Source organism: Micromonospora desertarenae, from assembly GCF_056150265.1.
The window spans coordinates 1-224176 of the sequence record NZ_JAXCFQ010000004.1; the positions used below are offsets into that span (position 1 = coordinate 1).

The 224176-nt window shown below is 73.7% G+C and carries 212 protein-coding genes, 4 tRNA genes, 2 pseudogenes and 1 riboswitch (1 of these 219 cut by a window edge); of the genes and pseudogenes, 115 read left to right on the forward strand and 103 right to left on the reverse strand.

Annotated features, from left to right (window positions below):
• Nucleotides 1-83: 83 nt before the first annotated feature.
• Nucleotides 84-1307: an RNA polymerase sigma factor gene (locus tag SM577_RS08725; RefSeq protein ID WP_474586646.1), complete on the forward strand. Its 1224-nt coding sequence runs from the start codon at nucleotides 84-86 to the stop codon at nucleotides 1305-1307.
• Between the two features lie 30 nt (nucleotides 1308-1337).
• Here the strand turns inward: SM577_RS08725 and SM577_RS08730 are convergent, their stop codons facing one another.
• Genes SM577_RS08730 through SM577_RS08740 form a run of 3 tightly spaced genes read right to left on the reverse strand, consistent with a single transcriptional unit; the run spans nucleotide 1338 to nucleotide 3629 of the window.
• On the reverse strand, nucleotides 1338-2126 hold the full coding sequence (locus tag SM577_RS08730) for an AAC(3) family N-acetyltransferase (RefSeq protein ID WP_474586647.1): 789 nt from the start codon (nucleotides 2124-2126) through the stop codon (nucleotides 1338-1340).
• A 50-nt stretch (nucleotides 2127-2176) separates the two neighbouring features.
• Nucleotides 2177-3280, reverse strand: a complete 1104-nt coding sequence (locus tag SM577_RS08735; RefSeq protein ID WP_474586648.1) for a hypothetical protein — start codon at nucleotides 3278-3280, stop codon at nucleotides 2177-2179.
• A gap of 28 nt (nucleotides 3281-3308) precedes the next feature.
• Nucleotides 3309-3629 carry a PadR family transcriptional regulator gene (locus SM577_RS08740; protein WP_474586863.1) on the reverse strand — a complete coding sequence of 107 codons (321 nt, stop codon included), beginning with the start codon at nucleotides 3627-3629 and terminating at the stop codon, nucleotides 3309-3311.
• A gap of 99 nt (nucleotides 3630-3728) precedes the next feature.
• Between SM577_RS08740 and SM577_RS08745 the strand changes: the two genes are divergently transcribed.
• Entirely contained in the window at nucleotides 3729-4610 is an 882-nt protein-coding gene (locus tag SM577_RS08745; RefSeq protein ID WP_302922377.1) for an LLM class flavin-dependent oxidoreductase, read from the forward strand.
• A 37-nt stretch (nucleotides 4611-4647) separates the two neighbouring features.
• On the opposite strand, the gene SM577_RS08750 is transcribed toward SM577_RS08745, so the two are convergent.
• Entirely contained in the window at nucleotides 4648-5079 is a 432-nt protein-coding gene (locus SM577_RS08750) for an ASCH domain-containing protein (RefSeq protein ID WP_474586649.1), read from the reverse strand.
• Between the two features lie 103 nt (nucleotides 5080-5182).
• On the opposite strand from SM577_RS08750, the gene SM577_RS08755 reads away from it, so the two are divergent.
• Nucleotides 5183-5713, forward strand: a complete 531-nt coding sequence (locus tag SM577_RS08755; protein ID WP_474586650.1) for an alpha/beta fold hydrolase — start codon at nucleotides 5183-5185, stop codon at nucleotides 5711-5713.
• A gap of 49 nt (nucleotides 5714-5762) precedes the next feature.
• Here the strand turns inward: SM577_RS08755 and SM577_RS08760 are convergent, their stop codons facing one another.
• Nucleotides 5763-6314 (reverse strand): phosphoribosyltransferase, encoded by a 552-nt coding sequence (locus SM577_RS08760; protein WP_474580129.1) that lies wholly within the window; start codon nucleotides 6312-6314, stop codon nucleotides 5763-5765.
• A 208-nt stretch (nucleotides 6315-6522) separates the two neighbouring features.
• On the opposite strand from SM577_RS08760, the gene SM577_RS08765 reads away from it, so the two are divergent.
• From SM577_RS08765 to SM577_RS08780, 4 genes are all read left to right on the forward strand, one after another.
• Complete coding sequence (locus SM577_RS08765) at nucleotides 6523-7137, forward strand: septal ring lytic transglycosylase RlpA family protein (protein WP_474586651.1); 615 nt, start codon at nucleotides 6523-6525, stop codon at nucleotides 7135-7137.
• Between the two features lie 100 nt (nucleotides 7138-7237).
• Nucleotides 7238-8365, forward strand: coding sequence for a PP2C family protein-serine/threonine phosphatase (locus SM577_RS08770; RefSeq protein ID WP_302922372.1), 1128 nt, complete (start codon nucleotides 7238-7240; stop codon nucleotides 8363-8365).
• 162 nt (nucleotides 8366-8527) lie between these two features.
• A complete protein-coding gene (locus SM577_RS08775; protein ID WP_474580127.1) occupies nucleotides 8528-10384 on the forward strand; it encodes an acyl-CoA dehydrogenase in 1857 nt (618 codons plus the stop codon).
• Between the two features lie 339 nt (nucleotides 10385-10723).
• Entirely contained in the window at nucleotides 10724-10993 is a 270-nt protein-coding gene (locus tag SM577_RS08780) for a DUF6458 family protein (protein ID WP_043961115.1), read from the forward strand.
• Nucleotides 10994-11103: 110 nt separating this feature from the next.
• Here SM577_RS08780 and SM577_RS08785 read toward each other — a convergent pair whose 3' ends face one another.
• Nucleotides 11104-11640, reverse strand: a complete 537-nt coding sequence (locus SM577_RS08785) for a SixA phosphatase family protein (RefSeq protein ID WP_302922370.1) — start codon at nucleotides 11638-11640, stop codon at nucleotides 11104-11106.
• A gap of 114 nt (nucleotides 11641-11754) precedes the next feature.
• On the opposite strand from SM577_RS08785, the gene SM577_RS08790 reads away from it, so the two are divergent.
• Nucleotides 11755-12042, forward strand: a complete 288-nt coding sequence (locus SM577_RS08790) for a DUF6458 family protein (protein WP_302922369.1) — start codon at nucleotides 11755-11757, stop codon at nucleotides 12040-12042.
• A 57-nt stretch (nucleotides 12043-12099) separates the two neighbouring features.
• Here the strand turns inward: SM577_RS08790 and trhA are convergent, their stop codons facing one another.
• Complete coding sequence (gene trhA / locus SM577_RS08795) at nucleotides 12100-12777, reverse strand: PAQR family membrane homeostasis protein TrhA (protein ID WP_474580125.1); 678 nt, start codon at nucleotides 12775-12777, stop codon at nucleotides 12100-12102.
• A gap of 110 nt (nucleotides 12778-12887) precedes the next feature.
• Between trhA and SM577_RS08800 the strand changes: the two genes are divergently transcribed.
• The 3 genes from SM577_RS08800 to SM577_RS08810 are packed head-to-tail and all read left to right on the forward strand — an operon-like array spanning nucleotide 12888 to nucleotide 15119.
• Nucleotides 12888-13526: a 5-oxoprolinase subunit B family protein gene (locus SM577_RS08800; protein ID WP_474580124.1), complete on the forward strand. Its 639-nt coding sequence runs from the start codon at nucleotides 12888-12890 to the stop codon at nucleotides 13524-13526.
• The gene (locus SM577_RS08805) at nucleotides 13523-14383 is read left to right on the forward strand and encodes a 5-oxoprolinase subunit C family protein (RefSeq protein WP_474586652.1); all 861 of its coding nucleotides are present in this window, start codon (nucleotides 13523-13525) and stop codon (nucleotides 14381-14383) included. The genes SM577_RS08800 and SM577_RS08805 overlap by 4 nt, the downstream gene beginning before the upstream one ends.
• Complete coding sequence (locus tag SM577_RS08810) at nucleotides 14367-15119, forward strand: LamB/YcsF family protein (protein ID WP_474586653.1); 753 nt, start codon at nucleotides 14367-14369, stop codon at nucleotides 15117-15119. The genes SM577_RS08805 and SM577_RS08810 overlap by 17 nt, the downstream gene beginning before the upstream one ends.
• Nucleotides 15120-15134: 15 nt before the next feature.
• Here SM577_RS08810 and SM577_RS08815 read toward each other — a convergent pair whose 3' ends face one another.
• The 7 genes from SM577_RS08815 to SM577_RS08845 all read right to left on the reverse strand — a co-directional run bounded on the left by SM577_RS08815 (nucleotide 15135) and on the right by SM577_RS08845 (nucleotide 25461).
• A complete protein-coding gene (locus SM577_RS08815; RefSeq protein WP_302922365.1) occupies nucleotides 15135-16967 on the reverse strand; it encodes an NHL domain-containing thioredoxin family protein in 1833 nt (610 codons plus the stop codon).
• A gap of 161 nt (nucleotides 16968-17128) precedes the next feature.
• Nucleotides 17129-19786, reverse strand: coding sequence for a DNA polymerase III subunit gamma/tau domain-containing protein (locus tag SM577_RS08820; protein ID WP_474586654.1), 2658 nt, complete (start codon nucleotides 19784-19786; stop codon nucleotides 17129-17131).
• 347 nt (nucleotides 19787-20133) lie between these two features.
• Entirely contained in the window at nucleotides 20134-20271 is a 138-nt protein-coding gene (locus tag SM577_RS08825; protein ID WP_167180486.1) for a hypothetical protein, read from the reverse strand.
• 222 nt (nucleotides 20272-20493) lie between these two features.
• Entirely contained in the window at nucleotides 20494-21978 is a 1485-nt protein-coding gene (locus SM577_RS08830) for a dihydrolipoamide acetyltransferase family protein (RefSeq protein ID WP_474586655.1), read from the reverse strand.
• A gap of 5 nt (nucleotides 21979-21983) precedes the next feature.
• On the reverse strand, nucleotides 21984-22973 hold the full coding sequence (locus SM577_RS08835) for an alpha-ketoacid dehydrogenase subunit beta (RefSeq protein WP_302922362.1): 990 nt from the start codon (nucleotides 22971-22973) through the stop codon (nucleotides 21984-21986).
• A complete protein-coding gene (gene pdhA / locus SM577_RS08840; RefSeq protein WP_302922361.1) occupies nucleotides 22973-24157 on the reverse strand; it encodes a pyruvate dehydrogenase (acetyl-transferring) E1 component subunit alpha in 1185 nt (394 codons plus the stop codon). Before pdhA ends, SM577_RS08835 begins: the two co-directional genes overlap by 1 nt.
• Nucleotides 24158-24804: 647 nt before the next feature.
• A complete protein-coding gene (locus SM577_RS08845) occupies nucleotides 24805-25461 on the reverse strand; it encodes a hypothetical protein (RefSeq protein WP_474586656.1) in 657 nt (218 codons plus the stop codon).
• A gap of 105 nt (nucleotides 25462-25566) precedes the next feature.
• Between SM577_RS08845 and SM577_RS08850 the strand changes: the two genes are divergently transcribed.
• Nucleotides 25567-26187, forward strand: coding sequence for a phosphatase PAP2 family protein (locus SM577_RS08850; RefSeq protein WP_302922359.1), 621 nt, complete (start codon nucleotides 25567-25569; stop codon nucleotides 26185-26187).
• An 88-nt stretch (nucleotides 26188-26275) separates the two neighbouring features.
• Here SM577_RS08850 and SM577_RS08855 read toward each other — a convergent pair whose 3' ends face one another.
• Nucleotides 26276-26959, reverse strand: a complete 684-nt coding sequence (locus tag SM577_RS08855; RefSeq protein WP_302922358.1) for an NUDIX hydrolase — start codon at nucleotides 26957-26959, stop codon at nucleotides 26276-26278.
• Nucleotides 26960-27034: 75 nt separating this feature from the next.
• On the opposite strand from SM577_RS08855, the gene SM577_RS08860 reads away from it, so the two are divergent.
• Nucleotides 27035-28096, forward strand: a complete 1062-nt coding sequence (locus tag SM577_RS08860) for an SPFH domain-containing protein (protein WP_474586657.1) — start codon at nucleotides 27035-27037, stop codon at nucleotides 28094-28096.
• 67 nt (nucleotides 28097-28163) lie between these two features.
• Entirely contained in the window at nucleotides 28164-29102 is a 939-nt protein-coding gene (locus tag SM577_RS08865; RefSeq protein ID WP_474586658.1) for a hypothetical protein, read from the forward strand.
• A 91-nt stretch (nucleotides 29103-29193) separates the two neighbouring features.
• On the opposite strand, the gene SM577_RS08870 is transcribed toward SM577_RS08865, so the two are convergent.
• The 3 genes from SM577_RS08870 to SM577_RS08880 all read right to left on the reverse strand — a co-directional run bounded on the left by SM577_RS08870 (nucleotide 29194) and on the right by SM577_RS08880 (nucleotide 34059).
• The gene (locus SM577_RS08870) at nucleotides 29194-30420 is read right to left on the reverse strand and encodes a hypothetical protein (RefSeq protein ID WP_474580115.1); all 1227 of its coding nucleotides are present in this window, start codon (nucleotides 30418-30420) and stop codon (nucleotides 29194-29196) included.
• 124 nt (nucleotides 30421-30544) lie between these two features.
• The gene (locus SM577_RS08875; RefSeq protein WP_474586864.1) at nucleotides 30545-32206 is read right to left on the reverse strand and encodes a GTPase; all 1662 of its coding nucleotides are present in this window, start codon (nucleotides 32204-32206) and stop codon (nucleotides 30545-30547) included.
• 17 nt (nucleotides 32207-32223) lie between these two features.
• Nucleotides 32224-34059 carry an ABC transporter gene (locus SM577_RS08880; protein WP_474580114.1) on the reverse strand — a complete coding sequence of 612 codons (1836 nt, stop codon included), beginning with the start codon at nucleotides 34057-34059 and terminating at the stop codon, nucleotides 32224-32226.
• A gap of 221 nt (nucleotides 34060-34280) precedes the next feature.
• On the opposite strand from SM577_RS08880, the gene dnaK reads away from it, so the two are divergent.
• From dnaK to SM577_RS08905, 5 genes are all read left to right on the forward strand, one after another.
• Nucleotides 34281-36137, forward strand: coding sequence for a molecular chaperone DnaK (dnaK, locus tag SM577_RS08885; protein WP_474586659.1), 1857 nt, complete (start codon nucleotides 34281-34283; stop codon nucleotides 36135-36137).
• Between the two features lie 48 nt (nucleotides 36138-36185).
• Nucleotides 36186-36956, forward strand: a complete 771-nt coding sequence (gene grpE, locus SM577_RS08890) for a nucleotide exchange factor GrpE (RefSeq protein ID WP_302922352.1) — start codon at nucleotides 36186-36188, stop codon at nucleotides 36954-36956.
• 86 nt (nucleotides 36957-37042) lie between these two features.
• Nucleotides 37043-38221 (forward strand): molecular chaperone DnaJ, encoded by a 1179-nt coding sequence (gene dnaJ, locus SM577_RS08895; RefSeq protein ID WP_302922351.1) that lies wholly within the window; start codon nucleotides 37043-37045, stop codon nucleotides 38219-38221.
• Between the two features lie 32 nt (nucleotides 38222-38253).
• The gene (locus SM577_RS08900; protein WP_109899609.1) at nucleotides 38254-38694 is read left to right on the forward strand and encodes a heat shock protein transcriptional repressor HspR; all 441 of its coding nucleotides are present in this window, start codon (nucleotides 38254-38256) and stop codon (nucleotides 38692-38694) included.
• Between the two features lie 142 nt (nucleotides 38695-38836).
• Nucleotides 38837-39019 carry a hypothetical protein gene (locus SM577_RS08905; RefSeq protein WP_302922350.1) on the forward strand — a complete coding sequence of 61 codons (183 nt, stop codon included), beginning with the start codon at nucleotides 38837-38839 and terminating at the stop codon, nucleotides 39017-39019.
• 178 nt (nucleotides 39020-39197) lie between these two features.
• Here the strand turns inward: SM577_RS08905 and SM577_RS08910 are convergent, their stop codons facing one another.
• The 5 genes from SM577_RS08910 to SM577_RS08930 form a co-directional block, all read right to left on the reverse strand.
• Nucleotides 39198-39629: a hypothetical protein gene (locus SM577_RS08910; RefSeq protein WP_302922349.1), complete on the reverse strand. Its 432-nt coding sequence runs from the start codon at nucleotides 39627-39629 to the stop codon at nucleotides 39198-39200.
• Between the two features lie 162 nt (nucleotides 39630-39791).
• Nucleotides 39792-40997, reverse strand: coding sequence for a cation:proton antiporter (locus tag SM577_RS08915; RefSeq protein ID WP_474580262.1), 1206 nt, complete (start codon nucleotides 40995-40997; stop codon nucleotides 39792-39794).
• 7 nt (nucleotides 40998-41004) lie between these two features.
• Complete coding sequence (locus SM577_RS08920; protein ID WP_088996827.1) at nucleotides 41005-41505, reverse strand: cation:proton antiporter regulatory subunit; 501 nt, start codon at nucleotides 41503-41505, stop codon at nucleotides 41005-41007.
• A gap of 316 nt (nucleotides 41506-41821) precedes the next feature.
• Nucleotides 41822-42217, reverse strand: a complete 396-nt coding sequence (locus SM577_RS08925) for a hypothetical protein (protein ID WP_474586660.1) — start codon at nucleotides 42215-42217, stop codon at nucleotides 41822-41824.
• A gap of 439 nt (nucleotides 42218-42656) precedes the next feature.
• Complete coding sequence (locus SM577_RS08930; RefSeq protein WP_474586661.1) at nucleotides 42657-43793, reverse strand: epoxide hydrolase family protein; 1137 nt, start codon at nucleotides 43791-43793, stop codon at nucleotides 42657-42659.
• 82 nt (nucleotides 43794-43875) lie between these two features.
• On the opposite strand from SM577_RS08930, the gene SM577_RS08935 reads away from it, so the two are divergent.
• From SM577_RS08935 to SM577_RS09000, 14 genes are all read left to right on the forward strand, one after another.
• Nucleotides 43876-44523 (forward strand): TetR/AcrR family transcriptional regulator, encoded by a 648-nt coding sequence (locus SM577_RS08935; RefSeq protein ID WP_474586662.1) that lies wholly within the window; start codon nucleotides 43876-43878, stop codon nucleotides 44521-44523.
• Nucleotides 44524-44608: 85 nt separating this feature from the next.
• Nucleotides 44609-47200 carry an ATP-dependent chaperone ClpB gene (gene clpB, locus SM577_RS08940; protein ID WP_474580110.1) on the forward strand — a complete coding sequence of 864 codons (2592 nt, stop codon included), beginning with the start codon at nucleotides 44609-44611 and terminating at the stop codon, nucleotides 47198-47200.
• Nucleotides 47201-47355: 155 nt separating this feature from the next.
• Entirely contained in the window at nucleotides 47356-47748 is a 393-nt protein-coding gene (locus SM577_RS08945; protein WP_474580109.1) for a hypothetical protein, read from the forward strand.
• Between the two features lie 242 nt (nucleotides 47749-47990).
• Complete coding sequence (locus SM577_RS08950; RefSeq protein ID WP_474586663.1) at nucleotides 47991-48617, forward strand: DUF4178 domain-containing protein; 627 nt, start codon at nucleotides 47991-47993, stop codon at nucleotides 48615-48617.
• Nucleotides 48614-49120 (forward strand): DUF2617 family protein, encoded by a 507-nt coding sequence (locus SM577_RS08955; RefSeq protein ID WP_474586664.1) that lies wholly within the window; start codon nucleotides 48614-48616, stop codon nucleotides 49118-49120. Before SM577_RS08950 ends, SM577_RS08955 begins: the two co-directional genes overlap by 4 nt.
• On the forward strand, nucleotides 49117-49542 hold the full coding sequence (locus tag SM577_RS08960) for a DUF4247 domain-containing protein (RefSeq protein WP_302922956.1): 426 nt from the start codon (nucleotides 49117-49119) through the stop codon (nucleotides 49540-49542). The genes SM577_RS08955 and SM577_RS08960 overlap by 4 nt, the downstream gene beginning before the upstream one ends.
• A 52-nt stretch (nucleotides 49543-49594) precedes the next feature.
• Nucleotides 49595-50017, forward strand: a complete 423-nt coding sequence (locus SM577_RS08965) for a DUF350 domain-containing protein (protein WP_302922957.1) — start codon at nucleotides 49595-49597, stop codon at nucleotides 50015-50017.
• The gene (locus SM577_RS08970; RefSeq protein ID WP_302922958.1) at nucleotides 50017-50817 is read left to right on the forward strand and encodes a hypothetical protein; all 801 of its coding nucleotides are present in this window, start codon (nucleotides 50017-50019) and stop codon (nucleotides 50815-50817) included. The genes SM577_RS08965 and SM577_RS08970 overlap by 1 nt, the downstream gene beginning before the upstream one ends.
• Complete coding sequence (locus SM577_RS08975) at nucleotides 50814-52382, forward strand: polyamine aminopropyltransferase (protein ID WP_474586665.1); 1569 nt, start codon at nucleotides 50814-50816, stop codon at nucleotides 52380-52382. The genes SM577_RS08970 and SM577_RS08975 overlap by 4 nt, the downstream gene beginning before the upstream one ends.
• A gap of 84 nt (nucleotides 52383-52466) precedes the next feature.
• Nucleotides 52467-53300 carry a hypothetical protein gene (locus SM577_RS08980; RefSeq protein WP_474586666.1) on the forward strand — a complete coding sequence of 278 codons (834 nt, stop codon included), beginning with the start codon at nucleotides 52467-52469 and terminating at the stop codon, nucleotides 53298-53300.
• A 71-nt stretch (nucleotides 53301-53371) separates the two neighbouring features.
• Nucleotides 53372-54007, forward strand: coding sequence for a hypothetical protein (locus tag SM577_RS08985; RefSeq protein ID WP_474586667.1), 636 nt, complete (start codon nucleotides 53372-53374; stop codon nucleotides 54005-54007).
• Nucleotides 54008-54013: 6 nt separating this feature from the next.
• A complete protein-coding gene (locus SM577_RS08990; protein ID WP_474586668.1) occupies nucleotides 54014-54823 on the forward strand; it encodes an SDR family NAD(P)-dependent oxidoreductase in 810 nt (269 codons plus the stop codon).
• A gap of 167 nt (nucleotides 54824-54990) precedes the next feature.
• Nucleotides 54991-55530, forward strand: coding sequence for an orotate phosphoribosyltransferase (locus SM577_RS08995; RefSeq protein ID WP_302922963.1), 540 nt, complete (start codon nucleotides 54991-54993; stop codon nucleotides 55528-55530).
• Between the two features lie 57 nt (nucleotides 55531-55587).
• Entirely contained in the window at nucleotides 55588-55965 is a 378-nt protein-coding gene (locus SM577_RS09000) for an ArsR/SmtB family transcription factor (RefSeq protein WP_007073957.1), read from the forward strand.
• 58 nt (nucleotides 55966-56023) lie between these two features.
• On the opposite strand, the gene SM577_RS09005 is transcribed toward SM577_RS09000, so the two are convergent.
• From SM577_RS09005 to SM577_RS09020, 4 genes are all read right to left on the reverse strand, one after another.
• The gene (locus tag SM577_RS09005) at nucleotides 56024-56737 is read right to left on the reverse strand and encodes a DedA family protein (RefSeq protein ID WP_474580103.1); all 714 of its coding nucleotides are present in this window, start codon (nucleotides 56735-56737) and stop codon (nucleotides 56024-56026) included.
• 144 nt (nucleotides 56738-56881) lie between these two features.
• On the reverse strand, nucleotides 56882-59407 hold the full coding sequence (locus SM577_RS09010; RefSeq protein WP_474586669.1) for a polynucleotide kinase-phosphatase: 2526 nt from the start codon (nucleotides 59405-59407) through the stop codon (nucleotides 56882-56884).
• Nucleotides 59404-60822, reverse strand: coding sequence for a 3' terminal RNA ribose 2'-O-methyltransferase Hen1 (locus SM577_RS09015; RefSeq protein ID WP_474586670.1), 1419 nt, complete (start codon nucleotides 60820-60822; stop codon nucleotides 59404-59406). Before SM577_RS09015 ends, SM577_RS09010 begins: the two co-directional genes overlap by 4 nt.
• A gap of 358 nt (nucleotides 60823-61180) precedes the next feature.
• Entirely contained in the window at nucleotides 61181-62704 is a 1524-nt protein-coding gene (locus SM577_RS09020) for a cell wall anchor protein (protein ID WP_474580101.1), read from the reverse strand.
• A 157-nt stretch (nucleotides 62705-62861) separates the two neighbouring features.
• Here SM577_RS09020 and SM577_RS09025 point away from each other — a divergent pair, with 157 nt between their 5' ends.
• Both SM577_RS09025 and SM577_RS09030 read left to right on the forward strand, forming a co-directional pair.
• On the forward strand, nucleotides 62862-63341 hold the full coding sequence (locus SM577_RS09025) for a SigE family RNA polymerase sigma factor (protein WP_302922968.1): 480 nt from the start codon (nucleotides 62862-62864) through the stop codon (nucleotides 63339-63341).
• A 2-nt stretch (nucleotides 63342-63343) separates the two neighbouring features.
• The gene (locus SM577_RS09030) at nucleotides 63344-64411 is read left to right on the forward strand and encodes an LCP family protein (protein ID WP_302922969.1); all 1068 of its coding nucleotides are present in this window, start codon (nucleotides 63344-63346) and stop codon (nucleotides 64409-64411) included.
• 5 nt (nucleotides 64412-64416) lie between these two features.
• Here the strand turns inward: SM577_RS09030 and SM577_RS09035 are convergent, their stop codons facing one another.
• On the reverse strand, nucleotides 64417-64629 hold the full coding sequence (locus SM577_RS09035) for a hypothetical protein (RefSeq protein ID WP_302922970.1): 213 nt from the start codon (nucleotides 64627-64629) through the stop codon (nucleotides 64417-64419).
• 154 nt (nucleotides 64630-64783) lie between these two features.
• Here SM577_RS09035 and SM577_RS09040 point away from each other — a divergent pair, with 154 nt between their 5' ends.
• Together SM577_RS09040 and fbaA are read left to right on the forward strand one after the other, a co-directional pair.
• Nucleotides 64784-65167 (forward strand): phage holin family protein, encoded by a 384-nt coding sequence (locus tag SM577_RS09040; RefSeq protein ID WP_302922971.1) that lies wholly within the window; start codon nucleotides 64784-64786, stop codon nucleotides 65165-65167.
• Between the two features lie 167 nt (nucleotides 65168-65334).
• The gene (gene fbaA, locus SM577_RS09045) at nucleotides 65335-66357 is read left to right on the forward strand and encodes a class II fructose-bisphosphate aldolase (RefSeq protein ID WP_474586671.1); all 1023 of its coding nucleotides are present in this window, start codon (nucleotides 65335-65337) and stop codon (nucleotides 66355-66357) included.
• A gap of 65 nt (nucleotides 66358-66422) precedes the next feature.
• On the opposite strand, the gene SM577_RS09050 is transcribed toward fbaA, so the two are convergent.
• The gene (locus SM577_RS09050; RefSeq protein WP_474586672.1) at nucleotides 66423-67628 is read right to left on the reverse strand and encodes an LOG family protein; all 1206 of its coding nucleotides are present in this window, start codon (nucleotides 67626-67628) and stop codon (nucleotides 66423-66425) included.
• Nucleotides 67629-67869: 241 nt separating this feature from the next.
• Between SM577_RS09050 and SM577_RS09055 the strand changes: the two genes are divergently transcribed.
• The gene (locus SM577_RS09055; protein WP_302922974.1) at nucleotides 67870-68298 is read left to right on the forward strand and encodes a DUF3151 domain-containing protein; all 429 of its coding nucleotides are present in this window, start codon (nucleotides 67870-67872) and stop codon (nucleotides 68296-68298) included.
• A 63-nt stretch (nucleotides 68299-68361) separates the two neighbouring features.
• Here SM577_RS09055 and SM577_RS09060 read toward each other — a convergent pair whose 3' ends face one another.
• Nucleotides 68362-70830: a MinD/ParA family ATP-binding protein gene (locus SM577_RS09060; protein ID WP_474586865.1), complete on the reverse strand. Its 2469-nt coding sequence runs from the start codon at nucleotides 70828-70830 to the stop codon at nucleotides 68362-68364.
• Between the two features lie 105 nt (nucleotides 70831-70935).
• Complete coding sequence (locus SM577_RS09065) at nucleotides 70936-71964, reverse strand: diacylglycerol kinase family protein (RefSeq protein ID WP_474586673.1); 1029 nt, start codon at nucleotides 71962-71964, stop codon at nucleotides 70936-70938.
• A 125-nt stretch (nucleotides 71965-72089) separates the two neighbouring features.
• Between SM577_RS09065 and SM577_RS09070 the strand changes: the two genes are divergently transcribed.
• The 3 genes from SM577_RS09070 to purD all read left to right on the forward strand — a co-directional run bounded on the left by SM577_RS09070 (nucleotide 72090) and on the right by purD (nucleotide 75878).
• The gene (locus SM577_RS09070; protein ID WP_474586674.1) at nucleotides 72090-73379 is read left to right on the forward strand and encodes an adenylosuccinate synthase; all 1290 of its coding nucleotides are present in this window, start codon (nucleotides 72090-72092) and stop codon (nucleotides 73377-73379) included.
• A 231-nt stretch (nucleotides 73380-73610) separates the two neighbouring features.
• Nucleotides 73611-74534, forward strand: coding sequence for a hypothetical protein (locus tag SM577_RS09075; RefSeq protein ID WP_474586675.1), 924 nt, complete (start codon nucleotides 73611-73613; stop codon nucleotides 74532-74534).
• A 96-nt stretch (nucleotides 74535-74630) separates the two neighbouring features.
• The gene (purD, locus tag SM577_RS09080) at nucleotides 74631-75878 is read left to right on the forward strand and encodes a phosphoribosylamine--glycine ligase (protein ID WP_474586676.1); all 1248 of its coding nucleotides are present in this window, start codon (nucleotides 74631-74633) and stop codon (nucleotides 75876-75878) included.
• A gap of 163 nt (nucleotides 75879-76041) precedes the next feature.
• Here the strand turns inward: purD and SM577_RS09085 are convergent, their stop codons facing one another.
• The 3 genes from SM577_RS09085 to SM577_RS09095 all read right to left on the reverse strand — a co-directional run bounded on the left by SM577_RS09085 (nucleotide 76042) and on the right by SM577_RS09095 (nucleotide 79491).
• Entirely contained in the window at nucleotides 76042-77607 is a 1566-nt protein-coding gene (locus SM577_RS09085; protein WP_302920860.1) for an AMP-binding protein, read from the reverse strand.
• Between the two features lie 215 nt (nucleotides 77608-77822).
• On the reverse strand, nucleotides 77823-79037 hold the full coding sequence (locus tag SM577_RS09090; RefSeq protein WP_302920861.1) for an acyl-CoA dehydrogenase family protein: 1215 nt from the start codon (nucleotides 79035-79037) through the stop codon (nucleotides 77823-77825).
• A gap of 1 nt (nucleotide 79038) precedes the next feature.
• Nucleotides 79039-79491 carry an SCP2 sterol-binding domain-containing protein gene (locus SM577_RS09095; protein ID WP_302920862.1) on the reverse strand — a complete coding sequence of 151 codons (453 nt, stop codon included), beginning with the start codon at nucleotides 79489-79491 and terminating at the stop codon, nucleotides 79039-79041.
• Between the two features lie 66 nt (nucleotides 79492-79557).
• On the opposite strand from SM577_RS09095, the gene SM577_RS09100 reads away from it, so the two are divergent.
• Complete coding sequence (locus SM577_RS09100) at nucleotides 79558-80193, forward strand: TetR/AcrR family transcriptional regulator (protein WP_474586677.1); 636 nt, start codon at nucleotides 79558-79560, stop codon at nucleotides 80191-80193.
• Between the two features lie 23 nt (nucleotides 80194-80216).
• Here the strand turns inward: SM577_RS09100 and SM577_RS09105 are convergent, their stop codons facing one another.
• The gene (locus tag SM577_RS09105) at nucleotides 80217-80858 is read right to left on the reverse strand and encodes a DedA family protein (RefSeq protein WP_474586678.1); all 642 of its coding nucleotides are present in this window, start codon (nucleotides 80856-80858) and stop codon (nucleotides 80217-80219) included.
• 170 nt (nucleotides 80859-81028) lie between these two features.
• Between SM577_RS09105 and SM577_RS09110 the strand changes: the two genes are divergently transcribed.
• Nucleotides 81029-82243, forward strand: a complete 1215-nt coding sequence (locus tag SM577_RS09110) for a sensor histidine kinase (RefSeq protein WP_474586679.1) — start codon at nucleotides 81029-81031, stop codon at nucleotides 82241-82243.
• A complete protein-coding gene (locus SM577_RS09115) occupies nucleotides 82240-82881 on the forward strand; it encodes a response regulator (protein WP_302920866.1) in 642 nt (213 codons plus the stop codon). Before SM577_RS09110 ends, SM577_RS09115 begins: the two co-directional genes overlap by 4 nt.
• 125 nt (nucleotides 82882-83006) lie before the next feature.
• Here SM577_RS09115 and SM577_RS09120 read toward each other — a convergent pair whose 3' ends face one another.
• From SM577_RS09120 to SM577_RS09130, 3 genes are read right to left on the reverse strand one after another with little or no spacing between them, the layout of a single operon-like run.
• Nucleotides 83007-83612: a DedA family protein gene (locus SM577_RS09120; protein WP_474586680.1), complete on the reverse strand. Its 606-nt coding sequence runs from the start codon at nucleotides 83610-83612 to the stop codon at nucleotides 83007-83009.
• A gap of 40 nt (nucleotides 83613-83652) precedes the next feature.
• Nucleotides 83653-84534, reverse strand: a complete 882-nt coding sequence (locus SM577_RS09125) for a MaoC/PaaZ C-terminal domain-containing protein (protein WP_302920868.1) — start codon at nucleotides 84532-84534, stop codon at nucleotides 83653-83655.
• A 1-nt stretch (nucleotide 84535) separates the two neighbouring features.
• Complete coding sequence (locus SM577_RS09130; protein WP_474586681.1) at nucleotides 84536-85894, reverse strand: 3-oxoacyl-ACP reductase; 1359 nt, start codon at nucleotides 85892-85894, stop codon at nucleotides 84536-84538.
• 54 nt (nucleotides 85895-85948) lie between these two features.
• On the opposite strand from SM577_RS09130, the gene SM577_RS09135 reads away from it, so the two are divergent.
• On the forward strand, nucleotides 85949-87241 hold the full coding sequence (locus SM577_RS09135; protein ID WP_474586682.1) for an acetyl-CoA C-acetyltransferase: 1293 nt from the start codon (nucleotides 85949-85951) through the stop codon (nucleotides 87239-87241).
• A 46-nt stretch (nucleotides 87242-87287) separates the two neighbouring features.
• Here SM577_RS09135 and SM577_RS09140 read toward each other — a convergent pair whose 3' ends face one another.
• A complete protein-coding gene (locus SM577_RS09140; RefSeq protein WP_302920871.1) occupies nucleotides 87288-87764 on the reverse strand; it encodes a hypothetical protein in 477 nt (158 codons plus the stop codon).
• 245 nt (nucleotides 87765-88009) lie between these two features.
• Between SM577_RS09140 and SM577_RS09145 the strand changes: the two genes are divergently transcribed.
• Nucleotides 88010-89725, forward strand: coding sequence for a sugar ABC transporter permease (locus SM577_RS09145; protein WP_474586683.1), 1716 nt, complete (start codon nucleotides 88010-88012; stop codon nucleotides 89723-89725).
• A gap of 5 nt (nucleotides 89726-89730) precedes the next feature.
• Nucleotides 89731-91152 carry an adenylosuccinate lyase gene (gene purB / locus SM577_RS09150; protein ID WP_302920873.1) on the forward strand — a complete coding sequence of 474 codons (1422 nt, stop codon included), beginning with the start codon at nucleotides 89731-89733 and terminating at the stop codon, nucleotides 91150-91152.
• 126 nt (nucleotides 91153-91278) lie between these two features.
• Here the strand turns inward: purB and SM577_RS09155 are convergent, their stop codons facing one another.
• On the reverse strand, nucleotides 91279-91845 hold the full coding sequence (locus SM577_RS09155) for a YbjQ family protein (protein ID WP_474580088.1): 567 nt from the start codon (nucleotides 91843-91845) through the stop codon (nucleotides 91279-91281).
• 23 nt (nucleotides 91846-91868) lie between these two features.
• Nucleotides 91869-92552 carry a S1 family peptidase gene (locus tag SM577_RS09160; protein ID WP_302920875.1) on the reverse strand — a complete coding sequence of 228 codons (684 nt, stop codon included), beginning with the start codon at nucleotides 92550-92552 and terminating at the stop codon, nucleotides 91869-91871.
• Between the two features lie 413 nt (nucleotides 92553-92965).
• Between SM577_RS09160 and purS the strand changes: the two genes are divergently transcribed.
• From purS to SM577_RS09180, 4 genes are all read left to right on the forward strand, one after another.
• On the forward strand, nucleotides 92966-93229 hold the full coding sequence (purS, locus tag SM577_RS09165) for a phosphoribosylformylglycinamidine synthase subunit PurS (RefSeq protein ID WP_302920876.1): 264 nt from the start codon (nucleotides 92966-92968) through the stop codon (nucleotides 93227-93229).
• The gene (gene purQ, locus SM577_RS09170) at nucleotides 93226-93909 is read left to right on the forward strand and encodes a phosphoribosylformylglycinamidine synthase subunit PurQ (protein ID WP_474580087.1); all 684 of its coding nucleotides are present in this window, start codon (nucleotides 93226-93228) and stop codon (nucleotides 93907-93909) included. Before purS ends, purQ begins: the two co-directional genes overlap by 4 nt.
• Before the next feature lie 130 nt (nucleotides 93910-94039).
• Complete coding sequence (gene purL, locus SM577_RS09175) at nucleotides 94040-96781, forward strand: phosphoribosylformylglycinamidine synthase subunit PurL (protein ID WP_474586684.1); 2742 nt, start codon at nucleotides 94040-94042, stop codon at nucleotides 96779-96781.
• Nucleotides 96782-96785: 4 nt separating this feature from the next.
• The gene (locus tag SM577_RS09180) at nucleotides 96786-97541 is read left to right on the forward strand and encodes a 2-phosphosulfolactate phosphatase (protein ID WP_474586866.1); all 756 of its coding nucleotides are present in this window, start codon (nucleotides 96786-96788) and stop codon (nucleotides 97539-97541) included.
• A 201-nt stretch (nucleotides 97542-97742) separates the two neighbouring features.
• Here SM577_RS09180 and SM577_RS09185 read toward each other — a convergent pair whose 3' ends face one another.
• Complete coding sequence (locus SM577_RS09185; protein ID WP_474586685.1) at nucleotides 97743-99689, reverse strand: carboxypeptidase-like regulatory domain-containing protein; 1947 nt, start codon at nucleotides 99687-99689, stop codon at nucleotides 97743-97745.
• A 189-nt stretch (nucleotides 99690-99878) separates the two neighbouring features.
• Here SM577_RS09185 and SM577_RS09190 point away from each other — a divergent pair, with 189 nt between their 5' ends.
• The 5 genes from SM577_RS09190 to amcA all read left to right on the forward strand — a co-directional run bounded on the left by SM577_RS09190 (nucleotide 99879) and on the right by amcA (nucleotide 104560).
• Complete coding sequence (locus tag SM577_RS09190; RefSeq protein WP_474586867.1) at nucleotides 99879-100223, forward strand: sterol carrier family protein; 345 nt, start codon at nucleotides 99879-99881, stop codon at nucleotides 100221-100223.
• A 145-nt stretch (nucleotides 100224-100368) separates the two neighbouring features.
• Entirely contained in the window at nucleotides 100369-101910 is a 1542-nt protein-coding gene (gene purF / locus SM577_RS09195) for an amidophosphoribosyltransferase (protein ID WP_302920881.1), read from the forward strand.
• A gap of 56 nt (nucleotides 101911-101966) precedes the next feature.
• On the forward strand, nucleotides 101967-103121 hold the full coding sequence (gene purM, locus SM577_RS09200) for a phosphoribosylformylglycinamidine cyclo-ligase (protein ID WP_088996880.1): 1155 nt from the start codon (nucleotides 101967-101969) through the stop codon (nucleotides 103119-103121).
• Nucleotides 103122-103251: 130 nt separating this feature from the next.
• Complete coding sequence (gene amcB / locus SM577_RS09205) at nucleotides 103252-104355, forward strand: cyclophane-forming radical SAM peptide maturase AmcB (RefSeq protein WP_302921025.1); 1104 nt, start codon at nucleotides 103252-103254, stop codon at nucleotides 104353-104355.
• Nucleotides 104324-104560, forward strand: coding sequence for a multiple cyclophane-containing RiPP AmcA (gene amcA, locus SM577_RS09210; RefSeq protein ID WP_302920882.1), 237 nt, complete (start codon nucleotides 104324-104326; stop codon nucleotides 104558-104560). Before amcB ends, amcA begins: the two co-directional genes overlap by 32 nt.
• 144 nt (nucleotides 104561-104704) lie before the next feature.
• On the opposite strand, the gene SM577_RS09215 is transcribed toward amcA, so the two are convergent.
• Together SM577_RS09215 and SM577_RS09220 are read right to left on the reverse strand one after the other, a co-directional pair.
• A complete protein-coding gene (locus SM577_RS09215) occupies nucleotides 104705-104920 on the reverse strand; it encodes a DUF3073 domain-containing protein (RefSeq protein ID WP_088996883.1) in 216 nt (71 codons plus the stop codon).
• Nucleotides 104921-105215: 295 nt separating this feature from the next.
• Complete coding sequence (locus SM577_RS09220; RefSeq protein ID WP_474580084.1) at nucleotides 105216-106298, reverse strand: Glu/Leu/Phe/Val family dehydrogenase; 1083 nt, start codon at nucleotides 106296-106298, stop codon at nucleotides 105216-105218.
• A gap of 172 nt (nucleotides 106299-106470) precedes the next feature.
• Between SM577_RS09220 and SM577_RS09225 the strand changes: the two genes are divergently transcribed.
• Complete coding sequence (locus SM577_RS09225) at nucleotides 106471-107310, forward strand: DUF8083 family protein (RefSeq protein WP_302920884.1); 840 nt, start codon at nucleotides 106471-106473, stop codon at nucleotides 107308-107310.
• Nucleotides 107311-107561: 251 nt separating this feature from the next.
• Nucleotides 107562-107771 carry a BldC family transcriptional regulator gene (locus SM577_RS09230; protein ID WP_007073996.1) on the forward strand — a complete coding sequence of 70 codons (210 nt, stop codon included), beginning with the start codon at nucleotides 107562-107564 and terminating at the stop codon, nucleotides 107769-107771.
• Nucleotides 107772-107849: 78 nt separating this feature from the next.
• Here the strand turns inward: SM577_RS09230 and SM577_RS09235 are convergent, their stop codons facing one another.
• On the reverse strand, nucleotides 107850-108230 hold the full coding sequence (locus tag SM577_RS09235) for a PPOX class F420-dependent oxidoreductase (RefSeq protein ID WP_302920885.1): 381 nt from the start codon (nucleotides 108228-108230) through the stop codon (nucleotides 107850-107852).
• A 53-nt stretch (nucleotides 108231-108283) separates the two neighbouring features.
• On the opposite strand from SM577_RS09235, the gene SM577_RS09240 reads away from it, so the two are divergent.
• Complete coding sequence (locus tag SM577_RS09240) at nucleotides 108284-109063, forward strand: class I SAM-dependent methyltransferase (RefSeq protein ID WP_302920886.1); 780 nt, start codon at nucleotides 108284-108286, stop codon at nucleotides 109061-109063.
• Nucleotides 109064-109106: 43 nt separating this feature from the next.
• Here the strand turns inward: SM577_RS09240 and SM577_RS09245 are convergent, their stop codons facing one another.
• Nucleotides 109107-109403 (reverse strand): hypothetical protein, encoded by a 297-nt coding sequence (locus SM577_RS09245; protein WP_302920887.1) that lies wholly within the window; start codon nucleotides 109401-109403, stop codon nucleotides 109107-109109.
• A gap of 112 nt (nucleotides 109404-109515) precedes the next feature.
• On the opposite strand from SM577_RS09245, the gene SM577_RS09250 reads away from it, so the two are divergent.
• On the forward strand, nucleotides 109516-110373 hold the full coding sequence (locus tag SM577_RS09250) for a 3-hydroxyacyl-CoA dehydrogenase family protein (protein WP_474586868.1): 858 nt from the start codon (nucleotides 109516-109518) through the stop codon (nucleotides 110371-110373).
• 55 nt (nucleotides 110374-110428) lie between these two features.
• The gene (locus SM577_RS09255; protein ID WP_474586686.1) at nucleotides 110429-111187 is read left to right on the forward strand and encodes an enoyl-CoA hydratase/isomerase family protein; all 759 of its coding nucleotides are present in this window, start codon (nucleotides 110429-110431) and stop codon (nucleotides 111185-111187) included.
• A gap of 61 nt (nucleotides 111188-111248) precedes the next feature.
• Here the strand turns inward: SM577_RS09255 and SM577_RS09260 are convergent, their stop codons facing one another.
• On the reverse strand, nucleotides 111249-112586 hold the full coding sequence (locus SM577_RS09260; RefSeq protein ID WP_302920889.1) for an ABC transporter substrate-binding protein: 1338 nt from the start codon (nucleotides 112584-112586) through the stop codon (nucleotides 111249-111251).
• Between the two features lie 161 nt (nucleotides 112587-112747).
• Between SM577_RS09260 and SM577_RS09265 the strand changes: the two genes are divergently transcribed.
• Both SM577_RS09265 and SM577_RS09270 read left to right on the forward strand, forming a co-directional pair.
• Nucleotides 112748-113137, forward strand: coding sequence for a hypothetical protein (locus SM577_RS09265; protein WP_302920890.1), 390 nt, complete (start codon nucleotides 112748-112750; stop codon nucleotides 113135-113137).
• A gap of 150 nt (nucleotides 113138-113287) precedes the next feature.
• Complete coding sequence (locus tag SM577_RS09270) at nucleotides 113288-113992, forward strand: DUF2786 domain-containing protein (RefSeq protein ID WP_302920891.1); 705 nt, start codon at nucleotides 113288-113290, stop codon at nucleotides 113990-113992.
• Between the two features lie 67 nt (nucleotides 113993-114059).
• On the opposite strand, the gene SM577_RS09275 is transcribed toward SM577_RS09270, so the two are convergent.
• On the reverse strand, nucleotides 114060-114581 hold the full coding sequence (locus SM577_RS09275; protein WP_474586687.1) for an SRPBCC family protein: 522 nt from the start codon (nucleotides 114579-114581) through the stop codon (nucleotides 114060-114062).
• A gap of 161 nt (nucleotides 114582-114742) precedes the next feature.
• Between SM577_RS09275 and SM577_RS09280 the strand changes: the two genes are divergently transcribed.
• The gene (locus tag SM577_RS09280) at nucleotides 114743-115780 is read left to right on the forward strand and encodes a hypothetical protein (RefSeq protein ID WP_474586688.1); all 1038 of its coding nucleotides are present in this window, start codon (nucleotides 114743-114745) and stop codon (nucleotides 115778-115780) included.
• A 1-nt stretch (nucleotide 115781) separates the two neighbouring features.
• On the opposite strand, the gene SM577_RS09285 is transcribed toward SM577_RS09280, so the two are convergent.
• The 4 genes from SM577_RS09285 to SM577_RS09300 form a co-directional block, all read right to left on the reverse strand.
• A complete protein-coding gene (locus tag SM577_RS09285) occupies nucleotides 115782-116390 on the reverse strand; it encodes a methyltransferase family protein (protein WP_474586689.1) in 609 nt (202 codons plus the stop codon).
• 3 nt (nucleotides 116391-116393) lie between these two features.
• The gene (locus SM577_RS09290) at nucleotides 116394-117086 is read right to left on the reverse strand and encodes a cation efflux transmembrane domain-containing protein (RefSeq protein ID WP_302920896.1); all 693 of its coding nucleotides are present in this window, start codon (nucleotides 117084-117086) and stop codon (nucleotides 116394-116396) included.
• Nucleotides 117083-117433 carry an ArsR/SmtB family transcription factor gene (locus SM577_RS09295; protein ID WP_302920897.1) on the reverse strand — a complete coding sequence of 117 codons (351 nt, stop codon included), beginning with the start codon at nucleotides 117431-117433 and terminating at the stop codon, nucleotides 117083-117085. Before SM577_RS09295 ends, SM577_RS09290 begins: the two co-directional genes overlap by 4 nt.
• 210 nt (nucleotides 117434-117643) lie before the next feature.
• The gene (locus SM577_RS09300) at nucleotides 117644-118039 is read right to left on the reverse strand and encodes a RidA family protein (protein WP_474586690.1); all 396 of its coding nucleotides are present in this window, start codon (nucleotides 118037-118039) and stop codon (nucleotides 117644-117646) included.
• Nucleotides 118040-118159: 120 nt separating this feature from the next.
• Between SM577_RS09300 and SM577_RS09305 the strand changes: the two genes are divergently transcribed.
• Nucleotides 118160-119134 carry a helix-turn-helix transcriptional regulator gene (locus SM577_RS09305; protein WP_474580080.1) on the forward strand — a complete coding sequence of 325 codons (975 nt, stop codon included), beginning with the start codon at nucleotides 118160-118162 and terminating at the stop codon, nucleotides 119132-119134.
• A 24-nt stretch (nucleotides 119135-119158) separates the two neighbouring features.
• Here SM577_RS09305 and SM577_RS09310 read toward each other — a convergent pair whose 3' ends face one another.
• The 9 genes from SM577_RS09310 to SM577_RS09350 all read right to left on the reverse strand — a co-directional run bounded on the left by SM577_RS09310 (nucleotide 119159) and on the right by SM577_RS09350 (nucleotide 125615).
• Nucleotides 119159-119716, reverse strand: coding sequence for a putative immunity protein (locus SM577_RS09310; RefSeq protein ID WP_474580079.1), 558 nt, complete (start codon nucleotides 119714-119716; stop codon nucleotides 119159-119161).
• 298 nt (nucleotides 119717-120014) lie between these two features.
• Nucleotides 120015-120088, reverse strand: a tRNA-Phe gene (locus tag SM577_RS09315).
• 98 nt (nucleotides 120089-120186) lie between these two features.
• Nucleotides 120187-120263, reverse strand: a tRNA-Asp gene (locus SM577_RS09320).
• Nucleotides 120264-120293: 30 nt separating this feature from the next.
• A tRNA-Glu gene (locus SM577_RS09325) sits at nucleotides 120294-120366 on the reverse strand.
• Nucleotides 120367-120517: 151 nt separating this feature from the next.
• The gene (locus SM577_RS09330) at nucleotides 120518-121306 is read right to left on the reverse strand and encodes a polysaccharide deacetylase family protein (RefSeq protein ID WP_302920901.1); all 789 of its coding nucleotides are present in this window, start codon (nucleotides 121304-121306) and stop codon (nucleotides 120518-120520) included.
• Nucleotides 121307-121381: 75 nt separating this feature from the next.
• Nucleotides 121382-122317 (reverse strand): MerR family transcriptional regulator, encoded by a 936-nt coding sequence (locus tag SM577_RS09335; protein ID WP_474586691.1) that lies wholly within the window; start codon nucleotides 122315-122317, stop codon nucleotides 121382-121384.
• Entirely contained in the window at nucleotides 122307-122918 is a 612-nt protein-coding gene (gene idi, locus SM577_RS09340) for an isopentenyl-diphosphate Delta-isomerase (RefSeq protein WP_302920903.1), read from the reverse strand. The genes SM577_RS09335 and idi overlap by 11 nt, the downstream gene beginning before the upstream one ends.
• A 32-nt stretch (nucleotides 122919-122950) precedes the next feature.
• The gene (crtI, locus tag SM577_RS09345; protein WP_474580073.1) at nucleotides 122951-124432 is read right to left on the reverse strand and encodes a phytoene desaturase family protein; all 1482 of its coding nucleotides are present in this window, start codon (nucleotides 124430-124432) and stop codon (nucleotides 122951-122953) included.
• Between the two features lie 28 nt (nucleotides 124433-124460).
• The gene (locus SM577_RS09350) at nucleotides 124461-125615 is read right to left on the reverse strand and encodes a polyprenyl synthetase family protein (RefSeq protein ID WP_474586692.1); all 1155 of its coding nucleotides are present in this window, start codon (nucleotides 125613-125615) and stop codon (nucleotides 124461-124463) included.
• A 66-nt stretch (nucleotides 125616-125681) separates the two neighbouring features.
• Between SM577_RS09350 and SM577_RS09355 the strand changes: the two genes are divergently transcribed.
• Nucleotides 125682-126611, forward strand: coding sequence for a phytoene/squalene synthase family protein (locus tag SM577_RS09355; protein WP_474586693.1), 930 nt, complete (start codon nucleotides 125682-125684; stop codon nucleotides 126609-126611).
• A gap of 16 nt (nucleotides 126612-126627) precedes the next feature.
• On the opposite strand, the gene SM577_RS09360 is transcribed toward SM577_RS09355, so the two are convergent.
• Nucleotides 126628-127695: a serine hydrolase domain-containing protein gene (locus SM577_RS09360; protein ID WP_474586694.1), complete on the reverse strand. Its 1068-nt coding sequence runs from the start codon at nucleotides 127693-127695 to the stop codon at nucleotides 126628-126630.
• 139 nt (nucleotides 127696-127834) lie between these two features.
• On the opposite strand from SM577_RS09360, the gene SM577_RS09365 reads away from it, so the two are divergent.
• From SM577_RS09365 to SM577_RS09400, 8 genes are all read left to right on the forward strand, one after another.
• Entirely contained in the window at nucleotides 127835-129310 is a 1476-nt protein-coding gene (locus SM577_RS09365; protein ID WP_474586695.1) for a dihydrolipoyl dehydrogenase family protein, read from the forward strand.
• Between the two features lie 115 nt (nucleotides 129311-129425).
• The gene (locus SM577_RS09370) at nucleotides 129426-130424 is read left to right on the forward strand and encodes a LacI family DNA-binding transcriptional regulator (protein WP_474580071.1); all 999 of its coding nucleotides are present in this window, start codon (nucleotides 129426-129428) and stop codon (nucleotides 130422-130424) included.
• A gap of 465 nt (nucleotides 130425-130889) precedes the next feature.
• On the forward strand, nucleotides 130890-132269 hold the full coding sequence (locus tag SM577_RS09375) for an ABC transporter substrate-binding protein (protein ID WP_302920911.1): 1380 nt from the start codon (nucleotides 130890-130892) through the stop codon (nucleotides 132267-132269).
• Nucleotides 132270-132351: 82 nt separating this feature from the next.
• On the forward strand, nucleotides 132352-133302 hold the full coding sequence (locus SM577_RS09380; RefSeq protein ID WP_302920912.1) for a carbohydrate ABC transporter permease: 951 nt from the start codon (nucleotides 132352-132354) through the stop codon (nucleotides 133300-133302).
• 13 nt (nucleotides 133303-133315) lie between these two features.
• Nucleotides 133316-134203, forward strand: a complete 888-nt coding sequence (locus SM577_RS09385; RefSeq protein ID WP_302920913.1) for a carbohydrate ABC transporter permease — start codon at nucleotides 133316-133318, stop codon at nucleotides 134201-134203.
• A gap of 99 nt (nucleotides 134204-134302) precedes the next feature.
• Nucleotides 134303-135952: a glycoside hydrolase family 13 protein gene (locus tag SM577_RS09390; protein WP_474586696.1), complete on the forward strand. Its 1650-nt coding sequence runs from the start codon at nucleotides 134303-134305 to the stop codon at nucleotides 135950-135952.
• Between the two features lie 151 nt (nucleotides 135953-136103).
• Entirely contained in the window at nucleotides 136104-138941 is a 2838-nt protein-coding gene (locus SM577_RS09395) for a galactose-binding domain-containing protein (RefSeq protein ID WP_474586697.1), read from the forward strand.
• Nucleotides 138942-139066: 125 nt separating this feature from the next.
• Nucleotides 139067-143353, forward strand: coding sequence for a discoidin domain-containing protein (locus SM577_RS09400; RefSeq protein WP_474586698.1), 4287 nt, complete (start codon nucleotides 139067-139069; stop codon nucleotides 143351-143353).
• Between the two features lie 78 nt (nucleotides 143354-143431).
• Here SM577_RS09400 and SM577_RS09405 read toward each other — a convergent pair whose 3' ends face one another.
• On the reverse strand, nucleotides 143432-144196 hold the full coding sequence (locus SM577_RS09405) for a crotonase/enoyl-CoA hydratase family protein (protein WP_474586699.1): 765 nt from the start codon (nucleotides 144194-144196) through the stop codon (nucleotides 143432-143434).
• A gap of 202 nt (nucleotides 144197-144398) precedes the next feature.
• Nucleotides 144399-144591, forward strand: a riboswitch (cobalamin riboswitch).
• A 35-nt stretch (nucleotides 144592-144626) separates the two neighbouring features.
• Here SM577_RS09405 and bluB point away from each other — a divergent pair.
• Complete coding sequence (gene bluB / locus SM577_RS09410; RefSeq protein ID WP_474586869.1) at nucleotides 144627-145262, forward strand: 5,6-dimethylbenzimidazole synthase; 636 nt, start codon at nucleotides 144627-144629, stop codon at nucleotides 145260-145262.
• 94 nt (nucleotides 145263-145356) lie between these two features.
• Nucleotides 145357-146208 (forward strand): Rieske (2Fe-2S) protein, encoded by an 852-nt coding sequence (locus tag SM577_RS09415; protein WP_302920918.1) that lies wholly within the window; start codon nucleotides 145357-145359, stop codon nucleotides 146206-146208.
• Between the two features lie 243 nt (nucleotides 146209-146451).
• On the opposite strand, the gene SM577_RS09420 is transcribed toward SM577_RS09415, so the two are convergent.
• From SM577_RS09420 to SM577_RS09475, 12 genes are read right to left on the reverse strand one after another with little or no spacing between them, the layout of a single operon-like run.
• Nucleotides 146452-147684 (reverse strand): LysM peptidoglycan-binding domain-containing protein, encoded by a 1233-nt coding sequence (locus tag SM577_RS09420; protein WP_302920919.1) that lies wholly within the window; start codon nucleotides 147682-147684, stop codon nucleotides 146452-146454.
• Between the two features lie 15 nt (nucleotides 147685-147699).
• Nucleotides 147700-148131, reverse strand: a complete 432-nt coding sequence (locus SM577_RS09425) for a pilus assembly protein TadG-related protein (protein WP_302920920.1) — start codon at nucleotides 148129-148131, stop codon at nucleotides 147700-147702.
• Nucleotides 148128-148607: a TadE/TadG family type IV pilus assembly protein gene (locus SM577_RS09430; protein WP_302920921.1), complete on the reverse strand. Its 480-nt coding sequence runs from the start codon at nucleotides 148605-148607 to the stop codon at nucleotides 148128-148130. The genes SM577_RS09425 and SM577_RS09430 overlap by 4 nt, the downstream gene beginning before the upstream one ends.
• Nucleotides 148592-149032, reverse strand: a complete 441-nt coding sequence (locus SM577_RS09435) for a TadE/TadG family type IV pilus assembly protein (protein ID WP_302920923.1) — start codon at nucleotides 149030-149032, stop codon at nucleotides 148592-148594. Before SM577_RS09435 ends, SM577_RS09430 begins: the two co-directional genes overlap by 16 nt.
• A 4-nt stretch (nucleotides 149033-149036) precedes the next feature.
• Entirely contained in the window at nucleotides 149037-149240 is a 204-nt protein-coding gene (locus tag SM577_RS09440) for a hypothetical protein (RefSeq protein ID WP_302920924.1), read from the reverse strand.
• A gap of 22 nt (nucleotides 149241-149262) precedes the next feature.
• Nucleotides 149263-150132 (reverse strand): type II secretion system F family protein, encoded by an 870-nt coding sequence (locus SM577_RS09445; RefSeq protein WP_474580061.1) that lies wholly within the window; start codon nucleotides 150130-150132, stop codon nucleotides 149263-149265.
• 34 nt (nucleotides 150133-150166) lie between these two features.
• Complete coding sequence (locus tag SM577_RS09450; protein WP_474580060.1) at nucleotides 150167-151069, reverse strand: type II secretion system F family protein; 903 nt, start codon at nucleotides 151067-151069, stop codon at nucleotides 150167-150169.
• Between the two features lie 3 nt (nucleotides 151070-151072).
• Entirely contained in the window at nucleotides 151073-152680 is a 1608-nt protein-coding gene (locus tag SM577_RS09455) for a CpaF family protein (protein ID WP_474586700.1), read from the reverse strand.
• The gene (locus SM577_RS09460; protein WP_474586701.1) at nucleotides 152670-153470 is read right to left on the reverse strand and encodes a CpaE/TadZ family protein; all 801 of its coding nucleotides are present in this window, start codon (nucleotides 153468-153470) and stop codon (nucleotides 152670-152672) included. Before SM577_RS09460 ends, SM577_RS09455 begins: the two co-directional genes overlap by 11 nt.
• Before the next feature lie 2 nt (nucleotides 153471-153472).
• Nucleotides 153473-154132: an SAF domain-containing protein gene (locus SM577_RS09465; protein WP_474586702.1), complete on the reverse strand. Its 660-nt coding sequence runs from the start codon at nucleotides 154130-154132 to the stop codon at nucleotides 153473-153475.
• Nucleotides 154129-155088: a hypothetical protein gene (locus SM577_RS09470; RefSeq protein WP_474586703.1), complete on the reverse strand. Its 960-nt coding sequence runs from the start codon at nucleotides 155086-155088 to the stop codon at nucleotides 154129-154131. The genes SM577_RS09465 and SM577_RS09470 overlap by 4 nt, the downstream gene beginning before the upstream one ends.
• Complete coding sequence (locus SM577_RS09475; RefSeq protein WP_474586704.1) at nucleotides 155082-155648, reverse strand: hypothetical protein; 567 nt, start codon at nucleotides 155646-155648, stop codon at nucleotides 155082-155084. Before SM577_RS09475 ends, SM577_RS09470 begins: the two co-directional genes overlap by 7 nt.
• Before the next feature lie 637 nt (nucleotides 155649-156285).
• Here SM577_RS09475 and SM577_RS09480 point away from each other — a divergent pair.
• Nucleotides 156286-157089 carry a prepilin peptidase gene (locus tag SM577_RS09480; RefSeq protein ID WP_474586705.1) on the forward strand — a complete coding sequence of 268 codons (804 nt, stop codon included), beginning with the start codon at nucleotides 156286-156288 and terminating at the stop codon, nucleotides 157087-157089.
• Nucleotides 157090-157141: 52 nt separating this feature from the next.
• Here SM577_RS09480 and SM577_RS09485 read toward each other — a convergent pair whose 3' ends face one another.
• Nucleotides 157142-157777 (reverse strand): phosphatase PAP2 family protein, encoded by a 636-nt coding sequence (locus SM577_RS09485; protein ID WP_302920932.1) that lies wholly within the window; start codon nucleotides 157775-157777, stop codon nucleotides 157142-157144.
• A 170-nt stretch (nucleotides 157778-157947) separates the two neighbouring features.
• On the opposite strand from SM577_RS09485, the gene SM577_RS09490 reads away from it, so the two are divergent.
• Nucleotides 157948-160335 carry a glycoside hydrolase family 65 protein gene (locus SM577_RS09490; RefSeq protein WP_474586706.1) on the forward strand — a complete coding sequence of 796 codons (2388 nt, stop codon included), beginning with the start codon at nucleotides 157948-157950 and terminating at the stop codon, nucleotides 160333-160335.
• Nucleotides 160336-160567: 232 nt separating this feature from the next.
• Complete coding sequence (locus tag SM577_RS09495; protein WP_474586707.1) at nucleotides 160568-161059, forward strand: GNAT family N-acetyltransferase; 492 nt, start codon at nucleotides 160568-160570, stop codon at nucleotides 161057-161059.
• 60 nt (nucleotides 161060-161119) lie between these two features.
• Here SM577_RS09495 and SM577_RS09500 read toward each other — a convergent pair whose 3' ends face one another.
• Nucleotides 161120-161584 (reverse strand): hypothetical protein, encoded by a 465-nt coding sequence (locus tag SM577_RS09500; protein WP_302920935.1) that lies wholly within the window; start codon nucleotides 161582-161584, stop codon nucleotides 161120-161122.
• A gap of 200 nt (nucleotides 161585-161784) precedes the next feature.
• Between SM577_RS09500 and SM577_RS09505 the strand changes: the two genes are divergently transcribed.
• Nucleotides 161785-162948 (forward strand): low temperature requirement protein A, encoded by a 1164-nt coding sequence (locus SM577_RS09505; protein ID WP_474586708.1) that lies wholly within the window; start codon nucleotides 161785-161787, stop codon nucleotides 162946-162948.
• A gap of 77 nt (nucleotides 162949-163025) precedes the next feature.
• Here the strand turns inward: SM577_RS09505 and SM577_RS09510 are convergent, their stop codons facing one another.
• Complete coding sequence (locus SM577_RS09510; RefSeq protein ID WP_302920937.1) at nucleotides 163026-163604, reverse strand: TetR/AcrR family transcriptional regulator; 579 nt, start codon at nucleotides 163602-163604, stop codon at nucleotides 163026-163028.
• 136 nt (nucleotides 163605-163740) lie between these two features.
• On the opposite strand from SM577_RS09510, the gene SM577_RS09515 reads away from it, so the two are divergent.
• Nucleotides 163741-165318: a carboxylesterase/lipase family protein gene (locus SM577_RS09515; RefSeq protein WP_474586709.1), complete on the forward strand. Its 1578-nt coding sequence runs from the start codon at nucleotides 163741-163743 to the stop codon at nucleotides 165316-165318.
• A gap of 61 nt (nucleotides 165319-165379) precedes the next feature.
• Here SM577_RS09515 and SM577_RS09520 read toward each other — a convergent pair whose 3' ends face one another.
• Complete coding sequence (locus SM577_RS09520) at nucleotides 165380-166267, reverse strand: SdrD B-like domain-containing protein (protein WP_474586710.1); 888 nt, start codon at nucleotides 166265-166267, stop codon at nucleotides 165380-165382.
• Between the two features lie 141 nt (nucleotides 166268-166408).
• Between SM577_RS09520 and SM577_RS09525 the strand changes: the two genes are divergently transcribed.
• Nucleotides 166409-167203: a DinB family protein gene (locus SM577_RS09525; RefSeq protein WP_474586711.1), complete on the forward strand. Its 795-nt coding sequence runs from the start codon at nucleotides 166409-166411 to the stop codon at nucleotides 167201-167203.
• Nucleotides 167204-167210: 7 nt separating this feature from the next.
• Here SM577_RS09525 and SM577_RS09530 read toward each other — a convergent pair whose 3' ends face one another.
• Nucleotides 167211-167498: a DUF1905 domain-containing protein gene (locus tag SM577_RS09530; protein ID WP_474586712.1), complete on the reverse strand. Its 288-nt coding sequence runs from the start codon at nucleotides 167496-167498 to the stop codon at nucleotides 167211-167213.
• A gap of 108 nt (nucleotides 167499-167606) precedes the next feature.
• Between SM577_RS09530 and SM577_RS09535 the strand changes: the two genes are divergently transcribed.
• Nucleotides 167607-169187 carry a protein kinase domain-containing protein gene (locus SM577_RS09535; RefSeq protein WP_474586713.1) on the forward strand — a complete coding sequence of 527 codons (1581 nt, stop codon included), beginning with the start codon at nucleotides 167607-167609 and terminating at the stop codon, nucleotides 169185-169187.
• On the opposite strand, the gene SM577_RS09540 is transcribed toward SM577_RS09535, so the two are convergent.
• Complete coding sequence (locus SM577_RS09540; RefSeq protein ID WP_474586714.1) at nucleotides 169184-169465, reverse strand: helix-turn-helix domain-containing protein; 282 nt, start codon at nucleotides 169463-169465, stop codon at nucleotides 169184-169186. The two genes, SM577_RS09535 and SM577_RS09540, sit on opposite strands and share 4 nt — an antisense overlap.
• Before the next feature lie 89 nt (nucleotides 169466-169554).
• Here SM577_RS09540 and map point away from each other — a divergent pair, with 89 nt between their 5' ends.
• Both map and SM577_RS09550 read left to right on the forward strand, forming a co-directional pair.
• Nucleotides 169555-170373: a type I methionyl aminopeptidase gene (gene map, locus SM577_RS09545; RefSeq protein ID WP_474586715.1), complete on the forward strand. Its 819-nt coding sequence runs from the start codon at nucleotides 169555-169557 to the stop codon at nucleotides 170371-170373.
• A 405-nt stretch (nucleotides 170374-170778) separates the two neighbouring features.
• On the forward strand, nucleotides 170779-171699 hold the full coding sequence (locus tag SM577_RS09550) for a tetratricopeptide repeat protein (protein WP_474586716.1): 921 nt from the start codon (nucleotides 170779-170781) through the stop codon (nucleotides 171697-171699).
• A gap of 464 nt (nucleotides 171700-172163) precedes the next feature.
• On the opposite strand, the gene SM577_RS09555 is transcribed toward SM577_RS09550, so the two are convergent.
• Genes SM577_RS09555 through SM577_RS09565 form a run of 3 tightly spaced genes read right to left on the reverse strand, consistent with a single transcriptional unit; the run spans nucleotide 172164 to nucleotide 172806 of the window.
• Nucleotides 172164-172337 carry a hypothetical protein gene (locus SM577_RS09555; RefSeq protein WP_474586717.1) on the reverse strand — a complete coding sequence of 58 codons (174 nt, stop codon included), beginning with the start codon at nucleotides 172335-172337 and terminating at the stop codon, nucleotides 172164-172166.
• Nucleotides 172334-172552, reverse strand: coding sequence for a flavin reductase (locus SM577_RS09560; protein ID WP_474586718.1), 219 nt, complete (start codon nucleotides 172550-172552; stop codon nucleotides 172334-172336). Before SM577_RS09560 ends, SM577_RS09555 begins: the two co-directional genes overlap by 4 nt.
• Nucleotides 172549-172806, reverse strand: a complete 258-nt coding sequence (locus SM577_RS09565) for a hypothetical protein (RefSeq protein ID WP_474586719.1) — start codon at nucleotides 172804-172806, stop codon at nucleotides 172549-172551. The genes SM577_RS09560 and SM577_RS09565 overlap by 4 nt, the downstream gene beginning before the upstream one ends.
• Nucleotides 172807-173023: 217 nt before the next feature.
• Here SM577_RS09565 and SM577_RS09570 point away from each other — a divergent pair, with 217 nt between their 5' ends.
• On the forward strand, nucleotides 173024-173248 hold the full coding sequence (locus SM577_RS09570) for a winged helix-turn-helix domain-containing protein (protein WP_091269831.1): 225 nt from the start codon (nucleotides 173024-173026) through the stop codon (nucleotides 173246-173248).
• Nucleotides 173249-173500: 252 nt separating this feature from the next.
• On the opposite strand, the gene SM577_RS09575 is transcribed toward SM577_RS09570, so the two are convergent.
• Entirely contained in the window at nucleotides 173501-174496 is a 996-nt protein-coding gene (locus SM577_RS09575; protein ID WP_474586720.1) for a PIN domain-containing protein, read from the reverse strand.
• Between the two features lie 404 nt (nucleotides 174497-174900).
• On the opposite strand from SM577_RS09575, the gene SM577_RS09580 reads away from it, so the two are divergent.
• A complete protein-coding gene (locus SM577_RS09580) occupies nucleotides 174901-175668 on the forward strand; it encodes a hypothetical protein (protein WP_474586721.1) in 768 nt (255 codons plus the stop codon).
• Here the strand turns inward: SM577_RS09580 and SM577_RS09585 are convergent.
• Both SM577_RS09585 and SM577_RS09590 read right to left on the reverse strand, forming a co-directional pair.
• Nucleotides 175643-176671, reverse strand: a complete 1029-nt coding sequence (locus SM577_RS09585; RefSeq protein ID WP_474586722.1) for a hypothetical protein — start codon at nucleotides 176669-176671, stop codon at nucleotides 175643-175645. The two genes, SM577_RS09580 and SM577_RS09585, sit on opposite strands and share 26 nt — an antisense overlap.
• 412 nt (nucleotides 176672-177083) lie before the next feature.
• Complete coding sequence (locus SM577_RS09590; RefSeq protein WP_474586723.1) at nucleotides 177084-178007, reverse strand: serine/threonine-protein kinase; 924 nt, start codon at nucleotides 178005-178007, stop codon at nucleotides 177084-177086.
• A 227-nt stretch (nucleotides 178008-178234) separates the two neighbouring features.
• On the opposite strand from SM577_RS09590, the gene SM577_RS09595 reads away from it, so the two are divergent.
• The 4 genes and pseudogenes from SM577_RS09595 to SM577_RS09610 all read left to right on the forward strand — a co-directional run bounded on the left by SM577_RS09595 (nucleotide 178235) and on the right by SM577_RS09610 (nucleotide 183432).
• Nucleotides 178235-179458 (forward strand): AlbA family DNA-binding domain-containing protein, encoded by a 1224-nt coding sequence (locus tag SM577_RS09595; RefSeq protein ID WP_474586724.1) that lies wholly within the window; start codon nucleotides 178235-178237, stop codon nucleotides 179456-179458.
• 991 nt (nucleotides 179459-180449) lie between these two features.
• Nucleotides 180450-182018, forward strand: a pseudogene (locus SM577_RS09600) (replication initiator).
• On the forward strand, nucleotides 182015-182212 hold the full coding sequence (locus SM577_RS09605) for an excisionase family DNA-binding protein (protein ID WP_107075187.1): 198 nt from the start codon (nucleotides 182015-182017) through the stop codon (nucleotides 182210-182212). Before SM577_RS09600 ends, SM577_RS09605 begins: the two are co-directional and overlap by 4 nt.
• Complete coding sequence (locus tag SM577_RS09610) at nucleotides 182212-183432, forward strand: tyrosine-type recombinase/integrase (RefSeq protein ID WP_474586725.1); 1221 nt, start codon at nucleotides 182212-182214, stop codon at nucleotides 183430-183432. The genes SM577_RS09605 and SM577_RS09610 overlap by 1 nt, the downstream gene beginning before the upstream one ends.
• Before the next feature lie 85 nt (nucleotides 183433-183517).
• Here the strand turns inward: SM577_RS09610 and SM577_RS09615 are convergent.
• A tRNA-Lys gene (locus SM577_RS09615) sits at nucleotides 183518-183589 on the reverse strand.
• 172 nt (nucleotides 183590-183761) lie between these two features.
• On the opposite strand from SM577_RS09615, the gene SM577_RS09620 reads away from it, so the two are divergent.
• Nucleotides 183762-184064 (forward strand): hypothetical protein, encoded by a 303-nt coding sequence (locus tag SM577_RS09620; protein ID WP_302920989.1) that lies wholly within the window; start codon nucleotides 183762-183764, stop codon nucleotides 184062-184064.
• A 209-nt stretch (nucleotides 184065-184273) separates the two neighbouring features.
• A pseudogene (locus tag SM577_RS09625) lies at nucleotides 184274-184906 on the forward strand (NAD-dependent epimerase/dehydratase family protein); the annotation flags it as partial.
• Nucleotides 184907-185524: 618 nt separating this feature from the next.
• Here SM577_RS09625 and SM577_RS09630 read toward each other — a convergent pair.
• From SM577_RS09630 to SM577_RS09645, 4 genes are all read right to left on the reverse strand, one after another.
• A complete protein-coding gene (locus SM577_RS09630; protein WP_474586726.1) occupies nucleotides 185525-186691 on the reverse strand; it encodes a hypothetical protein in 1167 nt (388 codons plus the stop codon).
• 62 nt (nucleotides 186692-186753) lie between these two features.
• The gene (locus tag SM577_RS09635) at nucleotides 186754-187503 is read right to left on the reverse strand and encodes a ZIP family metal transporter (RefSeq protein WP_474582698.1); all 750 of its coding nucleotides are present in this window, start codon (nucleotides 187501-187503) and stop codon (nucleotides 186754-186756) included.
• A 149-nt stretch (nucleotides 187504-187652) separates the two neighbouring features.
• Complete coding sequence (locus tag SM577_RS09640) at nucleotides 187653-188846, reverse strand: GNAT family N-acetyltransferase (RefSeq protein ID WP_474586727.1); 1194 nt, start codon at nucleotides 188844-188846, stop codon at nucleotides 187653-187655.
• Between the two features lie 84 nt (nucleotides 188847-188930).
• A complete protein-coding gene (locus tag SM577_RS09645) occupies nucleotides 188931-189650 on the reverse strand; it encodes a PP2C family protein-serine/threonine phosphatase (RefSeq protein ID WP_474582696.1) in 720 nt (239 codons plus the stop codon).
• Nucleotides 189651-189712: 62 nt separating this feature from the next.
• Between SM577_RS09645 and SM577_RS09650 the strand changes: the two genes are divergently transcribed.
• Entirely contained in the window at nucleotides 189713-190735 is a 1023-nt protein-coding gene (locus SM577_RS09650) for a LuxR C-terminal-related transcriptional regulator (RefSeq protein WP_474582695.1), read from the forward strand.
• A gap of 30 nt (nucleotides 190736-190765) precedes the next feature.
• Here SM577_RS09650 and SM577_RS09655 read toward each other — a convergent pair whose 3' ends face one another.
• Nucleotides 190766-191326: a helix-turn-helix domain-containing protein gene (locus SM577_RS09655; RefSeq protein ID WP_474586728.1), complete on the reverse strand. Its 561-nt coding sequence runs from the start codon at nucleotides 191324-191326 to the stop codon at nucleotides 190766-190768.
• Between the two features lie 81 nt (nucleotides 191327-191407).
• Between SM577_RS09655 and SM577_RS09660 the strand changes: the two genes are divergently transcribed.
• Nucleotides 191408-192634 (forward strand): benzoate/H(+) symporter BenE family transporter, encoded by a 1227-nt coding sequence (locus SM577_RS09660; RefSeq protein WP_474586729.1) that lies wholly within the window; start codon nucleotides 191408-191410, stop codon nucleotides 192632-192634.
• Between the two features lie 75 nt (nucleotides 192635-192709).
• Here the strand turns inward: SM577_RS09660 and SM577_RS09665 are convergent, their stop codons facing one another.
• The 4 genes from SM577_RS09665 to SM577_RS09680 all read right to left on the reverse strand — a co-directional run bounded on the left by SM577_RS09665 (nucleotide 192710) and on the right by SM577_RS09680 (nucleotide 194731).
• The gene (locus SM577_RS09665; protein WP_474582692.1) at nucleotides 192710-193084 is read right to left on the reverse strand and encodes a hypothetical protein; all 375 of its coding nucleotides are present in this window, start codon (nucleotides 193082-193084) and stop codon (nucleotides 192710-192712) included.
• A 120-nt stretch (nucleotides 193085-193204) separates the two neighbouring features.
• Nucleotides 193205-193453: a hypothetical protein gene (locus SM577_RS09670; RefSeq protein WP_474582691.1), complete on the reverse strand. Its 249-nt coding sequence runs from the start codon at nucleotides 193451-193453 to the stop codon at nucleotides 193205-193207.
• 81 nt (nucleotides 193454-193534) lie between these two features.
• Nucleotides 193535-194008 (reverse strand): large conductance mechanosensitive channel protein MscL, encoded by a 474-nt coding sequence (gene mscL, locus SM577_RS09675; RefSeq protein WP_474582690.1) that lies wholly within the window; start codon nucleotides 194006-194008, stop codon nucleotides 193535-193537.
• Nucleotides 194009-194047: 39 nt separating this feature from the next.
• Entirely contained in the window at nucleotides 194048-194731 is a 684-nt protein-coding gene (locus SM577_RS09680; protein WP_474582689.1) for a FadR/GntR family transcriptional regulator, read from the reverse strand.
• 110 nt (nucleotides 194732-194841) lie between these two features.
• Between SM577_RS09680 and SM577_RS09685 the strand changes: the two genes are divergently transcribed.
• Nucleotides 194842-196131, forward strand: coding sequence for an MFS transporter (locus SM577_RS09685; RefSeq protein WP_474582704.1), 1290 nt, complete (start codon nucleotides 194842-194844; stop codon nucleotides 196129-196131).
• Nucleotides 196132-196141: 10 nt separating this feature from the next.
• On the opposite strand, the gene SM577_RS09690 is transcribed toward SM577_RS09685, so the two are convergent.
• On the reverse strand, nucleotides 196142-196498 hold the full coding sequence (locus tag SM577_RS09690) for an STAS domain-containing protein (protein WP_088642031.1): 357 nt from the start codon (nucleotides 196496-196498) through the stop codon (nucleotides 196142-196144).
• 163 nt (nucleotides 196499-196661) lie between these two features.
• Here SM577_RS09690 and SM577_RS09695 point away from each other — a divergent pair, with 163 nt between their 5' ends.
• From SM577_RS09695 to SM577_RS09720, 6 genes are read left to right on the forward strand one after another with little or no spacing between them, the layout of a single operon-like run.
• Nucleotides 196662-197522 (forward strand): STAS domain-containing protein, encoded by an 861-nt coding sequence (locus SM577_RS09695; protein ID WP_474582688.1) that lies wholly within the window; start codon nucleotides 196662-196664, stop codon nucleotides 197520-197522.
• Nucleotides 197522-197935, forward strand: a complete 414-nt coding sequence (locus SM577_RS09700) for an STAS domain-containing protein (protein ID WP_474582687.1) — start codon at nucleotides 197522-197524, stop codon at nucleotides 197933-197935. Before SM577_RS09695 ends, SM577_RS09700 begins: the two co-directional genes overlap by 1 nt.
• A complete protein-coding gene (locus SM577_RS09705; protein ID WP_474582686.1) occupies nucleotides 197932-198351 on the forward strand; it encodes an anti-sigma regulatory factor in 420 nt (139 codons plus the stop codon). The genes SM577_RS09700 and SM577_RS09705 overlap by 4 nt, the downstream gene beginning before the upstream one ends.
• A complete protein-coding gene (locus tag SM577_RS09710) occupies nucleotides 198348-199364 on the forward strand; it encodes a SpoIIE family protein phosphatase (protein WP_474586730.1) in 1017 nt (338 codons plus the stop codon). The genes SM577_RS09705 and SM577_RS09710 overlap by 4 nt, the downstream gene beginning before the upstream one ends.
• A gap of 23 nt (nucleotides 199365-199387) precedes the next feature.
• Complete coding sequence (locus tag SM577_RS09715; protein ID WP_474582703.1) at nucleotides 199388-200716, forward strand: ATP-binding protein; 1329 nt, start codon at nucleotides 199388-199390, stop codon at nucleotides 200714-200716.
• A gap of 2 nt (nucleotides 200717-200718) precedes the next feature.
• On the forward strand, nucleotides 200719-202257 hold the full coding sequence (locus tag SM577_RS09720) for a SpoIIE family protein phosphatase (protein ID WP_474582684.1): 1539 nt from the start codon (nucleotides 200719-200721) through the stop codon (nucleotides 202255-202257).
• Nucleotides 202258-202375: 118 nt separating this feature from the next.
• Here SM577_RS09720 and SM577_RS09725 read toward each other — a convergent pair whose 3' ends face one another.
• Nucleotides 202376-203197, reverse strand: coding sequence for a DUF6597 domain-containing transcriptional factor (locus SM577_RS09725; protein WP_474586731.1), 822 nt, complete (start codon nucleotides 203195-203197; stop codon nucleotides 202376-202378).
• Nucleotides 203198-203228: 31 nt separating this feature from the next.
• On the opposite strand from SM577_RS09725, the gene SM577_RS09730 reads away from it, so the two are divergent.
• The 6 genes from SM577_RS09730 (at nucleotide 203229) to SM577_RS09755 (ending at nucleotide 209297) form a co-directional block, all read left to right on the forward strand.
• Complete coding sequence (locus SM577_RS09730) at nucleotides 203229-203801, forward strand: TIGR03086 family metal-binding protein (protein ID WP_474586732.1); 573 nt, start codon at nucleotides 203229-203231, stop codon at nucleotides 203799-203801.
• A gap of 82 nt (nucleotides 203802-203883) precedes the next feature.
• Nucleotides 203884-204420 (forward strand): PadR family transcriptional regulator, encoded by a 537-nt coding sequence (locus SM577_RS09735; RefSeq protein ID WP_474582681.1) that lies wholly within the window; start codon nucleotides 203884-203886, stop codon nucleotides 204418-204420.
• Complete coding sequence (locus SM577_RS09740; RefSeq protein WP_474582680.1) at nucleotides 204417-205118, forward strand: ABC transporter ATP-binding protein; 702 nt, start codon at nucleotides 204417-204419, stop codon at nucleotides 205116-205118. The genes SM577_RS09735 and SM577_RS09740 overlap by 4 nt, the downstream gene beginning before the upstream one ends.
• Nucleotides 205115-206641 carry an FtsX-like permease family protein gene (locus SM577_RS09745; protein ID WP_474582679.1) on the forward strand — a complete coding sequence of 509 codons (1527 nt, stop codon included), beginning with the start codon at nucleotides 205115-205117 and terminating at the stop codon, nucleotides 206639-206641. The genes SM577_RS09740 and SM577_RS09745 overlap by 4 nt, the downstream gene beginning before the upstream one ends.
• 109 nt (nucleotides 206642-206750) lie before the next feature.
• The gene (locus SM577_RS09750) at nucleotides 206751-207173 is read left to right on the forward strand and encodes a hypothetical protein (RefSeq protein WP_474582678.1); all 423 of its coding nucleotides are present in this window, start codon (nucleotides 206751-206753) and stop codon (nucleotides 207171-207173) included.
• A gap of 3 nt (nucleotides 207174-207176) precedes the next feature.
• Nucleotides 207177-209297, forward strand: coding sequence for a bifunctional polysaccharide deacetylase/glycosyltransferase family 2 protein (locus SM577_RS09755; protein WP_474582677.1), 2121 nt, complete (start codon nucleotides 207177-207179; stop codon nucleotides 209295-209297).
• A gap of 98 nt (nucleotides 209298-209395) precedes the next feature.
• Here SM577_RS09755 and SM577_RS09760 read toward each other — a convergent pair whose 3' ends face one another.
• Complete coding sequence (locus tag SM577_RS09760; protein ID WP_474582676.1) at nucleotides 209396-209593, reverse strand: hypothetical protein; 198 nt, start codon at nucleotides 209591-209593, stop codon at nucleotides 209396-209398.
• A 10-nt stretch (nucleotides 209594-209603) separates the two neighbouring features.
• Nucleotides 209604-211709, reverse strand: a complete 2106-nt coding sequence (locus tag SM577_RS09765) for a S9 family peptidase (protein ID WP_474586870.1) — start codon at nucleotides 211707-211709, stop codon at nucleotides 209604-209606.
• 126 nt (nucleotides 211710-211835) lie between these two features.
• Here SM577_RS09765 and SM577_RS09770 point away from each other — a divergent pair, with 126 nt between their 5' ends.
• Nucleotides 211836-213185 carry an FAD-binding oxidoreductase gene (locus SM577_RS09770; RefSeq protein WP_474582675.1) on the forward strand — a complete coding sequence of 450 codons (1350 nt, stop codon included), beginning with the start codon at nucleotides 211836-211838 and terminating at the stop codon, nucleotides 213183-213185.
• A gap of 192 nt (nucleotides 213186-213377) precedes the next feature.
• Here SM577_RS09770 and SM577_RS09775 read toward each other — a convergent pair whose 3' ends face one another.
• Nucleotides 213378-215450, reverse strand: a complete 2073-nt coding sequence (locus SM577_RS09775; RefSeq protein WP_474586733.1) for a SpoIIE family protein phosphatase — start codon at nucleotides 215448-215450, stop codon at nucleotides 213378-213380.
• Nucleotides 215451-215787: 337 nt separating this feature from the next.
• Between SM577_RS09775 and SM577_RS09780 the strand changes: the two genes are divergently transcribed.
• On the forward strand, nucleotides 215788-220155 hold the full coding sequence (locus SM577_RS09780; protein WP_474582673.1) for a HAMP domain-containing protein: 4368 nt from the start codon (nucleotides 215788-215790) through the stop codon (nucleotides 220153-220155).
• The gene (locus tag SM577_RS09785) at nucleotides 220152-220706 is read left to right on the forward strand and encodes a response regulator (RefSeq protein WP_474582672.1); all 555 of its coding nucleotides are present in this window, start codon (nucleotides 220152-220154) and stop codon (nucleotides 220704-220706) included. Before SM577_RS09780 ends, SM577_RS09785 begins: the two co-directional genes overlap by 4 nt.
• 155 nt (nucleotides 220707-220861) lie before the next feature.
• Here SM577_RS09785 and SM577_RS09790 read toward each other — a convergent pair whose 3' ends face one another.
• Nucleotides 220862-221197, reverse strand: coding sequence for an STAS domain-containing protein (locus SM577_RS09790; protein ID WP_474582671.1), 336 nt, complete (start codon nucleotides 221195-221197; stop codon nucleotides 220862-220864).
• Between the two features lie 188 nt (nucleotides 221198-221385).
• Here SM577_RS09790 and hemL point away from each other — a divergent pair, with 188 nt between their 5' ends.
• The 4 genes in view from hemL to SM577_RS09810 are tightly spaced (at most 2 nt apart) and all read left to right on the forward strand, a layout consistent with a single transcriptional unit that may run on beyond the window.
• On the forward strand, nucleotides 221386-222723 hold the full coding sequence (hemL, locus tag SM577_RS09795; RefSeq protein WP_167180753.1) for a glutamate-1-semialdehyde 2,1-aminomutase: 1338 nt from the start codon (nucleotides 221386-221388) through the stop codon (nucleotides 222721-222723).
• A gap of 2 nt (nucleotides 222724-222725) precedes the next feature.
• Entirely contained in the window at nucleotides 222726-223373 is a 648-nt protein-coding gene (locus SM577_RS09800; protein ID WP_302918677.1) for a histidine phosphatase family protein, read from the forward strand.
• Nucleotides 223373-223945: a TlpA family protein disulfide reductase gene (locus tag SM577_RS09805; protein ID WP_474586734.1), complete on the forward strand. Its 573-nt coding sequence runs from the start codon at nucleotides 223373-223375 to the stop codon at nucleotides 223943-223945. Before SM577_RS09800 ends, SM577_RS09805 begins: the two co-directional genes overlap by 1 nt.
• Nucleotides 223945-224176 carry the 5' end (the start) of a cytochrome c biogenesis CcdA family protein gene (locus SM577_RS09810; protein ID WP_474586735.1) on the forward strand. It continues 602 nt past the right edge of the window, so 232 of the gene's 834 nt are visible here — the first part of the coding sequence; its start codon is at nucleotides 223945-223947; its stop codon lies off the right edge, out of view. Before SM577_RS09805 ends, SM577_RS09810 begins: the two co-directional genes overlap by 1 nt.

Genomic DNA, 224176 nt, shown 5'->3' on the forward strand with positions numbered 1-224176 from the left:
GATCGAGGTGGCGCGCACCCACCCGATGGCCCGGGCGGGCCGGATCGAGCTGCGCCCGTTCGCCGACCTGGCCGACCAGCCGGGTGACTGACCCGTCGGCGGCCGCGACGGGGGACGCCGTCGCGGCCGCCTGCGCCGACTCGTACGCCCGGATCGTCGCCGCGCTGATCCGGGTGACCGGGGACTGGACGCTGGCCGAGGACTGCGCCCAGGAGGCGCTCGCGCTCGCCCTCGAACGGTGGCCCGGCGACGGCGTGCCGGCGAACCCGGGTGGCTGGCTGATGACGGTGGCCCGCAACCGCGCGCTGGACGTGCTGCGCCGGGCCTCCGTCGAACGCCGCAAGCTGGCCGAGTTGACGCTGCTCCGGCTCACCGACCCGGAGCCGGCGACCGGGGAGGAGATCGTGGACGACCGGCTGCGGCTCGTCTTCACCTGCTGCCATCCGGCGCTGTCGCTGGACGCCCGGGTGGCGCTGACGCTACGCGTCGTCTGCGGCGTACCGACCGCCGACATCGCGCGCGCCCTGCTGGTCAGCGAGGCGACGATGACCCGGCGGCTGACCCGGGCGAAGACTCGGATCGCCACCGCCGGCATCCCGTACCGGGTGCCGACCGGCCCGATGCTCGCCGAGCGGCTCCCGGGCGTGCTCGCCGTGCTCTACCTGCTCTTCACCCGCGGCTACGACGCCGACGGCGAGCCCGCCTTCGCCGACGAGGCGATCCGGCTGGCCCGCCTGCTCGTCCGGCTCATGCCCGACCAGCCCGAGGTCGCCGCGCTGCTCGCGCTCTTCCTGTTGCAGCACTCCCGCCGCGACGCCCGGCGGGACGCCGACGGCAACCTGCTCACCCTCGACCGGCAGGACCGCTCCCGCTGGGATCACGCGGCGATCGCCGAGGCCGTCGACCTCCTGGCCCGGGTGCGCCCGGCCGGCCCGTACGCCCTCCAGGCCCGGATCGCCGCCTGCCACGCCACCGCCGCCTCCGCCGCGGCCACCGACTGGCCGGCCATCGCCCGGGCGTACGACGAACTCGCCCGGATCCAGCCGTCACCGGTGATCGGGCTGAACCGCGCGGTGGCGCACGGCTTCGCGCACGGGCCGGCGGCCGGGCTCGCGCTGCTGGCCGAGGCCCGGGCCGGCGGGGCGCTGGACGGCTACCCGCCGGCCGCGGCGGCGGAGGCCGAGCTGACCGCCCGCCGGGGGGACCGCGAGCGGGCGGCGGCGCTGTTCCGGCGGGCCGCGGCGATGTGCCGGGCGGAGTCCGAGCGGCGCGCCCTGCTGGACCGCGCCGCCGACCTGTCGAGCTGAACCGCCGCCGGCCGGATCAGGTGCCCGCCGTCAGTGCCGGTGCGCGGCCATCCAGGCGGTGGCGTGGTCGGCCAGGGCGGGCTGCGGCATCAGCCGGGCGGTCGCCCCGCCGACCCGGCCGGTCGTCACCTGCCCGGTGGCGTCGAAGTCGGCGCCCAGGCGGTCGAAGTCGCTCTCGTCGGTCACCACGTCGACCCAGGTGGCCCACCGGCTGGTTCCGTCCGGCTGCCGCAGGGACGACCCGGTCGCCGCGCGCGGCGGCGCGGCCTGCCGGTACTCGGCGAGGTGCAGGGAGGTGTTCGAGTCGTACCCGCAGCCGAGCAGCAGCACCTTGCCGGCCAGCCGGTACACCGCGCCGAGCGGCGAGCGCTCGCCCAGCGCGTCGTCCAGCGGGTGCCCGGCCACCACCTCCGCCGCGTGCCGGCCGAGAGCGGCGAAGGAGACCTGCGGGTGGTCGCTGCGCAACGCCCCCGGCCAGGTGCGGACCGTCTCGGCCAGGACTCCCATGTACCGGCTGGGCGTGCGCGCCGGGTCGAAGCCGGGCGTCCGCTCCCGGATCACCGGCCACCACGCCTCCGGTACGGGCGGGTGCCGCCAGCCGGCCGGGTCGGTGTTGTCCGGCGTGTGGGTCGGCACGACCAGGGTTCCCTCGCGGCCGACGGCGGCCAGCAGCGCCTGCACGACCGCCTGGGTGCCACCGGCGACGAACCCGAGACTCCGGTACGACGAGTGCACCAGCACCACGTCACCGGCGGCGAGGCCGAGGGCGCGCAGGTCCGACGCGAGGCTGTCCACGGTGTGCGGCATCGACTGGTCCACGCGGCGCAGCGTACGAGGCGGAGGTGCCGCCGCCCACCGGTTTCCGGCGGTCAGCCCGCCGCGGCGGTGGGCAGCGGGTCGGCGGCGTGGCGGGGCAGGGCGGCCAGTGCCAACCCGAGCAGCGCGCAGAGCGCGCCGCCCACGAAGAACAGCGCGAGCGCGGGTTGCCCGAGCCATTCCCACAGCGGGTGCCAGCTCGGGTGCGGCTCGTCGAGGTGGTGGCCGAGCAGGTGCGGGACGGTCAGCAGGGCGGGTGACCACCACAGGAGCATGCTCACTCCGAAGAGAGCGGTGACCACACCGCCGGCCGGGTGCCCGGCGTCGGTGCGCCGGCTCGCCCACCCGAAGGCCAGCCAGCCGAGACCGGCGCCGAGCAGGCCACCGAGCAGGCCGGCGGGCAGCACGGCGGGCGGTGCGGCCCGGTTCACGCTGACCAGCAGATAGCTGCTCACGCCCTGCGGTGGCGAGGTGATCGTCACCCGCAGCGCGGTGTCGCCGCGGCGGGCCAGGACGGTGGTCTCGGTGAACCGGACGACGGAGGCGCACCACTTGTCGGTGCAGCCGGAGTCCCCGCTGACCATCGGCTCGTACACCTGCCAGCCGGCCTCCCGGAGCCGCCGCTCGGTGTCGGTGAGCATCCGCCCGGCCGGCGTGGGCGGTGCGCCGGCCGCGCTGAGCAGCGTCTCGCCCTGCTGGTACTCGCCGCCGTCACCGAGGAGCACCTGGTCGAGGTTACGCAGCCGCAGCGGCTGGCTGTAGAAGGTGAACAGCGCCGTCGCGGGCTCGACGTCGCCGAGCCGGTGGCCGGGGAACACGTCGGCGAAGAGCGCGGCGGCCTCGGCCCGGTCGGGCTGCGGGCGGGAGGTCTCCCAGGCGACCCGGGTGGCGGCGGCCCCGGTGAACAGCCCGCAGATGACGGCCGCGAGGGTCGCCCAGACGCCCACCGTACGGCTGGCCGGGCGGCCGAGCCGGCAGCGCAGACCGTGCCGGAGCAGGTCGACCGCCTCCCGCAGGGTCGGCCGGGTGCGGCCGGGCGGTGCGCCGTCCAGCAGCACGCCGACCATCTCCTCCCCGCGGGCGCGGCGGTAGGCGCGCGGGTGGCACCGGAGCAGCCGCCGGTAGCGGCGGGCGAGCGGGTCGCCGGTCGGCGGCATGGCCGTCCCTTCGGGAAGGTGGCGCGGGTCAGGCGGTACGGGGGCGGAGCGGGCGCAGCCGGGCCTCGGCGGCGGTGGTGAGCTGCCGCAACCGGGCGGTCTCGGCGTCGAGGGCGGAGACGCCGTCCGGGGTGAGCCGGTAGTAGCGGCGCAGCCGCCCGTCGACGGTCTCCTCGCGGTCCGGGGCGACCAGCCCCTGCGCGCTGAGCCGGTCGAGGGCGGCGTAGAGGGTGCCGGGCAGCAGCGTGACGCGCTGCTCGGAGAGGGCGGCGACCTCCCGGATGAGGCCGTAGCCGTGCCGTGGGCCGGCGGCGAGCGCGGTGAGGATGAGGAACGTCGGCTCGCGCATCGGGGTCACGCGGGTCAACATATTCAGATCATCGATACATGGCAAGGTCCCTAACCCGACCGGGCCGGGCCGTCGGTGCCGGCCATTAGGCTGCCGATCATGCGGATTGGCATCGTGATCCTCCCCGACCAGCGCTGGTCCGAGTCGCAGCGCCGCTGGCGGCAGGCCGACGAGTGGGGCTTCGACCACGCCTGGACCTACGACCACCTGGGCTGGCGGGACCTGGTCGACGGGCCCTGGTTCGACTCGGTCACCACGCTGACCGCCGCCGCGACGGTGACCTCCCGGATCCGCCTCGGCACGCTGGTCGCCTCGCCGAACTTCCGGCACCCGGCCGCGTTCGCCCGGCAGGTGACAGCGCTCGACGACGTTTCCGGCGGCCGGCTGCTGCTCGGCCTCGGCGCCGGCGGCATCGGCTTCGACGCCACCGTGCTCGGCGGTGAGACGCTGCCGCCGCGGCAGCGGGTGGACCGCTTCGGCGAGTTCACCGAGCTGCTCGACCTGGTGCTGCGCGAGGACGGGACGACCTGGCGGGGTGACTGGTTCGCCGCAATGGACGCCCGGAACAACCCCGGCTGCGTGCAGCAGCCCCGGGTGCCGTTCGTGGTGGCGGCGAACGGGCCCCGCTCGATGAAGCTGGTGGCCCGGTTCGGCCAGGGCTGGGTCACCACCGGTCCCGGCGGCGACGACCTGGAGAGCTGGTGGGTCGGGGTCGGCGAGCTGTGCGCCCGGCTGGACGCGACGCTGGCCGCCGCCGGGCGCGACCCGGCCACCCTGGACCGCTACCTCTCGCTCGACTCGGCGCCGGTCTTCTCGCTGCGCAGCGCCCAGTTCTTCGCCGACCAGGTCGAGCGTGCCGCCGCGCTCGGCTTCACCGACGTGGTGACCCACTGGCCCCGGGCCAGCAGCTGGTACGCCGGCGACGAGGAGGTGCTGGTCGACGTGGCCACCCGGCTGCTGCCCGAACTGCGCCGCGGCTGACCGCTCCCGCCCCGCCGTTCGCCGTCCGTCCCGCCGGCTACGGACCGAGGTCTCCGGTGGCCACGCCGCCCGCGCCGCCGGAGACCAGCCGGAAGCGGATGCAGACGACGTCGGTGTCGTCGGTGACCGGGGTGCCGACCCGCGCCCAGTAGGCGGCGTGCCCGGCCCGCCACTCCTCGATCGACCGGTCGCCCTCCCCCTCGGAGCGCGCGAAGCCCCAGGACACCTCGGCGAACGGGACCACCTCGACGCCGGTCACCTCGACGACGCCGGCCAGCGCGTCCCGGTCGTCGACCAGGACCAGCCGTTCACCGACCCGCTCCAGCTCCTCGCCCTCCTCGGCGTACTCGGTGAGCAGGCCGGCGGTGGCGGTCTTCACCCCGGCCAGCACCAGCGTGTTCAACCGCGTCCGCAGCTCGCCGGGGGTGCCGAGGGCGAGCGTGCGCAGTCCACCGATCCGAGGCCACATCCTGCCGAGGCTACGCCCGGCACGGTCGGGGGCCGCGACATTTGGCGCCCACGGGCGGACCGTACGGCGATACGGTGGGCGGGTCGACGATCAGGAGGCGGCCATGGCGGACCGGCGTGCGGTGCTCATCCCCGGCCGAGGCTACGACACCCGGTTCCCGCTCTTCCTCTACCTCGGCGAGGCGTTGCGCCGTGCCGGCTTCGCCCTGCACGCGATCTCCTGGCAGGTGCCCGAAGGGCTCGCGCCGGACCGGGACGGGGCGGACGCGGCCGTCGACTGGGTGACCGGGCAGGTCGCCCCGACCCTCACCGGGCGGATGGAGCTGCTGGTCGGCAAGTCGCTCGGTACGTTCGCCGCGCCGCTCGCCGCCGACCGGGGGCTGCCCGCCGTCTGGCTCACCCCGCTGCTGCACCTGCCCGCGGTGGTCGACGCGCTGGATCGCGCCACCGCACCGTTCCTGCTGGTCGGCGGCACCGCCGATCCGTCCTGGGACGGCGCGGTCGCCCGCCGGCTCACCCCGCACCTAGTGGAGATCGACCAGGCCGACCACGCGCTGATGGTGCCGGGCCCGCTGGCCCGCTCGGCCGAGGCGCTGGGCCGGGTCTGCACGGCGGTCGAGGAGTTCGTCCGCTGAGCCCGGCCGGCCGCCCCTCCAGCGCCGACGCCGGCGGGCACCCGGTCGGTCAGGGACGCAGCGCGTCGGCGGTCACCAGGCCCCGGATCCGTAGCTCGGCGGCGACCTCCGGAGCGCAGTCGAGGACCACGGTGGCGGTGCCGAGCGGCTCGGCGCCCCGGGCGGCGCAGATCTCGTAGAGCGCGCGCACCTGCGCCGCGGTGGCCACCCAGTCGTCCACCACCAGCACCCGGTCGGTGCGGTCGAGGGCGTGGTCCCGCACGGCCAGGTCCACCCGCCGGCCGCGGAAGTCGGGCGGGCTCTGCGCCCAGGTCAGCGGCCCGGCTGGCAGGCGGCCGTCGCCCGGCTTGTGCGCCGGCACGAAACCCACCCCGAGGGCGGTCGCGGCGAGCGGTCCGAGCAGGAACCCGGTGACCGCCGGAGAGACCACCACGGTGGGCCGGGCCGCCCGGAACGGCTCCACCAGGGCCGGGCCCAGCCGGGCGAGCACGTCCGGATCCCGCCACCAGCCGGAGACGTCGCTGACCAGGTGGCTGGCGCCGGGACCGGGATCGATCCAGCGGAACAGCTCGGCCAGACGTTCGCTCAGCTCGGCGGGCATGTCACCCATCCTGCGGGATCGGCGCGCGGCCGGGCGGGGCGGGCGGTCACCGGCGCTCACCGGGCCGGGCGGCCCACCTCGGGTCGGATGATCGGCTACACGTATCACCGCAATTCCGGGCATACCACAATGATCACGTTGACTTCGGAAGTGCTTCTCTCGTTACGGTCCGAGCCGGTTTGTTCAGATCGTGAAAGGACCGGTTCCGGTGGCTGGTAGGCACTCCCGTTCCCGCAGGTTCTCGCCGGCCGGCATCGCGGCCACCGCGGCGGTCGGCGTCGCGCTCGCCGTCGGCGGCACCGTCGGCGCCGTGCAGCTCACCGCCGGCTCGGAGCCGGCGCGGCCGGTCGCCGTCGACCTCTCGCCCGTCGCCACGCCGACCAGCGCCGCACCCATCTCGCCGAGCGCGAGCCCGTCGCCGAGCGTGACCGCGAGCCCGACGGCCACCCGGTCGCCTCAGGCGCCGTCGCGGAGCAAGCCCCGCACCGCCAGCCCGAAGCCCACCGCGACGGCGAAGAAGACCGCCACCACCAAGGTGGTGGAGAGCGGCTCGTGCGGCGCCTCCTTCTACTCCGACGGCCAGTTGACCGCCAACGGCGAGAACTTCAACCCGGACGCGCTGACCGCCGCACACAAGACGCTGCCGTTCAACACCCGGGTCCGGGTGACCAACCCGGACAACGGCAAGTCGGTGACCGTACGGATCAACGACCGGGGCCCGTTCATCGAGGGCCGCTGCATCGACCTGTCCCGGGCCGCGTTCGCCGAGATCGCGTCGCTGGACCTCGGGCACGTGGACGTGCGCTACGAGGTGCTCGGCTGAGCCCGTGCCGGACGGCGATCGGCCCGCCGACGGGGTCCGCGCGGCCAGAACCTCCTCGGTCGACGGGCCAGGTTCATTCAACCGTTCACGTCCATCAGGCATGCTGTCCCTCGTACGCACGCATCCCTTCCAGTCGGGCCGCGGCCCGCTGAGCCCCGGATCCCGCGCCGGTCTCGGCGCGGCCCTCGCCCTGCTCGCGATCGTGTCCTCGGTCGAGCTGGCCGACGGGCGGCCGGCCCACTACATCGCACTCATGGTGGCCGCGCCCTTCCTGGCCGCGGCGCTGGCGTCCTGGCGGGTGGTGCTCGGCGTCGGCGTAGTGGCCACCGCGGTCGGCGCCGCGTTCGCCCTCTGTGACTGGTCGATCTCCCTGGTCAACGGGGTGAACGTGGCCGGCATCGCGCTCGGCACCGGCATCGCGGCCGCCGTCGCCGCGGTGCGGCAGCGGCAGGCCGAGCAGATCGCCGAGCTGTCCAAGCTGGCGGCGGTGGCCCAGCAGGCGGTGCTGCGCCCGCTCGGCCCGCAGGTCGGCACGCTCTCGGTCGCCGGCCGGTACATCTCGTCCACCGCCACCGCGGAGATCGGCGGCGACCTGTACGAGGCGATCGACACCCCGTACGGCGTGCGCATGATCATCGGCGACGTACGCGGCAAGGGACTGGAGGCGGTCCGGCTGGCCAGCATCGTGCTGGGCTCCTACCGGCACGTCGCGTACGAGCGGGCCGACCTGCGCGCCGTGGTGGCCGACCTGGACCGGGCGGTGGCCCGCAGCGTCGGCGACGAGGACTTCGTCACCGCGGCGCTGGTCGAGGAGCGGGGCGGGACGCTCACCATCGTCAACTGCGGCCACCCGCCGCCGCTGCTGCTGCGCCGGGGCGCGGTGATCCCGCTGGAGCCGCCGGCGCCCGCCCCGCCGCTGGGTTTCATGCCGGTGGTCCGGCCCCGGGTGGAGCGGCTGGAGCCGGGCGACCGGCTGCTGCTCTTCACCGACGGGCTCGGCGAGGCCCGGCGGGACGGGGAGTTCTTCCCCACCGCCGACCGGGCCTGGCGGCTGCTCGGCCACGGCACCGTGGCCGACGGGCTGGCCTCGCTGGAGACCGCGCTGGTGGAGTGGGTGCACGGCCGGCTGGACGACGACATCGCCCTGGTGCTGATGGAGTACACCGGATCCCGCGGCGGCTCGGACGCGCCCGTGCCGAGCTGGGAGGTCGGCGCCGCCGAGAGCTGAGCGCACCGGCCGCCGACGGGCCGGGCCCGCGCCTGGCGGACAGCCGAACCGGAAGTGTGTAATGGCTGTCACTTCCGGAACCGGGTTGTCGGTGCCTACCGGTCGGTAATACAGTCTGGGTTACTGATCGGTAACACCTGTCCGGAAGCGGGGCCAGCGAGCATGACCCACTACAAGAGCAACCTTCGGGACCTCGAGTTCAACCTCTTCGAGGTCTTCGGGGCGGACCGGGCGTTCGGCCAGGAGCCGTACTCGGATCTCGACATCGACACCGCGCGCAGCATCCTCGCCGAGGTCGACCGCCTCGCTCGCGAGGACCTGGCCGCCAGCTACTCGGACAGCGACCGCAACCCGCCGGTCTTCGACCCGGCCACGCACACCGCGCCGCTGCCGGAGTCGTTCAAGAAGTCGTACCGCGCGTTCATGGAGTCGGAGTTCTGGCGGCTCGACCTCCCGCCGGAGCTGGACGGCACCAACGCCCCGCGGGCTCTGTGGTGGGCGCTCGCCGAGCTGGTCCTCGGCTCGAACGCCCCGGTCTGGATGTACGCCTCCGGCCCGTCCTTCGCGCACGTGCTGCACGTCGAGGGCACCGAGCGGCAGAAGAAGTGGGCCAAGCTCTTCATCGACAAGCAGTGGGGCTCCACCATGGTGCTCACCGAGCCGGACGCCGGCTCGGACGTGGGCGCCGGCCGCACCCGCGCCATCCCGCAGCCGGACGGCTCCTGGCACATCGAGGGCGTCAAGCGCTTCATCACCTCGGGCGAGCACGACCTGAGCGACAACATCGTCCACTACGTGCTGGCCCGGCCGGTCGGCGTGGAGGGCGTGGGCGGCCCGGGCACCAAGGGCCTGTCCCTGTTCGTCGTGCCGAAGTACCACTTCGACGAGGAGACCGGCGAGCTGGGCGAGCGCAACGGCGTCTTCGCCACCAACGTCGAGCACAAGATGGGCATCAAGGTCTCGAACACCTGCGAGATGACCTTCGGCGAGCACGGCGTGCCGGCCAAGGGCTGGCTGCTGGGCGACAAGCACGACGGCATCCGGCAGATGTTCATGATCATCGAGTACGCCCGGATGATGGTCGGCACCAAGGCGATCGCCACCCTCTCCACCGGCTACCTGAACGCGCTGGAGTACGCCAAGAACCGCGTGCAGGGCGCCGACCTGATCCAGCAGGCCGACAAGACCGCGCCCCGGGTGACCATCACCCACCACCCGGACGTGCGCCGCTCGCTGCTGCTGCAGAAGTCGTACGCCGAGGGTCTGCGCGCGCTGGTGCTCTACACCGCGTCCTGGCAGGACAAGGTCGCCATCGCCGAGGCGGCCGGCGACGAGAAGGCCACCAAGCTCGCCAAGCGGGTCAACGACCTGCTGCTGCCGCTGGTCAAGGGCGTCGGCTCGGAGCGGGCGTACGAGCTGCTCGGCCACGAGGCGCTGCAGACGTTCGGCGGCTCCGGCTTCCTCCAGGACTACCCGCTGGAGCAGTACGTCCGGGACGCCAAGATCGACACCCTGTACGAGGGCACCACGGCGATCCAGAGCCTCGACCTGATCTTCCGGAAGATCGTCCGGGACAACGGCAAGGCGCTGATGGCGGTGGCCGCCGAGATCCAGGAGTTCATCACCACCGAGGGCGGCAACGGCCAGCTCAAGGAGGAGCGGCAGGCGCTGGGTAAGGCGCTCGCCGAGGTGCAGAACATCCTCGGCGTGATGACCGGCTGGCTGGGCGAGGCGCAGGGCGGTGACCCCCGGGCCCTCTACAAGGTCGGCCTGAGCAGCCGCCGGTTCCTGCTGGCGATCGGCGACCTGGTGGTCGGCTGGCTGCTCCAGCGGCAGGCCGACGTGGCGCTGAGCGCCCTGAACGGCGAGGTGTCCGCCGCCGACAAGGCGTTCTACACCGGCAAGGTGGCCGCCGCCCGGTTCTTCGCCCGCGAGGTGCTGCCCCGCATCGGCGCCGACCGGCGGATCATCGAGGGCACCGACCTGGAGATCATGGACCTCCCGGAGGAGGCCTTCTGAGGTAGGCCGTACCGCGCCCCGGCGCGGCGGCCGAGCCGGGGTGACCCGGCACCGACCTGGTACCGACGGCCGGCGGGCAGCAGCCCGCCGGCCGTCGGCGTGTCCGCGGGACCGGTGCCCGATCGCGGTCGGCGGCGCACCGGGTGCGCCCGGATACCGCCGTGCGGTCCCTGCCGTCCGGATCGCCCCGGGCTCGGCCATACCGCGTGCGACCGCCCGCCGCCGGGAAGTCGGCGGATTCGGCCGGGCCGGCCGGGTAGCCCCTCGGCGTGGCGGGTAACCGTCGCGCGACCACGTCAGAGCACGCCCAGAGCCACCGCACGGGGGAGTGCAGCGCACATGGGCATTGGTAGCGGGATCTTTCTCATCGCCATCGGCGCGATCCTGACCTTCGCCATCCGGGCCAACGTCTGGTGGGTCGACCTGCGCGCGGTCGGCTGGGTGTTCATCCTGGCCGGGCTGGCCGTGCTGCTCACCACGCTCTGGTTCTGGCAGGACCGCCGGAAGCGGGCGCGGACGCTGATCGTGGAGGAGAACCGGCTGTCGCATCCGACCGCGATGATGCCGCCCCCACCGGATCCGCCGCCGCCGACCGCGCCGCCCTCGTGAGCCGGGCGGCCACCGCCCGACGGCTCCCTTGACCGCCGCGACACCAGCGGCTGTGAGCCACCCGCCGAGCACCGGGCGGGTGGCTCGGCCACGTCCACCGGCCGGCCGGCTCAGCCGCGGGCGATGTGGCGGTCGGTGATCTCGGCCCGCCCCCGGCCCAGCTCCGCCCACGTCACCCCGGTGCGGTGTACCACCACGTCGCTGGTGCGCAGGCCGTCCGGGTCCGCCCGCTCCGGGTCGAGCAGCGCGGAGAAGAGCGAGATACCCGGGTTGTGGGCGACCAGCAGCACCGTCCGGGCGGCCGGGTCGATCCGCCGGACCAGGGCCAGCAGGTCTTCCGGCTGCGCCTCGTAGGCGTCGGCCTCGTAGTGCACCGCCGGGGCGGGACCGGCCGGGCCGCCCTCCGGCGGCGTACCGGTCATTCCCATCGCCACCCGGTGCCAGGTCTGCCGGGTGCGCCGGGCGGCCGAACAGATCACCACGTCGGGCAGCAGGTCGTGCCGGGCCAGCCAGGCGCCGGCCGCGGCGGCGTCGGCCTCCCCGCGTGCGGACAGGCCCCGATCAACGTCCGGCCCGTCGTCGGGAGGCTCGGCCTTGGAGTGCCGGAGCAACACCAGCGTCCGTTCCTCGGCGTACGCGTCCGTCATGTCCTCAGCTTGCCCGATTGGCGATCACAGCGCCGGGGTAAGTCGATGGATGCCGCAACCTCACCGATGGCCGCGGCGGAGGGAAACGCCAGCTACAGCCGAGGAGGCGCCGAGATGGGCATTGGTGGCAGTATCTTCCTGATCGCACTGGGTGCGATCTTCGCGTTCGCCGTGCAGGCGGATCTGGGCTGGCTCGACCTGAGCGTCGTCGGCTGGGTGCTGATGCTCGCCGGGGTCGCCGGCCTGCTCGTCACCCTCTACTTCTGGAACTCCCGGCGGCGCACGGTGGTGGCCAGCCCCGCCCGCGACGACCGCGTGGTCGCCGAGCGGGTCGTGCCGGTGCAGGACGACCGGGTCGTGCAGGAGTACCGCGAGGTGCGCCGGCCGGGCCGTACCGTCTGACGTCGACCGCTGCTTCCGGGGGCTCCGCGACGCCGCGGGGCCCCCGGCGCGCGTCGGTCAGGCGAAGAGCGCGAAGTAGATGGCGATGTGGTGGCAGAGCGCGGCGACCAGCGTGCAGGCGTGGAAGAACTCGTGGTGGCCGAAGACGTTGGGCCACGGATTGGGCCGGCGCAGCGCGTAGAAGACGGCGCCGACGCTGTAGACGGCCCCGCCGACGATCAGCAGCACCAGCGCGGCCACCCCGCCGGAGTGCAGGATGTCCGGCAGCATGGCGACCGCCACCCAGCCCAGCGCCAGGTAGAGCGGCGCGGAGACCCAGCGGGGCGCGTGCGGCCAGACCAGCTTGAGCGCCACCCCGGCCAGGGCGCCGCCCCAGACCAGCGACAGCATGATCACCGCTGGTCGGAAGTCCAGCAGCAGGACGCAGAACGGCGTGTAGGTGCCGGCGATGAACACGAAGATCATCGAGTGGTCCATCCGGCGCATGATCTGGTAGCCGCGCTCCGACCACACTCGACGGTGGTAGAGGGCGCTGGTGCCGAAGAGCCCGCAGACCGTCAGGCTGTAGACGAGGCAGCTCACCAGCGGCGCCCAGCCGGGCCGGGTGGCGGCGATCGAGCAGAGCACGATCCCGCAGACGAGGGCGACGAAGAACGCGTACGTGTGCAGCCAGCCGCGCATCCGGGGTTTACCGATGTCGACCGGCTTGAGCCGAAGCGGAGCGGAGGTGGTCACGTAGATAGGTTACGGCACCGTAGGTTACTTGTTGGTAGTGCGACCGGTCACTCCCGCCGCGGGACCGCGGACCCTCCCCCGATCCGCGCCCGATCGGCGAGGATGGCCGGATGCGGATCCGACCCGTCGGGGCGCACGCCCTGCTGCTCGACTTCGCCGTACCGGAGGCCGCCGCCGGGCCGGGCGTCGCCGACCTGGTCGAGGCGTGGCGGGCCGAGCTGTGGCGCCGCCGGGAAAGCGGTGAGCTGACCGCCGCCGAGATCGTGCCGGCGGCCACCACCGTCCTGCTCGACGGCGTGCCGGACCCGACCGCCACCGCCCACCGGATCGCCGGCTGGACGCCGCGACCGGCCGCCACCACGGCCCCCGCCGGCACGGTCGAGATCCCGGTGACGTACGACGGGGAGGACCTGCCCGCCGTCGCCGGCCACTGGGGCGTCGACGTGCCGGCCGTGGTCCAGCGGCTGCGCCGGACCCGGTTCCGGGTGGCCTTCTGTGGCTTCGCGCCCGGGTTCGCGTACCTGACCGGGCTGCCGGCCGGGCTGGCCGTGCCCCGGCTGCCCAGCCCGCGCCCCCGGGTGCCGGCCGGCTCCGTCGCCCTGGCCGGCCCGTACGCCGGCGTCTACCCGAGCGCCTCACCGGGCGGCTGGCTGCTGGTCGGGCGCACCGAGCTGACCCTCTTCGACGTGCACGCCGACCCGCCCGCCCGGCTCACCCCCGGCACCGAGGTACGCCTGGTGGCCGGGTGAGGCCGGCAACCGTCGAGGTGCTCCGGGCCGGCGCGCTCACCACCGTCCAGGACCTGGGCCGGCCCGGCTGGGCGCACCTCGGCGTACCCCGCTCCGGCGCGCTCGACCCGGCGGCGCTGCGGCTGGCCAACCGGCTGGTCGGCAACCCGGAGGCCGCGGCCGGCCTGGAGATCACCCTGACCGGCTGCGAGCTGCGGTTTCCCCGGGCCACCACGGTCGCGGTGACCGGCGCCGGCACCGCCGTCCGGGTCGACGGCCGCCCCGGCGACGTGGGCCGCCCGCTGTCGCTGCCGGCGGGCGCGGTGCTGCGGATCGCCCCGCCCCCCGACGGGCTGCGCAACTGGCTCGCGGTCGCCGGCGGGGTCGCCGTCGAGCCGGTGCTCGGCAGCCGGTCCACCGACACCCTCTCCGGGCTCGGCCCGGCACCGCTGCGCGACGGCGACCGGCTGCCGCTGGGCACCCCGTCCGGCCCGCCCGCCCCGGTCGACCTGACCGTCGGCGTGCCGGCCCCGGCCGAGCTGTGGCTGGCACTGCGGCTCGGCCCCCGGCACGACTGGTTCACCCCGGACGCGCTGGACCGGCTGCTCGGTACGGCGTACGTGGTGAGCCCGCTGAGCAACCGGGTCGGCGCGCGCCTGACCGGCGCGCCGCTGCCCCGCGCGGTGGCGGGGGAACTGCCCAGCGAAGGGCTCGTCCTCGGCGCGGTGCAGGTGCCGGCGGACGGCCAACCCCTGGTCTTCCTCGCCGACCACCCGACCACCGGCGGCTACCCGGTCGTCGGGGTGGTGGCCGACGTGGCCCCGCTCGCGCAGGCCCGGCCAGGCACTACGGTGAGATTTCATGGACCTCAACGCTGACCTCGGCGAGGGTTTCGGCATCTGGCGGCTCGGTGACGACGACGCGCTGCTGAACCTGGTCACCTCCGCCAACGTCGCCTGCGGCTTCCACGGCGGCGACCCGCCCACCATGCGCCGGGTCTGCGCCGGCGCCATCCAGCGGGGCGTCGCGATCGGGGCCCAGGTCGGCTACCGCGACCTCGCCGGATTCGGCCGCCGGCACATCGCGTACGCCTTCACGGAGCTGCGCGACGAGATCATCTACCAGCTCGGCGCGCTGGACGCGTTCTGCCGGGTGTTCCGCGGCCGGGTGCGCTACCTCAAGCCGCACGGCGCGCTCTACCACGCCGCGGCCCGCGACGAGTCCCAGGCCGCGGCGGTGGTCGCCGCCGTCGGCGAGTACGACCACGAGCTGCCGGTGCTCTGCGCGCCCGGCTCGGTGCTCGCCCAGCTCGCGGTCGGCGCCGGCCTGCGGGTGGTGGCCGAGGGCTTCGCCGACCGGGGCTACCTGCCCAACGGGCAACTGGTGCCGCGCACCGCGTTCGGCGCGCTGGTCACCGACCCGGAGGAGGTGGCCGCCCGGGCCGTCCGGATGGCCACCGAGCGGACAGTGGTCGCTGTCGACGGCAGCGTGATCCCGTGCCAGGTGGAGTCGATCTGCCTGCACGGCGACAGCCCCGGCGCGGTGGCCGCCGCCGAGCTGGTCCGCGCCGCACTGATCGACGCCGGCGTCTCGCCCACGCCGTTCGCCGGGTAGCCGGCGCGGACCGCCTCAGGCGTCCAGCCCGCGCAGCACCAGCGGCAGCCGGGCCGCGCCGCCGTCGACCACCCGCACCGGCACGCCCCAGTCCTGCCGGGTCAGGTGGCAGGCCGCGTGCTCGACGTCCGCGTCGCAGGTCGCCGCCTGGGCGGTCACCTGGAGCACGCCGCCGGCGACGTCGCCGTTGACCACCAGCCGGCGGGACAGCTCGGTGCCGGTGCCCGCCCCCTCGACCAGCAGCTCCGGCGGGGACGCGGAGACCACCAGCCGGGTGGACGGGCCGTACGTCTCGTCCAGCTTCTGCCCCGGCGCCGGGGTGAAGATGACGTCCAGCGTCAGCTCGCCGGCCCCGACGTCGGTCGGCTTCCGCTCGGCGCGGTGCCGGGGGCCGGCCACGGTGCTCGCCCCGGCCGCGGAGAGCGCACCCGGGGCCAGCCGGGTGAGCCGGTGCGCGGCGGACTCCACCACCAGCACCTCGCCGGCCGGGGTGAGCACCAGGTCGCTCGGCTCGGCCAGCCCGTCGGCGACGGTGGAGACCTGGTCGCCCGCCGGGTCGTAGCGGCGCACCGCGCCGTTGTAGGTGTCGGCGATCAGCACCGAGCCGTCCGGCAGCGCGCAGACCCCGAGCGGGTGCTGGAGCAGCGCCGACGCGGCCGGCCCGTCGACGTGGCCGAAGTCGAAGAGACCCTGCCCGACCGCGGTGCCCATGACCCCGTCCTCGACGTACCGGATCGCGCTGGTCTCGCTGTCGGCGACCCAGAGCCGGGTGCCGTCGGCGGAGACCGACAGGCCGGAGGGCTGGGCCATCCAGGCGTCCGCCAGCGGGCCGTCGCGCAGCGCCTCGACAGTGGTGCCCGCGTACATGCCGGCGGTCCGCTTCACCGGGTCGAACCACCAGAGCTGGTGGATCCCGGCCATCGCGATGACCACCTTGTCGTCGTACCAGGCCAGGTCCCAGGGGGAGGAGAGGTCGACGGCGAGCGCGTCGTGCGCGTGGTCGTCGACGGTGGAGCGCCACTGCCGCCCGGTGCCGGCCACGGTGACCACCTCGCCGGTGGCCAGGCGTACGCCCCGCAGCAGGTGGTTGACGGTGTCCGCGACGACCAGGTCGTAGCCGGCCACCTCGGCGACGTGCGCGGGGAGCAGGCAGAGCCCCTGCGGCTCGGAGAACCCGGCCGCCTCGGCCGGACCGTCGGCGCGGCCCCGGCTGCCCGAGCCGATCCGGCGGACCAGCGTCTCGCCGTCCGGCGCCAGCTCGGCCAGCGAGTGCCGGGCCGAGTCCGACACCAGCAGGTTGCCGTTCTCCAGCAGCACGGCCTTGCCCGGGAACCGCAGCGTGGTCTCCGGCTCGGCCGGCGGCACGTACGGGCCGTCACCCCGGTGCAGGGTGCCCTTGGCCTCGTGGGTGGCGATCAGCTCGTCGATCAGCCGGGCCAGCCCCTCGGCGTGCCCCTCGCCGGCCATGGTGGCCACCACGTAGCCCTCCGGGTCGATCACCGACAGGGTCGGCCAGGCCCGGGCCGCGTACTGCTGCCACGTGTGCATCTCGGGGTCGTCGAGCACCGGGTGGTGCACCCCGTACCGCTCGACGGCCGCGGCCAGGGCAGCCGCGTCCTTCTCGTGCTCGAACTTCGGCGAGTGCACGCCGATCACCACGAGCACGTCGCCGTACTTCTCCTCCAGCGGCCGCAGCTCGTCGAGTACGTGCAGGCAGTTGATGCAGCAGAAAGTCCAGAAGTCGGCGACGACGATCTTGCCGCGCAGGTCGGCGAGCTTCAGCTCCCGACCGCCGGTGTTCAGCCAGCCCCGGCCGCGCAGCTCCGGTGCCCGTACTCGTGCGCTCATGTCGCCAGTCTGCCGGACGGTACCCGCCGTTCCGGCCGGTACCCCGGGGCGGGCTCCGTCACATCCGCCCCGCCCCGCCCCGCCCCGGCCGGCTCTCGTGCGGGCCGGACAACGGCGGCGGGGCCACGGTCACCCGTGGCCCCGCCGGTCGTCTGGTGCGGTTACTGCCCGGCCGGCTTCAGGCAGATCACCCGGTTGGGTCCCTCACCGGCGAGCACCACGTGCGGCTGCGCCGGGTCGGCGCACTTCTCCTTGGCGTCCACCTTGGAGACCACGGTGAACGCGCCCGCCTCGCCGCAGTCCGCGGCGGCGGCGCCGTCGCCGGACTTCTTGACGCAGGTCCCGACCGCCGGGTCGAACGCCGGCGTGTCGGAACCCCCGACCTTGCCGAGCAGCATCAGCAGACCCAGCGGCACGGCCAGGATCAGCACGGCGGCGACCAGCACGGCGGCGAGCACCCGGCCGTTGCGCACCTTGGGGGTGGGCGCCTCGGTCTTCGGCTCCGCCTCCGGCTTGAACGAGTCGAACCGGTTCTGCTCCGCCGGCTGCTGCTGCTCCCAGGGGGCCGGGCCGGCCGGGTGCTGCGCCGGCGGCGGGAACGGCGGCGGGAAGCCACCGCCCGGAGCCGGGTCGGGGGCGGGACCGTAACCGGGCACGGCAGCGCCCACCGGAGCACCGCCGACGGCGGGGCCACCGGCGGCCGGACCGCCGAAGGGGTCGGCCGGGCCGCCGAACTGGTCGGCCGGGCGGTCGCCGGCGTGCGGCCGCACCCCGTTGACCGGCCGGTTCTGTTGCGGCGCGTCGACGAAGGAGGGCACCCCCGGCGGGAACGCCGGCGGCGGCGCCGGCGAGGCCGGCGCGACCGGGGCGGCCCCGGCGAAGCCGTTGGGCCCGCCCGGCGCGCGGTCGTCGAAGCCGTTCGAGCCGGCTGCCGCGCGGTCGTCGAAGCCGTTGGGCCCGCCGGGCGCGCGGTCGTCGAAGCGGGGCTCCGGCGCCGGGTCGAACCGCGGCGGGGCGTGCTCGGCACGCATCGGGTCCTGCTCGGCCGGCTCGGGCTCGTCCGCCGGCTCCGGGCGGGCCGGCCGCCCGTACACCCGCGGCTGCGGCGCGGGCGTGCCGGCCGGTCGCAACGCCTGGTCGGTCGGGGGCATCACCCGGCTGGCCAGCGGCACGGCGGCACTCGCCGAGACGCTGCCGGCGGCCGGCTCGGCGCCCTCCGGGGAGGTACGCGGGGCGGGCACCACCGGACCGGCCGGGGACTGCGGCTCGTCGTGCCGCGATCCGGCCGGCGCCCAGCCCGGCTGCTCCCGCTCGTACGCCGGCGCGCCACCCTCGCGGGCGGACTGCTCGGCGTACGCCGGCTGCTCCGGCGCGAACTGGGCGGGCGGGGTGTAGTCGGCCGGCGGCGCGGCGGCCAGGCTGGCGCCCGGCACCCGCTGCTCCTGCGGGGGCAGCGGCACCGCGTTGGCCGGCGAGATGCCCGGCCCCGGAGCGGGCTGGTAGATGGGGGCCTGCTCGGCCCGGTCGGCCTCCCGGTCGTGGTCGGCCCGGGCCGGCTCGGCCTCGGCGCGGCCCCACGCCTCGGCGGCGTCCCAGGGCTCCGCGTCCGCGAGGGCGCGCTCGGCACCGTTCCACTGTGGCGACTGGCCACCGGCGGCCGGCGACCAGGCCGGCGGGCCGCCGTCGCCGGGCACGGACGCGCTGGCCCGGGCCGGTGGCGCGGCGGCCGGCTCGGCCGGCGTCCAACCGTTCTCCTCCGGCCGGTCGGCCGGCTGCGGCGCGGCGGTGGCGCCCCAGGCGCCGGGCTCGTCACGGGCCGGGTCGTCGGCCGGTCCACCCCAGGCGCCGCCCGGGCGCTGCTCGGCGGGGGCGTCCCAGCCGACCGCTGACCGGTCGTCGGGGGTGGCCCAGTCGGGCTGCCGCGGCTGGTCGTCCTGCCGCGCGGCCCAGCCGCCGGAGCGGGCCGGGTCGTCCTGCTGCGGCCCGGCGGCCCAGTCGGGCTGGCGCGGCGGGTCGTCCTGCTGCCCGGCGGCCCAACCGCCGGACTGCTCCGGCCGCTCGTTGTTCCAGCCACCCGGGGCGGCCGGCTCCTCCTGGCCGCCCCAGGCCGGCGCGGCCTGCGGCACCTGGGCGGCACCCCGGGCGCCGGGCTGCTCGGCCGGCGCCCAGGCGGGCGGCTCGTCCTGCGCGGCGGCACCCCAGCCGCCGGAGCGGGCCGGGTCGTCCTGCTGCGGCCCGGCGGCCCAGTCGGGCTGGCGCGGCGGGTCGTCCTGCTGCCCGGCGGCCCAACCGCCGGACTGCTCCGGCCGCTCGTTGCTCCAGCCGCCCGAGGTGGCCGGGTCCGGGCCGGCGGCGCCGCCGTTCTGGGCGGGCCAGGCGTCGGGGGCGGCGGACGGCACCTGGGCGGCGCCCCGGACCGGGGGCTGCTGCGCCCAGGCCGGGGCCGACTGCTCATCCTGCGCCCAGCCGGGCTGCTCGGCGGAGCCGCCGGCGGCCCACGGCTGCTGGCCGGGCTGCTCGCCCTGGGCGAGCCAGGCCGGTGGCCCGTCGCCGGGCGGGTTCCACGCGCCCGGCTCGCCCGGCTGCGGCGGGGTGGCCGTGCCCCGGGCGTGCGGCGGCTGGTCCTGGGTCGCGGCCCAGGCCGGAGCGGGTGGACCCGGCTGCGCGGGGGGCGGTGGCGCCCAGCCCAGGTCGGGCGTGGGCACGCCGTAGCCGGTGTGCTGCTGCGCCGGTCGGTCGCCGTACGGCGCCGGTCCGCCGGCGCCCGGCGACACCTCGTCCGGCTCCTGGCCGGGGTGGTGCGGGCCCTCGGACGTCATGCGTGCGCCTCCTCCATCACATGTCGGCCGCCGGTGCCGATCGGTCTGCTCGGCAGGGCTGCCGGCGTCGCCGGCGGTACCGGCCGTGCCGGCTCCCCGCACCGTATCCGGTGGCGGCCCGGGGGCGCCCGGGGAGCACTCGGTCGTCACTCCGCGTCGCCGGATGGTGTCGAGCAGCTTCTATCGGCCCGACCCGGTCCGGGTCGGCGGGTGACGACCGAGCCCCACCGTACCGGGCGCTGCGGCGAGGTGGAATCCCGGTGCCGAGGGCTGTGAAACGCCGACGACCCGCCCGGGTGGACCGGGCGGGTCGTCGATCTGGAGGAGGTGAGGAAAGTTGTGGAGCGTCAGCTCATGTGACGCTGGGCGATGGCGAGGATCTCGTCGCGGACCGCGGGCGAGTTGGCCGAGCGCAGCGCGTGCTCGATGGCACGGGCCCGGCGGTTGGCGTCGCGGCGGTTCCGGATTCGCTCGATCATGCTCATGGTGGTGTCTCCTCCTGGCTATTCGGTTGTCAGCCCGTCGATGTCTCCATTGAACCGCAGAACGCGGGTAACTTCCATCGATTATTAGGTGAGCTGAGACACCTGCCGAACAATCAAAGGTGAGGGGGCCATCTCACCGACGTTTCTCGTCCTCCAAACGAACACGGCCGGTGTGCCGGGAGTTCACCCCGGGCACACCGGCCGTGGCCGGATGTCGAGCCGTCAGGTCCAGGCGAGCAGCGCCGCCTCCGGGTCGCTGAGGAAGTCCCCGATGTCGCGCAGGAACTTCGAGCCCAGCTCGCCGTCGATGATCCGGTGGTCGAAGGAGAGCCCCAACGTGGTGACCTGGCGCGGGCGGACCTTGCCCTTGTGCACCCAGGGCATCTCGCGGACCGCGCCGAAGGCCAGGATCGCCGACTCGCCCGGCGGCAGGATCGGCGTGCCGGTGTCCACCCCGAACACCCCGACGTTGGTGATGGTCAGGGTGCCCCCGGACATGTCGGCCGGCGAGGTGCGGCCGGCCTTGGCCGTCTGCACCAGGTCGGTCAGCGCGTCGGCCAGCTCCCGCAGGGACAGCCGGCCGGCGTCCTTGATGTTCGGCACGATCAGCCCGCGCTCGGTGGCCGCCGCGATGCCCAGGTTGACGTACTCCTTGACGACGATCTCGTCGCCGGACCAGGTGGAGTTCACCATCGGGTGCCGCTTGACCGCCAGCAGCACCGCCTTGGCCACCAGCAGCAGCGGGGAGACGCGCACGTCCCGCCACTCCCGCCGGTTGCGCAGCCGGTCCAGGGCCTTCATCGCCCGGGTCATGTCGACGGTCAGGAACTCGGTCACGTGCGGCGCGGTGAACGCCGACCGGACCATGTTCTCGGCGGTGAGCTTGCGTACCCCCTTGACCGGGATGCGCTGCTCGCGGTCCGCGCCGAAGCTCGCAGCCGCGGTGGCCGGCCGCGTCGCCGCGACCGGCTCGGCCGCCGCCGTGGCGCCGGCCGCCGCCCGCTGCACGTCCTCCCGGGTGATCGAGCCCAGCGGGCCCGAGCCGGTCAGCGTGGCGAGGTCGACACCCAGGTCCTTGGCGAGCTTGCGCACCGGCGGCTTGGCCAGCACCAGCCCGCCCGCGCCGGTGTGGCCGTTGCGGTCGGCGGCCGGGGCGGCCTCGACCGGCGGGGCCGCGACCGGCTCCGGCCGCGCCGGTGCCGTGCCGGCCGCGGCCGGCCGGGCCTGCGCGGGGACGTCACCCTTGCGCGGGCGGCGCTTCGCCGCGGTGGTACGCGGGCCGTAGCCGACCAGCACGGCGGTGCGGCCGCCCGGGGCGGGACCGCCGATCAGGCCCGGCTCGACCATGCCCTCGGCGGGCGCCACCTCGACCGCGGCCAGCGAGGCCGCCGACGGGGTGGGCAGGTCGTCGCCACCGGCGGTGCCGGACGGCGCGTCCGGCGTCTCCACCGGCCCGGCGTTCGGGTCGGTGTCGATCGCGATGATCGGGGTGCCGACCTCCACCGTGGTGCCCTCCGGGTGGAAGATCGCCTGCACCCGGCCGGCCCACTTCGCCGGGATCTCGACGGCCGCCTTGGCCGTCTCCACCTCGACGATCGGCTGGTTCAGCTCGATGGTGTCGCCCACCGCGACCAGCCAGCTGAGGATCTCGCCCTCGGTCAGACCCTCGCCCAGGTCGGGCAGGTTGAACTCCTTGATCCGGGACATGCCGATCACCAGCCGTAGGTGCGGTCGACGGCGTCGAGCACCCGGTCGAGGTCGGGCAGGTACTCCTCCTCCACCCGGGCGGCCGGGTAGGGGGTGTCGAAGCCGGTCACCCGCAGCACCGGGGACTCCAGGGAGTAGAAGCACTCCTCGGTGATCCGGGCCGCCAGCTCCGCGCCGAGGCCGACGTTGGACGGCGCCTCGTGCACCACCACGGCCCGACCGGTGCGCTTCACCGACTCGTACACCACGCCGAGGTCGAGCGGGGAGAGCGTGCGCAGGTCGATGACCTCCAGCTCCCGGCCGTCCTCGGCGGCGGCGGTCGCCGCGTCCAGGCAGGTGCGCACCATCGGCCCGTACGCCAACACCGTGACATCGGTGCCCGGCCGGGCGACCCGGGCGGCGTGCAGCGGGTACGCGTCGGCCAGCGGCGCGTCCACCTCCACCGGACCCTTCTCCCAGTAGCGCCGCTTCGGCTCCAGAAAGATGATCGGGTCGTCCGAGGCGATGGCCTGCTGGATCATCACGTAGGCGTCCTGCGGGTTGGCGCAGGAGACGACCTTCAGGCCGGCGGTGTGCGCGAAGTACGCCTCGGGCGACTCCGAGTGGTGCTCGACCGCGCCGATGCCGCCGCCGAACGGGATCCGGATCACCATCGGGATCTTCAGCTTGCCGCGCGAGCGGTAGTGCATCTTCGCCACCTGCGACACGATCTGGTCGTACGCCGGGTAGACGAAGCCGTCGAACTGGATCTCGCAGACCGGCCGGTAGCCGCGGATGGCGAGGCCGATCGCGGTGCCGATGATGCCGGACTCGGCGAGCGGGGTGTCGATCACCCGCTGGTCGCCGAAGTCCTTCTGCAGCCCGTCGGTGATCCGGAAGACGCCGCCGAGCTTGCCGACGTCCTCGCCCATGATGACGACCTTCGGGTCGTTCTCCAGGGCGCGGCGCAGGCCGACGTTGAGGGCCTTGCCGAGGGTGAGCGTCTCCGTGGCCATCAGTGCGCGCTCCCCTCGAACGACTCCAGGTACCTGCTGAACTGCTCCCGCTGCTGCTCGACCAGCGGCGACCCGTTGGGGTAGACGTGGTCGAACAGGGTGGTCGGCTCCGGGTTGGGCATGGCCAGCACCCGCTCGCGCAGGTGCACCGACTCGCGGCGGGCCTGCTCGTCGACCTCGGCGAAGAAGTCCGCGTCGGCCAGCTGCTGCTTGGTCAGGAACGCCTTCATCCGGGCGATCGGGTCCTTGGCCTGCCAGGCCTCGACCTCGCTGGCGATCCGGTACCGGGTCGGGTCGTCGGAGGTGGTGTGCGCCCCCATCCGGTAGGTGTACGCCTCGATCAGGCTCGGGCCCTGCCCGTGCCGGGCGTTGTCCAGCGCCTGGCGGGTGACCGCGTAGGTGGCCAGCACGTCGTTGCCGTCCACCCGGATGCCCGGGAAGCCGAAGCCGGCGGCCCGCTGGTAGAGCGGGATCCGGGTCTGCCGCTCCAGCGGCTCGGAGATCGCGTACTGGTTGTTCTGGCAGAAGAAGACCATCGGCGCGTTGAACACGCCGGCCCAGACGAACGACTCGTTCACGTCGCCCTGGCTGGTCGCCCCGTCGCCGAAGTAGGCGATGACCGCCTCGCCGTCGTCGGTGCCGGTCTTGCCGTCCATGGCGATGCCCATGGCGTACCCGGTCGCGTGCAGGGTCTGCGCCCCGATCACGATCGTGTACATGTTGAACTTGAACTCGTTCGGGTCCCAGCCGCCCTGGTCGACGCCGCGGAACAGGCCGAGCGGCATGATCGGGTCGATGCCCCGGCAGTAGAGCACGCCGTGCTCGCGGTAGGTCGGGAAGGCCATGTCCTGCGTACGCAGCGCCCGGCCGGAGCCGACCTGGGCCGCCTCCTGACCCAGCAGGCTCGCCCAGATGCCCAGCTCACCCTGCCGCTGCAGGGCGGTGGCCTCGGCGTCCAGCTTGCGAACCAGCACCAGGTCCCGGTAGAGGCCGCGGTACTCCTCGTCGGTGAAGTCGACGCGGTACTCGGTGCCGTCCGGCCCGGTCACGCTCTCGATCCGCTCGCCCTCGGGGGTGAGCAGCTGCACCAGTTCCGGGTCACCGGCCTTGCCGGCCCCGGCCTTCTTCGACCGGGGTGCGGCCCGCCGGCCGCGGGTGGTGACCCCGGGGTCGCCCTTTGCCATCCGTCTCTCCCTGTCATGTCTGCGTCGGCACCGGGGGGTCACCCGGCCGCGCAACTCGTGCGCCTGTCCGGCTGGTGCCGGACCGGTTCCTGGCGGCCGCGCCTAGCCCCGGTGGGGGTTGCCGCGCGGCGTGAGCCGGATTCAGGCCGAACCCGGTTCGGGGAGCGCCGGCGCCGCGCCGCGCCTGCCGCGAGGGTGCGCGGAGGTCGCGGCTGCGTTGCCGTCGTGGTCCATATTCGCATCAAGGGTGAGCGGGCCCACAGTACGCCCGCCCCGCACCGTCGGGGCCGCCCAGTTCGTTACACCGATCGCCCGGTGTCGCTCCGATCGCCGCCCGACCGTTCCGGCGATGGTTCGTCACCGTTCGGCCAGATACGCGTGGCGACACGCGGTAACGGGTTGGCTGACGCACCGTCACTGCGCCACCCTGGTTCGGGCGGATCGCCACCGATCGAGTGGTTTGCCGCTTCCCCGGGTGGGCGCGGCCCGTCCGGTCTCCCGGTGGCCGACGACGACGAGGAGTGTGCGGTGTCCGACCCAGCTGAGGGACCAGGCGCTCCACTGCTCGGCCGGCACCGTGCGGCCGGCGGCTACCGCCGGGTGGTCGGCGCGCACCGCGCGCCGGGCTCGGTGGCCCCCTCGCGGGGCTACCTGTTCACCGTGGCCCTGCTGGCCGGCACCGCGTCCATGCCGATCCTGGCCGCGATCAGCACCGGGTCGGCCACCGTCGGCAGCACCGCGCTGCCGGACACCAGCACCCCGTTCATCCCGACCCCGTCGGTCGGCCCGGTGGTGATCCCGCTGCCGGTGACCAGCCAGCCGGCGGTCACCCCGTCCGCCACGCCGTCCGTCGGCCCGGCGGCCACCGCCCCGTGGCGGCCGGCCGCGCGCCGACCCGGCGGTCCGGCCGGGTTCGCGGCCGACCCCGCACCGGCCCGGACTCCGCCACCCGGCCGGCCGCGGCCCACCGCCGGTACGACGGCCCCGCCGCCCCGGCCGGCGCCCTCACCGTCGCCGTCGCCGACCGGCGGCACCTCGCCGTCGCCGTCCCCGTCGTCGCCGTCGCCGTCGCCCTCGGCGGAGACCAGCCCCAGCGGCACCGGCTCGCCCAGCCCGACGGGCGGCCCGCCCGCGTCGCCGGACGGAGCGACCCCGTCACCCGGCGGCACCACTCCCGCCTCCGAGGCGGCCACCCCGACCGGCACGCCGGCCAACGCCGGCGGTACCAGCCCGACGTCGACCGGGTCGCCGGTGCCGGCGCCCCGTCCGGCCGCCGGTACGCCGGCCCCGGGTGCGGAGCGCACCCCGTCGCCGCGTACCGGCCCGCCGGCCACCGGGCCGGCCGCTCCGGTCCCCGCGCCGCGGACCTCGCCGACCCCGGTGACGGGCGCGGTGCCGGCTCCCGCCAGGTGAATCGCGAGGTCCCACCGGCCGACGCCACCCGCTCCGGTCCGGGATTCCGGCTGGCCCGGATCGTCACCGAGGTGACCGCGCCCGCGGTGCTGGTCACCGTGCTGACCGTGACGATCGGCTGGCACAGCAGTCAGGGCGACCCGCGCGGCCTGGCCTGGGGGCTGCTCGCCACGCTCTTCGTCACCGGCATCCCGTTCGCGTACATCCTCGGCGGGGTGCGCCGGGGCCGGCTCACCGACCACCACGTGGGCGTCCGCGAGCAGCGGCGGATCCCGTTGCTCTTCGGCCTCTGCTCGGTGGCCGCCGGGCTGGTCCTGCTCGCCGCGCTCGGCGCGCCCCGCCCGGTGCTGGCGCTGACCGCCGCCGGCGTGCTCGGTCTGGTGGTCGCCGTGGGGGTGAGCCACTGGTGGAAGCTGTCCATCCACGCGGCGGTGGCCGCCGGCACGGTGGTGGTGCTGGTGTTGACGTTCGGCGTCCGGCTGCTGGTCACCGCGCCGCTGCTCGCCCTGGTCGGCTGGTCCCGGGTGCGGCTGGGCGATCACACGGTGGCCCAGGTGCTGGCCGGTGGCGGGCTCGGCGGGTTGATCGCGGGCGTCGTCTTCGCCACCCTCCGCTGAGCTGGCGCGATCCGGGGCCGCCCGGGTCGCCGCCCGTCCGGTCCGGACAGGCGCGCCGAGCACGGCCACGGCGGTAGCGCACCCCCGGTCAGGACGGGCGCAGCATCGGCGGGTGCAGCAGGGTGGCCGTACCGCGCCGGAACAGCTGGGCCGGCCGGCCCCGCTCGCCCTCGGTGGCGCGGCCCACCGGCTCCACGAACCCCGGCGTGCCGGTCACCTTGCGGTGGAAGTTGCGCGGGTCCAGCCGGGTGCCCCAGACCGTCTCGTAGACCGCCCGCAGTTGCGCCACGGTGAACTCGGGCGGGCAGAACGCCGCGGCCAGCGGGGTGTACTCGAGCTTCGCCCGGGCCCGCTCCACCCCGTCGGCGAGGATCCGGTCGTGGTCGAAGGCGAGCTGCCCGGGGGTCAGCCGGGCGACCGGCAGCCAGTCCGCCGAGGCGGCGTCCGTGCCGGCCACCGGGCTGCCGAGATCGGGCAGCAGGGCCAGCCAGGCCACCGTGACCACCCGGCCGCGCGGGTCGCGGTCCGGCCGGCCGTACGTGCCGAGCTGCTCGAGGTGCCCGGCCGGCTCGGCGAGACCGGTCTCCTCGGTCAGCTCGCGGACGGCGGCGGCCGGTAGGTCCTCGTCGATCTGGACGAAGCCGCCGGGCAGCGCCCAGCGCCCCCGGTACGGCTCGATGCCGCGCCGGACCAGCAGGACGTTCAGCTCGTCGGCCCGGACGGTCAGCACCACCAGGTCGACGGTCACCGCGAAGGGCGGGTACTCGGCCATCTTTATCACCACCTTGACGAGAATCTAGCAGAGCGTTTATCGTCGTGACGACGAAAAAGAAACGAGGTGGAGACGATGGCCGATGTGACGAGGCGCTTCTTCCTGCGCCACCTGCGCGGAACGCCGACCAGCTGGGTCCGGTGGCAGGTCGGCGGGCGGGTCCGCCGGGAGGGCACCGGGCTCTCCTTCTGGTACCGGCCGCTGCGGGCGGTGCTCAGCGAGGTGCCGGTGGACGACCGGGAGCTGCCGCTGCTCTTCCACGCCCGCACCGGCGACTTCGCCGACATCACCGTGCAGGCCACGGTGACCTACCGGGTGGCCGACCCGGCGCTGGCCGCGGCCCGGCTCGACTTCTCGGTCGACCCGCGTACCGGCCGGGCCCGGTCCCGCCCGCTCGACCAGATGGCCACGCTCCTCGCCGAGCTGGCCCAGCAGCCCGCCCTCGACCTGCTCGCCCGGGTGCCGCTGGCCGAGGCGCTCACCACCATCGCGCCGGTCCGCGAGGCGGTCTCGGCGGCCCTGGCGGCCGAGCCCCGGCTCGCCGACGTCGGCGTGGCGGTGGTCAGCGCCCGGGTGGTGGCCATCCGCCCCGAGCCCGAGCTGGAGCGCGCGTTGCAGACGCCGACCCGGGAGGCGGTGCAGGTCGAGGCCGACCGGGCGACCTACGCCCGGCGCGCCCAGGCGGTCGAGCAGGAGCGCTCGATCGCCGAGAACGAACTCCAGAACAAGATCGAGCTGGCCCGGCGGGAGCAGCAACTGGTCGAGCAGCACGGCGCGAACTCCCGGCGCCGGGTAGAGCTGGACGCCGCCGCCGAACTCGCCGCCGCCCAGGGCAAGGCCGAGCGGGAGAAGGTCGCCAACGCGGCGGCCGCCGAGCGGGCCCGGGTGCTCGCCGGCGCCGAGGCGGAGAAGGAGCGGATGCTGGCCGCCGCCCGGGCCGACGGGGTGCGCGTGCTCGGGCACGCCGAGGCCGAGGCGGAGGCGGCGAAGCTGGCCGCGTACGCCGAACTGCCGCCGGAGGTGCTGCGGGCCCTGACGGTCCGGGAGCTGGCCGGGCAGCTGCCGCAGATCGGGCAGCTCACGGTCACCCCCGACCTGGTCTCCGACCTGCTGGCCCGGCTGGTCCCGGCCCGATGAGCGGCGGGACGAGCCGCCGCGCGGCGGAGATCGGGCCGGGCCCGGCGTGCCGCCCGGGGTCGCTCCGGTGAGCGGCCGGGCGGGCGGCGGCGCCGGGGCCGGCACCCTCGCGCCCCGGGTCGTCGTGGTCAGCCGGCGCAGCGAGCTGGACGAGCTGCTGGCCCGGCACGGCACCCGGGCCGCGGCCGCCTGGTACCTGCGGGAACGCGGCCGGGACCTGGCCGAGGTGGTGGACCGGCACGAGGCGCTCCAGGCCGCGCTGACCACTGTCGGGGCGGCCGTGCCGGCGGACTGGCGGCGCGGCGCGGTGGACCGCGACGACCTGCCCCGGTTCCTCTTCGCCCCGGAGGACGTGGTGGTGGCGGTGGGGCCGGACGGCCTGGTGGCCAACGTCGCCAAGTACCTGTCCGGGCAGCCGGTGATCGGCGTCGACCCCGAACCGGGGCGCAACGCCGGGGTGCTGGTCCGGCACCGCGCCGGGTCGCTCGCCGCCCTGCTGCCGGCGGTGGTGGCGGGCGCGGCCCCGACCGCCGCCCGGACCATGGTCCGGGCCGCCCTCGACGACGGCCAGGAACTGGTCGGCCTCAACGAGGTGTACGTCGGGCACGCCTCCCACCAGTCCGCCCGCTACCTGCTCTCGGTCTGCGAGAGCGGGCGGACCCGGCGGGAGCGGCACTCCTCCTCCGGGGTGGTGGTCGGCAGCGGTACGGGGGCGACCGGCTGGTGTGCGTCGATCGCGCGCGACCGTCCGGGTGCGCCGCCGCCGCCCGCCCCGGAGGAGGCCGCGCTCGGCTGGTTCGTCCGGGAGGCGTGGCCGTCCCCGGTCACCGGCGTCGGCCTCACCGCCGGCCGGCTGGCCGCGGGCGACCGGCTGGACCTGGTGGCCGAGTCCGACGGCCTGGTGGCCTTCGCCGACGGCCTGGAATCCGACCGCCTCACCCTCGACTGGGGCCAGCGCCTCACCGTCTCGATCGCCCCCACCCACCTCACCCTGGTCAACCCGTGACCTCCGCCTGTTGATCATGAGGTTGGCGGCGGTGTCGATCTCGTCGACCGCCGCCAACCTCATGATCAACGGGGTTCACGGGGGGTGGGGGTTAGGCGCCGTCGTCGGCTAGGCGGTGGCGGTTGGCTTCGATCCAGGCGTTCAGGGCGGCGGGGTCGTCGGGGTCGACGCCGTCGGCCATGAGCTGGGCGACCGCGGCGGTGGCCGGGCTGCGCCGCTCGCCGGTGGTGTAGAGCCGGGCGAACTCCGGCACCATCTCCTCGATCGCGGTGTCGGTCTGCGCCGCGGCCGGCTCGGGCAGCCCGCGCTGCCGGGCGGCGTAGCCGGCCCAGGCGCGCAGCACCCGGGGCAGCATCGCGGCGTCGTCCATGTCGAGCACGGCCCGCCGGTGCACCCAGTCCAGCAGGAACAGCCCGGCCACCGCGGGACTCCAGCGCAGCGGGTCGGCGTCCGGGAAGCTCGCCGCGTGGTCCAGCAGCAGGCTCAGGCAGAAGTGCAGGGACGCCAGTTCCGGGCCGTCGACGCTGTCCAGGCCGAACCGGGCCGCCTCGGGCGAGGCGAGGAACCGCCGCACCAGCTCCGTACGCTCGGCGGCGGAGAGCGGCTCGACGGCGTCCGGGTCGGCCGGCGGGACCGCGCCGTGCGGCAGCAGCGCCAGCCGCGCGCCGACCAGCGCCCGGTCGGTGGCCAGCGAGCCCTCACCCGGCAGCTCACCGAGGTCGTCGGTGATCGCCAGGTGCCGGCTCACCTCGCCGTGCATCCGGGCCGGATCCTCCTCCCGGAACCAGGTCAGCTCGTCGCCGGCGCACATCTGCCGGACCTGCTCCAGGATCCGTTCGGCCGGCCCGCCGACGAAGACGTCCTTGGTGATCCCGATGTTGTGGTCGACCAGGGCCACCAGGGCGTGCTCCGGGCCGCCGGCCGCGTCGTCGTAGGCGAAGGTGGCGAGGTAGGAGGTCTGGTCGCCGTACACGTCGCCGTAGGCCCAGCTGCCGGTGAGGTGCACCTTGCCGAGCTGGCCCGACCAGGCCGGCGCGGTGGCGCCGGGGCGGACCCGGGCGGCGCCCTCGGCGTCGGGCACCAGGGCGGCGAAGACGGAGCGGATGGTGGTGGCGGCGGCCGTGCGGCGGCGGGAGGTGGCGGCCAGGAAGCCGGCCACGAAGTCCCGCACCGCGGCGCTGCGGTCGGTCTCGGCGACCGCGTAGACGCTGCCGAGCAGCGCGGCACCGAGCATCTCGGCGTCGAGGGCGGTGTCCAGCCTGGTCACGTCGCGTGCGGCCTGGAGCACCGCGTCGTAGGGGGTCTGGGGCGTGGCCATGTATCGACCCTACGCCGCCGCGCCGTTCCGGTCAGCGGTAGCGAGCCGAGCGATTCGCCCGCACGCCGGGCACCCGGTCACCCGCGCCGGGCCCCCGGGTGGGCCGCGCGCCGGGCTGCCCGGGTCAGTCGCGCGTGGCCGACCGGAGCGCCTCCCGCGCCTTGGCGTACGAGCCGAGCACGACCCGTACCGGCGCGAGGACGTACGTCTCGCCGACCGTCGCCACCTCGGCGGTGAGCCGTTGCTCGGCCCGGCCCCGGGCGCGCCGGGCGGCCAGCCGGACGACCGGCCGGGTCAACGCGGCCACCAGCAGCCCGGCCAGCAGCCCGCCGAGCAGCAGCAGGGTCGGCAGCGGCACCACCCCGACGGTGGGGTTGTCCAGCGCGGGCAGGCCGAGCGCGCGCAGCGCGTAGCCCAGCGCGAGCCAGCCCAGGCCGACCAGCGCGGCCAGGGTGAGCAGCCACTGCAGCCCGCCCACCAGCCGCCACCAGACCGGCCGCCGGTCCATGCCCAGGTCGGTGCCGGCCACCGCCCGGTCCAGCGCGTCCGGCAGGTCGGCGAGGCGGGACCGCGCGGCGGCGGTCACCGCCGTCTGCCAGGCACCCGGGAGGTCGGCCCCGGTCCCGTCGGCCACCGACCGGATCGCCAGCCCGAGCGCGGACCGCTGCGCGGCGGTCGGGTCGGGCACCGAGGTGGCGGCCACCAGGCTCTCCGCCGGATCGTCGCCGGCGGCGCCGCCGGCCAGGTGCAGCCGGCGCAGCGGGTCGGGGCGCAGCCGCCGCCAGCCCCGCACCACCGGCCAGCCGGTGGCCGCGCCGGCCCGGTGCCGGTACGCCAACTCGACCGCCTCGGCCACCGCCGGCACCCCGGCCGCGCCGGCCAGCGCCCGGTTCAGCTCGCGGACCACGGCGGCGTCCGGGCCCGCGGACGGTTGGTCCCGGCCGACCAGTTCGGCCAGCCCGGCGACCACGCCGTCCACGTCGCCGGCCAGCCGGCGCAGCGCCGCCTGCCGTTCGGCCACGGTGCGTTCCAGCGCCTCCCGCAGCCCGGCGATGCCGGCCTGCTCGGTGGCCGTGGTGGCCAGCAGCGGTACGCCGGCGAGCTGGTCGGCGTCGAGCAGCCGGCGCAGGTCGGTCAGCACCCGGGGCAGTTCGGCCGGGGGTAGCCGGTCGGCCTGGTTGAGCACGACCAGGGTCACGTCCCTGTGCCGGTGGAACTCGCGCAGGTAGCTGGTGTGGATCACCCGGTCCGCGTACTTCTGCGGGTCGACCACCCAGACCACCAGGTCGACCAGGCCGAGCAGCCGGTCCACCTCCAGCCGGTGGGCGTGCTGCACGGAGTCGAAGTCGGGCAGGTCGAGCAGGATCAGCCCGTGCAGGGCCGACTCGTCGGCACCGTCCAGCGCGCTCTCCCGGACGAACCGGTGCCGGGGCAGCACGCCGATCCAGTCGAGCAGCCGGCTGCCGCCGTCCAGCGGCCCCCACACGCAGGCGTGCGTGACGCCGGTGGTGGGCCGGCGTACCCCGACCGGTGACAGCTCCAGCCGGGCCAGCCCGTTGAACAGGCTGGACTTGCCGCTGCCGGTGGCCCCGGCGAGGGCCACCACTGTGTGGTCGCGGGAGAGTGACAGCCGGGTGCCGGCCCGCTCGACCAGGGTGTGCGCGGCGACCAGCCGGGCGTCCGGCAGGTGCCCGTCGACCAGGCCGAGGAACCGCTCGATCGCCTCCAGCCGGGCGATCAGGTCGTCCGCGTCCACCCGCTGGTCGCCGCGGAACGCCTCGCGCATCCGCCCGACGATGTTGTTCACCGCTCCTCCTCGGTCGGGAGGGCGGCGCCGGTGGCCTCGGCGAAGCCGCTGCGGTGCCGGGCGACCTCCACCCGGCGGGCGGCCCGGCGCAGCTCGGCGGCGGTGTCCGCGGCCGGCCGGGCCTGCTCGGTACGGGTGAGGTAGCGGGCGGCCTCGTCGTCCAGCAGCGCCCGCACCCGGTCCAGCAGGTCGGTCCGGGCCTTGTTGGCGAGCGTACGCACGGCCTGGTCGCCGAAGATCGCCTGGAGCACTGCCTGCGCGGCGACGGTGGTGCCGGCGCCGGTGGCCACCTCCAGCCCGGTCGGGATGAACGCGGTCGAGGCGAACACCGCGATCATCACCGCCAGCCCGGTGGCGTTCACCGCGTACGCCGCCGTGCGGGCCACGAACCGCTTGTCGCCGCCCTCGGCCCGGACCAGCTCCAGCACGGCGCGCTGCCAGTCGCGGACCATCCGCTCGGCGCGCTCGGGCAGGTCGTCGGAGGGGTGGGCGAGCGGCGGTTCGAGCAGCGCCGACCCCGCCGGGTGCGCCTTCCACCCGGTGTACGCGTTCTCGGCCGCCTCGGCGGCGACCCCGCGCAGCAGGGTGACCAGCTGCGACTCGATGGCGGTCCGCAGCTCGGCGGCCGGGGCGGGCCGGCCGGTCACCGCGGCCACCACCCGGTCGCGCAGCCGGCCGATCCGCGCCTCCAGGGTGCGGAAGAACTCGCCGGTGCCGACGAACTCCTGCCAGCGGGCGAGCACCTCGCCGCGGAGCAGCCGACCGTCGCGCAGCCCCTGCTCGACCGTCCGGTGCGCCCCCCGGTACGCGGCCCGGACCCGCTCGTCGAGCGCGTCCGCGGCGGCCACCTGCTCCTCGGCGGCCTCGGCGAGCCCCTCGACGGTGGGGTGCAGCGAGGCGAGCGCCCCGTCCAGGGTCTGCCGGACCACGGCGGCCCGGGCGTCCGCGTCGGCGGCCAGCCGGGCGAACCAGCCGGCCAGCGGCGCGGTGACCCGGTCGGGCAGCAGCCCCTGCCCGTCGACCCAGGTCTCCGGCAGCACGAAGAGCGGCGCCGCGCCGAGATCCTGCGCGGCCAGCATCTCGGACAGGTGGGCGGCGATCTCGTCGGCCGCCTCCGGGGGGACCCGGTCGAGCACCATGGCGATCACCGCGCCCCGGGAGCGGGCGCTGCGCAGCAGCTCCCAGGGGACCGCGTCGGCGTAGCGGGCGGCGGTGGTGACGAAGAGCCAGAGGTCGGCGGCGGCCAGCAGTTGGCCGGCCAGGGCCCGGTTGGCGTCGACCACCGAGTCGATGTCGGGCGCGTCGAGGAAGGCCAGCCCGGCCGGCAGCGCCGGGGCGGTGACCAGGTGCAGGGTGCGCGGATCCGCACTCGGTTCGTTGGTGCGGGTGAGGCCGGGCAGCAGCTCGCCCTGGCGGAACCAGGCGGCGTCGGCCGGGTTGCAGACCAGCACCGGCGAGCGGGTGGTCGGCCGGAGCACGCCGGCGGCGCTCACCCGGGCCTGCACCAGGCTGTTGACCAGTGTCGACTTGCCCGCGCCGGTGGACCCGCCGACCACCACCAGCAGCGGCGCGTCCAGCCGGGCGAGGCGGGGGATGAGGTAGTCGTCGAGCTGGTCGGTGAGGGCGGCGCCGGTACGCCGGGCCGGCTCGGCCGAGGGCAGGACGAGCGGGAACCGGGCCGCCCCGATCGCGGCCCGCAGGCCGGCGAGCGCCGCGGGCAGGGTGTCCTCCCCGGTGGTGGCGGGCGGGTCCTCCCCGGCGTCCGTTCCGCCGGTGCGGGCTGCGACGGCGGGCGCGCCGGACTGGGTGGCGGAATCGCCGTGCGTCGTCACCGCTAAAGCGTGCCCGACCGATGCAAGGGAAGACAACTGATGAGTAGCTGTGTCGGACTTGCGTCAGCCAGACTCAACCTCGACTTGACGATCGCGGACCGCGTGGCACTATTGAGTCAAGTTCACTCAACTTGTGGTGGGGTCCGGCAGCGGGCACCCGCCGGACAGTTCAGCGGGCGGTGCCCGTCACCTGCTCAACGTAACGAAGCGAGGAAGCGAAGATGGCACGTGCGGTCGGTATCGACCTCGGCACGACGAACTCCTGCGTCAGCGTCCTGGAGGGCGGTGAGCCCACCGTCATCGCCAACGCGGAGGGCTCGCGGACGACCCCGTCGATCGTCGCGTTCGCCCGCAACGGCGAGGTGCTCGTCGGTGAGGTCGCCAAGCGCCAGGCGGTGACCAACCCGGACCGGACCATCCGGTCGGTCAAGCGGGAGATCGGCACCAACTGGTCCGTCGACATCGACGGCAAGAAGTACACCCCGCAGGAGATCTCGGCCCGGACGCTGATGAAGCTCAAGCGGGACGCGGAGGCGTACCTGGGCGAGCAGATCACCGACGCGGTGATCACCGTCCCGGCCTACTTCAACGACGGCCAGCGCCAGGCCACCAAGGAGGCCGGTGAGATCGCCGGCTTCAACGTGCTGCGGATCGTCAACGAGCCGACCGCGGCCGCCCTGGCGTACGGGCTGGACAAGGGCTCCAAGGAGCAGACCGTCCTGGTCTTCGACCTCGGTGGCGGCACCTTCGACGTGTCGCTGCTGGAGCTGGCCGAGGGCGTCATCGAGGTCAAGTCGACCAGCGGTGACAACCACCTCGGTGGCGACGACTGGGACCAGCGGATCATCGACCACCTGGTGAAGACCTTCCGTGGCGAGCACGGCATCGACCTGGCGCAGGACAAGATGGCCCTGCAGCGGCTCCGTGAGGCGGCCGAGAAGGCCAAGATCGAGCTGTCCGCCGCCACCACCACCAACATCAACCTGCCGTACATCACCGCCGGCGCGGCCGGCCCGCTGCACCTGGACGTGACGCTCAGCCGCGCCGAGTTCCAGCGGATGACGCAGGACCTGCTGGACCGCTGCAAGGGCCCGTTCGAGCAGGCCGTGAAGGACGCCGGGATCAAGGTCTCCGACGTCGACCACGTCATCCTGGTCGGTGGTTCGACCCGGATGCCGGCCGTGACCGACCTGGTCAAGCAGCTCACCGGCAAGGAGCCCAACAAGGGCGTCAACCCGGACGAGGTCGTCGCCGTCGGCGCCGCCCTGCAGGCCGGTGTGCTCAAGGGCGAGGTGAAGGACGTCCTGCTGCTCGACGTGACCCCGCTGAGCCTGGGCATCGAGACCAAGGGCGGCATCTTCACCAAGCTGATCGAGCGCAACACCACCATCCCGACCAAGCGCTCCGAGGTCTTCACCACGGCGGACGACAACCAGCCGTCGGTGCTGATCCAGGTCTTCCAGGGTGAGCGCGAGATCGCCGCCTACAACAAGAAGCTCGGCACCTTCGAGCTGACCGGCCTCCCGCCGGCGCCGCGCGGCGTGCCGCAGATCGAGGTCACCTTCGACATCGACGCCAACGGCATCGTCAACGTGCACGCCAAGGACCTCGGCACCGGCAAGGAGCAGAAGATGACGATCACCGGCGGCTCCTCGCTGCCGAAGGACGACATCGAGCGGATGCGCCGGGACGCCGAGGAGCACGCCGAGGAGGACAAGCGCCGCCGCGAGGAGGCCGAGACCCGCAACGTGGCCGAGGCGCTCCAGTGGCAGACCGAGAAGTTCCTGGCGGAGAACGGCGACAAGCTCCCCGCCGAGAACAAGGACCAGCTCAACGAGGCCCTCGGCGAGCTGCGCGGCGCGCTCGGCGGCAGCGACATCGAGAAGATCAAGTCGGCGCACGAGAAGCTGGCCCAGGTCTCCCAGCAGGCCGGTTCGCTGCTCTACGCCCAGCAGGCCGAGCAGCAGCAGCCGGGTGCCGCGGGTGCCGGCGCCGGCGCCGGGGCGACCGGTGGCCCGCAGGCCGGTGGCGACGACGACGTGGTCGACGCGGAGATCGTGGACGAGGACAAGAAGTGACCTTCGGCCTCGCCACCCGAACTCCACGCACAGGGATGAGGTAGCCGTATGACGGAGAAGCCACGAGCCGCCGACCCGGGCGCCACCGGGTCGGCGCCGGGTGGCTCGGCGCCCGCCGAGCAGGCCGAGCAGGCAGCTGGCGAGAAGCCGCGGGTCGTCATCCGCAACAACCGCAAGATCAGCGAGACGGTCGAGCCGGACGCGGCCGCCGCCGACGCCGGGACGGACGTCCCGGCCGAGGGGCTGGTCGAGGACGCCGAGGTCGTCGTCGACGAGATCGAGGTCGAGGCCACGCCCGCCGAGGGCTCGGCACCGGGCGGTCCGCCGGTGGTGGACGCGCCGGCCGAGCCGGCGGAGGGCGGCACCGGCACCGGCACGCCGCTCGCGGCCGAGCTGGAGGCGCTCCGCGCCGAGCTGGACGAGCGGACCCGGGACCTGCAGCGGGTGACGGCGGAGTACGCCAACTACCGCAAGCGGGTGGACCGCGACCGGGGCCTGGTCACCGAGCAGGCCACCGGGGCGGTGCTCGCCGCGCTGCTGCCGATCCTCGACGACCTGGACCGCGCCCGCGAGCACGGCGACCTGGTCGGGCCGTTCGGCTCGGTGGCCGAGCAGCTCACCACGGCGCTCGGCAAGTTCGGGCTCACCGCGTTCGGCGAGCAGGGCGACCCGTTCGACCCGACCCGGCACGAGGCGGTGGCGCACCAGACCTCGGCCGACGTCACCGAGCCGACCTGTGTGCAGATCATGCGACGCGGCTACCAGATCGGCGAGCGGCTGCTGCGGCCGGCGCTGGTCGGGGTCGCCGACCCGGAATAGATGCGAGTGAGTGACCGGACCGCCCCGCCCGCCGGCGTACGACGGGCGGGGCGTCCGGGCCATGTGGGCCGGGAGGGGGTGGACCGGTGAGTTCCAAGGACTGGATCGAGAAGGACTACTACGCCGAACTGGGCGTGGCGAAGGCCGCCTCCGCAGACGAGATCAAGAAGGCCTACCGGAAGCTGGCCCGGGAGTCGCACCCGGACCACAACCCGGGTGACCCGAAGGCGGAGGAGCGGTTCAAGGCCGTCTCCGAGGCGTACGCGGTGCTCGGCGACGAGGCCAAGCGCCGCGAGTACGACGAGATGCGCTCGCTGTTCGGCTCGGGCGCGTTCCGGCGCAGTGCGCGTGGCGCCGGCCAGCCGGGCGGGATGCCGTTCGACGTCTCCGACCTGTTCGGGGGCGCGGCCGGCGGGGGCGACCGGCGCTTCGGCGGCGCCGGCTTCCAGGACCTGTTCAGTTCGATCTTCTCGGGCGGCGGAGGCGGGGCGGCGCCCCGCGGGCCGGCCCGGGGGCGGGACGTCGAGGCCGAGGTGGCGCTCGACTTCGGCGACGCGGTACGCGGGGTGACGCTCCCGCTGACGCTGCGCGCGCCCGGGGTCTGCGACACCTGCCACGGCAGCGGGGCCAAGCCCGGCACCCAGCCGCGCACCTGCCCGGTGTGCCAGGGCGCCGGCGTGACCACCCGCAACCAGGGGTCGTTCAGCTTCTCCGAGCCGTGCCGCAACTGCCAGGGCGTGGGCACGATCGTGGAGGAGAAGTGCCCGGAGTGCCAGGGCACCGGCGGGGTCACCAAGACCCGGACGCTCAACGTCCGGTTCCCCGCCGGGGTGGCCGACGGGCAGCGGATCCGGCTGGCCGGGCGGGGTGAGCCCGGCGAGCGCGGCGGGCCGGCCGGTGACCTGTTCGTCCACGTGAAGGTGCGTCCGGACGAGCTGTTCGGGCGTACCGGCGACGACCTCACGCTGACCGTGCCGATCACGTTCGCGGAGGCGGTGCTCGGCACCGATCTGCGGGTACCCACGCTCGACGGCGCGGTGACCCTGCGGGTGCCGCCGGGCACGCCGAGCGGCCGGATCCTGCGGGCGCGGGGCAAGGGCGTGGTACGCCGCGACGGGCGGGCCGGTGACCTGCTGGTGACGCTCGACGTGGTGGTGCCCGCCGGAGTGTCCGACGAGGCGCGGGCGGCGCTGGAAACCTTCGCCGCGCAGACCCCGCCGGCCGCTCGGGAACATCTCGACGCGCGGGTGCGTCGGTTCAGTTAGCCGGTGGTGGAGTGCACGCGGAGGTGAGTGGCATGTCGGGCGAGTTCGTCGGCTCGGACGACCCTGCCTACGAGGCCAAGGTGCTGATGATCTCGGTGGCCGCGCGGATGGCGGGGATGCACCCGCAGACGCTGCGCCAGTACGACCGGTTGGGCCTGGTGCAGGCCGGTCGGGCGGCCGGCGGCGGGCGCCGGTACAGCGTCCGGGACGTGGTGCTGCTGCGCGAGGTGCAGCGGCTCAGTCAGGACGACGGGATCAACCTGGCCGGGGTCAAGCGGATCATCGGCCTGGAACGGCTGCTGGAGCAGGCCCAACAGCGGGTGGCCCAGCTGGAGGCGGAGCTCGACGCCGCGTACCGCCGGATCGCCGAGCTGGAGTCGCTGGCCCGCTTTCCGGGCCGGGACCTCGTGCCCACCAACCGCACCACCACCGCCCTGGTGGTCTGGCGACCCCGCCGGGGGCCCGAACGCTGACCACCGCTGACCCGGAGACCGCTGTGCCGGCCCGGTCCGCTCGCCGGATTCCCGGCGCGGGCCGGGCCGGCTCGGTTAGGGTGCCAATAGGTCCTATCCGCTTAATCCGGACCTAACCTACCGACCCGGCGAGGGGGAGCAGGTGGCGGAGCCAGCGAAGAAGGTGGCGGAGCAGGCGGAGCAGCGACTCGACAAGGTGGCCGAGACGGTCCGGGAGAAGTTCGACGAGATCCTCGACGGCCGGTTCGCCGACCAGGTCGACCACGGCGTCGACAAGGGGCGGACCGACACCCGTCGCCGCGAGCAGGGCGGGCCGGTTCCCTGACTTCCGGTACGCCGACGTGCGGGCCGGGACCCACGGGGGGTCCCGGCCCGTTCGCCGTCCAGACGTGCGGGCCGGGCGGAGCTAAAGATCCACTGGGGGTGCGGCGAAGCGGGGTGTCGGCGGCGCGGTTGGCGCGTCATCCCGCATTCGGAGTCGATCGCCGCCGGCCGGTGGCGCCTCAGCCGATGCGGCGGTTCTCCCGGACCAGGCCGCCCTCGCACCAGTCGCGGTAGGCGAAGAGATCCGGTCGGGCCAGCAGCACCCGGCTGTTGTGTGCCCAGGTGCGCATCAGCTCGTCGCCGTCCCGCTCGGCCTGCTCGACCAGCTTCCGGAAGCGCCGCTTGGGGTGGGCCCGGAAGTTCGTCCGGATGCCGTCGGCGGCGTAGATGTAGAGGCAGTGCAGCGCGAACCGCCGGGCCGGGCAGCTCGGATCCATGGCCAGGTCGAACAGCGTCGTCACCAGCCGGTCGCCGGAGACCAGCAGGTCCCAGTCGGGCGGCATGGAGGACAACGGAACGGAGTCGGGATGGTAGGCCCATGCCCGCAACTCCGCCGGGGACGGGTCGACCGGGTTGGCGAACCCGTGGAACGTCGACTCCTGCACGCTCACCGGCCAACCTTCCGCTCTCGCCCCCGCGAACCTGGCTGCTGGGGCGACACGGTAACGCGCCATCGGTGACCGGCGGTAGACCCTGGCGGCAGCAATTCCACAACCGTTGGACCGGCCGGGCCGACCGTACGGTCGACCCGGCCGTCCGGGCTGATGCGCAGGTCAGTCCGGCACGGGCGCCGGCTGGGCCCGCTGCGCCGCGCCGCGCTGACGCACCCAGCGCTTGAACCAGGCGAGGTCGGGCAGTCGGGCCAGCATCGGTCCGGTCACCACCGTGATCAGGACGTACGCCGTGGCCAGCGCCGCCAGCTTCGGCTCGACGCTGCCGGCGGCCACCGCGAGCCCCGCGATGACGATGGAGAACTCACCACGCGGCACCAGGGCCAGGCCGGCCCGCCACCGACCGGGTTCGGCGATGCCGACCCGGCGCGCGGCCAGGTAGCCGGTGAGCGTCTTCGTCGCCATGGTGACGATGGCCAGCCCGAGCGCCGGCAGCAGCACCGGCGGGATGTCCCGCGGGTCGGTGACCAGGCCGAAGAAGACGAAGAACACCGCGGCGAAGAGGTCCCGCAGCGGGGTGAGCAGCTCGGTCGCGTGGTGCGCCACCGGCCCGGAGAGCGCGATGCCGACCAGGAACGCGCCGACCGCCGCCGAGACCTGGAGCTTGGCCGCCACACCGGCGACCAGCAGCGTCATGCCGAGCACGCCGAGCAGCAGCGCCTCGGGGTCCTTGGCCGACATGAAGGTGGAGATGGTGTTGCCGTACCGGATGGCGACCACCAGCACCAGCAGGACCGTGCCCACCGCGATGGCGAGCGCGATGCCGCCGCCCAGCAGGCCGGTGCCGGCCAGCACGGCGGTGACCAGCGGCAGGTAGAGGGCCATGGCGAGGTCCTCGATCACCAGGACCGACAGGATCACCGGGGTCTCCCGGTTACCCAGCCGGCCGAGGTCACCGAGGACCTTCGCGATCACGCCGGACGAGGAGACCCAGGTGATGCCGGCGAGCACCAGCGCGGCCACCCAGTCCCAGCCGAGCAGCAGCGCGAACGCCGCGCCGGGCAGCGCGTTGAGCAGGCCGTCGATCAGGCCGGCCGGGGCCGCGGACCGCAGGTTGCCGACCAGTTCGTTGGCCGAGTACTCCAGGCCGAGCATCACCAGCAGCAGGATGACGCCGATCTCGGCGCCGACGGCGAAGAACTCCTCGCTGGCGTTGAGCGGTAGCAGGCCGCCGTGCCCGAAGGCGAGCCCGGCGAGCAGGTACAGGGGGATTGGCGAGAGGCCGATCCGGCGGCTCAGCCGGCCGAGCAGGCCCAGCAGGAAGAGCAGCGCGCCGACCTCGACGAGCAGTGTTGTGGTCTCGTGCATCCGCGCCTCAGCCGTCCGGGTCACTGTCGGCGAGGATGGCGGTCACCCCGTCGAGGCCCTTACGGGTCCCGACCACGACCACCACGTCGCCGGCGGCGAAGCGGAAGGACGGTTCCGGCGAGACGATGACCTCACCGTGGCGCAGCACGGCCACGATCGAGGCACCGGTGCGGGTACGCGTCTGGGTGTCGGCCAGCTTCCGGTTCACGTACTTCGAACCGGCCGGAATGGCGATCTGCTCGGTGAGCAGCCCGGCGGCCTGCTCACGCAGCCCGGAGAGCTGGCCGAGCATCAGCGACGCACCGAGGATGTCGGCGAGCGCCTCCGCCTCGTCGTCGGTCAGCGGGATGTCGTGCTGACATGAATCGGGATCGTCCGGGTCGTAGAGGACGAGGTCACGACGGCCATTGCGGTGGGAGACCACACCGAGCCGGCGCCCGGACTCCGTCAACAGATCGTGACGGACCCCGATGCCCGGGAGGGCGGTCTGTTCGACACGTACTCGCACATCGACAAGGCTACCGCTCACCCGCCGCAGCAGATCTTGGTGCGAATTGCCCTTGATCGGCCGTCTCGTCCCGCGAACTGCGACTTTCTCACCGGTTGGGTCTGCGGTGACCGCCGGATCGAGGGACGGAAGGGCCCTCAGCTCCGGCCCGACCGCAGATCTCCGCACCGGGCTCGGCTGTTTCGATGCCAGTCAGGAAACAGATTTGTCCAACGACAATGGACGATTGGTTTCGACTAAGGGCTGTCTTCGGCCGCGCTGGTGGTGGTCGAAGACAGCCCTTAGTCAGCCCGTATTCGTTCGTGCGCGGAAGGGCCTAGACGTCCTTGAGGCAGGTCATGTAAGCGACTCCCCAGGATCCGTCGTTGAAGGCGATCCAGAGCCAGCCATTGGCATTGCTGACGCCACAGGCGGTGTACCGGTCGCCGAGCGTGTAGGGGTCGAACTGGTCGCAGTTGTACTGGTAGCCCTTCTGCGCCCAGGTGATGACGGGTGCGCTGTGGGAAGCCCAGGCGCGGATCGGAAGGTTGTTGGCGATGGATTCGACGCGGCCCGTCCCGCACCAGCTCGTCGCCGCGGTGGTGGACGAAGCGGTCGCCGTCTCGCCGCCGGTCTTGGGCGCCGCCAGCGCGTTCGCCGGCGTCGCCGCCAAGGCGAGTCCGACGGTTGCCGCGGCGACGAGGGACGCTTTCACCTTTGGTGCAACGCTCACTTTAGATCTCCCCGTTCCTCATTCGTGGAAGCCATAGGCGCTTCCGTCGGAACGAAAATTAGTCGTCGGTTATCGATGGGTCAACGTCGCTCACGGAAAGTGGACGCTATTCTCGCCGCAGCACGGCGGGTTGATCCTGGAAATTGGCACGGGCCGTCAATCCGGCGATGGCACGGTCTGCTACCGACGACCCGGGCGGAACCCGACTACCTGGCAGGACGCAGATCGCACCCGGCGGCGCGCGGCTCTGTAGTTCCTGCGTGCCAATGTCGGCTCCGGTTACGCAGAGCTGTGGCCTCGTCGCGCCAGCGTCGGTTGCGTCGGTTCCTCGTCGGGCTTCGCTGACTCGGGTTCTCCGTCACCGGCCCGGCGGAATGCCCGCCTCTACGGCGGGCCCGCCCCGGCGGGGAGCCGGGGCGGGCACGGGATCACGAGCAGGTCAGGCCAGGCTGGCGAAGAAGGCGCGGATGTCGCCGACCAGCACCTCGGTCGCCTGGTGGGCGGCGTAGTGGCCGCCGACCTCGCCGCGCCCGTCGACGTCCGCCTCGTACGCCGTCCAGCGCACGATGTTGGCGTGGTCGCGCTCGGCGAAGCGCCGGATGGACTGGAAGTCGCCGGGGAACATGGCCAGCGCGGTCGGCACCGTGGTGGGGCCTTCGGGCTGCTCACCGGCGTGCGCGTCCTCCCAGTAGAACCGGATCGCCGAGGCGGCGGTGCCGGTGAACCAGTAGAGCGCCACGTTGGCCACGACGAACTCGTCGTCCAGGCTCTCGTCGAACAGCTGCGCGTTCCAGGCGAGCAACCCGACCGGCGAGTCGGCCAGCGCGAAGGCCAGGGTCTGCGGCTGCTGGCTGTGCACCTGGTTGAAGGAGAACTTGTTCTCGTAGAACCACTGGAGGTGCTTGAGCGCCGCCTGGTCGGCCGCGGAGAGGTCGGCGAACTCGGCCGGGTCGCCGGACGGGAACGAGAAGAGCTGGGTGACGTGCACGCCGAGCACGTGCTCCGGGTCGATCCGGCCCAGCTCCGGCGAGATGAGCGAGCCGCCGTCGTTGCCGACCGCGCCGTAGCGCTCGTACCCCAGCCGGCTCATCAGCTCGGCCCAGGCGCGGGCCGTTCGGTAGCGGTTCCAGCCGGCCTCGCCGGTCGGGCCGGACCAACCGAAGCCCGGGATCGACGGGATGACCAGGTGGAACGCCGGCGCCGCCGGGTCGGCGGGCTCGGTCAGCGGGGCGATCACGTCCAGGTACTCCAGCACCGAGCCGGGCCAGCCGTGGGTGAGCACCAGCGGGGTGGCGTCCGGCCGGGACGACCGGACGTGCAGGAAGTGCACCCGCTGGCCGTCGATCTCGGTGACGAACTGCGGGTGGGCGTTCAGCCGGGCCTCGACCGCCCGCCAGTCGAACGTCTCCAGCCAGTAGGTGGCCAGGCCGCGGACCCGCTCGGTGGTCATCCCGTACGCGCCGCCGCCGCCGGGCAGCTCGCCGGGCCAGATGGTCCGGCGCAGCCGGTCGGCCAAGTCGTCCAGGGCGGCCTGCGGGACCTCGACGCGGAACGGGCGGATCTCGGTGGCGGTCATCTCTGCTCCTTCAGAACGGAATGCTTCGTTCCGCTTCACCATAGCAGAGCGGAACGATCCGTTCCACTGTTAATCTGGACCCATGCCGAACCCGACCGGAAACCCCGCCGCGCCGCTGGCCGGCCGCCGCGCACAGGCCGCCCGCAACGACGCGGTGATCCTGGAGGCGGCGCGCGCCGTCTTCCTCGACGACCCGAAGGCGCCGATCGCCGCCGTCGCCGACCGCGCCGGCGTCGGCATCAGCGCCCTCTACCGGCGGTACGCGGGCAAGGAGGACCTGCTCCGCCGGCTCTGCCACGACGGGCTGCGCCGCTACGTGGCCGAGGCCGAGGCGGCGCTCGCCGAGCCGGACGGCTGGCGGGGCTTCGCCGGCTTCCTGGAGCGCGTGGTCGACGCCGACGTGCACTCGCTCACCGTCCACCTGGCCGGCACCTTCACCCCGACCGAGGAGATGGGCCGGGACGCGATGCGCGCCAACGACCTGACCGTCGCGTTGGTGGAGCGGGCCCACGCCGCCGGTCGACTCCGGCCCGACGTGGTACCCCAGGACGTCGGGCTGTTGCTGGAGGGTTGCGCCGCGCTGCGCGTACCCGATCCGGCGCGGACCCGGCAGCTACGCCGCCGCCACCTGGCGGTGCTGCTGGCCGGCCTGGCCGTGACCGACCCCCCGCTGCCCGGCCCGCCGCCGGCGGCCGGCGAGTTCGCCTGGCGCTGGCGCCGCGCCGAGTGACTCAGCTCACACGGCCAGGGTTGAGCGGAATAGGCTCAACTCTGGTTGTGTCCTTCCCAGTGGACACGCCGATCCGGGGGAGCCCATGAACACGGAACGCCTCACCACCAAGAGCCGCGAGACCATCACCGGTGCCGTCGCGCTGGCGAACCAGCGCGGCCACGCCACCGTGGAGCCCTGGCACCTGCTGCTGTCGCTGCTGGACACCGAGGGGTCGACCGCTGCCGGCCTGCTGCGCGCCGTCGGGGCCGACCCGGCCGAGCTGCGCCGGGCCGCCCAGCGCGCGGTCGACGCGCTGCCCGCCGCGCGCGGCTCCAGCATCGCCGAGCCGACCCTGGCCCGCGAGTTCGTCAACGCCATCGGCGCCGCCGAGCAGATCGCCCGGCCGCTGGGCGACGAGTACACCTCCACCGAGCACCTGCTGGCCGGCCTGGCCCGGGTGGGTGGCGCGGTCTCCGGCGCGCTGAAGTCCGCCGGCGCCACCGAGGAGAACCTGGTCGCCGCCTTCCCGACCGTGCGCGGCGGGGACCGGCGGGTGACCACCGCCGACCCGGAGCAGACCTACCAGGCGCTGGCCAAGTACGGCGTCGACCTGACCGCCAGCGCCCGGGACGGCAAGATCGACCCGGTGATCGGCCGGGACTCGGAGATCCGCCGGGTGATCCAGGTGCTGTCCCGGCGTACCAAGAACAACCCGGTGCTGATCGGCGAGCCCGGCGTCGGCAAGACCGCCATCGTCGAGGGGCTGGCCCAGCGGATCGTGGCCGGCGACGTGCCGGAGTCGCTGCGGGACAAGAAGCTGGTCTCGCTCGACCTGGGCGCGATGGTCGCCGGTGCGTCGTACCGGGGGCAGTTCGAGGAGCGGCTGAAGTCCGTGCTGGAGGAGATCAAGAACTCCGACGGGCAGGTCATCACGTTCCTCGACGAGCTGCACACCGTGGTCGGCGCCGGCAAGGGCGAGGGCTCGATGGACGCCGGCAACATGCTCAAGCCGATGCTGGCCCGCGGCGAGCTGCGGATGGTCGGCGCGACCACGCTGGACGAGTACCGCGAGCACATCGAGAAGGACCCGGCGCTGGAGCGCCGCTTCCAGCCGGTGCTGGTCGGCGAGCCGACCATCGAGGACACCATCGGCATCCTGCGCGGGCTCAAGGAGCGCTACGAGGTGCACCACGGCGTACGGATCACCGACGCCGCCCTGGTCGCCGCCGCGTCCCTCTCCGACCGCTACATCACCGACCGGTTCCTGCCCGACAAGGCGATCGACCTGGTGGACGAGTCCGCGTCCCGGCTCCGGATGGAGATCGACTCCCGGCCGGTCGAGGTGGACGAGATCGAGCGGGCGGTGCGCCGGCTGGAGATCGAGGAGATGGCGCTGGCCAAGGAGCCGGACGCCGCCTCCGCCGAGCGGCTGGAACGGCTGCGCAAGGAGCTGGCCGACAAGCGTGAGCAGCTCACCGCGCTGTCGGAGCGCTGGCAGCTGGAGAAGAGCCACATCACCAAGCTCTCCACCGCCAAGGAGGAGCTGGAGCGGCTCAGCGGCGAGGCCGAGCGCGCCGAGCGCGACGGGGAGCTGGAGCGCGCCGCCGAGCTGCGCTACGGCCGGATCCCCGCGCTGAAGGCCGACCTGGCGACGGCCGAGGAGGAGCTGGCCCGGCTCCAGGCCGACGGCGCGATGCTCAAGGAGGAGGTCGGCGCCGACGACATCGCCGCCGTGGTCGCGTCCTGGACCGGCATCCCCGCCGGCCGGCTGCTGGAGGGCGAGACGGCCAAGCTGCTCCGGATGGAGGAGTCGCTGCGCGACCGCGTGGTGGGTCAGTCCGAGGCGGTGGGCGCCGTCTCCGACGCGGTCCGCCGTGCCCGCGCCGGGGTCGCCGACCCGGACCGCCCGACCGGCAGCTTCCTCTTCCTCGGCCCGACCGGTGTCGGCAAGACCGAGCTGGCCAAGGCGCTCGCCGAGTTCCTCTTCGACGACGAGCGGGCCATGGTCCGCATCGACATGAGCGAGTACGGCGAGAAGCACTCCGTCGCCCGCCTGGTGGGCGCCCCGCCCGGCTACGTCGGCTACGAGGAGGGCGGCCAGCTCACCGAGGCGGTGCGCCGCCGGCCGTACTCGGTGATCCTGCTGGACGAGGTGGAGAAGGCCCACCCGGACGTCTTCGACATCCTGCTCCAGGTGCTCGACGACGGTCGGCTCACCGACGGGCAGGGCCGCACGGTGGACTTCCGCAACGCGATCCTGATCCTCACCTCCAACCTCGGGTCGTCGGTGATCAGCGACCTGACGCTGGCCGAGGAGCAGCGCCGGGAGGGCGTCCTCGCGGTGGTCCGGTCGCACTTCAAGCCGGAGTTCCTCAACCGGCTGGACGACATCGTGGTCTTCGCCGCGCTACAGGGTGCCGATCTGCGCGCCATCGTGGACATCCAGCTCGACCGCCTGCGGAAGCGGCTCGCCGACCGCCGGCTGGGCCTGGAGATCACCGAGACGGCCCGCGGCTGGCTGGCCGAGCACGGGTACGACCCGATCTACGGCGCCCGCCCGCTGCGCCGCCTGGTCCAGTCCGCCATCGGCGACCAGCTCGCCAAGGCCCTCCTGGCCGGCCAGATCCGCGACGGCGACACGGTCAAGGTCGACCTCGCCGAAACCAAGGACACCCTAACCATCACCCCCTCCTAACCCCACCCACCCACCCCACCCCCCACCCCCCACCCCCCACCCCAGCCGCGTTGATCATGAGGTTGGCGGCGAATCTGATCTCGATCACTGCCGCTAACCCCATGATCAACACTGTGGGAGGGGTGGGGTGGGGGCGTTCGGGGAATGGTGGGGGGATGGGTGGGATGGGTGGGATGGGGAAGAACGGCTGGGAGCGGGAGCTCGGGGCCGCCGTGCGGGAGCTTGCGGGGGCGGACACGGTGGCGTTCGGCGGGGTGGGGATCGCCGGCACGATGCTGCCGGCGACCGAGGCGTACCGGCGGGTGGAGGCGGCGCTGGCCGAACACCCCGAGCAGGTACGCGCCCACCTCGACCGACTGCTCGCCAAGGGCTCGCCGGCCGGCCGGGCGTACGCGGCGGCGCTGCTGGAACGCCTCGACCCGGCGGCCGGCCGGGCGGCCTGGTCGGCGCTGGCCGACGACCCGGGCGAGTTCACCACGTTCAGCGGCTGCGTGATGGGCCGCGCCACGCTGCGCGAGTACGCCGCGGAGCGGCTCGCCGGAGCATGACCCCTTCGCCGGCCCGAGCTGCCCGATCGGGCCTGCCGAGGGCGGGCCGCGGATCCGTACGGTGCGTGCCATGAGCCCGTCCGCCGGCAGCCCGGCACGTCCATCCCACCGACCCGTCCACCGCGCCGACCGCCACCGATCCGGGGACGCCGGGTAGTCGGGCGGTCACCGGTGCGACACGTGATGTGGTCAGGTGCGCGGGGTTGTTACCGTCTCCGCCGACGTACCTGGGGAGGTGCTGGTTGAACGGGTCGGTGGCGTACCTGGCGACGGCGGTGGGTTGCCTGGTGGGGGTGGCCGGAGTCGTGGTCGCGGTGGTGGCGCTGCGCCGCGCCCGGTCCCGCCCGCAGGGCCGGCCGGCCCCGGCCGACCCGCTGCGCGACCGGGACGCCGACGCGCTGCGCGGCGACCCGCGCCGCCTGCAACCCGGCGATCTGGTGGAGATCCGGCAGGTGACCTACGCGGTGCGCGGCTCGATCCGGCTGGTCGAGGGCGGCTGGAGCTGGACCGAGCACCTGCTGGACGACGCCGCCGGGGTGCGCCGCTGGCTCTCCGTCGAGGAGGACCCGGAGCTGGAGCTGGTGCTCTGGACCGCCGAGCCGGCCGCCACGATCACCCCGGGCGCCCCGACCATCGACTTCGCCGGCCGCCGCTACAGCTGGGACGAGTCCGGGCAGGCCCGCTACACCGCCACCGGCACCACCGGCCTCGACCCGAACGGCACCATGCGCTACCACGACTACCAGGCCCCCGGCGGCGCCCGGCTCTCCTTCGAGGCGTACGGCGAGGCGGGCTGGGAGGTGGCCCGGGGCGAGGTGCTGCACCGCGCCGAGGTGATGATCTACCCCCAGGGCGGGACCGACCGGTGATCGTCACCCTGCACGCCCCGTACGTCGACACCAGCGCGGCCGACCTCAGCCTCGCCCTCGACGACGTCGAGCGACCCGCGTTGCACGTGCTCGACCTCGACCTGCCCGGCGGCGTCCGGCTGCGGCTGCGCCTGCTCGGCGCCTCGCACCAGGTGGTGCTGCGGGCACCCGGCGCGGCGCTGACCGAGACCGTGGCCTGCCTGCCCGGCCGGCCCCCCGAACTGCCCGGCGCCCTGCACGACGAGCGGGCCGGCTACCGGTTCACCGCCACCGTGCTGCGCCCCGAGGGCAGCGGCCTGCGGGACCGGGTGGCCGCCCTCCGGGCCGACCTGGCCGACGACCCGTACGCGCTGGTCGGGGTCTTTCCCGGCGACGTCGACGCGGTCACCGCGCTGGCGGTGCGGCCCGATTCGCCGGACGGCGCCCTCGGCTGGCGCACCTGGCACGCGTACCCCCAGACCAACGAGCTGGTCCTGACCGAAACGGTGGTGGCACTGCGATGACGTACCGACGCTGGTTCGTGGTGGGGGTGGTGTTCGCCGTCATCGGCGCGCTGGTCGCCGCGTTCGCCATCTTCTACGGCAACTTCTCGCCGCGCGGCTACGTGGAGGACCGCTACACCCGCGCCGCCAGCCGGGACATCGGCGCGGACGCGGTCGCGTACACGTCGCCCCGGTCGCCGAGCCAGGTGGCGAAGGAGGTCACCGACGCCTGGCAGCCGGCCGACCAGTACGTCGACGGCAGCGGCGTCTACCTGCGCTACGACGACGACTCGGTGGTCATCCTGCCGATCGCCACCGGCTCGGTGATCCTGCTCGAACGGCTGCGCACCGCCTACCCGCGCTACCACTCCACGGTCGGCAATTACTGGGGTTGGGGACGCGGCAACACCGTCCGGGGCGGCGGCCCGGGCAGCGGCAAGTAACCCCGGCTCCCGCGTACCCGGCACGTCGATCCCCCTCACCCTGGAGAACCCTGTGCAGACCCTCGTCACCGATCTGCTGGTCACCCTCGCCTACGGGGTGGTCGGCGTCCTGCTGATGGGCATCGGCTACGTCCTGGTGGACGTGGCCACGCCCGGCAAGCTCAACGAGCTGATCTGGAACGAGCGCAACCGCAACGCCGCGCTGCTGCTCGCCTCGAACCTGGCCGGGGTGGGCATCATCGTGGTCGCCGCGATCGCCGCCAGCGACGACGACTTCGTGCTCGGCCTGGTCGGCGCGGCCGCGTACGGCGTCCTCGGCCTGGTCATCATGGCGGCGGCGTTCCTGCTGCTCGACGCGGCCACCCCGGGCCGGCTGGGCGAGCTGCTGGTCGAGCCGGAGCCGCACCCCGCCGTCTGGGTCTCCGCCGTCGTCCACCTGGCCACCGGCGCGATCATCGCCGCCGCGATCAGCTGATGGCGACCGCCAGGAGCACACCGGCCAAGGGCCGGAACACCTCGTCCAAGGCAGCCATCTGGATCACCTGGGTGAGCATCGCCGTGGTGGTGGTCGGCTGCGTCATCGCCGGGGTGCTCAACAACGACGGGGACGCCGACGTGACGGCGCCGACCGCGCAGCAGCGCGACGACAGCCTGGCGATCCTGGCCCGCTCCTCGGCCAGCCAGGGCGTCTGCTACGGGTGGGAGCTGACTGACTACTTCAGTTACGGGGACCCGGTCAGCGTCGGCTCCAACCTCGGCGCCGGGGTGGCGGTCGAGGACAACCCGGCCTGCCCGCGCTGGGTGCAGGTGAGCGCCCGGATCTACTACCCGTCGGAGAGCAGCGACAGCGACGACAACGCCTACGTCGACGTCACCGGCTCCGCCGACTTCTCCTCGACCGAACTGCTGCGCATGGAGAGCGGTCTGGAGCGGCTCGGGGTCACCCGGGAGGTCTTCATCGACGACCCGGGCTGGGCCGTCACCCGGGCCGCCGTGATGCTGCCGCTGCTCGCCGCCGAGGCGGGGGCGGTCCAGCCGGCCGCCGCCCCGACCGAGGCCGCGACGGCACCGTCGCCGCTGCCCGAGACCGGCAGCGACCTGTGGCGGGACCGCTGGGGCTACCTGCTCGCCGCGGTCGGCCTGCTGCTGGTCACCGCGCTGCTGGTCACCGTCGGCGTCGTACAGCGCCGCCGCCAGCGGGCGCAGCGGGGCGCCGTGCCGGCGCAGCGCGCCGGGCGCGCGCCCGCCGCGTCGCGTACCTCGGAGAAGGCGTGACCGTCGAGGCGCCGGCCCGGCCGCGCTGGCGACTGGCCCGGGCGGCGGTGCTGCTCGCGGTCTTCGTCTGCGCGGCCTGCGGCCTGGTCTACGAGCTGGCCCTGGTCGCCCTGGGCAGCTACCTGATCGGCGACACGGTCGGCCAGGCGTCGATCGTGCTCGGCGTGATGGTCTTCGCGATGGGCGTCGGCGCGCTGGCCGCGAAGCCGTTGCAGTCTCGGGCGGCCGCCGCGTTCGCCGCCGTCGAACTGGCGCTGGCGCTGCTCGGCGGCCTGTCGGTGCTCGGCCTCTACGCCGCCTTCGCCTGGCTCGACCTCTACGGGCCGGCGCTGGTCGGCACCGCCTTCGTGCTCGGGCTGCTGATCGGGGCGGAGATCCCGCTGCTGATGGTGCTGCTGCAACGGATCCGGGAACAGGCCGCCGGCAGCGCGGTCGCCGACCTGTTCGCCGCCGACTACGTCGGCGCGCTGCTCGGCGGGCTGGCCTTCCCGTTCCTGCTGCTGCCGGCGTTCGGCCAGCTCAAGGGCGCGCTGGTGGTCGGGGCGGTGAACGCCGCCGCCGGGGTCGCGCTGGTCTGCACGGTCTTCCGCCGCGAGCTGAGCCGCCGGGCGCGGGTCGCGCTCGGCGCCGGCACCGTCGCGGTCGCCCTCTGCCTCGGGTACGCCTGGGTGACCGCGTACGACTTCGAGCTGACCGCCCGGCAGCAGCTCTACCGGGACCCGGTGGTGCACGCCGAGCGCAGCCGGTACCAGGAGATCGTGCTGACCCGCTCGGTCAACGAACCCGGCCGCACCAGCACCGACCTGCGGCTCTACCTCAACGGTGACCTCCAGTTCAGCTCGTCCGACGAGTACCGCTACCACGAGGCGCTGGTGCACCCGGTGCTGAACGGGCCGCGCGGCGAGGTGCTGGTGCTGGGCGCCGGTGACGGGCTCGCGGTCCGCGAGCTGCTGCGCTACCCGGACGTCCGGCGGGTCACCGTGGTGGACCTGGACCCGGCGGTGGTGGCGCTGGCCCGCAGCGAGCCCCAGCTACGCCGGCTCAACGGCGGGGCGCTCGACGACCCCCGGGTGCGGGTGCTGCACGCCGACGCGTTCACCTGGCTGCGGACCGCCGCCGACCGGTTCGACGCGGTGGTGGCCGACCTGCCCGACCCGGACGAGACGGCCACCGCCAAGCTCTACACCGTCGAGTTCTACGCGCTGGTGCGCGCGGTGCTCGCCGACGGCGGGCGGCTGGTGGTGCAGTCCGGGTCGCCGTACTTCGCGCCCCGGTCGTACTGGTCGATCGAGGCGTCGCTACGTGAGGCGGGCTTCGCCACCACGCCGTACCACGTGGACGTGCCCTCCTTCGGCGACTGGGGTTTCCTGCTCGCCGCGCCCGGCGCCACCCCGCCCGCCCTGGCGCTGCCGGCGGACGCGCCGGCGCTGCGCTTCCTCGACGCGGCGACCCTGGCCGCGGCCGGGGCCTTCCCCGCCGACCGGCGTCGGCTGGACGTGCCGGCCTCCACGTTGCTGCAACCGCGGGTGCTCGAGTACGCCCGCGCGGAGTGGCGCGGCTACTGATCGTCCCGGCGGGTCCCGTCGCCGTGGCATGCCACACTGGCCCGTTGTCGATACGGTGTGGGCGCGATCTAGGGAAGGAGAATCGTGGTCGACACCCAGAACCAGCCGGCCCGGTCACGGCCGGGCGTGGTGACGATATCCAGCTACCTGCTGATCCTGTTCGCCGTTCTCCAGGTGATCAGCCTCATCATCACGCTCGCCACCATCGGCACGGTGCGCGACGTGTTGGACGAGGCGTACAGCGGCACCTCGGCCAACGGCATGCAGAACGTCGCGGACTTCGCGTTCGCGGCGGGCATCGCCTCCAGCATCCTGTTCCTGCTGCTGTCGCTCGGCCTCGCGGTGCTGGCCCTGTTCAACAACCGGGGCAGCAACGGCTCGCGGATCGGCACCTGGATCCTCGGCGGCATCATGGTCTGCTGCACGGGCGGCAACCTGATCGGCGGCGTTACCGGCAGCTTCGGCGGGGCCGGAGGCACCGACGGGGACGTGCCCAGCGGCGAGGAGATCCAGCGGATGCTGGACGACCGGCTGCCCGCGTGGGTCACCCCGGTCACCGTCCTGCTCGGGGTGGTCTCGCTGCTGGCGCTGCTCGCCGCGCTGATCCTGCTGGCGCTGCCCAAGGCCAACGAGTTCTTCCGCAAGCCGAAGCAGGCGTGGGAGCCCCCGGTGCCCGGCGCCTCCTACCCCGGCTACCCGCAGACCCCCGGCCAGCCCGGCTACCCGCAGGCCACGGGCCAGCCCGGCTACCCGGCCACGCCGGGTTACCCGCCGGCCCCCGGCCAGCCGGGCGGCGCAACCGAGCCGCCCTACCCGAGTGGCCCGCAGCAGCCGGGGAGCAAGCAAGGCGGCCCGGAGCAGCCGGGTGGGCAGCCCGGGTCGGACCGCCCCGGCCCGACCCCGCCGCCGGTGAGCTGAGCGCCGGATAGCGACGACGCCGACGGTCCCTCCGAGTAGGTTGCATCCGACGCCTACCGGAGGGACTCGTCGTGTCGTACCCCGATCAGGCCCCGGCCCGTCGTCCGGCCGTGGTCTCGCTGGCCGCCGCGGTGCTGGCGGTGATGGCGGTGGCCGCGCTCGGGTACGCCGTCGCCGGCCTGCTCGCCCTCGGCGGCGCCGTCGCGGAGTTCCGGTCGGCCGCCGCCGGCACCTCGGCCCGACCCGACGAGATCGACGGCATGGTCACCCTGCTCCGGGTGTCCACCGTGCTCACCGCGGTGGTGAGCCTGCTGGTCGGGCTGCTCCTCGCCGGCCTGGCCCTCGGCCTGCTCGCCGGCCGCTCCGGCGCCCGGGTGGGCACCTGGGTGGTCAGCGGGCTGGGCCTGGTCTTCGGCTGCTGCGGGCTGGCGGTGCTGGTCGGGCAGCGGGCCGCCCCGCTGCGCCTGGGCGCCGACGAGCGGGCCACCGCCGAACTGCTGGCCCTGCTCGGGGATGCCCAGCCGGGCTGGTGGCTGCCGGTCAACGCGGGGCTTTCGGTCGGTCAGGTGCTCGGCTACCTTGTGGTGGCCGCGCTGCTGGCCCTGCCGGCGGCGAACGCGTGGTTCCGCCGGCGCCCGCCGGTCGACCCGACCGCTCGGCAGCAGCCGCCCACGGCGCCGCTGGCGCCCCCGTACCCGCCCAGGTGAGGTCCCGTGACCGTCGACCAGCCCGACACCGAGCGCCGGGCCCTGATCACCGGAGGCACGGCCGGCATCGGTGCGGCCTTCGCCCGCCGGCTCGCCGCCGACGGCTGGCACCTGGTGCTGGTGGCCCGGGACGCCGACCGTCTCGCCGAGATGGCCGCGGAGCTGACCGGCCGGCACGCCCGGACGGTGGAGACCATCCCCGCCGACCTGTCCACCGACGACGGATGCGCCACGGTGGAACGGCGGCTCGCCGCGGAGCCCCCGGTCGAGCTGCTGGTGAACAACGCCGGGATCAGCCTGAACAAGCCGTTCCTGCGGTCGTCCGTCGAGGACGAGGCCCGGCTGCTCCGGCTCAACGTGCACGCGGTGATGCGGCTGACCCTGGCCGCCCTCCGGCCGATGACCGAGCGCCGGCGCGGGGCAGTGATAAATGTCTCTTCCGTCGCCGGGTTCGGGGCGGTCATGCCGGGTTCGACGTACTCGGCCAGCAAGGCGTGGGTGACCAATTTCAGCGAGTCGGTGGGCCAGTCCACCCGCCCGTTCGGGGTGCGCGTGATGGCGCTCTGCCCCGGCTACACCCGCACCGAGTTCCACGACCGGGCCGGCATCAACATGTCGAAGACGCCGGGCTGGATGTGGCTGCGGGCCGACGACGTGGTCGACGAAGCCCTGCGTGACCTGCGGAAAGGCAAGCTGGTCAGCGTGCCGGCGTGGAAGTACAAGCTGGCCGTGGCCGGTCTGCGGCACGCGCCGCGGCGACTGCTCGAGGTGGTCTCCCGGGACACCCGGGGCCGGATCGGCCGCGAGGACGGCTGAGTCCGCACGCCGCGATCGAGGGCCGTCGCGGCGCGCCGGGCATCCGGCCGCGTACCGCACGCGGTTGCTCAGGGTAGCCGGACATCGCCACCCATCTTTCGCCCGCAGGGTGGATCCAGGTGGACCCCGCACGCGGCTCCCAGACTTCCGCAGTACCCTCTATCGCCATGGGGGCCCGCGACGACCTGCGTAAATTCATTACCGACCTGGCTGTGGTCCACGGACGGGTGGTGCTCTCCTCCGGGCGTGAGGCGGACTGGTACGTCGATCTGCGGCGCGTCACGCTCCATCACCAGGCTGCGCCGTTGGTCGGTCAGGTGATGCGTGACCTCACCGCCGACTGGGCGTACGACGCGGTGGGTGGGCTGACGCTCGGCGCGGATCCGGTCGCGCTGTCGATGCTGCACGCCGCGTCCGAAACTGATCGCCCGCTGGACGCCTTCGTGGTCCGCAAGGCGGGCAAGGCGCACGGGTTGCAGCGCCGGATCGAAGGTCCGGACGTGGCCGGGCGCCGGGTGTTGGCGGTGGAGGACACCTCCACCACCGGGGGGAGTGTGTTGACCGCCGTCGAGGCCCTTCGCGAGGTCGGGGCCGAAGTGGTGGGGGTGGCGGTTATTGTTGATCGTGGCGCCGGCGACGCGGTGCGAGCCGCCGGATTGCCGTATCGGGCGGCCTATACGTTGGCTGACCTCGGCCTTGTGGCGTAAAAGTCTGCCGATTCGGATCTGCTGATATGCAGGCGGATCGATGCTGCTGGTGGAAGGATGGAATACGTGGGAACTGCGTTGGCTGAAATGACTATGCCTCAGATCTCGCCGCTTGCCGGCGAGCCGATCGAACGTGCCGATGCCGAGCGTCTCGCCGGGGTCCTCAAGGCCCTCGCCGACCCCGCCCGGCTGCGGCTGCTCAGCCTGATCCAGTCGGCGCCCGAGGGCGAGGCGTGCGTGTGCGACCTGACCGCGCCGCTCGGCCTCTCACAGCCGACGGTCAGCCACCACCTGCGGATCCTCACCGAGGCCGGCCTGCTGGAGCGGGAGAAGCGTGGTGTGTGGGCGTACTACCGGCTGGTCCCGACCGCGATCGCCACGATCGCCGATCTGCTGACCCCGCCGCGCAAGCGGGCCACCAAGAAGGCTCGCTGACCCGTACCGATCGTCCGGTGCCATCCCAGTCCGGGACGGCGCCGGACGGCCGGGCCGATCAGTGCTTGCCGTAGTGCTCGCGGGTCTCCCGGATCGCCTCCTCGGCCGCGGCCCGCTCCTGCGGGGTGGTGCCGCGCCTGGCCGCCATCCGCGCCCGGAGCAGCTCGACCACGATCGGGACCACCGAGATGCCGACGATGGCGATCAGGATCAGCTCGATGTTCGCCTTGACGAACGGGATCTGGCCGAGGAAGTAGCCGAGCACCGTCACGCCGGTGCCCCAGAGGATCCCGCCGATCACGTTGTAGGTCACGAAGGTGCGGTAGTTCATCCGGCTCACCCCGGCCACGATCGGGGTGAAGGTCCGCACGATCGGCACGAACCGGGCCAGCACGATGGAGCGGGCGCCGTACTTCTCGAAGAAGTCGTGCGCCTTGAGCACGTTCTCCTGCTTGAACAGCCGCGAGTTGGGCCGGCGGAACAGCGCCGGGCCGACCTTGCGGCCGAACGCGTAGCCGACCTGGTCGCCGGCGATCGCGGCGAGGGTGATCAGCAGGCAGACCAGCCACAGCGGCCAGGTGATGTACTTCCCGTCGGCGGTGAGCAGGCCCGCGGTGAACAGCAGCGAGTCGCCCGGCAGGAAGAAGCCGATCAGCAGGCCCGACTCGGCGAAGACGATGACCAGGATGCCGAGCAGCCCGAAGGTCGAGATCAACACCTCTGGATCGAGCCAGCTCGGCCCCAGGGCCAGGGTGGTGGTGGGCGTCGGCACGAGGTGACCTCCGATGAATGCCGGTTCGGTGACGGAACGTCCGTAGTCTAGGTGGCCGCCCCGCGCGGCGGTGCTCGACGTCACACCCGCACCGGCCCGGCCGGGTGCCCGCCGGCACGAGCCGCCGCCCGCCCTCGCCCCCGCCTACAGCCGCGGGTCGACCGGCTCCGACTCGCAGGCCAGGATCGCGAAGACCAGCTCGTGCCGCCGCCATAGCGGCGCACCGGCGACCAGCGCGTCCAGCGCCGCCAGCCCCAGCCCGTGCTCGCGCAGCGCCAGCCCGCGCTTGCGCCCCAGCGACCGGCCGCGCAGCGCGGCCAGCTGCTCCGGCTCGGTGTAGCCGGGGCCGTAGATGATCCGCAGATACTCCCGGCCCCGGCACTTGATGCCCGGCTGGAGCAGCGAACCCCGCTCGCCGCGTGCGGCGAGCCCGGCGTACGGCTTGACCACCATGCCCTCGCCGCCGGCCGCGGTGAGCGCCAGCCACCAGTCGGTGGCGGCGGCCACCGCCTCGTCGTCGGCGAGGTCCACCACCTGCCGCCGGGTCGCGGTGAAGAACTCCGGGTCGGCGGCGCAGAGCCGGTCGGCCAGCGCCAGGTGCCAGCCGTGGTCCCGGTCGGCGTAGCTGGCCTTCGCCCCGGCGAGCACCGCGAACGGGGCGAGGGTCACCCCGCGCAGCCCGTCGGTCCGCCCCACGTACGCCCGGTAGGCGGCCGAGTAGGCCAGCACCTCGTCCCGGCGGCGGGTCATCCGGTCGCGCAGCTCGGCCACCGGCAGGCCCCGACCGGCGGCGGCGTCCAGGGCCGCCAGCGCCGCCGGCAGCGCGGCCCGACCGGCCGCGCCGACCCCGGCGTACTGCTCGCGGATCAGCCCGCCCGCCTTGGCCGACCAGGGCAGCAGCTCGCAGTCGAGCAGCAGCCAGTCGGTTTCCAGCTCGGCCCAGAGGCCCGCCGCGGTCACCGCCGCGCGTACCCGGCCGAGCAACTCGTCGTCCAGCGGCGGGCCGAAGAACGGCCGGCCGGTGCGGGTGTGCACCACCCCGCCGCCCGGCCCGAACGGCCCGGCGTCCGGCTCCCGGCAGACCAGCACCACCGCCCGCGAGCCCATGTGCTTCTCCTCGCAGACCACCCGGTCCACGCCGGCCGCACGGTAGTCGGCGAACGCCTCCGCCGGGTGCTCCAGGAAGCCGTCCCGCCGCGAGGTCGAGCAGGGCGCCATCGTCGGCGGCAGCCAGGCCAGCCAGCGCGGGTCCACCGCGAACCGGCTCATCACCTCCAGCGCGGCGGCGGCGTTCTCCGCCGGCACGGTCAGCGAGCCGTACGGGTGCTCGACGTGCCGCCGGCCGGTCACGTCGGTCAGCTCCAGCACCAGGTCGGGTCGGGCCGGGGCGGCGGTCAGCGGGCGGGCCGGGGCGTACCACTCCCGCGCGGCCGGCACCGAGACCAGCTCCTTCTCCGGGTAGCGCAGCGCGGTGAGCCGGCCGCCGAAGACGCAACCGGTGTCGATGCAGATGGTGTTGTTCACCCACTCCGGCTCCGGGGTGGGCGTGTGCCCGTAGACCACCATCGCGGAGCCCCGGTAGTCGCGCGCCCACGGGTAGCGCACCGGCAGGCCGTACTCGTCGGTCTCGCCGGTGGTCTCGCCGAACAGCGCGAACGCCCGCACCCGCCCCGAGGCGCGGCCCTGGTACTCCTCCTTCAGCCCGGCGTGCGCCACCACCAGCCGGCCGCCGTCGAGCACGAAGTGGCTGACCAGGCCGTCGACGAAGGTCGCCACCTCGGCCACGAAGGCGTCCGGCTCCAACGCCAACTGCTCCATCGTCTCGGCCAGGCCGTGGGTGAGCCGCACGTCGCGGCCGCGCAGCCGGCGCAGCAGCTTCTGCTCGTGGTTGCCGGGCACGCAGATCGCGTGCCCGGCGGCGACCATGCCCATCACCAGGCGGAGCACGCCGGGCGAGTCCGGGCCGCGGTCCACCAGGTCGCCGACGAAGACGGCGGTACGCCCCGCCGGGTGCGTCGCGTCCACCGGCCGGCCACGCTCGTCGCGGTGCAGCCGCCAGCCCAACCGGGTCAGCAGCGCCTCCAGCTCGGCACGGCAGCCGTGCACGTCGCCGACGATGTCGAACGGCCCGGTCAGCTCGCGCCGGTCGTTGAACAGCTTCTCGTAGCGGATCTGGGCGGCGTCGATCTCGTCCACGCCACGCAGCACGTGCACCTTGCGGAAGCCCTCCCGGGCCAACTGCCCGTACGAGCGGCGCAGGTCGCGCTGCATCCGGGTGAGCACCTGCCGGCCGAAGGTGCGGTCGGCGCGCGCTCCGGTGCGCTCCCAGGCCAGCGCCTCGGGCACGTCCAGCACGATGGCCACCGGCAGGACGTCGTGCTCGCGGGCCACCCGCACCAGGGCGGCCCGGGCGTGCGGCTGGAGGTTGGTCGCGTCCACCACGGTGAGCCGGCCCCGCCGCAGCCGGGTGGCGGCCACGTGGTGCAGCGCGTCGAACGCGTCCGCGGAGGCGGACTGGTCGTTCTCGTCGTCGGCGACCATCGCCCGGAACGCGTCCGAGGAGAGCACCTGGCTCGGCGCGAAGTGCCGGCGGGCGAAGGTCGACTTGCCCGAGCCGGAGATGCCGACCAGCGCCACCAGGGCCAGCTCGGGGATGTCGAGGGTGGTCATCGGCTCTCCTCCTTCCGGGTGAACACGGCCAGCTGGGTCGGGGCGCCGACCTGCGGGTCGTCGTCGCCGACCCCGCGGATCTCGGCGCGGTAGCCGTAGGTGGTGGCCACCCGGTCGACCCAGGCGGCGAACTCGGCGCGGGTCCACTCGAACCGGTGGTCCGGGTGCCGGAACCGGCCCGCCGGCAGGCCCTCGTAGCGGACGTTGTACTCGACGTTGGGCGTGGTCACCACGACGGTGCCCGGACGGGCGTGACCGAACACGGCTTCCTCCAGCGCCGGCAGCCGGGCCGGGTCGACGTGCTCGACCACCTCCATCAGCACCGCCGCGTCGTAGCCGCGCAGCCGGTCGTCCCGGTAGGTCAGCGCCGACTGCCAGAGCCGGACCCGGTCGCGCTGCCGCTCGGGCAGCCGGTCCAGCCGCAGCCGCCGGGCGGCCAGGGCCAGCGCGTGGGTGGCCACGTCGGTGCCGACGACCTCGGTGAACCGGCGGTCGCCGACCAGCGCCGCGAGCAGCGCGCCCCCGCCACAGCCGAGGTCCAGCACCCGGCTCGCGCCCGCCTCGGTGAGCACGGCGAGGACCGCCTCCCGGCGGCGCGCCGCCAGCGACGGCTGGCGCACGCCGCCTTCGGTGGCGGTCTCGTCCACCGCGTCGGGCTCGGCGGCGGCCGGCTCGTCGGCCAGCCGCTGCTCGGCGAGGCGGGCCAGGGCCCGCCGGTGTGCCAGGTACCGGCGGGTGATCATGCCGCGCTCCGGGTGGTCGGCCAGCCAGCCGGCGCCGGCCCGGAGCAGCTTGTCCACCTCGTCCGGGGCCACCCAGTAGTGCTTGGCGTCGTCCAGCACCGGCAGTAGGACGTAGAGGTGGTTGAGCGCGTCGGCGACCCGCATCGTGCCGGTCAGGGTCAGGTCGACGTACCGGCTGTCGCCCCACTCCGGGTGCTGCTCGTCGAGCGGGATGGCGGTGGCGCTGACCGCCCAGCCGAGCGGGGCGAACAGCCGGACCGCCACGTCGGCGCCACCACGGCAGCGCAGCACCGGAACGTTGACCTCCAGCGGGATCGGCGTACGGGCCAACTCCGGCCGCTCCCGGGACTCGCCGCGCAGCGCCGATCGGTACACCCTGGACAGCGCCGAGGAGAGCAGGCTCGACGCCGCGTACGGCCGGTCGTTGACGAACCGCCCGAGCGTGAAACCCTCCGGAGCCGGCTGCCGCCTGCGGCCGCGCCCGCCGGCCAGCCGGAGCGGGTCGACGTCGAGCAGCAGGGCGGCGGTGCAGCGCTGCTCGCCGGCCTCCGGGTAGAACACGTGCGCGGTGCCCACCGGCACGTCGAAGGAGTGCGCCCGGTCGGGGTGCTTGACCAGCAGGTGACCGAGGTCGGTCGCCGGCTGGTGGGTGGTGGTCAGGGTGAGCAGCACGCGGCCAATGGTGTCAGTGCCTTCGATCTTGCGTCGTCCCGTTTTCGGGTCGGGCTTTGGGTTGCGGCGGGGGGTTTCCGGGGGAGCCCCGCCCGCTCCGGGCGGTCAGGCTTGCTCCCTGCGCGGGCGGGGCTCCCCCGGAAACCCTCGGTGGGCCGGCACCGTCCGTTGGTTTCCTGGCCGCTGGCGGTGGGTGTGTGCTGCTTGGGTCCCGGGCTGGGGCTGGGGCTGGGTGTGGGCGTGCTGTCGTGGTTGGGGCTGGGACCGGCGGGCGAATGTTCGGTGCTCGCTTGGGGCGGGGTGGAACGGGGGTGCCCCGCCGACTGGGTCGGTGGGGCACCGGTGGTGATGGGGGTGGTCAGGCGATGAAGCGGGTGCGGCGGCCTCTGCTCAGCAGGTAGCCGCCGACCCCGGCGACGAGCAGCAGAGCGCCGAGGCCGGCGATCAGGCCGGTGGAGGCACCGGTGATGGGCAGCGAGCCGCCGTCCCCACCGTCCCCGCCGCTGCCCCCGGTGCCGCCGTTGCCCGGGGTGACGGTGATCCGCGCGGTGTCGTTGGCCGGGTTGGTGTCGGCGGGCACGTCGACGGTCACCGTGCCGGAGGTGGGCCCGGTCAGTCGGTCGACCCGGAGGGTGAAGGCGAACTCGAAGCGTTCGCCCGCGCTGGCGAAGTCGGTTCCGCTGTGGCACCCGTACTCCCGCGCGCCCGGCTCGCCGTCGTCGCCGACTGGGGGCCAGCCGTTGGCGTCGATCGGCGCGCACAGGTGGGTCACCTCGACCGCCGTGGTGCCCTCGGGGATGCGTACCCGGAGCAGGGGTATCGTCCGCCAGATCTCCACGCGGGTCGGCCCGAGGTTGTGGTACGCGGCGGTTACCGGCACCCGCTCGCCCACCCGTGCGCGGACGCTGCTGCCGATGGCGGCCACGTCGGCCGTCTGGTCGCCGGTGACGGTGAGGTCCACGGCGGTCCAGTTGTTCCACGGCGCGGTGTCGGTCTGCCGGGTCGCCGGCTGCTCGACCAGGCGCAGTTCCTCCCCGGTGCCGCCGGGGGTGTCGGGCGGCAGTGACATCCCCGGTTCCGCCCGCTCGGCCAGCGCCCAGTCGTCGGGCGTCCACCACTGGAGACGGTTGGTCAGCACGAGGCCGCTGCGCGCGGTCGGGTTGAGGACGAGCGGCAGCGGCGCCGAGAGCCGGTACGTCGCCCCGGGCCGCAGTTCGGTGTCGAACCGGCAGATGGTGGGCCGGCTCTCCAGGTGCCGGCAGTTGCGGAAGTTGCCGGCGTACTCCAGCAGCCAGTCGGCGGTGAGGACCAGCACGGCGCCGTCCGCCGGCCCCGGACCGGCGTTGCGTACGGTGCTGGACAGCTCGAACCGGGCACCGGGAGCGCCGCGGAGAGTGGTCCGCGGCTCCGTCTGCAGGTCGACCCCCTCGACCACGGTCGCCGTGCTGGACCGGGTGGCGGTGCCGACCGTCGAGGTCACGGTGAACGTCAGTTCGGCCTCCTCGGCCAGCGCGGCGTCGGCGCGGGCGCTCACCTGGTAGTACAGCCGAGGGGTGTAGCCCCACCTGTCGAAGGCCGTCGTGCACCGCACCAGGTCACGGTCACGTGTGCACTGCCACCCGCCGGCGGTGACCTCGAAGCCGCCCAGCGCCGCCGCCTCGGCGGCGTCGATCTCCAAAGTCACCGGTACACCGTGTGGTGCGGGGTAGCCGTCGAACCTGACGTCGATCTGGCCGAGGGCGCTGTGGCCGGGCGCGACGAGCACGTCCCGCGACGCGAGCCTCAGTTGCCCGGCCGCGGCGGCGGGAACGGCGGCGAGGGTGACGATCGCGGCCGCGACGGCTGTCGCGGCGAGCCAGCGTCGGACGGAGTGCCGGAGCATGGTGGCGTCCTCCCGGTTGACAGCGGAGCGTGGTCAGGCTCTCACGGAATTCGCCGTAGCGGGGGGCCGCCGTGCCCGGCCGGCGGGGCGATCGCAACCCGATCGCAACGTTCCGCCGACCCGTACCCGTCAACTGGGGCAGAGCCCGGGAGGTGCAGTGACGTACGAGGAGTTCGCGGACTCGCGGCTGGCCGCGCTGTTGCGGTACGCGGTCATGCTGACCGGCGACCCGCACCAGGCGCAGGACCTTGTGCAGGACACCATGGTCCGGGTCCAGCTCAACTGGCGGCGAGTGGCCCGGGCGGACTCGCCCGAACGCTACGTACGCCGGATGCTGACCAACCAGTACGTCGACTGGCGTCGGGGTTCCTGGATGCGGCGGGTGCTGCTGCGCGCGGAGTCCGACGACGCGGTGCCCGCGCCGGCCGACCACGCCCAGCACGCGGTGGACCGGGACCAGGTCTGGTCCTGGCTCGCCCGGCTGCCCCGCCGGCAACGGGCCACCCTGGTGCTCCGCTACTACGAGGACCTGCCCGACGCCGAGATCGCCGACATCCTGGGCTGCGCCGTCGGCACCGTCCGCTCGTCCATCTCCCGCGCCCTGGCCACGCTGCGCGCCGAGTACGTGGAGGCCTGACCGTGATCGAAGACGACCTGCGTGCCGCGTTCGCCCGGCACGAGCCGCTGACCCCGCCCACCGGGCCGGTGCGGGCGGCGATCGCCCGGCTGGTCGCCGTCCGGCGCCGCCGCCGGCGGCGGCTGGGGGCCGGCGGGGCCGCGCTCGCCCTGCTCGCGCTGCTGGGGGTCGGGATACCGCAGTTCACGCCCGACCGGGTCGCCGGGGACGCCACCCTGCTCGTCGAGCCGGGCCGGCGGGCTCCCGCCGGGGCACTGAACGTGCTGCTGCTCGGCGTCGACTCGCGCGGGGACGAGATGCCACCGCTGGCCGACTCGGTGCTGCTCGTGCACATTCCGGCCGACCGCAGCCGGCCGTACCTGGTCTCGCTCTCCCGGGACCTGGAGGTGGCCATCCCGGGCTACGGACGGGACAAGCTCAACGCGGCCGCCGCGTACGGCGCGCGGGCGGACGGGGGGCTCGACCTGGCGCGCGGCTACGAGCTGATCCGGCGGACGGTGACCGACCTGACCGGCGTACGCGTCGACGCCGGCGCGGTGATCACCTTTCCGGTGCTGCGCCAGTTGACCGACCTGCTGAGTGGGGTGGAGGTCTGCCTGCCGCAGCGGGTCCGGTCGAGCCACACCGACCGGGTCTTCCCGGCCGGTTGCCAGCGCCTCGACGGCCGGGCCTCGCTCGACCTGCTCCGGCAGCGCCGGGACCTGCCCGACGGCGGCGTCGACCGGGACCGCAACGCCCAGCGCTTCGCGGCCGGCCTGATCCGGCGCGCCGGTGAACAGGGCGTGCTGCACGACCCGGTGCGGTTCTCCCGCATCCTCGCCGAGCTCGACCCGGAGCTGACCGTGGCCACGACCGGCGGATCCGTGCTCGACCTGGTGCAGGTGGTCCCCGAGTTGGCGTCGGTCGAACCGGTCGGGCTCAGCCTTCCGGCCGTCGTATCGAGGACGGGCGACCGCTGGGTCCTGCGCCCGGACCCGGCGGCCGCCCCGGCCTTCCTCGCCGCACTACGCGAGGACCGGCTGGCGCAGTGGGCCGGGCAGCACCCGGAGCGGGTCACCCGGCTCCACTGAGCGCGTCAGCGGTAGTCGTCCTCGTCGGCGGCGACCACCCGGGCCTGCTCCATCGCGTCCCAGTCGTCGACCTCCAGGCCCCGGTGCGGCTCCGTCTCGGTGTCGGCGGGGTCGATCGACGCGGCCTGTTCGACCGCGTCGGCCGGCTCCGCCTCCGGGTCGCGCTCCTCCGGGGTGAGGTGGTCGCTGGGGGCGAAGTCCTCCTCGGGCTGAGCCATCAGTCCCTCCCTGGATCTCGGCGGACGGTCACCACACACCGTACGGGCTGCGCCGGTCGTCCGCTCGCAACGCGGAGGGAAGCCGGTCCGGGGACGGACGTCCAGTCGGCGGAATCGCCCCACCGGCCGGTACGCCCGGTGCCAGGATGGCAGCGTGGGCTTCCTGATCCGGCTGGCGATCACCGCCGTCGCGCTGTGGATCACCACGCTGATCGTGCCCGGCGTGGAGGTGAGCGGCCGGTCCGGCGGCGACAACGCGCTCACGCTGGTGGTCGTGGCGCTGATCTTCGGTGTGGTCAACGCGGTGCTGAAGCCGTTGATCAAGGTGGTCGGCTGCGTCTTCTACCTGTTGACCCTCGGCCTGTTCGCGCTGGTGGTGAACGCGCTGCTGTTCCTGCTCACCGACGCCATCGCCGGCGCGCTCGACCTGCCGTTCCGAGTGGACGGTTTCTGGGCGGCGTTCTGGGGCGCCATCGTGATGGCCGTGGTCACCTGGCTGATCAGCGTCGTCCTGCCGGACCGGTGGGAGGCCCGGTGACGGTACCCGTTCGGCCCGTCGCCGCCGAAGTGCGGACGTGCGCCGGGTCGGTTGTGCCGGCGCGGCGCTCCTACGGGATACTGCCGGCGGAGGACAGCGCGGTCCGGCGCACCCAATGGACAACAGCGGCCAGCACGGCCGACAGCGGTTAGTAAGGAGCGTTCGACATGCCCATCGCTTCCCCCGAGGCTTACGCGGAGATGCTGGACCGCGCCAAGGCCGGCCGGTACGCGTACCCCGCGATCAACGTGACGTCCTCGCAGACGTTGAACGCCGCGTTGAAGGGCTTCGCCGACGCGGAGAGTGACGGCATCATCCAGGTCTCCACCGGTGGCGCCGAGTACCTCTCCGGACCGTCGGTGAAGGACATGGTCACCGGCGCCGCCGCGTTCGCCGCCTACGCGCACGAGGTCGCCAAGAACTACCCGGTGAACATCGCGCTGCACACCGACCACTGCCCCAAGGAGAAGCTGGACAAGTTCGTCCGTCCGCTGATGACGATCTCCCAGGAGCGGGTGCAGCGGGGCGAGGAGCCGCTGTTCCAGTCGCACATGTGGGACGGCTCGGCCGTGCCGGTGGCGGAGAACCTGGAGATCGCCGAGCAGCTGCTCATCGAGGCCGCCAAGGGCAAGATCGTCCTGGAGATCGAGGTCGGCGTGGTCGGCGGCGAGGAGGACGGCGTCGAGAACGCGATCAACGAGAAGCTCTACACCACCGTCGAGGACGGCCTGGCCATGGTCGACGCGCTCGGCCTCGGCGAGAAGGGCCGCTACATGGCGGCGCTGACTTTCGGCAACGTGCACGGCGTCTACAAGCCGGGCAACGTCAAGCTCCGCCCGCAGGTGCTGCACGACATCCAGGTGGCGGTCGGCGCCAAGTACGGCAAGGAGAAGCCGCTCAGCCTGGTCTTCCACGGCGGCTCCGGCTCCCTGCTGTCGGAGATCCGCGAGGCGCTGGACTACGGCGTGGTGAAGATGAACATCGACACCGACACCCAGTACTGCTTCACCCGCCCGGTGGCGGACCACATGTTCCGCAACTACGACGGCGTGCTCAAGGTCGACGGCGAGGTCGGCAACAAGAAGATGTACGACCCGCGGGTCTGGGGCAAGGCCGCCGAGGCCGGCATGGCCGCCCGGGTCGTGGAGGCCTGCGAGGCCCTGCGGTCGACCGGCACCAAGATGAAGTGACGGCCTGACGTCCGCGACGGCCGGCTCCCCGCTCGGGGGGCCGGCCGTCGGCGTTCCCGGCCCGGTCAGGCCGCGCCGGTGAGCAGCCGGACGGCCTCGTGCACGTCGTCGGTGAGGTGCACGGTCGCCGACAGGTCGCCGAACGGGGAGGCCGCCAGCAGCGGCCGCAGCAGCGACTCCACCGGCAGCTCCCGGGTCCAGTAGGCGCGGTCCAGGAAGACGTACGCACCGCTCGCCCCGTCGGTGCCGTAGTAGGTCTTGGTGGCCGCCTGGAACACCTCCTGGAGGGTGCCGGCCCGGCCGGGGGCGAAGACGATCCCGCCCCGGGCCAGCCGCAGGATGGTGTCCTCCCGGATCGCGTTGGAGAAGTACTTGGCGATCCGGCCGGCGAACAGGTTCGCCGGCTCGTGCCCGTACAGCCAGGTGGGGATGGCCAGCCCGCCGGTGCGCGCCCAGTCCAGGTCCAGGCCGCGCTGGCGGGGCACGGCGGGTGGCGCGTACCGCTCACGGACCTGGAGCGCGACCGCCGTGTAGCGGTCGTGGTCGGTGAAGTCGGGCGCCGTGGCGAGCAGGTCGATCGCCGCTGTCAACTCCTCGGCCGGCCGGGGGGCGAGGTAGGCGCCGAGGTTCGCCGCCTCCATCACGCCGGGCCCGCCGCCGGTGACCACCAGCCGGTCGGCCCGGGCCAGCTCCCAGCCCAGCACGGCGGCCATCCGGTACGGCACGCTGCCGCGCGGCACCGCGTGCCCGCCCATCACCCCGACCACCGACTGCGGCCCGTGCACGGCCAGCCAGGCGCGGGTGGCGTCGGCCAGCGCGTTGTCCACGCCGTGGTCGTGCAGCCGCTGGCCGAGCGCCTCCTTCACCTCCGGCAGCGCCCCGCCGTGCGCGCGGAAGTGCTCGTAGACCCGGGTGTCGTACATCCCGGCGAACCCGCCCTCGGCGAAGCCGGCGGCGAGCTCCTCCGGGGTGTAGAGGTGCGACGGCTGGGTCGGGTACGGCAGCCCGGAGAACGGCGGCACCACGTTCGCCCCACGCCGGACCAGGTCGGCGCCGACCTCCCGGTTGGCGAACCGGCAGCCGACGAAGAGCGTGCCGGTGACCGTGACGGCGGTGAGGTCGGGCACCGGATCCAGGTCGAGCCGGAGCCCCTGCACGGTCAGCCCGGCGAGGCTGCCGGTGGACAGCCGCTCGTCGAAGGCGGCCCGGGTCTCGATCTCGTCGGTGCAGATGTGCGGCTCGATGACGTCCGCGGGTGGTGGAGTCGGCACCGGATCATCGTGCCCAACGCCGTCCAGCCGGCAAACCTGGGCCGGACGGACAGGAGCCCGGCGGCCGTGGCCACCGGGCTCCTGCGTAACCGGGTCCTGGGGAGGCTCCGGACCAATAGTTGTAGTGGAAGATTCTTGACGGCGGCATAGGCCGCAGGCGTGACCAACTCCTCAGCCGTTCAGCCATCCGGTCTGCCCGACCCCCTCGCGTGTCGGTGTGCGAAGCGGGTTGAATGGGACGATGCAGAACCTGTTGCCGGAGCCACCGGCCACCCTCCTCCCCGCGCACGACGAGGCCGACGCCGCCCTGTCGGCGGCCGAGCAGGCCGGCAGCGACCAGGCGTACGCCGAGGTGGCGGCGCGATTCCCGAGCTACAGCGCGGGCTGGGGCGCGCTGGCGGCCCGCGCCCTCGCCGAGGGCCAGGTGATCCCGGCGTACGCGTACGCGCGCACCGGCTACCACCGGGGCCTGGACCAGCTGCGGCGCAGCGGCTGGAAGGGGCACGGCCCGGTGCCGTGGTCGCACGAGCCGAACCGTGGCTTCCTGCGCTGCCTCTACGTGCTGTCCCGGGCGGCCGACGCGATCGGCGAGGCCGACGAGGCGGCCCGCTGCGCCCAGTTCCTGCGGGACTGCGACCCGGCCGCCGCGGACGCGCTGGCCAGCAACTGACCCGGCGCGACGGCCGGCCCGGCGTTCCGGGCCGGCCGTCCGCCCACGCCGTCGGGCCGGTGCCTACAGTCCCTCGGCGACCGCTGCGGCGATCTTGAGCCAGGCGTCCCGGGTGGCCGAGGAGAGCGCCCCGTACCGGATCGGCTCGCCGGTGTCGATGAGCCGCTCGTACGGGGCGAGCAGCACCGCCCGGGTACGGGCGGCGAAGTGCTCCTGGATCGCCGGCAGGTCGATCTCCTTGCGGGACGGGGGCATGGAGACCACGCTCACCGCCTGCCGGACGAGCCGCTGCCGTCCGCTCTGCTCCAGGTGGTCGAGCATCCGGGCGGCCGTCTCGGCCGAGTCGTTCCGGGCCGACATGGTGACCACCAGTTGGTCGGTGGCGTCCATCGCGGCCTGCCAGTTCTGCGCCCGGACGTTGTTCCCGGTGTCCACGAAGATCAGCTTGTAGAACCGGCTGACCACCTCGCGGATCTCGGCGAACGCCGCGGCGGTGAGCATCTCGCCGCCGGTGGCCGACTCGTCCGAGGCGAGGACGTCGAACATCCCCTCACCCTGCGAGCGGACGTACTGCGACAGGTCGCCCACCCGCCCGTGCGCGCCCTGGAACTGGCCGAGGTCCCGCAGCATGTCCCGCACCGTACGGGAGTGGAAGTCCTGCTGGGCGCGCATCCCGAGGGTGCCCTGGGTCTCGTTGTTGTCCCAGGCCAGCACGTAGCCGCCGCGCTTCTGGCCGAACGTCATGGCCAGCAGCAGGATGGCCACCGTCTTGCCGGCGCCGCCCTTCGGGTTCACCACTGTCACCTGGCGCAACCCGCCGAAGTTGCGCCGGACCATGTCGATGTCGCGCTTGACCTCCAGCTCGTGCCGCCCCGGCGGGAGGCGCAACCCGATCTTGTTGATCACCGCCCGTACGCCCATGGTGGCCACCGGGTCGGCCGGGCGCACCTGCCGGCGCCGGGCGAAGTCCTCGGCGGTCGGCGGCGCGGTCTCCGCCGGACCCCAGTCCGGGTCCGGTTGGGCCGGCGGCACCCGGGTCACCCCGTCCGCCGGCCGGTACGGCTGCTGCGGGGCCGGCCCGGCCTGCGGCGGGCCCTGCTGCCAGCCGGGCGGATACCAGCCCGGCTGCGGCGGGAACGGCCCCGGCGGCGGCGCGTCCGTCCTTGAGCCCGGCGGCGCGTCCTGCCGTGGGCCGGGAAGCTCCGCGGTCACTGGTTGCGGCGTTCCTGGTTGCGGCGTCGCGGGTGGCTGCTCCGCGCCCGGGGCTCCGCCCGGCGCATACGCGGCCTCGCCGGCCTGCTGCGGCCCGCTCTCCGGGGTCAGGGCGGTGCCCTGGTGCGGGACGGTGGGTCCGTGCTGCGTCGTGGCGATGGTGCCGTGCACCAGGGCAGGTGCGGCCGGCGAGCCGGAGGCGGGCGAACCCGGCGCCGGTTCGGTCGTGCCGTCGGGCGACTCGACGGCGGCGGATCGCTGCGGCGGCTGGGCCCAGGGCGACTCGGTACCCCGGCTGGCGCCCGGGGTCGGTCCGGCGGCCGGGGACGGACCGGAGGCAGGGCCGGAGCTGTCGGGTCGTGGGGCGTCGGTGGGGTGGTCGGGCGCTGCCGGGTCGGGTGTCACGGGCGGGTCGGCCTGAGGTGGGTCCGCGGTCGCGGCGAGAGCCGGCACCGGGCCTGCCGGCGGGCGGGACGGTGCCGGTCCGGCCATCGCGTCCTGGTCGAGGGTGAAGGGCAGGTTGAGATCGACCCTGACGGGCTGACCGGTACGGCGAGCCGGCACGCCGGCCGCCACCGGAGCCCCGGCTGTCTCGTCCCGTTCCGCGGCCGGGTCGGCCGTGGCTATGTCCGGTCCGGCCGAGGTACTGGCGCCCAGCCTGACCGCTTCGGTGCCGTTCCGTCCGGGTGCCACCGTCGTGCCGGCCGGCGTCGGCGCACCGGGTGCCGGGGCAGGTGAGCTGGCCGGAGCCGACGATCCGGCCGCCGGGATGGGCGCGCCGGGCAGTCGCACGAATGGCGCTGACGGGGCCGGTGATCCGGCTGCCGGTGTCCGTTGGCCGGGTGGCGGGAGCGGTGGTGCTGGCGGATTCGTCGGCCCGGTTGCCGGGGGTGGTGTGCCGGGCGGCTGGGCGGGTGACGCCGGCGCGCTCGCCGCTCCGGTTGTCGGCGTCGGGACACCGGGCGGCTGGCCGGGCGGGGTCTGCGGCCCGCTGGCCGCGGACGCCCCGGCCGGTGGGGTGGGCGGAGTCGGCGGCACGGGCACCGGGGGCGGGGGAGCTGCCGGGGGCGCGGCGGCCACGGGCGGGGGCGCCCAGCCCTGGCCGGGGGCCGGGGCGGCGGAGGAATCCGGGGTCGTCAATCCGCCGGGCGGTGACACCCCGCCGGTCAGCGAGGGGTAGTCGGCGGGCGAGGGTGGGGCGGCGCTGGCCGAGGTCGGTGAGTGGGCGGCCCAGGGCGGGGCGTCGGTGCCGCCCTCGAGCTGTTCGGGCGGCCAGAGTGGTTCGATGTCCCGCTCCGGTACCGGCTGCTGGCCGGGCATGTGGACCCGGTCGGCGTTGTCGTCCACCACGGTTCCTCCCCATTCCTCCTGCCGAGGATAGGCCCACCGGCCGTGCCCGACCGGCCGTCGCGGAGGCGCCCGGGGTCAGGCCACCCAGACCGCCCAGGCGCCCGGCTCGGTCCACCAGGACCGCTTCCGGCTCAGCTCGCCCGCCACCCCGTCGTCGAGGTAGGGCAGCTTCTCGTCCCGGGGGAGCACGGACGCGGCCCGGCCACGGGCCCGGCGTACCTCCAGCCGTACCCGCTTCCTGCCCAACGCGGAGCGGGTGACGACCGGCACGGCCACCGCCACCTCGACCTTGCCGTCGGTCGGGTCCGGCGCGCCGAGCAACGCCACGTCGTCCAGTCGCGCGTACCCGCCGGCGTTGCCGATCGCGCAGGCCAGCAGCGGTTCGTCGCCGTTGCTGAGCACTGTGTCGTCCACCTCGACCCGGCCCCGCCAGTGCAGCGGCCGGCCCTGGTCGTCGGCCGCGCCGAGCAGCGCGCCGTCCAGGGTCACCGAGCCGCCGTCGTTGCGCAGCAGGTCGAGCCGCCGGGCCGTGCCGTCCAGCACCGCGGCGGCCACCGCCGCCGGGTCGCGGGGCAGGCCGAGCTGCGCCGCCAGGTCGCGGTGCGCCGTGCTCCGGGCCGGATCGAGCGGGAGTACGCCCACCGGCGGCAGGTCCGGCACCGTACGGTTGCCGGCCAGGTCGTCCGGGCGGCGGCTGGGCGGTGGGGCGTACCGCCGGACCAGCCGGCGCAGGACGGCGCGCAACTGTGCGTCACTGGCCGTGGCGACCACCAGCCGGGTCTTGGAGTCCGGGTCCGGCCAGGTGAGGCCGTCGGGGCGGGGCGGGCCGTCGAGCCGGGCCAGCACCTCGTCGATCTCCTTGTCGGAGCGGGCGGTCACCGTCTCGACCCGGGCGCCGCGCGCGGTGAGCGCGTCCGCGCAGGCCAGCACCGGCACCCGGGGCGTCTCGCAGCGCTCGCCACCGGCCTGCTCCGGGGCGTCGGCCGCGGTCGCGCCCGGAGCCGGCGAATCCCCGGTCGCGCCGCCGCAGCAGGCACCGCCGCTGCCGCAGCCCCCGGGAGTGTCCCGCTCCGAGCCGAGGGTGAGCAGCACCACGTCGTACACCGCTACCGGCCTCCCGCCTCTCGCCGCGACCCGTGCCGGTCGCGCCGTCACTACTTGTTAACCTGACACCCCGGGCTCGCCAACCGGTCGCCACCTGGCACCCGAGCCTTCTGGAGGCGGAGAAGATGCCAGCGATCGTGCTCATCGGCGCTCAGTGGGGCGACGAGGGCAAGGGCAAGGTTACCGACCTGCTCGGCGAGCGGGTCGACTACGTGGTGCGCTACTCCGGCGGCAACAACGCCGGGCACACGGTCATCACGCCGGACGGGCAGAAGTACGCGCTGCACCTGATGCCCTCCGGGGCGCTGTCGCCGAACGCGAAGATCGTCATCGGCAACGGCGTGGTGGTCGACCCGAAGGTGCTGCTCACCGAGATCGACGGGCTCGCCGAGCGGGGCGTGGACGTCTCCCGGCTGCGGATCTCCGGCGACGCGCACCTGATCATGCCGCACCACCGGGCGCTGGACCGGGTGGTCGAGCGCTACCTCGGCTCGGCCCGGATCGGCACCACCGGTCGCGGCATCGGCCCCGCGTACGGCGACAAGGTCGCCCGGATGGGCATCCGGGTGCAGGACCTGCTCGACCCGGGGATCCTGCGCAAGAAGCTGGAACTCGCGCTCCGCGAGAAGAACCAGATCCTGTTCAAGGTCTACAACCGCAAGGCGATCGACGTCGACGCCACGGTCGAGGAGTACCTGCGCTACGCCGAGCGGCTCACGCCGTACATCGCGGAGACCCGGGGGATGCTCTGGGACGCGCTGGACCGCGGCGAGACGGTGCTGCTGGAGGGTGCCCAGGCCACCATGCTCGACATGGACCACGGCACGTACCCCTTCGTCACCTCGTCGAACCCGACGGCGGGCGGCGCGTGCGTGGGCGCGGGCATCCCGCCGACCGCGATCAACCGGGTGATCGCGGTGAGCAAGGCGTACACCACCCGGGTCGGCTCCGGGCCGTTCCCGACCGAGCTCTTCGACGACAGCGGCCAGCACCTGCGCAAGATCGGCCACGAGTACGGCACCACCACCGGCCGGGAGCGCCGCTGCGGCTGGTTCGACGCCGTGGTGGCCCGCTACGCCTGCCGGCTGAACGGCGTCACCGACCTGGTCATCACCAAGCTGGACGTGCTCACCGGCCTGCCCAAGGTGCCGATCTGCGTCGGGTACGAGATCAACGGCAAGCGGGTCGACGACATGCCGATGACGCAGACCGACTTCCACCACGCGGTGCCGGTCTACGAAGAGCTCGACGGCTGGTGGGAGGACATCACCAAGGCCCGCTCCGAGGACGAGCTCCCGGAGAACGCCCGCCGCTACATCGCCCGCATCGAGGAACTCTGCAACACCCGGGTGAGCGTCGTCGGCGTAGGCCCCGGCCGCGAAGAAAACGTCCTCCGCCACCCCCTCCTCCCCTAACCCCCCCCACCCCCCACCCCCCCAACCCCCCCACCCCCCCAACCCCCCCACCCCCCGGCTAGACCCCGTTGATCATGAGGTTAGCGGCGAAGTTGATCGCCGTTCCCACCGCTAACCTCATGATCAACATGGAGAGTGTGGGGCGGTTGTCCACAGGGGGGTGGGGGGTTATCCACAGGGGTCGTGGGGGTGGGGTGGGGTGGTCCATGGTCGGGGGTCATGGATCGGGGGATGGCGCTGCTGCGGATCGCCGGCGGGCAGGACGGGCTGGTGACCCGGGCGCAGGCGACAAGGATCGGGTTCACTCGGCACGAGATCGACAATCTCGTCACGTTCGGCCGCTGGCGTCGGCTTGCCAGGGCCGTCTACCTGGCGAGCCGCGCGACGGCTGAGGAGCCCTCTCGACGATGTCTGATTCGGGCGGCGCTGCTGTCCCTGGGCCCGAAGGCCCATGCGGTGCTGGGGACGGCAGCCGAACTACACGGCATCGCCGGCCTTCCCCGCAGTGATGAGATCCATGTGGCGCTGCCGGGCGTCGCGGCGAAGCTGGCACGGGCCCAGGAACCCGGCCTCGTGGTGCACCAGCTGGAGCATCCAGCGGCCTCCATCGTCAGCCTCGGTGGTCTGGCGGCCACGGACCCTCTCACGACGGTCACGGAAGTGATCCTCCGCGTCGGCCGGTACCCGGCGGTCTGCGTACTGGACTCCGCGCTGAACCGAGGGCTCATCGACGGCGACGACCTGCTGGCGACACCCCGGTTGATCCGGGGCCGGCGGGGCGCGGTGGCGGCGCGTGGCTACCTGGCGGAGGCCGACGGCCGGGCGCAGTCTCCGCTGGAGACCCGCACCCGGCTGCGCTGCGTCGACGGCAAGGTGCCGCCGGACGCCCTCCAGTTGGAGGTGCGCGACGACGACGGCTACCTGCTCGGCATCGGTGACCTGGGCTGGCGCGGACCGAAGGTGATCGCCGAGGCCGACGGCCGGGGCCCGCACGGCACCCCCGAGGCGGCCTACGCCGACCGCCGCCGCCAGAACCGCCTGGTCAACGCCGGCTGGACCATCCTCCGCTTCACCTGGCCCGACACCCTAGACCCCCACTACATCCCCCAGACCATCCGCCAAGCCATCGCCGCCGCCCAACGCCGTCGATCATGAGGTTAGCGGCGAAGTCGATCACCGTCGCCGCCGTTAACCTCATGATCAACACGGGCTGGGCGGGGTGGGCGGGGGCCGTGGGTAGGATGCGGGGTCGTGCGGGTACTTCTTGTGGGTGGTGGGGGGCGGGAGCATGCGCTCGCGCTCGGGCTGGCGGCCGATCCGGCGGTGGACAAGTTGTTCGCGGCGCCGGGCAATCCGGGCATCGGGCAGCTGGCCGAGCTGCGGCAGGTCGACCCGAACGATCCGGTGGCGGTCGCCGCGCTGGCGACGGAGACCGGCGCCGACCTGGTGGTGATCGGTCCCGAGGCGCCGCTGGTCGCCGGCGTCGCCGACGCGGTGCGGGCGAAGGGGATCGCGGTGTTCGGCCCGTCCGCCGCGGCCGCCCGGCTGGAGGGTTCCAAGGCGTTCGCCAAGGACGTGATGACCGCCGCCGGCGTGCCCACCGCGCGCGCGTACACCTGCGGTGACCAGGCGACCGCCGGCGTCGCGCTGGACGAGTTCGGCGCGCCGTACGTGGTGAAGAACGACGGGCTCGCCGCCGGCAAGGGCGTGGTGGTCACCGACGACCGGGCCGCCGCGCTCCGGCATGCCGCCGAGTGCGGGCAGGTCGTGGTCGAGGAGTACCTGGCCGGGCCCGAGGTGTCGCTCTTCGTGGCGACCGACGGCGAGGCCGCGCTGCCGCTGCTGCCGGCCCAGGACTTCAAGCGGGTCGGCGACGGCGACACCGGCCCGAACACCGGCGGCATGGGGGCGTACGCCCCGCTGCCCTGGGCGCCCCCCGGTCTGGTGGACGAGGTGATGCGCGACGTCGTGCACCCCACCCTGGCCGAGCTGCGCCGCCGCGGCACCCCGTTCGCCGGCCTGCTCTACGTCGGGCTGGCGATCACCGCCGACGGCCCGCGGGTGATCGAGTTCAACGCGCGCTTCGGTGACCCGGAGACGCAGGTGGTGCTGGCGCTGCTGGAGACGCCGCTCGGCGGGCTGCTGCACGCCGCCGCCACCGGTACGCTCGCCGACCACCCGCCGCTGCGCTGGCGGGACGGCGCCGCCGTGACGGTCGTGGTCGCCGCCGAGGGCTACCCGGCCGCGCCCCGCACCGGTGACGCGATCAGCGGCGCCGAGGGCGCGGGCTTCATCCACGCCGGCACCCGCCGGGCCCCGGACGGCACGCTCTGTTCGGCGGGTGGCCGGGTGCTCTGCGCCACCGCCACCGGCGCCGACCTCGCCGCCGCGCGGGACGCCGCGTACGCCCTGGTGGGCGGCGTGGGGCTGGCCGGCTCCCACTACCGCAAGGACATCGCCGCCGCCGCGGTCGCCGGCCGGGTCACGATTCCCGGCTGACCCGGGCAACCCCCACCGCTGCCGCCTCCGTTTGACCGGTGAGGCGAGGAGGTGGCGGGATTGCCGGCCGACATTGAGGGCTACCGCGAGTACGTCGGGGCGCGGCTGGAGCCGCCCGCCGCACCGCGTACCTGCTCTGTGGCGACTGGCACACCGGCGCCGTTCAGCCGTAGTAGCGGCGCAGCTCCCGGGTGAGCACCTTGCCGGTGGCGTTGCGTGGCAGGTACTTGACGAAGACGACGTCCCGCGGCACGGAGAACCGGGCCAGGTAGTGCCGGACGTACTCGCGGACCGCCTCGGGGTCGAGGGTCTCGCCGGGGTGCAGGGCGAGGAACGCGGCCAGTCGCTGGCCGTACTCCGGATCCGGCACCCCGATGACGGCGGCCTCGCGGACCTGTGGCAGCCGGGCGAGCAGATCCTCCACCTCGGACGGGAAGACGTTCTCCCCGCCGGAGACGATCATGTCGTCCGCCCGGCCGTCGACGAAGAGCAGCCCGTCGGCGTTGATCCGGCCCAGGTCGCCGGTGTCCAGCAGGCCGTCCCGGCTCTCCCGCTCCGCCCCGGAGGTGTAGCCCTCGAAGAGCATCTCGTTGCCGACGAAGATCCGGCCGACCCGGCCCACCGGCACCGGCTGGCCCGCGTCGTCGAGGATCCGCAGTTTGGTGCCGTGCGGCGGCCGGCCGGCGGTGGTGGGCGCCGCGCGCAGCTCGGCCGGGCCGGCGATGGCGGCCCAGGAGACCTCGGTGGAGCCGTAGAGGTTGTAGAGCACGTCGCCGTAGACGTCCATGAACCGGTGGGCGAGGTTGCCGGGCAGCGCGGAGCCGCTGATCGCCACCACCTTCAGCGGCGGCCGCGGGTCCGGCGCCGGCACCTCCAGCAGCCGCTGCACCATCACCGGTACGGCGAAGAGCGCGTCGCACCGGTGCGTGACGAGCGCGGCCAGCGTGGCGGCCGGGTCGAAGCGCCGGTGCAGCACGATGGTGGCGCGGAGCGCGAAGCAGACCTGGAGGGCGGCGAACCCCCAGGTGTGGAAGATCGGGGCGGCGATCATCACCCGGTCCCGGGTGTGCAGCGGGATGCGGTCGATGATGGACACCAGCGGGCCGAAGCCGTTCGGCGTGGGCCGTCGGGCTCCCTTCGGCGTGCCGGTGGTGCCGGAGGTGAGCACGATGATCCGCCCGTCGCGCTCCGGCGGGCGCAGGTCGTCGCCGGGGAGGGCGCCGGCGATCAGTTCCTCGCGGGCGCGCTCGTCGACCCGGTGCAGCTCCGCGGGGAGGCCGAGAACCCGCTCGGCGAACTCGGTGTCGTGCACCAGTACCCGCAGCGCCTGCTCCTCGGCCACGGTGGCCAACTGGGCGGCGGAGAGCCCGGTGTTCACCAGCACCGCGTCGACGCCGAGCAGGGTCGCCGCGACGATGGTCTCGATCAGGCCGTGGTGGTTGCGGCAGAGCACCCCGATCCGGTCGCCGGTCTGCACGCCGAAGCCCGCGCGCAGCGCGCGGGCCAGCCGTTCGGCCCGGTCCAGCAGCTCCTGGTAGGTCAGCTCGGCGCCCTGCTCGTCGACGATCGCGGTGCGGTCCGGGTCGCGGGCGGCCGCCTGGCGCAGCTCACCGGCCAGGCTCCAGCCCCACTTGCGCAGCGCACCGAGCTGGGAGGCGACCCGGATCGGGCGGCCGGGGGTGAGCAGTCCGCGGCGGGTCAGCGTGGCGACGATGAAGGGCAGATCCATGCCACGAGCCTCCTTCGGCGGTGCGCGGAGGGCCCCCGACCAGGGGGCCCTCCGTGAGCTGTCTTCTCGATCATGCACCGGACGCCGGGTCGGGCCCACCCGGCGGTGATCCGGGCCACCTGCTGGACGCCGGTCGGCGCCGGCTCCGCGAGCGGGCGTGGCGGGGCCGGCCCCGGCCCGGGCGAGCGGGCACGGCGCCGTGCCGCCCGCGCCCGTCAGCGGATCTGCATCCCGGAGATCGCCCGGGAGATGACCAGCCGCTGGATCTCCGAGGTGCCCTCGAAGATGGTGTAGATCTTCGCGTCCCGGTACCAGCGCTCCACCGGATGGTCGCGCAGGAAGCCGGCGCCGCCGAGCAGCTGCACCGCCTTCTCGGTCACCGCGACGGCCACCTCGCCGGCCTTGAGCTTGGACATCGAGCCCTCGCCCGCGGTGAACGGCCGGTTGTTGCGCCCCATCCAGGAGGCGCGCCAGACCAGCAGCCGGGCCGCGTCGATCTCCATCTTCATGTCGGCCAGCGCGAACGCGACCGCCTGGTTCTCGATGATCGGCCGTCCGAACTGGACCCGGTCCTTGGCGTAGTCCAGCGCGTACTCGTACGCGGCGCGGGCCACGCCGAGCGCCTGGGCGCCGACGGTGGGCCGGGACAGCTCGAAGGTGCGCATCGCGGCCTGCGCCGAGGCCCGCTTGCCGGAGCGGGCCCGGTCCAGCCGTTCCAGCAGGGCCTCCCGCCCGCCGAGCAGGCAGCGCCCGGGCACCCGTACGTCGTCGAGGAAGACGTCGGCGGTGTGCGACGCGCGCAGCCCGAGCTTGCGCAGCTTGCGGGTCGCGGACAGCCCCGCCGTGCCGGGCGGTACGACGAACGCGGCCTGCCCGCGCGAGCCGAGTTCCGGCTCGACCGAGGCGGTGACCACGTGCACCCCGGCGATCCCGCCGTTGGTGGCGTACGCCTTCTGGCCGCGCAGCACCCACTCGTCGGTGGCCTCGTCGTAGACCGCCCGGGTACGCATCGCGCCGACGTCGGAGCCGGCCTCCGGCTCGCTGGTGCAGAACGCCGCCACGGCCGGCTCGTCGACCGACCCGAAGCACTGCGGCACCCACTCGACCAGCTGGTCGGGCGTGCCGGCGCCGTAGATCGCGGCGACCGCGAGCGAGGTGCCGAAGATGCTCAGCCCGATGCCGGCGTCACCCCAGAAGAGTTCCTCGCTGGCGATCGGGAGGGAGAGGCCGGTGGGGTCGGCCCAGCAGGTGGCGAGGAACTCGAAGCCGTAGAGGCCGACCTTGGCCGCCTCCTGGATGACCGGCCACGGGGTCTCCTCCCGGGCGTCCCACTCGGCCGCGGCCGGGCGCACGACCTCGGCGGCGAAGCCGTGCACCCAGTCCCGCAGATCCCGCTGTTCCTCGTTCAGGTCGAGCGAGAACTCGACCATGTCAGGCCTTGGGGATGTCGAACAGGTTGGCGATGTTGGCGGCCAGGCCCAGGTCGCCCTTGGCCTTGAGCTTGCCGGTCATGAACATCATCACCGGGTTGGCGCCACCGGAGACGATCTTCAGGAACTCGACCGGGCCCATGGTCAGGCTCAGCTTCGGGTCGTGCTGCGGGGTCTCGTTGACGGTGCAGGTGCCGTCGGCGATGACCACCTCGTAGGTGTCGGTGCCGCCGTCGGGCCGCCCGGTGATGTTCCAGTGGATGACCGCGTTGGTGGAACCGGCCCGGTCGGCGCGGAACAGCGACGGCATCCGGTTGAAGACCTCGCCGAGGATCTTGCCGCGCAGGTCGCCGGACATCACCTCGGCGATCTTGTCGTCGGGGGTGGACTTGACCAGCTGCGCGAACTCCTTGGGGCCGACGTTGGCGAAGTTGGCCGGGTCGAAGTCAGTCATGAGGCGCACCTTCCGGGTATTGGCTACTCGTGCGTAACCTTACGGGCGAGTAGGTATGCTCGCAAGGTGTCCGGCACCCCCACCTTCAAGCGCCTGCCCCGGGCCGTCCGCGAGCAGCAGATGCTCGACGCCGCGGTCAAGGTCTTCTCCCGACGCGGCTACCACGCGGCCAGCATGGACGAGATCGCCGAGGACGCCGGCATCTCCAAGCCCATGGTCTACGCCTACCTGGGCACCAAGGAGGAGCTTTTCGTCGCCTGCCTGCACCGCGAGGGCACCCGGATGATGCAGGCCATCGCCGGGGCGGCCGCCCCCGACCTGCCGGCCGACGAGCGGCTCTGGCGCGGGCTGCGGGCGTTCTTCGGCTTCGTCGGGGCGCACCGGGACGGCTGGGCGGTGCTCTACCGGCAGGCCCGGGGCGAGCAGCCGTTCGCCGGCGAGTTGGCGGGCATGCGCGCCCGCCTGGTCGACATCGTCGCCGGGATGCTCGACCACGCGCTGCGCGCCGAGGGGCGCGAGGCGGGCGAGACCGATCTGGAGGTCGTCGCGTACGCCCTGGTGGGGGCGAGCGAGTCGCTGGCCGACTGGCTCGCCGACCACCCGGAGGCCGACCCGGAGAAGACCGCGACGCGGATGATGAACGTCGCCTGGCTCGGCGCCGGGCAGTTGCTGGCCGGCGCCACCTGGCGGCCCGGGCGGTAGGGCGGGGGCCGGGCGGAGCGGGGTCAGCGCCGCAGCCCGGCCGGCTCCCGGGCCGGCGCGGCGGCGGCCGCCCGACGGCGGCCCACGAGCCAGCGGGTCACCTCCACCACCAGGGTCACGGTCAGGGCGAGACCGAGGCCGAGCAGCAGCCCGCGGATCGGGTCCTGCTCGAAGGCGAGCCCGCCCAGGTAACCGACCAGCGCCGAGTAGACGCCCCACGAGCCGGCGGCGAGCGCGTCGAAGACGAGGAACCGCCGCCGGGGGAAGCGGGTCGCGCCCATGGTCATGGTGACGGCGGTCCGGCCGCCCGGGATGTACCGGGCGACGGTGAGGATCAGCCCGCCCCGGGTGGCGATCCCGCGCCGCGCCCACTCGTAGGCGGCCCGGCGCCGGCCGTCGCCGGGCAGGCGGGCGAGCAGCCGACCGCCACCGTGCCGGCCGACGGCGTACGAGACGTGGTCGCCGACCAGCGCGCCGGCCGCCGCGACCGCGATCACGGCCGGCAGGTCCGGCTGACCGGTCGCGGCGAAGACGCCGGCGGTGATGACCGCCGTCTCGCTCGGCACGACCGGGAAGAACCCGTCCACCACCGCGATCGTGAAGAGCGCCAGGTAGACCCAGGGCGAGGACATGGTCTGGTGGAGCAGGTCGAGCACGGAATCCATGGACCCGATGCTGCTGCCGGCCCGAGCCGTCGCCATCGGCCGTGGGTCAGCCGGGGCGCACTACTTAAGTAGCGTCCGCCCCCGAGCGGCCTCAGGGGCGGCGGGCCGGCGGGCTCGGGGTACGCCGCCGGCGCTCGGGCGGGCGGCCGGGCAGCGCCTACGCTCGGAGCGTGACCTCCAACGTCGCCGCGCTCCGGCGGACCGTCGAGCGGCACCTGCCGCTCGGGCTCGCCCTGCTCGTCGGCGGCGGGGTCTGGTACTCGGCGACCGGGGCGCTCGGCGTCCGTTCCCCGCTGCCCGGGGCGCTGGTGCTCGCCGTCGCCGTCGCCGCCGGCTGGGCCGCCGGGATCGTGCACCGGCGGCGGTGGCCGCTCTTCGCCGCGGCGGCCGTCGCCTGGCTGCTGCTGGCCGCCTGGCCCGCCGGGGTCGCCGCCTCCTGGCAGGCCGGCCTGCGGCTGCGCGGCCTGCGGCGGCTCGGCGGCTTCCTGGCCGGCGCCGCGGTGGTGCTCACGCTGGGTGTGCTGGTCGGCCAGGCGGTGGGTGGCGAGCGCCGGCTGACCACCGCCACCCCGGGCAACGCCGTCGCGATGGCGGCCTGGCTGGTGGTCTTCCCGCTGGTGGTCGGGCTCTGGATCCGGGCGCGCCGGGACACCCTCGCCGCGTTGCGGGACCGGGCCGCGCGGCTGGAGCGGGAGCAGGAGGCCCGGGCGGAGCGGGCCCGGGCGGAGGAGCGGGCCCGGATCGCCCGGGAGATGCACGACGTGGTGGCGCACCGGGTGTCGCTGATGGTGGTGCGGGCCGGCGCCCTGGAGGTGACCGCCGCCGACCCGGCGACCGTCGAGGCCGCCGCGCTGATCCGGTCCACCGGCCGGCAGGCCCTCACCGACCTGCGCGAGGTGCTCGGCGTGCTCCGGCAGGCCGGCGGTGGGAGCGGCCCCGCCCCGGCCGAGCCGGCTCCGGGTGGTCCTGCGGTGCCCGGTGGGTCGGACACCGCCCCGCTGCCGGGGCTTGCCGGGGTGGACGAGCTGGTCCGCGAGTCCCGGGCCGCCGGGCTGCGGGTGGAGCGCCGGGACGAGGGGAGGCCGGCGGCGGTGCCGGCGACGGTGGGGCGGACGGTGTACCGGGTCGTCCAGGAGGCGCTGACCAACGTCCGCAAGCACGCGGCCGACGCGGCGGTGACCGTCCGGCTGCACCACCAGAGCGGCGGGATCGAGGTCAGTGTCCGCAACGGCCCGTCCACCGCGGGCGCCGGCCTGCCCGGTGCCGGGCTCGGCCTGGTCGGCCTGCGGGAACGGGTGGAACTGCTGGGCGGACGGCTGGAGGCCGGCCCGCGCGACGGCGGCTTCCTGGTCCGGGCGCTGATCCCGGTGGAGGAGGAGCGGTGATCCGGGTCCTGGTCGCCGACGACGAGCAGTTGGTCCGCTCCGGGCTGCGGCTGATCCTGGAGGCGGCGCCGGAGATCACCGTGGTCGGCGAGGCGGCCGACGGCGCCGAGGCGCTGGCCGAGGCCCGCCGGCTCCGCCCCGACGTGGTGCTGCTGGACGTGCGGATGCCCGGCACCGACGGGCTGGCCGCCGCGCCGCGGATCGTCGCCGGCGGCGCGAAGGTGATCATGCTGACCACCTTCGACCGGGACGAGTACGTGCACCGCGCGCTGCGCGCCGGTGCGGTCGGTTTCCTGCTCAAGGACACCCCGCCCCGGGACCTCGCCGCGGCGGTGCGGACCGTGGCGGCCGGGAACGCGATGCTGGCGCCGACGGTGACCCGGCGGCTGATCGAGTCCTTCGCCGAGCGGGGCCCGGACCGGCGGGAGGCCGCCCGGCAGCGGCTCGGCGAGCTCACCGCGCGGGAGCTGGAGATCGTCCGGGAGGTGGCCCGGGGGCACGCCAACGCCGGTATCGCTCGCCGCCTGGGCATGAGCGAGGCCACCGTCAAGGCGCACGTCAGCCGCGCCCTGGCCAAGCTCGGCGCGGACAACCGGGTGCAGTTGGCGATCCTGGTGCACGACGCCGACCTGTCCTGAACCCGCCGACCCGGGCGCGGGCCGGGAAGCCGGGCGAGGCACGGTCAGCGGTGCGGAGGGTGGCCGGGCCGGGAGCGCCGCCGGCCGGCGCGTGGGCGGGAGTGACGCCGGCGCGGGCGCCGTGGTCAGGGCGGGGCGGCCGGGCGGCGGCGGTGGCGCAGCCGCCGGACCGCCTCCAGCAGCAGGGTGACGACCACCGAGAGGCCCACCCCGACCAGCACGCCGCGGACCGGGTCGCGTTCGAAGGCCAGCCCGCCGAAGTAGCCGAGCAGCGCGCAGTAGACGGCCCAGGTGAACGCCCCGATCGCGTCGAAGAGCAGGAACGACCGGCGGGAGTAGCGCACCGCGCCCATGGTCAGGGTCACCGCGGTCCGCCCGCCGGGGATGTACCGGGAGGTGGTCAGGATCAGGCCGCCGCGCTGCTCGACCGCGCGCCGGGCCCACTCCGAGCCGGGCCGCCGCCGGCCGTCCCGGCGGAACCGGGCCAGCGGCCGTGCTCCCCTTCCGATGGCGTACGAGACGTGGTCGCCGGTGAGCGCGCCGAGGAAGGCCGCCACGATCACCCACGCCAGGTCGGGGTGCCCGCCGGCGGAGAGGACGGCGGCGGTGATCACCGCCGCCTCGCCCGGCACCGCCGGGAAGAACGCGTCGACCGCGGTGACCCCGAAGAGCACCAGGTACACCCACGGTGAGGCGACCGTCTCCCGGAGCAGGTCGAGCACGGCTTCCATGCCTCCATGCTGGCCGGGTACCGGCCGCCCGGGGGCGGAGTCAGCGGATCGTGCCGATCAGGTGGGGGCGGCCGGTACGCGCGTCGTGCAGGGCGAACTCCCGGGCCGGGGCGGCGCTGAAGGCGACAGTGCCGGGCAGCGGCACGGGCAGCTTGAACGCCACGTCGACGGTGAAGGCGTCCGGCAGCCGGCTCTCCAGCGCGGCCAGACAGCGGGCCTTGCTCCACATCCCGTGCGCGATCGGGCGGGGGAAGCCGAACAGCCGGGCCCCCAGCCGGGAGGTGTGGATCGGGTTGTGGTCGCCGGAGACCCGCGCGTAGTCGGTACCCACCCGGGGCTCGACCCGCCAGCGCGCGACGGCGGGCGGCGGCGCCGGCCGCTCGCCCCGGTCGCGCCGCTCGCCGCCGCCGGCGCGGCGCTCCTTGGCGAGGTACGTCGAGACGCCCCGCCACACCTCCGCCCCGTCCACCGAGGCGACCAGGACCACGTCCAGCTGGCGGCCCCGGTCGTGCGGGCGCAGGTTCTCCGCGTACGTGGTGAAGTCGAGCGTCTCGTCGGCGGTGAGCGGGCGGTGCACGGTGATCCGGTTGGCCACGTGCACCACGCCGGTCAGCGCGATCGGGAAGTCCGGCGCGGTCATCAGCCGCAGCGCCAGCGGGAAGCCGAGCACGTGCGGGTACGTCGGTGGCAGCCGGTCGGCCAGCCGGAACCCGCAGACCCGGTCGTAGTCGGCCAGGTGGGCCCGGTCGACGGCGACGCCGGTGACGGCCAGCTCGACGGCGGGCACGGTGGCGCCGCGCCGGCCGCCGACGCCGGGCAGCGCGCCGAGCAGGGCGCGCCGGTAGAGCGCGCCGGCCGCGGGCAGCACGGGCAGCTCGGCCCGGGCCCGGGCGGCGGCGGGACGGTCCTCGGTGCTCGCCATCTCAGGCCCCCAGCAGGCTCTGGCCGCAGACCCGGACCACGTTGCCGCTGAGCGCGCCGGAGGCCGGCCAGGCCAGCCAGCCGATGGTCTCCGCCACGTCGACCGGCAGGCCGCCCTGGGACATGCTGTTCATCCGCCGGCCCGCCTCCCGGATCACCAGCGGGATCCGGGCGGTCAGCCGGGTCTCGATGAACCCGGGGGCGACCGCGTTGACGCTGATCTGCCGGTCGCGCAGCGCCGGGGCGAGCGAGTCGACCAGCCCGATCACGCCGGCCTTGCTGGTGGCGTAGTTGGTCTGGCCCCGGTTGCCGGCGATGCCGGCGATGGAGGAGACGGAGACCAGCCGGCCGCCGGCCGGGATCAGCTCCCGCTCCAGCAGCACGTCGTTGATCCGCTCCTGGCTGGAGAGGTTGACGTCGATGACCGAGTCCCAGCGGTCGGCGTCCATCCGGCCGAGGGTCTTGTCCCGGGTGATGCCGGCGTTGTGCACCACCACGTCGACCCGGCCGTGCCGGACGGCCAGGTGGTCGGCGAGCCGGGCCGGGGCGTCCGGGGCGGTCAGGTCGAGCTGCACGGCGCTGCCGCCGATCTCGTTCGCCACCGCGGCCAGCTCGTCCCCGGCGGCCGGGATGTCCAGCGCCACCACCCGGGCGCCGTCCCGGGCCAGCACCCGGGCCAGCGCGGCGCCGATGCCCCGGGCCGCCCCGGTGACCAGCACCACCTGGCCGTCCAGCGGGCGGTCCCAGTCCGCCGCCGGCTCCGCCCGCCCGGCGCCGACCCGGACGACCTGCCCCGAGACGTACGCGGACCGGCCGGAGAGCAGGAACCGGAGCGTCGACTCCAGGCTGGTGAGGGTGCCCGGGTCGTCGCCAGTGGTGACGTACACCAGTTGGGCGGTGACGCCCCGGCCGAACTCCTTGCCGATGCTGCGGGTCAGCCCTTCCAGGGCCCGCTGGGCGGTCGCCTCCCGGGGCGTGCCGCACTCGGCGGGTGGGGTGCCGAGCACGATCACCCGGCCGCTGGGCAGCACCGAACGGGCCCGCGGGTGGAAGAAGTCGTAGAGCTGCCGCAGCCCGGTCGAGTCGGTGATCCCGGTGGCGTCGTACACCAGGGCGCCGAAGCGGGCGGCGGCGTCGGTGTCGGCGGCGGGATCGCGCACCTCGACCCCGGCGGCGGTGAGGATCTTGCCGACCGGCTCGGCGAGGCGGCCGCCGGTGGCCGCGCCGAGCAGGGCCGGCCCGGGCAGGAGGGGGTCGCCGGGGGTGTGCCGGCGCAGTCGCGGCGGGTCGGGCAGCCCGAGGCGCTTGACCAGCGCGCGGCCGGCCCCCGATTGGACGAAGCTCGCGTACCTGTCGGTCATAGGCGTAGCCTACTGACGAGTAGGGTTCGGGCAAGACTTTCCAGGAGGCGGATCGTGCAGAACATCCGGCGGGTAGCGGTCATCGGTGGCAACCGCATCCCCTTCGCCCGCTCCAACTCCCGCTACGCGAGCGCGTCCAACGCGGACATGCTCGGCGCGGCGCTCGACGGCCTGGTGGCCCGCTACGGCCTGGCCGGCCAGCGGGTCGGCGAGGTGGTCGCCGGCGCGGTGCTCAAGCACTCCCGGGACTTCAACCTGACCCGCGAGGTGGTGCTCGGTTCCCGGCTCGACCCGCACACCCCCGCGTACGACATCCAGCAGGCGTGCGGCACCGGGCTGGAGGCGGCCATCCTGGTCGCCAACAAGATCGCCCTCGGGCAGATCGACGTCGGCATCGCCGGCGGGGTCGACACCACCTCGGACGCTCCGCTGGCGGTCAACGAGGAGCTGCGCCGCACCCTGATCAAGCTGAACAGCGCCCGCACCCTGGGCGAGCGGCTGCGGCTCGCCGCGAAGCTGCGCCCGTCGCAGCCGTTCAAGCCGGAGATCCCGCGCAACGCCGAGCCGCGTACCGGGCTGTCCATGGGTGAGCACGCGGCCCGCACCGCGCTGCGCTGGAACATCGACCGGCAGTCCCAGGACGAGCTGGCGCTCCGCTCGCACCAGCGGCTCGCCGCCGCCTACGACCGGGGTTTCTTCGACGACCTGATGACGCCCTACCTCGGGCTGACCCGGGACCAGAACCTGCGTCCCGACACCAGCCTGGAGAAGCTCGGCTCGCTGAAGCCGGTCTTCGGCGCCAAGGGCCCGGACGCCGAGCGGGCCACCATGACCGCCGGCAACTCCTCCCCGCTGACCGACGGGGCGTCCACCGTGCTGCTCGCCTCCGAGGAGTGGGCCCGCGCGCACAGCCTGCCGGTGCTGGCCTGGTTCAGCTGGTCGGAGACGGCGGCGGTGGACTTCGTGCACGGCGACGAGGGGCTGCTGATGGCCCCCGCGTACGCGGTGCCGCGGATGCTGGCCCGGGCCGGGCTCACCCTCCAGGACTTCGACTACTACGAGATCCACGAGGCGTTCGCCTCGCAGGTGCTGGCCACCCTGGCCGCCTGGGAGTCGCCGGAGTTCTGCAAGGACCGGCTCGGCCTGGACGGCCCGCTCGGCGCGATCGACCGGGAGAAGCTCAACGTCAACGGCTCGTCGCTGGCCGCCGGGCACCCGTTCGCGGCCACCGGCGGCCGGATCGTGGCCACCCTGGCCAAGCTGCTCGCCGAGGCCGGCAGCGGCCGGGGCCTGATCTCGATCTGCGCGGCCGGCGGCCAGGGCGTGACCGCCATCCTGGAGCGCTGAGCGCACGGCTGCCCCGGCGATCGACCGGCCGGGGCAGCCGCACCGGTCAGTTGATCGCCGGGGAACCGGTCAGGGACCAGACGAAGTCGCCCTTGCCGTCGTTGTTGATGTTGTAGATGACCTTGCCGTCGGCGGTCCAGCCGCCGGACCCGGTGGCGAAGCTGCCCCGGCCGCAGAAGTCGTCACCCTGGTACAGCGAGTTGATGGACGCCGTCATCGAGCAGGTTTCCACCGCCTTGTCGGCGTCGTTGCGTTCGAGGCGGACCTCGACCGTGAACCTGTCGAACTTGTTGCTGCCGGCCTCGTTCCAGCTCACGTAGCCGTCGGCGAAGTGACCGCCGTTCTCCGACCGGACGCACAGCTTGACCGTCACGTCCGCGTTGTACCAGTCGGTCGGGAACTCCTTGCTGTTGCTCTTGCAGGCCACGGCCGCGCTTGCCGGCGCGGCGCCGACGACCAGCGCCCCGCCCGTCGCCAGCACCGTCGTCAGCGCCGCCGCACCAGCCTTGATCTTCCGGTTCACCCGTCCCACCCTTCGTCGTCCTGGTTCGCGGGCCAACCCGCCGGGCAGGGCCGGAGAACCAGTGGTCCTACCCGACTGTGGCTCCGCCGGATCGTCCGTCCTGTCTAGACGGACGCCGTCGGTGCGCACAAGGTCATTTACCGGTTGTGACGTCCGTCGCTCGGGTGTGGACCGATACCTCGACACGCGGTCCGCCCCGGTGGCCTAGCCTGGGACGGCTTCCCAGTCGACCGGAGGACAGCCCTGTGTCAGCCACCCCGACGTCCGCGCCCGATCCCCGGGTCCACCCCACGCCACCCTTCCCGGCCCCGGCCGGCCCCCCGTCGACCGGGGGCGTCGGCATCGGCCGCGGCGCCCAGATCGTCATCGCCCTGGTACTGCTCGTACCGGCGGCCGTCGCCCTGCTCTGGTCGTACGTGCTCCCGTCGGTCAGCACGCTGGTGGAGAGCTTCCGGCGGGGGCGGTTCCCGGGCGGCCGGAGCGAGCCGGCCGGCGGCGACAACTACGCCCAGGTGATCGAGCGCGGCTTCCTCGGCGATCTGGGCCACGCGCTGCTGCTCGCGCTGGTGCCGCTGCTGCTCGCGCTGCTCGTCGCCCCGCTGCTCGCGCTCGCCGCGGAACGGGCCGGCCGGGTGCCGCGCCTGGTGACCCGAGGGCTGCTGGCCCTGCCGCTGGCCACCTACGCCCCGCTCGCCGTCGGGCTGGCGTGGACCCTCGACCGGTTCGACACCGACCGGGACGCCTGGACGCAGGCCCCCACGCTGACCGCCGTACGCACCGCGGGGCTGCTGGTGGCCGGGCTGGTGGTGGCGGTCGGCGCCACCGCCTTCCTGGCCGTGCTGCGCCGCCGCGCCGGCGGCGGCCGTTCCGTTCCGGCGGCCCTCGCCGTCGGCGGCGTGCTCGGGTTGACAGTCGTCGCGGTGGCCGTGCAGTCCTGGTCCCTCCAGTGGCCCGTCCTCGGCAGCGGCCGCGACGAGCGGACCGGCCCGATGGTGCGGATCGTGCGGGAGAGCCTGAGCCGCCTCGACTTCGGCGTCGGCGCCGCGGGCAGCGTGCTGCTGTTGGCGCTGTTGGCCGCGCTCGGCGTCCTCGCCGTCGTCCTGCTCCTGGTGACCCGCACCCGGATCACCTTCACCGGTTGGCGGGACCGTCCGGGGGGCGCGGCGCCCGCCGGACGGAACCCGGTCGCGCTCGGTGCGCTGGCCGTGGGGCTGGTGGCCTTCCTCGGCCTGCTGGCGTACGTGTTGGCACCGTGGCTGGGGGCGCTCACCGCCGACGCGCCGCCGCTGCCCGCCGGCGTCTCCACCGGCCGGATCCAGGTCAACACCTGGCTCCCGCCGCTGATCTCGGCGGTGGTCGGGGTGGGCCTCGCCGCGCTGGCCGGCTTCGCGATCGGCGGCCTGCGCCCGCTGGGCCGGGCCAGCGAGCTGCTCCTGCTGCCCTTCGCGCCCTGGCTCTTCGTCGGCGACGGCCCGCTGGCCCTCGCGCACTTCATCCGGGCTCAGGAGGCCGACCAGCTCGACACCTTCGTCGGGCTGATCCCGCCGGGCTGGCTGTCGATCCCCGCGCTCGTGGTGTTCACCCTGTTCTTCAAGGGTCAGCGGGAACGCTGGGCGGCCGGCGGCGGGTTCGCCTCGACGATGCTGCTCCCCGCCCTGCCGTTGCTGGCCGGGGCCGGGCTGCTGAGCTGGCTGGTCAGCGCGCAGAGCTGGCTCTGGCCGCAGCTGGTCGTCCGGGACGTCCAGCACGCGCCGGCGGCGAACCTCGTCCTCATGCGGCTCGCGCAGTCGTTCGGCGATCCGGAGGCGATGCGGGGGTTCGGCGCCCAGGTGCTGCCGCTGCCGATGCTGCTGCTCCTGCTGGCCGCGTTCCTGGCGCTGCAGCTGGGCTACCTGGACCGCCTCGTCGTCACCGGTGGGTCGACGCGCGGCCGGGCCGGGTCCGCCGACGTGAAAGACTGAGGTACGTGACGATCCCGAACGTGCTCGCCAACCGGTACGCCTCGCCCGAACTGGTCGCCCTCTGGTCGCCGGAGGAGAAGGTGCGGATGGAGCGGCGGCTCTGGCTCGCCGTGCTCCGGGCGCAGCGTGACCTCGGGGTGCCGGTGCCGGACGGGGTGGTCGAGGCGTACGAGCGGGTGCTCGACCAGGTCGACCTGGCCTCGATCGCCGAGCGCGAGCGGGTCACCCGGCACGACGTGAAGGCCCGGATCGAGGAGTTCAGCGCGCTCGCCGGGCACGAGCACGTGCACAAGGGGATGACCTCCCGGGACCTCACCGAGAACGTCGAGCAGCTCCAGGTGCGCCGCTCGCTGGAGCTGATCCGGGACCGGGTGGTGGCCACCCTGGCCCGGCTGGCCCGGCTCGCCGTCGAGCACTCCGACCTGGTGATGACCGGGCGTTCGCACAACGTCGCGGCGCAGGCGACCACGCTGGGCAAGCGCTTCGCGTCGGCCGCCGAGGAGCTGCTGATCGCGTACGAGCGGCTGGACGACCTGATCGACTGGTACCCGCTGCGCGGCATCAAGGGCCCGGTGGGCACCGCCGCCGACCAGCTCGACCTCTTCGACGGCGACGCCGACAAGGTGGCCGAGCTGGAGCGCCGGGTGGCCGGGCACCTCGGCTTCACCCGGGTGCTGGACAGCGTCGGCCAGGTCTACCCGCGCTCGATCGACCTGGCGGTGCTCTCCGCGCTGGCCCAGATCGCCGCCGCGCCGTCGTCGCTGGCCACCACGATCCGGCTGATGGTCGGCCAGGAGCTGGCGACCGAGGGCTTCAAGCCGGGCCAGGTCGGCTCCAGCGCCATGCCGCACAAGATGAACACCCGCTCCAGCGAGCGGGTCAACGGGTTCGCGGTGATCATCCGGGGCTACCTGTCGATGGTCGGCGAGCTGGCCGGCGACCAGTGGAACGAGGGGGACGTCTCCTGCTCGGTGGTCCGCCGGGTGGCCCTGCCGGACGCGTTCTTCGCCGCCGACGGGCTGTTCCAGACCTTCCTCACCGTGCTGGACGAGTTCGGGGCGTACCCGGCGGTGATCAACCGGGAGCTGGAGCGGTTCCTGCCGTTCCTGGCCACCACCAAGATCCTGGTGGCCGCGGTCCGGCGCGGCGTCGGGCGCGAGGCGGCGCACGAGGCGATCAAGGAGCACGCCGTCGCCGTGGCGCTGAACATGCGGGAGAAGGGCGCCGCCGAGAACGACCTCTTCGACCGCCTCGCCGCCGACGGCCGCCTCGGGCTGTCCCGCGCCGAGATCGACGCCCTGGTCGCCGACCGCACCGCCTTCGTCGGCGCCGCCCCCGCCCAGGTCGAGTCGGTAGCCCGCCGCGTAGCCGCCGTCGCCGCCACCCACCCCACCGCCACCACCTACACCCCACCCCCCATCCTCTGACCCCACCCCGCCCCCACCCCCCGGGGGGCCGCCCTGTTGATCATGAGGTTAGCGGCGAAGTCGATCTCCGAAATCGCCGCCAACCTCATGATCAACGGGACGGCGCGGGAGGGGCGGTGGGGCGGGTTAGGTGTTGCGGGTGGGGGTTTCGGCGGCGGTGCGGAGGTTGGGGGCGCTGGCGGGCTCGGCGATGCCGCCGGGGGCCGCGGCGATCTCGCCCTCGTGCGCGGTCTCCGCGGCGACCAGCGGCTGGTCGGGCGGCATGACGTCGGGCACCTTGGGCACCACGATCACCGCCGTGCCGTACGCGCAGATCTCCATCCACATCTCGCCGCAGTCGCGGCTGTCGAACCGCATCCCCACCACGGCGTTCGCGCCGAGCCGGCGGGCCTCCTCGCCGAGCCGGGCCACCGAGTCGGTACGCCACCGGGTGAGGTTGTCCGGCGCCATCGGGTCGTACGCGCCACCGCGCAGGTTCTTGACCCCCTCGCGGTACGGGTTCCGCGTTCTGGCCATCGATGACACCACTTCGCCGAGAATCTGGCGGATCTCGTACCCGGGTAGTTGCTCCGTCGTCACGACCAGCACGTTTCCGATGCTGTCAGGGGACCCGGCACCCCATCGTGAGGGTTGTTCACCTGATCGGATGCTGCAAAACGGCGCGGCGCGGACGGCCGGCACGTCGCCGACCATCCGCGCCGCCGGGGCGCTAACCGTCAGACACCGGCCACCGAGGTGATCCAGGCCCGGTTGTACGCGACACTGCCGTAGTTCTGGATGCTCTGGCCGTCGGCGGTCGAGGCGACCCCGACCTGGCGGCCGTTGTAGAACTGCGGGCCGCCCGAGTCGCCCCGCCACGCGTTGCCGTTGATCCGGGTGCTCCGGATCGCCTGGCCGCCGTACGCGTCGGTGGCGCTGTTGCTGGTCACCTGGACGCTGGCGGTCTTCAGCTGGCTGGACGCGGAGCAGCCGCTGTAGCAGGTCATGCCCCAGCCGTAGATCGAGTTGGTCGAGCCGATCGGCGGGTTGCTGCTGGCCAGCGTGACGTACGAGGTGCTCACCGAGCTGGACAGCCGCATCAGGGCCAGGTCGTAGCGGCTGTAGGTGGCGCTCACGGTGCGGGTGACGCCGCCGGAGGAGCGGTAGACGCTGCCCACCCGGACCGACATCGAGCCGCCGAGGCAGTGCCGGGCGGTGAGCACCCACTGCGGGGCGATGATCGTGCCGGAGCAGGTGAACGAGCCGTTGCTGAACACCGCGGCCGCCCACGGGGCGGACGAGACGGTGCCGCCGCCGATGATCGGGTCCGGGCCGGCCGGGGCGGCGACGGCGCCGGAACTGGCACCGAGCAGGGTGGCCGCGGTGGTGGCGAGGACCGCGACCAGGGATCGGATGCGCATTGCGGGGGCTCCTTCTGCGGGGATGGACCCGGGTTCGCCGGGTCCGGCCTGCCGGCCGGCGGGCGGGGGTGGCCCGGCGGCCGGGGACAATCATCGACGTCCGACGATGTACCGTAGAGCGCTGAGATGTCGTTCACAAGAGTTTCATCGAAATTCGCCGATGTCCTTCCGGGGGCTGGTCCGGGCCCCGGCGGCGGACCGGTCGAACCGGGCGAAACGCCGCGCGCGGCAACGAACACGCATCGGGATCGCAACGACTCGGCATCGGGGCTCACCGGGCCGCCCTCGATTACGTCGATGACTGCCTGACCCGCGTCCGGCCGGTGCGGTCGGGGCCGGATCTGCCAGGTAGGCTGGCTGCGCTCGCCCGTTGTGGGTCGGCACCCAACTGCGTACACAGTCAGGAGTGCCCAGTGCCTCGCGTCGTCGTCGACGTCATGCTCAAGCCCGAGATCCTCGATCCGCAGGGCCAGGCCGTCGCAAACGCGCTGCCCCGGCTCGGCGTCAGCGACGTCGCCTCGGTCCGGATCGGCAGGCGGATCGAGATCGAGTTCACCGGTGAACCGGACCTGGACCGGGCCCGGGAGATCGCCGACAAGCTGCTCGCCAACCCGGTCATCGAGGACTACACCGTCCGCCTGGTCGAGGCCGACGAGACCGCGGACGCCCGCTCGTGACCGCGCGGGTCGGTGTGGTGACGTTCCCCGGCTCGCTCGACGACGGGGACGCGGCCCGGGCCGTCCGGATCGCCGGCGCCGAGCCGGTCCGCCTCTGGCACGGCGACCCGGCGCTGCACGGGGTGGACGCGGTCGTGCTGCCCGGCGGCTTCTCCTACGGTGACTACCTGCGCTGCGGCGCCATCGCCCGGTTCGCCCCGGTGATGGAGACGATCGTGGACGCGGCCCGGGGCGGCCTGCCGGTGCTCGGCATCTGCAACGGCTTCCAGATCCTCTGCGAGGCCCACCTGCTGCCCGGCGCGCTGACCCGAAACCAGCACCTGCACTTCCGCAACCGCGACCAGTTCCTGCGGATCGAGTCGGCCGGCACCGCCTGGACCAACGCGTTCCAGCCCGGCCAGGAGGTGCTGATCCCGGTCAAGAACGGCGAGGGCTGCTACGTCGCCGACCCCGCGACGCTGGACCAGCTCGAGGCCGAGGGCCGGGTGGTCGCCCGGTACATCGGCGGCAACCCCAACGGGTCGCAGCGCGACATCGCGGCGATCACCAACTCCGCCGGCAACGTCGTCGGCATCATGCCGCACCCCGAGCACGCGGTGGAGGAGCTGACCGGCCCCTCCCTGGACGGTCTCGGCTTCTTCACCTCGGTCCTCAAGCACCTGGTGGGGGCGCCGGCGTGAGCGCGAGGAGCGAGCCGGGTCCGCGAGCCCCGCAGTCGCGGACGACGAGCGGGGCGGTGACCGGTCGCGGCGGGATCATCGGTCGGCTCACCCGCCCGCGGGGCGGCCACGAGCGCAGCGAGGAGAGGTCATGACCACCCATCCGGACCCGGTACGGGAGACCCCCGAGGTCGCCCCGGCACAGCCGCGCGCGGCCGCCGACGTGCCGCCGGCCGCGCCGGCCACCGGGCCGGCGCCCGCCGGCTGGGCCGAGGACGTGGACACCGTGCCGCGCGCCGGTGGCACCCCGGGCGAGCTCCAGCCGTACGCCGAGCTCGGGCTCCGTGACGACGAGTACGACCGGATCCGGCACATCCTCGGCCGCCGGCCCACCCAGGCCGAGCTGGCCATGTACTCGATCATGTGGAGCGAGCACTGCTCCTACAAGTCCAGCAAGGTGCACCTGCGCCAGTTCGGAGAGAAGGCCCCGCCGAGCGACCGGCTGCTCGCCGGCATCGGCGAGAACGCCGGCGTGGTGCGGGTCTCCGACGAGCTGGCGGTGACCTTCAAGGTCGAGTCGCACAACCACCCGAGCTTCGTCGAGCCCTACCAGGGCGCGGCCACCGGCGTCGGCGGCATCGTCCGGGACATCCTCGCCATGGGCGCCCGCCCGGTCGCGGTGATGGACCCGCTGCGCTTCGGCGCCGCCGACCACCCGGACACCGCCCGGGTGCTCCCCGGCGTGGTGGCCGGCGTCGGCGGCTACGGCAACTGCCTGGGCCTGCCGAACATCGGCGGCGAGGTCGTCTTCGACCCGTGCTACCAGGGCAACCCGCTGGTCAACGCGCTCTGCCTGGGCGTGCTGCCGGTCAACCGGCTGCAGAACAAGGCCGCCGCCGGGCCGGGCAACGTCGTGGTGCTGATGGGCGCCAAGACCGGCCGGGACGGCATCGGCGGCGTCTCCGTGCTGGCCAGCGCCACCTTCGACGAGGGCAGCGAGGAGCGGCGCCCGTCCGTCCAGGTCGGCGACCCGTTCATGGAGAAGCTGCTGATCGAGGCGTGCCTGGAGCTGTACGACGCCGAGCTGGTGGTCGGCATCCAGGACCTCGGCGGCGCCGGGCTGACCTGCGCGCTCACCGAGACCGCCGCGGCGGCCGGCACCGGCATGCGGGTCTGGCTGGAGCGGGTGCCGCTGCGCGAGCCCTCGATGGAGCCGCACGAGATCCTGGCCAGCGAGTCGCAGGAGCGGATGCTGCTGGTCGTCGAGCCGGAGAAGCTCGACGCGGTGCTCAAGACCGCCGAGAAGTGGGGCGTCTGGGCGACCGCCATCGGCGAGGTCACCCCGCCCGCGCCGGACGGCCAGCCGGGCCGGCTGGTGATCACCTGGCGGGACCACCTGGTGGTCGACGTCCCGCCGGGCTCGCTGGTCGACGACGGCCCGGTCTACGCCCGCCCGATGCGCGAGCCGGCCGACCTGATCCTGCTCCAGGCCGACCGGGCCGAGACGCTGCCCCGCCCGGCCGACCCGGAGGCGCTGCGCGAGACCGTGCTGCGCATGATCGCGTCGCCGAACCTGGCCGACAAGACCTGGGTCACCGAGCAGTACGACCGCTACGTGCTGGGCAACACCGTGCTGGCCCAGCCGGAGGACTCCGGCGTGATCCGGATCGACGAGCGGACCGGGCTCGGGGTGGCGCTGTCGGTGGACGGCAACGGCCGGTACGCCCGGCTCGACCCGTACCACGGCACCAAGCTGGCGCTCGCCGAGGCGTACCGGAACGTGGTGGTCACCGGCGCGAAGCCGATCGCCGTCACCAACTGCCTGAACTTCGGCTCGCCGGAGGACCCGGGCGTGATGTGGCAGTTCGCCGAGGCCGTCCGCGGCCTGGCCGACGGCTGCGCCGAGCTGGGCATCCCGGTCACCGGCGGCAACGTCAGCTTCTACAACCAGACCGGTGCCGCGGCCATCCACCCGACCCCGGTGGTCGGCGTGCTGGGCGTGCTCGACGACGTGGCCAACCGGGTGCCGATGGGCTTCGTGCCCCGGCCGAACGGCGACCACGACCAGCTCTTCCTGCTCGGCGAGACGCACGTGGAGCTCTCCGGCTCGGAGTGGGCGTGGGTCACCCACGAGCACCTCGGCGGCGTACCGCCGCAGGTCGACCTGGCCCACGAGCGGGCGCTGGGCGAACTGCTCGCGGAGGCCGCCCGGGTCGGGCACCTCAGCTCGGCGCACGACCTCTCCGACGGCGGTCTGGCGCAGAGCCTGGTCGAGTCCTGCCTGCGGCGCGGGGTCGGCGCCCGGATCGCGGTGCCGGAGCGGTTCGCGGGCGGCTCGATGCCGTTCGTCTACCTGTTCAGCGAGTCCGCCGGGCGGGTGCTGGTCTCGGTGCCGCGCGGCCACGAGAAGGCGTTCACCGCCCTCTGCGCCGAGCGCGGGGTGCCGTTCGAGCTGATCGGCGTCACCGACCCGACCGGCGGTGCGCTGGAGGTGCACGGCCAGTTCCGGATCGGCCTGGACGAGCTGCGCGCCGCGCACACCGCCACCCTGCCGCGCCTCTTCTCCGGCGCCGAGGTGGCCGAGGTGCCCGCGCCGGCGACCGGCGTGGCCGGTGCCGTCGAGGCGGTGCCGCTGCCGGTCAGCGAGCCGGCCGCCGAGGTCGCGCCGGTGGACCCGGCGAGCGTCGAGTCCGAGCCGATCGCGTCGGCCGGGCCGGTCCCGCGGGCCGGCGCGGCGGAGCCGGTCGCCCCGGCCGCCGACACCGCCGCCGACGCGCCCGAGGCCACGGCGGGTCCGGTCGAGGCCGCCGACGAGCCGGCCGAGCCCGCCGCCGAGGCGACCCGGTCGGACTCCGGTGCCGACGAGCAGCCCGCCGAGCCCGATCAGCGCTGAGGCGTTGGCCGCGGCGGTCTACGCGCAGCCCGGCTCGGGCGCCCGGTTCGACTGGGGCCTGAGCGGGGCGGCCGAACTCGGCCGGGTCTGCGCGGTGCTGGTGGTGGTGGACGTGCTCTCGTTCACCACCGCCGTCGAGGTGGCGGTCGGCCGCGGCATGCGGGTGCACCCGTTCCCGTGGGGCGAGCAGGCCGCCGAGTACGCGCGCCGGGTCGGTGCGGTCGCCGCCGTGGGTCGCCGGAAGACCACGCCCGAGCAGCCGTGGTCGCTCTCCCCGGCGGCGCTGAGCACCGCCCCGGTCGTCGCCGACCTGGTGCTGCCCTCGCCGAACGGTTCGGCGATCAGCGCCGCGGCCAGCGCCACCGGCCTGCCGGTGGTCGCGGGCTGCCTGCGCAACGCCCGCGCCGTCGGGCGCTGGCTCCAGCGACAGGGGTACGGCTCGACGGACGCGCCGGTGGGGGTGGTCGCCGCCGGCGAACGCTGGCCGGACGGGTCGCTGCGACCCTCGGTGGAGGACCAGCTCGGCGCGGCCTGCGTGCTCGACGCCGTGTCGAACGTGCCGGGCGGGCTCTCCGTGGAGGCGGCCATGGCGCTCGCCGCGCTGGCCAGCACCCCGGACGTGCCGGCCGCCGTCCGGGGCTGCGTCTCGGGCCGGGAACTGGTCGAGGGCGGCTTCGCCCAGGACGTCGAGATCGCGGTACAGGTCGGGGTGTCGGACGTGGTGCCGGTGCTCCGCCACGGCGTCTTCTCCGCCGCCTGACCGCGTCCCGGCGCGCCGACCTCCGGCCGCGCGCTCGGCGCGGCCCAGCCGCGTTGGCGGCGCATCCCTGCGGCGCACTCCCTCCGCGCTCTGCCCCCAGACCGCTGGGGCGCTCCACGGCGACAGCGCGAACCGAAAAGGCCGCCCGGTCGACCGGGCGGCCTTTTTCGTGTTCCTTGCGGGCCGCGGTGGCCCGGGCGGTCAGTCGTCCAGCCAGTCCAGCCGGCGACCGCCCCGGTCCTGCGGCGGCGGGCCGTCCGGCCGGCCACGCCCGCCCTGCGGCTGGTCGCCGTAGTAGCCGCCGCCCTGGTCGTAGCCGCCGTCGTAGCCACCGCGCTGGGTCGGCGGCTCCTGGCCGTAACCGCCCTGCTGACCGTAGCCGCCCTGGTCGTAGCCGCCGTCGTAGCCGCCACGCTGGGTCGGCGGCTCCTGGCGGTAGCCGCCCTGCTGGCCGTAGCCGCCCTGGTCGTAGGCGCCGGTCGGCTCGCCGCCCCGGCCGTAGGGAGCCGGGTCGGACTGGCCGTAGCCGCCCTGGTCGTAGCCGCCGGTCGGCTCGCCGCCCCGGCCGTACGGGGCCGGGTCGGACTGGCCGTAGCCGCCCTGGTCGGGCTGGTAGGTGCCGGTCGCGTACGGGTCGGCGGGCGCCGGGTACTGGGTGGCGTCGCCGGTGTACCGGCCGGTCGGCTCGTCGTACCGGTCGCCGTAGCCGCCGCCGTTGGGCTGGTAGCCCGCCGCGCCACCGGCCGGCGCGCCGTAGTCCCGGCTGCCGTAGCCGCCACCCGAGGAGGGGGCGTTGCCGTAACCGCCGCCGGACGAGGGGGCGTTGCCGTAACCGCCGCCGGAGGACGGGGCGTTGCCGTAGCCACCGCCGGACGAGGGCGCGTTGCCGTAACCGCCGCCGTAGCCACCCGGGCCGCCCGGCTCGTCGCCGTAGCCGGCGCCCGCCCAGCCCGACTGCGGGCTCGCGGCGCCGTACGGCTGCGGCGGGGCCCCGTACGGGTCCGGCGGCACGTCGTCGACCACCGGCCGGTGCATCATCGTCGGCGCGTCGGCGAGCGAACCGCCGCCGGCAACCATTGTCCGGTCCGGTCCGGCCCCGACCCCGTTGACCACCCGGGTCTGGTCGTCCACGCCCCGGTAGCCGCCCCGCGCGGCCGGGACGGCGCCGGCGCCGGCGGCGGCACCCACCGGGGCGTCCCCGTCGGCGTCGTCGGTGTTCTCCCGGCGCTTCATCCAGAGCAGCACGATGGTGCCGACACCCGCCGCGACCAGCAGGCCGCCGAGCAGGATGATCAGGTACGAGCCCATGCCGCCGCCGTCGGAGTTGCTGGCGTTGTTCGCCGCGCCCGCCGTCGCCTCCGGCGTCTCCTCGGCGGTCTCGTCGGTGGCCTCCTCCGTGGGCAGCGCCTCGGCGGTGGCCGACGGGGTGGCGCTCGGCGTCACCTCGACCTTGATCGCCAGGGACAGCCGTTGGTTGGTGATGCTCTGGCCGGCGTTGGCGGTGAAGCTCTTGGTGGCGACGATGTTGTCGAAGCTCGCGCCGAGGGCCAGCCGGCCCGGGGCGATCGGCTTGTCGCTGGTGCCGGTGAACCGGAAGTTGCCGCTGTCGTCGCTGATCGTCTCGGTGCGCTTGCCGTTGCCGTCCTGGAGCATCACCACGGCGTTCGGCACCGCGGTGCCGTCGGCCTGCTTGACCACCTTGCCGGAAACCGACCGGACGGTCTGCACCTCGGGCGGGGCCGCCGCCTTGACGGTGACGCTGAGCGAAGCCGAGTCGGTCCCGTTGCCCTCGACCCGGATGGTCGCCCGGGTGCCGTTCGCCGCCGGGGCGTTCGCGCTCGCCGTCAAGGTGAGGGTGACCGTGGCCTTCGGCGGTACGCCGTCGAAGTTGACGTCTCCGCAACCCCCGGTGCACTGCACGCCGCTCGGCAGGCCGGTGACACTGATCCTGGCGGAGTCCTCACCGATCTCCCCGGAGACCTCGACCTCCACGCTGCCGCTGCGGCCGGCGTCGATGGTGACCGAGTTGCCAGACTTGGTGATGCGCGCGGCCTGAGCGGGTGTGGCGGGGACGGCGAGCAGGGCGCCGACGACCAGCGCCACGACCACACCGGCCCGCTGCTTCCAGGCTCGTCGGTGTGTTGACACGTCCACCGCCTTCCGGGCTGACTTCCCTGGACCGGCGGGCGCCGGGCCGGGGATCATCACGGTACGAATACGCCGTCGGCAACTATGCCTTGTCTGACCGGATCGGCGCGACCCAGGGCCAGCGTCCGGCCGGCTCCGGGCGAGTCGTATCGTCCCGTGGTGTCCTCTCCGCACATTAAGTCCGCCGCGGTGACGGCGGCGTTGTCGGCGCTCGACGAGGGGCGTACCCCCGAACGACCGGTCCTCCGAGAGGCGGTCCGTGCCCTGTTGACCGCCCTCGCGGACCGCGCCCCCGGCCGATCGGTGGAGGTGCGTGTCCCACCTTACGGTGCAGTTCAGTGCATTTCCGGTCCCCGACACACCCGTGGCACCCCACCGAACGTGGTGGAGATGGATCCCCGCGCCTGGCTGGAGCTGGCGACGGGCCGGCTCACCTGGGCGCGGGCGGTTACGGAGGGTCGCGTGTCGGTGAGTGGGATCCGGGCAGATCTTTCCGAATTTCTGCCGTTGCACGCGGACGGCGAAGCGATCTAGGTAACGGACCGGAGCGGTTTCGTGACTTTCTGTATCGACACCGATTCGCGTACACTGTCAGGCGACGACGAAGGTCCCGGCCGAGACGTGTGGGTCGCCCCCGTGATCCGCCAGGCCAGTCCAGATCAGCATGAGGGAGCGGCAGGTGCCCCGAGGCGACGGCCGGCTGAGCCACGACCTTGACCCCCAACGACCCGGCCCGCAGGACGCGTGCGGCGTCTTCGGCGTCTGGGCGCCCGGGGAGGAGGTCGCCAACCTCACCTACTTCGGGCTCTACGCGCTCCAGCACCGCGGTCAGGAGGCGGCCGGCATCGCGGTCAGCGACGGCTCCGGCGTGGTGGTCTACAAGGATCTCGGCCTGGTCGCCCAGGTCTTCGACGAACCGACCCTGGCCAGCCTGCGCGGGCACGTCGCGATCGGGCACGCCCGCTACTCCACCACCGGCGGCTCGACCTGGGAGAACGCCCAGCCGACCATCCGGTCCACCAGTTCCGGCACGACCATCGCGCTGGCCCACAACGGCAACCTGGTCAACACCGCCGAGCTCCAGCGCGAGGTGGCCGAGCGGGGCCTGGTCGCGGACGGCTCGACCAACGACACCTCGCTGGTGACCATGCTGCTGGCCAGCCGCCCCGACCTCTCCGTCGAGGCGGCCGCGCTGGAGGTGCTGCCGCAGCTGCGCGGTGCGTTCAGCTTCGTCTTCATGGACGAGTCGACGCTCTACGCGGCCCGCGACGCGCACGGCGTACGCCCGCTGGTGCTCGGCCGCTTGGAGCGCGGCTGGGTGGTGGCCAGCGAGACCGCGGCGCTGGACATCGTCGGCGCCAGCGTGGTGCGTGAGGTGGAGCCCGGCGAGCTGATCGCGATCGACGAGGACGGGCTGCGGTCCACCCGGTTCGCCGTCCCGGAGCCCAAGGGCTGCCTCTTCGAGTACGTCTACATCGCCCGCCCGGACGCCACCATCGCCGGTCGCAACGTGCACGCCGCCCGGGTGCAGATCGGCCGCCAACTGGCCAAGGAGCACCCGGTCGAGGCCGACCTGGTGATCCCGGTGCCGGAGTCGGGCACCCCGGCGGCGATCGGCTACGCCGAGGAGTCCGGCATCACCTACGGCGCCGGCCTGATGAAGAACCCGTACGTCGGGCGGACCTTCATCCAGCCGTCGCAGACCCTGCGCCAGCTCGGCATCCGGCTCAAGCTCAACCCGCTGCGGCAGAACGTCCGCGGCAAGCGGCTGGTCGTGGTCGACGACTCGATCGTGCGCGGCAACACCCAGCGGGCGATCGTCCGGATGCTGCGCGAGGCCGGCGCGCTGGAGGTGCACGTGCGCATCTCCTCGCCGCCGGTCAAGTGGCCGTGCTTCTACGGCATCGACTTCGCCACCCGCGCCGAGCTGCTGGCCAACGGCCTCGACACCGAGGGCGTCCGCCGCTCGATCGGCGCCGACACGCTCGGCTACGTGTCGCTGCCCGGGCTGATCGCCGCCACCGAACAGCCGAAGACCCGGCTCTGCCGCGCCTGCTTCGACGGGGAGTACCCGATCGAGCTGCCGGCCGGCAACCTGATCGGCAAGCACGTGCTCGAAGGGGTGGGCCGTCGGGTCGCGAACACGACCCCGGACGCCCTGGACAACAGCACCCCGCCACTCGTCGCCACTCCGGGCGGCGCGACCGCACACCGCCCGTAGCACCACCCGGGGCCCCGGCCACCGCCAGGGCGCCGAGAACCACAAAGGGGAGAACCGTGACGCACGTGTCCGAGCGCAGCGGCGCAGGAAGCAGCCCGACCGGCGCCGGCGGCGAGCGCCAGCCGTGGACGGCCGGCGCCGGCCGCCAGGCGCGCAAACGGTCGGTCTCCTACGCGGACGCCGGCGTGTCGATCGAGGCGGGCGACCGCGCGGTCGAGCTGCTGAAGTCCAAGGTGCGTCAGACCCGGCGGCCCGAGGTGCTGGGCGACCTGGGTGGCTTCGCCGGCCTGTTCCGGCTGGACACCAAGAAGTACAAGAACCCGATCCTGGCCTCGTCCACCGACGGCGTGGGCACCAAGCTGGTGATCGCCCAGCAGATGGACATCCACGACACGGTCGGCATCGACCTGGTCGCGATGGTCGTCGACGACCTGGTGGCGTGTGGCGCGGAGCCGCTCTTCCTGCTCGACTACATCGCCACCGGCGAAGTCGTGCCGGACAAGGTCGCCGAGATCGGCGCGGGCATCGCCGACGGCTGCCGGTACGCCGGCTGCGCGCTGCTGGGCGGCGAGACCGCCGAGCACCCGGGCGTGCTCCGGCCGGACGAGTACGACATCTCCGCCACCGGCGTCGGCGTGGTGGAGGAGAGCGAGATCCTCAGCCCGGAGCGGGTCGAGGTGGGCGACGTGGTCATCGCGATGCGCTCCTCCGGCCTGCACTCCAACGGCTACTCCCTGGTGCGGCACGTGCTGCTCGGGGCCGGCCGGATGCGGCTGGACGTGGTGATCGAGGACTTCGGCCGGCAGCGGACGCTCGGCGAGGAGCTGCTCACCCCGACCAAGATCTACGCGCAGGACTGCCTCAAGCTGATCGCCGAGGCCGAGGTGCGGGCGCTGGCCCACGTCACCGGCGGCGGCATCCCGGGCAATCTGGTCCGGGTCCTGCCGGAGCACGTCGACGCCGTGGTCAACCGCTCGACCTGGAAGCCGCAGCCGATCTTCGACCTGATCCAGGCCAAGGGCCGGATCGAGGACCCGGAGATGGAGGCGACCTTCAACATGGGCGTGGGCATGTTCGCCATCGTGTCGGCGGAGGACGCCGACCGCGCGCTGGCCACGCTGACCGGCCGGGGCGTCGACGCGTGGCAGGCCGGCGAGATCATCGAGGGTTCCGGCAACGTGCAGATGATCGGTCACCACACCCGCGGATGATCACGCTCTGGTGATCGTACGGGCACCTGATCAGGGCTTCACCCGAGTGGCCATGGCCGCCTAGCCTGAAGGGCACCCTCAGGCACAGCGGAGGAGGGCGATGGCTGCTCGGGGACAGTCGTTCAGCGGAATGCGCGGCCTGGCCGCCGTTCCGTCGTACGTCGTGATGCAGCCCACCACCCTCTGCAACCTGGATTGCGCGTACTGCTATCTGCCATTCCGGGCGGCGGACCGGCGGATGGCCGTGCCGGTGGCCGAGGCGGTGGCGGCGTCGGTGAACCCGTGGGCCGCGGCCGGCCGGTTCTCGGTGGTGTGGCACGGCGGCGAGCCCCTGGCGGCCGGCCGGGAGCACCTGGCCGCGCTGTTCGCGCCGTTCGGGCCGCAGGTCGAGCACCACATCCAGACCAACGCGACGCTGATCGACGACGCCTGGTGCGCGTTCTTCGCCGAGCACCGGGTGCGGGTGAGCGTGAGCGTGGACGGGCCGCGGGAGCGCAACGGCGACCGGGTGACCCGGGCGGGCCGGCCGGCGTACGACCGGATCCTGCGCGGGGTGGCCGCGCTGCGCCGCCACGGCCTGCCCTTCTCGGCGCTGGCGGTGGTGAGCCGCCCGGAGCCGGGTCGGGCCACCGAGCTGTACGACTACTTCCTCGGGCTCGGCTGCGACGTGCTCGGCGTGAACATCGAGGAGACCGAGGGGGTCAACACCCGCGGCAACGCCCACGACGCCGGGGTGGTGACCGCCTTCTGGGCGGAACTGGTGGCGGCCTGGCGCCGGGACCCGCGGATCCACCTGCGGGAGGTCGAGTGGTCGCTGCGGTACGCCGCGGCGGTGCTGGACGGCACCGCCGACGACCTGTTGCCGCGCCGGCTGGACCCGATCCCCACCATCGGCCACGACGGCTCGGTGACCGTGCTCTCGCCGGAGCTGGCCGGCTTCACCGATGCCCGGTACGGCGACTTCAGCAGCGGCAACGTGCTGGCCACGCCGCTGGCCGAGATCCTGGCCGGAGCGGCCGGCACGGCCTGGGTGGGTGAGTTCCTGACCGGCGTCGAGGCGTGCCGTTCGTCCTGCCCATACTTCGGCTTCTGTGGTGGCGGTCACGCGGCCAACCGCTACTTCGAGCTGGGGCGTTTTGACGGTACGGAGACCGAGCACTGCCGCAACAGCAAGATCCGCCTACTGGAGGGAGTGTTGGAGCATGCCCGAGACCACGAGTCACCGGCAGCCTGAGCGCGTGGCCGGTGTCGCCCCGGACGGGGTTGCCGAGCGGGTGCGGGAGGCCGCCCCGGGGCTCACCGCGCTGCTCCAGGAGGCCGAGAACGCGCGACGGCTACGGGCGGAGGTGGCGGGCGGCGACGGTGCCAGCGCGGTCTGCGCCTGGAACCACTTCGAGAACATCCCGACGTTCTACAACTGGAACAACCGGCCCCGCTGAGGCGGACCGGGATCAGGGACCTGCCGATCGACCGGAGTTGCCTCCGGCGCAGTCAGGTCCCTGATCGTCGGTCGTGGTGCCGCTCGATGGGCACATGCGTGAGCACGCGGGAGGCTACCGCGTGCTCAGCTGCGACCGGAGAGGTCAGCGGGTCGGACGGACCCAGGTGTCCGGGTCCTCGTCCGCGTGATCCTCATCATCGTCGTCGACATACTCTTTGTAGTCGTCGTCGAAGTTGTGCTCAGACTTACCAGCACCCGCCAACTCGCGCTGCAAGGCGGTGAGGTCGGTGTTCGGGGAGTGGTACTTCAACTCCCGGGCCACCTTCGTCTGCTTGGCCTTAGCACGGCCGCGCCCCATGGCTCGACCCCCTCGCACAGAATGCGGGGCAGCCCGAAGGCGGGCCCCGATGACGTCAGGCATCTCTCGTGGCTCTTACGGTACATGGGGATGCCACCGTTCGGCACCTCGGGTTACCGTCGACCGGCCCTGCGCGTCGCGGTTGTCCGGTCGTCACACAGTGTACCCGGTAAGGAGTGGTGCTGGCAGCACCCATGACACCGGACGAATCCCCACGAACCGACCCGATTCCCAGCTTAACGGGGTGCCCGGGCCCGGGGGCGGAACCGGCGCGGCCCGCCCCCCGGCTGACGGGTCAGCGCAGGTGGATCGTGCGCAGCCGGCCGACCTCGGCCATCCGCCGCTCGGCCAGCCGGTCGGCGGCGACCGCCGGCGGCACGCCCTCGGCGTCGGCGAGCTGGAGGATCTCCCGGGTGGTGTCGTAGATCCGGGTGGCCCGCAGCTTGGCCCGCTCGAAGTTGAAGCCCTCGATCTCGTCGGCGACCTGGATCACACCGCCGGCGTTCACCACGTAGTCGGGGGCGTAGAGGATGCCCCGGTCGGCGAGGAGCTTCTCGATGCCCGGGTGGGCGAGCTGGTTGTTGGCCGCACCGGCGACCACCTTCGCGCGCAGCGCCGGCACCGTGTCGTCGTTGAGCGCGCCGCCCAGCGCGCACGGGGCGTACACGTCGATGTCGGCGGCGACCAGCATGGCGGCGTCGTCGACCAGGGTGACCTGCGGGTGGGTGGTGCGGGCCCACTCCAGCGCCTTCGGGTTGACGTCGGTGGCCACCACCTCGGCGCCGTCGTCGAGCAGGTGGCCGACCAGGTACTTGCCGACCTTGCCCAGGCCGGCCACGCCGACCCGCCGGCCGTGCAGCGTCGGGACGCCCCAGACGTGCTCGGCGGCGGCCCGCATGCCCTGGAACACGCCCCAGGCGGTGAGGATCGAGGAGTCGCCGGCACCGCCGTGCTCCACGCTGCGCCCGGTGACGTAGCTCGTCTCGCGGGCGATCACGTCCATGTCGGCGACGTAGGTGCCGACGTCGCAGGCGGTGTAGTAGCGCCCGGCCAGCGACTCCACGAAACGGCCGTACGCGCGCAGCAGCGCCTCGGTCTTGATCTGCTCGGGATCACCCCAGATGACCGCCTTGCCACCGCCCAGGTCCAGCCCGGCGAGGGCGTTCTTGTACGCCATCCCGCGGGACAGGTCGAGCACGTCGGCGAGGGCGGCCTCCTCGCTGTCGTACGGGTAGAACCGGGTGCCGCCGAGCGCGGGCCCCAGCGCGGTGGAGTAGATGCCGATGATCGCCTTCAGGCCGGTCTGCTTGTCCTGGCAGAACACCACCTGTTCGTGACCGGTCGATCCCGGGTCGTCGGTGCTGGCGAATACGCCCATGGCTTGCTCCTGTGTCGGTGTGCGTCCTTGTGGGGCGCGGACCTGGTGGGACGCCGGCGGGGATGCTGCCGGTGCCGCTGAGCCTAGTATCGGCCGACGCCGTCCGGTCGCCCCAGGCACGTGGGGGGCGGCGCGACGGCGCTCGGGTCCCGATTCGTGGGAGGATCGCGCCGTGCCGTCGCTCTTCGCTTCATACCTGCGCGTGTACGAGCCGCTGACCGCCTTCGACCGGGACCGCCAGTCGTACTGGCGGCGCTACGTCGAACAGGGCCGGGCGGTCGCCCCGGTCGAGGGCCCGGGCCGGCAACGGACGTCGGTGATCGAGGCGCTCGGCGCCGGGTGGACCCGGCTGCCCGATCCGCCGGACGAGGCGTACGTCCTGGAGACGGACGACACGCTGCTGGTCTGCCCCTGGAACCTGCGCATCCGGGTGGCCGAGGCGGCGCTGAGCGCCCGCGACGGGGTGCCTCCGGTGCTCGCCGACGCGTTCGTGCCGCCGGTGCTGGCCGGCCAGGCCAAGGCGGTGGTGGAGGACTGGCGCAGCGGCGCCCGGGTGCTGGAGCACGGCGTCCCCCGGGTGCACGAGCAGGTGGCCACCTGGGGCGTGCCGCTGCGCTGGTTCGTACTCTTCGAGCCGGCCGAGCGAGACCTGGTCACCCGGCCCGGGCGGCGGGCGCTGCGCTACCGGACGGAGATCTCCAAGGCCCGGCGGCGGTCGTCCCGGGCGCTGGCCGTGCTGCGCAAGTCGGTCGGCGAGGCGCCGATCACCGAGGCGGTCGAGGAGGCCGCCCGCTGGCTGGAGGAGTTCCACCCGCGCTCGGTGGTCGAACTGGACTACGGCGGCCTGGTCGAGCTGCTCTCCGACGAGACGCTGGCCGCCGACGACTCGCCCGAACTGGTCGCGGCGGGGCTGGCCGGGCTGTCCCGGGGCGAGGCCGAGGAGGCGTCCGCGGCGTACGACAAGCTGGTGGCCCGGTGGCGCGCGGTGCAGTTGCTGGAAAGGTGCAACTGATCACCAACCGGTCAGGGAGCGCGCCCAAGGCGAGCAAGACTCGTAGCTAGCGCATCACGAACCGTGATCATGAGTCCGAATAAGGTACTTTCTGCCGTGTAAAAGTCGCATAAATCGGGCATGGTTCATCCGTCCGTCTAGGGACGTTCGGCCGTTCGGCCCATGTCGGACATCGGGGACTAGCCGGACCATGGGAGACGCGTCGGCCGGCGGGACCCCGGCCGATGTCTATACATGTGGAGGAGTGACCGATGGCATCGCGAACGCACGAACCAGAGCCGCTACTCACGCCGGCCGAGGTGGCGTCGATGTTCCGTGTCGACCCGAAGACGGTGACCCGGTGGGCCAAGGCTGGCAAGCTCAGCGCCATCCGGACCCTCGGTGGCCACCGCCGTTACCGCGAGTCGGAGGTCAGGGCCCTGCTGCAGGGGCAGATCCCCCAGCAGCGCCAGGGGGACTGACGGCCGGGAGCCAGCAGACGAACTGCCCGAGGGGGCGGTGGAGCGATCCACCGCCCCCTCGTCACGTCCGGGGACTGCTCAGCCGGCCAGCGTGACCCGGACGCCGACCGTCCCGCCCTCGCCCCGGCGCAACCGGCTGCCGAGCAACGAGAGCCGGCCGAGCAGCCGGTACTTCTGCTTGATGAGACCGCGGATCCGGCGGGTCCCGGCCGGGTCGCAGAGGGTGGCGTGGCCGGGCACCGCCTCGCCGTGCGGCCGGCCCCGCACGTCGCACGGGGCCACGGTGACCTCGCCGCTGCGCCGGATCCGCTTCACCTTGCCGGAGTTCGCCGCCGTCCACACCGCCAGCGCGTCGCCGTCGCGGACCGCCCAGACCGGGGTCGCCACCGCCCGGCCGTCCTTGCGGAAGGTGGTGAGCAGCAGGTACTTCTCCGCCGCCAGGCGGTCCAACGTGGTCACGCCGCCAGGATACGACCGCGCGGTTGACTGACCGGCCGGATAGCGTGAAGCCCGTGACGGGTGAGCCACGGATCGGTGACGTCTTCGGTGAACTGCTGCGCGACGCGTACGCGGTGGCCACCGGGGTCGGTCCGCGGCCCCTGGCCGGCGGGCGGCTGCCACGGCCGGTCATCGAGATCATCGAACGCGACGACGGGTTGGTCAACGGTGCGCCCGCCGCGCACTACCTGGACGGTCCCGCCGGCTGGCAGCCGTACGACCGGCGGGCGGTGGACCGGGTGCGGGGCGCCACCCTGGACGTCGGCGTGGGCGCCGGCCGGATCGCGCTGGAGTTGCAGGACCGGGGCGTGCCGGTGACCGGGTTGGACACCTCGGCCGGGGCGCTGGGCGTGTGCCGGCGTCGGGGCGTACGCGACCTGGTGCACGGCACGGTCGACGAACACGTCGCCGACGGCCGGCGGTACGACACGTTCTTGCTGCTGGGCAACAATCTCGGTCTGCTCGAAGGGCGGGAGCGCGCCCCGGCGTTCCTGGCCGCGCTCGCCGCACTGGCCCGCCCGGGCGCGCAGGTGATCGCGCACGGCACCGACCCGTACGGCACCCGCGACCCGGTGCACACCGGCTACCACGAACACAACCGCCGGCGGGGCCGGCTCGGCGGCCAGCTGCGGTTGCGGCTGCGCTACCGGGAGCTGGGCACCCCGTGGTTCGACTACCTGGTCTGCTCCCCGGACGAACTCGGCACGCTGGTGCGGGGCACCGCCTGGCGACTGGCCGACGTGGACGACCGGGACGCCCCGTACTACCTGGCCACGCTCCGGCTGGCCGGCTGACGCGGACGGGCCCCCGCCGGGCGGCGGGAGCCCGGGCGGTCGGTCAGACCTGGACGGTCGGCGGCAACTGCTCGGGCGGCAGGCCGCCGTCGCCGTCGATCACCTCGTCCGGAGTGCCGTCCTCGTCGAGGTCGACCATGGTGACGTCGACCTTGCCGTCGTGGTCGGTGTCGAACTGGAACAGGTCGGGCTTGCCGTCGCCGTCGGTGTCCACCACCCACACGTCGGTGCGGCCGTCGTTGTTGGTGTCGGCGCGCAGCAGCTCCACCCGCTCGTCCCCGCGGGTCTCCACGGTCTCGGTGGTCTCCGCGCCCGCGACGCCCTCCGGTGCCTGGCTCATCTCCACTGGTCCTTCCCTCGGTTGACCGCCGTCTGTACCCGATCCGCCGCGCCCCCACGCGTGCCGGCGCACCCGGGGCCCATAGGGTCGCACCATGAGCGAGCGTCAGGTGGTGAGCGATCGGTTCGTCGTGGTGGGTGCCGGCACGATGGGGCTGGGCATCGCGTACGTGGCGGCGGGCGCCGGGCACGCCGTCGAGCTGGTGGAGGTCGACCCCGACCGGGGTGCGGCGGCCATGACGCGGCTCGGCGAGCTGTGGGACCGGGCGGTGCGGCGCGGCAAGCTGACCGCCGACCGGGCGGCGGACGACCGGGCGCGGGTCACCCTCCGCGCCACCCTGGCCGAGGTGGCCGGGGGACCGGACGTGGTGGTGGAGGCGGTGCCGGAACGGCTCGACCTCAAGCGGTCGGTGCTGCGCGACGCCGAGGCGCTGCACCCGGCGCTGCTGGGCAGCAACACCTCCAGCATCCCGATCGCCGAGCTGGCCACCGGCCTGGCCCGGCCGGAGCGCTTCCTCGGGCTGCACTTCTTCAACCCGGTCTGGGCGATGGCGCTGCTGGAGGTCGTGGTCGGCCCGGCCACCGCGGCGGAGACCACCGCCGCGGCCGTCGCGCTCGCCGGCCGGCTGGGCAAGGACCCGGTCGTGGTACGCGACATGCCGGGCTTCGCCACCTCCCGGCTCGGCGTCACCCTCGGCCTGGAGGCGATCCGGATGGTGGCCGACGGGGTGGCCTCCCCGGCCGACATCGACAAGGCGATGGTGCTCGGCTACCGGCACCCGGTCGGCCCGCTGGAACTCACCGACCTGGTCGGACTGGACGTGCGGCTGGACATCGCGCGCACCCTCCAGGCCGCGTACGGGGACCGGTTCGCGCCGCCGCCACTGCTGGTGGAGATGGTGGCCGACGGGCGGCTGGGCAAGAAGTCCGGGCAGGGCTTCTACCGCTGGGAGAACGGGGTGAAGGCGTGAGCGCGGGGAGTGAGCCGGTTCTGCGAGCCCCGCAGTCGCGAACGAGGGTGGCACGGTGACCGCGGCCAACGGTGCCGGCCTGCGGGTCGAGGAGCACCCGGACCGGCTGGTGGTCACGCTCGACCGGCCGGAGAAACGCAACGCGATCGACGCCGACCTGATCGCCGCGCTGCACGCCGTCTGCGCCGAGCTGGAGGCGCGCCCCCGGCTGTTGCTGCTCACCGGCGGGACGGACGGCATCTTCGCCGGCGGGGCGGACATCGGGCAGCTGCGCGAGCGCGGCCGGCTGGAGGCGCTGGCCGCGATCAACTCGGCGGCGTTCGCCCGGATCCGGGCGCTGCCGATGCCGACCGTGGCGGCGGTGGACGGCCCGGCGCTGGGCGGCGGCGCCGAGCTGGCGTACGCCTGCGATCTGCGGGTCTGCACGGAGCGCGCGGTCTTCGGCCAGCCGGAGGTGCGGTTGGGCATCCTGGCCGGCGCCGGCGCGACCCACCGGCTGCCGGCGCTGGTCGGCGAGGCCCGGGCCAAGGAACTGCTCTTCACCGGGCGCCGGGTGGACGCCGCGGAGGCGCTGCGGATCGGGCTGGTCAACCGGGTGGTGGCCGAGCCCGGCGAGCTGCTGCCGGCGGCGCACGGCCTGATCGACGAGATGGCCAAGGGGTCCGCGCTGGCGCTGCGGCTGACGAAGCTGGCGGTCGACGCGCCGGCCGCCGCGCACCCCCAGCTCGACCTGGTCAGTCAGGCGGTGCTCTTCGAGGACGAGGAGAAGCACCGGCGGATGACCGAGTTCCTCGAGCGGCGTCGCCCGCGCTGACCACGCAACGACGACGGCCGCACCGGTCAACCGGTGCGGCCGTCCCGCGACTGGGCGGCGGTCAGTGCCGGATCTGCACCCCGGCGTCCGCCAGCGCCCGGATCACCTGCGCCGACTCGGCGAAGCCGATGATCAGCACGGCCTCGGCGCCGAAGTCCTTGATCTCCTTCGCCCCGGCGGTGAAGTCGACCGGCGCGGCCTTGGCGTCCTCCGGCGGGTCGTAGGTGAGCAGCTTGACCCGGTCGGCGCCGAAGCCGGCCCGCTCCAGCTCCTCCCGGACGTTGCCCTGGAGGCCCTCGCCGTAGGAGTCCTTCCGGGCGACCAGCGCGATCTTGCGGGGACCGTCGCGCAGTATCACGTCCGCGAGTGCGCGCCCCTGGAGGCTGTCCGGCGGCGCGGTACGGAAGTAGAGGCCCTTGTCGTCCACCTCGGTCAGGCTGGCGTCGGTGTTGGACGGAGAGATCATCACCAGGCCGGCCTGCACCACGTCCGGCAGCACGGCCCGGGAGATGCCGGAACCACCGGCACCGATGATGACGTGCACGCCGGCCTCGACGTGCCGGGCCACGGTGGCCTTGGCCACGTCCGGGTTGGTGCCGTCGTCGCCGTCGATCCAGGTCACCGGCTTGCCGAGCACGCCGCCGGCCGCGTTGATCTCCTCCAGGGCCAGCGCCGCGCCGGCCGCGATCGGCGGGTTGGCCAGGGACAGGTCACCGGTCTTCGGCAGCAGGCCGCCCAGCACCAGCGGGGCGTCCGGGGCCTTGCCCCGCTGCTTCTTCGCCTTCGGCGGCGCCTTGCTGCTGGCCGCGGACTCGTCGCCGGCCCCGACGAACTCGGTCTTGCCGTCGTTGAGCTGCTGGCCGTCGAAGTGCAGGGTGGCGTAGCTGGCGGTGGCCGGCTCACCGGCGTCGGTGAAGCCCGCCCGGGTCAGCGAGACGCTGCGGTACTCGATGTCCTGGCCGTTGCGGGCCAGCGCGAGGCAGCTCGCCGGGTCCTCGCAGCGCTGGCCGCCGTTGGTGACGCCGACGATCTGCTTGGCGATGGCGGCCGGGTTGGTGGTGCCGGCCAGCTGGGCGGCCAGCGAGCTGATGACGACCGCGTCGTACGCCTCGGCGGAGTAGAGGAAGTCGGTCAGCTTCGGGTCCACGGTGCGTAGCCGGTTCTTGAAGTCCTCCGGCAGCGGCGTGAGCGGCGTGGTGCCCTTCATGCCGTCGACCAGATTGGCCCGCTCCTTCAACTCGGCTGGGTACGAGTTGAGCATGTTGCCGTCGGTCCCGTAGAGGCGCACCTGGTGGGTGGTCGTCTCCTCGGGCTGGTCGGTCCCGCATGCGCTGGTGGCGAGCAGGAACGTCGCGCAGGCGGCCAGGGTGGCTGCCCGCGAGGCGCGTGACTTGAGCATGGTCGTCCTTCCTCCGGCGAAGGTCCGTTGCGCACATTAGCGTGCCGGCCCGAACCGCGGGACCGTGGAGCCCCGTCAATCCGCTGGTAGACGGCGTTGCCTACGCAGAGTGACGAGGGGCCGAAGGTGGTGGCTTGACCCGTCCCTCTACTGTGCGGTGCGTGACGAACTCACCACAGCAGATCCGCGACGACGCGGCCGCCGTGCTCCACTCCGCGCTGGCCGGCGACGGCGACGCGGTGGTGGGCACGTTCGACGCGGTGGTCGACCGGTCCGGCCTGGCCGGCGCGTACGGGGTGGCGTGGTGTCTGGCCGCCGCGATGGTGGGCGACGAGGTGCCGCCCGGGGCGTGCGCGCTGGACTTCCCCGGCATCGACCAGGCCGGCTACGACACCCGCTGGGTGGCCCGCTTCGTCAGCGCGTACGCCAACGCCGACGCGGACACCGGCGAGGCCCTGTTCGGCGCGGCCGCCGCCGACGGTCTGCTCTCGGACTGCCTGCTCACCCTCGCCGGCTCGACGGTCGCCACGCTGCGCCACCGAGCCGGTTGAGCCGGTTCCGCGCGGCCGTCGGCCGAGCCGTCCGCGCGCCGGTCGTGGTGACCTGCTGGCGCGGCCCGGTCGTGGCGACCTGCTGGCGCGGCCGGCCGGGCCTCGGGCGCGGCGGTCGGTGAGTCGGCCCGCCGTGATAGGCCTGTGGGCATGTCCGAGGCCATGCTGAGCAAGGTGCGCAAGCTGCTGGCCCAGGCCGAGGACCCGGCCTGCACGCCGGCCGAGGCGGCCGCGTTCACCGCCAAGGCCACCGAGTTGATCGCCCGCTACGGCATGGACCGGGCGCTGCTCGCCGCCCGTGACCCGGCCACCGACCCGGTCGGCGACCGGGTGGTCGAGGTCGTCGCCCCGTACGCCCGGGACAAGGCCGGTCTGCTCGCCGCGGTCGCCGAACCGCTGCGCTGCCGCTGCGTACGCCGCCGCCAGGGCAGCGGGTTCGCGATGCACCTGTTCGGCTTCGCCAGCGACCTGGAGCGGGTGGAACTGCTCTTCACCTCGCTGCTGGTGCAGGCGGCGCACGGGCTGGCCGCCGAGGTGGTGCCGGCCGGCGAGCACCCGGCCGCGTACCGGCGGTCCTGGCTGGCCGGCTTCGCGCAGGTCGTCGCCGGCCGGCTGCGCGCCGCCGAGGAGGGCGCGGCCACCGAGGCGGGTGGCGGCTCGGTCGCGCTGGTGCTCGCGGACCGGTCCGACCGGGTGCAGCGGCGCCTCGCCGAGGTCTACCCGCGGCTGCGTACCGCGCCGCCGCGCCGGTTGGCCGGATCCGGATTCGGCTCCGGTGCGGCCGCCGGTCGCCGCGCCGACCTGGGCGGCCCGGTGGTCCCCGGCCCCGGCGGCCGGCCCGGTCTGGGCCGCTGAACCGGGCGCGGTGCCGGGTGGCACCTGCCTTCGATGCCCGGCCGTGCCCGGGCCGCTGAGCCCCGGGTCAGCTCAGGTCGGCGTGCCGGCCGACCGAGGCGGCGTAGCGGGAGAGCAGTTCGTGCCAGCCGGCGGTGAGTGCCTCCCGGTAGCCCTCGGCGGCGTCGCCGTGCCGGTCGAAGTGCCGGTGCGCGACCTCGACCAGGGTCCGCGCCGGCCCTTCCGGATGGAAGAGGACCTCCACCTCGCTGGCCCGGGACGGGTCCGGCACCGGCACCCGGTCGGCGCCGATCTGCCAGGTGAACACCAGCCGCCGGGGCGGGTCCCAGGTCAGCACCCGGCCCCAGTCGCTGCGGAAGCCGTACGGGCCGATCTCGTAGAGCATGCCGCCGGCCCGCGGCTCGATCCCCAGCTCCGCCAGGTGCGCCGGCCCGGACCAGGTGTACTCGGTCACCCACCAGTCGGTCAGCGCCCCGGTGAACACCGCGAACGCCTGCGCGGCCGGAGCCGGGACGAGGAGGCTGCTGCGTAACGAGAACCGCTCGGAATCCTGCTGGATCTCCGCCGGACCGGCCGTCTCCTGTCCCATAGGCCCGGACCATACCGGCTGATGCCTCGGTGTGCAGCTTCGCGCGGTGCCCGGTTCCGGACAGCGCCCTGGCGGCAGGGATGGCGGCCCGACGAACGGGTAAGCGGGCCGGCGCGGCCGGTCTCCTCCCGGCCGCTGTCGTCAGCGGGGGAGCGACGGAGATGAGTGGAACCGGGTCGGGTGACCAGGGCCGGCAGCAGGCTCAGGCGGGCGGCCAGCCACCGGGCCGGCGGGATGCGGGCCAGCAGCCGGACGAGCGCGGCAGCCGGCACGCGCAGTACGGCGACCAGCCGCCCGGCCCGGGTCGGCAGGGCGAACCGGACGTGCTGCTGGACGTGCCCGACCTCCGGGTGGAGTCCATCCGGCTGGCCGTGGACGCGCTGCGCGCCGACATCTCCCTCAAGGCCCGGCTGGCGAACCTGGTGCAGCTCGACGCCGGCGTCCGGGTCGACCTGCACGGCGTCGAACTGGACATCACCGACGTACGCGCCGAGGTGCTGCTGAAGGTGCGGCTGGAGGAGGTGAGCCGGATCCTGGACCGCGCGCTGACCACCATCGAGCGGAACCCGCAGATCATCGAGATGCTGGCCGGTGCCGCCGGCGGGGTGGGCGACGACGTGCACCGGACCGCCCAGCAGGTCACCGGCAGCACCGAGCGCCTCGACACGGTGGTGGACCGGCTCGGCAGGGAGATCGGTTCGATCAGCGCCCAGGCCAGGTACCGGGGTCCGGAAGGCGCCGCCGAGGGCGGCCGGGAGCAGGGCGGCGGTGGGCAGGGTCAGCCGGGCGGTGCGCAGGGTCGGCCGGGCGGCGGCCAGGGGCAGCAGCCCGGCGGCGGGCGTCAGGCGGCCGGTGGCGGCCAGGCCGAGCAGCGGCAGCAGGGTGGCGGGGCGCCCGGCGGCGGTCAGGCCGAGCAGGCGCGGCCGGGCGGTGCGCAGGGTCAGCCGGGCGGCGGCCCGGGGCAGCAGCCAGGCGGCGGTGGCGGACGCCAGCCGGGCGGTGCCGGGCCGGGACGGCCGGAACCGGGTGCGCAGGGCGGCGGCCAGGGTAAACCGGGTGGCCAGGGTCAGCCGGGAGGCGGCGAAGCCGGGCCCAGCCCGACGGAACTGGCCGCGCAGGCCAGCGAGGCGCTCCGGCAGGCCGGGCGCAGCGTCTGGGAGGCGATCCAGAGCGGGGTGAGCCAGCACCGCCCCCGCTGAGTCAGACCCGCTCCAGCCGCCCCAGCCCGGGCAGGAAGCGCCCGACGCCGGCCGCGTACCGGCGGTAGGCCTCGCCGTGGGTGGCGAGGAGGTAGGGCTCCTCGACGGCGCGTACCTGAAGTTGCAGCGCCAGCACCAGGACGAGCCAGGCGGCCACCGAGACGGCGTTCGGCACCAGGAGGGTCAGGCCGAGGGTGGTGACCGCCATGGCGGTGAAGATGGGATTGCGGGCGAGCGCGAACGCGCCGTGGGTCACCAGCTCGGTGCGTTCGGTCGGGTCCACGCCGATGCGCCAGGACGTCCCCATGGCGAGCTGGGCGGCGAGCGTGGCGACGATGCCGATGACCGTCACGACCAGGCCGACGAGGTGCAGCGGCCGGTGGTCGAGTCCGGGCAGGGGCGGCAGGCCGGCGAGGGCAGCCACCGGACCGCCGAAGCCGAGCACGAGCGCGGCGACGAACAGCAGTTTGGCCCACCAGCGCAGGGTGCCGGGCCGGCCGGCGTCGAGGCGTAGGCCGGTGTCTCCGGTGCGGCGCCACTGGGTCACGGTTCGCCAGCCGAACGCCAGCAGCAGACCGAGCAGGTAGAGCAGCAGTGCGAGCCAGGCCATCGTTCACGCCTTCCGGTCGGTGCAGCAGCCGTCGGCGCAGCCGGAGACGCGGTCGGCGCCGGTGGCGATCGCTGGTGCGCAGTCGTCGCAGTGCTCGCCGCGCCAGGCCGCCACGCCCTCCTTCACCGCTACGCCGGCGATGACGAGCCCGGCGACGGGGTCGGCCCAGGACCAACCCCACAGCGCGTTGAGGAGCAGCCCGAGGAGGAGCACCGCGGACAGGTAGGTGCAGAGCATCGTCTGCGTGGAGTCGGCCATCACGCTGGCGGAGCCCAGTTCCCGGCCGGTACGTCGCTTCGCGCGGACCAGCAGCGGCATGACGATCAGCGACGCGACGGCCAGGCCGATGCCGACGGGGCTGGCGTCGGCGTCGCCGCCGGCGAGGAGCGAGCGGAGGGCGTCGACGGTCACCCAGGCGGCCAGGGCGAAGAACGACACGCCGATCAGCCGCAGCGCCAGGCGCTCGCGGTCCTCCGGTACCCGGGAGCGGAACTGCCAGATCAGCACGGCGGCGCTGGACACCTCGACGAACGAGTCCAGGCCGAAGCCGATCAGCGCCGTGGACGAGGCGGCCGCGCCGGCGGCCATGGCGACCAGGCCCTCGAGCAGGTTGTAGCCGGCGGTGGCGTAGGCCAACCACAGGCTGCGCCGCGACAGCACCGCCCGGCGTTCCGGGGACAGCAGGGCGACGCTCACGCGCTCGCCCCGACCGTGGGGGTGCCGTAGACCGGGCAGAGGGCCACCGCCTCGCCGGTGGCGGCCAGGAGCTGCTCCGCCGAGCGCAGCAGATCCAGCAGCTCCGGCCGGGTCAACGCGTAGAACGACTGCCGCCCCTCGACGCGGTAGTCGATCAGCCCGCAGTCCCGCAGACAGGCCAGGTGCTTCGAGACCGTGGACTGCGCCAGGCCCAACTCGTTGGTCAGGTCGACCACCCGCGCCTCGCCGGACGCGAGCCGTCGCAGGATCGCCAACCGGGTCGGGTCGCCGAGCGACCGGAACAGCGCCACAGCCGGTTCCCGCCCAGCGGTACAACCAATCGCCATAGCGTGATGATAGCGCCGGCTCGGCATCATGTGGCAACCGGCGCGGGCGCTGGCGGCAGCCCGCGGGCCACCGGGGACCTGCGTCGGCGCGGCGAAAAGAGGCTGGTCGGACACCCCGCCGTACGGCGGAACGCCGGTCGCGCAACCGCGTCCTGGCTCGCGCCACCTGGCCGCCTCCGGCAGTGCTCTGCCGGAGGCGGCCAGGTGGTGTCACGCGACGGCGGTCCCCTCGAGTTCGACCATCAGCTCGGGGATCGCCAGCCGGGTCACCCCGAGCATCGTGGTGGTCGGCGCCACCCCGGCGGCGCCCAGCCGCGACGCCAGCACGCCGTAGTGCCGGAAGAGCAGGTCGACGTCGGTGGTGTAGACGTTGAGCCGGACGAGGTTCGCCAGCGACATGCCGGCCTCGCTGAGCACGGCCTCCAGGTTGTCCAGGCTCAGCGCCACCTGTGCCGCCATGTCGCCGGCATGCTGGGGCTTGCCCTCGTCGCTCGTCGCGGTCTGCCCCGAGCAGTACAGCGTCCGGGCGTGCCCGGAGACGACCTCACCCTGGTTGAATCCCATGCCCACCGACCACGTCACCGGGTTGACCGCCGTTCGCTCCATCGCAGATCCACTCCATTCGCTCCATCGGCCGTCGGCTCGGTAGCCGTCTCGCCGCCGTGCTGATGAGCCTCCCAACGAATCACGACATCTCATGTCGTGTATTCCTGGCATGATTTCCGGGTGCGCGCCGACCGGTTGGTCTCGCTGGTGCTGCTGTTGCGCCAGCGCGGTCGGCTGTCCGCGGCCACCCTGGCCCGCGAGCTGGAGGTGTCCACCCGCACCGTACTGCGCGACATCGAGGCGCTCTCCGCGGCCGGCGTCCCGGTCTACGCGGAACGCGGCCGGCACGGCGGGTTCGCGTTGCTGCCCGGTTTCCAGGCCGAGCTCACCGGACTGAACCACGACGAGGCGCTCGCCCTGCTGGTCGCCGGCTCGCGGAGCGGCGCGCAGGCATTCGGCCTCGGCTCGGCCCTGGCGTCCGCCATGCGCAAGGTGGTGGACGCCCTGCCCGAGAGCCACCGGGACACCGTGACCGGCGCCGTCCAGCGACTGCTCGTCGACCCGGAGACCGACCTCCTCTCGCGCCGGCTGCTCCCCGAGGAGGTGCCCGACACGATCGTTGCCGAGGTCCGGCGCGCCGTGCTGGCCGGACACCGGCTGCGCATCCACTACGCGGCCGCGGGGCAGGCTCCGCGATGGCGCACGGTGGACCCGATCGGCCTGGTCACCGTGCGCGACCAGGGCTACCTGCTGGCCATGCGATCCGGGGCGGACCGCACCTACCGGCTGTCCCGGGTCCTGGCCGCCGAGGAACTCGCCGAACCCGCAGAGCGGCCGGACCGGGTCGACCTGGACCGGGCCTGGCAGGAACGCAGTACGCGGTTCCGGACCGGCGGCGACCAGGTCACCGTGCTGGTGCGGGTGAACCCGGCGCGGCGGGAGGAGCTGGTCGGCACCGCGCTGGCCGTCCGCACCGAAGAGACCGACGCGGACGGCTGGCTGCGACTGGAGGTGACCTTCCAGGACCCGAGACACGCCGAATGGGCGCTGTGGCAACTCGCCACGAACGCGGAAGCCCTGGCTCCGCAGTGGTTGCGCACCGCCCTGCGCGACCGCGCCGCCGCGATCGCCACCCGCTACGAAGCGTCGTCCTGAGTCGTCATGGCGCTGGCCCGATGGTCAGCGGTTGGTCGCCGCCTGCCGCAGAGCCGCGTCCAGTCTCCGCAGTAGCTCCCCCGGCCGGCCGCGACCGCTCGGGGCGTTGGGGTAACGCCTCAGGACGTCCACTACGACGGCGCCCGCCAGGTCGCTCGCCTGCTGGATGCAGCGGGCGCCGACGTCACGGTCGTCGCCGGCATCGAGCTCGAAGGCCCGCGCGGCGTGGGCGGCCGGTCCGAGGATGTGCAGGACCTGGGTCGCTTTCGCCAGGGGATGCAGGAACGCGGCACTGGCCGCGGCAACGGCCGCGCGGGCCGCCTCGCTCGCAGCGGCCTGTCCCGCGTCGCGGGTCTCCTGATACGCCCGCTGGGCCGCCCACGCCCTGTCCCGGATCGCCTTGGTCCGCTCGCCTCCCCCGGCGAACGCCCGCGCAGCCTCGATCGCGGCTCGTGGGCGGCAATCGTCCGGGCGGTCCCGTTCGAAGATCGCCAACGCCGGCTCCGCGCAGGCCGCCGCATAGCCCGCGATGTCGCGCAGCTCAGCCATGCTGAGTTCGATCACCAGATTCTCATCGGGCACACCGTCGACCGTATTACTGAACCGTCGGTTGAAGGTTCTCGGTGACATCCGCAGGGCGGTGGACCAGAAACCTTCAAGGACAGCGGACCTCCCGCCGGTTGGTCTAGGCGCCACGACCCCGCATGAGAGGGCAGATGCCGGCCTGACAGGACGGCTTGGAAGCTGTTGGCGCCGCATCGACCCGAGCGGGCGGGCGTGCGCCAGCACCCGTCCGATTCCTCGCGGACTCGCCACCAAAAGCAGAGCGCCGACCGGCGTTTCCGCTGGTCGGCGCTGCTTAGCCCGGCGAAAGGCTATGTGGCCAGGGGCGGGGTCGAACCGCCGACCTTCCGATTTTCAGTCGGACGCTCGTACCAACTGAGCTACCTGGCCTTGCTCGGCTCATGCTACCCGCAGGGCGGAGTTTCCGCCGCGAGGGTCGCACGCTCCGATACGCAGAACGCCGCGCGGGTTGGGCGCGGCGTCAGCGCTGGCGGTCCTGACGGGACTTGAACCCGCGACCTCCGCCTTGACAGGGCGGCGAGCACTCCGACTGCTCCACAGGACCTAGCTTTGTTGCTCCGGCTTGCGCCGGTCGTGCCCCCAACGGGATTCGAACCCGTGCTACCGCCTTGAAAGGGCGGCGTCCTGGGCCGCTAGACGATGAGGGCGGCCCCGCCATCATTGCACATTCGCAACTTCAAGCGGACTTGCTCCCATCCGGCCCCGCCGGAGGCTTGGAAAGCATACGTGATGCCCGGCCGGTCGACCAAACCGGTATGGCGGTAGCCACAACGACACACGAAACCGCAGGTCAGCGGGCTAGCGGAGCTTGGTGACGCCGTACCGGCGCTTCAGGTCGCCGATCAGCGCGGGGCAGGCGGCCAGCGTCGCGTGCCGGTCGCCGCCGCCGTCGTGCAGCAGGACGACAGCGCCGGGCCGGGCGGCGGTGTGCACCCGCTTGGCGATCGTCGCCGCGGGCGGCTTGCCCCAGTCCTGCGGGTCCACGGTCCAGTGCAGCGACCTCATGCCGAGCTGCTTGGCCGTCGCCACCACCTCGGCCGTCCACCGCCCGCCGGGCTGCCGGTAGAACGGCACCCGCGCCCCGGGCACGGCCGCCTGGATGGCCTTGTTCGTCCGGACCAGGTCGGCCCGGATCTCCGCCACCGGCCGCCGGCCCAGGTCAACGTCGTGGTTCCAGCTGTGGTTGCAGAGCTGGTGGCCCTCCCGGACGATCCGCCGCACCAGCTGGGGGTGGCGTCGGACGTTCCGCCCGACCACGCAGAACGTGGCGCTGACCCGGGCCGCCCGCAGCCGGTCGAGGACCTTCGGCGTCCAGACCGGGTCGGGTCCGTCGTCGAAGGTGAGCGCGACCTGGCGGACCCCCGTGCCCCGCTGCAACCCGGCCGGCAGCGTCTTCGGCAGCGGCCGCAGCCGGGGGCGGGACGGGGTGGCACGGGTCGGTCGGGGGGTCGGGGTGACGTCCGGCGTGGGGGTGGCCGTACCGGCGACGGTCGGCGGAGCCGCCGGCCGGTCGGTCGCGGTGCCGCTCTCGCCAGCGAGGACGATCACCAGGACCAGGGCGTACGCCAGCAGGGCGCGGTGGCGCATCGTTCGCTCCCGGAGGGGTCGGGGTTCGCGGACCCCACGACGGTAGTGGACGCCCGCCGGGAGCCGGGAGCCCGGTCAGCTCGCCGCCGGCCGGTCCAGCGCGTCCCGGACGGCCACGGCCAGCGCCAACGCCTCGGAGAGATCGACCGGTCGGACCACCCCCGCGGGCAGGGTGTCGGCCCGCCACCCCGGCCCCGCCGCGAGCACCAGCAGCGGCCGGCGGTGCGCCGCCAGCAGGGCGGCGAGCTGGTCCGGATCGGCGGTGGTCCGGGTGTGCGACCAGAGCACCACGGCGGCCGGCCCGGTCCGGTTGACCGCCTCCAGCAGCGCCGGCACCGGCACCCGGGCGCCCAGCATCCGGTAGCCGGCCCCGACCTCGGCCAGCGCGGCGGCCAACGCCTCCAGCGGCAGGCTGTGCTGCTCCTCGTCGGCGCAGGCGAGCAGGATGCGCGGCGGCCCGGGCGGCGCCGCGGCCCGGGCCGCCGCGGCGAGGGCCTCGGAGACGCACCGGGACACCAGGTGCTCCACCTCGACCAGGCCACCGGTGGCGTCGTGTCGCTCGCCGATGCCGACGAGCACCGGGCGCAGCAGCCCGTCCCAGGTGGCGACCACCCCGTCGGTGGCGATCGCCCGGGCGATCGTCTCGCTGATCACCACCGAGTCCAGCCGCATCGCGGCCCGGGCCAGACCGCGGGCCGCCGGCCCCGCCCGGCCCAACGGGATGGTCGGTCCGCCGTCACGACCGACGGCCGTACGCGCCGACGCGCCGGAGGGAACCACGTCCGGGCCCTGGCGGGCCCAGCGGGCCGCCTCGGCCGGGGCCACCCCCTCGGCGGTGAGCCGGCGCATCACCTCCAGCCGGGCGAGGTCGGCCGGTGTGTAGCGCCGGTGGTGCCCCGGGACGTGCTCGCTCGGCCCGAGGCCGTAGCGCTGGTGCCAGGTGCGCAGCGTGGTCACCGCGACCCCGAGTCGCCGGGCGACCGCTCCCGCGCTCAGTGCCTCATCGGCCACCCGGCCGCTCCGGCGCGTCGTCGGCCGGCAGCCCCGGCGGAACCACCGCCGGGCCGGCCAGTTGGCCGTTCGGGTTCAGCAGGCGGTTCACCACCCCGCCCAGCCACGGCGCGTACGCCCGGGGGTCGGCGTCGAGGTCGGCCGCCAGCCCGACCGGATCCACCCAGCGCAGCTCGGCCACCTCGTCGGGGTGCGGGCGCAGCGGGCTGTCCGGCCGGAACTCGCCGCGCAGCACGTGGTCGTACTCGAACTCGACCCGTCCGGTGACCGGATCCTCGGCGTAGTAGACGTACACCCCCACCTCGGTCAGCTCGACCGGGCCGGCGCCCAGCTCCTCGCGGAGCCGGCGGGTCGCGGCCTCGACCGGCGACTGGCCCGGCGTGGGGTGCCCGCAGCAGGAGTTGGCCCAGCGCAGCGGGAAGCGGGTCTTCGCCGCGGCCCGCCGTTGCAGCAGCACCCGGCCGTCCGGGTCGACCAGCAGCACCGAGAAGGCGCGGTGCAGCTGGCCCGGCGGCTGGTGCGCGGCCGACACGCTCGTCTCGCCGACCGCCCGGCCGGTGTCGTCGACGAGTTCGACCTGGTGGCTCTCCCGGGAGGTCACCGGTTCCTGCCCTTCCGTTCCGAGGGGATGGCTCACCGGCCACCGCCGGTGATCCGGCCGGCGGCGAGCTTGCCGGAGATCAGCACCATCGGCACGCCCACCCCGGGCTGGGTGCCGGAGCCCACGAAGACCACGTTCGGCAGGGTGCGGTGCAGGTTGACCGGGCGGAACGGGCCGGTCTGGAACAGGCTGTGCGCGGCGGCGAACGGGGTGCCGGCCGCCATGCCCTGCTCGGCCCAGTCGGCTGGGGTGATGGTCCGGAGCACCTCGACGCCCGCGCCGAAGCCGACGTAGCCGCGCTCCTCCAGCGTGTCGACGAGCTGGTCGGCGTAGCGGCGGCTGAGGTCGCCCCGCCACTCGAACGGCGCCCGGTCGAGGTTCGGCACCGGGGCGAGCACGTAGTAGGTGTGCCGCCCGGCCGGCGCGACCGACGGGTCGGTCCGGCTCGGGTTGGTGACCAGCAGCGACGGGTCGCTCATCAGCCTTCCGCGCCGGATGACCTCGTCGAAGGTGCCCCGCCAGGCCCGTCCGAAGTGGATGTTGTGGTGGGCGATCTTCGAGTAGCCCCGGGTCGAGCCGACGTGCAGCACCACGCAGGACGGCGAGTAGCGCAGCCGCCGCTGCCGGGCCGGCGGCAGCAGGTCACGGTAGGCCACCGGCAGGTCGGGGTTGAGCACCACCACGTCGGCCGGGATCCGCTCGCCGTCGGCGGTCAGCACCCCGGTGGCCCGCCCGCCGGCGGTCTCCACCCGGCTGACCGTGGTGCCGTACCGGATCTGCACGCCGTGCTTCTCGGCCGCGCCGGCCATCGCCCGGGAGACCGCGTGGATGCCGCCGCGCGGGAAGTACACCCCGGCCACCGAGTCGAGGTACGCGATGACCGCGTAGATGGCCAGCGCGTCGTGCGGGGCGAGCCCGGCGTACATCGCCTGGAAGGAGAAGATCCGCCGGGTGCGCGGGTCCCGGAAGAACTGGTCGATCTTGGTCTGGAGCCGGCGGAACGCGCCGCCGGCGAGCAGCCTCAGCAGGTTGCCGGTGAGCAGGTCGGTCGGGGCGTCCAGGTTGCGCTCGATGAAGTCGGCCCGCTCCAGCTGCCACAGCCGCCGGGCGTAGTCGACGAAGCGCAGGTAGCCGTCTGCCTCCCGGGGCCCGCAGACCCGGGAGATCTCGGCGGCCATCCGGGTGGTGTCGGTGATGACGTCGAGCGTCGAGCCGTCCGGGTAGTACGCCCGGTAGGCCGGGTCGAGCGGGGTGAGGTCGAGCCAGTCGGCCAGCTCCTCGCCGACCGCGCCGAGCGCCTCGGCGATCAGGTCGGGCATGGTGAGCACGGTCGGCCCGGTGTCGAACTCGTAGCCGTCGACGCCCAGCCGGCCGGCCCGCCCACCCGGTACCGGCTCGCGTTCCAGCACTGTCACCTGCCGGCCGCTGCCGGCCAGGTGCAGCGCGCAGGCCAGCCCGCCGAGGCCGGCCCCGACCACCACCACCCGGTCGGTGGGTCCGCTCACGGTCCGCACGCGACCACCTCCTTCACGAAGTTGCCCATCATGCCCGCCGGTCGGTGGCGGTGCCGGCGAGGCCGGTGAGCGCCATCCGCGCCGTCTCGTCGATCGACGCGTCGCCGAGCGCGGTGAGCGCCTCCGCCACCCGGTCGGTGATCATCCGCTCGACCCGGTCGACGGCCCCGGTGTCGGCGACCAGCTCGGCCAGCCCGGCGATCTCCCGGTCGTCGCCGCCCGTACCCACCCGGTCCAGCGCCCGGCGCTGGGTCGGGGTGGCGAGCTGCCGGGCCAGCATGAGCAGCACCGTCGGCTTGCCGGTGCGCAGGTCGTCGCCGGCCGGCTTGCCGGTGGTGGCCGGGTCGCCGTAGACCCCGAGCAGGTCGTCGCGGAGCTGGAACGCCTCGCCGACCGCCCGTCCGTAGCGGGTGTAGGCGGTGACGAGCGCGTCGTCGGCGCCGGCGCCGGCCAGGTGGGTGCCGAAGAGCAGTGGCCGCTGCACCGTGTAGCTGGCGGTCTTGTAGCGGGCGACCCGCAGCGCCCGGTCGACCGACCAGCCGGCGGTGTCGCTCTCGCCGAGCACGTCGAGGTACTGCCCGGCCACGGTCTCCACCCGCATCTGGTCGTAGCAGCGGCGGACGTCGAGCAGCCGGGCCGGTGGCACGGCCGCGCGGGCGAGCAGCCGGTCGGCCCAGACCATGCAGAGGTCGCCGATCAGCACCGCGACCGCCTCGCCGAACCGGCGGGGGTCGCCCCGGTGGCCGGCGGCGGCGTGCTGGGCGGCCACCGCCACGTGCACGGTCGGCCGGCCGCGCCGGGTGGTCGAGGCGTCCATCACGTCGTCGTGCACCAGCGCGAAGGAGTGCAGCAGTTCGAGGGCGGCGAGCGCCGGCAGCACCGGTGGCAGCGGCTCGATCGGGCCCACCGCCCCGCGCCAGCCCCAGTAGGCGAACGTCGGGCGGACCCGCTTGCCGCCGGCGAGCACGTGCTCGCGCGCGGTCGCGGCGAAGCCGCCCATCGCCGCGTCGATCCCGGCCAGCGCGTCGACCTCGGCGGTGAGGAAGGCGCCGAGGGTGTCGTCCACCGCCGTGACCAGCTCCCTGGTGTACGCGGCCAGCACCGCGCGGATCGGATCGTCCCGGCCGGCTGAATCTGCCGGCGCGTCGCGAAGCGTATTACCCGCGGATGCGTCGTTGGCCATGCGGCTGAGCGTACCCTAGGGTTGTGAGTTGCGTCGATTGGTGCGTCGATTTTCGAGGGAGGGCCGGTGGACACTGATCTCACCGCTGCCTACGACCGCTGCCGTGAGCTGCACCGACGCCACGGTCGCACCTACTATCTCGCCACCCGGCTGCTGCCCGGGTGGAAACGGCGGCATGTGCACGCCCTCTACGGCTTCACCCGGTACGCGGACGAGATCGTCGACCGCACCGACGACCTGCCCCCGGCCGAGCGCGCCGCCCGGCTCGACGACTGGGGCGGCCGGTTCATGGCGGGCCTGCACGGCCAGCCGCTCGACGACCCGCTGCTGCCCGCCGTGCTGCACACCATCGCCGTCTTCGACCTCGACCACGACGACTTCGCCGCGTTCCTCAAGAGCATGGCGATGGACCTGACCGTCGACTCGTACCGGACCTACGACCAATTGCTCGACTACATGGAGGGTTCGGCGGCGGTCATCGGCACGATGATGCTGCCGATCCTGGGCAGCAGCGATCCGCCGGCGGCCCGGGAACCGGCCCGCCAGCTCGGCTTCGCCTTCCAGCTCACCAACTTCATCCGGGACGTGGCGGAGGACCTGGACCGGGGGCGGACGTACCTGCCGGACGAGGACCTGGCGCGGTTCGGCGTCACCCGCCAGGACCTGGTCGAGGCCCGGGCGCGGGGCCGGGCCACCCGGGCGATCCGGGAACTCGTCGCGTACGAGGTGGGCCGGGCCCGGGCGCACTACGCGGCGGCCGCGCCCGGGATCACCCTGCTCGCACCCGCCTCGCAGGCCTGCATGCGGACCGCGTACGCGCTCTACGGCGGGATCCTCGACGAGGTGGCCGCGCAGGACTACGACGTCTTCGCCCGCCGGGCCGTGGTCGGCCAGCGGCGCCGGCTGACCGTGGCGGCCCGGGCCCTGCTGACCCCGACCGGCACGCCGGTGGTCACCGTCCCCGGGCCGCCGGTGCCGTGCCCGACGGCGCCGTGACCGCCGCTACGGCGGCTCAGAGGCAGCTGTGCAGCGCGTCGACCAGGGCCTCCACCCGGTCGAAGTCAGCCAGCCGGGCGGTCGCGTAGCCGAAGGTGTAGCCGCGGGCCGGGTCGGCCCAGGCGCAGCTGCCACCGATCCCGCCCATGCCCCAGCTGCCGTCCTCCTCCGCCTGCATGCCCAGCGTCCACCGGGTCCGCCGCTCCAGCAGCAGATCCGGGCCGTCGTACTGGACGCGGGTCGCCTCGGCCACCAGTTCCGGGCTGAACAGCCGTACGCCGTCCAGCGTGCCGCCGGCGAGCAGGCCCGCGTACAGGCGGGCCAGGGCGCCCGCGGTCGCGTGCAGGTTGACGGCCGGCACCTCGGCGCCCCGCCACAGCGGGCTGTTCACCATCGCCAGGTCCCGGCCGCCGGGCGGGTTGTCCAGGGCGCGCGCCCGCAGCGAGCCGGGCGTACCGGCCACCCGGACCGGCCATTGCGGATCGCCGTACGACAGGTCGGCGCAGCGGCGCTGGTCCGCCGGGTCCAGCCCGAAACCCAGGTCCAGCCGCCACGGGCCGGCGATCTCCTCGGCCAGGAACCGCCCCACCGACCGGCCGTCCACCCGCCGGACCAGTTCGCCCACCAGGTGCCCGTACGTCCAGGCGTGCTCGCCGGCGACGCTGCCCGGCTCCCACTCCGGCTCGGCGGCGGCCAGGTCGCCGGCGAGCAGGTCCCAGTCGGCGATCGCGGCGGCCGGCCGGGGCACCGGGAAGGCCGGCAGCCCGGCGGTGTGGTCGAGCACCTGCCGGACGGTGGCCGGGGCACGGAAGCCGGGCCAGTGCGCGGCGACCGGGTCGTCCAGCCCGACCCGACCCCGGTCGACCAGCAGCAGCAGGCAGAGCGCCGCCACCGGCTTGCCGACCGAGTAGACGTTGACCAGCGTGTTGGCCCGCCACGGCCGGCCCGGGGACCGCTCGCCGCCGACCACGTCCACCACCGGTGCGCCGTCGTACCAGACGGCCAGGCCGGCCCCGGTCTCCCGGCCGCTGGCGAGCAGGTCCCGGAAGCAGTCGTGGACGGCGGCGAAGCGGGTGTCGGGCATCCGGTCACGGTAGGCGATCGGGGGCGCCGGCCGCGCCGCCATTCCGGTGGCCGCCTCGGCGGGGCGCCGCGGCCGGGGCCGGGCACCTTTTCCGGTGGCCGGCTGGTCCGCCGCCGGTCGCCTGGGGGATGCTGTCCGGGTGGCGGAGCCGGAGCAGGTGGACGTGGTCGTGGTCGGGCTCGGCGTCGGGGGCGAGGAGGTGGCCGGGCGGCTCGCCGAGGCCGGGTTGAGCGTCGTCGGCGTGGAGCGGGACCTGGTCGGCGGGGAGTGCCCGTACTGGGGGTGCATCCCGAGCAAGATGATGATCAGGGCGGCGAACGTCCTCGCCGAGGCGCGCCGGGTCGACGGCCTCGCCGGCACCGCCGAGGTGCGACCGGACTGGGCGCCGGTGGCCCGGCGGATCCGCGAGGAGGCCACCGACAACTGGGACGACCGGGTCGCGGTCGAGCGCTTCGTCGGGCGGGGCGGCCGGTTCGTCCGGGGCAGCGGCCGGCTGACCGGGCCGGGCCGGGTCCAGGTCGGCGACCAGGTGTTCCAGGCCCGCTACGGCGTGGTGCTGGGCACCGGCACCCGGCCGACGGTGCCGCCGATCGACGGGCTGGCCGACACGCCGTACTGGACCAACCACCAGGCGGTCGAGGTCACGGAACTGCCCGAGTCGCTGCTGGTGCTGGGCGGAGGGGCGATCGGGCTGGAGCTGTCGCAGGTCTTCGCCCGGTTCGGGGTCCGGGTCACCGTCGTGGAGGCGCTGGACCGGGTGCTCGCGGTCGAGGAGCCGGAGGCGTCCGAGGTGGTCGCCGCGGCGCTCCGCGCCGACGGGGTGGAGATCCACACCGGGGTGCGGGCGGAGCGGGTCGGCCACGACGGGCAGCGGTTCACCCTGTCCGCCAGCGGCGGCGCCGAGTTCACCGCCGAGCGGCTGCTGGTGGTGACCGGCCGCCGGGCGCACCTGGAGGAGCTCGGGCTGGACTCCGTCGGGGTGGACGCCGGCCAGCGCTACCTGCCGGTCGACGACCGGATGCGGGTCGCCGACGACCTCTGGGCGGTCGGTGACGTGACCGGGGAGGGCGCGTTCACCCACATCGCGATGTACCAGGCGGCGATCGTGATCGCCGACATCCTCGACCGCGCCCGGCACGCGCGGGCGGGTGCGGATCCGAGCGGCACGGCGAGCGTGGTGGGCGGCGCGATGGGCGCGGCCAGCAGCCTCAGCGCCAGCGGGTCGAGCGGCTCGGCCGGCACCGTGCCGCGCGCCGACTACCGGGCGCTGCCCCGGGTCACCTTCACCGACCCGGAGGTGGGCGCGGTCGGGCTGACCGAACAGCAGGCCCGGGCCCGCGGGATCAACGTGCAGGTCGGCTTCACCAAGCTGGGCAGCTCGACCCGGGGTTGGATCCACGGGGTCGGCGACGAGGGCTTCATCAAGCTGGTCGCGGACGCCGACCAGGGGGTGTTGATCGGGGCGACCTCGGTCGGGCCGGCCGGCGGCGAGGTGCTCTCCGGGCTGGTGGTCGCGGTGCACGCGGCGGTGCCGCTCAGCCTGCTCCGGCACATGATCTACGCGTACCCGACCTTCCACCGGGCCATCGAGGACGCGCTGCGCAACCTGTCCTGAGCTGCCGGACGCCGCGGAGCCGGTTGACGGGCGCCGGCAGCGTCCGGCAGAAGTGAGCAGTCGCGCGGCAGATGGCTGCTCATTTCTTTCAGCGCGATGACGTACGATTGCGGCCGTGACGAAGCGGTTGACCGAAGTTGCCAAGAAGGCGGGCGTCAGCGAGGCCACCGTCAGCCGGGTGCTCAACGGCCGGGACGGGGTCTCCGAGGCGACCCGGACGGCGGTGCTGACCGCGCTGGACGTGCTCGGCTACGAGCGGCCGACCAAGCTGCGCGGCGAACGGGCCCGGCTGGTCGGGCTGGTGCTGCCCGAGTTGCAGAACCCGATCTTCCCGGCGCTCGCCGAGGTGGTCACCGGATCCCTCGCCCAGCGCGGGTTCACCCCGGCGCTCTGCGCCCGCACCATCGGCGGCGTCTCCGAGATGGACTACGTGGAGATGCTCCTCGACCACCAGGTCTCCGGGGTGATCTTCGCCGGCGGCTCGTACGCGCTCGCCGACGCCCGGCACGACCACTACCGCCGGCTGACCGACCGGGGCCTGCCGGTGGTGCTGGTCAACGCGGGGGTGGACGAGTTGGGCTTCCCCCGGGTCTCCACGGACGACGCGGTGGCGGTGGAGCAGGCGTACGGGCACCTGCGCTCGCTGGGCCACGACCGGATCGGGATGGTGCTCGGCCCGGAGGGGCACGTGCCGTCCCGGCGCAAGTTGAACGCGATGATCCAGGCCGCGGGCTGGGCCGACGACGAGTTCGTCGAACGCTCCAGCTTCTCGATGGAGGGGGCCCGGGTCGCCGCGACCAAGCTGGTCGAGCGGGGCGTGACCGGCATCATCTGCGCCAGCGACGTGCTGGCCCTGGGCGCCATCCGGGCCGCCCGGCGGCTCGGCCGCGCGGTGCCGGCCGACGTGTCGGTGGTCGGCTTCGACGACTCCGCGTTCATGACCTGCACCGACCCGCCGCTGACCACCGTGCGCCAGCCGATCGAGACGATGGGGCAGGCCGCGGTGGACCTGCTGGTCACCCAGATCGAGGGGGCCGGCGTGCTGCACGACGAGCTGCTGTTCGAGCCCGAACTGGTGGTACGCGGCTCCACCGCCCCCGCACCCGGCCGCTGACCCGGCGCGGCCGGCGGCCACGCCGCTGACCGTCCACCGCCGACTCACCGTCCGGCCACGGACCGCCTCCCTGACTGCCGAGAACGACGCTCCGGCCGTCGACCGCTGCTCGCGGTCGGCGGCCGTTTCGTTGTGGGCCGACGCCGGGTGGACCCCGCGAGATCCACCGGCCGGGAGCTGCCGTCCGGGGCACCGAAAGGGGACGAAGAGCAGGATTCTCGGCGCCGGGGTAAGCCTTGTCCTGATCTCTCGTCATACAGTCGTGTCTTTTCAAAACGGGATCGAAACCTTGCTGGAATCAGTCGCTCTCGTTACAGTGACTCCACTCACACCGGGCCCCCGGCGTAGTCACCGCGGGTCAGGTCGCAGGACGGATACCTCACGTAGCAGGGCATCGGCCGCGGTGACGACCACCGCAGTTCCGCGAAGGTCATGGAGACACTCGTTCCGCGAAGGGATGGACAGATGTCCGTACCGCAGTACCGGAAGGCTGCGGCGTTAGCGCTCGTGGCCGGCCTCGGGCTCAGCCTCACCGCTTGCTCCACGAAGAGCGACGACGCCTCGAACGAGGCAGGTGGCAAGGTCACCATCACCGTCGACTGCCAGCCGGTCGGCTCCCAGAAAGAGCTGTTGCAGAACTGGAACGACGATGTCGCCGAGTTCCAGCGACAGAACCCGGACATCGTCATCAAGAGCGTCAGCGTCGGCGAGCAGTGCAACAACCCGCCGGACTTCACCGCCCGCCTCGCCGGCGGCACCGTCACCGACGTCTTCTACGGGTACATGACCGACCTGGCGCAGGTGCTGGACTCCGGTCAGGCGATGGACATCACCCAGTACGCCACCAAGGACACCATCCCGACCTGGGACAGCATCGACCCGGCGCTCAAGGAGGTCTTCAGCGACGGCGGCAAGCTCTACGCCGTCCCGGTGAAGAACTACTCGATGGGCCTGGTCTACAACAAGGTCCTGTTCCAGCAGGCGGGGCTCGACGTGAACAACCCGCCCAAGACCTGGCCCGAGGTCCGGGCGGCGGCCAAGAAGATCGCCGCGCTCGGCAACGGCATCGCCGGCTACGCCGAGTACAGCGCCGGCAACACCGGCGGCTGGCACTTCACCTCCCTGCTCTACTCGCAGGGCGGCCAGGTGCTGACCGCCGACGGCAAGAAGGCCGACTTCAACAACGCGATGGGCAAGCAGGTCCTGCAGAACCTCAAGGACATGCGGTACGGCGACAACAGCATGGGCAGCCGCCAGCTGCTCCAGTGGGGCGACCTGCTGACCAACGCCGCCGCCGGCAAGGTCGGCATGTTCATCGGCGCGCCGGACACCACCCAGGCGATCGTCAGCCAGTTCCAGGGCAAGTTCCAGGACTGGGCGATGGGCCCACTGCCCGGCCAGGACGGGCCGGCGAAGGCGACGCTCGGTGGCGGCGAGGGGTACTTCTTCAAGAAGGGCCTCACTCCGGAGCAGGTCAAGGCCGGCCTGAAGTGGATCGCGTACCAGAAGCTGACGCCGGGCAAGGGCCAGTTCGACTACGTCCGGTCCAAGCCGCAGAACTACCCGGTCGGTCTGCCCCAGCCGCTGCTCTTCGCCAACGGCAGCGAGGCGCAGAAGCAGGAGCTGGAACTGCGCAAGGCGAACGCGAACGTGGACACCGCGAACTTCGCGATCTTCGAGGCGAACCCGGTCCCGATCAAGGGCGAGCCCCGCAACGCGCAGGCGATCTACGCGGTGCTCGACGCGGCCATGTCGGGTGTGCTGACCAACCCGAACGCGAACATCGACGCGCTGCTCAAGACGGCTGAGGACAAGGTCAACCAACTCCTCGCGGCGGAGAGCTGACCGGTGGTGTGGGGGTCGGTCCGCCGGCCCCCACACCACCGCGCCGCACCGTCCGGTCACCGACTTCCGCGCAGGAGTTGCCTTGACGCTCACCACCCTCCCCGGTGCCACCAGGAAGCCGGGTCGCCCACCGGCTCCGCCCGGACCACTGCCCACCGGCCTCGGCCGCAAGGTACGGGACAACCTCACCGGGCACGCGTTCCTGATCGGCGCGGTGCTCTGCTTCGTGGTCTTCTCCTGGTACCCGATGATCCGCGGCGTCGTGATGAGCTTCCAGCGCACCCGGCGCGGCGAGACCACCTGGGTCGGCTGGGACAACTACGCCCGCATCATCGACGACCCCAGCTTCTGGACCGCGTGGAAGAACACCTTCTACTTCACGGTCCTCGCGCTCGTCCTCGGCTACGCGGTGCCGTTCTTCGTGGCGATCCTGCTCAACGAGTTCCGCCACGCCAAGGGGTACCTGCGGATCCTGGTCTACCTGCCGGTGATGCTGCCGCCCGCCTCGGCGCTCTTCCTTTTCAAGTACTACGCGTACGACCCCAGCGAGGCGGGCCTGTTCAACGCGATCCTCAAGGCGCTGCACCTGCCGACGTCGCAGTGGATGCAGTCGCCGGAGATGACCATGCCGGCGATGGTGATCGCGTCGACCTGGATGAACATGGGCAGCGCGGTGCTGATCTACCTGGCCGCGCTGCAGAACATCCCCGGCGAGCTCTACGAGGCGGCCGAGCTGGACGGCGCCGGGATCTGGCGGCGGATCCGGCACGTGACCATCCCGCAGACCCGGCTGATCCTCGCGCTGCTGGCGATGCTCCAGATCGTCGCCACCATGCAGCTCTTCATCGAGCCGCTGATCCTCGCCAACGGCGCCGGCGCCCAGGACTCGGCGACCTCGGTCGCGTACCTCATCTACCAGCACGGGTTCTTCCAGAACGACCTCAACGGGGCCGCCGCGCTCGGCGTGATCATGCTCGTGGTGCTGGCCGGCTTCTCCGCCGTCTACGTGCGGCTGACCGCGAAACAGGACTAGGACGGACGAGGACATGGCACAGGACTCCGGCACCCGGACCCTCATCTCCCACGCCCAGCTCCGGCGGGGGCGCGGCAAGGTGATCTACTGGACGCTGCTGGCCGTCGTCGTGGTGGTGTTCACGCTCGTCTTCCTCGGGCCGCTCTACTGGATGGTCACCGGCGCGCTCAAGTCCGGCCAGGAGATCGCGCAGACCCCGCCGACGCTGTTCCCCAAGGATCCCCAGCCGCAGAACTACGTGGACGCGTGGCACAACCTGGACCTCGCCAAGCTGCTGTTCAACACGTTCTACTACGCGGCCGGCGCGGTGGCGTTCCAGCTCGTCTTCGACACCGCCGCGGCGTACTCCCTGTCGAAGCTCCGGCCGGTCTTCGGCAACGCGATCCTCGGCCTGATGCTGACCACGCTGATGATCCCGGCGATGGTCCTCATCGTCCCGCAGTACGTGACGGTGATCGACCTGCCGATCCTGCACCTCAACCTGCTCGACTCGCCGTTCGCGATCTGGCTGCCCCTGGTCGCCAACGCGTTCAACATCTTCCTGCTGAAGCGGTTCTTCGACTCGATCCCCGAGGACCTGATGGCGGCGGCCCTGATGGACGGGGCGACGCCGCTGCGCACGCTCTGGTCGATCATCCTGCCGATGTCGCGCCCGATCCTCGGCGTCGTCTCGATCTTCGCGGTGACCGCGGTCTGGAAGGACTTCCTCTGGCCGAAGCTGGTCATGCCGCACCCCGAGACCCGGACGGTCAGCGTCGGCATCTACGCCTTCTCGGGCGGCACGCCGATGAACGTGGTGGTCGCCGCGTCGGTGATCGCCGCGATCCCGACCGTCATCGTCTTCCTGATCTTCCAGCGGAACATCATGTCCGGCCTGACCACCGGCAGCCTCAAGGGCTGACCCCACCACCAGCGCAACCACCCCGGCGAACAACGACGTTCGCCCGACACATCCAGGTCCGGCGGCCCGCCGACGTACCGAGGCAGAAAGCAGGTGCTCGTGTCCACAGCAGACGACGGCCGGTGGTGGCGGGAAGCGGTGATCTACCAGGTCTACCCGCGTAGCTTCGCCGACGGTGACGGCGACGGCATCGGTGACATCGCCGGCATCCGGTCCCGGCTGGACCACCTCGCCGCGCTCGGCGTCGACGCGATCTGGTTCAGCCCCTGGTACCCCTCGCCGATGGCCGACGCCGGCTACGACGTGGCCGACTACCGCGACATCGACCCGGTCTTCGGCACCCTGGCCGAGGCGGAGGCGCTGATCGCGGAGGCGCACGCGCTCGGCATGCGGACCATCGTCGACGTGGTGCCCAACCACTGCTCCGACGCGCACCCCTGGTTCCAGGCGGCACTGGCCAGCCCGGACGCGCCCGAACGGGACCTGTTCTGGTTCCGCCCCGGCCGCGGCCCGGACGGCGCGCGCAAGCCCACCGACTGGGTCTCGCCATTCGCCGGCGACACCTGGACCCGGACCACCAACCCGGACGGCACGCCGGGCGACTGGTACCTGCACCTGTTCGCCCCCGAGCAGCCCGACTTCAACTGGGACCACCCGCGGGTGCGCGCCGAGTTCGAGGACATCCTGCGGTTCTGGCTCGACCGGGGCGTGGACGGCATCCGGATCGACTCCGCGGCGATGCTGGCCAAGGACCCGACGCTGCCGGAGGCGACGCCGGACGGCCCGAGCCCGTTCGTCGACGTGGACGCGGTGCACGAGATCTACCGCGGCTGGCGGCGGATCACCGACAGCTACCCGGGCGGCCGGGCGCTGATCGGCGAGGTCTGGCTCCCCGACCACCAGCGGTTCGCCAACTACCTGCGCCCCGACGAACTGCACGCCGCGTTCAACTTCGACTTCCTCGGCTGCGCCTGGGACGCGGCCGCGCTGCGGGCCTGCATCGACACGACGCTCACCGCCCACGCCCCGGTGGGCGCCCCGGCCACCTGGGTGCTCTCCAACCACGACGTCACCCGGCACGTCACCCGGTACGGCCGGGCGGACACCACGTTCAGCTTCGCCGCCAAGCGCGAGGGCATCCCCACCGACCTGGAGCTGGGCACCCGGCGCGCCCGGGCGGCGGCCCTGCTCTCCCTCTCCCTGCCCGGCGCCGCCTACGTCTACCAGGGCGAGGAACTCGGCCTGTGGGAGGTCGAGGACATCCCGCGCGAGCTGCGCCAGGATCCGATGTACCACCGCTCCGGCGGCGTCGACCCCGGCCGGGACGGCTGCCGCGTCCCGATCCCCTGGACCGGTGACGAGCCGCCGTTCGGGTTCAGCCCCGACGGCGCCGCCGCGCCCTGGCTGCCCCAGCCGGCCGACTGGAAGGACCGGACGGTCCGGGCGCAGACCGGCGACACCACCTCGATGCTCGAGCTGTACCGGGCGGCGATCCGGATCCGGCGGGCCCACCCGGCGCTCGGCGACGGGACGATGGCCTGGCTGCCCGCCCCGGACGGGGTGCTCGCCTTCCACCGCCCGCCCGGCTTCACCTGCCTGGTCAACCTCTCCGCCGCGGCGGTGCCGCTGCCGCCGCACACCGAACGGCTGCTCGCCAGCGGGCCGCTCGACGACGACCTGCTGCCGCCGGACACCGCCGTCTGGCTGCGTACCGCCGAACCGACCCCGGCCGGACCCGAAACGGCCTGACCAGCCGCGGTGCCGGCGGCCCCGTCCCGGCCGCCGGCGCCGCACCGCCCGCCGGTTCGCACCGGCCGACCTCGACAAGGAGGTACGCGACCCCAGCGCCACGCCGCACCGCACGGGGGACCTGGATCGCCACGAAAGGGAGAGCCAGCTCATGCCCGACCACCCCACCGCCACCCCGCCCCGAAGAAGCCGGGCCCGCGCGGGCGTCGCCGCCCTCGCCGGCGCCGCCCTCACCGCGACCACGCTCACCGCCGTCGCACTGACCAGCACCGCCACCCCCGCCTGGGCCGCCGGGATCTCCCCGTTCGACATCCCCGGCCGGGGCGCGACCGTCCCGTTCGTCGAGCACGAGGCGGAGGAGGTCGCGCACACCGGCACGAAGATCGGCCCGGACCGGCGCTACGGCACCCTGCCGTCCGAGGCCTCCGGCCGGGAGGCGGTCACCCTCGACGCCGTCGGCGAGTACGTGGAGTTCACCCTGACCGCGCCGGCCAACGCGGTCACCTTCCGGTACAGCCTGCCGGACAACGCCGCCGGCACCGGCCGGGACGCCAGCATCGACCTGCGGGCCAACGGCGCCCTGGTCAAGGCGGTGCCGGTGACCTCCCGGTACGGCTGGTACTACGGCGGCTACCCGTTCAACAACAACCCGGGCGACACCAACCCGCACCACTTCTACGACGAGACCCGGACCATGTTCGGCGCCACCTACCCGGCCGGTACGAAGATCCGGCTCCAGGTCTCCTCGACCGCCCAGTCGCCCACCTTCACCATCGACCTGGCCGACTTCGAACTGGTCGGCGACCCGATCGGCAAGCCCGCCGGCGTCCTCGACGTGGTCACCGACTTCGGCGCCGACCCGACCGGCGCCACCGACTCCACCGCGAAGTTCCAGGCCGCGGTGGACGCCGGACGCGCCCAGGGCCGCGCGGTCTGGATCCCGACCGGCACCTTCACCCTGTGGGACCACGTGGTCGTCGACGGGGTGACGCTGCGCGGCGCCGGGCCGTGGTACTCGGTGCTCGGCGGCCGGCACCCCACCGACCGCAAGCGCGCCGCCGGCATCTACGGCAAGTACGTCCCCGGCGGCGGCTACAGCGGCGAGATCCGCCCGCACGAGGCCGGCGGCCCGAGCCGCAACGTCACCCTGCGGGACTTCGCCATCATCGGCGACATCCGCGAGCGGGTGGACGAGCACCAGGTCAACGCCATCGGCGGGGCCATGTCGAACTCGGTGGTGGACAACGTCTGGATGCAGCACACCAAGGTCGGCGCCTGGATGGACGGCCCGATGGACAACTTCACCATCCGCAACAGCCGGATCCTCGACCAGACGGCGGACGGGGTGAACTTCCACTGGGGCGTCACCAACTCCACTGTCACCAACACCTTCGTCCGCAACACCGGCGACGACGCCCTGGCGATGTGGGCGCAGAGCGTGCCGAACGTCAACAACTCCTTCACGTTCAACACCATCGGCGTGACCATCCTCGCCAACCACCTGGTCACCTACGGCGGCCGGGACATCCGGATCACCGACAACGTGACCGCCGACTCGGTCACCAACGGCGGCGGCATCCACGTCGCCAACCGCTACCCCGGCGTCAACGGCCCGACCGCCGTCGCCGGGACGATCACGGTCGCCCGGAACACCCTGATCCGCAACGGCAACTCCGACTACAACTGGCGCTTCGGGGTCGGCGCGATCTGGTTCTCGGCGCTGAACGAGCCGATCCAGGGCGCGGCGATCACCGTCACCGACACCGACATCCTGGACAGCTCGTACGCGGCGCTGCACTGGATCGAGGGCGCCACCAGCGGGATCAGCTTCACCAACGTGCGCATCGACGGCGCCGGCACGTACGCCCTCCAGGTGCAGGCACCCAGCCAGGTCTCCTTCACCAACGTACGGGCCACCGGGATCGCCCAGGCCAACCCGATCCACAACTGCGTCGGCAGCGGCTTCCAGATCACCCAGGGGCCCGGCAACTCCGGCTGGTACACGGCCACCCCGTACTGCGGGCCCTGGCCGGAGCCGCAGTGGGGCGGCGGCCCGACCAGCCCACCGCCGACCACCACCCCGCCGCCGACCACCCCGCCGCCCACCGGCGGGAACCTGGCCGCGGGCCGGCCGGTGACCGCCACCAGCTCCACCCAGAACTACGTGGCGGCGAACGCGGTGGACGGCAGCGCGGCCAGCTACTGGGAGAGCGCCAACAACGCGTTCCCGCAGACACTCACCGTCGACCTGGGCGCGGCCCGCGCCGTCGGCCGGGTGGTGTTGAAGCTGCCCGCCGGCTGGGAGCGGCGCACCCAGACCCTGTCGGTGCTCGGCTCCACCGACGGCTCGTCGTGGGCCACGCTCGCCGGCTCGGCCGGCCGCACCTTCGACCCGGCCAGCGGCAACACCGCCACCATCGCCCTGCCGGCCGGTGACCGTCGCTACGTCCGGCTGAGCTTCACCGGCAACACCGGCTGGCCGGCCGGCCAGGTCGCCGAGTTCGAGGTGTACGGCGACGGCGGCACCCCGCCACCCACCACCCCGCCACCGACCACGTCGCCGCCACCGACCGGCAACCTGGCGCTCGGCCGGCCCGTCGCGGAGACCAGCCACGCCGACGTGTACGTGGCCGCCAACGCGGTCGACGGCAACCCGAACACCTACTGGGAGAGCGCCAACAACGCCTTCCCGCAGTCGGTGACGGTCGACCTGTGTGCGGCCCGTCCGGTGTCCCGGGTGGTGCTGAAGCTGCCGCCGTCCCCGGCCTGGCAGACCCGTACCCAGACGCTGTCGGTGCTCGGGTCCACCGACGGCTCGTCGTGGGCCACGCTCGCCGGCCCGGCCGGCCGCACCTTCGACCCGGCCACGGGCAACACGGTGTCGATCACCGTGCCGGCCGGTGACCGCCGGTACGTCCGGATCACCGTCACCGGCAACACCGGCTGGCCGGCGGGCCAGCTCGCCGAGTTCGAGGTCCACGCCACCTGACGTGTGGGCGGGGCCCCGTACGCCGACCGGGGCCCCGCCCACGCCGCACCACCGCACCGCAACACCCGCACCGCAACACCCCGCACACGCCTCTCCACGTCCCCGGAAGAAGGTGTCCCCCCACCATGTCCAGATTCCGTACCCGGGTCGTCGCGGCGCTCGCCGTGCTCGGCCTCGCCGTCACCGCGGCCCCCGCGCCGCCGGCCGCCGCGGCCGGCGGACCCAACCTCGCCGCCGGCCGGAACGCCGCGGCCAGCAGCGTCAACGGCCCGTACGCCGCGGCCAACCTCACCGACGGGAACCCGTCGACCTACTGGGAGAGCAGCGGCGCCCTCCCGCAGTGGGCCCAGGTCGACCTGGGCTCGGCCCGGTCCGTCGACCAGGTCAAGCTGAAGCTCCCGGCCGGCTGGGAGGCGCGCACCCAGACGCTGTCGGTGCAGGGCAGCGCGGACGGCAGCGGCTTCGGCACCATCGTCGCCTCGGCCGGCCGGCAGTTCAGCCCGGCCAACGGCAACACCGTCACCCTCGACTTCCCGGCCACCACCACCCGGTACGTCCGGGTGGCCATCACCGCCAACACCGGCTGGGGCGCGGCGCAGCTCGCCGAGCTGGAGGTCTACGGCGCGGCCACCTCCTCGGCGAACCTGGCGGCCGGTCGGAGCATGACCGCGAGCGCCCACGCGGACGTCTACGTCGCCGGCAACGCCAACGACGGTAACCAGGGCAGCTACTGGGAGAGCGCGAACAACGCCTTCCCGCAGTGGCTCCAGGTCGACCTCGCGGCCACGGTGAGCGTCAACCGGCTGGTGCTCAAGCTGCCCGCCGGCTGGGACGCCCGTACCCAGACGATCACCGTGCAGGGCGGCACCAACGGCGCCACCTTCAGCACCATCGTCGCCTCGGCCGGGTACGCGTTCACCCCCGGCGCCAACAACACCGTGACCATCACCTTCACCGCGGCCAGCACCCGCTACCTGCGGCTGCTCTTCACCGGCAACACCGGCTGGCCCGCCGGTCAGCTCTCCGAGCTGGAGGTCTACGGCCCGACGACCGGTGACACCCAGCCGCCGTCCGCGCCCGGCAACCTCGCCTACACCGAGCCGGCGAGTGGGCAGATCCGGCTGACCTGGTCGGCGTCGACCGACAACGTCGGGGTGACCGGCTACGACGTCTACGCCAACGGCACCCTGCGCACCAGCGTCAGCGGCAGCACGCTGGCGTACACCGACAACCAGCCGACCAGCGCCACCGTCAGCTACGTCGTCCGGGCCCGGGACGCGGCGGGCAACGTGTCGGCCGACAGCAACACGGTGACCCGGAACGGCAGCTCCGGCGACACGGTCGCGCCGACCGCGCCGGGCAACCTGGCGTACACCCAGCCGGCCGCCGGGCAGATCCGGCTGACCTGGTCGGCGTCGACCGACAACGTCGGGGTGACCGGCTACGACGTCTACGCCAACGGCGCGCTGCGGGGCAGCGTGAACGGCTCCACCCTCAGTTGGACCGACAACCAACCGGACACCGCGACCGTCTCCTACGTCGTCCGGGCCCGGGACGCGGCGGGCAACACCTCGGCGAACAGCAACACGGTGACCCGCACCGGCAGCACGCCGGGCGGCAGCAACCTCGCGGTCGACAAGCCGATCACCGCCTCGTCGATGGTGCACGTCTTCGCCGCGGCCAACGCCAACGACGACGACGTCACCACCTACTGGGAGGGCGCGCCCGGGGCGTACCCGAGCACGTTGACCGTGGCGTTGGGCGCGAACGCGAGCATCAGCGCGCTGGTGGTGAAGCTGAACCCGGACCCGGTCTGGGGCCCGCGTACGCAGACCTTCCAGGTGCTCGGCCGGGAGCAGTCGGCCTCCGGGTTCGGCACGCTGGTCGGCTCGGCGACGTACTCGTTCAGCCCGGCCAGCAGCAACACGGTGACCATCCCGGTGTCGGCGACCGCCGCCGACGTCCGGCTCCAGTTCACCGCCAACTCCGGCTCGTCCAACGGCCAGGTCGCCGAACTCCAGGTGATCGGCGTGCCGGCGCCGAACCCGGACCTGACCGTCACCGGGATCACCGCAGCCCCCGCCGCGCCGGTGGAGACCGACGCGATCACCCTCTCCGCCACCGTGCGCAACGCCGGCACGGCGGCCTCCGCCGCCACCACCGTCGACTTCCACCTGGGTACGACGAAGGTCGGCACCGCCTCGGTCGGGGCGCTGGCGGCCGGCGCGTCGACCACCGTCTCGGCGAACATCGGGCCGCGCAACGCCGGCAGCTACCAGGTCGGCGCCACCGTCGACCCGGCGAACACGGTGATCGAGCAGAACGAGGCGAACAACGGCCACACCAGCCCGACCGCGCTCACGGTCAGCCCGGTGGCCAGCTCCGACCTGGTCGCCTCGGCGGTGACCTGGTCGCCCGGCACGCCGAGCGCCGGCGCCACTGTCAGCTTCGCGGTGACCATCCGCAACCAGGGCACTGTCGCCTCGGCGAGCGGCGCGCACGGCATCACGCTGACCGTGCTGAACGACACCGGCGCGGTGGTCCGTACGCTGACCGGCTCGTACACCGGCACCATCGCCGTCGGGGGCAGCGCCGGCCCGGTCAACCTGGGCACCTGGACCGCCGCCAACGGCCGGTACACGGTCCGGGTGGTGCTCGCCGACGACGCCAACGAACTGCCGGTGAAGCGGCAGAACAACACCAGCGACCGGTCGCTCTTCGTGGGCCGCGGCGCCAACCTGCCGTACGACATGTACGAGGCCGAGGAGGGCTCGGTCGGCGGCGGGGCACAGGTGGTCGGGCCGAACCGGACCATCGGCGACCTGGCCGGGGAGGCGTCCGGCCGGCGGGCGGTGACCCTGAACAGCACCGGCGCGTACGTCGAGTGGACCACCCGGGCCCCGGCCAACGCCCTGGTGACCCGCTTCTCCATCCCGGACGCGCCGGGCGGCGGCGGGATCACCTCGACCTTGAACATCTACGTCAACGGGGTGCTGCACAAGCCGATCAGCCTCACCTCGAAGCACATCTGGCTGTACGGCGCGGAGGCCAGCCCGAGCGACTCGCCCAGCGCCGGCCCGCCCCGGCACATCTACGACGAGGCGAACATCCTGCTGGACTCCACCATCCCGGCGGGCAGCCGGATCCGGTTGCAGAAGGACCCGGCCAACAGCACCACGTACGCCATCGACTTCGTGAACCTGGAGCAGGTGGCGCCGCGGGCCAACCCGGACCCGGCGCGGTACCGGGTGCCGAACGGGTTCAGCCACTCCGACGTGCAGAACGCGCTGGACGCGGTCCGGATGGACACCACCGGCAACCTGATCGGCGTCTACCTGCCGGCCGGCACGTACGAGACAGCGCAGAAGTTCCAGGTCTACGGCAAGGCGGTCAAGGTGGTCGGCGCGGGCATGTGGTTCACCCGCTTCCAGACGCCGGTCGGCCAGCAGAACACCGACGCCGGCTTCCGGGTGGAGTCCTCGGCCAGCGGGTCGTCCTTCGAGCACCTGGCCTTCTTCGGCAACTACACCAACCGCATCGACGGCCCCGGCAAGGTCTGGGGCGAGCTGCGCGACGTCGACAACCTGACGCTGGACAACGTCTGGGTCGAGCACACCGTCTGCGCGTACTGGGGGGTGAGCGTCAGCGGCCTGAAGATCACCAACAGCCGCTTCCGGAACACCTTCGCCGACGCCGTCAACATGACCAACGGCAGCACCAACAACCTGGTCAGCAACTCCGAGGGCCGGTCCAACGGCGACGACGCGTTCGCCCTCTTCTCGGCCGTCGACCAGGGCGGGTCCACGGCCAACCACGGCAACGTCTTCGAGAACCTGACCGCCACGCTCACCTGGCGGGCGGCCGGGATCGCCGTGTACGGCGGCTACGACAACATCTTCCGCAACCTCTACATCGCGGACATGCTGACGTACTCCGGCATCACGATCAGCTCGCTGGACTTCGGCTACCCGTTCATCGGGTTCGGCGCCAGCCCGCCGACCCAGTTCCAGAACATCTCGCTGATCCGGGCCGGCGGTCACTTCTGGGGTGCGCAGACCTTCCCGGCGATCTGGGTCTTCTCGGCGTCGAAGGAGTTCCGCGGCATCCGCGTCTCGGACGTGGACATCGTCGACCCCACGTACTCCGGGATCATGTTCCAGACGAAGTACAACGGGGGCCAGCCGGAGAACCCGATCACCGACACGGTCTTCACCAACGTGTCGATCTCGGGGGCCCGGCGCAGCGGTGACGCGTTCGACGCCAAGTCGGGCTTCGGCATCTGGGTCAACGAGATGCCGGAGCAGGGTCAGGGCCCGGCCGTCGGCTCGGCCACCTTCGTGAACCTGCGGCTGACCGACAACTGGCAGGACATCCGCAACACCACCTCCACCTTCACCATCAACCGCAGCTGAGCGGCACCGGATCGGGCGCCGCCGGGAGGACCAGCCTCCCGGCGGCGCCCGTCCCTCGGCTCCGATGCGGTCGCGGCGTCAGTCGGCCGGGGCGCCGTGCCGGCCGGCGCCGGCAGTGAACCGGGCCGCCCCGGCCGCCGCGTCGGCGGCCAGCGAGTCCATCCCGTACGCCAGCTCGGTGGCGAGCGCCGCCGGCTCCGGCAGGCCCGCGCCGGCCAGCACCGAGGCCCGGTCGTTGCGCAGGCAGGTCTGCGGGTGCCGGGCGATCTCGGCGGCCAGCCGCTCGGCCGCCGCCCGCGCCTCACCCGGCGCGACCAGCCGGTTCACCAACCCCATGGCGTACGCCTCGTCGGCCGGTACCGGCCGGCCGGTGAGGATCAGGTCCATCGCCCGGCTCTCGCCGACCAGCCGGGGCAGCCGGACCGTCCCGCCGTCGATCAACGGCACCCCCCACCGCCGGCAGAACACCCCGAGCACCGCGTCGGACTCGGCCACCCGCAGGTCGCACCAGAGCGCCAGCTCCAGCCCGCCGGCCACCGCGTACCCGGAGATGGCGGCGATCACCGGCTTGGTCAGGGTCAGCCGGGTCGGGCCCATCGGGCCGTCGCCCTCCGCCTCGACCCGGTTGCCGCTGGGCGTGCCGATCGCCTTCAGGTCGGCCCCGGAGCAGAACGTGCCGCCGGCGCCCCAGAGCACGGCCACCGCCGCGTCGGGATCGGCGTCGAAGGCCCGGAACGCGTCGGCCAGTGCCCGGGCGGTCGGCCCGTCGACGGCGTTGCGCGCCGCCGGCCGGTCCAGGATCACCGTGGTCACCGGCCCGTCCCGCTCGACCCGTACGCCCATCGGCACAGCATGCCCCCGGCGGTGCCGGCACGCCAGGGGGTGACCGTCAGTGGTCTCGGGCTCCGTCCCTTCGCACCACGGTCGCGCCGAGCGCGGCCCCGACCACTCAGGAACCACAGTGGTTGTGGGGCTCCGGCCCGCGACCGGATTACCACCCGCCCGGGTGTCCGGCGACCGGGCGCGGGGCTAGCATCACCGACGGCACGATCATGCGAGGTGCCCCGCGCGAGCGGGGAGAATCGGGAAGCCGGTGGAAATCCGGCACGGGCCCGCCGCGGTGACCGGGGAGCCACCGTCCACGCGCAGCAGCGCAGCCACTGGCCCGACGGCCGGGAAGGCGGGCGGCCAGGCGTCGATCCGGGAGTCCGAAGACCGGCCTCGCGTCCGGTGCCCACGCCGGGGCGTGGGCCGAGCGCAGCGGGAGCCTGCCCTGAACACCGAGCTGTACGACGTCATCCACCGCCGCCGGGACGTGCGCGCCCAGTTCACCGGCGCGCCGGTGCCCGAGGAGGTGCTGCACCGGATCCTCACCGCGGCGCACGCCGCGCCGAGCGTCGGCTACTCCCAGCCCTGGGACTTCGTCGTGGTCCGCGACCCCGAGCTGCGGCGCCGCTTCCACGACCACGTACGCACCGAGCGGGAGACGTTCGCCGCCACGCTGGACGGCGCGGCGGCCGAGACGTTCGCCCGCATCAAGATCGACGGCGTGCTGGAGTCGACCCTGTCGATCGTGGTCACCTACGACCCGGCCCGGGGCGGCCCGGCCGTGCTGGGCCGCCACGCCATCGCCGACACCGGGCTCTACTCGGTCTGCCTGGCCATCCAGAACCTCTGGCTGGCCGCCACGGCCGAGGGACTCGGCGTCGGTTGGGTGTCCTTCTACCGGGAGCCGTGGCTGGCCGACCTGCTGGGGATCCCGCCCGGCATCCGGCCGGTGGCCTGGCTCTGCCTGGGCCCGGTCACCCACCTCGAGTCCGTGCCCGACCTGGCCCGGCACGGCTGGCGGCAGAAGCGGCCGCTGGCCGACGCCGTCCACCAGGACCGCTGGGCGGAACCGGCCCGGTGATCCCGGACCGGGCCGTCGCCCGGTCGCCACGCACCGCGGCGGATCCGTCACCGCCGACCGGTTTGCGACCGCGAACGCCGGGAAGTCGGTACGGGTGCGAGCACTGTTGACGAAGATCGAACAGAACACCCGGCTGGACCGGGTGGGTGACCGGTTGCAGCGTGCGGTGCAGGCGACGCTGCGGCCGCAGCGGGTCCGCGACCTGCTGCACGGGGTGTGGCTGGGCCATCCGCTGCACCCGGCGATGGTGCAGGTGCCGGTGGGCGCCTGGATCAGCGCGGCGGTGCTGGACGTGCTGCCCGGGCAGCAGCGGGCGGCCACCACGCTCACCACGCTGGGCACGGTGAGCGCCCTGCCGGCGGCGGTCGCCGGCCTCAACGACTGGGCCGCGCTCGCCCCCGACCAGCGCCGGGTGGGCCTGGTGCACGCCGCGTCCAACACCGTCGCCCTGGCCTTCTACGCCGGCTCGGTGAGCGCGCGCCTGCGCGGGCGGCACGGGCTCGGCCGGGCCCTCGGCATGATGGGGCTCAGCGCGGCCAGCATGGGCGCCTACATCGGCGGGCACCTGGCGTACAAGCAGGGCGCGCAGGTCAACCAGAGCATCTCCGAGATGCACCGGATGAGCGGCGGCTGGCACCCGCTGGGCGACATGGCGGCCCTGCCGCAGCGCCAACTGATCACCCGGGAGATCGACGACGTGTCGGTGATCCTCTACCGGCACGACGACGACGTCACGGTGATGCTGGAGCGCTGCCCCCACCAGAGCGGCCCGCTCGGCCAGGGTGAGGTGCAGGTGGTCGACGGGCACGAGTGCGTGGTCTGCCCGTGGCACGGCAGCACGTTCCGGCTCAACGGCGGCGAGGTCGTGCACGGCCCGTCCGGCAACGACCAGCAGATCCTGCAGACCCGGATCCGCGAGGGCGTGCTGGAGGCCCGCCTCCCCTGACCCGCGACGCGGGTGGTGAGGTCGCGCGGCGGTAGGTCGGCGCGCCGCCGCCCGAGCGGGCCGCTGCCGCAGAGTCATCACGCTCTTCTGGATGTACTGCCGGGTCCGAGGTGACCGTCGGTGACGGTCTGCCTGTCCGGTCCGGTCGGGGGTCGGTCTCTGACGTGTCGGCGCTGGGTTGTCGGGCGCTCAGGTCGGTGCTGGGCGCGGTCGTCGGGACGGCGGCTGCGTCGGCTCGGCCGGCTAGTCGCGGCGGTGCCGACCCACCGGGAGTTCTCCGGCGCTCGCCTGCGCCCCGGTCCGGCCGCGTCCGGTGGCCGGGCGGCGCCGCAGCCCGAGGACCGCGCCGATCTGGGCGCCGACGATGCTGGCCACGGCGAGCACGGCGGAGACCGCCAGCGGCCGGTTCATCCGGTCCGGCTCACCCGCCCGGGCCGCCCCGACCGTCACCGGAGCGCCGCCGGGAGCCTCGGCCGCCGGCGGCGCCACGCCCGGCCGTTCCCGCGTCGTCTCCGCCGACCCCGGCGCGGCCCGGTCGGAGCCGGCCTTCCCCTGGGTCGCCCGACCGGGCGTGGTCGGGGCCGCGGTCTGCTGGCCCGCGCCGGCCTGGCCGGGGTTCGGCTGGCCCGGTGCGACCTGACCTGGGGTCGGGTGGCCGGGGCGGGTCGGGCGGGCGACCAGTCGGCCGGTGGCGTGCGGACGGGCGCCCCGGTCGCTGGCCTGCGCTGGCAGCTTCAGCAACTGGCCGGGGCGGATCCGGTCCGGGTCGTCCAGCCGGTTGAGCCGGGCCAGCTCCCGGTAGTCGGCGAACTCGCCCAGGTAGCGCTCGGCGACGGCGCCGAGGTAGTCCCCCTTCGCCACCCGGTAGACGGGCGCGCCGGCGACCGGCGCGCGGCTCCCCGACCCGCCCGCACCCGACCCGCCCGCGCCGGGCGGCAGCGCGCCCGACTCGCTCGCGCCGGGTGGCAGCGCGGGCGACGCGATCGAGTACCAGGCCGCTTCGGGCGCCGAGGGCGGGACCGATGCCGGTACCAGCGGCGCGACCGCGGCCGGCTGGGCGTACGGCTGCATGGTGGCGGTGGCGGCGCTCGCCGCCGGGGCGGCGGCGACGATCAGCGCGACCGACCCGACCAGCGCGGCCGCCGCGCGCTGCTGGCGGCTCATCCCGGGCAGCCGGGGCGCCGGCCGGCGTAGCGCCTGCGCTGCCAGCTCGACCAGCACCGAGAGGGTGAAGGTGGCCCAGCCGAACCAGCCGGCCAAGGCCAGCGCCCGCAGGAAGAGCCGGCCGTCGTCGCGGCTGGTCAGGGTGGCGCCGATCTCGGCGACCGTGGGCACGTGGTCGGGCAGCGGGTTGCCGGCGAGGGCGAGCAGCGCCACCGGCCCGCCGACCACCACCGCGCAGAGCACGACGAGCGCGGCGAACCCGGTCAGGACCCGTCCGGTCCGCCGGAGGGCGGAGCGACCCGATGCGGCCATGGCTGCCTTCCTTCCCTACGGCGCGCGGGTGAGCGCCCGCGCGGTGGCCTCCCCGGAGACGGTGACGGTGTCGTCGAAGCCGAAGAGGCCGAGCATGGATCTGCGGTAGGTGACGGTGACCTCGACCCGGACGACGGTCTCGCCGTCGACGGTCGGGAAGCTCACCGTGTGCCGGGTCGCCCCGGCCGCGGCCAGGTAGTCGGCGATCGCCCGGCGCGCCTGCGGCTGGTTGATCCGCTTCGGTCCGCCCTCGATCGCGGTGGCCCGGTCGATGGCCTGGCCGCCCGTCCGGGCCGCCTCGGCGGCCAGGTTGTCGGCGCGCTGGAGGGTGCGCAGCTGCCCGGCGCCGTCGACGGCCAGACCGATGATCGCCAGGACGCCGACCATCGTCACGGCGAGGAAGACGCTCACCCGGCCGGTGTCGGACGCGGCGGCCCGGCGGGTCATCCCCGGCTCCGGTAGCGGTCCAGCGGCGAGGTGAAGCTCGCCGCGACCCGGTTCCCGGCGGGCATCCCGGGCAGCGCCGCGAGCTGGATGTCCCGGAACGAGACAGTGCAGGCCACCTGGACGGTGACTGTCGCGTCCTGTCCGACCGGGCTGCGGAACGCCGCGTCGAACGTGGACGGCCTTCCGCGTACCGAACCGCTGAAGGTGACCTCCGGCGTGCCGGCGCAGTCCAGGCCACGCCAGTCCAGTTGCCGGCGGGCCGCGTCCCGCGCCGCGCGCCGCGCGGTCGCCGGATCGCGGGAGATCGACGCGGCCCGGGCGGCGTCGTGCGCGGCGGCGTCGATCGCCTCGGCCGCCACCGCGGTACGCCCGGCCACCCCGGCCAGCACGATGAGCGCGATGAAGGCCGGCGCCAGCACCGCCACCTCGATCGAGACCGAGCCCCGCTCGGCGGTACGGCTCACGGCTCGGTCCACCGTTCCACCGTCCCGTGCGCGGTCTGCCGCACCGGGAAGTCGACGCCGGGGATCACCGACAGGGAGCGCCCGCGCACCGTGCAGGTCACCTCGGTGGCGCCGGTGACGCAGCTCGGCCCGGGGTCGTCCCAGCCGACCAGCCAGTCGCCGGCGGACCGCAGGAAACGGGTGGCCCGCGCCTCCCCGGCGCCGGGCGGCGCCTGGTGCAGCCGCTGCGCGTTGACAGCGCTCTGCGCCGCGTTGAGCGCGGTGGACCGGGCGACGAACCAGACAGCGACCTGGATGGAGGCGAAGAGCAGCACCAGGATGAGCGGCAGCACCACGGCCAGCTCCACCGGGTTGGCCCCGCGGTCCGCGGGCGGGCGCGGGCGCCGGGCGGTGGGGGCGACCGCCCGGCGCCCGCTGGAGAAAGCCGCGTGACGCATCGAGTTACTGCGGGTTCTTGTGGCCCGGGATGGCGTTCATCCAGTCGTTGGCCTTGGCCAGTGCCACCCCGGTGACCACCGTGGCCACGAAGACCAGGCCGAAGATGATCACCGCGGTGGGCACCGGGCTGTCGCCGCGCTCACCGTCGCGGCGCAGCTCGGCCAGGCGCGCCGTCAGCGCGACGTGCAGGTAGGTGACGAGGGACATGACGTGCTCCTTCTCTTGCGGGTCAGACCCGGGCGATGAACGGGTAGACGGCGAAGCCGAGCAGGACGAAGACGAGCAGGGCGCCGGGGATGTCCAGCCGGCTGGTGACCCCCTCCGCGCGGGCCAGGTTGTCGGTACGGATCTGGTCGCGCAGCGAGTCGGCGCGGCTGCGCAGGGTCTCGTGCACCTGGGCGCCCTCGCTGCCGGAGGAGCGCATGATCGCCCCCACGTCGCCCAGCTCCGGGATGCCGATCCGGTCGGCGAGGTCGCGCAACTCGTCCCAGGGCGAGTGCATCTGCAACTGGGCGAGCCGCAGCGCCTCCCGGAGCCGGTCGAAGACCCAGCCGTCACAGACCGCGGCGGCCCGCTCCAGCGACTGCACCGGCCCGTGCGCGGCGCTGAGCTGCAACGCCACCAGATCCAGGTAGGTGCAGACGGCCTGGCGGAACTCGTCCCGCGCGGCGTCCGCCCGGGTGAGCACCGCCCGGTGGGCGAGCAGCGCGCCGAGCAGCGCCATGCCGAGGCTGCCCAGCACCGGTACGGCCACCGGCACCCCGATGCCGAGCACGAACAGGGCCACCCCGAGCACGCTCGGCATGGCGAGCCCGACCAGGGCGGAGAGCAGCAGCGACAGCGCGTACTGCTCGGGGGTGCGGTCGATCAGCGCGAGCTGCCGGTGCGGCGGACGCAGCCAGCGGGACAGGCCGGTGAGCCATTCCAGCCGGCGGCCGGCGGCGGCTCGCCCGGGGCCGGCGGCCGGCTGGTGCAGCCGGCGCAGCGCCGGGCCGAGCGCCGGCGTCGCCGGCACCAGTTCCCGGACCACCAGGAACAGCCCGAGCCCGATCGCGGCCCCGCCGCAGACGGCCAGCGCGAGCGGCCAGTTGCCGGTCATCCTCGCCCTCCCTCCGGGAAGTCCGGACGGGTGCTCACGCGATCGCCTCCTGCGGGTCGGGGGCGGGCAGGAAGCGGGCCGGCCGCCGCGGCTGGCTCATCGAGCGCACCCAGGCCAGCAGCCCGACGAAGGCCGCGCCCAGAGCGGCCATCACCAGCTGCCCGGCCGGCGTGCCGTACGGGCGGATGTACTCGGTGTTCACCAGCCCGTACGCCAGCGTCGCCAGGGTCATCCCGGTGAGGAAGCGGACCGCGAACCGGGGTTGGGTGCGCTTGGCCTCGATCTCCCGGCGGGTGGCCACCTCGGCGGCCGCCGCGGACGCGATCGAGCCGAGCACGTCGCCGAGCCGCTCGCCCCGGTCGGACAGGTGCAGGATCAGCGCCGCCACCACCTGGTCGCCGACCGGGTCGCCGATCTCCTCGGCGAAGGCGAGCAGCGCCGAGCGGGCCAGCCAGCCGGCCTGGAGCCGGGCGGCGAGCAGCCGTACCTCCTCCTGGATCTCCTCGGGAGCGGTGCTGACCGTGCCGATCACCGCCTGCTGGAGCCCCTGGCCGGTGGCGGAGACGTCCTTGAGCCGGCGGGTCCACTCGCCGACCGCCTCGATCCGGGCGATCGCCCGCTGCTCGGCCCGGCCGACCGAGAAGAGCCACGGGGTGCCCGGCACGGCCACCGCCACCAGCAGACCGACCACCGGCAGCCCGGTGAGCAGGAAAGCCAGCGCGCCGGCGACCAGCGCGCCGACCAACAGGGCCTGGTACGCCCGCTGTTCCCGGGGCGTCGCGCCGGAGCCGCGCCAGAGCCGGCTGACCCCCCGCCCCGCGCCGGGCGCCGGGCCGGGTGGCCGGCGGGTGCCGACCAGCGCCACCGCCGCCAGCAGCAGCCCGGCGACGCAGGCCGCCCCGGAGACCACCGCGATCAGTTCGACGTCGGCGAGCACCGGTCACCGCCGGCCGAGTCGGGTCTGCAGGGGCCGCCGCCAGGCGCCGGTGCCGGCCTCGATCCACCGGGTCAGCAGCCGGGCGTCGTAGCCGACCCGGAGCAGTTGGGCGCGGATCCGCTCGGGCAGGTGCCGGGGCACCGCCCGGCCGTCCGGACCGGGGCCGAAGACCGCGGTGGTGACGATCCGGTTGCCCTCGCCGACGCCGATCACCTCCTCGACGTGCGAGACGAAGCGGTGCTTGCGCCCACCGATCGCCGTCTCGTCCTCGACGGTGACGTAGACGATCAGGTCGAGCGCGTTGCCGGCCATCCGGCGGGCCTGGTCGACGGTCATCTCCCGGCCGTGCGCCAACGCCAGCTCGATGATCCGTTCGCCCACCCCGGCCGGGGTCCGGGCGTGGATGGTGCACATCGAGCCCCGGCTGGTGGTCATCGCCTGGAGCATCGGGACGATCTCCCGGGACCGGACCTCGCCGACGATGATCCGCAGGACGCCCATCCGCAGCGCGAGCGGGATCAGGTCGGCGATGCTCACCTCGCCGGCCGGGCGGCCGTCCAGCCCCCGTTCGCCGTGCCCCTCCCGCGCCTCGAAGCTCATCACCGCCCGGTGCCGCGCCCGGCGGCGCGCCGGCAGCAGCTCCCGGCTCTCCTCCAGCAGCACGTACGGCTCGTCGGCCGGGATCTCGTTCATCAGCGCCCGGATGACGGTGGTCTTCCCCGCCCCGGCCAGGCCGGCGACCATGATGTTCAGCCCGGCCCGCAGGGACGCGCGGAGGAAGTCGCGCAGCAGCGGGTCGATCATCTCGGCCAGGTCGCCCCGGCCGCCGGCGATGTCGTCCAGGCTCACGTCCAGCGTGTTGTGCTTGCGGATCACCGCGTACGGGCGGTGGCTGACCAGGAACACGGCGGCGAGCCGGCTGCCGTCGGGCAGTTGCAGGTCGAGCGTGGGCTTCGAGGTGGACAGGGACCGCTCGGTGGCGCCGGCCCGGCGGGCGGCCGCCTGGAGGATCTCCACCAGCTCGTCGTCGCTGTCCGCGATCGGCTCGGCCCAGTCGACCCCACCGCCGTGCCGGGTGACGCGCACCTGGTCGCAGCCGAGGATGTGCACCTCCTCGATGGTGTCGTCGACCAGCAGGGTCTGCAGCCGGCCGAGCCCGGCCAGCTCGGCGGTGACCTGGTCGAGCAGCAGCCGCTCCGCGCCGGCGGCCATCGGGGTGCCGGCCCGGCGCACCGAGTCGGCGTACTCGGCGACCACCGCCACGGCCAGCCGGGCCCGTTCGGTGTCCTCGGCGTCGGCGTCGAACTCCCGGCCGCGCTGCCACCGGGTGAGCCGTTCGCTGAGCTCCCGGCGCAGCTCGCGGACCACCTGGAAGTCGACCCGCGGCCGGGGCGGCGGGTCCGGCGGCGCGCCGACCGGGACCGGCGTGCCGTGGTGGTGCCGCCCGTTCGGCGTCACCCCGTTCGCCTGGGTCCCGTGCCCCGTGCCCGACGGGGTGGCGCCGTTCGCCCCGGGCGGGACGGCACCGTTCACCCCGGGCAGCGGCGGCGCGGTGGAGGTGGCACCGGGCGGCTGGCGGCGCGGGTCCGACGAGACCGGCTCAAAGCGCATCCGGCACCCCCTGCGACACCGGCCAGGCCAACCGGGCGCGCCGGCGTTCCAGCAGCGACCCGACCGGCACCTCCAGGGCCGCGGCCGCGCGCATCAGCGGCCGTCCGGCCCGCACGGTGCCGCCCAGGGCGAGCACCTCGGCGGTACGCGGGTCGTGCGGCAGCCGGTCGATCACCGGCAGCCGCAGGGTCTTGCTGATCTCGCCGCGTCCGTGGCCGGCGCCGACCAGCAGCAGCCGCAGCGTGCCGGGGGAGACCCGGTGTTCGGTGAAGTCCCGCTCGATCGCCCGGACCATCGCCCGGGTGCCGGAGAGGTCGGGCAGTCGGGCGCCGCTGACCAGCAGCACCACCGACGCGGCCCGCAGGATCGGCCAGGGTGGGCCGGGGACCTGCAACCGGCCACAGTCGACCAGCACGTCGTAGCCGGGGTCCCCCCGCTCCAGCCCGGTGAAGAAGTCGGCGAACCGCTGCCAGAGCGGGGCGACGCTGCCCGCCTGCGCCGGGTCCACCACGCCGGGCAGCAGCAGCCGTTCCCGCTTCGGGGCGTCGAGGTCGACCAGTTGCGACCAGAAGGCGGTCTCCAGGTTGCCGTCGCGCAGTTCACCGACGGCCAGTTCACCGATGCCCCGGGGCCCGTCGAGCGCGCCGCCGAGATAGCCGGCGAGGATCGACCCGCCGGCCGGGTCGGCCTCGACCAGCACCAGCCGGCGGTGCCAGCTCAGGGCGCAGGCCAGGGCGGTGGTGGTGACGCCCGGCGAGCCCTTCGCCGACACCAGCGCGATGATCGCCATGCTCAGGCCGCCTCGGTGAGCACGACGGCGATCCGCTCCTGGGCCGAGAGCGCCACCACGGCCGGCACGTCGCGCACCGCGAGCGCCAGGTAGAGCACGATCTCGGTGTCGTTCTGGCCGGTCGCCGTGTCGATCACGGTGGCCTCGAACCGGGTGGCGGTGGCCGCCGGGCCGGTGTCGTCGTCGTCCGGGGTGCTCACCAGCAGGACCTTGTCGCCGGGGTGCAGCTCGCGGGCCGGTACCTCGGCCGGGCCGAGGCCCAGCGCGAGCTGCTGCTGGCCGGGGGCGAGCAGCGGGTCGTCGGTGAGCTGGGCCATGGTGAGCAGGGTTCCGGGGGTGAGGGAGACCGCGGCCCGCTTGCCCACCACCTCGTCGAGCCGGCCGGCCGGCACCGGCGCCAGCCCCTGGCCGCCGGCCACCTGCACCGGCACCAGGTCGTCCGCGCTGAGCTGCCGGCCGACCTCGACCGGGCGGGCCATCGCCAGGTAGCTGCCGGTGGCCCGGACGGAGGTGACCGCGAACGCGGCGCCGAGCCCGCCGAGGGCGATCAGCAGGACGGCCAGGCCGAGCAGTCCGGGGCGGGTCCGGCGCTGCCGGACCACCTTGGGCGGGGCGACCGGCGCGTCCACCGGTCCGGTTCCGTTGCGCGTCGCCAGGCTCATCGGGTCACCACCTGGAGTTCGTTGATCTGGATCGGGACGGTGCCGCTGGTGCGGGTCTGCGGGATCTCGCCGCGCTGGCCGCCGCCGCGCCAGGTCACCGTCCAGTACGTGGTGGCGCTGACCCGGTACGTGCCGGCCTTCGGGTAGCCGGTGTGGTAGCCGCAGTCGGGGGAGGTCCGCCCGGCCCGGGGCCCGGTGGCCGAGTACGGGGTGCCCGGGCGGGTACAGGTGACCTTCCGGCCATTGCCCATGCTCCACACGATCCGGTCGACCTTCGCCGCGATCGAGACGGTCAACCCGCGGTCGGAGGCGGAGGCACGCAGCGGGCCGAAGTAGTTCGGGCCCCGGCTGGCCCACATCCACACGGGCAGCCCGACCAGCCCCGGGCCCTTGCTCTTGCGCGGCGCCACGGCGACCCGGGGCGGGAGCAGTTGGATCGAGGCGAGCGCCCGGCGGGCCAGCTCCTCCGGGTCGGGCGGCGCGCCGAATCCGGGCGGCGGGCTGTCCCGCAGCACGGTGGTCTGGTCACCCAGGTCGCCGCCGTTGCAGGTGCGCACGTACCACTGCTGGCCGGGCGGCGTGTTCGCCGGCTGCGGCTGGGCGAGCTTGTAGTAGCAGCCGTCGCCGTTGTTGAACCAGCCGAGCAGGTCGTCGTAGCAGGGGATGGTGCGGCCGTTCCACTGGCACTTTCCGCCGCCGCCACCCCCGGAGTCCCCACCTCCGCCGCTGTCGCCGCCGCCCGGGCCGCCGGGCGTGCCCGGGTCGTCGTCCCAGACACTGCAGTCGGGCTGCCCCGGCGGGCACTCGACGCCCGGGTCGGCCCGTCCGGCGGCGACCGCCGGCACGGTGGCCCCGGTGGCCAGCAGCAGCGCCAGGCCGACGCCGCCGAGCGCGCGGCGGGCCGCCCCGGTCCGTGTACCGGGGCCCGGGGCGGCCCTTCCTCCCCAGGTCAGCACGGCTGGTCCTGGTGGCCCGCGCCGGCGCTGACCAACCAGCGACCGTCGGGATAGCGGGTGGCGGTGGCGGTGGCCAGGTGCCGGCCTCCGCCGGTGCCGGGGACCACCCGGTTGGTCCGGGCGTAGACCAGCCGGTAGCCGGTGGCGTCCAGGCAGTCCTGGATCTCCACGGTGGGCGGGTCGGCGTCCAGGTCGACGGAGGTGACGGTCGGGGCGGAGCGCAGCGTCCCGGTACGCATAGCGCCGTGCTCCTTCGCCTCCCGAATGGTCACCCGGACCCGGGTCAACAGCGGATCGGCGAGGAATCTGGACAGTTCCGGATGATGTGGATCGCTTCGCCGGCTGGCCGTACGGGATGCGTCGAGATAACCGGAATACGCGGCGAGCGCCGCTTTCTCCGCCGCCTGTTCCGCGGCTTTCCGCTGCTCGGGGGCGGGCGCCCGCCGGTCGTCGACCGGCCGGCCGATCGCCTCCCGCTCGGCCCCGCAGGCGGTGGCCGAGCCGACCGCCGCGAGCGTGAGCAGGCCGGCCACCCAGCGGTTGAGCTGCCGTCCTCGCACCGTCGTGCCTCCTCGATGGCGCCCCGGGGGCCACCGTCACGGTGGCCTGCGGGCATGCGGCAGCGCGGCCGGATGACCACATCCGGGCCCGTGAATTGCGCAGCCACATTTACCGCTATGGATTACTTACCAATGCACGTTCCAGAAAGCGTCCTGTCGGTCGAACGTGTGTTGCGTCACACCCAAGGGGCGAGCATAGGCTGACGTCCGCCGATGCAACAGAGGCAATTCATTCGAATACCGAGAGTGATGACGGGTGGTGGCGACGGGTGGTCGAGGTGGGATCGCGGGAAGGTCGGGGGCGGGACGGGGTGATCGTCTCGTGGTGTTCGCGGCATGGATTTCCCATCCGAGATCGGGGCGGCCGCGCTGCCGGGAAGGGGCCGACCCGACGCGGCATCTGGCCCGATCCGTCCACCGGCCACGCCGGCCGGACCGGCCGCTATTCGCGCTTTATGGGAATCCCATCACCGCACAAGCCGGGCTTCCCGCCCGGCGGCAGCTGTGTCGCCCCCTCGGCCGGGGATGCGGCCCGCCGTCACACGGGTCGGGCGCCAGCACTACCGTCCGTGTCGGCCGTTCGACACCGCGTCCGGGGCGTGGACCCCGCCGCGCGTCCCCGTGCGGGGGTTCCGGGATGGCGCTGACCGGACCCGCCGAAGGGCTCGACCGGGCCGAGGGCGGGTCGGCGGGCGCCGGGTCGCCGGCCGGCTCGCGCCGTTGGTCGGGGCGGTTGGCCGTGCTGACGGTCACCCCGCTGCTGCGGCTGGCCGCGATCCGGTACGCCGTACCGCCGGGTCGGCCGGAGCGGACCGGCTGCGACGGCTGCGCCGCCCCGATCGGGCTGGACCGGCCCCGGCCGGCGCTCGGCCCGGCCGCCCGGTGCGGCGGCTGCGGCGCCCGGATCGGCCCGCCGCCCGGTGCCGTGGAACTGGCCGCGCTGGTGGCGCTCGGGCTGCTGGTGCTGACCGGTCCGCCGCCGGTCGAGCTGGCCGCCACCGCCTGGTGGCTGGGCTGGGCCGTGCCGCTGGTCTTCGTGGACCTGGCGGTGCACCGGCTGCCGGACCGGCTCACCTGGCCGGCGGCGGCCGGGACCTGGCTGCTGCTCGGGCTGGCGGCGCTGGCCGGGGCCGACCCGGCGCCCTGGTTGCGGGCCACCGGCGCCGGCCTCGGACTGGCCGCCTTCTTCGCGACCAGCACGCTGCTACTCGGCCGGCGCGGCTTCGGCCTCGGCGACGCCAAGTTGGCGTTGGGCGCCGGCGCCCTGCTCGGCTGGTACGGCTGGGGGCTGCCGGTGGTCGGGCTGCTGCTCGCGGTCACCGCCTCCGGGCTGGTCGCGGCGGCGCTGCTGGTGGCGCGCCGGGTGCGCTGGTCCAGCCACCTCCCGTTCGGCCCCTACCTGGTGCTCGGCACGGTCGGCGCGCTGCTCCTGGCGGGGTGACACCTCGCCGCATGGTTCAGCACCGGGCTCCCGGCGCACCGGATGGGGGCGGTCAGCGGCGCGCGGTGCCGCCCACGGTGTCAGCCATCGGGCGCTCGGCGCGCCGGGCCCACCGGCGCAGCAGGTCGCCGCCCGGGCGGGCGAGCAGCGTCGTGACCACGACCGCCACCAGCGCACCGAGCAGCGCGCCGGCGATGACGTCGTGCGGGTAGTGCACCCCGACGAAGGTGCGGGAGAACGCACCCAGCACCGCCAGCGGCAGCGCCACCAGCCCGATCCGGCGGGAGAGCAGCAGCGTCGCCGCCGCCAGCGCGCCCGCGATGGTGGCGTGGTTGCTCGGGAAGGACCAGTCACCGGTCGGCGGGCAACTGCTCGCCACGATGACCACGTCGGCCAGCGCCCGGCACGGCCGTTCCTGGTCGACCACCGACTTCAGCGCCTCGCTGCACCCGTACGCCAGGATCACCGACAGCGGCGCGACCAGCGCGAGCGCCCGGTCCCGGGGCCCGCCGCCGAACCGGCTGAGGGCCGCCGCCAGCAGCAGCGCGCCGAGCAGCAGGATCGCTCCCTCGGTGAAGTGCCCGGCGAACCACTGCACCGGTTGCGGGGTATCCGCGGCGAAGCCGACGATGTCCTGGTACCACTCGATGCTGATCTCCGGAACATCCGGCTTGCTCGCAACAACCATGACTCACCTCACCAACCGTTCATACCGGGTTTACCGCGCAGACAAGGTTGGAACACCTTGGCGGTCACCGCAGTGTGCGATGGTCGGGACGTCCCCCTGACTTTCGTCTCAGTGACCTCACAGCCGGGTCTGCTTCGGTGGTGCCAGGTACGTCGAACCAGGGAGGCGCGGTGCCGCAGACCCGCACCAGTGATCGACCGCCGGCCGGGCCGGTGACGGACGAGGAGAGCTGGCGGATCCGGCGCACCGAGGCGGACCTGCACCGGCTCGCCGAGACCGAGTCGATCTTCGCGCTCGGCAACGGGTGGGTGGGCTGGCGCGGCAACCTCGACGAGGGCGAGCCGTACGGCATGCCGGGCAGTTACCTCAACGGCTTCTACGAGGAACGCGAGCTGAGCTACCCCGAGGACGGGTACGGCTTCCCGCAGCTCAGCGACACAGTGGTCAGCGCGCCCAACGCCGCGCTGATCCGGCTCTGGGTCGGCGACGAGCCGCTCGACATCCGCACCGGCACGCTCCGCACCCACCAGCGGGTGCTGGACCTGCGGGCCGGCACGGTCGAGCGGTGCACCGAGTGGATCTCACCGGCCGGCCGCGGCGTACGCATCCGCAGCACCCGGCTGGTGTCGCTGCCCCGGCGCCCGGTGGCCGCGGTGCGCTGGGCGGTCGAGGCCCTGGACGGGCCGGTCGAGGTGCGGATCTGCTCCGACCTGCTGGCCAACCAACGGGTGCCGGAACGCTCCGACGACCCGCGCGCCGCGGTGGTGATCACCGACCCGCTGACCGCCGAGTACCGCCGCGGCGCCGACCACGACGGCGTGCTGGTGCACCGCACCGAGCGCAGCGGGCAGCGGGTCGCGGTCGCGGTGGCCCACCAGGTCGACGCGCCGGACGGCTTCGGCGCGGACGTCGACCGCAGCCCGGACCGGCTGCGCCTGACGCTGACCGGCACGCTGCGCCCGGGGGAGCGGGCCCGGCTGGTCAAGTTCGCCGCGTACGAGTGCGCGCGGGTGGACGCCACCCCGCCGCAGGAGTTGGCCGACCTGGCCGTCCGGGAGGCGGACGCGGCCCGCGCGGACGGCTTCGACGCGCTGCTCGCCGGCCAGCGCGCGGCGCTGGATACCGCCTGGCGGGTCGCCGACGTGCAGCTCGACGGGGACGCCGAGTTGCAGCAGGCGATCCGGTTCGCGGTCTTCCACCTGATCCAGGCCGGCCGCGCCGAGGGCGACCGGACGATCCCGGCGAAGGGGCTGACCGGGAACGGCTACGACGGTCACGTGCTCTGGGACACCGAGGGCTACGTGCTGCCGGTGCTGACGTACCTCGCCCCGCGGGTGGCCCGCTCGGCGCTGCGCTGGCGGCACGCGCACCTGGCCGAGGCCCGCGAGCGGGCGGCCGAGCTGCGGCTGCCCGGGGCCACCTTCCCGTGGCGCACCATCGGCGGCCGGGAGTGCTCCGGCTACTGGCCGGCCGGCACCGCCGGGCTGCACGTCAACGCCGACATCGCCGACGCGGTGCTGCGTTACGTCGCGGCCACCGGTGACCAGGAGTTCCTCGCCGAGACCGGGCTGGAACTGCTGGTGGAGACCGCGCGGCTGTGGCACGGCTTCGGCCACTGGTCCGACACCGGCGCCTTCCACCTGCACGGGGTCACCGGCCCCGACGAGTACTCCGCGGTGGTCGACGACAACGTCTTCACCAACCTGATGGCCCGGCGGAACCTGCGCGGCGCCGCCGACGCCGCCGAGCGGCACCCGGCGGTGGCCGCCCGGCTCGGCGTCGACCCGGCCGAGGTGGCCGGCTGGCGGGCCGCCGCCGACGCGGTCTTCATCCCGTACGACCGCAAGCGCGGGGTGCACCAGCAGTCGGCCGGCTTCACCGAGCAGCCGGAGTGGGACTTCACCCGCACCGGCGCGGACGACTACCCGCTCCTGCTGCACTTCCCCTATCTGGAGCTGTACCGCAAGCAGGTGGTCAAGCAGGCCGACCTGGTGCTGGCCATGCAGCGCTGCCCGGGCGAGTTCACCGCCGACGAGAAGGCCCGCAACGTCGCCTACTACGAGGCCCGCACGGTGCGGGACTCGTCGCTGTCGGCCTCCCCGCAGGCGGTGCTCGCCGCCGAGGTCGGGCACCTCGACCTGGCGTACGACCTGTTCGCCGAGTCGGTCCTGCAGGACCTCGCCGACCTGGGCGACAAGACCGGCGACGGACTGCACCTGGCGTCGCTGGCCGGCGCGTGGCTGGCGCTGGTGCAGGGCTTCGGCGGGCTGCGCGACGACCGGGGCGTGCTCTCCTTCGACCCGCGGCTGCCGGCGGCGATCGACCGGCTGGTGTTCCACCTGTACTGGCACGGCCAGCGGCTGCGGGTCACCCTCACCCGGGACGAGGCCCGCTACGAGCTGCCGGACGCCGGCCCGGAGACCACCGTCGAGCTGTGGCACCACGGCGAACCGCTCCCCGTCACCGGCGGGACCCCGGTGGTACGCCCGATGCCGCCGGTCCCCGACCCGGGCCCCGAGCCCCTGTCGCCCCCCGGCCGCCGCCCCGCCCGCCGCTGACCCGCGCCCGCGTGCCCGCGCCTGCGGCGACGCCCGGAGCGCAAGATCGTGCGCCCGCAAGATCGTGCTGTATCCAGGATGTAGGGGCATCGGTGTCACTCGGAGGCCACTACATCCATGTTCGAGCGCGATCTCCCCGCCGCGCCGCCGTCTCCCGCCGCCGCGATCCCGGCGGCGCGGCCGGGAGTGGAACTCGGGGGCGCGCCGGGCGGGTGACCGGTAGGGTGGCGCGGTGGCTGATCTTGAGCGGCTGGCGGAGCGGCACGCCGAGGCGGTGTTGCGGTTCGAGCGGGAGAACCGGGAGTGGTTCGCCCGTACGGTGCCGGACCGCGGCGACGACTACTTCACCGGGTTCGCCGCGCGGCACGCGGCGCTCCTCGCCGAGCAGGCCACCGGCGAGTGCCACTTCCACGTCCTGGTCGACGACGACGGCTCGGTGCTGGGCCGGTTCAACCTGGTCGACGTCGCCGACGGCGAGGCCGAGCTGGGCTACCGGGTGGCCGAGCGGGTCGCCGGCCGGGGTGTCGCGACCGACGGCGTCCGCCGCGTCTGCGTGCTGGCCCGCGACGCGTACGGCCTGCGCCGGCTGGTCGCCGCCACCACGCTGGACAACGCCGGTTCGCGGGCGGTGCTCCGGCGCACCGGCTTCACCCCGACGGGTGACGTGCTGCTCGGTGGCCGTCCCGGGCTGCGGTACGTCCGCGAGCTGACCGCCGCCGACTGAACCGCGGCGACCGGGCCGTCCGACCCGCCGTCGGCCGGGAGCGATGCCGCCGAGCGGGTGTCAGCCGGCGGTGCGGCCGCCGGACATCCGCTGCCTGACCTCCTCCAGCGCCTCGAAGGCGTACGCCCAGTTGTGGCACTTGAAGCTGCGCAGCCCTTCGATCGGGGTGCGGCAGTCCGAGCAGTTCACCCCGGCGATCGCGTCCGGGACCTCGGTGTTGACGTACTTGCGGTCACCCAGGATCACCGTCGCGATCATGATCGGGTCGTGCACCCCGGTCAGGGCCGAGGAGACGATGTCGTACCAGCTGATCCGGCGGCCGCACTTCGGGCAGTCAGGGTGGTCGCCGCTGACCCACAGCGGCGCGCCGATGCTGCGCAACGGCATGCCGAGCAGCTTCTCGATCCGCCGGACGTCCGACTCGGGCGTGGTCCACCGGTGCTGGCCGGGCAGCGAGGCCGGCGAGTCGTACACGGCGCGGAACAGGTCCTGATCGACCTGCACGGTCTCCCGCTGACTGGTCACGGCGTCCTCCTCGACGGTCGGGTGCCCCCACCGTCGTCCGGGTGATCGACGGGTGCAGCCGGATCAACGACAGGACGCCACCGCTGGTCGTCGCGGTGCGGAAGCACCGGTGCGCCGTCCGGGCCGGCCTCGGCCTCCGGCGATGGCAGACCGCCGAAAATGGTACGAATTGGGCAGGTCATCCGCCGGGAGGAGCGCCGATGGAGAGCAGGTCCGAGCGGCTGCTCCGCCGGCGCCAGGACCCGATGCGCACCTCGTTCCTGGAACTCCTCTTCGACCTGTCGTTCGTCCTCGCGCTCAACCAACTCTCCAACGTCCTGTCGGCGGACCTGACCGTCGTCGGCGCGCTGCGGACGATGCTGCTGCTGGCCCCGATCTTCTGGATCTGGTTGACCATCACCTGGTCCACCGACTGGTACGACCCCGGCACCGGCGCGGTGCGCGCGCTGCTGGTCGGCTCGGCGTTGGGCAGCCTGCTGATGGGGGCGGCCGTCCCCGAGGCGCTGGACGGGCGCGCCCTCATGTTCGCCGGGGCGTACGTCGCGATCCACCTCGGTCGCGGGCTGATCATCGGCGCCGCGCTGCGCGGTCACCCGCTGCGCCGACGGACCCTGCGGGTGCTCGTCTGGTACGGCGCGACCAGCGTGCCCTGGCTGGTCGGGGCGTTCGTGCCGGCGGTGCGGGCACCGCTCTGGCTCCTCGCGCTGGCGGTCGACTTCGTCGGGCCCCGGCTCGGCTGGCCCACTCCCCGGCTCGGCCGCACCGGGCAGGACGAGTTGCGCCTCAGCGGGCGGCACCTCACCGAGCGCTTCCAGCAGATCTTCATCATCTCGCTGGGCGAGCTGGTGCTGTCCGCCGGCCTGTCGTACGTCGAGACCGCCCCCGACCCCGGCGCGACCGCCGCGTTCCTGTTGGGCTTCGCCGCGGCCGTGCTGATCGGTCTGCTCTACGTGACACCCGCGGGGGTGGCTCTCGGCCCGGCCATCGACCGTGCCGCCCCGTCCCGGTTCGCCGTCACCGTGGGGTACCTGCACGTCGTGATGATCGCCGGGGTGGTGGCCACCGCGGTCGGTATCGAGTTGGCCATCGCCCACCCGACCGCACCGGCCGGGATGGGCGCGGTCGTGGTGACCGGCACCGGCCCCACCCTCTTCCTGGCCGGGCGGATGCTGCTCTCCGCGGCGATCCACCGCCGGTTCTCCTGGCCGCAGTTGGCCGCCCTGCTCGCGATGCCCGCCGTGGCGGTGGCGACGCTGGATCTGCCGCTGCTGGTGCTCGCCGCGGCCACCACGTCGGTGCTGTTCCTGGCCGCGGCCCTGGACCACACCGGCTTCTTCGCGCCACGCTCGACCGGGCAGGACTGACCGCGCGACCGCCCGCCCGGCACCGGATCGCGGGCCCGGCACCTCCGCGTTCGCCGGTCCGGCAGTCCCGCCGGGCGCTACCCGACGATCTTTCCCAGGGCGCGCAGCCCGGCGACCACGTCGGCCCCGGTGGGGGCGTTCCCGGGGTCGGCGAGCGCCTGCATGATCACGCCGGACATCAGCGCGAGCTGCACCATGCCGAGGGTGCGGACGGTCCGGTCCGGCACCTCCGCCTCCGGGACGCTGGCCAGGATCGCGGCCATGCCGCTGCGCCCCTGCCGCATCCCGTCGGCGAGCTGCGGCAGCAGGTCCGGTTGCCGTTGGGCCTGCATGAACAGCTCGACCGAGGTGAGCCAGAGCTTCGGGTGCGCCCGAGCCTGCGCGAGCAGGTCGTCCCACATCCGCTCGTACGCCTGCTCGGGGCTGAGGTCGGGTGCGTCGGCGGGGACCAGGGCCCGGCCGGCGAGGTCGCCCCACTCGTCCAGCAGCGAGAAGAGCGCCTGGAACAGCAGGTTCTCCCGGGAGCCGAAGTGGTAGCCGATCGCCGCCATGCTCACACCCGCCGTGGTGGCGATGTCGCGCACGCTCGTGCGGTCGAAGCCCTTTTCCAGCAGGCAGGCCCTGGCCCCGGCGAGCAGGGCTTCCCGATTCCCCATGGGCGGCAGGGTAGCACCTTTTTGCGCGACCGATTGAGGCGAGCGCCTGAGGCGTACGCCTTGTGCGATCGCCCAAATCTGCTCTACGGTTCTCGGCACGACCACTCCGGTCCCGACGATCGACAGGAGAACCGCCATGCAGACCCCTCCCCGACGCCGGAGGCGGATACTCGCCGGCCTGGCGCTGGCCACGCTGACCGCGCTCACCGCCGGAACGGCCGTGCCGGCGGTCGCCGGTCGCGGCGACCCCGCGGTCGTCGGCACCGACCGGGGCGCGGTCCGCGGCACGGTCACCGCCGACCTGCGGTCCTTCCAGGGCATCCCGTACGCGGCGCCGCCGCAGCGCTTCACCTCCCCGGCGCCCGCGCCGGCCTGGTCCGGGGTACGCGACGCCACCCGCCCCGGCCCGGCCTGCGCCCAGCCGGTCGGCCTGCCCATCGGGGTGCCCGGCGAGGCCGAGGACTGCCTCTACCTGAACGTCACCACGCCCGGCCGGAAGGGTGACGACCTGCCGGTCATCGTGTGGATCCACGGCGGCAGCCTGATGTTCGGCACCGGCGACATGTACCGGCCGGACCGGCTCGCCGCCGACGCCGTGGTGGTCTCGATGAACTACCGCCTCGGCGTGCTGTCGTTCCTCACCCATCCGGCGCTCGACGCCGGCTCCCCGTACGGCTCGGGCAGCCTCGCCCTCGAAGACCAGCAGGCCGCGCTGCGCTGGGTGCGGGCGAACATCGCGGCCTTCGGTGGCGACCCGGGCAACGTCACGATCATGGGCCAGTCCGGTGGCGGGTACGCGGTCTGCGACCACCTCGCCTCACCGATGTCGGCGGGCCTGTTCCACCAGGCGATCATCCAGAGTGCGCCCTGCGCGACGGGCGGCTCCCGCACCCGGGCGGAGGCGGAGGCGGACAGCGCCGGCGTGATCAGGACCGTCGGGTGCGCCGACGCCGCCGACCTGGCCGGGTGCCTGCGGTCGTCCGGGACAACGGTCGCCGAGTTGCTGGCGGCGTACGGCCCGTGGGGCGAGCCGCGGCCGGTGTCCGGTACGCCGCTGCTGCCGCTGAGCCCGGCCGAGGCGTTCCGCACCGGCCGGTTCAACCGGGTCCCCGTCCTGGTTGGGGTGAACCACGACGAGGAGAACGGCAGGTACGCCGGCCTGGAGGTCAACCCGGGCGGAAGCCCGATCCCGGCCGAGGCGTACGAGTCGACGGTCCGCGAGCAGTACCCCGCCGGCGCCGACGCGATCCTGGCCCGGTACCCGCTGTCGGCGTACGGCAACTCGGCGGGTCTGGCCCTGTCCACCATCGGGACCGATCGGAACTGGGCCAAGCCGACCTACGACACCGCGAAGCTGCTGTCGGCCTGGACGCGGACCTACATGTTCGAGTTCGCCGAGCAGGAGACGCCCTGGTTCGTCGGCTACGATCTGCCCAGCTTCCCGTGGCGAGCCCAGCACATGGCCGAGCTGGCGTACCTGTTCGACCTGGACCTCTTCGTGCCGCGGACCCGGCAGCAGGACCGGCTCGCCGACCGGATGATCGGCGCCTGGACGCGGTTCGCCGGGGACGGCGACCCGAACGGCGGGCGGGACGGCGGCTGGCAACGGTTCACCGAGCGCCGCCCGCATGTCCAGTCGCTCACCTCGGGCCGCTGGCAGCCGACCGAGTTCGTCCGCGACCACGGGTACGCGTTCTGGTCCCGGCTGGGCTGAGCGCCGACGGGAAGCGGTCCCGGTGCACGCGCACCGGGACCGCTTCCGCGTGCGGGCCCGGTCAGCTCCGGGTGACCAGGCCGGCGTCGACGACGTACTCGCCGCCGTGCACCGCTTCGAACTCACCGCTGGCGGTGAGCAGGACCGGGTCCCACTGGTAGGTGCTCACCAGGTCCGAGTCGGTGGCGTCGTCACCCACGTTGGCGGCCGTGCGGTCGTAGCTGCTCGCGGCCTCCAGCCAGACCTGGTAGAGCAGTTCGGTACGGGTGGTCAGCGACCAGGTGCCGTCCGGGTTGACGGTGGCGGAGCCGCCGCCGACGGCCTGACCCTGCCGGGCGCCGACCCGCACGCTGAGCACGCCGTCCGGGCCGGGGGCGATGCCCGGCTCGCCCTCGTCGCGCTGGCCGTCCCGGTCCAGGTCGTGCCAGACGACGCCGCGTACCACGCAGCTGCCGGAGATCGCCACGGTCACCGAGGTCGTGTTGTTCTCGGTGCTGATCTCCTTGCGCTGCGGGGCGATCGTCGCGGTGATCGCCGGCCGGGAACCCGGCTCCGCGCCGGCCACCACGAACGGCAGCCAGAGCCGCGGTGCCCAGCCGGGCGCCACCGCCGGGTGGGCGCAGGTGTAGCTCGTCTCGCTGGCCACCGCACAGGTCCACTCGCCGTCGGTCGGGGTGAGCTCGGTGGTCCGTAGCCCGGCCGGTACCGAGACGGTGAGGCTGACGGGCCCCGACTCGCCGGTGCCGCCGTTGTAGACGTCGACGTGGACGCGGAAGGTCTCGCCCTCCGCCGGGTTCACGACGTCGGTCATCATCAGCTCGACGAAGAGGTCGGGCTGGAGGCGTCCGGCCGCCACCGCGTCGGCCGGAAGCAGTGTCGCCGAGGCGCCGGCCAGCGCCAGGGCGGCCAGCGAGCTGGCGAGGGTACGTCGGATCGAACGGGATCGCATGGCGTCCTCACGTCGCAGGATCGGCCGCACCAGGGAGCGGCGGCCGAGGTGGAGATCGACTCTCCTCCATCCATCCGGCGTTTTCGATGCCTTTGGCGTTACGTCCCCACTGATGTCCCACCCCCCGGACACAATGGCGCGATGGCAGCAGAGCACGCCGACACCGACGCGTTCCGGGGCGCGACCTTCCGGCACGCCGACCTGGCCGGCGCCACGTTCCACAGCGTCGATCTGGCCGGCGCGACGGTCCGCGACAGCAACCTGAGCGGGGTCAGGATCGTCGCCTCGGCGGTCACCGACCTCCGGGTCTCCCGGCACGCCGGGCGGGGCACGGTGGTCGTCGACGACGTCGACGTCACCGCGTACGTGGCGGCCGAGCTGGACCGGCGGCACCCGGAGCGGGTGCGGCTGCGGGCGGTGCGCACCGCCGAGGACGTCCGCGCGATGTGGGACACCCTCGAAGGCCTCTGGGCGGAGACCCTGGCCCGGGCCGAGCGGCTGCCCGAGGCCGCGCTGCACGAGCGGGTCGACGACGAGTGGTCCTTCGTCGAGACGCTGCGCCACCTCGTCTTCGCCACCGACGTGTGGGTGGGGCGCGTGATCCGCGGCGAGCCGACCCCGTACCACCGGCTCGGCCTGCCGCCCACGGACACCTCGCCGGCCGGCGCCGCCGAACTCGGCATCGACCTCGCCGCCCGCCCCGCGTACGCCGAGGTGGTGGCGGTCTTCGCCGACCGCCGGCGGCGGGTGCGCGAGGTCGTCGCGGCGGTCACCGACGCGGAGCTGGCGGAGATGCGTACCGCCGAGCTGACGCCGGAGTGGGGCGTGGAGTCGCATCCGGTCGGCGAGTGCCTCCGGGTGGTGCTGGAGGAACACTGCGAGCACCGCCGCTTCGCGGTGCGCGACCTCGCCGTGCTGGAGGCGCGCGGGGCGTGACGCCGGCTCAGTCCGCGACCGTCAGCCGGACGGTCACGATGTCGCCCACCTCGAGGTCCTCGTCCCTGCGCACCCGCGTCTTCACCGGTACGACGTAGCCCCCGTCCTTGGGCCACAGCGAGGTCTGCCACTCGCTCGCCCCGATGCGGACGGTCACCGGGATCATGCCCCAGCCGTAGCTGACCTGCGCGGAGGTGGCCGCCAGCTCCCGGCACTCCCGTGCCGGGACGCTGACGAAGTGCCAGGGTGCCGGGCCCCGCCAGAACCAGATCTCCCCGTCGAACTCCAGCTCCATCGCCGCAGGATACGGAGATCGGGGCCCGGGGCAAGACCCGGCCGACGGGCGTCCTCGCCGGAGGAGCGGCTGTTTTGCCCGGCACCGGTATGGGCATCGCTACCAGGTATGGAGACCGGGGAGCTGCTCAACGGTCGGTACCGGCTGGTGGATCGCCTGGGCGCGGGTGGCATGTCGGTGGTGTGGCGCGCCCATGACGAGGTGCTCGGCCGGGACGTGGCGGTCAAGATGCTGTCGGCCAGCCTGGCCGCCGACCCGCACCTGCTGCGACGCGTCCGGCTGGAGGCGCGGTCGGCCGCGCGGCTGCGCCACCCCAACATCGTCGAGGTGTACGACTACGGCGAGACGACCGACGCCGGCGGGCGCCGACTGCCCTACGTGGTGATGGAGCTGGTCGAGGGCCGCTCGCTGGCGCAGCTGCTGACCGGTGGTGCCCTGCCGTGGCGGGTGGCCGTGCTGACCTGCGCGCAGGTCGCCGCCGCCCTGGCGGCGGCCCACGACCGCGGCATCGTGCACCGTGACGTCAAACCCGCCAACGTGATGGTGACGGCGGCCGGGGTGAAGCTGGTCGACTTCGGAGTCTCCGCCGCGTCCGGTGACGCGGACGGCCCGGCCGGTCCGCTGCTCGGCACGCCGGCCTACCTGGCTCCCGAGCGGCTCAGTGCCGGGGTGGTCCAGCCGGCGACCGACGTGTACGCGCTCGGCCTGCTGCTGTACCGGGCGCTGGCCGGGACCCTGCCCTGGCGCGCCTCGACCACCACCCAGATGCTGACCGCACACCGCTACCAGGAGCCAGCCGTCCTGCCACCGGTCGACGACCTCCCGCCCGAGGTGGCCGAGCTGTGCCGGAGCTGCCTGGACAAGGACCCCGGCCAGCGGCCCGGCGCGGCCGAGCTGGCCCGACGGCTGGGCGGGATCGCCGGCCTCCCGCCCGCCACCCTCGTCGTACCCGACCGGGACGTCGCCGGCGGGACGGGGCTCGCCGAGGCGGCGGCACCGCTCGGGTCCGCCCGGGCCACCGACCTGACCAGGGTCGCCGTCGGGCTGCTGACCGCACCCCCGCACCAGGCGCTCCGGGCGCGCTGGCACGGACTGTCGGCGCACGCGCGTCGGCAGGTGGTGGCGGTCGGCGTGGTCGCCCTGCTGGCGCTGACCACGGCCGGCGCCAGTTGGGTGGTCGCGGCGTCCGGCCGGGACGACGAGCCGTCCCGGGTCGCGACGCCCGCCGCCGTCACCGGTATGGGCGAGCGGAAGCCGGAATGCAGCGTCCGCTACACCGTCCGGGGCGCCGTCAACGGCCGTTTCTCCAGCGCTGTCAGCGTCTCCAACACCGGCACCACGCCCATCGACGACTGGCAGTTGACCTTCGACCTGCCCGGCGAGCAACGGCTGCTGTCGGGCTCACCTGGCACGTGGCGGCAGACCGGCCGCTCCGTGCAGGTACGCGGCGGCGACCTGCCGGCCAAGAAGTCCTTCGCCGGCCGCTTCGACGGCACCTACCGGGGCGTGAACGCCCTGCCCACCGCGGTCACGCTCAACGGCACCCGGTGCCAGCTGACGTTCTCCGTCGCCGGCCAGACCACCCGCCCCGACCCGCCGGAAGACAAGGGCAGGGACGACAAGGGCAAGAAGAAGGACGAAGGAAAGAAGGACGACGAGAAGAAGGACGAGGAGAAGGACGACGACTAGGCGGCGCCACGCCCGGGGGTGACCGGGACGGGGAGGTCGGCCAGCCAGACATCGGCCAGGTCGCTGAGGGGAACGTCGAGGGCCTGGCTGAGGCAGACCACGGTGCCGAACGCCGGGGCGGGAAGGCGGCCCGCCTCGATCTTGCGCAGCGTCTCGGGGGAGATGCCGGCCGCCACGGCCACCTCGACGAGGCTGCGGCCGGCGCGCGCGGCCCGGAGGGCGGCTCCCAGGCGCTGGCCCGCTGCAATCTGTTCGGCGGTGAGTGGTTGGCGAACCATGCGAGCAGGATATCGCTCCGGAGCGCCCCGACCTGGCGTGGTATAAAAATAACGGTATAACAATACCGCATCCGGAGGGGGAGATTGTCGTGATCGAGCTCAAGTCCGCCGAGGAGATCGGCCGGATGGCGGTGGCCGGCCAGTTCGTCGGTGAGCTGCTCGCCGAGCTGAGCGGTGTCGCCGCGGTCGGCGTCAACCTGATGGATATCGAACACCACGCCCGCCGCCGGATCGCCGAACGCGGCGCCGAATCCTGCTACTGGGACTACGCCCCGTCGTTCGGCCGCGGCCCGTTCCGCAACGTGCTGTGCCTGTCGGTCAACGACGCGGTGCTGCACGGCCTGCCGCACGACTACGTTCTGCGCGACGGTGACCTGCTCAGCATCGACATGGCGGTCGGCATCGACGGCTGGGTCGCCGACTCCGCGCTCTCCGTCGTCGTCGGCACCGCCGACCCGGCCGATGAGAAGCTGATCGAGGCCACCGAGGTCGCACTGGAGGCCGGTATCGCCGCCGCCCAGCCCGGCGGCCGCCTCGGCGACATCTCGGCCGCGATCGGCGAGGTCGCCCGCTCCTACGGCTACGGCGTCAACGCCGAGTTCGGCGGCCACGGCATCGGCCGCACCATGCACGAGGCCCCGCACGTCGCCAACTCCGGTCGCGCCGGCCGTGGCCTGAAACTCCACCCGGGCCTCACCATCGCCATCGAGCCCTGGTTCTGCCGCTCCACCGACAAGATCAGGTTCGACAGCGACGGCTGGACGATCCGCTCCGCCGACGGCTCCCGCACCGCCCACTCCGAGCACACGGTCGCCATCACGCCGTCCGGCCCCCGGGTCCTGACCCGCCGCCCGGCTCCCGACGGCAGCTCGGCCGATCCCACCAGGAAGCCCGCCACCGCCGCCTGACCCACTGCCCGCTCCAATTTGGGACTCGGGGCGCTATCAGGAGCTCTTCGCCAGCCTGGCAAACACCGTCCTAGAGGATCCTGGGTCCTGAGCGTTGAGGCCGCGCTGACCCGGCTGATCTTCACGCTTGAGCTGGTTCTGGCACCGGCCCACCCCGGCTACAGTCGGCCGGTACCTGGCGAGGCTCGCTGCTGCCGCAGGGGCAGGCTCGTGGTGGAGAGCGATGCGGCCGTGTTTCTTCGCAGGTCCGCACTTCCACCAGCCGTCGACACGGCCCGCGAAGTCGACTACGGCCACATTGACCCATCGGTATCAGGACCTGCGTGACACTCCCGTCTTCATCGGGGTCGCGGACGTCGGTGATACTTCGTTGCCCGCTAATCATGGGGGACAAGGAGCAGCCGCATGGAGTCCCAGTCCAGAAACCTCGACGACGCCGTCGCACGTGCGCGTGAGCTGGTTCTGGCCAAGCAGTATGAGCCTGCCATTTCGCTGCTGCGCGCGTATCTGACGACGCATCCGGAGGACGCCGTTGCGTGGCGCCGCCTCGCCGGGGCGTTGATCGGGGCCGGCGACCATGCCGCTGCGGTCGATGCGGCCGGCCGAGCAATCGAAGTCAGCCCCGAGGACGTAGCGGCGCACCGCCACCGGGCGCTGGCTCATTCCCTGCTCGCCCGGCATCGGGCGTCGTATTCCGACGCGAAGCGCGCGGTGGAGCTCGCACCTGATGATCATGAGGCTCTGGCCCTGCTCGCCGTGAACGTCCTCTACGTCGATCGCGACGTGGCCCGGTTCAAGGAGCTGTTCCGGCGAGCGCTCACCCTGAATTCGAGCAGCGCCCCGGCGCGGTACCTCGCCGAGCAATACCGAAGGATCCGCCGCTACAGCATGACGGTCGCGGTATGGCTTGCGACCGCCCCGGCAGCGGTCGTGCTGCTGGCTTGCTGGTTCGCCGTTGACGACGCGTCGAGCGACGCTGGCTGGATCATGTGGCCTGGTCTTGTCTCCGGGGCCATCGGCTTTGTCAGCCTCCTGATCGCGAGGCCGGCCCGTAACGCGCCGCTGATGCTCACACTGCCCCAGGCGTCCATCGCGATGGGCGTCGCCGGAGTCATCGCGGCAGGTGCGGGGTACGCCGGCACCCACGCCGTCGGAGCGGCAGCCGCCCTCAGCTTGGCCTCGGTCGCGGTATCGGGCTTCTTCTGGCTCTACCTGCTTCGCCCCGCACGGTACGGCGGCGTGCCGGAAGAGCCCACGACCGGAGGCGGATCCTCTAGCCGGAAGGGTCACACGCGTCCCGACGCTGATCTGTCACGCAAGTCCTGAAACTGTCGCGAGGCCGCTGGCTGGCCCAGGAAAGGCTCTTCCACTCCTGCGCCATTTCTTCGCCACCACGCTGATGAGTAACGGCGTGGAGCCCCAGAAGGCGCTGAGGCACGCCAACCTGCGGATCACGTTGGAGACCTACGTTCACTGGCTACCCAAGAAGGATCGGCCGCGCGGCCTGGTTGGCAACCTCCTGCGACAGGCAGAGGGCAAGCGGCAGGAACCCCCTGCCGGCCAGGAGCGGACGTGAGTTGCGCCCTGGTTGTGTCCGGATGATTTAGCCGGGCGTTTGACCAGGTCAGAGACGGTAAGTGGTGGGCCGCCAGGGACTCGAACCCTGAACCTATGGATTGCCGGCGAGCCGGCCGGATCGGGTGCGGTGCGAGGTCACCCGGGCTGCTGGCGCGCTTATCGGTCTGGTTCGGCTGGCACGGTTGCTGTACTTCGCTGCTGTACTGCTGGCGTCAGACGAGGCGCTGGATGCGGACCTTCGGGCGCTCGTTCCTGAGGTGGCCCTGCATGTGCTGGCGGACCTGCTCGTCCCAGACCTCCTGGTCATAGTCGGGGTCGGGCGGGATCCACTTGTGGGAGCCGTCGCTGTAGTGGAACTTCTCGTCGCCGGGTCGCAAGATGCTCACCTGGTCCAGCCGAGGAATCGGTGGTGTAGGTTGCCGGCGGGGACGTGGGCCAGGTCCTGCGCGGCGTCGACGAGCTGGGCGGCCAGGTAGAGGGCGAGCGACACCGGGGCGCTGTCGTACTCCGCTCGCAGCTCGCGCTGGCGGGTCTGGCAGGGCCAGTCGGTGCCGCATCCGCCGCACGTCCAAGCCGGTGTGACCGGGAGGTGTGTCGTCATCGCGGCGCGTCCTGGCTCGGCCAGTGGCCGCGGTTGATCGGGATGGGATGACGGCTTCGGCAGGGCAGGTCGCCGCCGCAGCGGCAGATGCGCCGCCAGTGCTGCCATGACCACACGGGTCGGTGCCGGCGGGCGAAGGTCAGCGCCGCCGCCAGGACGTACTCGTCGTAGGACACGCGCCGCCGGCTGTTGTCCTGCCTCTGGCGGTAGCCAATGCCCGCAGTCGGACCAGTTGCATCGTTCGGTCCGGTCATGACGCCTCCCGCCGACGCTTGGGATCCCGTGGGCACCCGATCACCGTGTCCGGAGACAGGGCACCCACGGCAGGACGACCCGGCCGCCAAGCTGGGTAGCCCCACGAGCAACTTAGGACGCAATGTGCGCAGGGTCAACAGCTACGACACATAGCGTTGTAAGTCGAGCCCGCGATGTGGTCTGCTTGCACCAGCCGCCAAGCTGGGAGCACCACCTATGTCTGAAGCTGCCTACCTACAGGTCGCCCGGGATATCCGAGAGCAGGTCAGCTCCGGTCAGTTGAAGCCGGGCGACAAGCTGCCCTCGTTCGCCGCCCTCTGCGAGCACTACAAGGTCAGCAACACGGTCATCCGCGCTGCCATGCTGCTACTCAAGGCCGAGGGCCTGATCGATGGCCGGCAGGGCAAGGGCGTCTACGTCGCCAACCCGCTTCCCCGGTAAGCCCGGTCGCCACCGAGGCGCGACACCTCGCTTACAAGTTCTGTGCACGGCGTCCGCCCCGGTCTGCGGCTGGTCGCCAGCTCGGAGGAGCGTCCCTCTTCGTGTATCTGGGCGCGCCAGCGTCCGGCGCTGTTGCTGTCAGCATTGCTGTCGAGAGCATCCCCGCCACCACGGTGGGCGCCTAGTCCTCTGGTCGTGGTCCGCGCCCTGGAGTCGGCATGGCCGTTCTAGTTCATCTGTCGGCTCGACGGCCTACTTGGTCAGCGCCACGGGATCGATCATCAAGTTCGCGCAGCGCCCCAACTCGAACCGGTCGCCGGGACGCCGGCTGAATCCCGGATGGCTCAACATGCCGCGCTTGAGTTCTGCACCAGAGGCCTTGTAGCCGGACGATGACAGCTCGTCGCGAAGCTCGCGAGGGGTCAACGCGGCCCCTCGACGGGCGAGATGCCGCGCGGCAGCCTGTTCGACTGTCGGCTTCCCTCCGGCCTCAATGACACGAACTGCACCACGAGCTGCTTGGTGTTCCTCAAGAGCAACCGCCAGCCCATCCCTCCAAGGCCCAATCGCCTCACGAAAACCATGCCAGCCCTCACGCCAGCGAGCTAGATCGAGGTAGCCGAAGCGGGTGGCCAGCACCACAGCACCAGCAAGCAGACCGACGGCAGGCACTGGGTGACTACGGATAGCGCGGACGGCGGCTCCGCCGGTCACGGCGATCGCACGCGCAGCCAGTTCGGCGAGGAAGGCAGCATCAGTCAAGCGCGCTTCGAATCCGGCCATCCGTAACAGACTGTAGGCCATTCCCACCCAGGTCGCGGCGTCGGTGTTGGCGAACCCTAGTCGCGTGAAGACGCTGTCGCTGCTGAGGATCACCGCCGGCGCAAGTAGCTCGGCGAGCGCAGTAGTCCCGACATCGTCGGGATCTCCGCGTAGCCGGCGAGGTAACTCGCGGTCGATACACAGCATCGTGCGCACACGTGGGCTGAGGTAGTCGCGAATCGCCAGGTCGACGACGGGGACCGCCGGCATGATGTCGTTCCACAGGACCTCTGACGCCTCCGACACCGGGACGTTGTTCGACGCGGCGATGGCCGGTAGGTGCTCGACGAGTTCCTCGGGCACGTGCGCGGACACATAGATGTTCGACCGGCCGGTTCCCGCCAGCCCACTCAGGAGTTGCTCGCTGCGGCCTCCCCGGACCGCATTGCAAGCACGCGAAGCCAGAACGTTCGTGTCAGCAACCACGGCCAATGCCGGCCACGGAGCTGCAAAAGGGCGCAGGGTACGGCCGACGCGGGGATGCGTCGACGCCTGTAGTCCGTGGCTGTACACCGGTCCAGTCTGCGCGTCGGCCGATCGAACCACCAGCACGTTATCCGGTGACTGAACGCTCCTGTGTAGCTGCATGCCGCCGTCGCCTTCGCAGTGGGGCATGACCAACGCCGGGGGGATGCGGTATCAACGCCGGTCAGGGCCTCTGGCCCTGGTCCGTGCCGAGGGCGACAGGTTAGCTGATTCGGTGCATCGATGCCCTTTGTAGAACAGGACAAATTTCAACGAGTGGGCTAGCATAGTGCATACAGAACAAAAAGAAGAAATCCGTGACGCTAGATCTTGATCCATTGCGCCAAGGAGACTAGGATTCATATATGTTGGTGTCTGATTCTTTCGCCAGTGAAGCGGATATGTATTCCCCTGCGGCAGCCTGTGCAGACATCTTGGCATCAACATACGACGGGGCCGTGAACCACTTCTTTCAAGTGAAAGCGACTGCCGGGATACCGGACCTCGTCCTCGCAATCTTTGACGAAGAAGAACTGGAGTACCGTTCCAGTAGAGGATTGGCGCCGATCGTCGATGCGGTCGATGTTTCCGCAATGACCTTTCTTGCCGATCGCCGCACGGGGGTTGTCTCTACCAGCGAGGTGGCGGCGGCGGTCGGGATGTCGGCTGGCTACTTATCTTCCGATATCCTTCCCCGCCTGACTACTGCCGGCCACGTGTCGAAGGTAGCCCGCGGGAAATGGCAAGCCACTCACGCGTTCCGTTCAACCGTTCAACGACTCGTGACGGTAGAGGCCAAGGTTGCTGCATGGAAGCGGGCGTTGTGGCAAGCCCAACGCCACGCTGTTGGCGCCGACATGGCATGGGTCATCCTCGATGGGGCAGCCATAAAGCCGGCACTCTCTAACCTTACGCACTTCGAAAGGATGTGCATCGGAGTGGCGAGCTTGGACACCTCCGGCTCGCTAACCGTGCATCAGTCAGCTCCTGCAAGAATCAGTCGACGGGTCGCGCGGACAGTTCTTGCAGAACGCGTCACTCACCTCCACCTCGCCGGTGAATCCGAGTGGGAATGGTCATCGATGTTTGGCTCAGCCCGCTCCCCAATCAAAGCAACTGCAACCAGTTCGTGAGATGCTTGGGGTCGTCTTTCCCGAGCAGCGACTGTTGTTCTCTAAACTGTTGAGCACGCCGAACGATGCGCCTAACAGCCGCTCGTGGTCCCCCGGCAGAGTCCACGCCCTTGGCGGCTGCGCACAACTGGCCCTGGGCGTACAAGGTGTGCCACTGAAGGGTGCCCTTGCTGTAGGCGCCTGTCTGATGGACCGCTTCGCACCAGCGACAGTCGCAGGAAACATGACCTTTCTGGCCAACGAGCGATAGATGAGTCTCGTACTCGATAGAGTGGATTAGCGCACGCTCGAAGATTCTCTGTACATCCGTGATGTTCTTCTGCCTAGCGAAGGGTCGGTACTGCACAAATGCCTGCTGAGCCCCAGCAGTGCCTGTGCCGAAACCTCTTGCTCCGTGCGCCAGGAAATACCAGCCCGTCAGGCCGGACTGGGCGAAGATCAGCTTTCGTTCCTCCTCTTCGGCCAAATTGCTGAGGTCCTTGTAGAAAGTGAGTACGTTCGGATCCCGGAGTATCGGCCCGGCTTCGTTGTAGCGCCACTGGCCTCGCACATACCACGTATCAAACTGATCCCGCTCTAGCAACTCCGCGAGGAGCATTTCGGCGAGCGGGCGGTTCGTCATGAAGTCGTGCGGCAGGGTTACATTCAGGGCCATGCGTTCATCGCTCCTGAGGAGGGAATGAACGTGGTCGCCCTCATCGATCAGCTCGGCGATGCTCCGGGCGGCACGTGAAGGGTTGAGCGCTCGCCCGGAGGTCAGGACGACGTTTGCCCCCGCTCGGCGCTGGGCCGCTACAACCTCCGCAACGAACTCTCCCTGCCCGACAAGGTCGAGGTAGGGAGCTCGCTGTCGCATGTTCGCCGCTCGGCGAGCAGCCGCTCGCCCCGCGTTCGCGTTCGCATGGAAGGCTGGGTCCTCGTTCTCAAGAATGAGGGATCCGCGATCTGCCCAGAACCCCTCGGGGTCGGCGATGCGGATAGCCGCTACCTGGCAATCGAACACGTCCGCAATTTTCTTCGGAGTATGACGTGGCAAGCTGGTGACTACACCGATCCCCATGGTCGAGCCGTGATTCGCATGTAGGCGACTGAGGACTTCCCTGCCCTGAGCAAAGTTCGGTTGACCAGCGTGATACAGGAAGATGGGTCGTCGCCCGTCAAGCGCTTGGTCTCTGGTAGGAATAGCCGGGGCAAGGCCGGCCCTAGTGATTGAGCCCTCTGGTGGTGTGGAGACAACAGTTCCTGACTGACCGCCAGCGAGCACAATGTAGCCAGGATGTTCCTCGGCGAGCGCCATTACCTCGTACTGAACTGGTGGCAGGCTGTCCGAGCTGCTGTCATCTATTTCGTCAAGCTCATCCCACGGATAGTCATCAGGCCATTCCTCCCCCAAGCCCCCCACAGGCTTCCTCCCCTCAGGACTGACTCAAGATCCGGAGGTTGCTCCGGGTGCTGCCTCGTTTGTGAGCTTGAACAGAGAGTAGTCGATCTAAGACGCGATGCAACCCCTCGGCCGTCGACGCAGGTAGCGGGCGCGGCCCGCCCTCCACGGCTTCCAGCATGCCGTCAAAGTCGTAGGCCACCCCTTCGTCATAAAAAGGATGCTGCCGGTTCAGCAATTGATGCACCATCACACCTACAGCGAACAGGTCGCTTGCCTTGTGCGCGGGCTGGCTTCGCAACTGTTCCGGCGCCATGTACAGCGGCGTGCCTAGAATTCCTGGATAGACGGTCAACGTGGCTGCGTCAACTTGCTTCGAAAGTCCGAGGTCGAGAATCACGGGATTGCGCCAGTCGCCGTTCCGTAGTGCAACATTCGCTGGTTTCAAGTCGCGATGAATCGTGCCGCTCTCATGCAACTCATGCAAACCCGCGAGGAGGGCCGTGAGCAGGTGTTCCGCCTCGTCCTGATCAGGCCACTCCTGCTTATTGATCCTCTCAGCAATGTCGCCGCCGGCGATGTATTCGAACTCAAGCGCCGGGTAGGAGCGGTCGCCGATAGACAAGTCAGTCAGAGCGTAGAGGCCAACCACGTTCTGATGGCTGACGCGCTGCAGCGCTTCCACCTCGCGTTCGACACGGCGCGGGTCAGCGGGTGCTCCGCACAGAATCTTGATAGCCCGGTCTCCTACCTTCCAAGTGTCACCAAAGGTGCCCACTCCGAGAAGGGAGGCGTCTGCGCCGAGTGCGTTGCTGACGAGGTCCGGATCAAGCCGGGGGTTCTGCGGAGACATGCCGGCCAGCTTAGGGAATTCCCGGATCAACGGCGAGCGCTCTCCCTTTTGCCCGAACAGCGACTTTCGGTCATCTTTGCAAATAGCGCGCCGTTGGTAGCTCACGATCGGCCTCCGACGGCCTGGACCTGGACCTGGTCCTCGTTGACCCGCCCGAACCCGACGCGCCTCCGGCCCGCTCTGGCTTCTCGCTTACAGGTTCTGAGCACACTGCTGGTCGGCTTTGGTCGGCGTCTTGCGGCCTACTGGCGGCCCAGACGGTCCACGACGGGCCAGCGCGACGCCTCGCCCAGCGGACTGACAGGACCAGGGAACCATGTCATCGTGATCAGGTGCCGTTGAGCCAGATCCGATACTTGCCCAACTGGCGACCGTATCGCGTGGCGTTAGTAACTAGCGACGGTTTCGCCGTACGGCAAAACGATGCCGCAGATTTTGTCGCCCCTCGCGAAGCCATGGCAAACGTTTCCCTCGCATCTCTTAGGCGTGCACTTGTTGCCGCCGCCGAGGACCATGGACTGATTCCTGAGCATGTTCGGGGGCGCGATGCTCCCGTTATTACGCTTTACTTCACTGAAGTTGAGGAGGACTTAGCCTACGAGGATTACATTCCATATTCGGGCTACACTATCCACTTGATGGAGTCGAAGAGCCTCGTTTTAGAATTGAGCCTGTACCTTGAGGCGGACCTAGAAGAGTATGACGTCGTCACTTCGGTAAGCCATCTGCTGGAAAGGCACTCGGCGGACCTAAGAGAAGTTGAGCTTGAGGGTGTCGACAAATATTGCATTTGGCATGTTCGTGTCGACATTGATCGGCGAGGCAGGTCTGTCGGGCAGGCCCTTCTGCTGGCGGATGAACTATCGGACTTGATGCGTACACTTGAGGGCCGCGACAGCCCCCAGATGCAGGCACTATGGGACCTCCTGCGTTCAGGCAAGTTCAGCGTGGTGGTGGGGCAGCCAGAGTCCGCGACCCTTGAAGTCAAGTCGCAGGGGTACTCATTAGAGGACGAGGCCGGCAAGATTGAGCTAGCTCAGGACGTCGCCAGGTTTGCAAACGCCGAAAAGGGCGGGATTCTCGTAATCGGCATGCGAACTAAGCGCGTCCGGGGCGAGGAAGTAATATCTCGCATCACGCCAGTCCTTAATACCCCCAAGAATGCAGCCTCTCGCTACAGGTCGACAATCGACCGGCGGGTTTATCCGCCGATCAACGAGCTTGAGGTCGGAGTCGTAGAGGTCAAGCAAGGTGAGTCAATCATCCTTGTGAAAGTGCCCCCTCAACCTGAGGAGCTCAAGCCTTTTATTGTTCACGGAGCAATAGTAGGGGGCCGGCTTGAGGGGGCGTTTATTTCGATTGTTCGAAGACGTGACGAGGGTTCGATTCCGATTTCAGGTCCAGCAATCCATGCCTGGCTCTCTGCCGGACGCGCTCTAATGCGTGGCGGACATCTTCCGGCCACCGCGCCTGCGTCTAGCCCATCCCGTCTGCCATCGACCCGCCCTCCTGGGGAGCGGGCCGCCGCCCGGCCCGCCACGTCAAGCGGACCTTGACGCAAGTTCGGGCGCTGGCGGGTCGGGCGGTGGTCTGCTCGGCTCGTCCCGGGTCGATGGCGGGCGGGATGGCTCCCTTCCGCAACCACCCACGGACCGCGACCCGCCGACGGAGCCCCTGCCATCCTGGAGCCGGAGCGCCCCCGCCGGAGGCGCAGTAAGCGCGACCCGTGACCGCCGCCAGCTCGCCGACGCGGCCGGCGTCCGCTTCCCTACGCCGCGCGGGCTCGTGGCCGCGCGGCCCGGCCGGCTGCCGGCCCACCACACCCACCGGTCAACGTCTGTCGTTCTGCGGCGGCCCCGGGCTTCCCGCTGTCCGCGCCAGCCGCCGGGCATCAGGCGTGACGGCCGCAGAGCGACAGCGGCAGCGGCCGGCGCGCGCCCAGGGCGGCGGCGCGTGCGGCCCGTCAAGGGCCGCCTTGATAGACGTACAGAAAGTCCTCCCACACCGGCCGGCAGCCGGCCGTCCCGCCTACGCGGAGGGGTCACGGCGGGTTGACGTGTCGGTACCCGGTGCTACTCTGGCGCTCGTCGAGCACGCCAGCGCGGCCTTCCTGCCGGATCGCTGGACCCGACCTCGGAGATGCCGAGCAGTCTTCCTGCCGCTGATGCGGGCCATGTCCCGCCGGCTCTCGATCGCACCGGCCGCAGTGCCGGTATCCCGATTCCGCTGAGCGGCCCAGCACGGTCTTCCCTGCCGTCCACGATGGCCCGGATTCGCACATCTCCACGGGTGGGGGCAGCCTGCGGCAACCCCGCCGGATGCCGATATCCCAGGCTCCCCACCCGTGCCGGCCCGTTCACCGAGTCCACAAACGTGAAAGGACACGAACCCATCGGCGGGAAGTGGCACCACCACGATTCCGCCCTCCGGCGTCAGCCGCCCTCTCGGCGGTGCCAGGAGACACGACGAACACCACCAGCGGACCGACGTCCACGGCTGGTGGTTCTTCGTCTCCCGTCCCTGCCACCCCCTGATGAGGAGACAGTCGTGTCCACCCCGCTCAGCATCTACCGGCCCGGCCTCGCGGTCGGCCGTGACGCCCAGGTCCTGCACCGGGCAGCATCTCCGGAGTTCTCCGGCTGGCTGTAGCACACCCGCCCTGCCGGCGGCTGCGCCCGCCCGATCCGCCTCACCGGCACCATCGCCGCCGTCGACCGAGACACCGGCCGCATCACCGGCCAGCTGCACACCGACGAACTGCCCGACCGGACGCTCTACAAGGCGTGCGGCAACCGCCGCGAATCGGTGTGCCCGGACTGCGCCTGGCTCTACCAGGGCGACGCCTACCAAGTCGTCTGTCGCGGTCTGACCGGCGGTAAGGGCGTGCCTGACTCGGTCGGCCGCCACCCGGTCGTTTTTGCCACCTTCACCGCCCCCTCCTTCGGCCCGGTCCACCACCGGCACGTCCCGCGCCACACCTGCCGCAGCCGGCAGCGCTGCGACTGCCGACCCGCGCCCTGCCGCGCCCGCAGCAACGCCGGCACCTGCCCACACGGGCGGCCCGCGGCGTGCTTCGCCCGCCACGACGCCGACGACCCGCGGCTCGGCCAGCCGCTGTGCCTCGACTGCTACGACCACGCCCACCAGGTCGTCTGGAACTACTTCTCCGGCGAGCTGTGGCGGCGCACCAAGCAGGCCGCCGACCGCCGCCTCGCCGCCGTCTGCCGCAAGCGCGGCATCCCGTTCGTCCAGGTCGTCACCGCCTCGGGCCACGTCCGCTGGGTGCCACCCGTGCGGGTGTCGCACGGCAAGGTCGCCGAGATGCAGCGCCGGGCCGCCGTGCACTTCCACGTCCTGCTACGCCTCGACGGCGTCGACCCCGACGACCGGGACGCCCTCGTGCCGCCACCAGCCGGAATCACCGTCGACGACCTGGAAGACGCGATCCACGTCGCCGCCCGGCAGATCACCGTCACCACGCCCCCGCACCCCGACCAGCCCGAAGGCTGGTTGGTCGCCTGGGGTGAGCAGGTGGACGTGCGGCGCATCAACACCGCTGGCGGTGAGCTGTCCGACGGCAAGGTGGCCGCCTACCTCGCCAAGTACGCCACCAAGGCCACCGAAGCCACGGGCCACTCGTCCGCCCGGCTCACCCCTGCCACGATCGACGACTACGCCGATCCCGAAGGCGACCACCTCGCCCGCCTCATTGACGCCTGCTGGCACCTCGGCCGCCCCACCCACACCGACACCAGCAGCGGCGCCGCAACCGCCAACGACCGTCAAGACGGCCTTGACGCCAAACCCAATATCTACGGCGGCTTGCGCCGCTGGGCACACATGCTCGGCTTCGGCGGCCACTTCCTCACCAAAGCCCGCCGCTACTCCGTCACCTTCGCCCTGCTGCGCGACACCCGCGCCACCTACCGCCGCAGCGAGGACTACGAGCCCGCCGACTCCATCACCGTCGGCACCCTCACCTACATCGGGGCTGGCTGGCTCACCGAAGGCGACGCCTTGCTCGCCAACACCGCCGCAAGACAGCGACGCGAAAGCAGACGCATCGGCCGGGAAGAACTCGCTCACGAAGCCTGGCTCACCGGAGCCGCCGCATGACCCACGACCTCCGCCCCCGCTGGTACTCGCCCGCAGAGGTCGCCGTGTTGCTCGGCTTCGGCATCTCCAAGGTCAAGATGAAGATCGCCACCGGCGAGCTGCGTTCCATCAAGGACGGCAAGTACCGCCGCATCCTCCCCGAATGGGTCGACGACTACATCCGCGAGCAGGTCGAACGCCAGGAGGCTGCCTGATGCCGGGACGCGCCCGTGCCAACGGTGAGGGGTCGATCTTCCCGTACCGCAACGGCTTCGCCGCGTACGTCTGGGTGGAGAAGCCGGACGGCAAGCGGGGCCGGAAGTGGGTCTACGGCAAGACCCGCGAGGAGGTCCACGACAAGTGGATCAAGCTGCACGGGCAAGCCAAGGCCGGCCCGGTGGCGACCCGCTCCCCGACGGTAGGGGAGTACGCCAGCTACTGGCTACGCGAGATCGTCAAGCCATACCTCGCCCCGGGCAGCTACGTCACCTACGAGGTGGTGGTCCGGCTCTACCTCGTGCCGGGGCTGGGTCGGAAGCGCCTCGACAAGCTCCGGGTCAGCGATGTCCAGACATGGATCAACGAGGTGGGGCGGACCTGCCAGTGCTGCGCCCAGGGCAAGGACGAGCGGCGCAAGCCTGCCCAGCGTCGTTGCTGTGCCCTCGGTCGCTGCTGCCAGGATCTGCCTTCGGCAACCAGCGTCACGCACCTGCGGACCGTCCTCCGGACGCTGCTGTCCCAGGCGATCACCGAAGGGCTGATCTCCCGCAACGTCGCATCCCTGGTGAAGCTGCCGCCGGTACGGAAGCGCAAGCGGAAGGCGTGGACGAGCGACGAGGCCCGCCGCTTCCTGGAGTCGGCCCGCGCCGACGACGACCCGCTCTACGCCGCGTACGTCCTGGTCCTGGTGCTCGGTCTGCGCAAGGGTGAGATGTTGGGGCTCACCTGGGCCGACGTCGACCTCGACGCGGGGGAGCTGACCATCGATCGGCAGCTCCAGCGAGTCGGTGCCGAACTGCTGCACCGGGAGACGAAGACGGCCGCATCGGACGCCACCTTGCCGCTGCCGGACATCTGCACCGTGGCGCTCGGCCGCCGTCGCGCTGCGCAGACCGCTGCCCGGGACACTGCCGGCCCGGCCTGGCAGCCCTCCGACCTGATCTTCACTACCCGCTACGGCCGGCCGGTCGAGCCGCGCAACTTCAACCGCTTCTGGGATCGGCGCTGCGACGCGGCCGGGGTCCGGCGGATCACGGTCCGGGATGCCCGCCGTACCTGCGCGTCCCTCCTGGCGGACCTGGACGTGCATCCCCGGGTGGCGATGCAGATCCTCCGGCACGCGCAGTTCGCCATCACCATGGAGATCTACACGGTCGTCTCCTCGGCGGCCACCCGCGACGCGCTCAAGCGACTCGGCAGCGCACTGGACCGGTGAGGCGGCTACTGCTGTACTTTGCTGCTGTACGAGCCGTGCTGACAAAGACAGCGACCCCGCAAAGGGTCGCTGAGCTGGGGAAAAGTGGGCCGCCAGGGACTCGAACCCTGAACCTATGGATTAAAAGTCCACAGCTCTGCCATTGAGCTAGCGGCCCGCGCGCTCAGGTTACCGGACATCGTGTCGATGCGACTCTCGCCCGCCGCGCCGCTCCCGGCGGGCAGCGGGCGCCGGCCAACGCCGCACGTCGCTCCCGAACCACCGGCCCGGCTTCCCCCGCGGTCGTCCGGGACGGGCATGGGGGAGGCCGGGCGGGGAACCGTACCGGCATGAGGATGAGCAGCACCCCGGCAGTGGCGGCGTCCAGCGAGGAGATCGGCCCGGATGGCGTACGGGAGCCGGGCGGCGAGGTGCACGCCTGGCTGCCGGGGCAGAACCAGACCGTCTGCGGGCTGCCGTTGAGCCGTACCCGGCTGCGCCGCTTCCCGCACGTGCGGTTCGACTACTCGGGCACCGACCAGCTCACCGAGGCCGACCCGGTCGGCTGGATCTGCCCGCGCTGCCTGGCCGCCACCGCCGGCCGGCGACGGGACGAGAAGCGCGCCTGGGTCCGCCACGCTCCCCGGCCCTGACGGCCGCTCCTCCGCTGTCCGGCCCAGCGCGCTTGCCGCCGGGCGGCGGGATCACCGGGGCGTCCAGGGAGTGTCCCGACCAGGGGTCCGGCCCGGGCGCGAGGTTTGCCGCAGCGAGCCGGGAGAGCGAGCGGAGCACGCCGAGGCCACGGGCCGGCAGGTGGCGAAGACGGGCGGTTGATGGGCGGCTGACCGGGTACGGGTCGGGCATGCGGATCGTGGTGGTGGGGGCGACCGGCAACGCGGGTACCGCCCTGTTGCGGCGGCTGCGCCGCGAGCGTGGCGTAGAGCTGGCCGGGGTGGTCCGCCGGCTGCCCGGCCCGGACGCCGGTGAGCCGTACGACCAGGTGGAGTGGCACTCCTGCGACATCGGCCAGCCCGGCGCGGCCGGGCAACTCGCCGAGGTGTTCGCCGGGGCGGACGCGGTGGTGCACCTGGCCTGGCAGATCCAGCCCAGCCACGACCAGCGGGTGCTGCGGCGGACCAACGTCGAGGGCAGCCGGGCGGTGTTCGACGCGCTGGCCCGGGCCGGGGTCCCGGCCCTGGTGTACGCCTCGTCGGTCGGCGTCTACGCCTCCGGCCCGAAGGACCACCCGGTGAGCGAGCGCTGGCCGGCGACCGGGGTGCCCGGGTCGTCGTACAGCCGGCACAAGGCCGAGGTCGAGGCGCTGCTCGACCGGTTGGAGCGGGAGCACCCGGCGGTGCGGGTGGTGCGGATGCGACCCGGGTTGAACTTCCAGCGGCAGGCCGCCACCGAGATCAGCCGCTACTTCCTCGGCCCGTTCGCGCCGGTCCGGCTGCTGAGGTACGAGCGGATCCCGCTGGTGCCGACCCACCCTCGGCTGCGGATGCAGGCGGTGCACACCGACGACGTCGCCGACGCGTACGCCCGGGCTGTGCTGGGTGATGCGCGCGGCCCCTTCAACCTGGCCGCGGACCCGGTGCTGACCCCGGAGCTGGTGGCCCGGCACTTCCACGGCTGGACGGTGCCGGTGGCCGCCCCGGTGCTGCGCGTCGCCGCCGCGCTGACCTGGCGGGCGCGGCTGCAACCGATCGACGCCGGCTGGGTGGAGCTGGCGCTGAACGCGCCGCTGATGTCCAGCGAGCGGGCCGAGCGCGAACTGGGCTGGGAGCCCCGCACCGACGCGCTCGCCGCCCTGAAGGAGCTCTTCGCCGGCATGGCCGACCGCGCCCACACCCCCAGCCCACCCATGTCCGCCGCCCGCCACCTCCCCGGCCGCCCCGCCGCCCTCCTCCGCGCCCGCCCCCCCCGGCCACCAAAACCCCTACTAACCCACCCCCCCACCCACCCACCCCACCCACCCCCCACCCACCGGATCGCGCCGTTGATCATGAAGTTAGCGGCACTCGTCTCGGCGTGTCGTGGCGCTAACCTCATGATCAACGAGGGGAGGCGGGCGGGAGGCGAGGGGGAGGCGGGCGGGAGGCCGGGGGCCGGGTTAGGTGAGGGTGGGTGGGTGGGCGCCGAGGAAGAAGATGCCGGGGTAGTTGGGGGTTTCGAAGCCGTCGCTGGGGTTGCGGCGGAGGGTGGAGCTTTCGATCTCCAGGGTGCCGGTGCGGTTGTTGCTGACGAAGAAGATCGCGCCGCCACCCTCCTTCGCCCGGTTGCCCTCGATGATGGTGCCGGCGATCCGGACGGTGAACTCGTCGCCGTCGCAGTAGATCGCGCCGCCGCTGCCGCCGCCGGGGGTGCCGGCCCGGGCCGGGTTGGCGCCGTTGCCGACCGCCCGGTTGCCGGTGAACACGCTGTTCAGCACCGTCCAGGAGACGCCGATGCTGCTCAGCGCCCCACCGTTGGCGCAGGAGCCGCCGTCGAAGGTGCTGCGCACCACGTACACCGGCTTGTTCTCGTGCTGGCTGAGCACCCGGATGGCGGCGCCGCCCAGGTCCGGGCCGGTCCGGTCGCAGCGGTTGCGGACGAAACGCGAGTTGACCACCTTGAACCGGCCGCCCCGGACGAAGATCGCCCCACCGCCGCCGCCCTCGGCCCGGTCCCCGGTGGAGTTGCCGTCGGCGAAGGTCAGGTTCTGCACGGTGAGCTGCGGGTGGTCCTGGTTCTGGCAGTGCGAGGTGGTCCAGCCCTGCGCGCTGTCGCAGGTGTTCATGTAGAGGATCCGCCGCCGGCCCTGCCCGCTGAGCGTGACCTTCCCGCCGCCGTCCAGCACCACCTTCGGCCCGTTGGCGTTGCGTACCTTGGCGGTGGCCTTCATCGCGATGGTCACCGGGTCGGGCCCGCAGTCGAAGGTGATGATCCCGCCGGCCGCGACCGCCTTGACCACCGCCTCGGAGGTGCAGCTCGCCGCGGTGCCGGTGCCGATCCGGCGGGTCGGCTTCGAGGTGTCCACCGCCCGCGCCTCCGCCGGCACGGCGGCGCGGCCGTTCGGGTTGCCGGCCTTCAGCACGCCACCGGCGGGCGGCTTCGGGCTGGCGCTCGCCCCCGGACCGCCGAGGCCCACCCGGGCCGCCGGGGCGGCGTCCGGGCCGGGGCCGGGCGCGCCAGCCGACACCGACGGTTCGACCCGGGGCGCGTCGGACGATCCGCAGGCCGGCAGGCCCGCCGCGGCGACGGTCAACGCGAGCAGGACGAGCAGCGACTTCGGGTGCACCCCGTGATGCTAGGAGCCCGCCGGCCGTCCGGGCCGCTCCGGCGGGACGGTTTAACCCGGAGCTAAGGATGGGCGACGGCGAAGGCGAGCAGGAAGCCGGCCACCGTGATGAGACCGGCGAGCAGGTGGGCGTTCTCGAACGCCTCCGGCACCATGGTGTCGATGATCATGGCGAGGATGCCGCCTGCGGCCAGCGCGGTGATCGCCGCCAGCGCCGCCGGTGAGGCGGTGCCGAGCAGGACGTGACCGGCGACCGCGGACACCGCGGTGGCCAGCGCGATCAGCGTCCAGAGCGTGAAGACCCAGCGGCGGCTGCGGCCGGCGTGCCGCATGCCGGCCGCGCTGGACAGCCCCTCCGGCACGTTGCTGAGGAAGACCGCGCCCACCGTGACCAGGCTGACCGTCTTGCCGCCGAGCAGGCTGGCCCCGATCACCACCGACTCCGGTATGCCGTCCAGCAGCGCGCCGATCGCTATCGCGTTGCCCGAGCCGGGCTGCTCGGCCTCGGTGGGCTGCCGCCGGCCGGAGCGCTTGCGGTGCTGCCCGCCGCGCCGGGCCAGCAGCACGTTGGCCAGCGTGAAGACCACCGCGCCGGCGGCCGCGCCGAGCGTGGTCGGCAGCACCCCGCCGTGCTCGTACGCCTTGACGATCAGTTCGAAGGAGACGGCCGAGAGCAGCGTGCCGGCGCCGAACGCCATGATCGAGGCGATGACCCGCTGCGGCACCCGGGCGTACCAGCCCGCCGCCGCGCCGATCAGCAGGGCGGAGCCGGCCAGCAGCCCCCATCCACCCGCCTGCAACGATTCCGGCACGCGCCGGACGCTACCCGGATCGGGCGGTCCCGCAGGCCAGGAGCGCGCCGATTCGGCGGACGTGGCGGACCATCCCACCTCGGGCGCGGTCGGGCCGGAGCCGGCCGGCGGCCCGCGGGGAGCGGGACCAGGGCCGCGCGGCCGCGCCGTCAGAAGTCGGCGAAGAGGTACGGCAACCGGCGCGGGAAGAGCCGGCGCAGCTCGGCAGCGGCGTCCGCCGGCACGTCGCCCAGCCCGCGCAGGTGCACCTCGGCCGGGTCGAGCACCCCGTACGCGAGGGCGGAGAGGCCGGCGGCGGTCAGCGTGGCCTTGGGCGGGGTGCCGGTGGCCGGCCCGGTGACCAGTTCCAGCGAGCCGGTCGTACCGTCCAACAGGTACGCCCCGGCCAGCCAGCGGTCGCCGGTCAGCTCGACGCGTACCCGGCCCGGCCCGGCGGGCAGCCCGGCCAGCGCGTCCACCGAGAGCAGCCGGGCCATCGGGGCGGCCGAGTCCGGCCGGGCCACCCGCGCCTCGACCTGTACGGCCAGGTCGGTCAGCCACAGCTCGGGCAGTTCGTCGGCGGGGAGCTGGACGGTCACCTTCGCCACCTGGTCGACGTGCCGGGCGAAGAACTGCAACAGCAGCGCCCGGGCGTACGGGTCGGTGGCCAGCAGGTCGTCGGCGGTCAGAGTGCCGCCGTGGTCGTCGATCCGGTAGGTCACCGCGCCGGTCACCGTCCCGCCGCTGCGGGCGGTGAGCAGCCAGTGCTCGTCGCGGTCGCGCAGCCCGACGTCCCGGTAGTCCGGGAAGATCGCGAAGCCGTGCCGCTCGCGCAGGCAGCGCTCGGTGAACTCGCGCCAGGTCGGGTAGCCGGCGCCGATCCGTTCCCAGCCCACCTCGCCGGGCAGGTCGGCGGCGAGCAGCTCGCCGAGGTCCGCCGGGGAGAAGGTGGCGGTACGCGGCTTCGGCAGCCCGACGTAGCCGAACCGGGCGTAGAACGAGGGCCGGAACGGGTAGAGCGCGGTGAGCTGGTGCCCCTCGTCGCGCATCTCGTCGAGGAGCTGGTTCAGCAGGGTCCGCACGTGCCCCTTGCGGCGGGCCAGCGGATGGCTGGCCACCCCGGCGACGCCGGCCATCGGCAGCACCGCGCCGCGCAGGTTCTGCCGCATCGGGATGGCCGAGGCGGCGGCCAGCGTGGTGCCGTCCTCCTCCACGACCAGCGTCCGGTTGCCCTCGTTGTAGGGCAGGTAGCGGCGGAACTCCTCGGCCCGGGCCGCGGTGCGCGGCGACGCCTCGAAGGCGTACGCGCCGAGCACGAAGCTGGTGGTCAGTCGTTCCTCGGAAGTCACCCGGCGGACCGTCATCCGATCATCCCAACGCGACCCGGGCGCCGGCGCAACCGGAATCCGCCCAGCCGGTCAACGGCCGCCGCCGGCACCGGCCCGGGATCAGGCGGTGGTGACGTCGGAGACCACCACTGTGACGTTGTCCGGGGCGCCGGCCTGGTGGGCGAGCTTGACCAGCTGCTCGCCGCACTGCTGGCGGTCGGCGTAGAGGGTGAGCGCGGCGGCGATCTCCGGGTCGGCCACGTAGTCGGAGAGGCCGTCGCTGCACAGCAGCAGGCGGTCACCGGGCACCACGGTGATCACCCCGATCGCGGGCGGGGTGTCGGCGCCCTGCACGGCCCGGGTCACCAGCGACCGCTGCGGGTGGTGCCGGGCCTGCTCCGGCGAGAGCGCGCCCTGGTCGACCAGCGCCTGCACGAAGGTGTCGTCCCGGGTGAGCTGGCTCAGCTCCCCGTCGCGCAGCAGGTAGCAGCGGGAGTCGCCGACCTGGGCCAGCACCAGCGCGTCCCCGGCGAGCAGGCCGGCGGTCAGTGTCGTACCCATTCCCTCGCGCGCCGGGTCGACGGTGATGGCGGCGTGGATGCGCTGGTTCGCGGTGCTCACCACGGCGCGCAGCGCGTCCGCGGCCTCGTCGGGGGTCGACGGTGGGGTCAGCTCGTCGAGGATCCGGATGACGATCTCGCTCGCCACCTCGCCCGCCGGCAGGCCGCCCATGCCGTCCGCCACCGCGACCAGGCGGTCACCGGCGAGGGCGGAGTCCTCGTTGTTGGTCCGGACCAGGCCGATGTCGTTGCGGATGGCCGAGCGGAGGATCAGCGTCATGGGACAAGCTTGCCAAGAACACCCTGCCGCCGTCTCTACGCACTACTGCGTAGGGTTGGGGAATGATGCCGGTGTCCATGGTCGGGCGCGCCGGTGAGCTGGCCGAGCTCGACCGGGCCTGGTCCACCGTGGTCACCGGGCGGCGTTCCGCGCCGACCGTCGCGGTGATCAGCGGCGACGCCGGGGTGGGCAAGAGCCTGCTGGTCGCCGCCGCCCTGGACAGCTTCGCCCCGCGGCCGGCGGTGCTGCTCTCCGGCGCGGCCCGGGTGCACGACCCGGCGCCGTACGACTGGCTGGCCGCCGTGCTCAGCGGGCGGGACACCGCCGCCCTCGACCTGCCCCCGGACGCGCTCGCCTGGCTGGCCCAGCAGCCCACCGCGCCGCGCGAGCGCTACGCCCCGGGCGCCCTGCTCCGGCTCGCCGTGCGGACCGTCCGGCTGCTGGTCGGCGCCGGCCCGGCCGTGCTGGTGGTGGAGGACCTGCACGCGCTCGACCCGGCCAGCCTGAACCTGCTGGGCGAGCTGGCCGCCGCCGCCGAGCTGCCGGCGCTGCTGCTGGTGGCCACCCGGCCCGCCGAGGACGCGGTCGCGCCGGATCTCGCGGCCCGCGCGCTGGCCCGGCTCTGCGGGGTGCCGGGCGCGGTGCGCCAGCGCCTCGGCCCGCTGCGCCCGGCCGAGGTCGCCGAGGTGCTGACCCAGGTGTACGACGGCAGGCGCCCGCCCGCCGCGCTGGTGCGCGCGGTCTGCGCGCGCACCGGCGGCAACCCGTACGCGCTGACCGAGCTGCTCGCCGCGCACGCCGGGCAGGAGCCGGCGGAACTGCTGCGGCCACCGGCGCCGGCGGCCCGGGCACCGGCCGAGTCCCGGGCCGGCGGGGAGGTCGAGTTGACCTCGCGGGAGTTGGAGGTGCTCGGCTGCCTGGTCGCCGGGATGTCCAACAAGCAGGTGGCCCGGGAGCTGGGCATCTCGGTGCGGACGGTCACCGTGCACGTGTCCAACCTGCTCCGCAAGACCGGGGCGGCGTCGCGTACCGAGGTGGCGATCTGGGCGGTACGGCACCGGCTGCCCGCGCCGGTCGACGGCTGACCGGGCCGCGGGGTGGGGGCGCGGCCCCGGTCAGCGGCGCGGGTAGCGGAGCAGCAGGCTGGCCGCCACTTCCTCGTCGCCGACGGCGGCGTACAGGTGCGGCACGTCCGACGTCCAGCGCAGGTGCCCGCCGGCCGCCGCGGTGAGCGGCGCGTCCACCGGGCCGGCGCGCAGCACGCCGGCGAAGACGGTGACGTACTCGGTGACGCCGGGCTGGTGCGCGGGGGAGAGCTGCCCGGGGCCGGGGGCGACCCGCATCCGGTACAGCTCGTAGGTGGCGTCGGCGTCGTCGAAGACCTCCAGCAGGGTGGCGCTGACCGCCGCGCCGCGTACGGTCGGCGTCGCGGCCGGCCCGGAGAGCACGGCGGTCAGCGGCACGCCGAGCTGCGCGGTCACCGCGTAGAGCGTCTCCAGGGTGGGGTTGCGGGTGCCGTTCTCCAGACCGGAGAGGGTCGCCTTGCCCACCCCGGCCAGCCGGGCCAGCGCGGAGAGCGAGATCCCGCGCTCCTCGCGGAGCGCCCGGACCCGCCGCCCGACCTCGGCGGCGCCCGGGTCGGGGGCCGTTCGGCGGGTTGGTGAGGGCTGCGGCACCCCGCTATGGTGCTACACGACTGCTGTTCCGTTTACGGAACGATGGCGGGCGTCCGGCGCGGCGCCGGGGTGGGAGGCGGAATGGCCGGGCGTACGCAGCCGGTGCTGGCCGGGGTGGTGACCGCGCTGGTCGGCTTCGCCAGTTCGTTCACCGTGGTGCTGGCCGGCCTGCGGGCGGTCGGCGCCACCGACGCGCAGGCCGCCTCGGGGCTGCTCGCGCTCTGCCTCGCCTCCGGCCTCTGCGCCGCCTGGCTCGGTCTGCGGCACCGGTTGCCGATGAGCATCGCCTGGTCCACCCCGGGCGCGGCGCTGCTGGTGGCCACCGGCCCGATGCCCGGCGGCTGGCCGGTCGCGGTCGGTGCGTTCCTGGTCTGCGGCGGGCTGATCGTGGCCGCCGGGCTCTTCCCGGTGCTCGGCCGGGCGGTCGCGGCGATCCCGCAACCGGTGGCCGGCGCGATGCTGGCCGGCGTGCTGCTGCCGCTCTGCACCGCGCCGGTGCGCGCGCTGGTCGAGGTGCCCCGGCTGGCCGCGCCGGTGGTGGCGGCCTGGCTGCTGCTGCACCGCTTCGCCCGTCGCTGGGCGGTGCCCGGCGCGCTGGTGGTGGCGGTGGTGGCGATCGCGCTGACCACCCCGGCCGCCGGCCTCGGCGACGTCGGGCTGCGCCCGGTGGTCGAGCTGACCGCGCCGGCCTGGGACGCCGCCGCGCTGGTCGGGCTGGCCCTGCCGCTGTTCCTGGTCACCATGGCCGCGCAGAACGTGCCCGGGACGGCGGTGCTGGTCGGCTACGGCTACCGGCCGCCGCTCGGCTCGGCGTTGCGGGTCACCGGCCTGGCCAGCGCCGCCGCCGCCCCGGCCGGCGGGCACGCGGTCAACCTGGCCGCGATCACCGCCGCGCTGGCCGCCGGCCCGGACGCCCACCCGGATCCGGAGCGCCGGTGGATCGCCTCGGTGACCGCCGGGGTCGGGCTGGCCCTGCTCGGCCTGGGCGCCGGGGCGGCGACCGCGCTGGTCGCGCTCTCCCCGCCGGTGCTGATCGAGGCGGTCGCCGGGCTGGCGCTGCTCGGCGCGCTGGCCACCGCGCTCACCTCGGCGCTCGCCGAGCCGGCGGCGCGCGAGGCAGCGGTGGTCACCTTCGTGGTCACCGCCTCCGGGGTGACCCTGCTCGGCGTGGGCGGCGCGTTCTGGGGGCTGGTCGCCGGCGGGCTGATGCTCCTGCTCTTCCACCGCCGCCGGACCGCCCCGCCCCCGGCCGAAGCCCCCGCGCCACCCGCTCCCGCCCCGGCCACGCCGGCCGCGCCGGCCCTCTGAGGTCGCCTGACTCGCGGTAGGCACAGTCCGCCTCGCGGACCTGCTCACCGGCAGACGGTCTTCGAGGGCCGGGGGTCACTCCTCCTGGGGAAGGTCGGTGGCGGGGACGGTGAGGCGGACCCGGTCGTCGGCGATGGCGGCGATCTGGTCGGCCAGCACGTACACCGCGCCGGTGCGGACCAGGTCGGTGGAGACCTTCAGGTAGCCGCTGTGCAGCAGCCGGGCCGCCAGGTCGGCCGGCACGTCCGGCTCCTCGACCGCTGTCGACTCGATCAGCTCGTCCAGGCTGCTGCCCGGGTCGGCGGTCGGCGCCTGCACGGTCACCGCGTTCGGGTCACCCCGCTGGACCAGGTCCACGGTGCCGACCTCGGTGCCGGCGGCGTCGATCACCCGCATCCCGGTGGTGACCCTGGAGATGGTCGTCTGCTGCTCGGTGCCCTGCTGGTTCATCTCGGCGCGGTTCCCGGGCCGGCGCGGCGCTAAACGCCGCGCCGGTCAGGCCCCGTCGACGCCGCCCCGGTCAGCCCCCGTCGACGCCGCTCCGGTCAGCCCCCGTCGACGCCGCTCCGGTCAGACCCCGGTCGACCAGCCGCCGGGCGGCCGGGGGGAGAGCTCCCGCCAGGCGTCCGTCCCGTCGAGCAGCGCGCGGACCGTCTCCTCGGCCTCGTCGGCACTGGCGTACTCGTAGAACTGGGAGATCCCCTCGGCGCCGCCGGCGCGCTGCTCGACGTACCAGCGGTCGGCGTCCACCCGGAGGAAGACGTCCCGCCGGGCCAGCCGCCCCCATTTCCCGTTCCACCAGTGCTTTCGCTGCTCCATGGCGGGACTCTATCGAACACACGTACGAGAATGTGCGGCCCCCACGGGATTCCCATGGGGGCCGATGTGCGGATGCCGGATTCAGCGCGGAGTGGGCGGTTCCGGCCGGCGGCCGAGCACGTCGTCGAGCGCGCCGCGCTGCTGACCGGGGGTGGTGTGCCCGGCGGCGACCAGGGCGTCGCGGATCTCGGTGAGCAGCCGGACCTCCTCGCTGGGCGCCTTCGGCGGCGGCTCCTCGCCCCGCTTGCGCCGCTCGGCCAGCTTGTTCATCGGGAAGACCACGAGGAAGTAGAGGGCCGCCGCGGTGAGCAGGAAGGTGATCACCGCGTTGACGAACGCGACCCAGTCGAAGGGGATGCCCCGGAAACTGGGCGCGGTCCCGGCCAGCCCCTTGTCGCTGCCGGTGATCAGCAGCACGAAGACCCGGATCAGCGGTTCCAGGAACGACTTGGTGAGCTGGGTGACCACGCCCGTGAACGCGGCGCCGATGACGACACCGACCGCCAGGTCGACGACGTTTCCGCGCATGATGAAGTCTTTGAAGCCCTTGAGCATCCATACTCCCGAGGTGTCCGGTCTTTCGTCCGGGACAACCTATGCCCCGGGCGGGGGCTCCAGAAAAGCGCCGGCCTCGATGGCCGCCCGCGCCGGGTCGCCGGCCCGGATCGCCTCGACCAGCCGGGAGTGGTCGACGTAGCGCTCGGGCTCCAGGGCGCCGCCCATCGCCTGGGCGACGGTGCTGCGCAGCGCGGTGCCGACCGAGGCGTACAGCTCGGCGAGCATGCCGTTGTGCGCGGCGGCGACCACCGCGGTGTGCAGCGCGGCGTCGGCCTCCACGAACTCGTCGACCCGGCCGCCGCGCCAGGCCGCCTCGCGCACGGCGAGCGCGGCGTCGAGCGCGGCCAGGTCCGCCGGCGTACGCCGCAGCGCGGCGAGCCGGGCCGCCTCCACCTCGAAGGCGCGCCGCACCTCGACCACCTCGGCCATCCGGTCGTCGGTGAGCCGGCGGGCCACCACCGGGGCCAGCTCGTCGGTGGACACCACGTACGTCCCGGAGCCCTGCCGGCACTCCAGCACCCCGGCGTGCACCAGCGCACGGACCGCCTCGCGGACGGTGTTGCGCCCCACCCCGAGCGCCGCCACCAGCTGCGGCTCGGTGGGGATCCGGCCGCCCACCGGCCACTCGCCGCCGAGGATCCGCGCGCGGAGCTGCTCGATGGTCTGCCGTACCCGGTGCCCGCGCGGCGGCACGGCGACGGAATCAACCGGCGGTGGCACTGGTTACAACTCCTGCCCGGAATTCATCCCATGATTGTAGGTTCGGACGCATGACCCCGCCAACCACCGCCGCCGTCGACGCCGGAACCCCGCCGCGTTCCGGACGGGAGATGATCGCCGGGCCGGACGGCCTGCCCACTCCGGCCGGCGCGTCGGCGGATGCGACGGCTCCCGCCGCCGGACCGTCCGGCGCCACCCCCGCGCCGGTCGGCCCGGTCGCCGGTGGCCTGCTCGTGCTCGTCGGCATGCTGCTCGTCGCGCTCAACCTGCGGGCCGCCATCACCAGCCTCGGCGCCCTGCTCGACGAGGTGCGCGACGGCCTGGCCCTCTCCGGTGCGCTGGCCGGGCTGGTGACCACCCTGCCCGCGGTGGCCTTCGCCGTCTTCGGGGCGCTCACCCCTCGGCTGGTCCGCCGGCACTCCCCGGCCCGGGTGCTGGTGGTGGCGATGACCATCCTCGCCGCCGGCCAACTGGTCCGCGTCGGCACGGACTCCGCGCTGGTCTTCGTCGCCGGCAGTGCCCTCGCGCTGGCCGGGATCGCGGTGGCGAACGTCCTGCTCCCGCTCCTGGTCAAGCAGTACTTCCCGGACCGCATCGGGCTGGTCACCGGGGCGTACTCGATGACGTTGACGGTGGGGGCGGCGGTGGCCGCCGCGGCGGCGGTGCCGGTGGCGCACGTGTTCGGCACCTGGCGGGCCGGCCTCGCCGTCTGGGCCGGGCTGGCCCTGGCGGCCCTGCTCCCGTGGGTGCCGCTGGCGCTGCGGGCGCGGGCCGCCCGGCGGGCGGCGACCCCGGCGGCGGTGGCGCCCCGGTCGAGCCGGATCCGGCCGGGACGGACCCGGCTCGGCTGGGCGATGGCCGTCTACTTCGGTACGCAGTCGCTGGGCGCGTACGCGATCATGGGCTGGCTGGCCCAGCTCTTCCGCGACGCCGGCTACCGCCCGCAGGACGCCGGCCTGCTGCTCGCCGGGGTGACGGCGCTGGGCGTGCCGATCGCGCTGCTCATGCCGACCCTGGCCGGCCGGCTGCGCGCGCTGCACCCGCTGGTGCTGACGCTCTCCGCCGCGATGGCTCTCGCCTACGTCGGGATGGCCGTCGCGCCGCACGACGGGGCGCTGCTCTGGGTGGTGCTGCTCGCGATCGGGCAGAGCGCCTTCCCGATGATCCTGGCGACCATCGGGCTGCGCGCCCGGACCGCCGACGGCACGGTGGCCCTGTCGGCGTTCGCGCAGAGCACCGGCTACGCCATCGCCGCCCTGGGGCCGCTGCTGGTGGGCGTCCTCTACGAGGCGACCGGCGGCTGGACCGCGCCGATCGGGTTCCTGCTGGTCGCGCTCGCGGTGCAGACCGGCGCGGGCATGGTGATCGCTCGTCCCCGGCACATCGAGGACGAGGTGTGAGCCGGAACGCTCAGGAGGAGGCCGGGGTCGGGTCGCCGGCCACGGCCTGTTCGACCGTGGGGTAGGTGTGCAGCACCTCGACCAGGCCGCTGACCTCCAGGATGCGCAGCACGCCCCGCTGCGGGGCGGCCAGCCGCACCACGCCGCCGGCCTCGTCGCAGCTGTTCTTGGCGCGGACGAAGACCGACAGCCCGGTGGAGTCGCAGAAGGAAACCTCCGCCAGGTCGAACACCAGGCGGCTGCGCCCCTTGTCGAGCAGGTCGGTGATCTGGTCCTGCAGCTGCGGAGCGGTCGCCATGTCCAGCTCGCCCGCGACCGACACGACGACCACGTCGCCGCGCTGTTCCGTGTGCACCGTCAAGGACATACGCCAGACCTCCTGTTATCGGTGGAACGTTATCCCACCGGGCAAGGCGCAGCAGAACGGGAGCCGGTATCCGGTGCCGACGGTCATACCGTTGCCGTGCGGCAAGTAGCTGGCGGTGATCCGGTGATAGAGTCCGCCGGGTCCAGGTCGAGGGGGGTTTGCCATGGCGCTGAGCGCCGAGGAGAGCGGTCGACTGGCCGGTCTGCTGACCGAGCACGCCGAGCGGGTCACGCAGCGCTGGACGGAGATCGTCGCCAGCTCGTTGCGCGGCCGGCTGAGCCAGGCGGAGCTGCGCCGGCAGGTGCAGGAGCTGCACCAGAGCATGGTCACGGTGAGTGAGCACGGGGTCATCGACCTCGAGGCGGAGCACGCCGCCGAGATGCGCGCCGTGCTGGCCGAGCTGTCCCGCGGCCGGGCCCGGCAGGGCTTCTCCGCCACCGAGACCGCGATCAGCGTGTTCGCGCTCAAGGACGTGCTGCTGGAGCTGATGGACGCGGACGGCGGCGCGGGCACCCTCCGCGACTACGTCGCCTTCTCCGCCCTGATCGACCAGATGGGCCTGTTCACCTTCGAGAGCTTCGTCCGCACCCGGGAGAGCCTCATCGCCGACCAGGCGGAGCAGCTGCTGGAGCTCTCCACCCCGGTGGTGAAGCTCTGGGAGGGCGTGGTCGCGGTGCCGCTGGTCGGCACGCTCGACTCGGCCCGGGCCCAGGTGGTGATGGAGCGGCTGCTGCAGACGCTGGTCGACACCGGCTCGCCGTACGCGATCATCGACATCACCGGCGTGCCGGCGGTGGACACCCAGGTCGCCCAGCACATCCTGAAGACCGTGGTGGCCGCCCGGCTGATGGGGGCCGACTGCATCATCTCCGGCATCCGTCCGCAGATCGCGCAGACCATCGTGGCGCTCGGCATCGAGTTCGGCGACATCGCCACCAAGGCGAGCCTGGCCGACGCGCTGCGGCACGTGCTGCGGCTGACCGGGGTGGAGACCGGTCGCCGGCAGCTCCGCCGGGAGGCGTGATGGAGCGGGTGCCGATCCTCAAGATCGGCGACATCCTGCTGGTCTCCATCCAGGTCGACATGTCCGACCAGACGGCGGTCCAGCTCCAGGAGGACCTGGCGGAGCGGATCGTCGCCACCGGCAGCCACGGCGTGATCATCGACATCACGGCGCTGGACATCGTCGACTCGTTCGTCGGCCGGATGCTCTCCACCATCGCCTCCATCTCCAAGGTGCTGGACGCCGAGACGGTGGTCGTCGGGATGCGGCCGGCGGTGGCCATCACGCTGGTGGAGCTGGGCCTGTCGCTCAACGGCATCCGTACGGCGCTCAACGTCGAACGGGGCATGGAACTGATCGCGGCCGCCCGCGCCGACGAGTCCGAGGTCGAGTTCGACGACGAGCCGGACGCCGCGACGACGGCCTCGGCATGACCGCCGGCATCGACCTGGGCCACCCGCAGGCGCAGGCGATCCAGAGCGACGAGGACGTGGTACGCGTCCGGCAGCTGGTCCGGACGCTGGCGGTGGCCGCCAAGCTCTCCCTGGTCGACCAGACCAAGCTGGTCACCGCGGCCAGCGAGCTGGCCCGCAACACCCTGGTCTACGGCGGTGGCGGCTCGGTCGAGGTGAGCGTGGTGGACAACGGCCGCCGGCGGGGCGTCCGGATCCTCTTCGCCGACACCGGCCCGGGCATCGCCGACCTCGACCTGGCGCTCACCGACGGCTACACCACCGGCGGCGGGCTGGGCCTCGGGCTCAGCGGCGCCCGCCGGCTGGTCGACGAGTTCGACATCGAGACCGCGCCGGGTGCGGGTACCCGGGTGACGGTCACCAAGTGGTCCCGATGAGCGAGGACGTGGTCCCGGATCGCGGCGTCTGGTTCCGGGTGGAGACCAGCAGCGCCGCCAGCGCCGCGCGCCGGGCCGCCGAACGCCTCGCCGAGCAGCTCGGGATGGGCGAGGCCGGCACCGCCGACCTGGCCATCGTGGCCGCCGAGCTGACCAGCAACCTGGTCAAGCACGCCGACGAGGGGAGCCTGCTGCTCCGCCCGGTGCGCCGCGAGGGCGAGGCCGGGGTGGAACTGGTGGCCGTCGACTCGGGGCCCGGGATGGCCGACCTGACCCTCTCCTCCCGGGACGGGCACTCCACCGCCGGCACCCTCGGCATCGGGCTCGGCGCCATCGTCCGGCAGGCGAGCTGGTTCGACGGCTACTCCCGGCCCGGCCGCGGTACGGTGCTCGCCGTGCAGCTCTGGCCCGGCCAGCCGGCCCCCGAGGCGCCCTGGGTCGGCGGCCTGACCCGGCCGCTGACCGGCGAGTCGGTCAGCGGCGACGGGTTCGCCGCGCGGGTCGTCGAGGACCGGCACCAGGTGCTGGTCTGCGACGGCCTGGGGCACGGCCCGCTGGCGTCCGCCGCGTCGGACGCCGCCCTGGCCGCGTTCCGTGCCGCGCCGCCCGGGCCGCCGGCCGCGGTGGTCCAGCACCTGCACCGGGCGATGTCGCACACCCGGGGCGCCGCGCTCGCGGTCGCCGAGCCGGATCCGGTGGCCGGCGTGCTGCGCTACAGCGGGCTCGGCAACATCACCGCGAGCGTGGTCGGCGGGGACGGCCGGCGTCGGGGGCTGGTCTCGCTGCCCGGCATCGCCGGGCACCAGCGTCCGGTGGTGCGGGAGTACGACTACCCCTTCGACCCCGACGCGCTGCTGGTCATGCACAGCGACGGGGTGGTCGACCGCTGGCAGCTCACCGACTATCCCGGCCTGACCGAGCGGTCCCCGCTGGTGGTGGCCGCGACACTGCTGCGCGACGCCGGCGTCCGCCGCGACGACGCCTGCGTCCTGGTCGCCCGGGCGTGGTCGTGAGCGAACCGGCCCCGCTGTTGCAGATGGCGCTGCGGGTGGAGCACGACATCTTCCTGGTGCGCCAGCGCGGCCGCGAGGTGGCCGCCGCGGTGGGCCTGGAGCACCAGGACCAGGTCCGGATGGCCACCGCGCTCAGCGAGGTGGCGCGGGACCTGCTGCGTATCGCGCGCGGGGCGGACGTGACGTTCCGGCTGGCCGACGACGCCGTTGCCGGTAGGCGCCAGCTGCGGGTGGACCTCGCCCCGGTGACCCCGCTGCCGGACGGCCGCTACGAGCCGGCGTCCGCCGCGGTGGCGCGGCTGGTGGACAAGTTGAGCGTGGTCACCGGGAAGGGGGATACGGTCGTGATGATGTCCCGACGTGTCCCGGTCGCCGCCCCGACGCTGACCCCGGAGCGTCTCGCCGCGATCCGTGCCGAGCTCGCGCGCAGCGCTCCGGGCAGCGCCGTGGACGAACTCGCCGCGCAGAACCAGCAGCTGATCGCCGCGCTCGACGAGGTGCGCAGCCAGCGCGACGAGCTGGCGGTGCTCAACGACGAGTTGCAGGAGACCAACCGCGGGGTGATGGCGCTCTACAACCAGCTCACCGAGGAGCTGGAGGAGACCAACCGCGGCGTGGTGGCGCTCTACGCCGAGCTGGACGAGAAGTCGGCCCAGCTCCGCGCGGCGAGCGAGTCGAAGAGCCGGTTCCTGGCCAACGTCAGCCACGAGCTGCGCGCCCCGGTCACCGCGATCATGGGCCTGGGCCGGCTGCTGGCCGACTCCGCCTCCGACCCGCTCACCGCCGAACAGGCCCGCCAGGTCGGGCTGATCCGCTCCTCGGCGGCCGACCTGCTCACCCTGGTCAACGAGCTGCTCGACCTCGCCAAGGCGGAGTCCGGCCGGATCGAGCCGGAGTGGGCCGAGGTGGACCTGCGACCGGTCTTCGGCCAGCTGCGCGGCACGTTGCGGGCCCTGGCCACCGGGCCCGACGTCGAGCTGGTGGTGGAGGAGCCGCCCACCCCGGCCACGCTGCGCACCGACGAGGTGCTGCTCGGCCAGGTGCTGCGCAACCTGCTGCACAACGGGCTCAAGTTCACCCAGCGCGGTGAGGTGCGGCTGCGGGCGCGCCGGGAGGGCGACCGCTGGCTGCTGTCGGTCAGCGACACCGGGCCGGGCATCCCCGAGGAGCTGCACGAGCGGATCTTCGAGGAGTTCTACCAGGTGCCCGGCGCGACCCGGGTCGGCGGCACCGGCCTCGGCCTGCCGTACGCGCGGCGACTGGTGACGCTGCTCGGCGGCACCCTGGAGCTGGCCAGCGAGCCGGGCCGCGGCAGCACGTTCACCGTCACCCTGCCCCTGGGCGGAGCGTGACGGTGGAGGGCGGCCCGGCGACCGTACTGGTGGTCGACGACAGTCGCACCAAGCGGTACCTGCTGGTCAGTTGGCTCAGCCGGGCCGGGTTCACGGTGCTCGAGGCGGAGAACGGCGGCGAGGCGCTGGCCCGGGTCGAGGCGGAGCCGATCGACCTGGTGGTGCTCGACGTCCGGCTGCCCGACATGAGCGGCTACGAGGTCTGCGAGCGGATCAAGGCGGCCCATCCCGCGATGGCGGTGATCCACGTGTCCGCGCACGCGGTGGACGTGCGGGACCGGGCGCAGGGGCTGACCCGGGGCGCGGACTCGTACCTGACCGAGCCGATCGAGCCGGAGGAACTCGTCGCCACCGCACACGCGGTGCTGCGCTACTACCGGGCCCGGCAGCGGGCCGAGTTCCTGGCCGAGCGGCTGCTCGGGCTCGCCGACACCACCGTGGCGGTGCACTCGGCGCAGAACTTCACCCGGCTGCTCGAAGAGGCGGCGGCCGGTGCCGCCCAGATCTTCAAGAGCCCGGCGGCGGTGGTGGCGGAGACCGCCGACGGCGACTGTCTGGCCGGGGTGGCGGCCGGGCCGGACGACGAGGCGGCGATCGTCCCGTGGGTGGTGGACGACACCGGGGTGCCCACCGGGTCGACGGTGCGGGTGCAGGACCCGGCGGGCTGGGACCTGCTCGGCTGGCCGGCCGGGGACACCGTGACGGTGGCCGCCGCCCGGCTGCGCGACGACCGGCCGCCGCTCTACGTCGTGGTGCCCACCAGCACCCAGACCCACCGCACGCCGGTGCTGGTGCAGCTCGCCCAGTCCGTCGCCGCGGCGGTGGAGGCGCAGCGCTCCTTCGACGAGGAGCACCGGATCGCGGTCACCCTCCAGCGCAGCCTGCTGCCCCAGCGGATCCCCGAGGTCAACGGGCTCGACCTGGCCGTCCGCTACGAGCCGGCCAGTACTCGGACCGAGGTGGGCGGCGACTTCTACGAGCTGGTCATGCTGGACGGGCACCTGCTGCTGGCGATCGGCGACGTGGCCGGCCACTCGCTGCACGCGGCGACCGTGATGGCCGAGCTGCGGCACGCGGTGCGGGCGTACGCGGTGGAGGGGCACCAGCCGGGCGAGATCCTGCACCGGGTCAACGAGCTGATGCGGACGCTGCTGCCGAACGAGCTGGCCACCATCTGCGTGCTGCTGCTGCACCCGCCCACCGGACGGGTCCGGCTGGCCAGCGCCGGGCACCTGCCGCCCCTGCTCGTCGCGGACGGCAAGGTGGAGTTCGTGCAGCACCACGCCCCGCTGCTGGGCATCCGCGCGCCGCGCCCGGCGGACCTGGAGTTCGTGCTGCCGGCCGGGGCGACCCTGGTGTTCTACACCGACGGGCTGATCGAGCGCCGGGACGCCACCATCGACGAGGGTCTGACCGCGCTGGCCGCCTGCGCCGCCGAGGTGGACGACGACCTGGACCGGTTCTGCGAGCGGCTGCTGGTCCAGCTGGCCCCGTCGGAGATCCAGGACGACGTCGCCGTGGTGGCGCTGCGTCGCCGCTGACCCCGGCCCGCACCGCCGCGTCTGCGCGATCTTGCACTTGTGGCCCCCGGAACGCACCGTCTGCCCCGGTTCGCCGGGGCGGGAAGTGCAAGATCGGGGAGGTCGGGCGGCGGGTCGGTCAGCTGACTGAGCGGGCGTAGGCAGCGGGGGAGACGCCGGTGACGGCGGTGAACTCGCGGACCAGGTGGGCCTGGTCGCTGTAGCCGAGGTCGGCGGCGAGGGCCGCCCAGTCGAGCGGCCCGCCGGCCGCCTGCTCGATGGCCTCCTGGAGCCGGTAGCGCCGGATCACCCACTTCGGGCTGACCCCGACGTGATCGAGGAAGAGCCGCTGCAGCCGCCGGGTGGAGACGCCGTGCCGGCCGGCGAAGTCGTCCACCCGCAGCAGGCTCCGGTCGGCGCGGATCTCCTCGACCAGCCGGATCACCTCGTCGGTGACCGGGTCCGGCGCGGGCGCCCAGCCGGTGAGCAGGTCGTCCAGGGCGCGGCAGCGTTCGGCGTCGGTACCGCCGCAGACGCCGGGCCCGTCCGGCCCGGCGGTCGCGGCGGGTGGCCAGCGGTCGGCGAGGTCGGCGAACGGCCAGCGCCGGCCGGTCAGCTCGGCGACCGGTCGCCGCCAGAACGGGTGGAAACCGCCCGGCCGGAACTGCACGCCGCTGACCCGCCCGGTGCCGTTCAGCGTGATCGAGAAGAGCTCCAGCCCGACCCCGGCCACCTCGGCCCGCTCGGGCCCGGCACCGTCGCGCTGGAAGACCACGTTGACCGCGGGGTGCGGCACGACGTGCTGCACGAACGGTTCGGTCAGCGCCCAGTCGACGAGCCAGTAGTGCTCGACCCACGGGCGGAGCGCGGCGGCGGGCAGGTGCCGGCGGAAGCGGACCTCCCGCAGCAGCCGGGCCGGGTCCAGGATGCCCCGGCTGTCGCCTCGCGGCTGCTGTCGCATTTCTTCAAGACCGCCCTCATACGCTGGCCCTATGACTACCCAGACTAGTGATCTGCTGGCGGCGGCCGCGCCGCGGACCGTCGCGGTGGTCCGCGCCATCGGCGACGACCAGCTGCACCTGCCCACCCCGTGCAGCGACTACACCGTGCGCGACCTGCTCAACCACCTCTACCAGGTGGTGGTGAACTTCCAGGAGCTGGCGGCGAAGCGGAGCGTGCAGTGGGCGGACAAGCCCGATCACCTCACCGACGGCTGGCGGGACCGGTTCGAGGCCGAGACGCGGCGGCTGGTCGAAGCCTGGTCGGACCCGGCCAGCCTGGCGGGTGTCTCGCCCGGGATGGGCATGCCGCAGATTGTGGTCGGCGGCATGGTGCTGCTGGACCTCACCGTGCACGGCTGGGACCTCGCGGTGGCCACCGGCCAGTCCTACCGGCCGGCGCCGGAGGTGGTGCCGGCGCTGCACGAGCTGGTCGAGCAGTTGGCGCCGCAGGCCCGGCAGATGGGCGTCTTCGCCGAGCCGGTGCCGACCGAGGCCGGCCTGCCCGACGTCGACCGGCTGCTCGCCCTGACCGGCCGGGACCCGGCCTGGACCGCCACGGCCTGAGCCCGTCACCCGAAGCCCGCGCGGCACCCGCCCGCGCGGGCTTCGTTGACAGCCGCTATTCACTCAGTGAATAGTGGCGGGCGTGTCCACTCCGCACGTCCTGCTCGGGCTGCTCGCCACCGGCACCAAGCACGGCTACGAGCTCAAGCGCGCGCACGACGAGCGGCTGCCCCGGGCCCGTCCGCTGGCCTTCGGGCAGGTCTACGCCACGCTCGGCCGGCTGCACCGCGACGGGCTGGTGGCGGCGGCCGGGCAGGAGCGCCAGGGTGGCCCGGAGCGCACCGCGTACCAGCTGACCGAGCAGGGGCGCGCCGCGCTCGACCGGTGGCTCGGCGCCGTCGAGCCGCCGATGCCGTACGTCACCAGCACGCTCTTCGCCAAGGTGGTGGTGGCGCTGCTGGTGGCCGACGTCGACCGGGCCCGGGCCTATCTGGTCGCCCAGCGCGGGGCGCACACCGACCGGCTGCGCGAGCTGACCGCCGTCAAGACGTCCCCGTCGGCCACCCTCGACGACGTCGTGGCGGCCGACTACGCCATCGCTCACCTCGACGCCGATCTCCGGTGGTTGCGCACCACCCTGGACCGGGTCGCCGACTGGCACCGGGAGGTGCACTCGTGACGCAACTCCAGGCTCGCGCGGTGGTCAAGGCGTACGGGCCGACGCCCGCCCTGCGCGGCGTAACGCTCGACGTCGCCGCGGGGGAGATCGTCGCCGTCACCGGGCCCAGCGGCTGCGGCAAGTCCACCCTGCTGCACTGCCTCGCCGGGATCCTGCGGCCGGACGCGGGCGAGGTGAGCTGGCGCGGCGAGCGGATCGACACCTGGTCCGAGGCGGCCCGGTCCCGGCTGCGCCGCACCGAGTTCGGGGTGCTGTTCCAGTTCGGTCAGCTCGTCGCCGAGCTGACCGCGGCGGAGAACGTCGCCCTTCCGCTGCTTCTCGCCGGCACGGGGCGGCGAGAGGCGCGGACCGCGGCGCTCACCTGGCTGGACCGGTTCGGGGTGGCCGAGCTGGCCGACGCCCGGCCGGGTGAGATGTCCGGCGGCCAGCAGCAGCGCTGCGCCACCGCCCGGGCGCTGGTCACCGAGCCCCGGGTGCTCTTCGCCGACGAGCCGACCGGCGCGCTGGACACGCTCACCGGCGAACAGGTGCTCACCCAGCTGGTCCGGCTGGCCCGCCAGCAGGGCACCACTGTCGTGCTGGTCACCCACGAACCGCGGATCGCCGCGTACGCCGACCGCGAGGTCGTCCTGCGCGACGGCATGGTGGACCACACCGGGCTGGGGCTCGACGCACCGCTGGCCGGCGGTCACCGGTGAGGCCGGCGACGCTGCTCCGGCTGGCGCTGGCCGGCACCCGAACCGACACCGTCCGGGTGGTGCTGACCGGGCTCAGCGCCGCCCTGGCCACTCTCGCCGTGCTGGCCGCGCTGACCGTGCTGGCCATCCCCGAGGTGCCGGGCGACCCGTGGGCGCAGGCCGAGCAGTACCGCAACAACCTGCTACGCGAGCCGGGGCTGCGCGGCGGCACCGCGTTCGCGCTGGTGCTGCTCACCATCCCGGTGCTGGCGCTGGCCGGGCAGTGCGCCCGGCTCGGCGCGCCGGCCCGGGATCGCCGGCTGGCCGCGCTCCGGCTGGCCGGCGCCACCCCCGGCCAGGTGACCCGGGTGGCGGTGTCCGAGACCGGGCTGGCCGCCCTGCTCGGCGCGCTCGCCGGGCTCGCGCTCCACCTGGGCGGCCGTGAACTGCTGCACCGTCCGGACGAGCGGGGTCTGCTCGCGCTCCCCACCGACGTGCTGCCGCCGGTCGGCGCGCTGGTCGCCGTGGTGCTGGGGCTGCCGCTGGTCGCGGCGGCGGCCACCGCCCTGCTGCTGCGCCGGGTCACCACCACGCCGTTCGGGGTGGTCCGCCGCACCGGCCGGCGGCGGGGACCGCGGCCCTGGCCGGGCCTCCTGATCGGGCTGGGGCTGGCCGCCAGCGTGGGCACCCTGCCGGTGTTGCGCACCGGGGACGGCCTGGGGCACGGAACGGCCCGCTGGCTGGTGCCCACGGTGGTGGTCGGGGGCGCCCTCGCCGCCGTCCTCGGCGTGGTGCTCGGCACCGGCTGGATCTCGTACGCCTCGGGGCGGCTGCTGCACCGGTTCGCCCGGCGCCCGGCGGCGCTGCTGGCGGCCCGCCGGCTGACGGCCGACCCGTGGGCCGGCAGCCGGACCTTCGCCGCCCTGCTCGCCGCGGTGGTCTTCGGGGCGGGCGCGGCGGCGCAGCGCGCCTACTTCGCGCTCAGCGACCGGGTGGAGCGCGAGGAGCACCGGCTGGTCGGCGTCGACGAGGGCGCGAACCCGTTCTACCTGCGCACCATGGACCTGGTCGACCTGGCCGTGGCGGTGGCCGTGACGATCGCCGCCGGCGGCCTGCTGGTCGCGCTGGTCGAGGGCATCGTCGCCCGCCGCCGGGCGTACGCGGCGCTGGTGGCCAGCGGCGTGCCGCGCGGCGTCGTCGGCCGCTCCATCGCCTGGCAGGCGCTGGTGCCGGTGGTCCCGGCGATCCTGGTGGCGATGACCGTCGGGCTGCTGATCGGGCGGGCCTGGTCCGGCCCGGTCTCCACCGGCCGGGTCAGCGGGATGGTCTGTGACGCCGGGCCGCAGCTGTGCGCGGATCCGGCCACCCGGGCCCGGTACGAGCGTCTGGTCGAGCCGGTCCACCGCGAGCTGACGCCGGACGTACCGCTGGAGCAGCTGGCGCTGCTCGGCGCGGGCGCGCTGGCCGCGGTGCTGGTCACCGTCGGTGTCGGCCTGCTCTTCCTGCGGTCCAGCACGGCGCTGGAGGAGCTGCGGACGACCTGACGCGGTGTAACGCCCGGCGACGCCGGGGCGCTGTCAGCACCGAAGGCCCGGTCACCGGGCCCGCGGCCGGACCGGACCGGACGCGCGTGGCAGCGGGAGAGTGCACCAGATGCGGAACCAGCCGGGCGGGCCGACGCCGGTGTTCGTGGACGGCACGGGACGCCGCCGCCGGCTCACCGTCATCGCCGGCAGCGCCATGGGCGTCGGACTGCTGGCCAGCCTGGCGCTGATCCTCGCCGGCATCTTCCTGGACACCTCGGTCTCGGTGCCCGGCTGGTCCGACGACCGGGCGCCCGTGGACGCCGGCGTGGACGGCCGTGCCGAGCTCGGGGAGGCATCCCTGGTCACGCCCGGTCCGCCGGCGGCGACCAGCACCTCGGCGCCGATGCCGACCGGCTCGCCGACGTCCGGGGCGCGGCCCGGCACGCTCCCGTCCGCCGCGCACCCCACCGCCTCGGACCACCCGGGCCAGGGCGACGAGCGGCGCGAGACCACCGGCAAGCCGTCGAAGTCTCCGGGCAAGCCGAGGTAGCCGGTGGCGCGACACGTCGCCCGGCGGGACCCGCGGGCGCACTGGATCCTGCTCCTGCTCGGCCTGGTGCTGCTGCTCGCCGCGCTCACCCTGAACGGCCTGGTGACCGGGCTGGCCGGCGGCTCCGGGCCGGGGGCCGGCGACGCCGCGGCGGCCGGCGTACCGAAGGAGGTCACCTCCGGCGGCCCGGTGCTGCGGCTGGACCGGGACGAGCCGGTCGACCGTACGCTGCCGGACCGCACCATCGCGCTCACCTTCGACGACGGGCCGGACCCGCGCTGGACCCCGCAGGTGCTCGACGTGCTGCGCCGGCACCGCGCCCACGCCACCTTCTTCGTGGTCGGCGCCCGGGTGAACGAGCACCCGGACCTGGTCCGGCGGATGCTCGCCGAGGGACACGAGATCGGCTCGCACACCTTCACCCACGCCGAGCTGGGCAGCGCCCCGCAGTGGCGGCGGGACCTGGAACTCTCACTGACCCGTAAGGCGGTCGCCGCGGCCACCGGCCGGGAGGTGACCCTGCTCCGGCCGCCGTTCTCGTCCAGCCCGCAGGCGCTGACCGGGCCGGAGTACGCGGCGCTGCGCGCCGCCGCCGGCAGCGGCCACGTCGCGGTGCTCGCCGACCGGGACACCAGGGACTGGCAACGCCCCGGGGTGCCGGCCATCGTCGCGGCGGCCACCCCGGCGAAGGGGCGGGGCGCGGTGGTGCTGATGCACGACGGCGGCGGCGACCGGGCCCAGACCGTCGCCGCGCTGGACCGGCTGCTGCCCGAACTGACCCGGCAGGGCTACCGGTTCACCACCGTCTCGGCCGGGATCGAGGCGCCGGAGTCGATGGTGCCGGCCGGCGCCGGCAGCCGCTGGAGCGGCACCGCCCTGCGCTGGGCCCAGCTCGGCGCCGGCGGGCTGGCCACGGCGATGAACGTGCTGCTCGGGGTCGCGCTGGTGCTGGGCGTGGCCCGGCTGGCCGTCCAGGTGGTCTGTGCCCAGCGGCACGTGCGGCGGGTCCGCCGGCCGGCGCACCGCCGCCCGCCGGTCACCGTGCCGGTCTCGGTGATCGTGCCGGCGTACAACGAGGCGGCCAACATCGCCGCGACCGTGCGGTCGCTGGTGGCCAGCGCGTATCCGGCGCTGGAGGTGATCGTGGTCGACGACGGCTCCACCGACGGCACCGCGGACATCGTGGAGCGGATGCGGCTGCGCGGGGTGCGGGTCGTCCGGCAGGCCAACGCCGGGAAGCCGGCGGCACTGAACACCGGGATCCGGGCCGCCCGGGCCGACCTGCTGGTGCTGGTGGACGGCGACACGGTGTTCCAGCCGGACACCGTGTACCGGCTGGTGCAGGGCTTCGCCGACCCGACCGTGGGCGCGATCTCCGGCAACACCAAGGTCGCCAACCGGCGCCGGCTGCTCGGCCGGTGGCAGCACCTGGAGTACGTGATCGGCTTCAACCTCGACCGCCGGATGTACGACGTGCTGGAGTGCATGCCGACCATCCCGGGCGCGATCGGCGCGTTCCGGCGGCAGGTGCTGCTCGCCGTCGGCGGGGTGCCCGCGGACACCCTGGCCGAGGACACCGACCTCACCATGCGGGTGCTGCGGGCCGGCTGGCGGGTGGTCTACGAGGAGTCGGCGATCGCCTGGACCGAGGCGCCGTCGTCGCTGCGCCAGCTCTGGCGGCAGCGCTACCGCTGGTGCTACGGCACCATGCAGGCGATGTGGAAGCACCGGCACTCGCTGCGCGAGCGGGGCGCCGGCGGCAAGCTCGGCCGGCGCGGCCTGCCCTACCTGGCGGTGTTCCAGATCGTGCTGCCGCTGACCGCGCCGGCGGTGGACGTCTTCGCCCTCTACGGCCTGCTCTTCCTGCCCTGGTCGTCGCTCGCCCTGGCCTGGGCCGGGCTGCTGCTGCTCCAGGCGCTCACCGCCGGTTACGCGCTGCGGCTGGACCGGGAGCGGCTCGGGCCGCTGTGGAGCCTGCCGTTTCAGCAACTGGTCTACCGCCAGGTGATGTACCTGGTGGTGGTGCAGTCGGTGGTCACCGCCCTGATCGGCAACCGGCTGCGCTGGCAGCGCATGGTCCGCACCGGCGAAGCCGCCGCCCTGGTCACCGGCCGCCCCGCCTGACCCCCCGCATCCCGCACGTACCGAGAAAGAGTGGCCATTCCGCGAAGGATGGCCACTCTTTCTCTGTACGAGCGCGGGCGGGGTGGGGGTGGGGTGGGTCAGGGTGGGGCGTCGAAGAGGCCGGTGGACCAGGAGATGGCCAGGCCGACGAGGGCCGAGCAGCAGCAGACCAGCAGCGCGGCGGCGACCACGCCGAGGACCAGCCAGGCCGGTCCGCGCCGGGCGATCGGCTGCTCCGCCGGCGCCGCCGCCGGACCGGGCGGCGTCCCGTCCGCCCGGTCGTCGTCGGTGGTCACCGCGGGGGCCTCAGGCGCGACCCAGCCGGTCGAGGATCCAGGCGTTGATGAACGCCTCCTCCTTCCAGGCGTCGTAGCGGCCGCTCGGTCCACCGTGGCCGGCGCCCATCTCGGTCTTCAGCAGGTAGTCGCCCGCCGGTGCGGTGGCCCGCAGCCGGGCGATCCACTTGGCCGGCTCGTGGTAGAGCACCCGGGTGTCGTTCAGGCTGGTCACCGCGAGGATGGCCGGGTAGTCCCGGGCCGCCACGTTCTCGTACGGCGTGTAGGACTTCATGTACGCGTACACCTCGGGGTCCTCGAGCGGGTTGCCCCACTCCTCCCACTCGGTGACGGTCAGCGGCAGTGACGGGTCGAGGATCGAGGTGAGCGCGTCCACGAACGGCACCTGCGCGACGATGCCGGCGAACGCGTCCGGAGCGATGTTGGCCACCGCGCCCATCAGCAGCCCGCCCGCCGAGGCGCCCCGGGCGACCAGCCGGTCGCTGGCCGTCCAGCCGGCCTTGACCAGGTGCCGGGCGCAGGCCACGAAGTCGGTGAAGGTGTTCTTCTTGGCCAGCAGCTTGCCCTGGTCGTACCAGCGGCGGCCCAGCTCGCCGCCGCCCCGGGTGTGCGCCACCGCGAAGACCACGCCGCGGTCGAGCAGGGAGAGCCGGGCCACCGAGAACCACGGGTCCATGCTGGCCTCGTACGAGCCGTAGCCGTACAGCTCGCAGGGGGCGGAACCGTCGCGCGGGGTGCCCTTGCGGCAGACCAGCGAGATCGGCACCCGGGTGCCGTCGTCGGCCAGCGCCCAGTCGCGGTGCTGCTCGTAGTCGGCCGGGTCGTACGGCCGCCCGTCCGGCCCGGGCAGCACCGGCTTCCGCTTGCGCAGCACCATCTGCCGGGTGACCAGGTCGTAGTCGTAGACCGAGTCGGGGGTGACCAGCGAGGTGTAGCGCAGCCGCAGCTGGGTGGTGCGGTACTCCGGGTTGGCGTCCAGGCCGACGCTGTAGATCGGCTCCGGGAAGTCGATGTCGTACGGGTCGCCGCCGCCGATCGGCAGCACCCGCACCCCGGTCAGCCCGTTGCTGCGCAGCGAGACGACCAGGTGGTCGGCGAACGCGTCCACCGACTCCAGCCGGGTGCCGGGGCGGTGCTCGATCAGCGGCACCCAGTCGCCGGGCGCGTCCGCCGAGGTGTACGCCAGCGCGAAGTCCTCCGCGCCGTCGTTGTGCAGGATCAGGAACCGGTGGCCGTGGTGCTCGACCGAGTACTCCACGCCCTGCCGCCGGGGCGCGATGATCGCCGGCGCGCCGGTCGGGTTGCCGGCCGGGATGACCCGTACCTCGCTGGTGACCTTGCTGGCGATGTCGATCAGGATGAACCGCTCCGAGCGGGTCAGCTCGACCCCGACCCAGAACCGCTCGTCGTCCTCCTGGTGCACCACCACGTCGTCGCCCGCGGCCGAGCCGATCACGTGCCGCCAGACCCGGTGCGGCCGCCAGGCGTCGTCCACCGTCAGGTAGAACAGCACCGACGCGTCGGCGGACCAGGCGGTGCCGTAGAAGGTGCCGGGGATCTCGTCGGGGAGCAGCTCGCCGGTGGCGAGGTCCTTCACCCGCAGGGTGAACCGCTCGTCGCCGGAGAAGTCCGTCGAGTACGCCAGCCAGCGCCCGTCCGGGCTGACGTCGAAGGCGCCGAGCGCGAAGAAGTCGTGCCCCTCGGCGAGCAGGTTGCCGTCGAGCAGCACCTCCTCGCCCTCCAGCGGGGCGCCGTCGGCGCTGACCGGCGGCTCGGTCTCGCCGTCGCGGACCGCCCGGCGGCAGTGCACGCCGTACTGCTGGCCCTCGACCGTGCGGGTGTAGTACCAGTGGCCGCCCTTGCGGGTCGGCACCGACAGGTCGGTCTCCTGGGTACGCCGGCGGGTCTCCTCGAACAGCTCCGCACGCAGCCCGGCCAGGTGGGCGGTGCGCGCCTCGGTGTACGAGTTCTCCGCGGTCAGGTAGGCGATCGTCGCCGGGTCGTCCTTGCGGGCGAGCCAGGCGTACTCGTCGATGACGGTGTCGCCGTGGTGGGTGCGCTCGGTGGGCACCCGCTTCGCCACGGGCGCGGGCGACGGCTCGTGGCGCGGCGTCAGACGGGCCGAGCCGGAGTTGTCGGAAGTCTCGGTGGTCACGGCGTCACGTTACCGGCCGGCCGCCGCCCGTCGCCCGATCTGGTGAAGCACCGCCACCGTCTTTCGAACACATGTACGATGGCCGGCATGGCGGCTGCAGCGAGTTCCACCGATCGACCCGGAGCCCTCGACATCACCCGACGCCTGACCGAGATCTGCGGCCCGCCGTTCGCCCGCTTCGCCGGCCCGGCCGACGAGGTCGCCGGTCGCCCGGCCCGTTGGGTAGCGGTGCCCGGCGGTCCGGCCGCGGCCGCCGAGGTGCTCCGGCTGGCCGCCGCGCACGACCTGACGGTGGTGCCCCGGGGTGCCGGCACCAAGCTCGACTGGGGTGCCGCCCCCGACCGGGTCGACATCATGCTCGACACCGGGCGGCTCGCCGGGATCGGCCACCAGCCGGTGGGCGCGCCGACGGCCGAGGTCGGCGCGGGAACTCCACTGCGGGCGGTGCAGGCCACGTTGGAGCGCACCGGGCAGCGGCTGGCGCTGGACGCGCCCTCGCCCGGGGCGACCCTCGGCGGGGTGCTCGCCGCCGGCGAGGCCGGGCCGCTGCGGCACCGCCACGGCACCCCCTGCGACCAACTGGTCGGCCTGCGCTACCTCGACGCCGACGGCGAACTGGTCAGCGCCGGCGGTGGCGCGCCGGGGCTGGAGCTGGCCCGCCTGCTCTGCGGCTCGCAGGGGGCGCTCGGCGTGCTGGTCTCGGCGACCCTGCGGGTGCAGGCCGCGCCGGCGCGCCGGGTCTGGGTCACCCGTCCGGTGTGGACCCCGCTGGAGGTGCACGACCTGGTGCGGACGCTGCTCGCCGCCCGGCTCGACCCGGCCGCCGTCGAGCTGGATCTACCGGCCGGTGCGGGATCCCGGCCGGTGCCGCGCGGCCGGGCCGCGGCGATGGCGCGCCATCCGTCCATGACGGGGCGCACGCCGACCGGCCCGGCCGCCGCCGGCAGCCTGGCGGTGCTGCTGGAGGGCGGCCCGGCCGACGTGGCCGAGCGGGCCGAGCGCCTGGTCGGGCTCTTCGGCGAGGGGGCGGGCACCCAGCAGGCCGCCCCGGGCTGGTGGCGGCGCTACCCGTTCGGCCCGGGCGACACCGCGCTGCGCATCGAGGTGCCGATCACCGACCTGCACGCCGCCGTCTACGCGCTGCGCGACGCGGCCGGCGCCCCGGTGCCGGTCCGCGGCTCGGCCGGGTTGGGCGTGGTGCACGCCGCCCTGCCCGGGGCGCTGCCGGCCGACCGGGTCGCCGCGATCGTCGCCGCCGTCCGCGGGGTGCTGCTCGCCCGCAAGGGCCGGTGCGTGGTGGTCGCCGCGCCGGCGCCGGTGCGGCGGGCGGTCGACCTGTGGGGCGAGCTGGCCGGGCTGGCCCGGCTGCGGGAGGCCAAGGAGCATCTCGACCCGCACCACCGGCTCGCTCCCGGCCGGCTGCCCGGCGGCCTCTGACCGGTTTCCGTCCTCGGTGTGCGCCGCCGGTCGCGCCGCTCGGCGGCCCGCCGCCGAGGTCGGAGCCCAGCGGGCATCATGGCCCGGCGCCCGCCCCCGCCGAGGTCCGTCTGGATGCGGCATCACGGGCTTTCGGGGCGTGCGCTGGGCGCGAGGTGCCGCATCCCGGGCCGATCACGCTGGCCGGCCGGGTCAGGCGGCGTCGTTGCGGAGGACCAGGATGGCGATGTCGTCGCGCGGCGGCTCGCCGGAGAACCCGATGGCGGTGGACCGCAGCCGGGCCGCCACCACGTCCGCCGAGTAGCCGGCCAGCGGGGCGGCGGCGTCCCGGAGCCGGTCGGTGCCGAAGAGTTCCCGGCCGCGCCGGCGCTCGGTGACCCCGTCGGTGTAGAAGATCAGCGCGTCGCCGGGGTCGAGGGAGAGTTCCGCCGTCGGCGAGGCGATCGAGTCGAGCAGCCCGAGCGCGGTGCCGCCGGTGCCGACGAAGGTCGCGCCACCGCTGCCGCCCACCAGCACCGGCCGGTCGTGGCCGGCCAGGTGCAGCGAGACGTCGAGCTGGTCGCGCTCACCGGGGCCGACGGCGGCCAGGGCCAGCGTGCAGTAGCGTCCACTGCCCCGCTCGACCAGCGTCTCGTTCAGCCGGGACAGCACCTCCGGCAGCGGCTTGCCGTCCCCGACCAGCACCCGGATCACGTCCCGGACCAGGCCGGTGACCGCGGCCGCCTGCACCCCCTTGCCGGATACGTCGCCGACCACCACCAGCCAGCGCCCGTCGGGCAGCGGCAGAACGTCGTAGAAGTCGCCCCCGACGTCGGCGTCGTCGCCGGTCGGGACGTACTCGGCGGCGAAGCCGATGCCCTCGACCACGGGCAGCACCGGCGGCAGCAGCGACTGCTGGAGGGTGTGCGCCACCCGGCGGCGCTCGGCGTGGATCCGGGCGTTCTCGATGGCCAGCGCGGCGCGGCGGGCCACGTCCTCCAGCACGGCGACCTCGTCCGGGTCGTGCCGGTGTCGCTGCGGCCGGCCCACGGCCAGGGTGCCGAGCCGCTGCCCCCGGGCGATCAGCGGGACGGCGAAGCCCTCCATCGGGGTGCCGAGCGGCGTCTGGGTGCCGTTGCGGGACGCCTCGCGCAGCCGCGCCTGGACCGAGTCCGGGCCGGTCTCCCGCAGCACCGCGTGCAACTGCGGCAGCATCGCCTCGTCGGCGTGGCTGGCCGCCGCGAGCCGCAGCCGGCCCCACTCGTCGGTGGTGTGCACCGCGCACCACTGGCCGAGCCGGGGCACCACCAGCTGCGGGATGAGCGCCATGGTCAACTCGACGTCCAGGGACTGGGCGAGCAGCTCACTGGCCTCGGCGAGGAAGGTCAGCCAGGCCTGCCGGCGCACGTCCGCCCGGCGCAGCCGGTCGTTCTCCAGGTGCAGCGAGAGCCGCTCGGCCATCAGCGCCGCCAGCGGCCGGGCGTACGCCGAGGGCGCCGTGTCCAGCTCCAGCTCGCCGGCGTACGGCCGGTGCACGGTGAGCGGCACCCGGACCAGCTCGTGGTCGGGCCGGGGCTGGCGGCCGTACCGGGCCAGCACCTGGGGGCCCTGCCCGTCGCCCCGGTCCAGCCGGACCACGCCGCCGGCCGCGCCGACCATCTCGGCGACCCGGGTGAGCAGGCTGGTAGCGAAGTCGGGCAGCGGGTCCTCGGCGTACGGATCGGGGGTGATCTGCATCAGCGCGCTCATCGCGCCGGCGCTCGGCGCGGAGCTCTCCCCGACGGGGGTTCCGGTCCCGCCGTTGCCCGGCGGCACCGCCGGCTCCGGGGCCGAGTCGCCCGGCGGGTCGGGCCGGTCCAGCCGGAACCAGACGCCCTTGCCGCTGGGCAGGTAGGTGGTGCCCCACCGGCTGGCGAAGTGGTCGACCAGCAGCAGGCCCCGGCCGCGCTCGGCGACCTCGGTGATCTCGGTGGCGTCGTTGCGGACGCCCACGGTCAGCTCGTCGACCGGGCCGGACGCGAAGTCCGACACCATCACCGTCAGCCCGGTACGGTCGGCGACGACCTCGATGTCCAGTTCCGTGCCGGCGTGCTCCACCGCGTTGGTGGAGAGTTCCGTGGTCAGCAGCAGCGCCTCGTTGAGCAGCTGGTCGAGGTGCGCCTCGGCGAGCACCGAGCGGACGACGGCCCGCGCGGCGGCGGGCGTACGCCGGTCGGCGGGCAGCCGGACCCGCCGGACATGCTCATCCGGGCCCCCGGTCGTCGTGGGGCCTGCCTCCGCTGCCACCCTCGTATCCTCCACCGCCACCCGCCCGGTGCCAAGCCGATCCCCCACCGCCCGGCCCCAGGCCGGCTGGGCCGGGCGGCCGCCGGCAGCCCCACCCGCTCCGGACGACCGGTCCCGGCCGGGCCGAAAGCGGGCGCCCCGACGGTCCGAGCCAGCCCTTCCAGCCGGGCCGGGAGCGGTCCCGACCCGGTCGGCGCGGCGGGCCGGGCCGGGCGGCGGTGGTCGGTTCGCGCGTGCCGAGCGGCGCGCGACGTGGCGCTGGCCGAGCTCGCAGGCACAATGATGGGATGCCAACGTGCCGGCACGCACCGGTGGCCCCCGACGTGAGCGAGGAATGATGACCACGGCGAAACAGTCGGTAGCCGCGGACCAGACCGCGCCCGACCACGAGGCGGTCCTCGTCGAGCTGACCGAGGCGCTGCGGCGGGTGCGCCGCGGCGACCTCAAGGTCCGGCTGCCCAGGCGGGCGGGCCGGGCGGGTGAGGTGGCGGACGCCTTCAACGAGGTGGTCTCCCTCCAGGAGCGGCAGTACCTCGACCTGCGCCGGATCAGCCGGATCGTCGGCCGGGACGGCCGGCTCACGGAACGCCTGGACGACGAGGGGCTGGACGGCTCGTGGGCGGAGGGCCAGCGGGCGATCAACTCGCTGATCGACGACCTGGGCCGGCCGACCACCGAGATCGCCCGGGTGATCGTGGCGGTCGCCGACGGTGATCTCTCCCAGCACATGGCGCTGGAGATCGACGGCCGGCCGCTGCGCGGTGAGTACCTGCGCATCGGGCGCACCGTGAACACCATGGTCGACCAGCTCTCGTCGTTCGCCGACGAGGTGACCCGGGTGGCCCGCGAGGTGGGCACCGAGGGCAAGCTGGGCGGCCAGGCCGACGTCCGCGGCGTGGCCGGCACCTGGAAGGACCTCACCGACTCGGTGAACACCATGGCGTCGAACCTCACCGGCCAGGTGCGGTCGATCTCCCAGGTGGCGACGGCGGTGGCGAAGGGCGACCTGTCGCAGAAGATCACCGTCGGGGCGCGCGGCGAGGTCGCCGAGCTGGCCGACACGATGAACTACCTCACCGACACGCTGCGGCTCTTCGCCGAGCAGGTCACCCGGGTGGCCCGGGAGGTGGGCACCGAGGGCAAGCTGGGCGGCCAGGCCGAGGTGCCGAACGTGGCCGGCACCTGGAAGGACCTCACCGACAGCGTCAACTCGATGGCGTCGAACCTGACCAGCCAGGTGCGCAACATCGCCCAGGTCTCCACGGCGGTGGCCCGGGGCGACCTGTCGCAGAAGATCACCGTGGCCGCGCAGGGCGAGATCCTGGAGCTGAAGGACACCGTCAACACGATGGTGGACCAGTTGTCGTCGTTCGCCGACGAGGTGACCCGGGTGGCCCGGGAGGTGGGCATCGAGGGCAAGCTGGGCGGCCAGGCGCAGGTGCGCGGGGTCTCCGGCACCTGGCGGGACCTCACCGAGAACGTCAACCAGCTCGCCGGCAACCTGACCAGCCAGGTGCGCAACATCTCCCAGGTCTCCACCGCGGTGGCCAAGGGCGACCTGTCCCAGAAGATCACCGTCGACGCGCAGGGCGAGATCCTGGAGCTGAAGAACACCGTCAACACGATGGTGGACCAGCTCTCGTCGTTCGCCGACGAGGTGACCCGGGTGGCCCGCGAGGTGGGCACCGAGGGCAAGCTCGGCGGCCAGGCGCAGGTCAAGGGCGTCAGCGGTACCTGGCGCGACCTGACCGACAACGTGAACTCGATGGCGTCGAACCTGACCAGCCAGGTGCGCAACATCGCCTCGGTGACCACGGCGGTGGCCAAGGGCGACCTGTCGCAGAAGATCACCGTGGACGCCCGGGGCGAGATCCTGGAGCTGAAGTCGACTGTCAACACGATGGTGGACCAGCTCTCCTCGTTCGCCGACGAGGTGACCCGGGTGGCCCGCGAGGTGGGCACCGAGGGCAAGCTCGGCGGCCAGGCCCAGGTCCGCGGGGTCGCCGGCACCTGGCGGGACCTGACCGACAACGTGAACTCGATGGCGTCCAACCTGACCGCCCAGGTGCGCAACATCGCCCAGGTCTCCACGGCGGTGGCCAAGGGCGACCTGTCCCAGAAGATCACGGTCGACGCGCAGGGCGAGATCCTGGAGCTGAAGTCGACTGTCAACACGATGGTGGACCAGTTGTCGTCGTTCGCCGACGAGGTGACCCGGGTGGCCCGCGAGGTGGGCACCGAGGGCAAGCTCGGCGGTCAGGCGCAGGTGAAGGGCGTCAGCGGTACCTGGCGGGACCTGACCGACAACGTGAACTCGATGGCGTCGAACCTGACCAGCCAGGTGCGCAACATTGCCTCGGTGACCACGGCGGTGGCCAAGGGCGACCTGTCGCAGAAGATCACGGTCGACGCGCAGGGCGAGATCCTGGAGCTGAAGAACACCGTCAACACGATGGTGGACCAGCTGTCGTCGTTCGCCGACGAGGTGACCCGGGTGGCCCGCGAGGTGGGCACCGAGGGCAAGCTCGGCGGTCAGGCCCAGGTGAAGGGGGTCTCCGGCACCTGGCGGGACCTCACCGAGAACGTCAACCAGCTCGCCTCGACGCTCACCACCCAGCTGCGCGCGATCGCCCAGGTCTCCACCTCGGTGACCCGGGGCGACCTGACCCAGCGGATCGCCGTCAAGGCGCAGGGCGAGGTCGCCGAGCTGAAGGACAACATCAACCAGATGATCGTCACCCTCCGGGAGACGACCAAGAAGAACGCCGAGCAGGGCTGGCTCGACTCGAACCTGGCCCGGATCGGCGGTCTGCTCCAGGGTCAGCGCGACCTCGGCGAGGTCTGCCGCATGATCATGATGGAGGTGACCCCGCTGGTCGACGCCCAGCTCGGCGCGTTCTTCCTGGCGGACACCTCCGAGGGCGTGATGCGGCTGCGGCTGACCGCCTCGTACGGCTACGTGGCGCGCGGGCACGACGTGACCTTCGGGCCGGGCGAGGGGCTGGTCGGCCAGACCGCCCTCTCCCGCCGGACGATCCGGGTCGGCGGCTCGCCGGACGGGCGGCTCACCCTCCGCTCGGGGCTGGCCGACACCCCGCCGGCCGACCTGGTCGTGCTGCCGGTGCTCTTCGAGGGAGAGCTGCTCGGCGTGATCGAGTTCGCCAGCGTGACCCCCTTCTCCGAGCTGCACCTGTCGTTCCTGGAGCGGCTGGTGCTCACCATCGGCATCGCGGTGAACACCATCCAGGCGAACCGGCGTACCGAGGAGCTGCTGGCGCAGTCCCAGCGGCTGGCGCTGGAACTGCAGGAGCAGTCGGCGGAGCTGCAGCGCACCAACGCCGAACTGGAGGAGAAGGCCACCCTGCTCTCCGAGCAGAAGGGCAACATCGAGACCAAGAACCGGGAGATCGAGCTGGCCCGGCTCGGCCTGGAGGAGAAGGCACAGCAGCTCACCCGGGCGTCGGCGTACAAGTCGGAGTTCCTGGCCAACATGAGCCACGAGCTGCGGACGCCGCTGAACTCGCTGCTGCTGCTGGCCCGGCTGCTGGCGGAGAACTCGGAGCAGAACCTCACCCCGAAGCAGATCGAGTTCGCCCGGACCATCCACAGCGCCGGCTCCGACCTGCTCTCGCTGATCGACGACATCCTCGACCTGTCCAAGATCGAGGCGGGCCGGATGGACGTCGAGCCGACCGAGGTCCGGTTCGACGACATCCGCGCGTACGTCGAGCAGGCGTTCGCGCCGCAGGCCGAGGAGAAGGGCCTGGACTTCCAGGTGCGGGTCAGCAAGGACCTGCCGCCCTCGGTGGTCACCGACGCCCAGCGGTTGCAGCAGATCCTGCGCAACCTGCTCTCCAACGCTGTCAAGTTCACCGACAACGGCGCGGTGACGCTGCGCATCGCGCCGGCGGCGGAGAACGAGGTCTTCGACGTGCCGGCCCTGGTGAACGCCCGGCAGGTGATCGCGTTCACGGTGATCGACACCGGCATCGGGATCTCGGACGACAAGCTGTCGCTGATCTTCGAGGCGTTCCAGCAGGCCGACGGCACCACCAGCCGCCGCTACGGCGGCACCGGGCTGGGGCTGTCGATCAGCCGCGACCTGGCCCGGCTGCTCGGCGGCGCGATCAGCGTGACCTCGGCGCCCGGGCAGGGCTCGACGTTCACGCTCTTCGTGCCGGACGTGCTGGCGCCGGACGCGGTGGTGGCCCCGCTGCCGCCGTCGCCGTCCCGCGCGGGGCTGCCGTCCTCGCTGCTCATGCCGCCGGTGGAGCTGACCGAACCGACCCCCGGCCCGACCACCCGGCGGCTCGAGGGGGCCACCGTGCTGATCGTGGACGACGACGTCCGGAACGTCTTCGCGCTGACCAGCGCGTTGGAACTGCACGGCATGACCGTGTTGTACTCGGACAACGGGGCGGACGGCGTCCGCCTGCTGGCCGAGCATCCGGAGGTGGACATCGTCCTGATGGACGCGATGATGCCGGACCAGGACGGTTACGAGACGACCCGGCAGATCCGGCGTAACCACCGCTTCGCCGACCTGCCGGTCGTCTTCCTGACCGCGAAGGCGATGCCCGGGGACCGGGAGTCCGCCCTGGCGGCCGGCGGCAGCGACTACATCACCAAACCCGTCGACCTGGACGAGCTGATCGAGCTCATGGCGTCCTGGATCAGCGGCGGCCGGACCGAGGAGAGCTCGTGACCCAGATGGCGAAGGCGCTGCTGGTCGATGACCGGCGGGAGAACCTGATGGCACTGGAGGCGATCCTCCAGGGGCTGCCGGTCCAGTCGGTCGCCGTGGAGAGCGGCGAGGCGGCACTGAAGCAGCTGCTGGTGGACGACTTCGCGGTGATCCTGCTGGACGCCCAGATGCCGGACATGGACGGCTTCGAGACGGCCAGCCACATCAAGCGCCGGGAGCGTACCCGGCACGTGCCGATCATCTTCCTCACCGCGGCCGACCGGGACGCCCAGCTCGCCCTGCGCGGATACGCGGTCGGCGCCGTGGACTACCTCACCAAGCCCTTCGACCCGTGGGTGCTGCGCGCCAAGGTGTCGGTCTTCGTGGAGCTGTGGGTCAAGACCCGCCAGTTGGCCGCCCAGTCCGACCTGGTGCGCGAGCGGGACGCGCAGTGGCGGATGCTGACCGACGCCGTGGACGAGGCGACCGCCCTGCTGCGCGCCGACGACCCCGACGCCCGCGACCGCGCCGTCGAAATCCTCGAACAAGCCCGCTGGGGCAACACCCCCTAACCCCACCCCACCCCACCCCACCCACCCACCCACCCACCCCCCGGGGCCTGGTGTTGATCATGAGGTTGGCGGGGTGTTTCGCAGCTTTCGGCGCCGCCAACCTCATGATCAACGAGGTGATTCGGGGGGGGCGGGGGGCGCGGGGGGCGGGGGGGTTAGCGGGTGGTTTGGTCGTTGCGGATCATCAGGGCGGAGCGGAGGCCGGTGATGTCCAGCACGCGGAGCAGGAAGTCGCCCACGTGGGTGAGGACGAGCAGACTCTGCGCGTGACTGGCCTTGCGGCTGAGGACCACCAGGGTGCCCAGACCCTGTGAGTCGCAGAAGGTGACCCCGCCGAGGTCGAGCACGATGCGCGGTGGCGGGTCGGTCAGCACCTCATTGACGACTGTCGACAGCTGGGCGGCCGTGAGCATGTCGATCTCACCGGCGAGGCGCAGCACGGCTTCGTCGCCCGTCCGGTGTACCGTGATGGACAGTTCGGCACGATCCACCCGGTCAGCCTATCGCGATCTCGACCGCTCGGCCTGTCGAGGCGGGCCGACCGGGCCAGATCCGAGCGCCCGGCCGCCGGCCGGGCCCGCGGCGGGCCGCCGCCCGTGAGCGCGAGCGGGTGAGACTGGTAACCCCCGTCCGGGGTGCCTGCCGATTCGCCGTCCGGCGCTGACACAATGGCCGCATCGTGACCGATATGTTTCCCGCCGGATCCGGCCGCTACCCGGCCGACGCGCCGGCCTCCGAGGCCCTGTTCGACCGCGCCCGCGCCCTCGTGCCGGGCGGGGTGAACTCGCCGGTGCGCGCGTTCCGCGCCGTCGGCGGCACCCCGCGCTTCATGGTCCGGGGGGAGGGTCCCTGGCTCTACGACGCCGACGACCGGCGCTACGTCGACCTGGTCTGCTCCTGGGGGCCGCTGATCCTCGGTCACGCCCACCCGGAGGTGGTCGCCGCCGTGCAGGCCGCCGCCGCCCGCGGCACCAGCTTCGGCACCCCGACCCCGGGCGAGGTCGAGCTGGCCGCCGAGATCGTCGACCGCACCCCGGTCGAGCAGGTCCGGCTGGTCAACTCCGGCACCGAGGCGACCATGTCGGCGATCCGGCTGGCCCGGGGCTTCACCGGCCGCTCCAAGATCGTGAAGTTCGCCGGCTGCTACCACGGGCACGTCGACGCGCTGCTCGCCGCCGCCGGCTCCGGCGTGGCCACCCTCGGCCTGCCCGACTCGCCCGGCGTCACCGGCGCCGCGGCGAGCGAGACCATCGTGCTGCCGTACAACGACGTGCGGGCGGTGGAGGAGGCGTTCGCCGCCGAGGGGCAGCACATCGCCGCGGTCATCACCGAGGCCGCCGCGGGCAACATGGGCGTGGTGGCCCCCCGCGACGGCTTCAACCAGGAACTGGCCCGGATCGCGCACGCGCACGGCGCCCTGCTCATCGTCGACGAGGTGATGACCGGGTTCCGGGTCTCCCGCTCCGGCTGGCACGGCCTCGACGCCAGCGACGCCGACCTGTGGACGTACGGCAAGGTCATGGGGGGTGGGCTGCCTGCCGCGGCGTTCGGCGGTCGCGCGGAGGTGATGGCCCGGCTCGCCCCGGCCGGCCCGGTCTACCAGGCCGGCACGCTCTCCGGTAACCCGCTGGCCTGCGCCGCCGGCCTGGCCACGCTCCGGCTGGCCGACGAGGCGGTCTACCGCAAGCTGGACGAGACGGCCGCCGTCGTGGGCAAGCTCGCGTCCGACGCGCTGGCCGCCGCCGGGGTCCCGCACCGGCTGTCGTACGCGGGCAGCATGTTCTCGATCTTCTTCACCGACGCCGACGTGGTCGACTACGACAGCGCCCGCACCCAGCAGGTGCCGGCCTTCAAGGCGTTCTTCCACGCGATGCTCGCGGCCGGGGTCTACCTGCCGCCGAGCGCGTTCGAATCGTGGTTCGTGTCGGCGGCGCTGGACGACGCCGCGCTGGAGCAGATCGCCGCCGCGCTGCCGGGTGCGGCCGCCGCGGCGGCGTCGGCGGGTCTCGGGGGGTAGCGGTGAGTACGACGGTGGTCCACGTGCTGCGGCACGGCGAGGTGCACAACCCGGACAAGATCCTCTACGGCCGGCTGCCCGGGTTCCGCCTCTCCGAACTCGGCGTGCAGATGGCCAAGGCGGCCGCCCAGGGGCTGGCCGATCGGGAGATCGTGCACGTGGTGGCGAGCCCGCTGGAGCGCGCCCAGCAGACCGCCGAGCCGATCGCGGCGCAGTTCGGGCTGCCGGTCGGGGTGGACGAGCGGCTGATCGAGAGCGCCAACTGGTTCGAGGGCAAGAAGGTCTCCCCGGGTGACGGCTCGTTCCGCGACCCGCGCAACTGGTGGGTGCTGCGCGACCCGGTCACCCCGTCCTGGGGCGAGGCCTACCGGGCCATCGCCGAGCGGATGTTCGCCGCCCTGCACGCCGCCCGGGTGGCCGCCGAGGGGCGCGAGGCGGTGCTGGTCTCGCACCAGTTGCCGATCTGGACGCTGCGCCGGCACGTCGAGCGCAAGCGGCTCTGGCACGACCCGCGCAAGCGGCAGTGCGGGCTGGCCAGCCTCACCTCGTTCCACTTCGAGGGCGCCAAGGTGGTCGGCATCGGCTACTCCGAGCCGGCCGCCCACCTGATCGCGATGTCGCCGACCGCCCGGACGGCCAAGGGGGCCTGATGAACGCCCGGAGGTGGACCGCCGGTCTGCTCGCCGCCGCCACCGCGGTGGCGATGGCCGCCTGCTCGCCGGGCGGCGGGGAGGAGGCCTGCGCCAACCGGGACGGCATCATCGAGTGCGCTCCCGACCAGCGGTCCGCCGCCCCGAAGCTCGCCGGTGAGCTGCTCACCGGCGGCAGCTACGACGTCGCCACCGCCCGCGGCCAGGTCGTGGTGGTCAACTTCTGGGGCTCGTGGTGCGCGCCCTGCCGCGCCGAGGCGGACGACCTGGAGGCCACCTACCAGGCCACCAAGGAATCCGGGGTGACCTTCCTGGGCATCAACGTGCAGGACCAGCGGGACAAGGCGAGGGCCTTCGAGGAGGGCCGGGTCAGCTACCCGAGCCTGTTCGACCCGCCGAGTCGGCTGGCGCTCGCGCTGGACATCCCGCCGAACACCATCCCGGCCACCGTGGTGCTGGACCGGGAGGGGCGGATCGCCGCGGTGATCCGGGCGGCGGTCAAGCAGGAGGGCCTGCAACCCATCGTCGAGCGGATCGCCGCCGAGTCGCCGGCGCCGACCGGTCAACGCTGATGGGCGAGACGTTCCGGGAGTTGGCGCAGAGCGGCCCGCTGCTGCTCGCCATCGGCGCGGCCGCGCTGGCCGGGCTGGTCAGCTTCCTCTCCCCGTGCGTGCTCCCGCTGATGCCGGGCTACCTGTCGTACGTGACCGGGCTGGCCGGGGCCGACCTGGAGGGCCGCCCGAAGCCCGGTCCGGCCGCCGGGGGCGACCCGGACACCCCGGCCGGCGGGGTGGCCGTCGCCG

Excerpts from the sequence above, each read along its gene's own strand:
- SM577_RS09645 (WP_474582696.1), bottom strand. The coding sequence starts at position 189,650 with ATGACGCTGATCCTCCGCTCGGCCATCCGCAACGACATCGGCCTGGTC.
- SM577_RS09085 (WP_302920860.1), bottom strand. The coding sequence starts at position 77,607 with ATGGATCTGCCCTTCATCGTCGCCACGCTGACCCGCCGCGGACTGCTC.
- SM577_RS09565 (WP_474586719.1), bottom strand. The coding sequence starts at position 172,806 with ATGACCGGACCGAACGATGCAACTGGTCCGACTGCGGGCATTGGCTAC.
- SM577_RS09095 (WP_302920862.1), bottom strand. The coding sequence starts at position 79,491 with ATGACTGACTTCGACCCGGCCAACTTCGCCAACGTCGGCCCCAAGGAG.
- SM577_RS08945 (WP_474580109.1), top strand. The coding sequence starts at position 47,356 with ATGGGTGGGATGGGTGGGATGGGGAAGAACGGCTGGGAGCGGGAGCTC.
- SM577_RS09540 (WP_474586714.1), bottom strand. The coding sequence starts at position 169,465 with ATGGTTCGCCAACCACTCACCGCCGAACAGATTGCAGCGGGCCAGCGC.
- SM577_RS09270 (WP_302920891.1), top strand. The coding sequence starts at position 113,288 with ATGTCCGAGGCCATGCTGAGCAAGGTGCGCAAGCTGCTGGCCCAGGCC.
- SM577_RS08800 (WP_474580124.1), top strand. The coding sequence starts at position 12,888 with ATGCGGATCCGACCCGTCGGGGCGCACGCCCTGCTGCTCGACTTCGCC.
- SM577_RS09010 (WP_474586669.1), bottom strand. The coding sequence starts at position 59,407 with ATGACCACCCTCGACATCCCCGAGCTGGCCCTGGTGGCGCTGGTCGGC.
- SM577_RS09125 (WP_302920868.1), bottom strand. The coding sequence starts at position 84,534 with ATGGCGAGCACCGAGGACCGTCCCGCCGCCGCCCGGGCCCGGGCCGAG.
- SM577_RS09520 (WP_474586710.1), bottom strand. The coding sequence starts at position 166,267 with ATGCGATCCCGTTCGATCCGACGTACCCTCGCCAGCTCGCTGGCCGCC.
- SM577_RS09400 (WP_474586698.1), top strand. The coding sequence starts at position 139,067 with ATGTCCAGATTCCGTACCCGGGTCGTCGCGGCGCTCGCCGTGCTCGGC.
- SM577_RS08855 (WP_302922358.1), bottom strand. The coding sequence starts at position 26,959 with ATGGCCGAGTACCCGCCCTTCGCGGTGACCGTCGACCTGGTGGTGCTG.
- dnaK (WP_474586659.1), top strand. The coding sequence starts at position 34,281 with ATGGCACGTGCGGTCGGTATCGACCTCGGCACGACGAACTCCTGCGTC.
- SM577_RS08875 (WP_474586864.1), bottom strand. The coding sequence starts at position 32,206 with ATGCGCGAGGCGTTCCGCGGCGACCAGCGGGTGGACGCGGACGACCTG.
- SM577_RS09620 (WP_302920989.1), top strand. The coding sequence starts at position 183,762 with ATGAGGATGAGCAGCACCCCGGCAGTGGCGGCGTCCAGCGAGGAGATC.
- SM577_RS09660 (WP_474586729.1), top strand. The coding sequence starts at position 191,408 with ATGGCCGGGCGTACGCAGCCGGTGCTGGCCGGGGTGGTGACCGCGCTG.
- SM577_RS09685 (WP_474582704.1), top strand. The coding sequence starts at position 194,842 with ATGATCGCCGGGCCGGACGGCCTGCCCACTCCGGCCGGCGCGTCGGCG.
- SM577_RS09285 (WP_474586689.1), bottom strand. The coding sequence starts at position 116,390 with ATGGCCTGGCTCGCACTGCTGCTCTACCTGCTCGGTCTGCTGCTGGCG.
- SM577_RS09295 (WP_302920897.1), bottom strand. The coding sequence starts at position 117,433 with ATGGCGATTGGTTGTACCGCTGGGCGGGAACCGGCTGTGGCGCTGTTC.
- SM577_RS09650 (WP_474582695.1), top strand. The coding sequence starts at position 189,713 with ATGATGCCGGTGTCCATGGTCGGGCGCGCCGGTGAGCTGGCCGAGCTC.
- SM577_RS09455 (WP_474586700.1), bottom strand. The coding sequence starts at position 152,680 with ATGCGCTTTGAGCCGGTCTCGTCGGACCCGCGCCGCCAGCCGCCCGGT.
- SM577_RS09580 (WP_474586721.1), top strand. The coding sequence starts at position 174,901 with ATGTTGGTGTCTGATTCTTTCGCCAGTGAAGCGGATATGTATTCCCCT.
- pdhA (WP_302922361.1), bottom strand. The coding sequence starts at position 24,157 with ATGGCAAAGGGCGACCCCGGGGTCACCACCCGCGGCCGGCGGGCCGCA.
- mscL (WP_474582690.1), bottom strand. The coding sequence starts at position 194,008 with ATGCTCAAGGGCTTCAAAGACTTCATCATGCGCGGAAACGTCGTCGAC.
- SM577_RS09245 (WP_302920887.1), bottom strand. The coding sequence starts at position 109,403 with ATGAGCCAGGCACCGGAGGGCGTCGCGGGCGCGGAGACCACCGAGACC.
- SM577_RS09605 (WP_107075187.1), top strand. The coding sequence starts at position 182,015 with ATGACCCACGACCTCCGCCCCCGCTGGTACTCGCCCGCAGAGGTCGCC.
- fbaA (WP_474586671.1), top strand. The coding sequence starts at position 65,335 with ATGCCCATCGCTTCCCCCGAGGCTTACGCGGAGATGCTGGACCGCGCC.
- SM577_RS09750 (WP_474582678.1), top strand. The coding sequence starts at position 206,751 with ATGCGGAACCAGCCGGGCGGGCCGACGCCGGTGTTCGTGGACGGCACG.
- SM577_RS09530 (WP_474586712.1), bottom strand. The coding sequence starts at position 167,498 with ATGGAGCTGGAGTTCGACGGGGAGATCTGGTTCTGGCGGGGCCCGGCA.
- SM577_RS09770 (WP_474582675.1), top strand. The coding sequence starts at position 211,836 with ATGGCGGCTGCAGCGAGTTCCACCGATCGACCCGGAGCCCTCGACATC.
- SM577_RS08735 (WP_474586648.1), bottom strand. The coding sequence starts at position 3,280 with ATGCCGCCGACCGGCGACCCGCTCGCCCGCCGCTACCGGCGGCTGCTC.
- amcA (WP_302920882.1), top strand. The coding sequence starts at position 104,324 with ATGCCCGAGACCACGAGTCACCGGCAGCCTGAGCGCGTGGCCGGTGTC.
- SM577_RS09300 (WP_474586690.1), bottom strand. The coding sequence starts at position 118,039 with ATGGAGCGAACGGCGGTCAACCCGGTGACGTGGTCGGTGGGCATGGGA.
- SM577_RS08745 (WP_302922377.1), top strand. The coding sequence starts at position 3,729 with ATGCGGATTGGCATCGTGATCCTCCCCGACCAGCGCTGGTCCGAGTCG.
- SM577_RS08755 (WP_474586650.1), top strand. The coding sequence starts at position 5,183 with ATGGCGGACCGGCGTGCGGTGCTCATCCCCGGCCGAGGCTACGACACC.
- SM577_RS09220 (WP_474580084.1), bottom strand. The coding sequence starts at position 106,298 with ATGGGCGTATTCGCCAGCACCGACGACCCGGGATCGACCGGTCACGAA.
- SM577_RS08820 (WP_474586654.1), bottom strand. The coding sequence starts at position 19,786 with ATGACGTCCGAGGGCCCGCACCACCCCGGCCAGGAGCCGGACGAGGTG.
- SM577_RS08770 (WP_302922372.1), top strand. The coding sequence starts at position 7,238 with ATGCTGTCCCTCGTACGCACGCATCCCTTCCAGTCGGGCCGCGGCCCG.
- SM577_RS08970 (WP_302922958.1), top strand. The coding sequence starts at position 50,017 with ATGGCGACCGCCAGGAGCACACCGGCCAAGGGCCGGAACACCTCGTCC.
- SM577_RS09710 (WP_474586730.1), top strand. The coding sequence starts at position 198,348 with ATGAGCGAGGACGTGGTCCCGGATCGCGGCGTCTGGTTCCGGGTGGAG.
- SM577_RS09690 (WP_088642031.1), bottom strand. The coding sequence starts at position 196,498 with ATGTCCTTGACGGTGCACACGGAACAGCGCGGCGACGTGGTCGTCGTG.
- SM577_RS09725 (WP_474586731.1), bottom strand. The coding sequence starts at position 203,197 with ATGCGACAGCAGCCGCGAGGCGACAGCCGGGGCATCCTGGACCCGGCC.
- SM577_RS08810 (WP_474586653.1), top strand. The coding sequence starts at position 14,367 with ATGGACCTCAACGCTGACCTCGGCGAGGGTTTCGGCATCTGGCGGCTC.
- SM577_RS08935 (WP_474586662.1), top strand. The coding sequence starts at position 43,876 with ATGCCGAACCCGACCGGAAACCCCGCCGCGCCGCTGGCCGGCCGCCGC.
- SM577_RS09440 (WP_302920924.1), bottom strand. The coding sequence starts at position 149,240 with ATGTCCCTCGTCACCTACCTGCACGTCGCGCTGACGGCGCGCCTGGCC.
- SM577_RS09035 (WP_302922970.1), bottom strand. The coding sequence starts at position 64,629 with ATGGCTCAGCCCGAGGAGGACTTCGCCCCCAGCGACCACCTCACCCCG.
- SM577_RS09505 (WP_474586708.1), top strand. The coding sequence starts at position 161,785 with ATGGAGAGCAGGTCCGAGCGGCTGCTCCGCCGGCGCCAGGACCCGATG.
- SM577_RS09705 (WP_474582686.1), top strand. The coding sequence starts at position 197,932 with ATGACCGCCGGCATCGACCTGGGCCACCCGCAGGCGCAGGCGATCCAG.
- SM577_RS09715 (WP_474582703.1), top strand. The coding sequence starts at position 199,388 with ATGGCGCTGCGGGTGGAGCACGACATCTTCCTGGTGCGCCAGCGCGGC.
- SM577_RS08815 (WP_302922365.1), bottom strand. The coding sequence starts at position 16,967 with ATGAGCGCACGAGTACGGGCACCGGAGCTGCGCGGCCGGGGCTGGCTG.
- SM577_RS08780 (WP_043961115.1), top strand. The coding sequence starts at position 10,724 with ATGGGCATTGGTAGCGGGATCTTTCTCATCGCCATCGGCGCGATCCTG.
- amcB (WP_302921025.1), top strand. The coding sequence starts at position 103,252 with ATGCGCGGCCTGGCCGCCGTTCCGTCGTACGTCGTGATGCAGCCCACC.
- SM577_RS08995 (WP_302922963.1), top strand. The coding sequence starts at position 54,991 with ATGGGGGCCCGCGACGACCTGCGTAAATTCATTACCGACCTGGCTGTG.
- SM577_RS09460 (WP_474586701.1), bottom strand. The coding sequence starts at position 153,470 with ATGGCGATCATCGCGCTGGTGTCGGCGAAGGGCTCGCCGGGCGTCACC.
- SM577_RS09525 (WP_474586711.1), top strand. The coding sequence starts at position 166,409 with ATGGCAGCAGAGCACGCCGACACCGACGCGTTCCGGGGCGCGACCTTC.
- SM577_RS09425 (WP_302920920.1), bottom strand. The coding sequence starts at position 148,131 with ATGACCCGCCGGGCCGCCGCGTCCGACACCGGCCGGGTGAGCGTCTTC.
- SM577_RS09275 (WP_474586687.1), bottom strand. The coding sequence starts at position 114,581 with ATGGGACAGGAGACGGCCGGTCCGGCGGAGATCCAGCAGGATTCCGAG.
- SM577_RS09730 (WP_474586732.1), top strand. The coding sequence starts at position 203,229 with ATGACTACCCAGACTAGTGATCTGCTGGCGGCGGCCGCGCCGCGGACC.
- SM577_RS09360 (WP_474586694.1), bottom strand. The coding sequence starts at position 127,695 with ATGCCCGACACCCGCTTCGCCGCCGTCCACGACTGCTTCCGGGACCTG.
- grpE (WP_302922352.1), top strand. The coding sequence starts at position 36,186 with ATGACGGAGAAGCCACGAGCCGCCGACCCGGGCGCCACCGGGTCGGCG.
- SM577_RS09215 (WP_088996883.1), bottom strand. The coding sequence starts at position 104,920 with ATGGGGCGCGGCCGTGCTAAGGCCAAGCAGACGAAGGTGGCCCGGGAG.
- SM577_RS09560 (WP_474586718.1), bottom strand. The coding sequence starts at position 172,552 with ATGACGACACACCTCCCGGTCACACCGGCTTGGACGTGCGGCGGATGC.
- SM577_RS09230 (WP_007073996.1), top strand. The coding sequence starts at position 107,562 with ATGGCATCGCGAACGCACGAACCAGAGCCGCTACTCACGCCGGCCGAG.
- SM577_RS08915 (WP_474580262.1), bottom strand. The coding sequence starts at position 40,997 with ATGCACGAGACCACAACACTGCTCGTCGAGGTCGGCGCGCTGCTCTTC.
- SM577_RS08835 (WP_302922362.1), bottom strand. The coding sequence starts at position 22,973 with ATGGCCACGGAGACGCTCACCCTCGGCAAGGCCCTCAACGTCGGCCTG.
- SM577_RS09260 (WP_302920889.1), bottom strand. The coding sequence starts at position 112,586 with ATGCTCAAGTCACGCGCCTCGCGGGCAGCCACCCTGGCCGCCTGCGCG.
- SM577_RS09000 (WP_007073957.1), top strand. The coding sequence starts at position 55,588 with ATGGAATACGTGGGAACTGCGTTGGCTGAAATGACTATGCCTCAGATC.
- SM577_RS08760 (WP_474580129.1), bottom strand. The coding sequence starts at position 6,314 with ATGCCCGCCGAGCTGAGCGAACGTCTGGCCGAGCTGTTCCGCTGGATC.
- SM577_RS09535 (WP_474586713.1), top strand. The coding sequence starts at position 167,607 with ATGGAGACCGGGGAGCTGCTCAACGGTCGGTACCGGCTGGTGGATCGC.
- SM577_RS08750 (WP_474586649.1), bottom strand. The coding sequence starts at position 5,079 with ATGTGGCCTCGGATCGGTGGACTGCGCACGCTCGCCCTCGGCACCCCC.
- SM577_RS09610 (WP_474586725.1), top strand. The coding sequence starts at position 182,212 with ATGCCGGGACGCGCCCGTGCCAACGGTGAGGGGTCGATCTTCCCGTAC.
- SM577_RS09350 (WP_474586692.1), bottom strand. The coding sequence starts at position 125,615 with ATGGCCAACGACGCATCCGCGGGTAATACGCTTCGCGACGCGCCGGCA.
- SM577_RS09695 (WP_474582688.1), top strand. The coding sequence starts at position 196,662 with ATGGCGCTGAGCGCCGAGGAGAGCGGTCGACTGGCCGGTCTGCTGACC.
- SM577_RS09105 (WP_474586678.1), bottom strand. The coding sequence starts at position 80,858 with ATGGATTCCGTGCTCGACCTGCTCCACCAGACCATGTCCTCGCCCTGG.
- SM577_RS09780 (WP_474582673.1), top strand. The coding sequence starts at position 215,788 with ATGACCACGGCGAAACAGTCGGTAGCCGCGGACCAGACCGCGCCCGAC.
- SM577_RS08900 (WP_109899609.1), top strand. The coding sequence starts at position 38,254 with ATGTCGGGCGAGTTCGTCGGCTCGGACGACCCTGCCTACGAGGCCAAG.
- SM577_RS09090 (WP_302920861.1), bottom strand. The coding sequence starts at position 79,037 with ATGGTCGAGTTCTCGCTCGACCTGAACGAGGAACAGCGGGATCTGCGG.
- SM577_RS09160 (WP_302920875.1), bottom strand. The coding sequence starts at position 92,552 with ATGCGCATCCGATCCCTGGTCGCGGTCCTCGCCACCACCGCGGCCACC.
- SM577_RS09055 (WP_302922974.1), top strand. The coding sequence starts at position 67,870 with ATGCAGAACCTGTTGCCGGAGCCACCGGCCACCCTCCTCCCCGCGCAC.
- SM577_RS09395 (WP_474586697.1), top strand. The coding sequence starts at position 136,104 with ATGCCCGACCACCCCACCGCCACCCCGCCCCGAAGAAGCCGGGCCCGC.
- SM577_RS09060 (WP_474586865.1), bottom strand. The coding sequence starts at position 70,830 with ATGCCCGGCCAGCAGCCGGTACCGGAGCGGGACATCGAACCACTCTGG.
- SM577_RS09485 (WP_302920932.1), bottom strand. The coding sequence starts at position 157,777 with ATGGTTGTTGCGAGCAAGCCGGATGTTCCGGAGATCAGCATCGAGTGG.
- SM577_RS09550 (WP_474586716.1), top strand. The coding sequence starts at position 170,779 with ATGGAGTCCCAGTCCAGAAACCTCGACGACGCCGTCGCACGTGCGCGT.
- SM577_RS08740 (WP_474586863.1), bottom strand. The coding sequence starts at position 3,629 with ATGCGCGAGCCGACGTTCCTCATCCTCACCGCGCTCGCCGCCGGCCCA.
- SM577_RS09465 (WP_474586702.1), bottom strand. The coding sequence starts at position 154,132 with ATGAGCCTGGCGACGCGCAACGGAACCGGACCGGTGGACGCGCCGGTC.
- SM577_RS09510 (WP_302920937.1), bottom strand. The coding sequence starts at position 163,604 with ATGGGGAATCGGGAAGCCCTGCTCGCCGGGGCCAGGGCCTGCCTGCTG.
- SM577_RS09155 (WP_474580088.1), bottom strand. The coding sequence starts at position 91,845 with ATGGTCGGCGACGTGCCGGCCGTCCGCGCCGCGCCGTTTTGCAGCATC.
- SM577_RS08960 (WP_302922956.1), top strand. The coding sequence starts at position 49,117 with ATGACGTACCGACGCTGGTTCGTGGTGGGGGTGGTGTTCGCCGTCATC.
- SM577_RS09280 (WP_474586688.1), top strand. The coding sequence starts at position 114,743 with ATGAGTGGAACCGGGTCGGGTGACCAGGGCCGGCAGCAGGCTCAGGCG.
- SM577_RS09420 (WP_302920919.1), bottom strand. The coding sequence starts at position 147,684 with ATGGCCGCATCGGGTCGCTCCGCCCTCCGGCGGACCGGACGGGTCCTG.
- SM577_RS09070 (WP_474586674.1), top strand. The coding sequence starts at position 72,090 with ATGCCAGCGATCGTGCTCATCGGCGCTCAGTGGGGCGACGAGGGCAAG.
- SM577_RS09640 (WP_474586727.1), bottom strand. The coding sequence starts at position 188,846 with ATGACGGTCCGCCGGGTGACTTCCGAGGAACGACTGACCACCAGCTTC.
- SM577_RS09480 (WP_474586705.1), top strand. The coding sequence starts at position 156,286 with ATGGCGCTGACCGGACCCGCCGAAGGGCTCGACCGGGCCGAGGGCGGG.
- SM577_RS09330 (WP_302920901.1), bottom strand. The coding sequence starts at position 121,306 with ATGCGCCACCGCGCCCTGCTGGCGTACGCCCTGGTCCTGGTGATCGTC.
- SM577_RS09665 (WP_474582692.1), bottom strand. The coding sequence starts at position 193,084 with ATGAACCAGCAGGGCACCGAGCAGCAGACGACCATCTCCAGGGTCACC.
- SM577_RS09020 (WP_474580101.1), bottom strand. The coding sequence starts at position 62,704 with ATGCTCCGGCACTCCGTCCGACGCTGGCTCGCCGCGACAGCCGTCGCG.
- SM577_RS08870 (WP_474580115.1), bottom strand. The coding sequence starts at position 30,420 with ATGGCCACGCCCCAGACCCCCTACGACGCGGTGCTCCAGGCCGCACGC.
- SM577_RS08790 (WP_302922369.1), top strand. The coding sequence starts at position 11,755 with ATGGGCATTGGTGGCAGTATCTTCCTGATCGCACTGGGTGCGATCTTC.
- clpB (WP_474580110.1), top strand. The coding sequence starts at position 44,609 with ATGAACACGGAACGCCTCACCACCAAGAGCCGCGAGACCATCACCGGT.
- SM577_RS09570 (WP_091269831.1), top strand. The coding sequence starts at position 173,024 with ATGTCTGAAGCTGCCTACCTACAGGTCGCCCGGGATATCCGAGAGCAG.
- SM577_RS09700 (WP_474582687.1), top strand. The coding sequence starts at position 197,522 with ATGGAGCGGGTGCCGATCCTCAAGATCGGCGACATCCTGCTGGTCTCC.
- SM577_RS09405 (WP_474586699.1), bottom strand. The coding sequence starts at position 144,196 with ATGGGCGTACGGGTCGAGCGGGACGGGCCGGTGACCACGGTGATCCTG.
- SM577_RS09435 (WP_302920923.1), bottom strand. The coding sequence starts at position 149,032 with ATGCGTCACGCGGCTTTCTCCAGCGGGCGCCGGGCGGTCGCCCCCACC.
- SM577_RS08930 (WP_474586661.1), bottom strand. The coding sequence starts at position 43,793 with ATGACCGCCACCGAGATCCGCCCGTTCCGCGTCGAGGTCCCGCAGGCC.
- SM577_RS08825 (WP_167180486.1), bottom strand. The coding sequence starts at position 20,271 with ATGAGCATGATCGAGCGAATCCGGAACCGCCGCGACGCCAACCGCCGG.
- SM577_RS09120 (WP_474586680.1), bottom strand. The coding sequence starts at position 83,612 with ATGGAAGCCGTGCTCGACCTGCTCCGGGAGACGGTCGCCTCACCGTGG.
- SM577_RS09445 (WP_474580061.1), bottom strand. The coding sequence starts at position 150,132 with ATGACCGGCAACTGGCCGCTCGCGCTGGCCGTCTGCGGCGGGGCCGCG.
- SM577_RS08775 (WP_474580127.1), top strand. The coding sequence starts at position 8,528 with ATGACCCACTACAAGAGCAACCTTCGGGACCTCGAGTTCAACCTCTTC.
- SM577_RS09385 (WP_302920913.1), top strand. The coding sequence starts at position 133,316 with ATGGCACAGGACTCCGGCACCCGGACCCTCATCTCCCACGCCCAGCTC.
- SM577_RS09375 (WP_302920911.1), top strand. The coding sequence starts at position 130,890 with ATGTCCGTACCGCAGTACCGGAAGGCTGCGGCGTTAGCGCTCGTGGCC.
- SM577_RS08860 (WP_474586657.1), top strand. The coding sequence starts at position 27,035 with ATGGCCGATGTGACGAGGCGCTTCTTCCTGCGCCACCTGCGCGGAACG.
- purL (WP_474586684.1), top strand. The coding sequence starts at position 94,040 with ATGACCACCCATCCGGACCCGGTACGGGAGACCCCCGAGGTCGCCCCG.
- SM577_RS09805 (WP_474586734.1), top strand. The coding sequence starts at position 223,373 with ATGAACGCCCGGAGGTGGACCGCCGGTCTGCTCGCCGCCGCCACCGCG.
- SM577_RS09670 (WP_474582691.1), bottom strand. The coding sequence starts at position 193,453 with ATGGAGCAGCGAAAGCACTGGTGGAACGGGAAATGGGGGCGGCTGGCC.
- SM577_RS09130 (WP_474586681.1), bottom strand. The coding sequence starts at position 85,894 with ATGACCGACAGGTACGCGAGCTTCGTCCAATCGGGGGCCGGCCGCGCG.
- SM577_RS08785 (WP_302922370.1), bottom strand. The coding sequence starts at position 11,640 with ATGACGGACGCGTACGCCGAGGAACGGACGCTGGTGTTGCTCCGGCAC.
- SM577_RS09075 (WP_474586675.1), top strand. The coding sequence starts at position 73,611 with ATGGCGCTGCTGCGGATCGCCGGCGGGCAGGACGGGCTGGTGACCCGG.
- SM577_RS08830 (WP_474586655.1), bottom strand. The coding sequence starts at position 21,978 with ATGTCCCGGATCAAGGAGTTCAACCTGCCCGACCTGGGCGAGGGTCTG.
- SM577_RS09515 (WP_474586709.1), top strand. The coding sequence starts at position 163,741 with ATGCAGACCCCTCCCCGACGCCGGAGGCGGATACTCGCCGGCCTGGCG.